Annotated in this window: 182 protein-coding genes, 2 tRNA genes and 3 pseudogenes (2 of these 187 only partly in view); 80 read left to right on the top strand and 107 right to left on the bottom strand. The window is 74.3% G+C overall.

The annotated features are described in order from the left end of the window. On the top strand, positions 1-1,189 hold the 3' portion of the coding sequence (locus ACSUPR_RS28290) for an MFS transporter (RefSeq protein WP_436888006.1). 146 nt of this gene lie to the left of the window's left edge; only the last 1,189 of its 1,335 coding nucleotides appear in the window; the start codon falls outside the window, past its left edge; it ends in the stop codon at positions 1,187-1,189. A gap of 264 nt (positions 1,190-1,453) precedes the next feature. Here ACSUPR_RS28290 and ACSUPR_RS28285 read toward each other — a convergent pair whose 3' ends face one another. Beyond that, a complete protein-coding gene (locus ACSUPR_RS28285) occupies positions 1,454-2,740 on the bottom strand; it encodes a M20 family metallo-hydrolase (RefSeq protein ID WP_436888004.1) in 1,287 nt (428 codons plus the stop codon). A gap of 199 nt (positions 2,741-2,939) precedes the next feature. Between ACSUPR_RS28285 and ACSUPR_RS28280 the strand changes: the two genes are divergently transcribed. Beyond that, complete coding sequence (locus tag ACSUPR_RS28280) at positions 2,940-4,115, top strand: helix-turn-helix domain-containing protein (protein ID WP_436888002.1); 1,176 nt, start codon at positions 2,940-2,942, stop codon at positions 4,113-4,115. A gap of 87 nt (positions 4,116-4,202) precedes the next feature. On the opposite strand, the gene ACSUPR_RS28275 is transcribed toward ACSUPR_RS28280, so the two are convergent. From ACSUPR_RS28275 to ACSUPR_RS28265, 3 genes are read right to left on the bottom strand one after another with little or no spacing between them, the layout of a single operon-like run. After that, positions 4,203-5,255 (bottom strand): ArsO family NAD(P)H-dependent flavin-containing monooxygenase, encoded by a 1,053-nt coding sequence (locus tag ACSUPR_RS28275; RefSeq protein ID WP_436888000.1) that lies wholly within the window; start codon positions 5,253-5,255, stop codon positions 4,203-4,205. Further along, positions 5,245-6,339: an ACR3 family arsenite efflux transporter gene (gene arsB, locus ACSUPR_RS28270; RefSeq protein WP_436887999.1), complete on the bottom strand. Its 1,095-nt coding sequence runs from the start codon at positions 6,337-6,339 to the stop codon at positions 5,245-5,247. The genes ACSUPR_RS28275 and arsB overlap by 11 nt, the downstream gene beginning before the upstream one ends. Next, on the bottom strand, positions 6,339-6,623 hold the full coding sequence (locus ACSUPR_RS28265; protein ID WP_436892170.1) for an ArsR/SmtB family transcription factor: 285 nt from the start codon (positions 6,621-6,623) through the stop codon (positions 6,339-6,341). Before ACSUPR_RS28265 ends, arsB begins: the two co-directional genes overlap by 1 nt. A gap of 274 nt (positions 6,624-6,897) precedes the next feature. On the opposite strand from ACSUPR_RS28265, the gene ACSUPR_RS28260 reads away from it, so the two are divergent. Beyond that, complete coding sequence (locus ACSUPR_RS28260) at positions 6,898-7,308, top strand: arsenate reductase ArsC (protein ID WP_436887997.1); 411 nt, start codon at positions 6,898-6,900, stop codon at positions 7,306-7,308. 28 nt (positions 7,309-7,336) lie between these two features. Here ACSUPR_RS28260 and ACSUPR_RS28255 read toward each other — a convergent pair whose 3' ends face one another. Then, positions 7,337-7,798, bottom strand: coding sequence for an SRPBCC family protein (locus ACSUPR_RS28255; protein ID WP_436887995.1), 462 nt, complete (start codon positions 7,796-7,798; stop codon positions 7,337-7,339). Positions 7,799-7,951: 153 nt separating this feature from the next. Continuing rightward, complete coding sequence (locus ACSUPR_RS28250; protein ID WP_436887994.1) at positions 7,952-8,752, bottom strand: SAM-dependent methyltransferase; 801 nt, start codon at positions 8,750-8,752, stop codon at positions 7,952-7,954. A gap of 230 nt (positions 8,753-8,982) precedes the next feature. On the opposite strand from ACSUPR_RS28250, the gene ACSUPR_RS28245 reads away from it, so the two are divergent. Next, on the top strand, positions 8,983-9,756 hold the full coding sequence (locus ACSUPR_RS28245; RefSeq protein ID WP_436887992.1) for a DNA polymerase beta superfamily protein: 774 nt from the start codon (positions 8,983-8,985) through the stop codon (positions 9,754-9,756). Positions 9,757-10,003: 247 nt separating this feature from the next. Here the strand turns inward: ACSUPR_RS28245 and ACSUPR_RS28240 are convergent, their stop codons facing one another. Further along, on the bottom strand, positions 10,004-10,486 hold the full coding sequence (locus tag ACSUPR_RS28240; RefSeq protein WP_436887990.1) for a hypothetical protein: 483 nt from the start codon (positions 10,484-10,486) through the stop codon (positions 10,004-10,006). A gap of 1,133 nt (positions 10,487-11,619) precedes the next feature. Here ACSUPR_RS28240 and ACSUPR_RS28235 point away from each other — a divergent pair. From ACSUPR_RS28235 to ACSUPR_RS28210, 6 genes are all read left to right on the top strand, one after another. Next, positions 11,620-12,372, top strand: a complete 753-nt coding sequence (locus ACSUPR_RS28235; protein ID WP_436887989.1) for a hypothetical protein — start codon at positions 11,620-11,622, stop codon at positions 12,370-12,372. Positions 12,373-12,513: 141 nt separating this feature from the next. Next, positions 12,514-12,882, top strand: a complete 369-nt coding sequence (locus ACSUPR_RS28230) for a hypothetical protein (RefSeq protein WP_436887987.1) — start codon at positions 12,514-12,516, stop codon at positions 12,880-12,882. A gap of 141 nt (positions 12,883-13,023) precedes the next feature. After that, positions 13,024-13,209: a hypothetical protein gene (locus tag ACSUPR_RS28225; RefSeq protein WP_436887986.1), complete on the top strand. Its 186-nt coding sequence runs from the start codon at positions 13,024-13,026 to the stop codon at positions 13,207-13,209. A 13-nt stretch (positions 13,210-13,222) separates the two neighbouring features. Next, positions 13,223-13,801 carry a MauE/DoxX family redox-associated membrane protein gene (locus ACSUPR_RS28220; RefSeq protein ID WP_436887985.1) on the top strand — a complete coding sequence of 193 codons (579 nt, stop codon included), beginning with the start codon at positions 13,223-13,225 and terminating at the stop codon, positions 13,799-13,801. Next, positions 13,798-14,346, top strand: coding sequence for a TlpA disulfide reductase family protein (locus tag ACSUPR_RS28215; protein ID WP_436887984.1), 549 nt, complete (start codon positions 13,798-13,800; stop codon positions 14,344-14,346). Before ACSUPR_RS28220 ends, ACSUPR_RS28215 begins: the two co-directional genes overlap by 4 nt. After that, positions 14,336-16,228 (top strand): ABC transporter ATP-binding protein, encoded by a 1,893-nt coding sequence (locus ACSUPR_RS28210; RefSeq protein ID WP_436887982.1) that lies wholly within the window; start codon positions 14,336-14,338, stop codon positions 16,226-16,228. The genes ACSUPR_RS28215 and ACSUPR_RS28210 overlap by 11 nt, the downstream gene beginning before the upstream one ends. 64 nt (positions 16,229-16,292) lie before the next feature. On the opposite strand, the gene ACSUPR_RS28205 is transcribed toward ACSUPR_RS28210, so the two are convergent. Then, entirely contained in the window at positions 16,293-18,143 is a 1,851-nt protein-coding gene (locus tag ACSUPR_RS28205; RefSeq protein ID WP_436887980.1) for a BTAD domain-containing putative transcriptional regulator, read from the bottom strand. Between the two features lie 216 nt (positions 18,144-18,359). Between ACSUPR_RS28205 and ACSUPR_RS28200 the strand changes: the two genes are divergently transcribed. The 4 genes from ACSUPR_RS28200 (at position 18,360) to ACSUPR_RS28185 (ending at position 22,096) form a co-directional block, all read left to right on the top strand. Next, a tRNA-Met gene (locus tag ACSUPR_RS28200) sits at positions 18,360-18,432 on the top strand. Positions 18,433-18,450: 18 nt separating this feature from the next. Beyond that, positions 18,451-18,523 (top strand) — tRNA-Pro (locus ACSUPR_RS28195). Between the two features lie 114 nt (positions 18,524-18,637). Beyond that, positions 18,638-20,947: a transcriptional regulator gene (locus ACSUPR_RS28190; protein WP_436887979.1), complete on the top strand. Its 2,310-nt coding sequence runs from the start codon at positions 18,638-18,640 to the stop codon at positions 20,945-20,947. 147 nt (positions 20,948-21,094) lie between these two features. Then, on the top strand, positions 21,095-22,096 hold the full coding sequence (locus ACSUPR_RS28185) for a phosphatidylinositol-specific phospholipase C (RefSeq protein ID WP_436887978.1): 1,002 nt from the start codon (positions 21,095-21,097) through the stop codon (positions 22,094-22,096). Positions 22,097-22,385: 289 nt separating this feature from the next. Here the strand turns inward: ACSUPR_RS28185 and ACSUPR_RS28180 are convergent, their stop codons facing one another. Continuing rightward, positions 22,386-22,640 (bottom strand): hypothetical protein, encoded by a 255-nt coding sequence (locus ACSUPR_RS28180; RefSeq protein WP_436887977.1) that lies wholly within the window; start codon positions 22,638-22,640, stop codon positions 22,386-22,388. A 308-nt stretch (positions 22,641-22,948) separates the two neighbouring features. Between ACSUPR_RS28180 and ACSUPR_RS28175 the strand changes: the two genes are divergently transcribed. Together ACSUPR_RS28175 and ACSUPR_RS28170 are read left to right on the top strand one after the other, a co-directional pair. Beyond that, entirely contained in the window at positions 22,949-23,686 is a 738-nt protein-coding gene (locus tag ACSUPR_RS28175; protein ID WP_436887975.1) for an SDR family NAD(P)-dependent oxidoreductase, read from the top strand. Positions 23,687-23,815: 129 nt separating this feature from the next. Beyond that, complete coding sequence (locus ACSUPR_RS28170; RefSeq protein ID WP_436887973.1) at positions 23,816-24,982, top strand: thiolase family protein; 1,167 nt, start codon at positions 23,816-23,818, stop codon at positions 24,980-24,982. A 564-nt stretch (positions 24,983-25,546) separates the two neighbouring features. Here ACSUPR_RS28170 and ACSUPR_RS28165 read toward each other — a convergent pair. The 20 genes from ACSUPR_RS28165 to ACSUPR_RS28070 all read right to left on the bottom strand — a co-directional run bounded on the left by ACSUPR_RS28165 (position 25,547) and on the right by ACSUPR_RS28070 (position 55,624). Then, entirely contained in the window at positions 25,547-26,335 is a 789-nt protein-coding gene (locus ACSUPR_RS28165) for a 2-keto-4-pentenoate hydratase (RefSeq protein WP_436887971.1), read from the bottom strand. A 114-nt stretch (positions 26,336-26,449) separates the two neighbouring features. Beyond that, a complete protein-coding gene (locus tag ACSUPR_RS28160; RefSeq protein WP_436887969.1) occupies positions 26,450-27,334 on the bottom strand; it encodes a CPBP family intramembrane glutamic endopeptidase in 885 nt (294 codons plus the stop codon). Between the two features lie 88 nt (positions 27,335-27,422). Then, complete coding sequence (locus tag ACSUPR_RS28155) at positions 27,423-27,962, bottom strand: helix-turn-helix domain-containing protein (RefSeq protein WP_436887967.1); 540 nt, start codon at positions 27,960-27,962, stop codon at positions 27,423-27,425. A 65-nt stretch (positions 27,963-28,027) separates the two neighbouring features. Further along, positions 28,028-28,519, bottom strand: a complete 492-nt coding sequence (locus ACSUPR_RS28150; protein ID WP_436887965.1) for a DinB family protein — start codon at positions 28,517-28,519, stop codon at positions 28,028-28,030. Continuing rightward, positions 28,516-29,205, bottom strand: coding sequence for an SAM-dependent methyltransferase (locus ACSUPR_RS28145; protein ID WP_436887964.1), 690 nt, complete (start codon positions 29,203-29,205; stop codon positions 28,516-28,518). The genes ACSUPR_RS28150 and ACSUPR_RS28145 overlap by 4 nt, the downstream gene beginning before the upstream one ends. 72 nt (positions 29,206-29,277) lie before the next feature. Then, a complete protein-coding gene (locus tag ACSUPR_RS28140; protein WP_436887962.1) occupies positions 29,278-29,880 on the bottom strand; it encodes a helix-turn-helix domain-containing protein in 603 nt (200 codons plus the stop codon). Between the two features lie 28 nt (positions 29,881-29,908). Beyond that, a complete protein-coding gene (locus ACSUPR_RS28135; RefSeq protein WP_436887960.1) occupies positions 29,909-31,330 on the bottom strand; it encodes an ABC transporter ATP-binding protein in 1,422 nt (473 codons plus the stop codon). Further along, the gene (locus ACSUPR_RS28130) at positions 31,317-32,132 is read right to left on the bottom strand and encodes an ABC transporter permease (RefSeq protein WP_436887958.1); all 816 of its coding nucleotides are present in this window, start codon (positions 32,130-32,132) and stop codon (positions 31,317-31,319) included. Before ACSUPR_RS28130 ends, ACSUPR_RS28135 begins: the two co-directional genes overlap by 14 nt. Next, positions 32,129-33,130: an ABC transporter permease gene (locus ACSUPR_RS28125; protein WP_436887956.1), complete on the bottom strand. Its 1,002-nt coding sequence runs from the start codon at positions 33,128-33,130 to the stop codon at positions 32,129-32,131. The genes ACSUPR_RS28130 and ACSUPR_RS28125 overlap by 4 nt, the downstream gene beginning before the upstream one ends. Continuing rightward, positions 33,127-34,641, bottom strand: a complete 1,515-nt coding sequence (locus ACSUPR_RS28120; protein WP_436887954.1) for an ABC transporter substrate-binding protein — start codon at positions 34,639-34,641, stop codon at positions 33,127-33,129. Before ACSUPR_RS28120 ends, ACSUPR_RS28125 begins: the two co-directional genes overlap by 4 nt. Positions 34,642-34,676: 35 nt before the next feature. Continuing rightward, the gene (locus tag ACSUPR_RS28115; RefSeq protein ID WP_436887953.1) at positions 34,677-34,943 is read right to left on the bottom strand and encodes a ferredoxin; all 267 of its coding nucleotides are present in this window, start codon (positions 34,941-34,943) and stop codon (positions 34,677-34,679) included. Then, positions 34,937-36,169, bottom strand: coding sequence for a cytochrome P450 (locus tag ACSUPR_RS28110; RefSeq protein WP_436887951.1), 1,233 nt, complete (start codon positions 36,167-36,169; stop codon positions 34,937-34,939). Before ACSUPR_RS28110 ends, ACSUPR_RS28115 begins: the two co-directional genes overlap by 7 nt. Before the next feature lie 35 nt (positions 36,170-36,204). After that, the gene (locus ACSUPR_RS28105) at positions 36,205-37,923 is read right to left on the bottom strand and encodes an ABC transporter ATP-binding protein (RefSeq protein WP_436887949.1); all 1,719 of its coding nucleotides are present in this window, start codon (positions 37,921-37,923) and stop codon (positions 36,205-36,207) included. 20 nt (positions 37,924-37,943) lie between these two features. Further along, complete coding sequence (locus ACSUPR_RS28100; RefSeq protein WP_436887948.1) at positions 37,944-39,758, bottom strand: ABC transporter ATP-binding protein; 1,815 nt, start codon at positions 39,756-39,758, stop codon at positions 37,944-37,946. Beyond that, a complete protein-coding gene (locus tag ACSUPR_RS28095) occupies positions 39,755-40,489 on the bottom strand; it encodes a class I SAM-dependent methyltransferase (RefSeq protein WP_436887947.1) in 735 nt (244 codons plus the stop codon). The genes ACSUPR_RS28100 and ACSUPR_RS28095 overlap by 4 nt, the downstream gene beginning before the upstream one ends. Before the next feature lie 35 nt (positions 40,490-40,524). Further along, positions 40,525-41,310 (bottom strand): thioesterase II family protein, encoded by a 786-nt coding sequence (locus ACSUPR_RS28090; RefSeq protein WP_436887945.1) that lies wholly within the window; start codon positions 41,308-41,310, stop codon positions 40,525-40,527. After that, positions 41,307-42,425, bottom strand: a complete 1,119-nt coding sequence (locus tag ACSUPR_RS28085; RefSeq protein WP_436887943.1) for a Gfo/Idh/MocA family oxidoreductase — start codon at positions 42,423-42,425, stop codon at positions 41,307-41,309. Before ACSUPR_RS28085 ends, ACSUPR_RS28090 begins: the two co-directional genes overlap by 4 nt. Continuing rightward, positions 42,422-43,558, bottom strand: a complete 1,137-nt coding sequence (locus ACSUPR_RS28080; protein ID WP_436887942.1) for a saccharopine dehydrogenase NADP-binding domain-containing protein — start codon at positions 43,556-43,558, stop codon at positions 42,422-42,424. The genes ACSUPR_RS28085 and ACSUPR_RS28080 overlap by 4 nt, the downstream gene beginning before the upstream one ends. Next, positions 43,555-49,047, bottom strand: a complete 5,493-nt coding sequence (locus tag ACSUPR_RS28075; RefSeq protein ID WP_436887940.1) for an amino acid adenylation domain-containing protein — start codon at positions 49,045-49,047, stop codon at positions 43,555-43,557. The genes ACSUPR_RS28080 and ACSUPR_RS28075 overlap by 4 nt, the downstream gene beginning before the upstream one ends. Positions 49,048-49,102: 55 nt before the next feature. Further along, positions 49,103-55,624 carry an amino acid adenylation domain-containing protein gene (locus ACSUPR_RS28070; protein WP_436887939.1) on the bottom strand — a complete coding sequence of 2,174 codons (6,522 nt, stop codon included), beginning with the start codon at positions 55,622-55,624 and terminating at the stop codon, positions 49,103-49,105. A gap of 165 nt (positions 55,625-55,789) precedes the next feature. On the opposite strand from ACSUPR_RS28070, the gene ACSUPR_RS28065 reads away from it, so the two are divergent. After that, positions 55,790-57,397: a (2,3-dihydroxybenzoyl)adenylate synthase gene (locus ACSUPR_RS28065; RefSeq protein WP_436887937.1), complete on the top strand. Its 1,608-nt coding sequence runs from the start codon at positions 55,790-55,792 to the stop codon at positions 57,395-57,397. 51 nt (positions 57,398-57,448) lie between these two features. Here the strand turns inward: ACSUPR_RS28065 and ACSUPR_RS28060 are convergent, their stop codons facing one another. The 3 genes from ACSUPR_RS28060 to ACSUPR_RS28050 are packed head-to-tail and all read right to left on the bottom strand — an operon-like array spanning position 57,449 to position 59,281. Next, the gene (locus tag ACSUPR_RS28060) at positions 57,449-58,087 is read right to left on the bottom strand and encodes an isochorismatase family protein (protein WP_436887936.1); all 639 of its coding nucleotides are present in this window, start codon (positions 58,085-58,087) and stop codon (positions 57,449-57,451) included. A 38-nt stretch (positions 58,088-58,125) separates the two neighbouring features. Next, positions 58,126-58,875 (bottom strand): 2,3-dihydro-2,3-dihydroxybenzoate dehydrogenase, encoded by a 750-nt coding sequence (locus tag ACSUPR_RS28055; protein ID WP_436887934.1) that lies wholly within the window; start codon positions 58,873-58,875, stop codon positions 58,126-58,128. A 13-nt stretch (positions 58,876-58,888) separates the two neighbouring features. Beyond that, entirely contained in the window at positions 58,889-59,281 is a 393-nt protein-coding gene (locus ACSUPR_RS28050; protein WP_436887933.1) for a Fur family transcriptional regulator, read from the bottom strand. Positions 59,282-59,607: 326 nt separating this feature from the next. Here ACSUPR_RS28050 and ACSUPR_RS28045 point away from each other — a divergent pair, with 326 nt between their 5' ends. The 3 genes from ACSUPR_RS28045 to ACSUPR_RS28035 all read left to right on the top strand — a co-directional run bounded on the left by ACSUPR_RS28045 (position 59,608) and on the right by ACSUPR_RS28035 (position 61,941). Beyond that, on the top strand, positions 59,608-60,348 hold the full coding sequence (locus tag ACSUPR_RS28045) for a class I SAM-dependent methyltransferase (protein WP_436887931.1): 741 nt from the start codon (positions 59,608-59,610) through the stop codon (positions 60,346-60,348). Between the two features lie 3 nt (positions 60,349-60,351). Beyond that, positions 60,352-61,563, top strand: coding sequence for a GTP-binding protein (locus tag ACSUPR_RS28040; RefSeq protein WP_436887929.1), 1,212 nt, complete (start codon positions 60,352-60,354; stop codon positions 61,561-61,563). A gap of 123 nt (positions 61,564-61,686) precedes the next feature. Then, the gene (locus tag ACSUPR_RS28035) at positions 61,687-61,941 is read left to right on the top strand and encodes a glutaredoxin family protein (RefSeq protein WP_436887927.1); all 255 of its coding nucleotides are present in this window, start codon (positions 61,687-61,689) and stop codon (positions 61,939-61,941) included. Positions 61,942-62,003: 62 nt separating this feature from the next. Here the strand turns inward: ACSUPR_RS28035 and ACSUPR_RS28030 are convergent, their stop codons facing one another. The 20 genes from ACSUPR_RS28030 to ACSUPR_RS27935 form a co-directional block, all read right to left on the bottom strand. Further along, positions 62,004-63,221 (bottom strand): MalY/PatB family protein, encoded by a 1,218-nt coding sequence (locus ACSUPR_RS28030; protein ID WP_436887926.1) that lies wholly within the window; start codon positions 63,219-63,221, stop codon positions 62,004-62,006. 111 nt (positions 63,222-63,332) lie between these two features. Next, positions 63,333-64,766, bottom strand: coding sequence for an FAD-binding oxidoreductase (locus ACSUPR_RS28025; RefSeq protein WP_436887925.1), 1,434 nt, complete (start codon positions 64,764-64,766; stop codon positions 63,333-63,335). A gap of 614 nt (positions 64,767-65,380) precedes the next feature. After that, positions 65,381-65,758 (bottom strand): nuclear transport factor 2 family protein, encoded by a 378-nt coding sequence (locus ACSUPR_RS28020; RefSeq protein ID WP_436887923.1) that lies wholly within the window; start codon positions 65,756-65,758, stop codon positions 65,381-65,383. A gap of 192 nt (positions 65,759-65,950) precedes the next feature. Further along, positions 65,951-66,439 (bottom strand): SET domain-containing protein-lysine N-methyltransferase, encoded by a 489-nt coding sequence (locus ACSUPR_RS28015; protein ID WP_436887921.1) that lies wholly within the window; start codon positions 66,437-66,439, stop codon positions 65,951-65,953. Between the two features lie 86 nt (positions 66,440-66,525). Next, on the bottom strand, positions 66,526-67,854 hold the full coding sequence (locus ACSUPR_RS28010) for an MFS transporter (RefSeq protein ID WP_436887919.1): 1,329 nt from the start codon (positions 67,852-67,854) through the stop codon (positions 66,526-66,528). Further along, positions 67,847-68,047, bottom strand: a complete 201-nt coding sequence (locus ACSUPR_RS28005) for an MbtH family protein (protein ID WP_436887918.1) — start codon at positions 68,045-68,047, stop codon at positions 67,847-67,849. Before ACSUPR_RS28005 ends, ACSUPR_RS28010 begins: the two co-directional genes overlap by 8 nt. Further along, positions 68,028-76,841 carry an amino acid adenylation domain-containing protein gene (locus ACSUPR_RS28000; protein ID WP_436887916.1) on the bottom strand — a complete coding sequence of 2,938 codons (8,814 nt, stop codon included), beginning with the start codon at positions 76,839-76,841 and terminating at the stop codon, positions 68,028-68,030. Before ACSUPR_RS28000 ends, ACSUPR_RS28005 begins: the two co-directional genes overlap by 20 nt. Positions 76,842-76,914: 73 nt before the next feature. Continuing rightward, positions 76,915-78,753, bottom strand: coding sequence for a non-ribosomal peptide synthetase (locus ACSUPR_RS27995; protein WP_436887913.1), 1,839 nt, complete (start codon positions 78,751-78,753; stop codon positions 76,915-76,917). Next, positions 78,750-79,796, bottom strand: coding sequence for a TauD/TfdA family dioxygenase (locus ACSUPR_RS27990; RefSeq protein ID WP_436887911.1), 1,047 nt, complete (start codon positions 79,794-79,796; stop codon positions 78,750-78,752). Before ACSUPR_RS27990 ends, ACSUPR_RS27995 begins: the two co-directional genes overlap by 4 nt. After that, entirely contained in the window at positions 79,796-80,647 is an 852-nt protein-coding gene (locus ACSUPR_RS27985; protein WP_436887909.1) for a thioesterase II family protein, read from the bottom strand. Before ACSUPR_RS27985 ends, ACSUPR_RS27990 begins: the two co-directional genes overlap by 1 nt. A gap of 246 nt (positions 80,648-80,893) precedes the next feature. Further along, positions 80,894-87,250 carry an amino acid adenylation domain-containing protein gene (locus tag ACSUPR_RS27980; protein WP_436887907.1) on the bottom strand — a complete coding sequence of 2,119 codons (6,357 nt, stop codon included), beginning with the start codon at positions 87,248-87,250 and terminating at the stop codon, positions 80,894-80,896. Between the two features lie 41 nt (positions 87,251-87,291). Further along, positions 87,292-88,476, bottom strand: a complete 1,185-nt coding sequence (locus ACSUPR_RS27975; RefSeq protein ID WP_436887905.1) for a beta-ketoacyl-[acyl-carrier-protein] synthase family protein — start codon at positions 88,474-88,476, stop codon at positions 87,292-87,294. Between the two features lie 38 nt (positions 88,477-88,514). Continuing rightward, positions 88,515-89,798: a beta-ketoacyl-[acyl-carrier-protein] synthase family protein gene (locus ACSUPR_RS27970; RefSeq protein WP_436887903.1), complete on the bottom strand. Its 1,284-nt coding sequence runs from the start codon at positions 89,796-89,798 to the stop codon at positions 88,515-88,517. Next, positions 89,795-90,343, bottom strand: coding sequence for a beta-ketoacyl synthase N-terminal-like domain-containing protein (locus ACSUPR_RS27965; RefSeq protein WP_436887901.1), 549 nt, complete (start codon positions 90,341-90,343; stop codon positions 89,795-89,797). The genes ACSUPR_RS27970 and ACSUPR_RS27965 overlap by 4 nt, the downstream gene beginning before the upstream one ends. Further along, a complete protein-coding gene (locus ACSUPR_RS27960) occupies positions 90,340-91,470 on the bottom strand; it encodes a beta-ketoacyl-[acyl-carrier-protein] synthase family protein (protein WP_436887899.1) in 1,131 nt (376 codons plus the stop codon). Before ACSUPR_RS27960 ends, ACSUPR_RS27965 begins: the two co-directional genes overlap by 4 nt. After that, positions 91,463-91,702, bottom strand: a complete 240-nt coding sequence (locus tag ACSUPR_RS27955) for a hypothetical protein (RefSeq protein WP_436887897.1) — start codon at positions 91,700-91,702, stop codon at positions 91,463-91,465. Before ACSUPR_RS27955 ends, ACSUPR_RS27960 begins: the two co-directional genes overlap by 8 nt. Further along, entirely contained in the window at positions 91,702-91,974 is a 273-nt protein-coding gene (locus tag ACSUPR_RS27950; RefSeq protein ID WP_436887895.1) for an acyl carrier protein, read from the bottom strand. Before ACSUPR_RS27950 ends, ACSUPR_RS27955 begins: the two co-directional genes overlap by 1 nt. An 88-nt stretch (positions 91,975-92,062) precedes the next feature. Then, positions 92,063-93,451, bottom strand: a complete 1,389-nt coding sequence (locus ACSUPR_RS27945) for a class I adenylate-forming enzyme family protein (protein WP_436887894.1) — start codon at positions 93,449-93,451, stop codon at positions 92,063-92,065. A 224-nt stretch (positions 93,452-93,675) separates the two neighbouring features. Beyond that, on the bottom strand, positions 93,676-94,872 hold the full coding sequence (gene hsaA / locus ACSUPR_RS27940; RefSeq protein ID WP_436887892.1) for a 3-hydroxy-9,10-secoandrosta-1,3,5(10)-triene-9,17-dione monooxygenase oxygenase subunit: 1,197 nt from the start codon (positions 94,870-94,872) through the stop codon (positions 93,676-93,678). Positions 94,873-94,911: 39 nt separating this feature from the next. Beyond that, on the bottom strand, positions 94,912-95,565 hold the full coding sequence (locus tag ACSUPR_RS27935) for a sulfotransferase family protein (protein WP_436887890.1): 654 nt from the start codon (positions 95,563-95,565) through the stop codon (positions 94,912-94,914). A gap of 200 nt (positions 95,566-95,765) precedes the next feature. Here ACSUPR_RS27935 and ACSUPR_RS27930 point away from each other — a divergent pair, with 200 nt between their 5' ends. After that, positions 95,766-96,776, top strand: a complete 1,011-nt coding sequence (locus tag ACSUPR_RS27930; RefSeq protein ID WP_436887888.1) for an FkbO/Hyg5 family chorismatase — start codon at positions 95,766-95,768, stop codon at positions 96,774-96,776. 4 nt (positions 96,777-96,780) lie between these two features. Here the strand turns inward: ACSUPR_RS27930 and ACSUPR_RS27925 are convergent, their stop codons facing one another. The 5 genes from ACSUPR_RS27925 to ACSUPR_RS27905 all read right to left on the bottom strand — a co-directional run bounded on the left by ACSUPR_RS27925 (position 96,781) and on the right by ACSUPR_RS27905 (position 102,667). After that, entirely contained in the window at positions 96,781-98,136 is a 1,356-nt protein-coding gene (locus ACSUPR_RS27925) for a helix-turn-helix domain-containing protein (RefSeq protein WP_436887886.1), read from the bottom strand. A gap of 560 nt (positions 98,137-98,696) precedes the next feature. Then, positions 98,697-99,923 carry a glutamate synthase-related protein gene (locus tag ACSUPR_RS27920; protein WP_436887884.1) on the bottom strand — a complete coding sequence of 409 codons (1,227 nt, stop codon included), beginning with the start codon at positions 99,921-99,923 and terminating at the stop codon, positions 98,697-98,699. Continuing rightward, the gene (locus ACSUPR_RS27915; protein WP_436887882.1) at positions 99,920-100,930 is read right to left on the bottom strand and encodes an asparagine synthetase A; all 1,011 of its coding nucleotides are present in this window, start codon (positions 100,928-100,930) and stop codon (positions 99,920-99,922) included. The genes ACSUPR_RS27920 and ACSUPR_RS27915 overlap by 4 nt, the downstream gene beginning before the upstream one ends. Continuing rightward, complete coding sequence (locus tag ACSUPR_RS27910; RefSeq protein WP_436887881.1) at positions 100,914-102,230, bottom strand: methylaspartate mutase; 1,317 nt, start codon at positions 102,228-102,230, stop codon at positions 100,914-100,916. Before ACSUPR_RS27910 ends, ACSUPR_RS27915 begins: the two co-directional genes overlap by 17 nt. After that, on the bottom strand, positions 102,227-102,667 hold the full coding sequence (locus ACSUPR_RS27905) for a cobalamin B12-binding domain-containing protein (RefSeq protein WP_436887879.1): 441 nt from the start codon (positions 102,665-102,667) through the stop codon (positions 102,227-102,229). Before ACSUPR_RS27905 ends, ACSUPR_RS27910 begins: the two co-directional genes overlap by 4 nt. A gap of 1,432 nt (positions 102,668-104,099) precedes the next feature. Between ACSUPR_RS27905 and ACSUPR_RS27900 the strand changes: the two genes are divergently transcribed. Further along, complete coding sequence (locus ACSUPR_RS27900; protein WP_436887877.1) at positions 104,100-104,330, top strand: hypothetical protein; 231 nt, start codon at positions 104,100-104,102, stop codon at positions 104,328-104,330. 261 nt (positions 104,331-104,591) lie between these two features. Beyond that, complete coding sequence (locus ACSUPR_RS27895) at positions 104,592-104,822, top strand: hypothetical protein (protein WP_436887875.1); 231 nt, start codon at positions 104,592-104,594, stop codon at positions 104,820-104,822. Positions 104,823-104,866: 44 nt separating this feature from the next. Here the strand turns inward: ACSUPR_RS27895 and ACSUPR_RS27890 are convergent, their stop codons facing one another. Beyond that, entirely contained in the window at positions 104,867-106,258 is a 1,392-nt protein-coding gene (locus tag ACSUPR_RS27890; RefSeq protein ID WP_436887873.1) for a GH1 family beta-glucosidase, read from the bottom strand. Between the two features lie 226 nt (positions 106,259-106,484). On the opposite strand from ACSUPR_RS27890, the gene ACSUPR_RS27885 reads away from it, so the two are divergent. Together ACSUPR_RS27885 and ACSUPR_RS27880 are read left to right on the top strand one after the other, a co-directional pair. Next, entirely contained in the window at positions 106,485-108,053 is a 1,569-nt protein-coding gene (locus tag ACSUPR_RS27885) for a hypothetical protein (protein ID WP_436887872.1), read from the top strand. Between the two features lie 47 nt (positions 108,054-108,100). Beyond that, positions 108,101-108,868, top strand: a complete 768-nt coding sequence (locus tag ACSUPR_RS27880; protein WP_436887870.1) for a DUF1266 domain-containing protein — start codon at positions 108,101-108,103, stop codon at positions 108,866-108,868. A 105-nt stretch (positions 108,869-108,973) separates the two neighbouring features. Here ACSUPR_RS27880 and ACSUPR_RS27875 read toward each other — a convergent pair whose 3' ends face one another. Both ACSUPR_RS27875 and ACSUPR_RS27870 read right to left on the bottom strand, forming a co-directional pair. Continuing rightward, a complete protein-coding gene (locus ACSUPR_RS27875) occupies positions 108,974-109,639 on the bottom strand; it encodes an alpha-ketoglutarate-dependent dioxygenase AlkB family protein (protein ID WP_436887868.1) in 666 nt (221 codons plus the stop codon). 76 nt (positions 109,640-109,715) lie between these two features. Beyond that, positions 109,716-111,518, bottom strand: coding sequence for a hypothetical protein (locus ACSUPR_RS27870; protein WP_436887866.1), 1,803 nt, complete (start codon positions 111,516-111,518; stop codon positions 109,716-109,718). Positions 111,519-111,817: 299 nt separating this feature from the next. Here ACSUPR_RS27870 and ACSUPR_RS27865 point away from each other — a divergent pair, with 299 nt between their 5' ends. The 5 genes from ACSUPR_RS27865 to ACSUPR_RS27845 all read left to right on the top strand — a co-directional run bounded on the left by ACSUPR_RS27865 (position 111,818) and on the right by ACSUPR_RS27845 (position 115,795). Then, a complete protein-coding gene (locus ACSUPR_RS27865; RefSeq protein WP_436887864.1) occupies positions 111,818-112,714 on the top strand; it encodes an MmyB family transcriptional regulator in 897 nt (298 codons plus the stop codon). Positions 112,715-112,886: 172 nt separating this feature from the next. Beyond that, complete coding sequence (locus tag ACSUPR_RS27860) at positions 112,887-114,287, top strand: amidohydrolase family protein (protein ID WP_436887862.1); 1,401 nt, start codon at positions 112,887-112,889, stop codon at positions 114,285-114,287. Positions 114,288-114,311: 24 nt separating this feature from the next. Then, complete coding sequence (locus tag ACSUPR_RS27855) at positions 114,312-114,575, top strand: Atu4866 domain-containing protein (protein ID WP_436887860.1); 264 nt, start codon at positions 114,312-114,314, stop codon at positions 114,573-114,575. A 465-nt stretch (positions 114,576-115,040) separates the two neighbouring features. Continuing rightward, positions 115,041-115,466 carry a hypothetical protein gene (locus tag ACSUPR_RS27850; protein ID WP_436887858.1) on the top strand — a complete coding sequence of 142 codons (426 nt, stop codon included), beginning with the start codon at positions 115,041-115,043 and terminating at the stop codon, positions 115,464-115,466. Continuing rightward, a complete protein-coding gene (locus ACSUPR_RS27845) occupies positions 115,463-115,795 on the top strand; it encodes a winged helix-turn-helix domain-containing protein (RefSeq protein ID WP_436887856.1) in 333 nt (110 codons plus the stop codon). The genes ACSUPR_RS27850 and ACSUPR_RS27845 overlap by 4 nt, the downstream gene beginning before the upstream one ends. A gap of 122 nt (positions 115,796-115,917) precedes the next feature. Here ACSUPR_RS27845 and ACSUPR_RS27840 read toward each other — a convergent pair whose 3' ends face one another. Next, entirely contained in the window at positions 115,918-116,880 is a 963-nt protein-coding gene (locus ACSUPR_RS27840; protein ID WP_436887854.1) for an erythromycin esterase family protein, read from the bottom strand. A gap of 577 nt (positions 116,881-117,457) precedes the next feature. Next, positions 117,458-118,561 carry an EamA family transporter gene (locus tag ACSUPR_RS27835; RefSeq protein WP_436887852.1) on the bottom strand — a complete coding sequence of 368 codons (1,104 nt, stop codon included), beginning with the start codon at positions 118,559-118,561 and terminating at the stop codon, positions 117,458-117,460. Positions 118,562-118,633: 72 nt separating this feature from the next. Here ACSUPR_RS27835 and ACSUPR_RS27830 point away from each other — a divergent pair, with 72 nt between their 5' ends. Beyond that, positions 118,634-119,572: a LysR family transcriptional regulator gene (locus tag ACSUPR_RS27830; RefSeq protein ID WP_436887850.1), complete on the top strand. Its 939-nt coding sequence runs from the start codon at positions 118,634-118,636 to the stop codon at positions 119,570-119,572. A 97-nt stretch (positions 119,573-119,669) separates the two neighbouring features. Here ACSUPR_RS27830 and ACSUPR_RS27825 read toward each other — a convergent pair whose 3' ends face one another. Then, the gene (locus ACSUPR_RS27825; protein ID WP_436887849.1) at positions 119,670-120,599 is read right to left on the bottom strand and encodes a LysR family transcriptional regulator; all 930 of its coding nucleotides are present in this window, start codon (positions 120,597-120,599) and stop codon (positions 119,670-119,672) included. A 304-nt stretch (positions 120,600-120,903) separates the two neighbouring features. Here ACSUPR_RS27825 and ACSUPR_RS27820 point away from each other — a divergent pair, with 304 nt between their 5' ends. The 4 genes from ACSUPR_RS27820 (at position 120,904) to ACSUPR_RS27805 (ending at position 123,490) form a co-directional block, all read left to right on the top strand. Further along, positions 120,904-121,446 carry an N-acetyltransferase family protein gene (locus ACSUPR_RS27820; RefSeq protein ID WP_436887847.1) on the top strand — a complete coding sequence of 181 codons (543 nt, stop codon included), beginning with the start codon at positions 120,904-120,906 and terminating at the stop codon, positions 121,444-121,446. 396 nt (positions 121,447-121,842) lie between these two features. Continuing rightward, positions 121,843-121,926, top strand: a complete 84-nt coding sequence (locus tag ACSUPR_RS27815; protein ID WP_436892169.1) for a cittilin family RiPP precursor — start codon at positions 121,843-121,845, stop codon at positions 121,924-121,926. Between the two features lie 63 nt (positions 121,927-121,989). Then, entirely contained in the window at positions 121,990-123,234 is a 1,245-nt protein-coding gene (locus tag ACSUPR_RS27810) for a cytochrome P450 (RefSeq protein WP_436887845.1), read from the top strand. Between the two features lie 109 nt (positions 123,235-123,343). Continuing rightward, a complete protein-coding gene (locus ACSUPR_RS27805) occupies positions 123,344-123,490 on the top strand; it encodes a hypothetical protein (RefSeq protein ID WP_436887843.1) in 147 nt (48 codons plus the stop codon). 133 nt (positions 123,491-123,623) lie between these two features. On the opposite strand, the gene ACSUPR_RS27800 is transcribed toward ACSUPR_RS27805, so the two are convergent. Then, on the bottom strand, positions 123,624-124,388 hold the full coding sequence (locus tag ACSUPR_RS27800) for a methyltransferase domain-containing protein (RefSeq protein WP_436887841.1): 765 nt from the start codon (positions 124,386-124,388) through the stop codon (positions 123,624-123,626). Positions 124,389-124,506: 118 nt separating this feature from the next. Here ACSUPR_RS27800 and ACSUPR_RS27795 point away from each other — a divergent pair, with 118 nt between their 5' ends. Together ACSUPR_RS27795 and ACSUPR_RS27790 are read left to right on the top strand one after the other, a co-directional pair. After that, positions 124,507-125,703 (top strand): hypothetical protein, encoded by a 1,197-nt coding sequence (locus ACSUPR_RS27795; RefSeq protein WP_436887839.1) that lies wholly within the window; start codon positions 124,507-124,509, stop codon positions 125,701-125,703. Positions 125,704-126,149: 446 nt separating this feature from the next. Then, entirely contained in the window at positions 126,150-128,267 is a 2,118-nt protein-coding gene (locus ACSUPR_RS27790) for an FUSC family protein (RefSeq protein WP_436887837.1), read from the top strand. 55 nt (positions 128,268-128,322) lie between these two features. On the opposite strand, the gene ACSUPR_RS27785 is transcribed toward ACSUPR_RS27790, so the two are convergent. Next, the gene (locus tag ACSUPR_RS27785; protein WP_436887834.1) at positions 128,323-128,967 is read right to left on the bottom strand and encodes a cyclase family protein; all 645 of its coding nucleotides are present in this window, start codon (positions 128,965-128,967) and stop codon (positions 128,323-128,325) included. A 270-nt stretch (positions 128,968-129,237) separates the two neighbouring features. Between ACSUPR_RS27785 and ACSUPR_RS27780 the strand changes: the two genes are divergently transcribed. The 3 genes from ACSUPR_RS27780 (at position 129,238) to ACSUPR_RS27770 (ending at position 135,226) form a co-directional block, all read left to right on the top strand. Further along, the gene (locus ACSUPR_RS27780; protein WP_436892168.1) at positions 129,238-129,933 is read left to right on the top strand and encodes a lysophospholipid acyltransferase family protein; all 696 of its coding nucleotides are present in this window, start codon (positions 129,238-129,240) and stop codon (positions 129,931-129,933) included. A gap of 304 nt (positions 129,934-130,237) precedes the next feature. After that, entirely contained in the window at positions 130,238-131,584 is a 1,347-nt protein-coding gene (locus ACSUPR_RS27775; protein WP_436892167.1) for an FAD-dependent oxidoreductase, read from the top strand. A 372-nt stretch (positions 131,585-131,956) separates the two neighbouring features. After that, positions 131,957-135,226, top strand: coding sequence for a penicillin-binding transpeptidase domain-containing protein (locus ACSUPR_RS27770; RefSeq protein ID WP_436887832.1), 3,270 nt, complete (start codon positions 131,957-131,959; stop codon positions 135,224-135,226). Positions 135,227-135,307: 81 nt separating this feature from the next. On the opposite strand, the gene ACSUPR_RS27765 is transcribed toward ACSUPR_RS27770, so the two are convergent. From ACSUPR_RS27765 to ACSUPR_RS27735, 7 genes are all read right to left on the bottom strand, one after another. Beyond that, entirely contained in the window at positions 135,308-135,589 is a 282-nt protein-coding gene (locus ACSUPR_RS27765) for a DUF3040 domain-containing protein (protein WP_436887830.1), read from the bottom strand. A gap of 157 nt (positions 135,590-135,746) precedes the next feature. After that, complete coding sequence (locus ACSUPR_RS27760) at positions 135,747-136,784, bottom strand: sulfate/molybdate ABC transporter ATP-binding protein (RefSeq protein WP_436887828.1); 1,038 nt, start codon at positions 136,782-136,784, stop codon at positions 135,747-135,749. Then, positions 136,781-137,605, bottom strand: coding sequence for an ABC transporter permease (locus tag ACSUPR_RS27755; protein ID WP_436887826.1), 825 nt, complete (start codon positions 137,603-137,605; stop codon positions 136,781-136,783). Before ACSUPR_RS27755 ends, ACSUPR_RS27760 begins: the two co-directional genes overlap by 4 nt. Beyond that, on the bottom strand, positions 137,602-138,405 hold the full coding sequence (modA, locus tag ACSUPR_RS27750; RefSeq protein ID WP_436887825.1) for a molybdate ABC transporter substrate-binding protein: 804 nt from the start codon (positions 138,403-138,405) through the stop codon (positions 137,602-137,604). The genes ACSUPR_RS27755 and modA overlap by 4 nt, the downstream gene beginning before the upstream one ends. After that, on the bottom strand, positions 138,398-138,799 hold the full coding sequence (locus tag ACSUPR_RS27745; protein WP_436887823.1) for a TOBE domain-containing protein: 402 nt from the start codon (positions 138,797-138,799) through the stop codon (positions 138,398-138,400). The genes modA and ACSUPR_RS27745 overlap by 8 nt, the downstream gene beginning before the upstream one ends. A 203-nt stretch (positions 138,800-139,002) precedes the next feature. Beyond that, on the bottom strand, positions 139,003-139,689 hold the full coding sequence (locus ACSUPR_RS27740; protein ID WP_436887821.1) for a serine/threonine-protein kinase: 687 nt from the start codon (positions 139,687-139,689) through the stop codon (positions 139,003-139,005). Between the two features lie 377 nt (positions 139,690-140,066). After that, a complete protein-coding gene (locus ACSUPR_RS27735) occupies positions 140,067-141,704 on the bottom strand; it encodes a glycoside hydrolase family 10 protein (RefSeq protein ID WP_436887819.1) in 1,638 nt (545 codons plus the stop codon). A gap of 306 nt (positions 141,705-142,010) precedes the next feature. On the opposite strand from ACSUPR_RS27735, the gene ACSUPR_RS27730 reads away from it, so the two are divergent. Both ACSUPR_RS27730 and ACSUPR_RS27725 read left to right on the top strand, forming a co-directional pair. Continuing rightward, positions 142,011-143,288, top strand: a complete 1,278-nt coding sequence (locus tag ACSUPR_RS27730; protein WP_436887817.1) for an isochorismate synthase — start codon at positions 142,011-142,013, stop codon at positions 143,286-143,288. A 67-nt stretch (positions 143,289-143,355) separates the two neighbouring features. Then, a complete protein-coding gene (locus tag ACSUPR_RS27725; protein WP_436887815.1) occupies positions 143,356-143,808 on the top strand; it encodes a GNAT family N-acetyltransferase in 453 nt (150 codons plus the stop codon). A gap of 415 nt (positions 143,809-144,223) precedes the next feature. On the opposite strand, the gene ACSUPR_RS27720 is transcribed toward ACSUPR_RS27725, so the two are convergent. The 4 genes from ACSUPR_RS27720 to ACSUPR_RS27705 form a co-directional block, all read right to left on the bottom strand. After that, on the bottom strand, positions 144,224-146,239 hold the full coding sequence (locus ACSUPR_RS27720) for a PhoX family protein (RefSeq protein WP_436887813.1): 2,016 nt from the start codon (positions 146,237-146,239) through the stop codon (positions 144,224-144,226). A 323-nt stretch (positions 146,240-146,562) separates the two neighbouring features. Beyond that, a complete protein-coding gene (locus ACSUPR_RS27715) occupies positions 146,563-147,405 on the bottom strand; it encodes an ABC transporter ATP-binding protein (protein WP_436887811.1) in 843 nt (280 codons plus the stop codon). After that, on the bottom strand, positions 147,402-148,514 hold the full coding sequence (locus ACSUPR_RS27710; RefSeq protein WP_436887810.1) for a FecCD family ABC transporter permease: 1,113 nt from the start codon (positions 148,512-148,514) through the stop codon (positions 147,402-147,404). The genes ACSUPR_RS27715 and ACSUPR_RS27710 overlap by 4 nt, the downstream gene beginning before the upstream one ends. Then, the gene (locus tag ACSUPR_RS27705) at positions 148,511-149,587 is read right to left on the bottom strand and encodes a FecCD family ABC transporter permease (RefSeq protein WP_436887809.1); all 1,077 of its coding nucleotides are present in this window, start codon (positions 149,585-149,587) and stop codon (positions 148,511-148,513) included. The genes ACSUPR_RS27710 and ACSUPR_RS27705 overlap by 4 nt, the downstream gene beginning before the upstream one ends. Before the next feature lie 175 nt (positions 149,588-149,762). Between ACSUPR_RS27705 and ACSUPR_RS27700 the strand changes: the two genes are divergently transcribed. The 10 genes from ACSUPR_RS27700 (at position 149,763) to ACSUPR_RS27655 (ending at position 162,796) form a co-directional block, all read left to right on the top strand. Continuing rightward, positions 149,763-150,782, top strand: a complete 1,020-nt coding sequence (locus tag ACSUPR_RS27700; protein ID WP_436887807.1) for an ABC transporter substrate-binding protein — start codon at positions 149,763-149,765, stop codon at positions 150,780-150,782. Between the two features lie 99 nt (positions 150,783-150,881). Continuing rightward, complete coding sequence (locus ACSUPR_RS27695; RefSeq protein WP_436887805.1) at positions 150,882-152,147, top strand: alanine racemase; 1,266 nt, start codon at positions 150,882-150,884, stop codon at positions 152,145-152,147. 127 nt (positions 152,148-152,274) lie between these two features. Further along, on the top strand, positions 152,275-152,859 hold the full coding sequence (locus ACSUPR_RS27690; protein WP_436887804.1) for a GNAT family N-acetyltransferase: 585 nt from the start codon (positions 152,275-152,277) through the stop codon (positions 152,857-152,859). A gap of 185 nt (positions 152,860-153,044) precedes the next feature. Further along, positions 153,045-154,622, top strand: coding sequence for a pyridoxal phosphate-dependent decarboxylase family protein (locus ACSUPR_RS27685; protein ID WP_436887802.1), 1,578 nt, complete (start codon positions 153,045-153,047; stop codon positions 154,620-154,622). Further along, positions 154,619-155,956, top strand: coding sequence for a lysine N(6)-hydroxylase/L-ornithine N(5)-oxygenase family protein (locus tag ACSUPR_RS27680; protein WP_436887800.1), 1,338 nt, complete (start codon positions 154,619-154,621; stop codon positions 155,954-155,956). Before ACSUPR_RS27685 ends, ACSUPR_RS27680 begins: the two co-directional genes overlap by 4 nt. Further along, positions 155,953-157,188: a hypothetical protein gene (locus ACSUPR_RS27675; RefSeq protein WP_436887798.1), complete on the top strand. Its 1,236-nt coding sequence runs from the start codon at positions 155,953-155,955 to the stop codon at positions 157,186-157,188. Before ACSUPR_RS27680 ends, ACSUPR_RS27675 begins: the two co-directional genes overlap by 4 nt. Next, positions 157,181-158,986 (top strand): IucA/IucC family protein, encoded by a 1,806-nt coding sequence (locus ACSUPR_RS27670; RefSeq protein ID WP_436887796.1) that lies wholly within the window; start codon positions 157,181-157,183, stop codon positions 158,984-158,986. The genes ACSUPR_RS27675 and ACSUPR_RS27670 overlap by 8 nt, the downstream gene beginning before the upstream one ends. Before the next feature lie 5 nt (positions 158,987-158,991). Further along, positions 158,992-160,797: an IucA/IucC family protein gene (locus ACSUPR_RS27665; protein WP_436887795.1), complete on the top strand. Its 1,806-nt coding sequence runs from the start codon at positions 158,992-158,994 to the stop codon at positions 160,795-160,797. Continuing rightward, a complete protein-coding gene (locus ACSUPR_RS27660; protein ID WP_436887793.1) occupies positions 160,794-162,224 on the top strand; it encodes a glutamine synthetase family protein in 1,431 nt (476 codons plus the stop codon). The genes ACSUPR_RS27665 and ACSUPR_RS27660 overlap by 4 nt, the downstream gene beginning before the upstream one ends. A gap of 65 nt (positions 162,225-162,289) precedes the next feature. After that, positions 162,290-162,796, top strand: coding sequence for a flavoprotein (locus ACSUPR_RS27655; RefSeq protein WP_436887792.1), 507 nt, complete (start codon positions 162,290-162,292; stop codon positions 162,794-162,796). A gap of 27 nt (positions 162,797-162,823) precedes the next feature. On the opposite strand, the gene ACSUPR_RS27650 is transcribed toward ACSUPR_RS27655, so the two are convergent. Further along, on the bottom strand, positions 162,824-163,165 hold the full coding sequence (locus tag ACSUPR_RS27650) for a hypothetical protein (protein WP_436887790.1): 342 nt from the start codon (positions 163,163-163,165) through the stop codon (positions 162,824-162,826). A gap of 183 nt (positions 163,166-163,348) precedes the next feature. Continuing rightward, entirely contained in the window at positions 163,349-163,876 is a 528-nt protein-coding gene (locus tag ACSUPR_RS27645) for an ATP-binding protein (RefSeq protein ID WP_436887788.1), read from the bottom strand. 270 nt (positions 163,877-164,146) lie between these two features. Between ACSUPR_RS27645 and ACSUPR_RS27640 the strand changes: the two genes are divergently transcribed. From ACSUPR_RS27640 to ACSUPR_RS27630, 3 genes are all read left to right on the top strand, one after another. After that, complete coding sequence (locus ACSUPR_RS27640; RefSeq protein ID WP_436887786.1) at positions 164,147-164,974, top strand: helix-turn-helix domain-containing protein; 828 nt, start codon at positions 164,147-164,149, stop codon at positions 164,972-164,974. After that, positions 164,967-165,146, top strand: a complete 180-nt coding sequence (locus ACSUPR_RS27635) for a DUF397 domain-containing protein (RefSeq protein WP_436887784.1) — start codon at positions 164,967-164,969, stop codon at positions 165,144-165,146. Before ACSUPR_RS27640 ends, ACSUPR_RS27635 begins: the two co-directional genes overlap by 8 nt. An 831-nt stretch (positions 165,147-165,977) precedes the next feature. Next, on the top strand, positions 165,978-166,877 hold the full coding sequence (locus tag ACSUPR_RS27630) for a hypothetical protein (protein WP_436887783.1): 900 nt from the start codon (positions 165,978-165,980) through the stop codon (positions 166,875-166,877). 162 nt (positions 166,878-167,039) lie between these two features. Here the strand turns inward: ACSUPR_RS27630 and ACSUPR_RS27625 are convergent. From ACSUPR_RS27625 to menB, 6 genes and pseudogenes are all read right to left on the bottom strand, one after another. After that, positions 167,040-167,737: pseudogene (locus ACSUPR_RS27625) on the bottom strand (transposase family protein). A 97-nt stretch (positions 167,738-167,834) separates the two neighbouring features. Then, positions 167,835-168,170: pseudogene (locus tag ACSUPR_RS27620) on the bottom strand (helix-turn-helix domain-containing protein); the annotation flags it as partial. Positions 168,171-168,263: 93 nt separating this feature from the next. Beyond that, positions 168,264-168,830, bottom strand: a complete 567-nt coding sequence (locus tag ACSUPR_RS27615; RefSeq protein WP_436887782.1) for a dihydrofolate reductase family protein — start codon at positions 168,828-168,830, stop codon at positions 168,264-168,266. A gap of 134 nt (positions 168,831-168,964) precedes the next feature. After that, positions 168,965-170,680 carry a 2-succinyl-5-enolpyruvyl-6-hydroxy-3-cyclohexene-1-carboxylic-acid synthase gene (menD, locus tag ACSUPR_RS27610; protein WP_436887781.1) on the bottom strand — a complete coding sequence of 572 codons (1,716 nt, stop codon included), beginning with the start codon at positions 170,678-170,680 and terminating at the stop codon, positions 168,965-168,967. A 157-nt stretch (positions 170,681-170,837) separates the two neighbouring features. Continuing rightward, positions 170,838-171,809 carry an o-succinylbenzoate synthase gene (locus tag ACSUPR_RS27605; RefSeq protein ID WP_436887779.1) on the bottom strand — a complete coding sequence of 324 codons (972 nt, stop codon included), beginning with the start codon at positions 171,807-171,809 and terminating at the stop codon, positions 170,838-170,840. Further along, complete coding sequence (gene menB / locus ACSUPR_RS27600) at positions 171,806-172,645, bottom strand: 1,4-dihydroxy-2-naphthoyl-CoA synthase (protein ID WP_436887777.1); 840 nt, start codon at positions 172,643-172,645, stop codon at positions 171,806-171,808. Before menB ends, ACSUPR_RS27605 begins: the two co-directional genes overlap by 4 nt. Positions 172,646-172,878: 233 nt before the next feature. Between menB and ACSUPR_RS27595 the strand changes: the two genes are divergently transcribed. The 3 genes from ACSUPR_RS27595 to ACSUPR_RS27585 all read left to right on the top strand — a co-directional run bounded on the left by ACSUPR_RS27595 (position 172,879) and on the right by ACSUPR_RS27585 (position 176,356). Then, the gene (locus tag ACSUPR_RS27595) at positions 172,879-174,042 is read left to right on the top strand and encodes an AMP-binding protein (RefSeq protein WP_436892166.1); all 1,164 of its coding nucleotides are present in this window, start codon (positions 172,879-172,881) and stop codon (positions 174,040-174,042) included. A gap of 437 nt (positions 174,043-174,479) precedes the next feature. Then, entirely contained in the window at positions 174,480-175,871 is a 1,392-nt protein-coding gene (locus tag ACSUPR_RS27590; protein ID WP_436887775.1) for an RNA polymerase sigma factor, read from the top strand. A gap of 131 nt (positions 175,872-176,002) precedes the next feature. Then, entirely contained in the window at positions 176,003-176,356 is a 354-nt protein-coding gene (locus tag ACSUPR_RS27585; RefSeq protein WP_436887773.1) for a hypothetical protein, read from the top strand. A 19-nt stretch (positions 176,357-176,375) separates the two neighbouring features. Here the strand turns inward: ACSUPR_RS27585 and ACSUPR_RS27580 are convergent, their stop codons facing one another. Next, the gene (locus tag ACSUPR_RS27580) at positions 176,376-176,753 is read right to left on the bottom strand and encodes a GntR family transcriptional regulator (RefSeq protein WP_436887771.1); all 378 of its coding nucleotides are present in this window, start codon (positions 176,751-176,753) and stop codon (positions 176,376-176,378) included. Between the two features lie 115 nt (positions 176,754-176,868). Further along, positions 176,869-177,261: a hypothetical protein gene (locus tag ACSUPR_RS27575; protein WP_436887769.1), complete on the bottom strand. Its 393-nt coding sequence runs from the start codon at positions 177,259-177,261 to the stop codon at positions 176,869-176,871. Between the two features lie 142 nt (positions 177,262-177,403). Between ACSUPR_RS27575 and ACSUPR_RS27570 the strand changes: the two genes are divergently transcribed. Both ACSUPR_RS27570 and ACSUPR_RS27565 read left to right on the top strand, forming a co-directional pair. Beyond that, complete coding sequence (locus ACSUPR_RS27570) at positions 177,404-178,018, top strand: TetR/AcrR family transcriptional regulator (RefSeq protein WP_436887768.1); 615 nt, start codon at positions 177,404-177,406, stop codon at positions 178,016-178,018. A 115-nt stretch (positions 178,019-178,133) separates the two neighbouring features. Beyond that, on the top strand, positions 178,134-178,916 hold the full coding sequence (locus ACSUPR_RS27565) for a sporulation protein (protein ID WP_436887766.1): 783 nt from the start codon (positions 178,134-178,136) through the stop codon (positions 178,914-178,916). A gap of 42 nt (positions 178,917-178,958) precedes the next feature. Here ACSUPR_RS27565 and ACSUPR_RS27560 read toward each other — a convergent pair whose 3' ends face one another. Both ACSUPR_RS27560 and ACSUPR_RS27555 read right to left on the bottom strand, forming a co-directional pair. Next, positions 178,959-180,749, bottom strand: a complete 1,791-nt coding sequence (locus tag ACSUPR_RS27560; protein WP_436887764.1) for an ABC transporter ATP-binding protein — start codon at positions 180,747-180,749, stop codon at positions 178,959-178,961. Between the two features lie 53 nt (positions 180,750-180,802). Further along, complete coding sequence (locus ACSUPR_RS27555; protein ID WP_436887762.1) at positions 180,803-181,813, bottom strand: ABC transporter permease; 1,011 nt, start codon at positions 181,811-181,813, stop codon at positions 180,803-180,805. 305 nt (positions 181,814-182,118) lie between these two features. Here ACSUPR_RS27555 and ACSUPR_RS27550 point away from each other — a divergent pair, with 305 nt between their 5' ends. Further along, entirely contained in the window at positions 182,119-184,044 is a 1,926-nt protein-coding gene (locus ACSUPR_RS27550; protein ID WP_436887760.1) for a WD40 repeat domain-containing serine/threonine protein kinase, read from the top strand. A 91-nt stretch (positions 184,045-184,135) separates the two neighbouring features. On the opposite strand, the gene ACSUPR_RS27545 is transcribed toward ACSUPR_RS27550, so the two are convergent. The 4 genes from ACSUPR_RS27545 to ACSUPR_RS27530 form a co-directional block, all read right to left on the bottom strand. Then, positions 184,136-185,851 (bottom strand): ABC transporter substrate-binding protein, encoded by a 1,716-nt coding sequence (locus ACSUPR_RS27545; RefSeq protein WP_436892165.1) that lies wholly within the window; start codon positions 185,849-185,851, stop codon positions 184,136-184,138. Positions 185,852-186,052: 201 nt separating this feature from the next. Then, positions 186,053-187,078: an ABC transporter permease gene (locus ACSUPR_RS27540; protein WP_436887759.1), complete on the bottom strand. Its 1,026-nt coding sequence runs from the start codon at positions 187,076-187,078 to the stop codon at positions 186,053-186,055. Positions 187,079-187,626: 548 nt separating this feature from the next. Continuing rightward, on the bottom strand, positions 187,627-189,315 hold the full coding sequence (gene pgi, locus ACSUPR_RS27535; protein WP_436887757.1) for a glucose-6-phosphate isomerase: 1,689 nt from the start codon (positions 189,313-189,315) through the stop codon (positions 187,627-187,629). Positions 189,316-189,497: 182 nt separating this feature from the next. After that, the gene (locus ACSUPR_RS27530) at positions 189,498-190,346 is read right to left on the bottom strand and encodes an ion transporter (protein WP_436887755.1); all 849 of its coding nucleotides are present in this window, start codon (positions 190,344-190,346) and stop codon (positions 189,498-189,500) included. Positions 190,347-190,532: 186 nt separating this feature from the next. On the opposite strand from ACSUPR_RS27530, the gene ACSUPR_RS27525 reads away from it, so the two are divergent. Continuing rightward, positions 190,533-190,856 carry a hypothetical protein gene (locus ACSUPR_RS27525; RefSeq protein WP_436887753.1) on the top strand — a complete coding sequence of 108 codons (324 nt, stop codon included), beginning with the start codon at positions 190,533-190,535 and terminating at the stop codon, positions 190,854-190,856. 22 nt (positions 190,857-190,878) lie between these two features. Here ACSUPR_RS27525 and ACSUPR_RS27520 read toward each other — a convergent pair whose 3' ends face one another. Next, the gene (locus ACSUPR_RS27520) at positions 190,879-191,541 is read right to left on the bottom strand and encodes a FadR/GntR family transcriptional regulator (protein ID WP_436892164.1); all 663 of its coding nucleotides are present in this window, start codon (positions 191,539-191,541) and stop codon (positions 190,879-190,881) included. Positions 191,542-191,819: 278 nt separating this feature from the next. On the opposite strand from ACSUPR_RS27520, the gene ACSUPR_RS27515 reads away from it, so the two are divergent. The 3 genes from ACSUPR_RS27515 to ACSUPR_RS27505 are packed head-to-tail and all read left to right on the top strand — an operon-like array spanning position 191,820 to position 194,685. Continuing rightward, positions 191,820-192,611: a (Fe-S)-binding protein gene (locus ACSUPR_RS27515; protein ID WP_436887751.1), complete on the top strand. Its 792-nt coding sequence runs from the start codon at positions 191,820-191,822 to the stop codon at positions 192,609-192,611. Beyond that, complete coding sequence (locus ACSUPR_RS27510) at positions 192,608-194,047, top strand: lactate utilization protein B (protein ID WP_436887749.1); 1,440 nt, start codon at positions 192,608-192,610, stop codon at positions 194,045-194,047. The genes ACSUPR_RS27515 and ACSUPR_RS27510 overlap by 4 nt, the downstream gene beginning before the upstream one ends. After that, complete coding sequence (locus ACSUPR_RS27505) at positions 194,044-194,685, top strand: LutC/YkgG family protein (RefSeq protein WP_436887748.1); 642 nt, start codon at positions 194,044-194,046, stop codon at positions 194,683-194,685. The genes ACSUPR_RS27510 and ACSUPR_RS27505 overlap by 4 nt, the downstream gene beginning before the upstream one ends. A gap of 68 nt (positions 194,686-194,753) precedes the next feature. Here ACSUPR_RS27505 and ACSUPR_RS27500 read toward each other — a convergent pair whose 3' ends face one another. Then, positions 194,754-196,259 (bottom strand): cytochrome P450, encoded by a 1,506-nt coding sequence (locus tag ACSUPR_RS27500; RefSeq protein WP_436887746.1) that lies wholly within the window; start codon positions 196,257-196,259, stop codon positions 194,754-194,756. Between the two features lie 454 nt (positions 196,260-196,713). Here ACSUPR_RS27500 and ACSUPR_RS27495 point away from each other — a divergent pair, with 454 nt between their 5' ends. The 4 genes from ACSUPR_RS27495 (at position 196,714) to ACSUPR_RS27480 (ending at position 201,590) form a co-directional block, all read left to right on the top strand. Further along, positions 196,714-198,030, top strand: coding sequence for a DUF2786 domain-containing protein (locus ACSUPR_RS27495; protein WP_436887744.1), 1,317 nt, complete (start codon positions 196,714-196,716; stop codon positions 198,028-198,030). 75 nt (positions 198,031-198,105) lie between these two features. Continuing rightward, positions 198,106-198,891, top strand: a complete 786-nt coding sequence (locus ACSUPR_RS27490; protein WP_436887742.1) for an RNA ligase family protein — start codon at positions 198,106-198,108, stop codon at positions 198,889-198,891. Continuing rightward, the gene (locus ACSUPR_RS27485; RefSeq protein WP_436887741.1) at positions 198,875-200,020 is read left to right on the top strand and encodes an AAA family ATPase; all 1,146 of its coding nucleotides are present in this window, start codon (positions 198,875-198,877) and stop codon (positions 200,018-200,020) included. The genes ACSUPR_RS27490 and ACSUPR_RS27485 overlap by 17 nt, the downstream gene beginning before the upstream one ends. 235 nt (positions 200,021-200,255) lie before the next feature. Next, on the top strand, positions 200,256-201,590 hold the full coding sequence (locus ACSUPR_RS27480) for an MFS transporter (RefSeq protein WP_436887739.1): 1,335 nt from the start codon (positions 200,256-200,258) through the stop codon (positions 201,588-201,590). Here the strand turns inward: ACSUPR_RS27480 and ACSUPR_RS27475 are convergent. The 3 genes from ACSUPR_RS27475 to ACSUPR_RS27465 all read right to left on the bottom strand — a co-directional run bounded on the left by ACSUPR_RS27475 (position 201,502) and on the right by ACSUPR_RS27465 (position 204,398). Continuing rightward, positions 201,502-202,080: a hypothetical protein gene (locus ACSUPR_RS27475; protein ID WP_436887737.1), complete on the bottom strand. Its 579-nt coding sequence runs from the start codon at positions 202,078-202,080 to the stop codon at positions 201,502-201,504. The genes ACSUPR_RS27480 and ACSUPR_RS27475 overlap by 89 nt on opposite strands. Then, positions 202,077-204,002, bottom strand: coding sequence for a tetratricopeptide repeat protein (locus tag ACSUPR_RS27470; protein WP_436887735.1), 1,926 nt, complete (start codon positions 204,000-204,002; stop codon positions 202,077-202,079). The genes ACSUPR_RS27475 and ACSUPR_RS27470 overlap by 4 nt, the downstream gene beginning before the upstream one ends. Before the next feature lie 222 nt (positions 204,003-204,224). Next, positions 204,225-204,398, bottom strand: a complete 174-nt coding sequence (locus ACSUPR_RS27465; protein ID WP_436887733.1) for an FxSxx-COOH cyclophane-containing RiPP peptide — start codon at positions 204,396-204,398, stop codon at positions 204,225-204,227. 245 nt (positions 204,399-204,643) lie between these two features. Between ACSUPR_RS27465 and fxsT (ACSUPR_RS27460) the strand changes: the two genes are divergently transcribed. Then, the gene (gene fxsT / locus ACSUPR_RS27460; RefSeq protein WP_436887731.1) at positions 204,644-207,184 is read left to right on the top strand and encodes an FxSxx-COOH system tetratricopeptide repeat protein; all 2,541 of its coding nucleotides are present in this window, start codon (positions 204,644-204,646) and stop codon (positions 207,182-207,184) included. A 15-nt stretch (positions 207,185-207,199) separates the two neighbouring features. On the opposite strand, the gene ACSUPR_RS27455 is transcribed toward fxsT (ACSUPR_RS27460), so the two are convergent. From ACSUPR_RS27455 to fxsA (ACSUPR_RS27445), 3 genes are all read right to left on the bottom strand, one after another. After that, complete coding sequence (locus ACSUPR_RS27455) at positions 207,200-208,543, bottom strand: HEXXH motif domain-containing protein (RefSeq protein ID WP_436887729.1); 1,344 nt, start codon at positions 208,541-208,543, stop codon at positions 207,200-207,202. Further along, positions 208,544-209,770, bottom strand: a complete 1,227-nt coding sequence (locus ACSUPR_RS27450) for an FxsB family cyclophane-forming radical SAM/SPASM peptide maturase (protein WP_436887727.1) — start codon at positions 209,768-209,770, stop codon at positions 208,544-208,546. It lies immediately after the preceding gene. Between the two features lie 146 nt (positions 209,771-209,916). Further along, entirely contained in the window at positions 209,917-210,174 is a 258-nt protein-coding gene (gene fxsA, locus ACSUPR_RS27445) for an FxSxx-COOH cyclophane-containing RiPP peptide (protein WP_436887725.1), read from the bottom strand. Positions 210,175-210,456: 282 nt separating this feature from the next. Here fxsA (ACSUPR_RS27445) and fxsT (ACSUPR_RS27440) point away from each other — a divergent pair, with 282 nt between their 5' ends. After that, positions 210,457-212,901, top strand: a complete 2,445-nt coding sequence (gene fxsT / locus ACSUPR_RS27440) for an FxSxx-COOH system tetratricopeptide repeat protein (RefSeq protein ID WP_436887723.1) — start codon at positions 210,457-210,459, stop codon at positions 212,899-212,901. A gap of 17 nt (positions 212,902-212,918) precedes the next feature. Here the strand turns inward: fxsT (ACSUPR_RS27440) and fxsA (ACSUPR_RS27435) are convergent, their stop codons facing one another. Then, complete coding sequence (gene fxsA, locus ACSUPR_RS27435; RefSeq protein WP_436887721.1) at positions 212,919-213,107, bottom strand: FxSxx-COOH cyclophane-containing RiPP peptide; 189 nt, start codon at positions 213,105-213,107, stop codon at positions 212,919-212,921. Positions 213,108-213,635: 528 nt separating this feature from the next. Between fxsA (ACSUPR_RS27435) and ACSUPR_RS27430 the strand changes: the two genes are divergently transcribed. The 4 genes and pseudogenes from ACSUPR_RS27430 to ACSUPR_RS27415 all read left to right on the top strand — a co-directional run bounded on the left by ACSUPR_RS27430 (position 213,636) and on the right by ACSUPR_RS27415 (position 215,909). After that, the gene (locus ACSUPR_RS27430; RefSeq protein WP_436887719.1) at positions 213,636-213,848 is read left to right on the top strand and encodes a CapA family protein; all 213 of its coding nucleotides are present in this window, start codon (positions 213,636-213,638) and stop codon (positions 213,846-213,848) included. After that, a pseudogene (locus ACSUPR_RS27425) lies at positions 213,823-214,008 on the top strand (CapA family protein); the annotation flags it as partial. The gene ACSUPR_RS27430 and the pseudogene ACSUPR_RS27425, both read left to right, overlap by 26 nt. Positions 214,009-214,042: 34 nt before the next feature. Continuing rightward, positions 214,043-214,315 carry a hypothetical protein gene (locus ACSUPR_RS27420; protein WP_436887717.1) on the top strand — a complete coding sequence of 91 codons (273 nt, stop codon included), beginning with the start codon at positions 214,043-214,045 and terminating at the stop codon, positions 214,313-214,315. 4 nt (positions 214,316-214,319) lie between these two features. Further along, the gene (locus ACSUPR_RS27415; RefSeq protein WP_436887715.1) at positions 214,320-215,909 is read left to right on the top strand and encodes a hypothetical protein; all 1,590 of its coding nucleotides are present in this window, start codon (positions 214,320-214,322) and stop codon (positions 215,907-215,909) included. A gap of 64 nt (positions 215,910-215,973) precedes the next feature. Here ACSUPR_RS27415 and ACSUPR_RS27410 read toward each other — a convergent pair whose 3' ends face one another. The 3 genes from ACSUPR_RS27410 to ACSUPR_RS27400 all read right to left on the bottom strand — a co-directional run bounded on the left by ACSUPR_RS27410 (position 215,974) and on the right by ACSUPR_RS27400 (position 218,098). Then, positions 215,974-216,429 carry a GNAT family N-acetyltransferase gene (locus ACSUPR_RS27410; protein WP_436892163.1) on the bottom strand — a complete coding sequence of 152 codons (456 nt, stop codon included), beginning with the start codon at positions 216,427-216,429 and terminating at the stop codon, positions 215,974-215,976. Positions 216,430-216,545: 116 nt separating this feature from the next. Beyond that, the gene (locus tag ACSUPR_RS27405; protein ID WP_436887713.1) at positions 216,546-217,235 is read right to left on the bottom strand and encodes a hypothetical protein; all 690 of its coding nucleotides are present in this window, start codon (positions 217,233-217,235) and stop codon (positions 216,546-216,548) included. A gap of 20 nt (positions 217,236-217,255) precedes the next feature. Continuing rightward, positions 217,256-218,098, bottom strand: a complete 843-nt coding sequence (locus tag ACSUPR_RS27400; RefSeq protein WP_436887712.1) for a hypothetical protein — start codon at positions 218,096-218,098, stop codon at positions 217,256-217,258. 254 nt (positions 218,099-218,352) lie between these two features. Between ACSUPR_RS27400 and ACSUPR_RS27395 the strand changes: the two genes are divergently transcribed. Beyond that, on the top strand, positions 218,353-220,632 hold the full coding sequence (locus ACSUPR_RS27395; protein WP_436887710.1) for a hypothetical protein: 2,280 nt from the start codon (positions 218,353-218,355) through the stop codon (positions 220,630-220,632). 156 nt (positions 220,633-220,788) lie between these two features. Then, positions 220,789-221,934 carry a hypothetical protein gene (locus tag ACSUPR_RS27390; RefSeq protein WP_436887708.1) on the top strand — a complete coding sequence of 382 codons (1,146 nt, stop codon included), beginning with the start codon at positions 220,789-220,791 and terminating at the stop codon, positions 221,932-221,934. A 616-nt stretch (positions 221,935-222,550) separates the two neighbouring features. Here ACSUPR_RS27390 and ACSUPR_RS27385 read toward each other — a convergent pair. Continuing rightward, positions 222,551-223,147, bottom strand: a complete 597-nt coding sequence (locus ACSUPR_RS27385) for a histidine phosphatase family protein (RefSeq protein ID WP_436887707.1) — start codon at positions 223,145-223,147, stop codon at positions 222,551-222,553. 171 nt (positions 223,148-223,318) lie between these two features. Between ACSUPR_RS27385 and ACSUPR_RS27380 the strand changes: the two genes are divergently transcribed. Next, positions 223,319-224,272, top strand: coding sequence for a hypothetical protein (locus ACSUPR_RS27380; protein ID WP_436887705.1), 954 nt, complete (start codon positions 223,319-223,321; stop codon positions 224,270-224,272). Positions 224,273-224,650: 378 nt separating this feature from the next. On the opposite strand, the gene ACSUPR_RS27375 is transcribed toward ACSUPR_RS27380, so the two are convergent. Beyond that, entirely contained in the window at positions 224,651-226,696 is a 2,046-nt protein-coding gene (locus ACSUPR_RS27375; RefSeq protein WP_436887703.1) for a hypothetical protein, read from the bottom strand. A gap of 121 nt (positions 226,697-226,817) precedes the next feature. Then, entirely contained in the window at positions 226,818-227,441 is a 624-nt protein-coding gene (locus ACSUPR_RS27370; RefSeq protein ID WP_436887702.1) for an SEC-C metal-binding domain-containing protein, read from the bottom strand. 207 nt (positions 227,442-227,648) lie between these two features. On the opposite strand from ACSUPR_RS27370, the gene ACSUPR_RS27365 reads away from it, so the two are divergent. Next, the gene (locus ACSUPR_RS27365; RefSeq protein WP_436887701.1) at positions 227,649-229,733 is read left to right on the top strand and encodes an N-6 DNA methylase; all 2,085 of its coding nucleotides are present in this window, start codon (positions 227,649-227,651) and stop codon (positions 229,731-229,733) included. 153 nt (positions 229,734-229,886) lie between these two features. Beyond that, positions 229,887-230,686, top strand: partial view of a hypothetical protein gene (locus ACSUPR_RS27360; RefSeq protein WP_436887699.1) — the 5' portion only. 586 nt of this gene lie beyond the right edge of the window; the window shows 800 of its 1,386 coding nt (coding positions 1-800); its start codon is at positions 229,887-229,889; its stop codon lies beyond the right edge, outside the window.

Raw genomic sequence — 230,686 nt, 5'->3', positions numbered from 1 at the left:
GGCCGCCCTGGTGTTCAACCGCCTGTACTTCACCACCCTGGACCCGACCGCCGCCACCCTGGCGGCGTTCGCGACCTTCGGTGTGGGCTTCGTGGCCCGCCCCCTGGGCGCCGTCCTGTTCGGGTGGATGGGCGACCGGATCGGCCGGCGGCCCGCGCTGCTCATCACCGTGGTCGCCATCGGCGTGGCGACCGGCCTCATCGGCGTGCTGCCCGACTTCGCCGCCATCGGCGTGGCCGCCCCGCTGCTGCTGGCGCTGCTGCGGCTGGTGCAGGGCATCGCGGTGGGCGGCGAGTGGGGCGGCGCGGTGACCATCGCCGTCGAGCACGCCCCGCCGGAGAAGCGGGGGCGCTACGCGGCGCTGCCGCAGATCGGGTCGCCCGTGGGCACCCTGCTGTCCTCGGGCGCCTTCGCCCTGGTGCTGACGCTGCCCCCGGAGCAGTTCGACTCCTGGGGCTGGCGCCTGCCCTTCCTGGCGGCGTTCCCGCTGCTGCTGGTGGCCGTGTACATCCGCCGCAAGGTGGAGGAGTCGCCGGTCTTCGAGGAGATGGAGCGCCAGGAGGCGCGGTCCAGGGTCCCGGCGGTGGACGTGTTCCGCAAGGCGTGGGGGCGGCTGCTGGTGGCGATCGCCTCGGCGATGCTGGGCGTGGGCGGCTTCTACGTGATGACCACGTTCGCGATCAGCTACGGCACCGGCACCCTGGGACTGGAGCGCGGGCTGATGGTCAACGCGACCCTGGTGGCGGCGGTGGCCCAGATCGGGATCATCCTGGTGTTCGGGCGCCTGGCCGAGCGGATCGGCCCGGGCCGGGTGACCCTGTGGGGCGGTCTGGCCACGGCGGCCGTCGCCTTCCCGGTGTTCTGGATGATCGACACCCGCTCACCGGTGCTCGTGGTGGCGGCGGTGGCCGCGGGCGTGACGGTCCTGTCCATCGCCTACGCGGTGTCGGGCGCGCTGCTCACCGAGCTGTTCCCGGCGCACCTGCGCTACAGCGGCGTGGCGCTGGCCTACAACCTGGCCGGCGCGCTCAGCGGGTTCCTGCCGTTCGTGGCCACGGCTCTGCTGGACGTCTCGGGCGGCGGCTCGTGGGTGGCCTCGCTGCTGCTGGCGGGCATCGCCCTGGTCACGGCGGTCGGCGGACTGGTCGGCGAGCGGCTGCGGGTGCGCGACGAGGTCGTGGTTCGCTAGCCCGGGGACGAGCGCCGGAGGCCGAGGGGGCTCCCCCTCGGCCTCCGGTGTTCCCACGCCCGGTGCCGCCCGCGCCCGGTGCCGCCCGCACCCGCTGTCCCGCCCCTGTCGGCGGCGTCCGCCGTCCGCCCCGGGAACCGTTCCCGGCGGCGGCCCGGCCGCCTCCGGTGAACGCCGCGGTGACCGCGCCCCCGGGGAACCGGGGTGCCGCGGCCGCCCGCGGCCCCCGGGTCCCCCGCGGGACCGGTCCGCGTGCGCGCGGTGTCAGGCGCGGACCGCGGCCGGGTCGTGGACCCCGGCGCCCGGCAGCGCCCCGGCTCCCAGACCGCGGACGACCTCGGTGAGCAGGTCCAGCCCGGCCAGCAGGTCGGCGTCCTCGGTGTACTCGCCCTCGTTGTGGGAGACGCCCGCGACGGAGGGCACGAAGAGCATGACGGTGGGGACCCGCTCCTTCATGTTGATGGAGTCGTGTCCGGCGACGGTGAGGATCTCCCGGTGGCTCAGCCCCAGCCGCTCGGCCGCGCCGCGGGCCAGCTCCACACCCTCGGGCTGGTAGCGGTCGATGCCCCAGGCGTGGGAGAGGTCGAGGTCGACCTCCACCCGGGCGCGCTCCTCGATCCGGGCGACCTCCGCCGCGAGCAGGCGGTCGGCCTCGGCGAGCACCTCCTCGTCGTGGGAGCGCAGGTCGAGCAGGAGCTCGGCACGGGAGGCCACCGTGACCGGGGAGTTGGGGTGGACGTCCATGCTGCCCACCGCGGTGTGCAGGACCCCGGGGAAGCGGTCGGCCAGCTCGCGGGCGGCGACGACCAGCAGGGAGGCGCCCAGCAGCGCGTCGCGGCGGTCCTCCATGACGGTGGCCCCCGAGTGGGCCTGGTCGCCGCGGACCGTGACCCGGTACTTGCGGGCCGCCCAGCAGGCCTCGACCAGGCCGATCGTGGTGCCGGTGTTCTCCAGGACCCGGCCCTGCTCGACGTGGATCTCGGCACAGAAGACCGCGGCGGGGCCGTCGGTGTCCCCGAGGAACCCGGTGGGTGCCAGCGCCTCGGCGACGGTGGTCCCGGCGCGGTCGCGGGAGGCCAGGGCGGTCTCCAGGGGCAGGCGGCCGGTGTAGACGGCGCTGCCCATCATGGAGGGGGCGAACCGGGAGCCCTCCTCGTTGAACCAGTTGACGACGGCGAGGTTGTAGGGCGGCGCGGCGCCCTCGGCGGCGTCGCGTCCGGCGGCGCGCAGAACCGCGTGCGCGGCGGCCAGCACACCGTAGGCGCCGTCGTAGCGCCCGGCCGTGGGCTGGGAGTCCATGTGGGAGCCGACGACGACGTAGGGGGCGCCGGGCACCCGCTCCAGCAGGCCGAACTGGTTGCCGATGCGGTCGTAGACCACCCGCAGGCCGGCCTCCTCCAGCAGCCGGGCCAGCCAGCGGCGCTGGGCGGTGTCCGGCTCGGTGGCGGCCTGCCGGTCGACCCCGCCGGAGGGGGTGGCGCCGAAGGCGCTCATGGCCCGGAAGTCCTCCAGGAAGCGGGTGTCGTCGGGTGTGCGTCCGGGCTCGGTCATGGGTTCCTCTCGGTGCCGGTGGTGACGTTCCCATCCTCGGCGGGGGCGCGGCTGCGCTCAATCGCCATTCACCCAAGATTTCGTGCCCCGGCTGTGCACATGACCACGGAGCCGCGGCACCGAGCGCCGGCCCCTTCGCGTCGGACCAGCTGGGGCGGCGTGCACGGAGCGACCCGGAACCGTGGCACCATCGTCAGCGGTGTATTCGCCCAAGGACGCCGTGGGGAGGCAGCACGTGGTGGACCCGGACGGCCCGCAGCCGTGGCCGAGGATGCTGGAGCTGCTGGCCCGGGACCGCGACGGGCTGGTGGCCGACTTCCTCGAGCGGCTGGCGGCGCTGGGGCGCTACACCGACGGGCTGATCCCCGAGGACGACCTGCGCCGGACCGCGACCGACACCTTCGACATGCTCACCCGGCGCCTGGCCGGGCTGCCGCTGCCCGGGCACCTGCGCGACCTGCCGGCCCGGCTGGGGGTGCGGAGGGCCCGGCAGGGGGTGGCGCGCGAGGACCTGCTGGAGGCGGTGCGGCTGGACTTCCGGGTGCTGTGGGCGGGGCTGGTGCGCGCGGGCGGCGCGGACTCGGCGCAGATCCTGGTGCTGCACGTGGAGGAGATCCTCGGCACGGTCGAGCAGTACATCAGCGACGTGCAGGCCGCGTTCCTGGAGGAGCGGGCGGCGCTGGAGCGCGATTCGCGGGCCGAGGCGGCCCAGGCGCTGTCCCGGCTGCTGGGGTCGGGCGACCGGGCCGCCGAGGTGGCGGAGGAGGTCGCCCCCGTGCTCGGGGTGCCCGCGGACGGGGTGTTCGAGGTGCGGTTCGCCGTGCCGGCGGGCCCGGGGAGGCGCTCGGAGCTGGGCGGACCGGCCCGCGACGGGTGCCTGACGTGGGAGTTCGACGACGGGGTGGCGCTGGTGCGGGTGGAGAGGGCCCGGTGGCCGGTACCGCTGGAGGGGGCGTCCGGCGGTGCGGTCCCGGGGGTGCGGGGGCTGGCGGAGGTGCCCGTCGCGATCGCGGCGGCCCGGCGGCTGGCCCGGTACTCCCGCCCCGGGGAGGGGTTCGTGGGGGCGGAGGAGGTGTGGCCCGCGCTGGCACGGGACCGGTTGGCCGAGGTGCTGCCCGGCTTCGGCCGGGAGGCGGTGGAGCGGGTCTCGGCCCTGGACGCGGACGCCCGGGGACGGCTGCTGGAGACCCTGGAGCACTACGCGGCGACGGGGTCGGTGAAGGCGACCGCGGAGTCCCTGTACTGCCACCGCAACACGGTGGTGAACCGGCTCCAGGCGTTCCGCGAGGTGACGGGGCTGGACCTGACCGTTCCGGCGGAGGCGGCCCGGGCGCTGGTGCTGTTCTCCGGACACCTCTCCGGGGCCGCGCCCTGAGCCCCGGGCCGTCCACCGGCACCATGCCCGGCCCGCCGGGGCGCGCCGGGGTCCGAGCCGGTCCCCGGCGTGCCCCGGCGTGCCCCGTCAGGACCCGTTCCCCAGGGAGCGGGCGATCTCCGCCACGGCGGCCTTGGCGGTGCGGCCCGCGCCGATGAGGGTGGCCGAGGCCGGGCCGGTCCAGTCGCCGTAGCCCAGCAGGTGCAGCCCGGGTTCGGCGCGTGAGCGGGTGCCCGTCACCGGGATCCGCCCCCGCGCGTCGGTCACGCCCAGCGGGGCCAGGTGGTCCAGCACCGGCCGGAAGCCCGTGCACCACAGGACCGCGTCGAAGTCGGCCGCGGTGCCGTCCGCCCACAGCGCCCCGGAGGGGGTCAGCCGCTCGAACATCGGCTCGGCCTTGAGCGCGCCGCGGTCACGCGCCTCCCTCACGCTCGGCACCATCACGATGTCGCCCAGGGCGCCCACGCCCGCCGCCCCCGACCGCTGGGCCCCGGTGGCGATGGCGAAGAGCGCCCGCCCGTCCACGTCGTCGGGCATGAGGCGCGGCGGCCGGGCGGTGACCCACGTGGTCTCGGCCACCCGGGACAGCTCCGCCAGGATCTGCGCCGCCGAGTTGCCGCCGCCCACGACGGCCACCCGCAGCCCGGCGAACTCCCCGGGGCGACGGTAGTCGACGGTGTGGAGCTGCCGGCCGCCGAACACCTCCCGTCCCGCGATGTCGGGGACGTGCGGTGCGCGCCAGGTGCCGGTGGCGCTGACGACGTGGCGGGCGGTCCAGGTCCCACGGCCGGTGCGCACGCGCAGGGCGCCCTCGGCGCGTTCGACCGCCTCCACGCGCACCGGCCGGTGCACGGGCAGGTCGTAGCGGCGCTCGTACTCGGACAGGTACCACGCGACGTGGGCCGCCGAGGGGTACTCCCGTCCCGGCTCCTCCGGCATCCACCAGCCGGGGAGCATGCTGTGTCCGGCCGGGGAGAACAGCCGCAGCGAGTCCCAGTAGTCGGGCCAGGAGCCGCCGGGGCGTCCGGCCGCGTCCAGGATCACGAAGTCCGCACCGGCCCGGCGCAGGAAGTACCCCGCGGCGAGTCCGGCCTGTCCGCCGCCGACCACCACGACGTCGGCGGTGCGCTCAGCGGCCATCGCCGCCCCCGGAGGGCGCGGCGAAGCGCTTGCGCAGGGCCAGGGACACGTACACCAGGCCCACCAGCACGGGCACCTCGATCAGCGGTCCCACCACACCGGCCAGCGCCTGCCCGGAGGCCACCCCGAAGGTCGCGACGGCCACCGCGATCGCCAGCTCGAAGTTGTTGCCCGCGGCGGTGAACGCCAGTGTGGTGGTGCGTCCGTAGTCCATGCCCAGCGCCCTGCCCAGGGCGAAGGTGCCGAACCACATGATGGCGAAGTAGGCGAGCAGCGGCAGGGCGATGCGCACCACGTCCAGCGGCCGGTCGATGATCCGGTCGCCCTGGAGGGCGAACAGCAGGACGATCGTGAACAGCAGCCCGTACAGGGCCCACGGGCCTATCCGCGGCAGGAAGGACGACTCGTAGCGGTCCCGTCCCAGGCGCCTCTCGCCGACGCGGCGGGTGAGGAACCCGGCGGCCAGCGGCACGCCGAGGAAGATCACCACGTTCAGGGCGATCAGCCAGGGGGAGGCGTCGAGTCCGCCGGTGTCCAGACCCAGCCATCCGGGGAGCAGGTCGAGGTAGAACCAGCCCAGCAGGCCGAAGGCCAGCACCTGGAAGACCGAGTTGAGCGCGACCAGGACGGCGGCGGCCTCCCGGTTCCCGCAGGCCAGGTCGTTCCAGATGATGACCATGGCGATGCAGCGGGCCAGGCCGACGATGATCAGTCCGGTGCGGTACTCGGGCAGGTCCGCCAGGAAGATCCAGGCCAGGGCGAACATCACCGCCGGGCCGACGGCCCAGTTGACCACCAGGGACGAGACGAGCAGGCGCCTGTCGCGGATGACGGTGTCCAGCCGGTCGTAGCGGACCCTGGCCAGCACCGGGTACATCATGACCAGCAGGCCCAGGGCGATGGGCAGGGAGATCCCGCCGACCTCCACCGCGGCCAGGACCTCGTTCAGGCCCGGGACCAGGCGGCCCAGCGCCAGCCCGGCGGCCATGGCGAGCAGGATCCACACCGCCAGGAACCGGTCCGGGAACGAGAGTTTCGCGACGACGGAGAAGCCGGGGCCCCGGGTCGGCTGCAGACGGGTCATCAGCAGGCCCGCTTCCGGTCGGCCGCGCCCGTGGTGCGGGCGGTCGCGGCCACCTCCGCCAGGGCGGTGGAGAGGGACTCCAGGCGCTCGGGGACCAGCCGGTAGTAGGTGAAGCGGCCGCAGGGCTCGGTCTCCACCAGGCCCGCCTCTCGCAGGACGCGCAGGTGGTTGGACAGGTTGGTCTGCCGGGCCCCGGTCTCCTCCATGAGGTGGGTGGTGCACAGGGTCTCATGGGACAGCAGGGAGAGGATCCGCATCCGCAGGGGGTCCGCCAGCGCCTTCATGAGGTCAGCGTCGACTGATATCAGCATGCACTGATATTATCCCATCATCGAATGCTGATGCGTTGGCCCCGGCCCCCCGCCCGCCTCCGGGAGGCCGCCGTGGACGTACCCCTCCGCGCGGTCGACCGGGAGCACCCGGGCACCCTGGCCGCCGGGGGACCGATCGGAATACGGCCGACGCGGGAGCCGTCCGTGCGCGGCCGCGACCCCGGCCCCTCCCGACCCGCCCGTCGCCCGTCACCGCCTCCGCCGAAACCGAGTAGGAAGACCCGCCATGACCACCGCTGACAAGCCGTCCGTCCTGTTCGTCTGCGTGCACAACGCCGGACGCTCCCAGATGGCCGCCGCCTGGCTCACCCACCTGTCCGGGGGCCGTGTGGAGGTCCGCTCCGCCGGGTCCGCGCCCGCCGACGGCCTCAACCCCGCCGTGGTCGAGGCCATGGCCGAGGTCGGCATCGACATCACCGACCAGCACCCCAAGCTGCTCACCGCCGACGCCGTGGAGGCCTCCGACGTGTGCGTCACCATGGGCTGCGGCGACACCTGCCCCTTCTTCCCCGGCAAGCGCTACCTCGACTGGGAGCTGCCCGACCCCGCCGGGCGGGGGGTGGAGTCCGTGCGCCCCATCCGCGACGAGATCCGCGAGCGGGTCGAGGAGCTCATCGGGGAGCTCCTGCCCCGGTGAACCCCGGTCGAGGGCAGGCCGGGGCGGCTCAGCCGGATTCGACGAAGGCGGCCAGCTGGGCAAGGGAGGAGGCGAGCCCGGCCGCGTGGTCCTCGGCGGAGACACCCGGCGGCACGTCCTCGGCGGTGACGGTCACCACGGTGCCGCCGGCGTCGGGGGCGAGCGCCCAGGTCATCGTCATGGTCCCGGCGTAGGCCGGGTCGTCGGACTCGAACACCGCCCGCTGCACGACCCGCTCTCCGGGGACGAGCTCGGCGAAGCCCACCTCGACGACGTCGGTGTCCGCGTCGGTCTTGCCCCGCCCCGGCTCCCGGTAGGTGAGGGCCAGCCGGAAGCCCCCTCCCTGGCGCGCGTCGAAGCGCTCCATGCGGCCGGTCATCCCCGCGGGCGGCAGCCAGCGCTCCAGCGCGGCCGGGTCCAGCAGGGCCCGGTAGACCTCTCCCGCCGGTGCGGCGATGCGCCGCTCGCTCCGGTCGACGCGTCCCCCCATGGCCGTCTCCTCTGCTCCGGTGTTCCCGCCAGGGTCGCACGCCCCGGGGACGTTCCCGGGCGCCTCTGCCCGGGGTGCCGTCGCGGGCGGGCGGTCCGGGCGGCCGCCGGGGGCGCGGTGCGGCCCCGCCCGCGGGGGCGGGGCCGGCGCGGGTCAGTTCTTGCGGCCGACGCCGCCGTACTCTGCGACCGGGCGGACCTCGCCGATCTCCGTCTCCGCCGGGCGCCACAGAGAGCAGGAGACCACACCCGGCTCCAGCAGCTCCAGGCCCTCGAACAGCCCCTCGACGTCCTTGCCGGTGCGGACGGTGAGCTTGGGCGTGCCCTTCTCGTTCCAGGCCGCCGCCACCTGGTGGGCGCGCTCGCGGTCGATGTCGTCCACGGGGTGGGAGACCACCAGGAAGCTGCCCGGGGCCAGGGCTCCCAGCAGGGTGTCCAGGATGCTCCGGACCTCGGCGTCGTCGTCGACGAAGTTCACGACGCCGAGCAGCATCAGGCCCACCGGCCGCGACAGGTCGAGGGTCTGCGCGGCCTTGGCGAGGATGCCCTCGGGGTCGCGCAGGTCGGCGTCGATGTAGTCGGTGACACCCTCGTCACTGCCGGTGAGCAGGGCGCGGGCGTGGGCGAGCACCAGGGGGTCGTTGTCGACGTAGACGACGCGCGAGTCCGGGGCGATGCCCTGGGCCACCTCGTGGGTGTTGTTGAGGGTGGGCAGGCCGGTGCCGATGTCGAGGAACTGGCGGACGCCCTCCTCGCGGGTGAGGTAGGTGACGGTGCGGACCAGGAAGGCCCGGTCGGCGATCGCGTTGTCCACGATCTCCGGGAAGAACGAGCGGATCTGCTCGCCCATCTCGCGGTCGACGGGGTAGTTGTCCTTGCCGCCCAGCCAGTAGTTCCAGATGCGGGCGTTGTGGGGGACGGTGGTGTCGATCTTGGGGGGCGTTTCGGAGGACACGTTCCTTCTTCCTGTCCGGGAGCGGTGGAACACCGTTCGCGCGCGATATGCCGCCAAGTAAACGGTTCCCGGGCCCGGTCGGCAAGTACCGGGGGTCCCTTGAAGACCGTTTCCTTAAATAATTCGCATTAAGGACATGTGCCTCTCACCGGTGTGCCCCGGGCGAAAACCACGGGCGGCTCCCGCGCCGGACCGGTAGTTTGCCGGTGACCCGACCACTGGAGCCGTCCGTGAAGCACTCATCCCCGGAATTCGCCGAGATCGCCGCGAAGCACACCCTCCTGCGCTGCCAGGTGGGCTCGGGTGCGCACGGCCTCGGCCTGCCCGGCCAGCACGACCGCGACGAGCTGGGGATCTGCGTCGAGCCCCCCGAGTACGTGATCGGCCTGCGCGGGTTCGAGCAGTACATGTACCGCTCCCAGGGGGAGCACGTGCGCTCCGGGCCCGGCGACCTGGACCTCACCGTCTACTCGCTGCGCAAGTGGATGCGACTGGCCCTGGACGGCAACCCCACCGTGCTGCTGCCCCTGTTCGTGCCCGAGGACGAGATCGTCGAGGTCACCGACGCCGGGCGCGACCTGCGCTCCCGGAGCGACCGCATCGTGTCCCGCCGCGCCGGCCGGCGGTTCCTGGGGTACCTGCGCGCCCAGCGCGACCGGCTGGAGGGCACCCGCGGCGGCAGGCACACCAACCGGCCCGAACTCGAGGAGAAGTACGGGTTCGACACCAAGTTCGCCTACCACATGGTCCGGCTGGGCGTGCAGGGCGTGGAACTGATGGAGACCGGCCGCATCACCCTGCCGATGCCCGAGGCCGACCGGAGGTGGCTGCGCGCACTGCGCCTCGGCGGGCACAGCAGGGCCGAGGCGCTGGAGCGCGCCGGGGAGCTGGAGGAGCGGCTGGCCGCCCTGTGCACGAGCGCCGACCTGCCCGAGGATCCCGACACCGCCTGGGCCGACCGCTGGCTGGTGGACACCTACCGGGAGTCCTGGGACCGGCGGTGAACGCGCAGGTCGCCACAGCCGCCCCGGCGCGGCGGCCCGCCGGGGGCGAGATAGGGTGACCCACCGTAGAGGTACGCGCCGGGCGAGTGCCGGCAAGGAACGTGAGGAAGCCCCACCGTGATCGGAACCATCGCCTTCGTGCTGATGTGCGTGAGCCTGTCGATGATGCTCGTCGCCGGCGTCATCGCCATGCTGATCAGGACCCGCTAGCACGTCCGGGCGCGCCCCGCGGGGTGCGCCCGCCGCCTCACCGGGGCGGGTCGGCCTCGACGAGGTCGTGGCGGGCCAGTTCGGTGCCGTCCGGGCCGATGACGGCGACCTGCCCGCCGGAGATCTCGTAGCGGGTCTCCCCCGACCGGGCGGTGTAGCCGTCCCCCTCTCGGCGGGCGGGGACCAGGATGGGCTCTCCGGTGCCGTCGAGGAACTCGCCGAAGTAGTGCAGGCCGCCGGCGCCGTCCGCGCACAGGACGATCCGGTGCCTTGCGGTCTCGTAGGACTCCACCAGCGGGCCGCCCGCCGAACCGGGGATGAGCGCGGCCACCCGCTCGGGGCAGGGACGCTGGGCCGCGGGCCCGGACGGCGCCTCGTCGCCCCCATCCCGGGGCAGCACCCACCAGAGCACGACGGCGGTCAGGCCGACCGCCCCGAGCGCGAGCGCCCGCACGGTCCCGGCCGACAGCCGCGGCCGGTCCCTTCGCCGCCCGCCCACCACCGGCAGCGGCTCCGTCACCGCCTCCGCCGCTGCGCGCGCCGGCCCCCCGGCCGGAGCGGGCCCCCTGTCGGAACCGGTCGCACCGCGTGGCACGACCGCCCCGGCGGTACCACCCGGCCCGGCAGGCCCGAGCACCTCGACCGAGGCAGGGCCCCCACCGGAAGCGCGGGCATCACTCCGCCCCGTAGGACCACCGCCGGGCCCACCTGTCGCCGCTCCGTCCGCTACAGGATCTCCACCGGCCGTACCACCCGGCCCGCTGGACCTGGCGACACCGCCCGGCCCGGCAGGCCCACCGTCCCCCGGCGCCCCGGCCGGGACGGGTGCCCTGTCGACACCGGCAGCACCGCGCACGCCGCCCGGACCCAAAACACCACCGGCTCCGTACACACCACGTGGCCTGGCAACCTCGTCGTTCCCCGGCACCCCAGCCGAGACAGGAGTCCCGTCGACACCGCCAGTCCCCTGCACAGCGTCCGACCAGGCAGGCCCACCGCCCTCGGGCACCCTGGAGGACACGGAAGCCCCATCGGCACCAGCAGCACCGTGCACACCGCCCGGACCCAAAACACCACCGGCTCCGTACACACCACGTGGCCCTGCGGGCGCGGTTTCGGCGGGGAGCGGGCCGCTCGGCGGGGCGGAGGCGTCCCCGGGGTCGGGCGGCGGCGCGGACGCGCGTCCGCGGGTCCGGAGCGGCGGATCCGGGGGCTCCAGGACGCGGACCGGTGGCAGCTCCCCCACGGTCGGCGGCGGCGCGGCCGGGGCATGGAAGGCGTCGGCCCCCGCCGGCTCCGCCAGCAGGTCCGCCGGGCCCCCGCCGCGGGCGGCCACCGCCCGGACGGTGTCGCACACCAGGCAGGCCCGGTTCCCGGGTTCGTTGAGCGCGGCGCAGACCCCGCACCGCCAGTCGGCTTCCGCCACGGATCCTCCCTCCGAACAGCCCCACCGTACGCCGCCGGATCCCCGGAACGGTCGGAAACCACGGAATCGGCGCACTCGGGGATCACCCCCGCGGAAACCTCGGAACCCTCCCGTAACCCCCGCCCCCCGGGCCGCTCCCGGCCGCCCCCCGCCCCTTACCCTCCGTCCCGGGAACCTCACCCCCGGGACCATGGCCGTCCCCGCCCGTCCCGTGGATCCTCGGAGACATGGCCCGGAACCCCGTGCGCGCCCGCCCCTGCGACGGTCCCACCCTGCGCGGCGGCCGCTGCCGCCGCCCCCGCCTGAGCCCGCCCTGCGCCGACCACACCCCGCACGCCCTGGCCCGCCGGACCGGGCCCGCGCCGTGGGCGCGCCGCCCCGCGCCCCTGCGCGCCCCGCGCCGCCGCGGCCCGCTGCTGCGCACCCTGCTGCCCACCGGCTGGCCGGTCCCCGCGGACGCCCCCGGCAACGCCGAGCACGCCCGGCGCTGGCTCGCCCCGCGCACCCGCGCCGCCCTGGACTGCTTCGCCTCCCTGCTGCCCGCCGCGTCCTGGCGGAGGGTCTGCTCCCCCTCGCACCGCGCCGACTGCCCCGCCCTGGAGGCTCTGGCCCGGGCCTGCGAGTCACCGGCCGCCGTCGCGTCCGGGGCCCTGCGGCGCATCGCCGAGGACGGCCTCGCCGACCTCTCCCCCACCCCCGAGCACCGCATCGCCCGCGCCCTGGCCCGGGCCAAGCAGGAGCAGCTGAGCCTGCGCGCGTTCGCGCCCGGGGCCGCCGTCGAGCGCCCCGCGCCGCACCTGGCCGACCTGGCCCTGTCCCTGCGGCTGCTGGGCGTGCTGGCCTGCGCCGCGCAGGGCCGGTCCCGCTGGTGCCCGTGCCTGGCGGCGCTGCTGGCCCGGGGACCGCTGCCGGACCCGACCGCGGTGTTCGCGCTGGCGACCCGGTTCGCCACCCCCTACGGCCTGGAGTCCAGCGCCTGACGGGTCCCGCCGTCCCGACGGGCGTGTATCCGGCGTGTATCCGGTTCAGCGCCGCCGCTCGTAGCGTTGCGCATCACCCGTCCGGCCGCTCCGGCCCGCGGGTGACCGCCTGACCGTGCACCGCCCGGGAGAGGGGCCGCCATGCTCCGATCGATCGGATCCGCAGGCGACCGGCTGCTGTCCCGCCTCGCCCCCTGTACCACGGCGTCGGCGGGCTACCGCCGGTACCGGTACGCCCCCGCCAGCAGCCCGTGCGTCCGCCGCTACTGCTGCGACGTCCCCGGCAGCGGCGGCACCGACGGCGGCCGTTTCGGCTCCGTACCCGCGCCCCTCCCGAGACCACCGGTGTTCGGACGCCTCACCGCCCCCGGCGACCGCATGCCGGCCCGGCCCGCCCCCGCCGCCTCCGCCGTGGGGGGCTGTGGCCACCTCTCCGGGGCCTCCGGACCGGTGGGGCTCACGCGTCGTACCGGCGCCCGCTCGGCGGCCCGTCCCCGCCGGAGCGGGTGACCAGGCGATGTATCGACGGTGTATCCGCGTTATCAGCCACGTCCCTAGCGTTGCGCGCAGCCGTCGGCGCCCCGACCGCGGTCCCGCCCCGGCGGGGCGCCGCCCGACGGCCTCCCACGCGCACATCCCGAGGAGCCCCCCATGCTCGAACGCCTCGCCTCCGCGGGCGACCGCCTGCTGACCCGCCTCGTACCCCGCGCGACGGCCTCCGCCGTGGTCTGCTGGTACGAGTACCTGCCCATCAGCAGCCCCTGCTACCGCCGCTACTGCTGCACCGGCAGCGGCATCCCCGGAGGCAGCTACTGCACGGGTTACAGCGCCTGCTGACCGGGCGGAACCCGTGCTCTACATCCTGGTCGCCGCCCGGACGCTGCTCGCCGTGGTCCTGGCCGCATCCCTCCTGGGCAAGCTGCGCGGCCGCTCCGCCCGGCGGGACTTCGTGTCCGCCGTGGAGCGGATGGCCCCCGGCTGGTCGATCAGGGTGGCGTCCCCGTCCGGCGGCTCCCGCCGGACGGGGGCGCGCGCCGTGGCGGCCGCCGTCCTGGCCGCCGAGGCGGTGTCGCTCGCCCTGCTCCTGGCGCCGTCCGTGCCCGCCCTCGGCCTCCTCTGCGCGGTCGCCCTGCTCACCGCCTTCACCGCCGCCCTGGTCGGGGTGCTGCGGAGCGGGGACCGCGTTCCCTGTGCCTGCTTCGGCTCCGCGGACAGGCCGGTCCGCCCCGCCCACATGGTGCGCAACCTCCTCCTGGTGGCAGCCGGAACGGCGGGGCTGGCCGCGGCCGCCGCCGGCCCGCACCCCGGCGGGGAGGCGGCGGCCCTGGCCGTCGCCGTCGCGACCGGGGCGTGCGCGGCGCTGCCCGTCCTGCTGCTGGACGACCTCCTCGACCTGTTCACCCCCCTCACACCCGGGAGTCCGCCGTGATCGCCGCCGCCCTCATCGCCGCCGTCCTGGCCGTCGCGCTGTGCCTGCTCGACCTCGTCCTGACCGTCGGTGTCATCCGCAGGCTCAAGGAGCACACCGAACTCATCGGCAACCTTTCCGGCGCCGGAATCCCGGACCGGACGGTGCTCGCCCCCGGAGAGCGCTCCGGCCCCTTCACCGCCACCACCGAGGACGGTGAGCCCGTGGACGCCGGCGCCCTGTCCGGACCCGCCCTCGTGGCGGTCTTCTCACCCGGCTGCGGTGCCTGCGCCGAGCAGCTGCCGCACTTCATCGACCGCGCCGCCGCGTTCCCCGGCGGCCGGGACGGCGTCCTGGCCGTGCTGGCGGGCGCGCCCGCGGAGGTCGCGGAGGAGGCCCGCCGCCTCGCCCCCGTCGCACGGGTGGTGGTCGACGGCCCCGGCGGGGCCGTGGCCGACGCCCTGGGTGTGCGCGCGTTCCCCGCCTTCCTGCGCCTGGACGCCGACGGGCGGGTGCTCTCCAGCGGCTACCTGGCCGCCGACCTGGACGAGTCCGTTGCGGCCTGACGCCGGGGCCCCGGCCCCCGCCGGGCCCCGGGCGGCCGCGCGCGCGGTCGGTGCGGCGTTCGCGCTGGCCTGGCGGGCGGGCCCGCACCTGACAGCCGGGCACGGGCTGCTGGTCCTGGTCCAGGCCGGGGTGCCGGTCGCCGCGGCGTGGCTGACCAAGCTGGCCCTGGACATGATCGTCGCCCCCGACATCCCGGCCGGGCGGCTCGCCGCGGTCGCGGTGGGCCTGGCCGCGTGCGGGGTCGTCGCCACCCTGGCCCCCCACGCGTCGCACTACCTGACCATGGAGGTCGAACGCCGGGTGGCGCTGACCTCCCAGGACCGCCTCTTCGCCGCCGCCGAGCGCCTCACCGGCCTGGCCCGGTTCGAGGACCCCGCCTTCCTGGACCGGCTTCGGCTGGCCCAGCAGTCCGGCGGCCGCACCCCCGGGGTGGTCGTGAACAGCGTGTTCACGATCGCCGGCGGCGCCGTCACCATCCTCGGCTTCCTCGGCTCCCTGCTGGTGGTCAGTCCGTGGATGGCCTCGGCCGTCCTGCTGGCGGCGATCCCCGCCCTGGTCGTGGAGCTGCGGCTGTCCCGCAGCCGGGCGGCGATGATGTGGCGGATCGGGCCGGTGGAGCGCAGGGAGATCTTCTTCCGCGGGCTGCTGTCCGACGTCCGCGCCGCCAAGGAACTGCGCCTGTTCGGCACGGCCGGGTTCCTGCGGGACAGGATGGCGCGGGAGCGGCGGACCGCCAACGCGGAGCACCGCCGCATGGACCGCCGGGTGCTGGGCGCCCAGGGCGCCCTGGGGGCGCTGTCGGCGGTGATCGCGGGGGCCGGGCTGGTGTGGGCGGTGACGGCCGCGGCTGACGGGCGCGTCTCGGTCGGCGACGTCTCCCTGTTCGTGGCCGCGGTGGCCGGGGTGCAGACCGCGGTGGGCGGCCTGATCCGGGACTTCACCATGGCCCACCACGAGCTCCTGCTGTTCGGCCACTACCTGGCGGTCGTCGACGGCGGTCCCGACCTGCCGGTGCCCGCCGCCCCGCGGCCGGTCCCAGCGCTGCGGCGCGGCATCGAGTTCCGCGACGTGTGGTTCCGCTACTCCCCGGACCACCCGTGGGTGCTGCGGGGGGTCGGCCTCACCGTGGAGCACGGCCGGTCGGTGGGGCTCATCGGCGGCAACGGGGCGGGCAAGAGCACCCTGGTGAAACTGCTGTGCCGGATGTACGACCCCGAGCGCGGCGCGATCCTGTGGGACGGCGTGGACCTTCGCGACCTGGACCCGGCCGCGCTGCGCGCCCGGATCGGCGCCGTGTTCCAGGATTTCATGGAGTACGACCTGTCCGCCGGGGAGAACATCGGCCTGGGGGACGTCGGGGTGCTGGAGTCCGGTGACCCGGCTCCGATCCGGGCCGCCGCCGAGCGGGCCGGCGCGCACGGGACGGTCGCCGCGCTGCCGCGCGGGTACGACACCCTGCTGTCCCGGCTGTTCTTCGACGGGGCGGAGTCCGACGGCGAGACGGGGGTCCCGCTCTCGGGCGGGCAGTGGCAGCGGCTCGCCCTGGCCCGTGCCTACCTGCGCGGTCACCGCGACCTGCTGATCCTGGACGAGCCCAGCTCGGGGCTGGACGCCGAGGCCGAGCACGCCGTGCACACCGGTCTGCGCGAGCACCGCCGCGGCCGGACGAGCCTGCTGGTCTCCCACCGGCTGGGGTCGGTGCGCGACGCCGACCGGCTGGTCGTCCTGGAGGGGGGCCGGGTGGCCGAGTCGGGCACCCACGCCGAACTGGTGGCCGCCGGAGGCGTCTACGCCCGCATGTTCGGCCTCCAGGCCCGCGGCTACCGCGAGGGCGCGGACGGCGGGGAGCCGGTCCCGGATCCCGCGGGAGGCGTTCGGTGACCGCCCTGCGGGCCGTCGCGTCCGCGGCCCGCCACGGGGCCCGGCCTCCCGCCGGGCCCCGCGCTCAGACCGCGGTCCCCTCGGAGGCCGCCGGCACCGGGCGCGCCCCCCGGTAGGGCAGGACGACGGCGGGCCGCCGCCGGGCGCGGGCCCCCAGCTCCGCGGCGTAGAGGCGGAGCAGGCCGAGGACGCGGTAGCGGTTGGCGCCCGCCGGCTCGATCAGGCGGGCGTCGGCCAGACAGCCCAGGACGGCGGTCGCGGTGACCTCGTCGCAGCCCGCCAGCTCGGCGGCCTCCCCGGGGCCGAAGACCCCGGCGGCCCGGGCGCCCAGGCGCTGGAAGAGGTCGGCCGCCAGCCGTTCCGTGGGGAGGGAGCCGCCGCGCAACGGCGCGAAGGCGGTCGCGAACGCGGCGCGCACCGACCGGTCCGCACAGACGAGGGCGTCCAGTCGGTGGCGCTCGTCGTCGAGCAGGTCGGCGAACGCCCGCAGCGGCCACTCCCGCCGCGCCTGGAGCCGGCGGCCCGCGATCCACAGCGGGAGCGGCAGGTGGTCGCAGAAGGCGGCGATCCGCGCGGCCGACCCGGGATCGGTCCGCACGCGCTCGGCCCCGCACATCCGGGCCAGGAGGGCGACCGCGTCGTCCGGGCGCAGCGCCCCGACTCCGAGGTGACCCGCCCCGTCCAGGGCACTGAGGTGGCGGCGGCTGGTGACCAGGGTCGCCGCCCCCGCCCAGGCGGCGGCCAGCGGCCGGACCTGCGCCTCGTCGGCGGCGTTGTCCAGGACGACCAGCAGGCGGCGGCCCGCGGCGCGGTCGCGCAGCAGGCGCATGCGCTCCCCGGTCTCCCGGGGCAGGCGCGCCGGGTCCTCCCCCAGGCCGCGCAGCAGCTCGGCCAGGACGTCCGGGGACGTGCGCGGACCCCCGCCGTACCCGGGCGCCTCCAGGTCCACCCACAGGCGCCCGTCCGGGTACCAGCGCTCCGTCCCGGCCGCCGCCAGTGCGGCCAGGGCGGACTTGCCGCTGCCCACCGGTCCGTGGACGGCGGCCAGGACCGGGGCGGGGCCCGGGGCGAGCAGGCGGGTGAGGGCGTCCAGCTCCGCGTCGCGCCCGACGAGGTCGCCGATACGGGGGACCGGCCGTGCCGGGGCGGCCCGCCGCGGGGCGGGGAGGCCGGGCGGGGCCGAGCCGTCGAGGATGCAGCGGTGCAGGCGGGTCAGCTCCTCACCGGGGCCGATGCCCAGGTGGTCGCGGAGCGCCCGGTGGGAGGCGCGGTAGGCCTCCAGTGCCCCGGCGGTGTCGCCGGCGCCGTACAGGGCGAGGACGAGGTTGGCCCACTGGCGCTCGCGTACGGGGTCGGCCGCGACGGAGGCGCGCAGTTCGCCGACGAGTTCGGCCCCCGCCCCGCGCAGGATCCTTACCCGGGCCAGGTCCTCGGCCGCGCCGCGGCGCTGCTCCTCCAGCGCCTGGAGGTGCGGGGCCAGGCCCAGGGTGCGGGGCAGGTCCTCCGCTGCGGCTCCCCGCCACAGGCCCACGGCGGCGGAAAGGTCGGCCTCCGCGCGGGCGAGGTCGCCGGTGTCGAGGGCGCGGCGGCCGGCGCGGGCGCGTTCGGCGAAGGCGGTGACGTCCACCTCGTCGTCGCCGCCGACGCGCAGCAGGTATCCGGGGTGGCGGGTGAGGATGCGCCCCGGCTCTATGAGCCGCCGCAGGCGCGCCGCGTAGGTGCGCAGGTTGGCGACGGCCGAGCGCGGCGGCTCCCCGTCCCACAGTGCGGTGACCAGCTCGTCCAGCGGCACGACCCGGTCGGGTCTGAGCAGCAGGGCGGCCAGCAGGGTGCGCTGTTTGGTGGTTCCGAGGTCGAGCTCGCGCCGGTCGGCGAACACGCGCGTGGGGCCCAGCAGCCCGAATCGCAGTCCCATGGGGCCCTCCAGGGGGGTGGGGGTGGGGAGCAGTGGCCCGGGGGCAGGACGACCAGTTTTGGGAGCGCTCCCAGGCACGCTACCCCGCGTCCACCGCGCCGTCAACGGGGCTTTCTCCGCGTGACACCCCGGCTACGGGGCACGGCCCGGGCCGCACGCCGCGGAAAACCGCTTCCCCGTTCCCCTCGGTCGGCGCTACCGTTCCCACCACGAGGACGACGTGTAGCTCAGTCAGGAGAGCGTCCGGCTCATAACCGGGAGGTCGCGGGGGCAGGGCCCGCCACGTCGACGGCCCCGCCAGGGGCGGCGGTACGTAGCTCAACCAGAAGAGCGCCCGGCTCGGGACCGGGAGGGAGCGGGGGCAGGGCCCGCCGTACCGGCGGGCCGACGCGCGCTCCCGACCGCGCGCGTCGGCCCACGCGGTGTGCAGCCCGGTCAGCGGAGCACCCGGCTCTCGTCCGGGAGGCCGTGGGGGCGGAACCCACCACACCGGCATGGAAGACACCACCCCCGTCCACGCGAACCCCGGATACGCGGCCGGCCGCCTGCTCAAGGAGCTGGCCACCGCCGCCGCCCACGACGACCCCGCCGTCCGGCAGGCCGCCGCACGGCGCGCCTCCGCCTGGCGCCGGGTCACCGCCGGCATGGCCTCCGGCCTGCTCTCCATCGGCTCCCGCACCCCGATGAAGGGCCTGCCCGCCTGGGTCACCCCCGAGGTCGTCCACGGCGGCTTCGCCACCGGCGCGGCCGCCGCCGGGGGCCCGCTGCGCCCGCACGAGCTCGAACTCGTCCGCCGGTACGGCCTCGCGGAGGAGCGCTCCGCCCTGTACGCCCACCACCTCACCGAGGAGGGCCTGGCCCACCTGGGCGGGCTGCTGGACTCCGGCGGGTACGCGCTGGACCAGCCCGAGCAGGCCGCGCTGCTCGCCGCCGTGTGGCTGCTGCGGGCGGGCGACACCGCCGCCGCCCTGCGGCTGCTCACCGACCTGGACCCCTTCTCCGCGGACCTGTGCCTGACGCCGCGCGCGGCCCCCGTGCGCGACCTGCCGCCGGGGTCGGTGTTCCGCTGGTCCGTCGGCGAGGTGCGCCGCACCCTGGCGGCGGTCGCCGCCCGGAACCCCGGGGCGCCCAACGCCCAGCGGGAGGCGCTGACGGTGTGGAACCCCTTCACCGACCGCGTGCTGTCCCACTGGCTGGAGACCGCGGCGGACGGCGGGGTGGACGCGCACCGGCCCGACGGGTGGGGTGCGCGCGGCGCCGCCCTGCTCGACGAGTACGAGCGGCTGGCCGCCGAACACACGCTCTGCACCAAGCACCGCAGGCCCAGGGAGAACCCGGCGATCCTGCTGGCCGCCCTGCGCGAGGCCGTGGGCCCGGACGGCTCCGGGACCGGGGTGCTCGGCGCGCGGCGCCGCGGCCTGCTGCGGTGCGCCGTCGCGGCCATGACCGCCAAGCGCGGCGTCCCCGGTTCCGACCGGCACACCGCCGTGCGCGCCGTGCAGGCGGCGCAGGCGGCGCTGCCCGCCCACGACGTGCTGGCCGCGCTGCTCGCCGACCGCCTGGCCGCACTGCCGCAGAACTCCGGGATCGCCGACCCGGACGCGGCCCTGGCCCCCCTCTCCGCCGGAGAGGCGCGGTCCTTCGACGCCGCCGAGGGGGCCGCGATCCCCGCACCCCTGCGCGCCCGGGTGGAGAAGGCCCTGATCGCACCGCTGGACGAACTGGTGGAGCGGGGCGTGGTCCCCTCGGCCGAGGTCCTGGCCTCGCTGGTGCCCGCCCTGGCCGCCGCCGCGGAGGCGTCCGCGGTCGGCGACCCGGCTCTGGCCCGGCTGGTCACCGCCCACCACGAGGCGTTCGCGCGGCGGCGCTCCCTGCTGTTGCTGAACCTGGGCGGCCAGGTGCGGCGCGGCGAGCTGCCCTGGGTCCGGGAGCTGGAGCCGCACCTGGGGTCGGCGCAGGCGCGCGCGCAGGCCGCCCGCACCGTGATCAGGCGGGTGGGCGACACGCTGCTGACCCGCTTCCCCGGGACGATCACGCCGAACCCGCTGGTGAGCGAGCTCGCCGGCCTGGCCCGCACCGCCGGAGGGGGGACGCGGACGCCGGAGGAGGACTTCCCGTTCGTGGAGGAGCCGGCCTCCGACATCTTCATGGGCGCCTTCTCCCCCAAGTTCACCCGGGCCGCCCGACGGGCCGCCGAGGTGGTCGAGGGGACCCTGTACGCCCGGTACTACGGGATCGACTGCGCCCGGGTGTTCGCGCTGGAGGAGAAGCCCCGCCGCGGCGAGCCGACCTTCGCGCGGCTGTGCCGGGAGCGGGCCGGGAACCCGCGGCCGTCGGTGGCGGGCAACGGCACGGTGATCGAGCAGGCGCAGATCCTCACCACGCACAACCTGGCGGCCCTGGTCGCCGCCGGGTCCGCCCCGGCGGACGGGTGGTCCGAAGCGGCCCGGCGGGCGCACCTGACCACGGTGCGGCTGCTGGGGGCGCTGCCCCGGGTGCACGACACGCTCGCCCACGTGAAGAACGCCGCGTTCGCCTGGCGGCAGACCGTGTTCTTCCTGTCCCGGTGCCCGGCCGCCGAGCAGCGCCGGGTGCTGGCCTGGATGGAGGAGGCCGAGGTCCCCCACCACGTGCGCGAGCGGCTGGCCCCGGCACTGGCGGGGCTGCGCGCGGCGGTGGAGGGGCGTACCCTCCCCGCCCGCGACGACGGGGAGCCCGTGCGCTTCCTGGGCTGGTCGGTCGGGCGGCACTGGATGCCGGACATCGCCCCCGAGGCGCTGCCGGACGGCCGCGGCCGGTTCTGAGCCCGGCGGTCCCGCACCGTTCCCGGCCCGGATCGGGAACGGTGCGGGACCGCCCGCGCGATAGGGGGTGTGGGGAGGCCGCCCGCGTGCCAGTGTGGACGGGACCGGGCGCTCCCCCGCGTCCGCCCCCGCGAACGGAGGAACCCCATGCCCCCCGTCCCCGCCCCCGCACGCCCCCGTACGGCCCCCGCCCCGGCCGCTCCGCGCTCCCCCTCCCTGCCCCTGCTGTGGTCGGCCCTGGTGACCCTGGTCGTCCTGCCCGGCCTCATGGCCCCGGCCCCGGCCGCCGCCGAGACCGTGCCCGCCGCCGAACCCGCCGGATGGATGGGCGCACTGCCCGACGGCACGGGCCTGGCGGAGCTCTCCATCCCCGGCACCCACGACAGCGGCGCCTGGCGCGGCACGGTGTGGTCTCGCACCCAGGACCTCACCATCGCCGAGCAGCTCGACGCGGGTGTGCGCTTCCTGGACGTGCGGACCCGCCACTACCGGGATGCCTTCCCCATCCACCACGGCGCCGAGTACCTGCACCTGAACTTCACCGACGTGGTCGTCGCGGTCGACGCGTTCCTGGACCGGCACCCCGCCGAAACCGTGCTGATCCGGATGAAGAAGGAGCACACCGAGGAGGAGAACACCCGCAACTACGAGGAGACCCTCGACCACTACATCGAGGAGGACCCCGGCACCCGGGAGATCCTGGGCGAGCGCCTGTGGCGGCCCCCGGCGGGGGGCGGCGCGTACGTGCCGGACCTGGGCGAGGTGCGCGGGCGGATCGTCATCGTGCAGGACTTCGCGGCCTCGCGCGACTACGGGATCAGGTGGGGCGGTCCGGCCACCGACATCCAGGACGACTACCGGGTGCCCACCCTGTTCGACATACCGGCCAAGTGGGAGAAGGTGCGCGTGCACCTGGAGAAGGCGGCCTCGGGATCGGCCGGGACGCTGTACGTCAACCACCTGAGCGGGAGCGGCGCCCCGTTCGCGAACCCGCGCGAGGTGGCCTGGGGGTTCCTGGGGTCGCGCGGGGTCAACGCGTACGCGGTCGCGCACCTGCGGCAGGCGCCCCCGGGGCGGACCGGGATCGTGGTGGCGGACTTCCCCGACCGGGAGCTGATCGACCTGGTGCTGGCCCGTAACGCGGGGTGAGTCCGGGGTCCGGCCCGCCGGCGCCTACCGCCGTCCGCCCTTCGGGCACGGTCGGCACCGGCGGGACCGGGTGGGAGGCGGGCCCGGGCGGGGCGTCCGTCCACACCGCCCCGCGCCGGGACCCCGTGTCCCGGAGAACACCTTACGGAACACGAGGGAGTGAACGTGAACGCTTTCGGAAAACCTGTGGGGCCCAGGGGGCTGTTGTGGCCCTTGTCTCTCCATGTCCGTTATTCAGGGTGACCCTCCGGGCACCGACCGGCGCGGGCCGAGACGGGCGGAACGCCGGTCAGGACGGCTCGGCCGCTTTGAACCACTCGTGCGAAGCGCCCGTCTGCAACAGGATGAGCACGATCAGCGGGAAGAGCACCACCCTGGCGGCCGCCCGGTCGGTGACGAGCGCTCCGGCGACGGCCACCGGCGCGGCCCCTCCGGTCGGCAGGCCCGCGAGCAGGTGGGCGCGCCGGCCGCCCCGGGACAGCAGGAGCCCGGCGGCCGGCAGGGCCGTCTCGGACACCGCGCCCAGGCCGAACCGCAGCAGCATCCCGCCCGGGCCCGTCCCGGCCGCGGCGACGGCCCCCTCCCGCTCCGGCCCGGGCGGGCCGAGCAGGCAGAGGACACCGAGCAGGTTCGTCAGCAGGGCGACGCCGACCAGCGCGGACGCGGTGAACGGATGGTCCGGGCGGCCCGCACCGGAGCGGGCATCGGGGCTTCACCGGGCTCTCCCCCGTTCCGCCGGTGGATGGCGGCCGGGGCATGCCGCCGCCGCCCCGCGTCCCCCGGGCGCCGGGACGGGTCCGGCCGGTCCGGTAGCCTGCCGGAGTCGTTCCGCCCCCCGTGAAGAGGTCTCCCATGAGTCGCAGCGTGCTGGTCACCGGTGCCGCCAGGGGCATCGGCCGGGCGGTAGCCCGGGCCTTCGCGGAGTCGGGCGACCGGGTCGCCGTGCACTACGGCACGCGCCGGGCGCAGGCCGAGGAGACCCTGGAGTCCCTGCCCGGGGAGGGGCACGTCCTGCTCGGGGCCGATCTGGGCACCCCCGGGGGCCCGGCCGACCTGGTCGGGCGGGCGGTCGACCTGCTGGGCGGGGTGGACGTCCTGGTCAACAACGCCGCCGTCAACATCGCGCACCCCATCGCCGACACCCCCTACGAGGAGTGGCGGGCGGCCTGGCGCGCGACGATGGAGGTCAACGTGTTCGGGGCGGCCGACGTCTCCTACCTGGTCGCCCGGCACATGATCGACCGCGGCACCCGGGGCCGGATCGTCAACGTCGGCTCGCGCGGCGCCTACCGGGGCGAGCCCGACCACCCCGCCTACGGGGCGGCCAAGGCCGCCCTGCACGCGCTCGGCCAGTCGCTGGCCGTCGCCCTGGCCCCGCACGGTATCGCGGTCGCCTCCGTGGCCCCGGGGTTCGTGTCCACCGAGCGCGTGGCCGGGCGGCTGTCGGAGGAGGTGCGCGCCCAGAGCCCCTTCGGCCGGGTCGCGTCCCCCGAGGAGATCGCCGCGGCGGTCCACTACCTCGCCTCCCCCGGGGCCGTGTGGTCCTCCGGTGCCGTGCTCGACGTCAACGGCGCCTCCCACCTGCGCTGACCGCGGACGCCCCGGAGGGGTCGGAAGGAACACCGGAACAGAAGAGTTGGAAAATCGGACCCACATAGTTTGAAAAGCAAACCCTCTGGGTTAGGGTGACCGCACGGACCCTGGAACAGAGGAGTCGCCATGAGCGCCGCCGTCATCGTGGACGCAGTCCGCACCCCGATCGCCAAGGGCAGGCCCGGGGGCGCGTACGCCGACATCCACCCCGTGGACCTGCACGCCCACGCCCTGCGCTCCCTCGTGGAGCGCACCGGGATCGACCCCGCCCGGATCGACGACGTCATCGGCGGCGCCGTCGGCCAGGTCGGCGAGCAGTCGGGCAACACCGCGCGCTGGGCCGCCCTGGCCGCCGGGTTCCCCGAATCCGTACCCGCCGTGACCGTCGACCGCCAGTGCGGGTCGAGCCAGCAGGCCCTGCACTTCGCCGCCCAGGGCGTGACCGCCGGCGCCTACGACCTCGTGATCGCCTCCGGGGTGGAGTCCATGAGCCGCATCCCCATCGGCTCCCAGTCGCTGGGGCGCGACTTCCTCGGCTCCGGGGTCGGCGCGCGCTACCCCGGGGGCCTGGTGCCGCAGGGGGTGAGCGCCGAGCTCATCGCGCAGCGCTGGGGCCTGGACCGCGGCCTCCTCGACGAGTTCTCCGCCATCTCGCACCGCCGGGCCGCCGACGCCTGGGCCCAGGGCCGGTTCGACGCCGAGGTGAGTCCCGTCAACGAACTGCGCACCGACGAGAGCATCCGCCCGGACACCACCCCGGAGGTCCTCGCCGGGCTGCGGACCGCCTTCGAGGACGACCACTGGCGGCGCCGCTTCCCCGACCTGGACTGGAAGGTCACCGCGGGCAACAGCTCCCCCATCAACGACGGCGCGGCCGCCGTGCTCCTGGCGAGCGAGGAGGCCGCCCGCGACCTGGGCCTGCGGCCCCGCGCCCGCGTCCACTCCTTCGCGGTCGTCGGGGACGACCCGCTGTACATGCTCACCGGCATCATCCCGGCGACGGAGAAGGTGCTCTCCCGGGCGGGTCTGCGCCTGGACGAGATCGACGCCTTCGAGGTCAACGAGGCCTTCGCCTCCGTGGTGCTCGCCTGGCAGAAGGAGACCGGCGCGGACCCGGCCAAGGTCAACGTCAACGGCGGTGCCACCGCCATCGGCCACCCGCTGGGGGCCTCCGGCGCCCGGCTGACCGCCACCCTGCTCAACGTGCTGGAGCAGACCGGCGGGCGCTACGGCCTCCAGGTGATGTGCGAGGCGGGCGGGCTCGCCAACGCCACCGTCTTCGAGCGCCTCTGACCCGCACCGGGTGCGGACCTCCCGGCGCATCGCAAGAACACCGCTCGGCGGAACCCCGCGGTCGTGCACGGTCGGCGGCCGGTCCGCCGACCGGGAGGCGGGGGCGGCCCGGGCGGGACGGGGATCCGCTCCACCGCGACGCCGGGAGCCCTCTCGGTGCCCGTCGGACGCCCCCGGTCCTGCCGGCCGGGCCCGCCCTCGCCCCGTCCGCCCTGGCGGGCACGGCCGCCGCCCCGCGCCCGCCGGTGCCGGATCCGGCACCGTGTCGGCCTCCGGCGGCCGCGGCGCACCCGGCTCCCACGCCACCGCCCTGGAGGCCGGGGCGGTGTCCGCCCCCCACCACCCGCGCGACGCCGTCCGGGTGCGGGGACCGGGCACCGGCTCATCGGCGCACCGCGGGAACGCGGACGCCGACGGGCGCGCCGCACATGCTCCGGGTCGCGGAGACGGGGCTAGCGGGATCCCACGGGGGGTGCGCCGGGGGCTACGGCGACGCGGAGTCCGCCTTCTCCCTCGACCTCGTACTCGAGGGCCTCGAACGCCTCCGGGCCGGGGCCGGGCCCGTCAGGAGAAGGACACCGAGACCGGCCCGAGGGCGTCGAAGCGCGCCTCGACGCACCGCCCCGCGGTGACGAAGGGGGCGGTGGTCATGGAGCCGGTCAGCACCACCTGGCCGGGTTCCAGGCCCGCGTCGAATTCCGCCAGGGCGTTGGCCAGCCAGGCGACGGCCTCGGTCGGGTGGCCGAGCACGGCCCTCCCCTCGCCCCGCGCGACGGCCTCGTCGTCGATGCGCAGTTCGACGGAGAGTGCGGCCAGGTCGGGGACCCCGGCCAGGGGTGTCCAGGGGCCGTGGACCAGGGCTCCTGCGCTGGCGTTGTCGGCGACGGTGTCGGCGAGGGCGATCTCCCAGTCCCGGACGCGGCTGTCCGCGATCTCCAGGGCGGGGGCGACCGCGTCCGTCGCGGCCAGCGCGTCCCCGGCGGTCACGCCCGGGCCCCGCAGGCCCCGGGCGATGCGGAAGCAGATCTCGGGCTCCACCCGGGGCGCGCAGTACCGGGACGCCTCCGCGGTCCCGCCGTCCTCGATCAGCATGTCGTCGAGCAGGTGGCCGAAGTCGGGTTCGCCGACACCGAGCAGCTCCTGTACGACGGCCGAGGTCAGGCCGACCTTGTAGCCGACCGTCCGGGCCCCGCCCCCGAGGCGGAGGGCGATGTTGTGCAGCTGGACCGCGTAGGCGTCGGCGGTGTCCAGGCCGGGGCGGGCCCGGCTCGGGGGCTCCACCGGGCGCACGCGGGCCTGCGCCTCGCGCAGCGTTCGGGCGATCTCCTGACGCGTCCCCTCGTCCAGGGCCACTGGTCCTCCTGCTCGTCCGTTCCGGGCGGGGCGCCCGGCGCGCTCCGCTCGCGGTGCCCGGCGGGCACCGCGAGCGTACCCGGCGGAGCGGGCGCCTCCGCCGGGAGGTCCGGGTCAGCCGTCCTCGCGGGACTTCTTGCGGAACCGGACGAGGAACAGCACGGTGAGGACCGTGCACAGGACCACCGCGACGATGCTCGCCTCGGGTCCGAAGCCCCCGCCGGTGAGCAGGTACGGGCCCGATGCCGTCGAGGTGAACACGCTCCCGCCGTGGTCGACACCGGAGACGGCGGTGCCGAAGATCCCGGACGCGGCGAAGTTCCAGCCCAGGTGGAGGCCGATGGGCAGCCACAGGCTGCGCGTGAGGAGGTAGGCCGCGCCGAGCATGAGGCCCGCCTCGACCGTGATGGCCGTCCCGGTCCACAGGGTGGCTCCGGGGTTGGCCATGTGCATGGCGCCGAAGAGCACGGCGGAGACCCCCAGGGCGGTCCAGGGACCGGCGAGCTCGTCCAGGAGGCGCAGTAGGACGCCGCGGAACAACAGCTCCTCCATCACCGCGACCGTGCACATCAGCCCGACGAGGGCCACGACCCCGTCGGCCGGGCCCCGCCCGGTGATCCGGTACTCGCCGAACACGGCGATGACCGCGATCACCGCGGCGAACAGCAGAACGCCCAGGAGCGTGCCGCCCGCCAGGCCTGGGAGCAGGGCCCTCGGAGGCAGTTCGGTGACCCTGCGCCGCTCGGTGAGGCGCACCGCGGCGACGTAGACCAGCAGGGCGAGGACGGCGGATCCCACTCCCACGGCCAGGGCCGGGAGCGGGCGGTGCATCAGGGGGAGCAGCACCCTGGAGGCGAGCATCTGGACGACGAGGAAGAGGACGCTCAGCAGGAGGAGCCGCACCAGGGGCGGGCGCAGCCACCGGGGGCCACCGCCCTCCGGAGCCGGTCCCCGCCGGCTCGGTTCCGGCGTCACCGCTGTGAGGGGGGTTTCGGACATGATCACTTTCCTTCTCCCGGGACCGTTCGGTACCGGGGTGGTTCCACGGTGCGGGGCCGCGGGGGACGACGGCCCCGCAGGGGTGAGTTCAGCCGTTCTCCCGGTAGGAGTCCGGCACCGCGAGGTAACTGAGGACATGGCGCCGCCTGCCGCCGCCCGGACCGCGTCCGGCCCTGGCCTCGACCAGCTCTCCGATCCGGGTGACCAGGTCGGCGAGCTCCTCGTCGGTGAGCCAGGCCGCCGCCTGCCGGTAGGCGACGCCGTCCCGGACGGGGTCGGCGTCCTCGTGGGCGAGGTAGCGGTCGAAGTCGGCCATCAGCGAGGCGGCGAACGCGGTGAACGCCCGGCGGTGGTCCTCCCGGGTCATCTCCGCGCGGGCGGCGCCGTCGACCTCCACGCGCCCCCGGCTCACCCGGTAGCTGCGCTCCACGGCCCCGCGCACGCGCCGCTCCTCCACCACCTCCAGCACGTCCGCCTCGACGAGGACCGTGATGTGCCGGTACATCGTCGCGGGCGGGATGTCGGACAGCCGGTCGCGGAGCTGCGCGGTGGTCAGCGGATCGGAGTCGAAGAGGGACTGGACGATACGCAGCCGCACCGGGTGGAGGAGGACGTCGGTGGTCGCCATGCCCGAACGTTATCAATATTGATAAAGTTCTCAAAATCGAGAACTCCGGGCGGGGAAGCGCCGGGTCAGCGTCCGGTGCGGCCGTCGACCAGCTCCCGGAGGATGTCGAGGTGGCCGGCGTGGCGGGCGGTCTCCTCGATCATGTGCACCAGGGCCCAGCGCATGGACGGCGCCGGATGCCCCGGACTCCCGGCGTGCGCGGGCCGGCCGAGGTCCTCGCAGGCGGCGATGGCCCGGTCGGCGGCGGCGACGGCCTCGCGGTACCTCCGCAGGACGTCCCGGACGCCCTCGTCCGGGGCGGCGTGGAAGGTGGCCGACCAGTCACGGGGCCGCTCCCCCAGGAACACGAAGCGCTCGACGTACGACAGGTGCCCGACCAGGCCGAGCGGGTTGGTGCCCGACGGGACGCCGGGGGCCCGCAGGTCCCGCTCCGGGGCTTCCTCCAGCTTGGCCCGGGCACTCTCGCGCAGGTAGTCCAGGAAACCGGTGAGGACCTCCCTCTCCCCGGGTCCGGTCCGGGGCGGCGGCCGGTCGTGCCGGCGCGGCGGAGCGGTCATGAGCGCGTGCCCTCCCCCGCGGTGCCGGTGCGGCGTGCCGCCACCACGGTGTCGACCACCGTCGCGGTCCGCCCTTCGGGCCCGCGGGCGGTCCGCTCGCGCTGCTCGCACACGAGGGCGCTCCAGCCGTCCCCGAGTCCGAGCGACCGCCACAGGTCGGCCGCGGTCGGGTGGTCGTCGCGCTGTTCCCAGGACCAGGGGGCGCTGGAGCCGTGGTCGATGACGGTCAGCAGCCCGCCCGGGACCACCGAGCGCGCCGCACGGCGCAGGACGGCGTCGCGGTCCAGGTCCACCACGGTGTGGAAGTGGTTCGAGCAGACGAGGTCCCACCGGGCGGGGCGGGGCGCGGACCTCGCCAGGTCGTGGCGCTCCACGGCGAGGCGGTCTCCGACGCCGGCCCTGCGGGCGCGTTCGGCCAGCGCGGCCAGGGCGTGCTCCGAGATGTCGACGGCGGTGACGTGCCACCCCGCGGAGGCCAGCCACAGGGCGTCCCCGCCGCGTCCGCAGGCGAGTTCGAGTGCCCGGGGCGCGCCGTCGGGCCCGGATCCCGGCGGCGCTCCGGGGAGCAGTTCCTTGATCAGCGCGGTGAAGGCCGGGCCCGGTGCGGGCAGGGGGGCGGAGGGGTCGTCGTCCCGGTACCGGCTCTCCCAGAAATCGCGGCCGGAGCGGGTGGTGTCTGTTCCCATGACGCCATCGTGCGGGTGCCCGCGCCCGCGGCGCACGCTTTCTTGCGGATGTGCAAGGGCCCGGTCGGGCCGTCAGTCCCCGTGCAGGTGGATGCGCTCCCCCTGCGTCCCGAAGATCGCTATGACCTCCGCGGGTCCCCCTTCGGCGGGGTTGCCGATCCAGTGCGGGACCCGGGTGTCGAACTCCGCGGCCTCCCCGGCGCCCAGCAGCAGGTCCTGGTCGCCGCCCAGGACCAGCCGGACGGCCCCCGAGAGCACGTAGAACCACTCGTGGCCCTCGTGCGTGCGCAGCTCGGGCGGCGGGAGCGTCCGGGCGGGCGGGTAGACCACCTTGTAGGCCTGGACCCCGCCCGCGCGCCGGGTGAGCGGGACGAACGTCAGGCCGAAGCGGCGCACCGGGTGCAGGTGCACCCGCGGGTCCCCCACCCGTGGTGCGTCCACGAGCTCGTCGATCGGCACCCGGTACACGCGCGAGAGCGGCAGCAGCTGGCCCAGGGTGGGGTGCAGCCGACCGGTCTCCAGGCGCGAGAGCGTGCTCGGGGTGATCCCCGTGCGCTCCGCCAGCCCGGCCAGGGTCAGCCGCGCCCCGGTGCGCAGCCGCCGCAGCCGCTCGCCCACGGCGCCCAGCACCGCGGCGTCGTCCTCGATGGGGCCTCGCGCCCCGGCGTCGTCCATATCCGCAATCTAGCGCCCGGCCCCGGGGTCAGCGGGGACCGAGGACGAGCGGCTCGGGGACCAGGGCCCGGCGCTCCGGGTCCACCGCCAGGACCCGGTCGGCGCGGGCCGCCACGGCGCGGTCGTGGGTCGCCATGAGCACCGCCAGCCCGCGCTCGGCGCGCAGGGCGTCCAGCAGGTCCAGCACGGTCCGGGCGCTGCGGGAGTCCAGCGCCGAGGTCACCTCGTCGGCGAGCAGGACCCGAGGCTCGGCGGCCAGGGCGCGGGCGATCGCCGCCCGCTGGCGCTGCCCGCCGGACAACCCGCCGGGGGTGCGGTCCAGCGTCTCGGGGGGCAGGCCGACCTCCGCCGCCAGGGAGGCGGCCCGCTCCAGCGCCCGCTCGCGCGGCTCCCCCAGCAGGACCCTGGCGGGGCGGGCGAGAGCGGTGCCGATCCGGTGGGAGGGGTGGAGCGCGCCCACCGGGTCCTGGCCGACGAACTGGACGGCGCGCAACAGGTCGCGCGGCCGGTCCTCCACCCGGGCCGGGGCCGTGCGCCCCGCCACCGCCACGGCCCCCGTCCGCGGCGGGTGCAGCCCGGCGACGGCGCGCAGCAGGGTGGACTTCCCGCTTCCGGAGGGGCCCACCAGGGCGACGAAACCGCCGGGCGGAACGGCCAGGCCGATCCCCTCCAGCAGGGCGGGCCCGCCGCCGGGGGCGTCGACGGACAGCGATCGCAGCTCCAGGACCGGCGTGCCGTCGGCGTCCCCGCCCGCCACCGCCTCCCGCCGCCCCGGGTGTTCCGGCGGGGTGTCGCCGACCACGACCACCCTGTCGGCCGTCCGCTCGGCGAAGGCCCGGTCGTGGGTGATGACGACCGTGGCCCGGCCGGGTGCCCCGCGGCGCTCGCGCAGGACGTCGACCACGAGTTCCAGCGCCGCCGGGTCCAGGCCGCTGGTGGGCTCGTCCAGGACGAGCAGCCCCGGATCGCCGACGAGTGCCCTGGCCAGGGCCACCCGCCGGGCCTGGCCGCCGGAGAGCTCGTGCGGGCGGCGGCGGGCCAGCGCCCGGGCGTCCAGCCCGAGGCCCTCCAGGGTCCGGTGCGCCGCTCCGGCGGGATCGCGGCGCGGACCCGCTCCGAGGCCCTCCGCGACCAGCCCCGACACGGTGCGCAGCGGATGCAGGTCCGAGGCCGGGTCCTGGCCGAGGAATCCCACACGGGCGCGCCGCCACAGCCGTGCGGCCCGCCCCGGGGGAACGGTGGACCCGTTCCAGCGCACCCGGCCGCCGACCCGGCGCAGGCCGTCGGGCAGGGCGTCGAGGGCGGCCAGGACGGCGCTGGTCTTCCCGCCGCCCGACTCCCCCATGAGGGCCACCACCTCCCCGGCGGGAACGTCCAGGTCGAACGGGCCGACGACGGTGCGGCCGGCGCGGTCCGCGACCCGCAGGTCCCGGATCTCAAGTCCCGACACGGATGTCCTTCCTTCGCTGCGGGGCGGCGGGGCCCCGACCGGTGACGAGGTGGACCGCGAGCGCCAGGGCGACCGTGGTCAGGCCGATCGCCAGGGCCGGCGCGGCCACGGACCACGGGTTCATGGCGATGCCGAGCATGTTCTCCCGCAGCATCAGCGCCCAGTCGGGGGCGGGCGGAGCGGGTCCGAACCCGAGGACGTTGAGGGCGGAGGCGATCTGGAGCGCCACCACGACCCGCAGGCCCAGGTCGGCGGTGACGACCCCCCTCATGGCGGGCAGTACCTCGCGTGCCAGGATCGCCGCGCCGCTCTCGCCCCGGCACCGGGCCGCCTCCACGTACCCGGTCCCGCGGATCGCGCGGACCGCGTCGCGCACCACCCGCAGGGTGAGCGGCGCTCCGCCGCACACGGTCGCGGTGACGACGGCGGCGTGCCCGGGCAGGGCCACGGCCACCACGAGGGCCAGCAGCAGGGAGGGGACCGCGAGCAGCAGGTCGGCCAGGGAGCTCAGGATCCGGTCGGTCCAGCCGCCGTACCAGCCGGCGGCCAGGCCCGCGCCGACGCCGGCCAGGGAGGCGGCCAGCGCGGCGGCGACGGAGACGGAGAGCAGCCCGGCGCCTCCGGCGAGGACCCGGGACCACACGTCGCGGCCCAGGGCGTCGGTGCCCAGGAAGTGCCCTGGCCCGGGACCCTGCCAGGGGGCCGAGAGCGGGGCGGTGGGGTCGTGCGGGGCGGCCAGGCCGCCCAGTGCCGCGGCGGCCAGGACCGTGGCGAGGAGGACGGCGGTGGCCGTGCGGCTCACCACGCCCGCCTCCGGGGATCGGTGCCGCCCGCGACCGCGTCGGCGAGCGCGGTGCCCGTGAGCACGACGGCGGCGGCGAACACCGCCACCGCCTGGATCACGGGAACGTCGCGCGAGGCGATGGAGGAGACCAGCAGGGAGCCCAGGCCCGGGTATCCGAAGAGGGTCTCCACGACGGTTGCGGCGGCGATGAGGCCGCCCGCGCTCACCGCCAGGACCCGCAGGAAGGGGGCGAGCAGGAACGGCAGCACGTCCACCGCGGCGACCGCCCACGGGGGCCGCCCGCGTCGGCGGGCGTCGGCCACGTGGGGGCGGGACGCGGCGTCGGCGACGGCCCCGGCCAGGAGTCCGCCGCCGAACAGGGCGGTGGGCAGGGCCATGGACAGCACCGGCAGGACCAGCAGCTCGGGGTGGCGGACCGGGGGGTCCCCCGGTGGGAGGAGGGAGACCGCCGGGACCAGTCCGAGCACCCCGGAGAGCAGGGCTGCCAGCCCGGAGGCGGTCACCGCCACCGGAACGGCGGCCCCTCCGGTGAGCAGGGCGGTCGCCGTACCGCGGCCCCGCCGCGCCGTGCCCGCCCACCCGCCCAGGAGGAGCATCGCCGGTGCCGCCAGGGCCAGGGAGGCGCCGACGAGGGTGGCCGTGGCGGGCAGCCGCTGGAGGATCGCGTCCAGGACGGGGCGGCCGTTGACCAGGGAGACCCCCGGGTCCCCGTGCAGCACGCCCGAGGCCCACGCGGTGTAGAGCCGCCAGGGCTCGTCCGCCTGGCCCAGCTCCTCCCGCAGCTCCCGGACCTGCTCCCGGGTGGCCCCCGGGGCGGCGCGCAGCTCCGCCGCGTCGCCGGGCAGCAGGGAGGTGGCCGCGAAGACCACCGCCGACACCGCGACGAGTAGCAGCAGGGCCCGCACCAGGGCCGCGAGCGGCCTCGGGAACCGGGCCCCCCGGCCCCGGGGCCGGGGGGCGGCGCCCTGCGGCGCCGCCCCTGTCGGAGCCGTCAACCCGAGACCTCGACCTGCTCGATCCGGAGCCGGTTGAACCCGGGACCGGTGGGCAGCCCGGTCACCCCGGGCGCGGTGAGGTCGATGCCGTCGCCGAGCCCCCAGACCACGTACCCGCCGCCGTCGGCGAGGCGCTGCTGGAGGTCGCCCAGCATGGCGTGGCGCTCGCCCTCGTCGGGGGTGGCCAGGGCCGTGTGGAAGTCGGCGTCCCAGTCCTCGTCGTTCCAGCCGGTCTCGTTGATCGGGCCCTCGGCGAGCAGGGCCATGCGGGAGAAGTCCACGAACCCGTTCCCGCCCAGGCTGTTGAGGTAGAACGATTCGACGTTCCACACCTCGGTCCAGTAGGTGTCGGGCGGACCGACCTCGACCTCGACCTCGATGCCGGCCTCGGAGAGCTGCTCGGAGACCAGCACCGCGGCCTCCTCCATGCCCGGGTAGGAGTTGGTGGCGTGCAGGGTGAGGGAGATCCCGTCGCCGTGGCCGGCCTCCTCCAGGAGTTCGCGGGCCCGGTCGAGGTCCTGTGCGATCGGCTCGGCCTGCGGGGCGAAGGGCTCCGAGGGGGCGACGAGGTCCGCGCCGGGCTCCCCGTAGCCGAGGAAGACGGTGTCGACGAGCGCCCGGCGGTCCAGGGCGAGCTTGACCGCCTCGCGCACCGCCGGGTCGTCGAAGGGCTCGGCCTCCAGGTCCATCACCAGCGGGTAGTTGACCCCGCCGGGCCGGGTGACCACCTCGACCTCGTCACCCTCGGCGTACTGCCGGGCGGTGGCGGGGGCCACGCTCCCGGCGACGTCCGCCTGGCCGGAGGCGACCGCGGCGGCGCGGGCCGCCGGGTCGGGCATGGCGGTGATCTCCAGGCGGTCGGCCCCGTCCCCGGGGCCCCACCAGTCCTCGTTGCGGGTGAGGACCGCCGTGGTGTCGTCGGCCTCCTCCAGCACGAAGGGACCCGAGCCGGGGACCGGCTCGGTGATGTCGTCGCTGCCCTCGGGGACGATGAACGTCAGCGAGGCCAGGGCCGCGCCGGCCTCGGCGTAGGGCTGCCGGGTGACCAGCTCCAGTTCGTGCTCTCCGGAGACCGAGGAGGCCTCCAGGTCGAACATGGACAGGCGGCCGTTGTTCTCCGCCCCCTTGCCCTGGATGCGGCGCAGGGAGAAGAGGACGTCGTCGGCGGTGACCGGGGCGCCGTCGGAGAAGACCGCGTCCCGGCGCAGGGTGATGTGCCAGCGGGTGAGGTCGTCGCCCCCGGGCTCCCACGACTCTGCGAGCCGGGGCTGTACGGCGCCCTGCTCGTCCAGGACGGTGAGCACGTCGTAGAGCATGGCGAAGCGCAGGTAGTCGGCCTCGTTGCCGACCCTGCCGTGCGGGTCGGCGGTGGTGGCCGCGGGCGCGCCGACCGCCGCGTAGCGCAGGGTCGTCTCCTGGTCCGCGTCGGCCGGGGCGTCCCCGCCCCCGGAGCACCCGGAGGCGGCCAGGGTCGCGGCGCACAGGACCGCGAGGAGGGATCGTCGTCGCATCGGTGGGTTCTCGTTTCTGTTCGGGACCGTGGCGGTCACGGCCCAGGGGGGATCCGGTCCCCCCGCGCGGGGGAGGACTCCGGGTTCTCCCGGACGCCGATCGCGCCGGAGGGGCACAGGTCGAGGGCGTCCAGGGCGCGGGCCCGGGAGGCCGCGGGGACGTCGGCGGCGAGGAGGACCACCAGGCCGTCGTCGTCCTGGTCGAAGAGTTCGGGGGCGGCGCGGACGCACTGCCCGGCGCCGGCGCACACGTCCGTGTCGGCGACCAGGCGCAGAGCGCCGCCGGAGGCCGGGTTCACCACGACACCGGCACCTCGTCCAGGCCGAAGATCGCCGAGGCGGACCGCAGCGGCAGGTCCTCCAGGGGCACCGCGAGGCGCAGACCCGGGGCCTTCTCGAAGAGGACGCGCAGGGCGACCTCGATCTCCAGGCGCCCCAGGTTCTGGCCGACGCACTGGTGGGCGCCGTAGCCGAAGGCCACGTGGTTGCGCTGGGCCCGGGTGATGTCGAGGCGCCCGGGGTCGGGGAAGGCCCGCGGGTCGTGGTCGGCGGCCGCCAGCAGGGCGATGTAGCCGTCCCCGGCGGGGATGGTCGCCCCCTCCAGGGGGATGTCCTCGGTGGCGACCCGCAGGGTGATGACGTCGGCCACGGACAGGTGGCGCAGCAGCTCGTCCACCGCTCCCGGCCAGAGCGAGGGGTCCTCGCGCAGCAGGTCCAGCTGGTCGGGGTGGCGCAGCAGGTCGAGGGCGGCCAGGGGGATCATGTTGCGGGAGGTCTCGTGGCCGGCGTTGAGGGTGATGCCGATCTGGGACAGCAGCGAGGTCCGGGTGATCTCGCCCCGGGCCAGGGGTCCGTTGACCAGGCGGCTGATGAGGTCGTCGCCGGGCTCCTCCGCCTTCTCGTCGATGAGCCTGTCGATGAGCCCGAACAGGTCGGTCAGGGCGGCGCCGACCTCTTCGGCCGTGCTGGTGCGGGCGCCCGAGACGGAGGTGATGCGGCGGAAGAACTCCAGGTCCTCCGTGGGGACGCCCAGCAGGCGGCAGATGACGGTGGTGGAGACCCGGTTGGCGTACTCGCCGACGAGGTCGGCGGGGGCGGGCAGGGAGAGCAGGTGGTCGGCCTGCTCCCGGCAGATCTCCTCGACGGCCGGGCGCATGGCGCGGACGCGCTTGACGGTGAACTCGCCGACGAGCATGCGGCGGACCTGCGTGTGCTCGGGCGGGTCCATGCGGATGAAGGGCCGCAGCTCGGCGGCCACGGCCTGCTCACCGTCCCCGAGGGCGGGGAAGGCGGGGTTGCGGGCGTCGGAGCTGGCCGCCGGGTGGGACAGTGCGGTGCGCACGTCCTGGAAGCCGGTGACGAGCCAGGCCTCCTTGCCGCTGGGGATGACGGCCCTGGTGAGGCCGCCCTTCCCGCGCATGGGCTTGTACTCGTCGGGCGGGGAGAAGGGGCAGGAGCGGGCGAGGGGGAAGGCGACGGGTGCGTCGTCCGCGGACGCGTCGGGGGTGTCGGAAGCGGGTGCGGTCATGGCCGGTGTCCTCCCGGATGGGAACGGTGGGGTGGTCAGGTGCGGTCGGCGGTGATCCGCCATCCGCGGGCCCGTTCGCGGGCCCGGAGGTAGGCGGCGTGGCGGCCGTCCAGGGCGAGGAGTTCGTCAAGGGTGCCCTGTTCCGCGACGCGGCCCCCTTCGAGGAAGACGATCCGGTCGGCGGCCGCCACGGTGGCGGGGCGGTGGGCGATGACCAGGACGGTGCGCCCCTCGCGCGCGAGGTCGACGGCGGTGCGGGTGAGCAGCGCCTCGTTCTCGGCGTCCAGTGCCGCGGACGCCTCGTCCAGGACCACGATCGGCGCGTCCTTGAGCAGGGCGCGGGCGATCGAGACCCGCTGGCGCTGGCCCCCGGACAGTGAGGTGCCGCCCTCCCCCACCGGGGTGTCCCAGCCGTCGGGGAGTTCGGCGACGACCCGGTCCAGGCCGGAGCGGGCGGCGACGCGTTCGAGGTCCTCGTCGGTGGCGCCGGGGTCGGCGAGGCGCACGTTGTCGGCGATGGTGGCGTCGAACAGGTAGACGTCCTGGAAGACCACGGCCACCTGCCGGGACAGCTCCTCGCCGCCGATGTCGCGGACGTCGGCCCCGCCCACGCGCACCCGGCCCGCGTCGACGTCGTGGAAGCGGGCCAGCAGCCGGGCGGCGGTGCTCTTGCCCCCGCCGGAGGGGCCCACGAGCGCGGTCAGGGAGCCGGGTTCGGCCCGGAAGGACACGCCGTCCAGGACCGGCTCCCCGCCGGGGGTGTGGGAGAAGCGGACGTCGTCGAACTCGACCAGGGCCCCCTGCGGGGCGACGGGCGTCACGGGCTCGGGCAGGGGGCGGGCGTCCAGCACGGCGTTGATCCCGGCCAGCCCGTTGACCGCCATCCGCAGCGAGGCGCCGTTCTCGGCGGCCGCCGACAGCGGGTGGACGAACCTGACGACCAGCACGATCAGGGCGATCGCCGTCGCGGCGGACAGGACACCGCCGAGCATGAGGTACAGCGCCAGGACCAGGACCAGGGTCAGGAACAGGCGCACCGCGAACGAGTAGGCGACCAGGGCGGGGATCGCCCTGAAGAGCAGGGTGCGGGCGGTGGAGTGCTCGGCCTCCAGGGCCCGGTCCAGGCTCGCCCGGCCCTGCTCGGCACGGCCGAAGGCGCGCAGGACGGGCTGGGCGCGGGCGTACTCCACCACCCGGTCGGCGGCCTCGTCGGCGACGGCGTCCCGGGCCGCGTCGCCGCGTCCCACGGCGTCCGAGGCCAGGTTGAAGACCATCCACAGGACCGCCAGCAGCGCCGCGCAGGCCAGGCCCAGCCGCCAGTCGAAGAAGGCCAGGGCGGCGACCGCCACCACGGGGGTGATGGCCGCGTCGGCGAGCGGAGGATAGGTGTGGACGGGCAGGCTCGTGGTGCGGGAGACGCCGTCGGTGGCGATGCGGTTGAGCTCCCCGCGCCGGGCCCCGGTGAACCACCCCAGGGGCAGCCGCACCACGTGGTCGCCGAGGCGGTGGTGCAGGGCACGGGAGATGGAGCCGCCCACACGGAAGTTCAGGTAGAGGCTGACCGACCGCAGGACCGCGTACACGGCGGTGACCGCGGCCAGGACGACCGCCCAGGGCAGGGCCGCGGAGGGGTCGGGCCCGAGCAGGCGCTGCAGGACGGGGACCAGGAGCGCGAACACCACGCCCTGGAGGGCGGACACGCAGGCGGTGAGCGCCAGGGACGCCGCCATGGGCCGGGTGTGTCCGGGTCCCATGGCCCGGAGGAGGTCGCGGATCAATGTTCTTCTTCCTGTTCGCCGCCGTCGTTCTGTGCGCTCCACAGCGCCGCGTAGCGCCCCTTGCGGGCAAGGAGCTCGTCGTGTGTGCCCGACTCGACGATGCGTCCGGATTCCATGACGGCGATCCGGTCGGCTTCGGCGACGGTGGCCAGCCGGTGGGCGATGACCAGGACGGTGCGCCCCCGGGCCAGTTCGCCGAGGGCGTCCTGGATGTCGGCCTCGGCGACGGGGTCCACCGCCGCGGTGGCCTCGTCCAGCACCAGGACGGCGGGGTCGGCCAGGACCAGCCGGGCGATGGACACCCGCTGCGCCTCGCCGCCGGACAGCTCGGCGTCCTCCCCCACCACGGAGTCGTAGCCGCGGGGCAGCCGTTCGATCCGGTCCGCGATCCGGGCCGCCCCGGCGGCGGCCTCGATGTCGGCGCGGGAGGCGCCGGGGCGGCCCAGGGCGATGTTGTCGGCGACGGACTCGCGCAGCAGGCGGACCTCCTGGAAGACGAACCCGACGCTGCGGTACAGCTCCTCGGAGGGCAGGTCGCGCAGGTCGACCCCGCCGAGGGAGACCGATCCGGCGGTGGGGTCGTGGAAACGGGCCGGGAGGGTGGCCAGGGTGGTCTTGCCCGCTCCGGAGGGTCCGACCAGCGCCGTGACCGTCCCGGGCTCCAGCACCAGGTCGACGCCGCGCAGCACCTCCTCGGCCTCGCGGCCGTCCTGGGCCGGGTAGGCGAAGCGCACGCCGTCGAAGACGACGCGGGAGTCGCGCGGAGCGCCGTCCTCCCCCTCCGGGAGCGGGGGCACCGCCAGCAGTCCGGCGACCCGTGCGGCCGCGGCGGCCGCGCCCTGGATCTGCTGGACCCGGGACCCGATGACGTTCATGGGGGCGCACAGCGCCGGGGCGACGAGTGCGAAGGCGACCACCGAGAGCGGGTCGCTCCACCCCGCCGCGGTGAAGGCGGTTCCGGCCAGGACGGTCGCCACGGTGACCGTGGGCGCCGACAGCAGCAGGAACGACGCGACCGTGACGGGGGTGGTGGCGCGGGACCAGGAGGCGAAGAAATCGGAGAAGGCGTCGGCGGCGCGCAGGAACCGTTCGTGCGCCCGGCGGTGGCCGCCGAAGTGCTTGACGACCTGGATGCCCTCGACGAACTCCACCGCGGCGGCGTTGATGTCGCCCATCGCCCGCGCGGCCTCGGCGAGTTTGGCGGTCCCGCCGGCCATGGCCCGGGTGAACAGGAAGACCCCCGCCGCGATGAGGGCGACGGCGACCAGGCCGAGCCGCCAGTCGGCGAAGAACAGGTAGGCCAGGGCGACCACCGGTACCGCGACCACCGCGGCCAGGTCGGGCAGGGTGTGGGCGACCAGGGAGTGGACCTCGGCGATGTCGTCGTGCAGGGCCTTCTTGACCCGGCCCGAGCCCCGGCCGGAGAACCACCCCAGGGGCACCCGTGACAGGTGGGCGGCCAGGGAGCGCCGGACCGCCAGCTGCATGTCGTTGTCGGCGAGGTGTCCCACCAGTGCGGAGGCCGCGCCGGCCAGCAGCGCCGCGACGGCTCCGGCCAGGGCCAGGCCGACCAGGGTCCACAGGCGGCCGGGGTCGGCCGCCCCCGTCTCCAGCAGGGTCCGGGCGATCTCGACGATGCAGACGAGGGGCACCAGGCCGAGTGCGCCCGCCGTTCCCTGGAGGACGACCGCTGCGGCGACCCGGCCGCGGACCGGTCCCAGGAGGACCCGGAGCGGGGAGGGGGGCCGCGCTTCGGGACCGGCCTCCGGCAGGGCGGACGGCGCGGCGGCGGCGGTGTCGTCGACGGTCATTTGACCAGCACCCCGATCTCCGGTGTGGCCTCGCGTCCGGTCTGCGCGAGGCGCTTGACGGTCAGCCCGGACTCCTCCGCCAGGCGGTCGACGCCGAAGGTCTCCCAGTCGTACTCGTCGGCCACCGTCCGGACCCGCTCACCGTCGCGGAAGACCCGCCATTCGGTGCGCCAGCGCATGACGCCCTCACCGGCGGGCTCGCCCGAGATCCACCACTCGTAGACCTGCTCGCCGACGGCCTCCCGGCACATGCGCACGAACGGGATGGACCGGGGGGTGTCCACCCCCATGAGCTCCACGACGATCGGCGCGCCCGCGGGCAGGCGGTCGGCCAGGCGCTTCCACAGGGCGATCCGCTCGGGCCGGGGGATGTGCCCGGCCACCCCGAAGATCACCACCGCGGAGAGGGAGTCGGGCAGCGGCAGCTCCTGGGCCGGTTCGGGGAGCACGGTGACGCGTCCGCGCAGGCCGGGGTCGGAGAACACCCGGCTGGTCAGGACGGCCCGCATGACCGGTGAGGGCTCCGCGGAGACGATCCGGGCGGAGGGCAGGATCTCGGCGATGGTCGCGGTCACCAGGCCGGTCCCGGCTCCGATGTCCAGGATCGGACCGTGGCCGGTGTCCAGCCCGGTCAGCGCCGCGCGCAGGGCGGGTGCGCTGGAGACCAGGTGCCGGTGGCCGACGAGGTCGAAGAACTCGGCCGCCGGTGAGTAGTAGTCGATGGCCGTCACAGGTACGTCCTCCAGGATGGGTACGGGAAAGGGGGTCAGGGGGTGCTGGGCCACGGCGAGGCGGCGGCGGCCAGTGCCGGGTCCAGCCGGCGCAGCAGTGCGGACAGGACGGCCCGCCGCCGCGGCACCAGGTAGAAGTGGTCGCCCGGGAACACCTGCACGTCGACGCGGCCGGTGGTGGTCGCCGACCACCGCCCGGCGTTGGACGTGTCGATCTCGGGGTCGGCGTCCCCCAGGAACACGCTCACGGGGCAGTCCAGGGGAGCCCCGGGGAAGGGCCGGTAGCGCTCGACGAGCCGGTAGTCGGCGCGGATGTAGCCCAGGACGGCCTCGCGCAGCCCCGGGTCGGCCAGAACCTCCTCCTCGGTCCCGCCCAGGCGGAGCAGCTCCTCCACGAGGGCGTCGTCGTCGCCCTCGTGGACCCGGCCGGGCGGCGCGTCCGCCGGGGCCCTGCGACCCGAGGCGAAGAGGCGCTCGGGGGCGGGGGCGCCGCCATCGCGCAGGGCACGGGCCAGCTCGTAGGCGACCGCCGAGCCCATGCTGTGCCCGAACAGGGCGTAGGGGCGGTCGAGGAAGGGGGTGAGCTCCCCGGCGACCGCGGCGACGAGCTCGGCCATGTCCTGCGCCGGAGGCTCCCCGAAGCGGTCCTCCCGGCCGGGGTACTGTACGCAGAGCAGGTCGACCCCGTCGGGCAGCAGGGGGGCCCAGGCCCGGTAGGCGCCCGCCCCTCCCCCGGCGTGGGGCAGGCAGACCAGGCGCAGCCCCGCCCCCGGTCGGGGCCGGGGGCGGCGAAGCCAGGATCCGGGTGCGGTGGCGGTCATGGGGCTCCCATCGGGGCGGCGCGGTACAGGTCGGCGGCCCGCCAGGGGGTGGGGGCGGCGGGCCGGATGATGTCGGGGCGGCCGAGGCGGCCGGTGACCTCGTGCCACAGGCGGCACACGGACAGGTCGAACTGGCCGCGCGGCAGGGGGTCGGCGCCCGTCCGCACGTCGGCGGCGAAGTCGGCCAGGGCGCGGGCGAGCGTCCCGGGCCACACGCGGGCGAAGACCTCCCGGTGGGAGGGCGGCAGCGTCCCCTCCAGCACGGTGACGGCGGGTTCGTCCAGGTGGTCCGTCCCGGGGCCGGTGGACCTCAGGCGCCCGTGGCCGTCCCGGGGCGCGTGCAGCCGCGGATGCCACAGCACCGGCCCGTGGGTGTCGGCCAGGGCCAGTGCCCCGCCCTCTCCGGCCAGGGACAGCCGGTGCCACAGCAGGGCGTGGTTGTCCCCGTCGGAGGGGTCGATCTGGTTCTGGACGCGCAGGGTGACCGGGACCCCGGCCACCGTCGCCTGCACCACGCGGTAGGGCTGGGGCGTCGCGGCCAGGTGCGCGGCCTCGGGGTCCGCGGGCAGCGGGTCGGTGACCGCCCAGGGGCGCAGCCCGCCCAGGGCGCGTCCCAGCACGTCCAGCAGGGGGTACAGCACCTGGAGCGCGGAGGTGGCGTCCACGGCCAGGACCGGTCCCCGGCGGCGCATCTCCGCCGCCGCGTCCAGGAACCGCCCGATGGCCGGGACGTACCGGTAGAACGGGTCGAGGTGGTAGACCAGGCCCGCACCGCGCGCCGCCCGCAACAGCCCGGCCAGCTCGTCGTGGTGGACCGGGTGCTCCTGGAGGACGTGGACGCCCCGGGCGAGCAGGTCGTGGGCGATCTCCGCGCCGGGGCCGCCCGAGACCGCCGATCCCACGGCCACGCAGGCCGCGTCGACGTCCCCGGGCAGGTCCGCGACGGAGGTGTACAGGGGCAGTCCCTGCTCACGGGCGTAGGTCCGGGAGAAGGCCCCGCCCCGGGCCAGGATCCCGGCCGGGGCGAACTCCTCCGGGAGCAGGCGCAGGGCCTCCAGGTAGAAGCGCCCGAACCCCGTCCCGCAGACGACGGTGCGCAGCGGCCTGCCGTTCACAGCGCGCCCTCCTCGACGGCGGCGCCCTCCGGCCCGGACGCGCCCTCGTACTCCTTGAGGGTCCCGGTCCGGGGGTCGGCGAAGAGCGCGGCGACCGCGGGTTCGGGGTCCAGCACGTCGGCCGCGTGGTGGACCCCCCGGGGCACCCGCCCCTCCAGGACCTCCAGCGCCGTCCAGGCGCCGACGTGGCCGGTGGTGCGGTAGCCGTCCGCGGTGCGCAGCACCAGGGTGGTGTCCCGGCCCCGGCCGTCGCGCAGCTCCAGGACGAGGAGGTGGAACGGTTCGCGTCCGGCCAGGTCCAGGTCGGCGGCCCGGCGCAGGTCCGCCGAGGCTCCGGCGAGGTCGGCCGGCGGCCGTCCGGCGAGCGAGGACAGCAGGGTGCGCGACCGGGCGCCGAGGTGGACGTTGGACCACTCCGCCTCGCGCAGACCCAGGTCGCGGGCGAGCCTGCGCACCTCCTCGGTGAGGAAGGGCTGGACGAACCCGGGCAGCGGGAAGTGCGGGGCCCGCACGCCGTCGGCGGCGCGCAGGGCGCGGGGCACCACCTCCCCGCCGCGCCAGGCCGCCAGCGGCGTCCCGAACACGGCGGCGGCGTCCGCGGCTCCGGGCAGGGACAGCAGCAGGTCGCCCGCGGCGGCCTCGGTGCACCGCTCCAGGCCCCCCGCGTGGGCCCGCAGCCGGGTCAGCCCGTGCCGGGCCGCCACCAGGCGGGGCAGCAGTGCCGACAGGCCCGGCAGCAGGCCCGCCGACACCACGGCGGTGCGTCCCTCCAGCAGCGGGTTCCCGGTCAGGGCGGCGACCACGGGCTCGTCGCCGGTGACGTCCACGTAGTCCGCTCCGGCGGCCAGGGCCGCGAGCGCGACCCTGTCGACCAGGGCGTAGGAGGGGCCCGCGCAGTTGAGCACCACGGTGCACCCCCCGCAGAACTCCGCGAGGGAGGAGGGGTCGTGCACGTCGACGGGCACGGCTTCGGCCCCCCTGCCCAGTTCGCGGGCCAGGGCTTCGAGCGGCCCGGGGCGGCGCCCGCCCAGCCGCAGGCGGGCGTGCCCCAGGGCGCGCAGGAACCGGGCGGCGGGGGCGCCGACCGCGCCCGAGGCCCCCACCACACCGATCAGGGCTTCCTCCCCCGTCACCGGATCACGTCCCCGCCGGTGACGGTGTCCAGGTGCCTGAGGATCCCGGGCGCGTAGGGCACCGACAGCATCCCGAAGTGGTCGCCGGGGACGTCCACGACCGAGAGCTCGCCCAGGACCAGCCGCTCCCAGTAGGCGGTGACGCTCTCCTTGTTCCCGGGGAAGGGGTAGGCGCCGCCGTGCCGGACGAAGGTGACGTCGCCCGCGTAGGGCTGCGGCTCGTAGCGGGAGATGGAGAACACGCTCTGGCGGAAGATGCGGAACATCTCGTCCAGCGCCTCGGGCTCGTAGGTGCCCGCCGAGGGCGGGACGGCCGCGCACATGCGTGCCGTGCGCACCTCGCGCGGCACCTCGGCCAGGGCGCGGAAGCACGCGGCGACGTCGGCGTACTCCCCCTCCAGCCGGCCGATGGCACCGTCCGGGAGCAGCCCGGGGGTGGCCTCCAGCAGCAGGTCCGAGGCGGCCGACACCCGGTTCTCGTCGGCGGGGAACCCGACGGAGACCGGGTCGATGCCCATCATGACGGCGAAGGCGTACTCGGAGATGAGCTCGTCGTCGAGCCGGAACGGCGGGCGGTGCGTGCTGATCGCGGTGAGCGAGGCGACCTCGGCCCCGGCCTCGGTGAGGGTGCGGGCGACCTCGGTGGCGATGAGCCCGCCCAGGCAGTAGCCCACCACGTGGAAGCGGTCGCCGCCGCGCTCCAGCAGCGCCCGCGCGTAGTCGGCCGCCCACTTCTCGATGACCGTGGCCGGGTCGGCCGCCAGGAAAGCGGGAACGTCGGGAAGTTCCAGGCCGACCAGCGTGCTCCGCCCGGCGGCGCGGCGGCGGATCTCGGTGATGAGGGCCCGGTAGGGGATGAGCGTGCCCGTTCCGGCGTGGACGAGGGCGGTGACCGTGCCGCCGCCCGGGCCGTTGAGGGGCACGTACGGGTCGGCGATGCCCGTGGGGGCGGCGTCCCTCTGTCCGGAGAGGTCGCGCAGGTAGGAGGCCAGGCCCGCGACGGTCGGCGTGCGCAGCATGTGGCGCAGCACGACCTCCCACTCGATGTCGTCGCCGGTGCCGGGCAGGACCTCGCCCAGGCGCCCCACCATCCGGGCGACCAGCAGGGAGTCGCCGCCCAGGTCGAAGAAGTCGTCGTCGCGGCCCACCCGCGCCCGCTCCAGGAGCTCGGCCCACAGCGCGGCCAGGGCGCGCTCCAGGTCGTCGGCGGGTTCGGCGGACCGGGTCTCCACCGCCGTCGCGCCCTCCTCCCGGGGCAGGTCGCGGACCAGGGCGGCGCGGTCGACCTTGCCGTTGCCGGTCAGCGGCAGCGAGTCCAGGATCCGCCACCGGGCGGGCACCATGTAGTCCGGCAGGCGCGCGGCGGTGTGGCGGGTCAGCTCGTCCGGGCCGACCGGGGCCCGGTCCGTCTTGAGCCGGGTCAGGTACAGGGTCTGCCCGGTCCCCGAGAGCGGGTCGGCGGCGTCGGGGAGCACGAGCGGGAGCGCCGCCCCGGCGCGCTCCAGGGAGTCCGCCCACTGGGCGCGGTCCAGGAAGGTCCGGTCGTCGTCGGTGCGGGCGTCCCGGTGGCCCCCGCCCAGGCCCTCCATGAACTCCATGGAGACCAGCAGGGCCGGGTCGTGTTCGAGGGTGGTCTCGATGAAGAGCAGGTGGCCGCCGGGGACGAGCATCTCCCCGAGGCGGGCCAGTGCGGTGTCGGCGCTGACGGCGTTGTGCAGGACGTTGGCCGCCACGACCACGTCGAAGGAGTTGGGTTCCCGCCCCTGGGACCGGGGGTCCCGGTCGAGGTCGAACAGGCCGAAGGACACCCACGGGAAGTCGGCGAACCTCTCCCTGGCCTCGGTGAGGAAGAACGGCGACAGGTCCGTGAACCGGTAGTCGACGGCGTGCCCGGCCAGGGCGTGGACGACGGCCTCGGTGGTGCCGCCCACCCCGGCGCCGACCTCCAGGACCCGCAGGGGCGTGTCGCCGGTGCGGCGGCGCGCGATCTCGGCGAGCGCCGCGGCGGCGGAGGCGTTGAGGTGGCGGATGGCGAGGTTGTCGCGGTAGGCGGCGCCGGCGGTGTCCAGCGCGGCACCGGGGAAGAGCAGGGTGCGCACGTCCAGGTCTCCGCGCAGGAGTTCGGGCAGCCGCTCGGAGCAGGCGCGCATGTAGTCCAGGACCTCGGTGCCGTAGTCGACGCGGGCCTCCAGTGCGGCCAGTTCCTCCCAGCCCCGGGCGTGCTCCTCGCGGGTGACCGGGACCGGGGTGCGGAAGGCGTCGCCGTCGCGGGTGAGGCGGCCGGCGTCGGCGAGCGCCTCCAGCCAGCGGCGGACCAGCCGGTGGTGCCTGCGGTCCGCCCCCAGCGCGCGGGCGGCCTCGGCGGCGGTGTGGGCCGAGCCCCGGAACAGGCCCGCCCCGGTCAGGGTGAGGGTGATCGCCTCCAGTGCCGTGGTGCGCATCCGGTCCAGGAAGGCGTCGAGGTCGGCGCGGTCCAGTCCGGCCGTGGCCCCGTCGACCGCGGCGCGGGCGGCGTCGGCGACGGCCTCCTCCACGGCGGCGTGCGGACCCGTCGCGCGCACGGCCGTCTCCACGAAGCCGGCCAGGCGCCGGTCCCGGCGGTCGCCCACGGCCAGGACGGCCGCGGAGGCCACGGCCGGGTGGGACAGCACCGCCGCCTCGATCTCGGCGAGCTCGACCCGGTGGCCCCGGATCTTGACCTGGTCGTCCTCCCGGCCGAGGAACTCGATGTCGCCGCCGGGCCGGTACCGGCCCAGGTCGCCGGTGCGGTACAGCCGCTCACCGGTGCGGGGGTGGGAGACGAAGCGCTCGATGGTGCGGGCCTCGTCGTTCAGGTAGCCCGTGGCGACGCCGGCGCCGCCGATGTAGAGCTCCCCGGCGACCCAGTCGGGCCGGTCGCGCATGCGCTCGTCGAGCACGTGGAAGGTCTGGTTGGTGAGGGGGCGGCCGTAGGGGATGCTCGGCCAGGACGGGTCCGTCTCGCCGATGCGGTGGTGGATGGACCAGATGGAGCCCTCGGTGGCCCCGCCGAAGCCGTACAGCTCGGTGCCGGGCAGGTGGGCGCGGACCCGCTCGGGCAGGGTGAGGGGGATCCAGTCGCCGGAGAGCAGCGCCACCCGCAGGCTCTCGGGGGCCCTGTCCGGGGCCGTGGCCAGGTAGTCGGCGAGCATGCCCATCTGCGCGGGCACGGAGTTCCACAGGGTGACCCCGTGCTCGCGGGCCAGCTCGGCCCAGTGCGAGGGGTCGCCCCGCCGCTCGGCGTCGGGGAGCACGATCGCCCCGCCCCGCCCCAGGGGGCCGAAGAGGTCGTAGACGGACAGGTCGAAGCCCAGGGCCGCCAGGCCCAGCACCCGGTCGTCGGGGCCCACGGAGAAGCGGCGGTCGACGTCCTCGACGGTGTTGAGGGCGGCGCGGTGCGCGATGACCACGCCCTTGGGGGTGCCGGTGGAGCCGGAGGTGTAGATGACGTAGGCCGGGTCGTCCGGGGAGACCGGCCGCTCGGGGAGGGAGGTCGGGGCGGTGCCCTCGGGGGCGGTGTCGACCTCGATGACGGCCGTGTCCGCGTCCCAGTCGCCGATGGCGGCCAGCCAGGACTGGGTGAGGACGTGCCGGACCCCGGCGTCGCCCAGGATGGCGCGGCGGCGCGCGGCGGGCTGGGTGGTGTCGACCGGGACGTAGACCGCTCCGGCCAGCAGCGCGGCGTAGGCGGCGACGACCTGCTCGGGGCCCTTGTCCATGACGATGGCCACGCGGTCGCCCGGCCGGGCGCCGGCGTCGCGCAGCAGGGCCGCCGTGCCGGAGGCGCGCCGCCACAGCCCCCCGTGCGAGAGCACGCCGCCGCCGTGCAGCACGGCCGGGGCGTCGGGGGTCTCCAGGGCGCGGGCGAGGGCGTTCTCGTGGAGCAGCGCGTCGGGCAGCGGCCCCTCGGTGGAGTTGGCCCGGGTCCGCACGAACACCTGCTCGGCGGGCAGCGGGACCGGGTCCGCCGCGTCCCAGGCGGCGTCGGATCCGGCCAGGCGGCGCAGCAGGTCGTGGTAGGCGCGGAAGGCGTCCTCCGCGACGCCCTCGCAGAGCACCCCCTCGCGGACGTCCCAGCGCATCGCCAGGGCGCCGCCGTTCAGGGAGACCTGGCAGTCCACCCACACCTGCGGGGTCTGGGACAGCCCGTACACCTCGCGGGCGGCCCAGGCGCCGGGGTCGGCCTCCCCGTCGTCGGCGCCCAGCGCGCCGGTGAAGACCACCGGCATCAGCACGGCCGCCTCGTCCCGGCGCCGGGACAGCTCGGCCAGCAGCTCGTTGCCCGAGTACAGGCCGTGGTCCAGGTCCTCGATGAGCCGGGCCTGGCGGGCGGCCGCGCGCTCGGTGAAGGTGGCGCCGTCGTCGGCCCGCACCGCCAGCAGGGTCAGCGAGGTGAAGTCACCGACGACGCGGTCCAGGTCCGGGTGGGCGGCGGGGCGCCGGGGCACCGGCAGGTTGAGGGTGAAGTCGGGCCGGCGCGACCACAGGCCGACGACCTCGGCGTAGGCGGCCAGGGTGACTGCGGAGGGGGTCAGGCCCCGCTCCGCGGCGCGGGCGCGCAGTGCCTCCCACACCTCGGGTTCCAGGCGGGCGGACAGCCGGGTGAACCGCGCCGAGGCGTCGGCGGCGTGGTCGGCCAGGGGGAGTTCGGGCGCCGGGGGGAGTGCGTCCGCGCGGTCCGTCCAGTAGGCGCGGTCCCGGTGGTACCCGGCGCCGTCGCGCAGCGCCCGCTGCGCCAGGACGTGGTCCCGGAAGGTCGCCTCCAGGGCGGGGAGCTCGAGGGAGGGGTCCTCGTAGAGCGCGCGCAGCTCCTCCAGGAGCAGGCGCACGCTCGTGTGGTCGGCGACGAGCAGGTCGACGGACAGGTGCAGGACCGCCGGGCCGGACCCGCGGGTCAGGTGCAGGCGCACCAGCGGCCAGGACGAGGGGTCGGGGACCAGGTCGCGCAGCCGCTCCCGGACCCGTTCGACGTGGGGGCGGGGGTCGGCCGCGCCCACGTCGGTGACGGTGAGGGACTCGCCGGGGGCCTTGGGCAGGACCTCCTGGTGGCCCTCGGGGGAGACCACGGCGCGCAGCATGTCGTGCCGTTCCACCAGGGCGTTCCACGCCGTGCGGAGCCGGTCGGGGTCCAGGTCGTCGAACTCCAGCTCGGCGTAGGCGTGGCAGGCCACCCCGCCGTAGTCGTAGGCCGATCCCCGGCCGACCAGGTAGGCGCCCTGGACGTCGGTCAGGGGGAAGGGCTCGTGGCGTGACGCGGGATCGGGTACCAGGGCCGGTACGGCCGGCTCCTCCAGCAGGGCCAGGACCGCGTCGCGGTGCTCCCGCAGGAGCGCGCGCCGCTCGTCGGTGAGGGTGCCCGAGGGCGCGCGGAAGTGGACGCGCCCGGCGTCGGCCCACAGGTGGACGCCGTCCGCCCGGAGTTCGTCGAGCAGGGCGCGCAGGTCTTCGGGGCTGGCGGGGGTGGGCTGCACGGTGTCTTCTCCTCAGGGGTCCGGGGATGCGGTCCCCGGTCGGGTGGGGGCGGGGTCAGATGACGCCGGTCTGCAGGTCGGCCGGCCCGGCGGCGCGGACCTGGTCGGCGAGTGCGGCGAGGGTGGGGACGGCCAGGAAGGAGCGGGTGGAGATCTCCCCGGCCGACTCCCGGCGCAGGGTGGTGATCATGCGGATGGCCAGGAGGCTGCTGCCGCCCAGGGCGAAGAAGTTGGCCTCCCGGTCGTCCACCGGAACGCCGAGCACCTCCTCCCACACGCGGGCGATCCGCTTCTCGGTGTCGTCGGCGGGCGGCGCGCCCGGGGCCGGGGCGTCGTGTTCGGCCAGGGACGCCAGTGCGGCGGCGTCGACCTTGCCGTTGGGCGTGAGCGGGATGTCCTCCAGGACGCGCACGGTGCCGGGGACGGCGTGGGCGGGCAGCCGGCGGGCCAGGTGGGCGGTGAGGTCGCCGTGGGAGGGTGTGCGGCCCTCGGCGACCACGAAGGCCGTGAGCCTCCGGGAGGCGCGGTCCCCCACCGCCACCACCGCCGCCCGGCGCACCGCCGGGTGGTCCTCGAGCGCGGCCTCGACCTCGCCGGGTTCGAGCCGGTGGCCGCCGACCTTGACCTGCCGGTCGGTGCGGCCCAGGAACTCCAGCAGGCCCTCGGAGCGGTACCGGCCCAGGTCCCCGGTGCGGTACCACCGCTCGCCGCCGGCGGTGACGAAACGGGCCGCGGTGCGCTCGGGGTCGCCCCGGTACCCGCGGGCCACCCCGGCGCCGCCGATCCACAGCTCCCCCGGCACCCAGTCGGGGCAGTCCCGGCCGTGGGGGTCCACGACCCGGTAGCGCTGGTTGCGCAGCGGGGTGCCGTAGGGGACCGACGGCCAGCCCCGGGGGGCGTGCCCGCCGTCGAAGGCGTTGGACCAGATGGACGCCTCGGTGGCGCCGCCCAGGGCGACCAGGTGGGTGCGGCCGCCGTTGGCGGTGCGCAGCCGCCGGGACAGGTCGGTGCCGACCCAGTCGCCGGAGACCAGGGCCAGTCGCAGGGAACCGGGCGGCTCGGCGCCCTCGGCCGCCAGGAGCAGCATGTCCAGCAGTGCGGGCACGGTGTTCCACACCGTCACCCGGTGCTCGGCGCACAGCTCCAGCCACCGCCGGGCGTCCCGGCGCTCCTCCTCCTGCGGGACGACCAGGGCCCCGCCCGCGCCGAGCAGCCCGAACACGTCGTAGACCGAGAGGTCGAAGTCGAGGGCCGACAGGGCCAGGACCCGGTCGCCGGGCCCGACGCGGTAGCGGTCGTTGATCTCCGCGACGGTGTTCAGGGCCGCCCCGTGGGTGATCTCCACCCCCTTGGGGTCGCCGGTGGACCCCGAGGTGAAGACGACGTAGGCGGTCGCGCCCGGGGCGGCGGGCAGGGGGGCGTCCAGCGGGGCGGACTCCGTCAGGTCGGCGACCTCCACGGAGCGCCCGGCGGCCTCGTCGGCTCCGATCGTCAGGACCGTGCGCGCCGCGGCGTGCACGCGTGCGCGGCGCAGCGGGGGCTGGCCGGTCCCGACGGGAACGTACGCGGCCCCGGCCGCCAGCACCCCCAGCACGGCGCAGACCTGGTCGGCGCCCTTGGGCAGGTGGACGCCGACGGCGTCCCCGGGGCGCACGCCGCGGGCTCGGAGCCCGGCCCCGATCCGCAGGGCGCGCTCGGCGGTCTCGGCGTGGGTGAGGACACCGTCGGCGGTGATGAGGGCGGGGTCGTCGGCCCGTTCGCGGGCCCCGGAGAAGAAGGCGTCGTGGAGCGCTCCCACCGGGCGGGGGCCGCCGGTGTCGTTCATGGAGGCCCGGACCCGGGCCTGGGCTGTGGGCAGCGGGTCGGCGACCAGCTCCGGCCAGGCCTGCGCGCCGCCGCGGGCCAGGCCGCGCAGCAGGTCCAGGTAGGCGGCGAACATGCCGTCCAGGACGCCGGGGCGGAACAGCTCCTCCACCGCGTCCCAGTACACGTCGAGACCGCCCTCGCGTTCGAGGACCTGGTTGTCCAGGTGGACCTGCGGGGACTGGGACAGCCCCCGCACCCGGGCGGGGAACTCGGGCGACAGGTCCAGGGAGACCCCCTCGCCCACGCCCACGGAGCCGGTGAACACCACCGGCACCCCGGCCTGGGCGGTGCCGTCCCGGCGGGTCAGCTCCCGCAGGACCTCCTCGGCGGAGACCTCTCGGTGGTCCAGGTCCTCCCCCAGCCTGCGCTGGAGCGCGCGGGCGGCGGCCAGCGGGTCCTGTCCCGGCTCGCGGTGGTAGGAGGTCAGGGCCAGGGAGGTGAAGTCGCCCAGGACGCGGCCGATGTGGGGGTGCGCGTCGCGCCGGTTGAACAGGGTGAGGGTGAGGCTGAGGGCGGTCCGGCCGCTCCAGGCGGAGAGGACCTCGCCGTAGCAGGCCAGGAGCAGGGTCGAGGGGGTGATCCCCGAGGAGCGGGCCAGGCCGGTCAGCGCCCGCCACTCCCCGGGGGACAGGTGGTCGGCGCGGCGGGTGAACCGGGGCTCGCGGATCCGCGCGGGGTCGGCGGCCAGGGGCAGGTCCGGGGCGGGGGGCAGGTCGCGCACCCGCTCCCGCCAGTAGCCGCGGGCCCGCTCCCGCCGCTCCGGGTCGTCGGAGACCCCGGTGACGTAGTCGCGGAAGGTGACGTCCACCGGTTCCAGGGCCGCGTCGGGGTCGCGGTACAGCAGGTCCAGTTCGGTGTAGAGGGTCATGATGCTGAGGGCGTCCAGGACGAGGTAGTCCAGGCCGACTCCCAGCCGCACCCGCTCGTTCCCCTCCAGGGTGTAGCGCAGCGCGCGGACGTCGAACAGCGGCCAGCGGGCGGGGTCCAGGACCCGGTGGGACATGGTCTCGAAGAAGGCGTCGAGCGCCGGTCCCGGATCGCCCGGTCCGGCCTCCTCCACCGGGATGCGCACCGGGGGGACCTGGGGCAGGACGCGCTGGTCGCCGTCCTCACCGAAGACGGCGCGGAGCATGTCGTGGCGGGCGACGAGCCGGTCCAGCGCACGCTCGAGGCGCTCCAGGTCCACGTCGGCGCCGTCGAACTCGGTGTAGTGGTAGGTGCCCACGCCGCCCAGCGTGAACGCGGGGTCGCGGCCGGTGAGGTAGGCCCGCTGCACCCCGGTCGGGGGGAAGGGCTCGTACCGGGAGGCGGGGTCGTGCTCGATGGTCCGCCGCCGGTCCGCCTCCCCCCTCTCCGGCAGGGAGGCGGCGAAGTCGGCCAGGACCGGGTGGACGAACAGGTCGGTGACGGCCGCGCCGGCGTACCCCCGCTCCCGCAGTGCTGCCACCAGCCGGGTGGCGAGCAGGGAGTCGCCGCCCAGGGCGAAGAAGGAGGAGGTGCGGGAGACGGAGTCCACCCCCAGCAGGTCGGACCAGAGGGCGGCCGCCTCGCGCTCGCGCTCCCCCCGGGGCGGGTCGCCCGGGTCCGGGGCGCCGGCGACGCGGTCGCGCAGCAGGCGCGCCAGTGCGGCGCGGTCGGGTTTGCCGTTGGGGGTGAGCGGGATCTCCGGAAGGGCCTCCAGGACGGCGGGGACCATGGTCGCGGGCAGCAGGGCCCGCAGGTGCCCGTCGAGGTCCGCGGGGCCGGCGCCTCCGGCGGCGTCGGGGACCGGGACGACTGCGGCGGCGAGTACGGGGACCGGGCCGGGCAGGACGAGGGCGGCGGCGGACGCGACCCCGGGGTGCGCGGTCAGGGCGGCCTCGACCTCGCCGGTCTCGATCCGCACCCCGTTGACCTTGACCTGGTGGTCCAGGCGGCCGAGGAACTCCAGGGATCCGTCGGGGAGGTGGCGGGCGGCGTCGCCGGTGCGGTACCAGCGCCGCCCGTCGGCGTGCACGAACCGGTCGGCGGTGGTGGCGGGGGCGCCCCGGTAGCCGCGGGCCAGTCCGGCTCCCCCCACCCAGAGCTCGCCGGGCACCAGGTCGGGGCGGTCGCGCCCCTGGGTGTCGACGACCCGGCAGCGCACACCGGGCAGCGGGCGGCCCCAGGGGACGTGGCTCCAGGCGGGGTCGGGCTCGTCGACCTCCAGCAGGGTGGAGTGGACGGCGGCCTCGGTCATCCCGCCCAGTGCCAGGAAGCGGCTCCCGGGGGCGATCGCGCGCAGTCGCCCGGGCAGGTCGGTGCCGACGCGGTCGCCGCCGAGCAGGACCGCGCGCAGCGGCGGGGCCGCCGCCAGACCGGATTCGACGGCGGTCAGCAGCATGTCGAGCAGGGTGGGCACGCAGTTGAGGAGGGTGGCCCCGGCCCGCTCGGCCGCGCCCGCCCATCCGGCGGCGTCGCGGCGGTCGCCGGAGTCCACCAGGACGGCGGCTCCCCCCGACGACAGGGGGGCGAAGAGGTCGAAGACCGACATGTCGAAGTCGATCTCGGCGAGGGCCAGGGTACGGTCCCGCGGCCCCGCGTCCAGGAGGGCGTTGAGGATGTCGACGGTGTGCGCGGCGGCCCGGTGGGGCACCTCCACTCCCTTGGGGGCGCCGGTCGACCCCGAGGTGAAGAGCACGTAGGCGGGGGCGTCCGGTGCCGTGGGCCGGGGCTCGGCGGCCGGGCCCGCCAGGGCCTGGGCGAGGGTGAGCGCGGGCAGGTCGGTGTCGGCGAGGACGGCGGGGTCGTCCGAGAGCAGCAGGGCGGGGGCGCCCCGTTCCAGGATGGCGCGCCTGCGGGCGGGGGGCTGGTGCCCGCCCACCGGCAGGTAGGCGCAGCCCGCGGCGAGGATCCCCAGCAGGGCGGCGACCTGGTCGGTGCCCCGGGGCAGGCACAGGGCGACGGCCTCCCCTGCCGGGGCGGCGTCGGCGACCGCTCCGGCGATGCGCAGGGCGCGCTCGGCCAGCTCCCCGTAGGTCGTCTCCTTCCCCTCGGGTGAGATGAGGGCGACGGCGCCGGGCGCCGTGCGGGCGTGCTCGAAGAACCTCTCGTGGAGGGTGCGCGGCGCGGGGGCGGGCAGGTCGGCGGCCGGGGTGGCGCGGGTGCCGTCGAGCACGGCGGGGACGCGCGGCCGGAAGGGGCGCGACCAGGCCCCGGGATCGTCGATGAGGGACTCGACCAGGCCCCGGTAGGCGTCGAAGGCCGCCTCGGCGGTCCCGGGGGCGAACGCGTTCTCCCGCAGGTCCCAGTTGAGCAGCAGGCCGCCGTCCAGCTCGGTGACCTGGGCGTCCAGCCACACCTGGGGGCCCTGGGAGATGATGTGCACGGGGGCGCCGAAGGCGTTCTGGACGGCCTCGCCGAACAGCGGTCCCAGGCCGATCGCGCTGGTGTAGACGACGGGCATCGGCGTCATCGAGCCGCCGTCGAGGCGGGCCAGGTCGCGGAGCACCTCCACCCCGCCGTAGGCGCCGTGGTCCACCGCCGCGTGCAGGTCGTGCCGGACCGTGCGGGCCCGGTCGGCGAAGGGCACCGCGTCGGAGGTGTCGACGGACAGCAGCACCGAACCGCTGAAGTCGCCGATCAGCCGGTCCACGTCGGGGTGCAGCGGCGCCCGGTCGAAGAGCGGCAGGTTGAGGGTGAAGGCGGGCGAGGCGCTCCAGGCGCCGAGCACCTCGGCGAAGGCGGCGGCCAGGGCCGCGGCGGGGGTGACCCCGGCGGCGCGGGCCCGGTCGGACAGCATCCGGGTGCGTTCCGGGGTGAGCCGGTGGTGCAGGCGGGTGGACCGGGCGAGGGGGGAGCCGGCCGGGGTGGGCCGGGAGGCGTCGACCACCGTGGGGAGTTCGGGGGCGGGGGGCAGGTCGCGCAGGCGTTCGTGCCACCAGGCGCGTGCCCGCTCGACCGCGCCGCTGTCGCGGCGGCGGTCGGACAGGTAGCGGGCGAAGTCGTAGTCCAGCGGGGGCAGGTCGCGGCCCTCGTAGGCGGCCAGGAGGTCGTCGAGCAGGACGCGCAGGCTGAGCGCGTCGGCCACGATCATGTCCAGGTCCACGTGCAGGCGGGTGCGGTCGCCCGGCAGCAGCGACAGCGCGACGTCCAGGACGTGGCCGGCGGCCACGTCCATGCGCCGGTGGGTGTTCTCCCCGCGCAGGCGGTCCAGGGTGCGCCCGGCCTCCTCGGGGGCGGCCGCGCGCAGGTCGTGGACGGTGAGCCCGGTCCCCGTTCCGGCGGGGGCGATGCGCTGGAGGCCGTCGCCGTCGAACCGGGCGCGGAGCATGGGGTGGCGGTCGACGACGGCGTCCAGCGCGGCGGAGAGCCGGCCGGGGTCGACGCCGCGGCCGTCGAACTCGGTGTAGAAGTGCGCGGCGACGCCGCCCAGGGGCTGCTCGTCCCCGCGCCCGACCCAGTAGGCGTGCTGCATGGTCGCCATCGGGAAGGGACCGCCCCCGGCCGCGGGGGCGGCGGCGGGCGCGGGGGCCGCGTCCGCGGTGCGCTCCGCGCGCTCCAGCAGGGAGGTCCAGTCCGCCAGCGTCGGCGCGGTGACCAGGTCCTCGAAGGTGACGTCGTGTCCCTCCTCGCGCCACTGCCCGACGAGGCGGATGAGGCCCAGGGAGTCGAGTCCGTGGTCGAAGAGGTCGTCGGTGTCGGTGAAGCCGTCCGTTCCCAGAATCCGTGCCACCTGTTCCCGCACGATCACACAGGCCTCCTCCGCACCACGGTGTGACACGACACCCCACCCCTCCATGGCTGTTCTCGACATGGTCGACAATAATGAAAACCGTTTTCATTGTCGATATGTCCCTGTATAGCACCTTCGGTCGCCTCGAGTCGACTCCGAACCCCCACCAGCAAGGGAGACCACATGACGCAGGACTGGCCGCGCCCCTCCGAGGAGGAGATCCGCTCCTACCGCGAACAGGGCTTTCGCGAGGACCGGACACTGTCGCGGCTGCTGAGGGAGCAGGCCCTCCGGCGAGGCGGGGCCACCGCCCTCGTCTCACGATCCGGACGGCTCACCTACGCCGAACTCGACGCCCGGGTGGACCGGCTCGCCCGCGGCCTGGCCGGGCTGCCGGTCCGCGCGGGCGAACGCGTCCTGGTGCGGCTGCCCAACCGCGAGGAGTACGTCCTCACCCTGTTCGCCCTGCTGCGCATCGGGGCGGTCCCCGTCCTGGCCCTGCCCTCCCTGGGCCCCGCCGAGGTGGAGTCGCTGGCCCGGACCGCCGACGCGTGCGCGCTCGTGGTCGCCGACCGGTACGGCCGCTCCGATCCGCGCGCCGAGGCGGTCCGGATGGCAGGGAGGCTGCCCGGGGTCCGCCACGTCCTCGTCGCGGGCGACCCCGGCGACCCCCCCGCCCGTTCCCTGGAGTCCCTGCCCGCACCGCAGGCCGGCCCCCTGGACGAGGCCGCCGACCCCGAGGACCTGGCCCTGCTCCTGCTGTCCGGGGGGACCACGGGCACCCCCAAGCTGATCCCCCGCTCCCACGCCGACTACGGCTACAACGCGCGCGCCTCGGCCGGGGTGTGCGGGGTGGACTCCGGCACGGTCTACCTGGCGGTCCTGCCCGCGGCGCACAACTTCACCATGGTCTCGCCGGGCATCGTGGGCGTCCTGGGCGCGGGGGGCACCGTCGTGCTGTGCCCCGACCCCAGCCCCACCACGGCCTTCGGACTCATCGAACGCGAGGGGGTCACCCTCACCTCGCTCGTGCCCGCCCTGGTGCCCTCCTGGCTGGACGAGGCCCGCCGGACCCGGGCCGACCTGTCCTCGCTGCGGGTGCTCCAGGTCGGCGGCTCCCGCCTGGACGACACCACCGCCCGCCGGATCGGCCCGGAGCTGGGGTGCCGGCTCCAGCAGGTGTTCGGCATGGCCGAGGGACTGAACAACTACACGCCCCTGGACGCCCCGGACGACGTCGTGTGCGGCACGCAGGGCAGGCCGCTCTCCCCCGCCGACGAGGTCCTCGTCGTGGACGAGGACGGCGTCCCGGTCCCCGACGGCGTCCCCGGGGAACTGCTCACCCGCGGCCCCTACACGCTGCGCGGCTACTACCGGGCGCGCGAGCTCGACGCGCTGCGGTTCACACCGGACGGCTTCTACCGCACCGGGGACCTCGTCACCCGGACCCCCGCCGGGGACCTGGTGGTGGTGGGCCGGGTCAAGGACCAGGTCAACCGGGCCGGGGAGAAGATCGCCGCGGTCGAGGTGGAGGAGTACCTGCTCGCCCTGCCCGGGGTCAGGGCCGCGGCGGTCGTGGGACTGCCCGACCCCCACCTCGGGGAGCGCTCGGTGGCGTTCCTCGTCGCGGAGGGCCCCGTGCCCTCCCGGGAGGAGGTCCGTGCGGCGGTGCTGGGGCGCGGGGCGGCCCCGTTCAAGGTCCCCGACGAGGTGCGCCCTGTCGCGTCGCTCCCCCTCACCGGGGTCGGCAAGGTCGACAAGAGGCGGCTGCGCGCGCACGGGGGCGCATGACGGCCGGGGCGGCCGGCGCGGGCGGCGCGGGCCGCCCGCCCCGGGCGCCGCTCAGGCGGCCAGGGCCGCGAGGACCTGCTTGGCGGTCACCACGTCCGCGCACCGGCGCGCCGCGTAGGACAGGGCCATCGCGTGGTCGGCGGCGGAGAAGTCGGCGACCGCGTCGGCCGCGACGAACGTCCGGATGTCGCGCATGAAGGCGTCGCAGGCGGTCATCAGCACACCGATGTGGGCGTACACGCCGCAGACGACGAGCTGGTCCCGGCCCGACCGGCGGAGCAGGCCCTCCAGGTCGGTCCGCACGAAGGCGCTGTACCGCCACTTCGTGACGTGCAGGTCCCCCTGCTCCGCGTCGAACGGGACCGCGAGGCCGGTGTGCGCCGGGTCGTCGCGCAGCCCCTCGCCCCACAGGTCCCGCAGCAGACCCCGGTCGTCCGGCCTCTGCGCGCCGGGCTGGGCCGTGTAGATCCGGGGGACGCCGCGTTCCACGCAGGCCTCGCGGAGCAGGGCGATGTTGGAGAGCAGCTCGGGCACCGGCTCGGCACCCTCGTCGAACGCCCCGAGGAAGTACCGCTGCATGTCGTGGACCAGCAGGACGCAGCGGTCGGGGTCGAGCGTCCAGTCCATCCGGGGTTCGGGCAGGTCGGACTCGGTGGGCATGGGGTAGGAGGGGATGGCGGGCAGGGACACGGCTTTCTCCGGCCTCTCGTCTTCGGTCGCGGGCGGCGTCAGGAGCCGAGTCCGGCTCCTCCGTCCACGCGCAGGTCGTGCATGGTGATGTGGGAGGCTTCGGGCGAGCAGAGGAAGGCGACGGCGTCGGCGACGTCCTCCGGGCGGGCCAGCCGGCCCAGGGGGATGCCCACCCGGAACTCCTCGGGCACGCCGGTCACCGCGGGGTGGGGTCCCCCCGCACCGCCCCAGCGGGCGCGGCTCATCCCGGTGTCGGTCGCGCCGGGGGACACCACGTTGCACCGGACCCCGCGGGGGGCCATCTCCAGTCCGAGACAGCGGGTGAAGTGGGCGACCGCGGCCTTGGAGGCCGCGTACGCGGACATGCCCGCCCGGGGCACCGTCCCCGCGTCCGAACCGACCGTGACGATGGCCCCGGCCCCGCGCGGGGCCATCCTGCGGGCCGCGGCCCGGCAGACCTGGAAGACGCCCAGGGCGTTGACGTCGAAGACCGCGCGCCAGTCGTCGGAGGAGAACTCCGTGACGGCTCCCCAGCGCAGGACCCCGGCGACGTTGACCAGGGCGTCCAGGGGACCCTGGTCCTCCTCCACCGCGGCCACGAGGGCGTCGACCGCGGCCTCGTCGGTGACGTCGAGCCGGTGCCCGGTGACGGGGAGGCCGGAGCGGGAGAGCCCGGCGGTGAGCCTGTGGACGGCGGGGCCGTCCGCGTCCGCGGCGGCGACCCGGTAGCCCGACCCGGCGAGGCGGCGGACCACGGCGCCGCCGATGCCTCCGGCGGCACCGGTCACGAGGGCCGATCGGTCATGCGCAGTCAGGGCACACCCCCGCGAATTCCAGTGAGTAGGCGAGTCCGGCGAAACCGGTCAGCCGCTCGACCCGGGTGAGCACCGCGCGCAGCTCCCGCGCGTGCGGGACCTCCTGTGCGCGGCCGCACACGCGGCAGAGCAGATGGTGGTGGGAGGAGGTCGCGCACCGGCGGTAGAGGCGCTCGCCGTCCTCGGAGTGGATGGTGTCGACCTCGCCCTCCCGCGCCAGCCGGTGCAGCGTCCGGTACACGGTGGACAGGCTGGGGGGGCGCCGCGGACCGCCGCCGGAGTCCGCGATCAGGGCGTGGACCTCCTGGCAGCTGCGGAACCGGTCGCCCCGCCGCAGCGCGGCCAGCACCTCGCCGTCGTACCTGGCTCCCGCACCCATGTCACCGGGCTCCCGGCCGGTCGGCGTACCGGGCCCGTCCGGCCGCCCGGGCGGGGCTCGGGTCACGGTGCGGGCTGTTCACATGCGCTCCTCGGGGGAAGGGCGGACCGGTCACCGCTCCTCGACGGGCCGGATCGGGTGGGTGTGCGGGGGCGGGCGGCCTGCGGACCGGACTGGGATGCGAGGAGTGGACAGCGGCCGCCCACCCATGCCAGATTATGATAACCGTTTTCATTTTGGCAAGACGGCTCCCCGTCGGTGCCGGGCCCCGGCGCCCGGCACCGGCGGGACCGCCCCGTCCTCCGCGACCTCTGGAGAGGCATCCCGTGACCGAGTACGACGACCCCTACCGGCTCTCCGGCCGCTACCTGGACATCATGATCCGCGGCTGGTGGGACCACCACGGCACCACCGTCGCGGAGGCCCTGCGTGGACTGCCCGCGGACTCCGGGCCCGTCGTGGACGCGGGCGCGGGCGGCGGACAGGGCACCCGCCTCATCGCCCGAACCCTGCCGCAGGCCCGGATCCTGGCCGTGGAGCCCTCCCCCGTCCTGGTCGCCGTACTGCTCTCCCGCGTCGCCGACGACCCGGATCTGCGCACCCGCGTCACCGTGGACGGCGACGACCTGCTGGCCGCCGACCTGCCCGAGCTCATCGGCGGTGTGGTCATGGCCAACCTCATCGGCCACTTCAGCCCCCACGAGCGCGACCGCCTCTGGGAGGACCTGGCCCCGCGCCTGGCCCCCGGCGCGTTCGTCCTGGTCAACCTGCCCTGGCCGACCGGGCCCGAGGCGGTGGAGCGGTCCCGGATGAGCGAGGTGCCCGTGGGCGGGCGCACCTACGTGGGCTGGGCCGGGGCCGAGCCCGCCGGGCCCGAGCGCCTCACCTGGCACATGACCTACGAGACCCGCGAGGGCGACCGCGTCCTGTCCTCCGACGACGTCCGCTACGACTGGTGGACCGTGTCGGAGCGGTCCCTGCGCGCCGAGACCGCGCCCCACGGCCTGGCCGTCGCCCCCCACGGCCCCGCCGAGGCCGGCCTGTACAAGATCCTGCGGGAGGACTGACCCGTGGGCACACCGACCGACCTGCCCGTGACCGTGCTGTCCGGATTCCTCGGCGCGGGCAAGACCACCCTGCTCGACCACCTGCTGAAGAACCTGGACGGCCTGCGCGTCGCGGTCATCGTCAACGACATGAGCGAGATCAACATCGACGCCGACCTGGTCCGGGGCGGGGGGCACCTGTCCCGGACCGACGAGCGCCTGGTGGAGATGACCAACGGCTGCATCTGCTGCACCCTGCGCGACGACCTGCTGGAGGAGGTCGCCCGCCTGGCCGGGCAGGGCCGGTTCGACCACCTGCTCATCGAGTCCAGCGGCATCTCCGAGCCCATGCCCGTCGCGGCGACCTTCGCCGTCCCCGGGCCCGACGGCCGACCGCTGCTGGAGGGGGCCAGGCTGGACACGATGGTGTCGGTGGTCGACGCCGCGAACTTCCTCGTCGAACTCGACCGCGGCGACGACCTCCTCGACCGCGGTCTGGACGCCTACGAGGACGACGAGCGCACCGTCAGCGACCTGCTCGTCGACCAGGTCGAGTTCGCCGACGTCCTCCTCGTCACCAAGGCCGACCTGGTCACCGCCCAGGAGGCCGACCGCGTGGAGGCCGCCGTGCGGCGCCTGAACCCGCTCGCACGCGTCCTGCGTGTCTCCCACGGGCAGGTCGACCCCGCCGAGCTGATCGGCGCGAACCTGTTCGACCTCGAACGCGCCTCCCGCGCCCCGGGCTGGGTGGCCGAGCTCAACGGCGACCACGTCCCCGAGACCGAGGAGTACGGGATCTCCAGCCTGGTGTTCCGCTCCGACCGCCCCTTCCACCCCGGCCGCCTGTGGGACCTGGTCTCCGAGGGCTTCGAGGACGGGAGGTACGGCACCGTCCTGCGCACCAAGGGCTTCTTCTGGCTGGCGACCCGCGCCCGCACCACGGGACTGTGGTCCCAGGCCGGCCCGGTCGCCCGCTTCGAGCCCGCGGGGGTGTGGAACCCCGCCGACGGCGCGGCCCTGGGGTACGCACCCGAGGACCTCGTCGACACCGAACCGGTCGAGCCCCGCCAGGAGCTGGTGTTCATCGGCACCGCCCTGCGCCGCCGGGAGCTGGAGGAGGCCCTGCACGCCTGCCTGCTCACCGACGACGAGTCGGCGGCCCCCTGGGAGGCGCTGCCCGACCCGTTCCCGGAGTGGGAGGTCCACGGCCTGCACGCCCACCACTCCCGCGCCTGACCGGACCGGCTCCCCCGGTCCCGGCCGGAATCGGAGGGCCCGCAACGGTGTTCGGGACCGGTGTCACCCCCACCGCCCCGGCGGCGCCCCGCCCGCCGGACCGAACGCCGAAAGCGAGAAGAAGTGAACACGGAGACCATCCGCGTCTACGGCGCCGACTGGTGCCGGGACTGCCGGCGCACGAAGCAGCAGCTCACCGAGCTCGAGGTGCCCTTCGAGTACGTCGACCTGGAGAACGACCCCGCGGCGGCGGAGCGGGCTCGGGAGATATCCGGCCGGACGAACATCCCGGTCGTCGTCTACCCGGACGGGACCCACCACGTCGATCCGAGCAACCCCCGGGTCGAGGAGAAGCTCCGCGCGCTGTCGGTGATCTGAACCGGAGGCGGCGCCGTCCCCGAAGAGCCGGGGGCGGCGCCGCCGGTCCGACCGGCCCGCCCTCAGCGCGGGACCGCCTTCCCCAGGCGCCGGACCGCCTCGGTGAGGACCGCCTGGGAGGTGGCGAAGTTCAGCCGCACGTGCCCGGAGCCGCCCGACCCGAACACGTGCCCGGAGCTCAGCGCCACCCGCGCCCGGTCCAGGAACACACGCGCCGGACCGGCCAGCTCGGTCACGATGCCGGGGCCGTCCGCGCCGCCGGAGTCGTCGAGGCCCAGCCCGCGGCAGTCCAGCCAGGCCAGGTAGGTGCCCTCGGGCGGGGTGTACCCGACACCGGGCAGGTGCTCTGCGAGGAGCCGCCCCAGCAGGTCGCGGTTGGCGGCGAGCCCGCCGAGGAGGGCGTCGAGCCAGGCCCCGCCCTCGTCCAGGGCCGCGGTGTGGGCCAGCACCCCCAGGTGGCTGGGGCCGTGGCCGACCTCCTCGGGCATGCGCGCCAGGTCGTCCGCCGCCTCGGGGCCGGCGAGCACGAGCCCGGCCTTGAGTCCGGCGAGGTTCCACGCCTTGGAGGCGGAGGCGACCGCGAAGGCGTCCTCCGCGCCGTCGACGCTGAGATAGGGGGTGAACCCGGCGCCGGGGAGCACCAGCGGGGCGTGGATCTCGTCGGAGACCACCCGCACGCCGTACTCCCGGGCGAGGGCGGCCACCGCTGCCAGCTCCTCGGCCGTGTGCACCGCCCCGGTCGGGTTGTGCGGGTTGCACAGGAGGTGGACCACCCGGCCGCCCCGCTCCCGTGCGGAGGCGAACGCCTCCTCCAGTGCGGCGGGGTCCAGGCGCCCGCCGGCGCCGAGCGGCGCCTCCACGATCCTGCGGCCGGCGTGGGTGACGAACGCGTAGAACGGCGGGTACACGGGCGGGTCGACGACCACCGTGTCTCCGGGCTCGGTGACCAGGCGCAGGACCTCCACGATGCCGAGCATGACGTCGGGCACCAGCGCGGTGTGCTCCACGGCGAGCCCGCCCCAGCCCCAGCGGCGCTCGGCGAACCCGGCCAGCGCCTCGGCGTAGGCGCGGCCGCCGGCGGGGTAGCCGGTGTCGCCGAGCTCCACCGCGCGGTTCAGGGCCCGGGCGACCGGCTCGGCGAGCGGCACGTCCATCTCCGCCACCCACAGCGGCAGCACGTCCTCCGGATGGGTACGCCATTTCATGCTCGTACGCCGGCGCAGCTGTTCGACGGTCAACTGCTCCAGCGGGTTCGGCGCGTCCGCCGCCTCGTGCCCCATGCTCGCCCTCCGTGATCGGCACGGCCGCCCCGGTGGCGGCCATGGGATCATCCTGCCTTCCGGCCGGGCGTTCCGACACCCCCCGGCCGGATCCGGGAGGGTCCGCGCGGGTCAGCCCCGGCGGGGCTGCGGTGCCACGGCGGCGGGCATCTCCCGGGCCGGGCGGATGTTGTGGTTGCGGTGGAAGACGTTGTCCGGGTCGTACTCGGTCTTGACCGCGCTGAGCCGGGCGTAGTTGTCCTCGCCGAAGCCCCGGACCACCCGGGCCTCGCCCTCGTCGCCGGTGAAGTTGAGGTAGACGTCCCCCGTGGACCACGGACGCATGTCCCGGCGGATGTCCTTCACCCACTGGACGGCGCGCTCGTCGTCCGCGGGGTCCTCCCACATCGCGAGCGGGTGGACGGCCCACTGCGCGTGGCGCCAGGGCAGCGGGTAGTCGGTCCGTGCCCGTCCGACGGCGCCGCCGAGCGGCAGGATGGCGTGGGCCGTGGGCGAGGGGACGACCATGCCGTCGGCCCGGGCGCAGAAGGCGTCGACCGCGGAGTCGGGGAGCGACTCCAGGTGCTCCACCGTCCAGTAGTTGCGGTATCCGGGCGGGTCGTCGAGCGCCTTCTGCACCTCGGCGTAGGGCATGTCGGTGACCATCTCCACCGCCGGGTGCAGGCGCAGCAGCGGCGCGGCCAGGTCGCGCAGCACCGCCTCGCCTCCCACGCAGGTGATCGCCGTCCCGCACAGCATCCTGCCGACCAGTTCCTCCGGGATGAACGGCTCCGGCTGCGCGACGAGGTAGATCAGCCCGCCGCCGATCTCGTCGGGGGCCTGCGCCATGAGGTCGCGCCAGGTGCGCACCACCTCGGGTCCGGCCTCCGGCAGGAAGAGCAGCAGCCCCAGGGAGAACTCCGGCAGCGGGTACAGCCGCAGCTCCAGGCGGGTGGCGACGCCGAAGTTCCCGCCGCCGCCGTGCAGGGCCCAGAACAGCTCGGGGTTCTCGTCGGCGGAGGCGTGCACGAGGTCGCCCTCGGCGGTGACCAGGTCGACGCCCAGCAGGTTGTCGCAGGCCAGGCCGAACTTGCGCTCGACCCACCCTGATCCGCCTCCGAGCACGAAGCCGCCGATGCCGGTGGTCGAGACCCGGCCGCCGGTGGTGGCCAGGCCGTGCCGGGCGGTCGCCTCGTCCATCTGTCCCATCACCGCGCCGCCGCCGAGGCCGACCCGCCTGCCGTCGGCGTCCACCGTCACCGTGTTCATCCGGCGCAGGTCGATGACCAGGCCGCCGTGGGTGAGGCTCATCCCCGCGACGCTGTGCCCGCCGCCGCGCACGGCGATCTCCAGCCCCTCCTCCCGGGCGCACTCGATGCAGCGGCGGACGTCGTCGGTGCCCAGGCACTGGGCGATGACGCCGGGCCGCAGGTCGATCATGGAGTTGAAGAGGGCGCGCGCCTCCTCGTAGCCGTCGTCGGTGGCGGAGTACACCTGTCCCGCGAACCCCGACCTCAGGCGCGACAGCACGGTGTCGGACACGGGTTGCACGTTGAGCTGGGCCATGGCCGTCTCCCTCGGAGAAAGGGGGCCACCCGGCCCGGAACGGGTGACGGTGCCGCCGGAGCGGAGACGCCGCGGGCGGCCCCTTCTGGCAGCGTAGGACGGGAGGGCGGTGCCGAGCAGCACGCTTTGGCGGTTCGTTGCCGGAAACTGTTCCGAACCTGTACGGCCGGGCCGTTTCCCCTTGCCCCGCAGTGGTCGGCCGTATCCGTACGCCAACACCCCCTTTGTCCGCCTGTGGGGCCGCCCTGGCGAACACCGGGACCACGCGTCGCGATCTCCACACTCTGTGCGACGGTTGCGTCACCCGGTGACCGGAACCGGCCGTCCGGCCCCACCGGCGTCCCATCGGCTTCGCCCCCGCCCCGCACAGGTCTCCGCCCCGGCCGGCCGCCGGGTCGGTGCGGCAGGCGGGCCCGGGGGTCCCTGCGGCATGGAGGGCCCGACCTCCACGGTGTCCTCGCAAGCGTTGAGAGCCGGTCCGGGGCCGGGCCTCCGAGAGGGGGTGCCGGCGGAGGAGCCCTCGATGCCCGCTCCCCGGTACCGGCCTCTGGCGGTCGGCCGGGGCGCGGCATCCCCCTCACGCGGCTCGTGGTGCCGCCGGTGCGATGGGGCGGTCAGGCGAGCGGAGTGAAGAAATAGGTGTCACGGCCCGCGATACGCCCGTCCGGGCTCAACCGGAAGTGGTCCGCGTAGCGGAGGCTGATCGGGTCCCCGGTCTTGAGCAGGCCCTCGAAGGTCCCGAGGGCGACCGCATGGCCTTCGGACTGGACCACGTCCAGCACGGTGTGCGCCCCCCGGCTGATGGCCCGTTCCTGACCGTAGAACCTCAGCAGCCCCTCGGGGCCGATCCGCGCTTCGTAGCCGGGGCGGCGGTAGACCGCGTCCTCGGTGAAGAGCCGCGCGAGGGTCTCCACACGACCGGTGTCGACGAGGCGGTAGAAACGGTGCAGCAGGTCATCGACCCGGGTACGGCTGTCGGTGGGGTCGGTCATGGTCTCGCACTCCATGGGGTTCGTAACGGGGAGCGTGCTCTCCACGGTCTCCCCGGGGTTTCACGGCGTGTCCGCGGCCCCGGCCGGCCGCGTGGCGGTCCGCCGGGCCCGGCGGACCGCCACCGCCCTCCGGCGGCGCGCCGGGTCCCGGCCTCCCGTCGGGCGGAGGTCCCGGGAGGCGGCGAAGGGTCCTCACCTCCCCCGCGGGGCGAGGGACGATCCGGCCCTCTTTCCCTCGTCGCGTTCGGCGAGCAGCTCCCGGATGTGGTCGTTGAGCGCGTACCTGCGCAGGACGCCGTCCGGGAGGCCGTGCGCGCCGTCGATGCGGCCGAGGCATCCGGCGTGCCCGCACGAGCAGTCGAAGGGCGAGGACATCTCCCACTCCGTGGACGGGTAGAAGAAACCGAGGGGTTCTCCGGCGACGAGCGGCCGGAGGGCGACCACGTCGCCCGTGCCGGCGTCCACGAAGGTGTTCGGTACGCAGGAGTGGTTGAGGTAGCGCACAGCGTCGGAGTCGATGTGGCGCTCCCGGGCGACCTGGACGGTGTACCTGTCGCGCGGCGAGGTGACCGCGGTGGCGGCCCAGGACGCGATCGTCCCGCCGAGGTCGATCGCCTGTGCGGCCACGTACCCCTTCTCACCGGAGGCCGACAACCCCATCTCCATGAGAAATCCCTGCATCTTGTCGCTTTCCTCTCCTTCTCCTTCACCTGTCAACGCGGAACAGGCCGTGGCGGTCCGGCATGCGGGCCGGGGCGGTGGGGGACTCACGGGTCGGCTGCGGACACGGCCTCCGCCTCGGCGTCGTCGGCGCGGGTGACGACGGTGCGAAGGGGGCGGGCGAGAACGCAACAGGCGAGCAGGATGACCGCTCCGGCCACGACGGAGGGCAGGCGGAGGTCGATCCTGCTGAGGAGGCCGGCCGCCAGCGCACCCACGGGGGCCGCACCGTAACCGAGCACACGGACGTACGCCATGACGCGCCCGCGCACGCCGACGGGTACGACCAACTGGGCACAGCCCATGGTGACCGTGGTGCAGACGGTCCCGGCCATGGCCACGCACGCCCATGCGAGGCAGGCGGTGAGAGCGTTCGGGGCCAGTCCGAAGCCGACGCACGACAGGGACATGAGGACCAGGGATCCGGCCGCCACCGGGAACCGGCCGAACCGGCCGATCGCCCTTCCGATGAGGACGACACCGGCGATGCCCCCCACGGCGGCCCCCGAGAAGAAGAGGCCGTAGAGGGAGTCGGGTACTCCGAAGTGGTCGCGGACGACCAGAACGAGCACGGACGCCTGCCCCATCACCGCCATGGTGGTGATCGCGCTGAGCGCGGCCACGGCGAGCAGCGGTCGGTCGGCGTGGACGAAACGCAGCCCGACCGCCGTGTCGGACAGGACCGGGCGCAGCACTCCGTCCCTGGGGCGGTCGGTACCGGGTCTGCGCGCCGCCACGGGAAGCCCGAGGAGGACGAACGCCCCGAGCAGGTAGGCTCCCGCGTTGACCGCGACGGGCAGGGCCGCGGCCACCACGAACAGCAGGCCTGCCAGCGGCGCCCCGGCGAAGTCGTCGGCGACGGTCCTGCCGCCGACGAGCCTGGCGTTGGCCCGGTCCAGGGAGCCCGCCGGGACCAGGCCCGGGACCATCGTCTGGGCGGAGATGTCGTAGAAGATCTCGCAGCTCATGACCAGGAACATCACGGCGTACAGCACGCCCATGGTGGCGTTCCCGGTGGCGATGAGCACGGCGAGGACGATGAGCGCCCCGGCGCGCACGACGTTGGCCGCGATCATCAGGGCGCCCCGGTCCGCACGGTCCACCACGGCTCCCGCCAGGAGCCCGAACAGCAGCCAGGGCAGGAATCGGACCGCCGTCAGCCCGGCGATCGCCAGCGGGTCGTCGGTGATCAGGGCCGCGATCATCGGCAGTGCGACGAGCAGGGCCCCGTCGGCCAGGTTGCTGGACATGTTCCCCGACCAGAAGCGGAGGAAGGGGGTGCCCAGACCCCGGGCCGGCGCCTCCCCGGCCGGGCGGGCGCCGCCGGCCCGGGGGCCGGGCCGCGGCGGGGACGCGGTGCCGTCCTCGTCAGTCACGGCGCAGGCTCAGCGGTCGGATGTCGGTCCAGTTCCGTTCGATGTGGTCGAGGCATTCCCTGCGGCTCCTCTCACGCAGAACCACCTCCCAGCCCGCCGGTACGTCGGCGAAAACGGGCCACAGGGCGTGTTGCCCCTCGGCGTTGACCACGGCGTGGAACAGGGCTTCCTCGTCATCGAAGGGGTTCTGCACGGGGTGCCTGCCTTTCTTCTGGGGCGGGGTCCAGCTTCTGTGCGATGATCCGGCCGATCGCGTCGAGCGGTTCCGGATCGGTCATGGACATGTGATCGGTGTCGATGCGGTGTTCCTCGACCGTCCCGGTGACGTACTCGCTCCAGGCGGCGGGGCCGCCCTGAACCGGGTTGCGGGCGGCGGTGAAGAACGTGACGTCCGCGTCGAGGAGGCGTGGGCGGAAGGTCCGGAGGAGCTCGTGGTGGTTGAGGGCCGCGTCCACGAGGGAGCCGGTCTCCGCTTCGGCCAATCCCCGCAGGACCGGGAACCGCGCGCGCAGGGCGCGGACGGCGTCGTCGCGGTCGAAGGGCGGGCCGTCCGCCTCCTCTGCGGCGCCGGGGTCGATGCCGTCGAGCAGCACTCCCAGGAGCCGCCGGTGACCGGTGGTGCGGGGGGCCGTGGTGGGTGTGGAGGGGAAGGAGTCCATGAGCCCGAGGAACTCCACCTGCTCGCCCGCGGACCGGAACCGTACGGAGATCTCGTGTGCGAGATTGCCGCCGAACGACCAGCCGAGCAGCCGGTAGGGGCCGCGCGGCTGGACCTCGCGCATCCTGTCCAGGTAGTCCTCGACGACGGCCCCGATGCTTTCGGGCATCCGGTCCGGTCGGGTCAGGGCGACGGTCTGAAGCCCGTAGAGGGGCTGGCCGGGGTCGAGGGTGCGCAGGAGCCCCGCGTAACCCCAGCTCATGCCCAGCCCGGGGTGTACGCAGAAGAGCGGGGGCCGGTCCCCGCCCGCCCGGAGCGGCAGGAGGACGTCCAAGGCCCGTCCGCCCCCGCCTCCGGCGTCCGCGGCGAGGATCCCGGAGACGGTGGGGGCCGCGAACACGTCCTTGACCCGCAGTTCGAGCCCGAGGGTGTCGCGTGCCCGTGCGGCCAGGCGCATCACGAGGAGCGAGGTCCCGCCCAGCGCGAAGAAGTCGTCCTCGACCCCGACCGGTCCGTCGAGGCCGAGGACCTCGGCGAAGAGGTCGCACAGGACCTGTTCCCGCGGGGAGTGCGGCCGGTGGCCGCCGGGGAGCGCCCGGACCGGTTCGGGGAGCGCGCGGAGGTCGGTCTTGCCGTTGTCGAGGACCGGTATGCGGTCGAGCACCGTCAGGGTGGAGGGGAGCATGTAGCCGGGCAGCTGTGCCGCCAGGAGGGGGCGCCACCCGACGGGCGGGCGGGCCCCGGACCGCTCCTCCTCCACGGTGACGTAGGCGGCGATCTCCGGTCCGTGCGGACCGTGCCGTGGCACGACCGCGGCCCTGCGGACCCCCGGGAGCGCGGCCAGGGCCGTCTCGATCTCCCCGGGTTCGACGCGCAGCCCCCGGATCTTGAGCTGGTCGTCGTTGCGGCCCAGGAATTCCAGCTCCCCGTCGGCCCGCCACCGCACCAGGTCACCGGTGCGGTACATGCGCCCGCCCGTGGTGGAGAACGGGTCCGGAACGAAGCGTTCCGCCGTCAGGTCCGGTCGGCCCAGGTAGCCCCGGGCCACGGTGCCGCCCACGATGTGGAGTTCTCCGGTCACCCCGGTGGGGACGGGCGACAGCCGTTCGTCGAGCACGCGGACACCGATCCCGGGGAGCGGGGTGCCGATGTGCGGTACGCGGCCGGCGACGGCGGTGGCCGTCGCGTTGACCGTGGTCTCCGTGGGGCCGTAGCCGTTGAACGCGGCCAGGGCGTCGGTGTCGGCGAGCTCCCGCCACATCCGCGCCGGCACCGCCTCTCCGCCGAGGAAGAGCCGGAGAACCGGGGCGTCGGCGTCGGTGCGCCCGGCGAGCGCGGACAGGACCTCGTCGCGGACCGACTCCCAGTAGGAGGGGGTCGCCCCGAAGTAGGTGATCCGCCGGTCGGCCAGGGTCCGGGCCATGCTCCGGGCGTCGTCGCGCACATCGTCGTGGACGGGGACGACGGTGTCCCCGCGGGCGATCGGCATCCACTGCTCCATGGAGGCGTCGAAGGCGGGGCTCGCGGTCCACGCGGACCGGCGGGGGGCGGGCACCCAGTAGTCCGATCCGTCGAGGGCCGCGAGGAAGGACGCCACGTTGGCGTGGGTGATCGCGACCCCCTTGGGCCTGCCCGTGGAACCCGAGGTGTAGATGACGTAGGCCAGGTCCTCCGGGTCCCCCGGTCCGGTGAGAGCGGCGGGGAGCGTACCCGGGTCGGCCCACCCGGTGTCCCGGTCCGCCTCCACCTCGACGGCACCGCCGACGTGCCCGCGGGTCGCCCGGTCCACGAGCACGGTTCGGGCACCGGCCCCGGCCATCACGTTCTCCACCCGGCCGGCGGGGGTGCCCGGGTCGAGCGGGAGGAAGGCGGCCCCCGTCCTGAGGACCGCGAGCATCGCGGCGATCGCGTGTTCGGACCGGTGCATGAGGACCGCGACGAGGTCCCCCGCTCCGACACCGGTCCCCGCCAGGTGGGCGGCCAGGCGGTCGGACCGGTCGGCCAGGTCCCGGTAGGTCCAGGGGGCGCCGGCGGTCAGCACTGCGGGTGCCAGGGGGCTCCGTTCCACCTGTTCGCGGAACCTCTCCAGCAGCGGCAGGGCCCGGGGGGCGGTGCCGGCCGGGGTTCCGGCGGTCCTGGCGCGTTCGGCCTCCGTGCGTACGTCGAGGAGGTGCACGGGTAGTCCGGGGTCCGCCGTCACGGCGTCCAGCACGCCCGCGAGGCGGCGGAGAAGGGAGTCGGCCGTGCTGTGGGCGAAGAGGTCCGTCGTGTAGTCCACCCATAGCCGGACGGCCCCCTCCTCGGGCACGTGGAGGGTGAAGCCGAGGTCGAACATGGCCTCGGCGGCCGTCCCGTCCTCTCCGTCCGGTGCGGCCGCCGTCCACCCGTCGGGGTCGTGGCCGCCGTGCTCGGCTGCGAACATCACCTGGAAGAGGGGGTTGTAGGCCGTGCTCCGGGCCGGGTTGAGGGCCTCGACCACCTCTTCGAAGGGCACGTCCTGGTGGTCGAACGCGGCCAGGTCCGCATCGCGGACACGTTCCAGGAGGTCGGCGAACGACGGGTCCCCGGAGACGTCGGTGCGCAGGACCAGGGTGTTGACGAAGAACCCCACCGCATCGTCCAGAGCGGGGTCGGGGCGCCCGGCGGTCGGGGTGCCCAGGACGATGTCCGGTCCGGCGCCCAGACGAGCCAGCATCGCGGCCAGGGCGGCGTGCACGACCATGAAAGGGGTCGCCGCGTGCGCGCGGGCCAGTGCGGTGATCCTGTCGGAGGCCCCGGGGGTCAGTCGCAGCGACCTCCTCGCGCCCCGGCGGGTCGGGCGCGCGGGCCGCGGGAAGTCGGTCGGCAGCGCTATGACCTCGGGGGCGCCGGCCAGGGTCGAGCGCCAGAAGTCCAGTTGCCCGGAGCGCAGCGAGTCGGGGTCCTCCGCGTCACCCAGCACCTCGCGCTGCCACAGCGCGTAGTCGGTGTACTGGACCGGCAACGACTCCCACGCCGGTGCCCGACCCGCCCGGCGGGCCCGGTACGCCCGCCTGAGGTCGCGTGCCAGCGGGGACATCGACACCCCGTCGCACGCGATGTGGTGCACGACGACGGCGACCACCGTGCGACCGTCGGTCGACTCGAACGAGCGGGCCCGCACCGGGCCGTCGACCGACAGGTCGAACGGCAGGGAGCAGAAGGCGCGCACCTGTTCGCGCACCGTGTCGGGGTGCCGCGCGCCTCCGTCGGCCGGCTCCAGGGGGATCGACGCCTCCTCCACCGGGAGCACCCGCTGGTGGGGCTCGCCCTCCGACTCGGCGTAGACCGTGCGCAGGATCTCGTGCCGTGCGGCCACATCGGCCAGGGCCGCCGTGAACGCGTGCGCGTCCAGCGGTTCGGGGAGTGTGAGCACCAGGGGGACGTTGTAGGTCGAGTCGGTCCCCTCGGCGCGGTTCAGGAACCACATGCGGCGCTGTGCGTAGGAGAGCGGGACGCGCTCCGGACGCGGTGCCGGCCGCAGCTCCGGGCGCCGTGAGCCCGCACCGGCGGCGCCCCGGGAGACCAGGGGGCGCAGGAGGGCGACCGTGGGGTGCCTGAACACCTGGCGCACCAGGAGTTCTGCGCCCAGTGCGTCCCTCACCTGCGCGATCAGCCGCATGACCAGCAGCGAGTGGCCGCCCAGGTCGAAGAAGGAGTCGTCGATCCCGACGGGGGTGTCCAGGCCGAGCACGTCGGTGAACAGCCCGCACAGGATCCTCTCCACCTCGTCGCGGGGGCCGCGCGAGGAGGCGGCCGCTGCCGGGGCCGGAGCGGGCAGCGCGCTGCGGTCGAGCTTGCCGTTCGCGGACAGCGGCAGGGATTCCATCACCACGACCGCGGACGGCACCATGTACTCCGGCAGCACCGCCGCGGCCTCGGTGCGCACCGCCGCGCCCGAGAGCTCCGCGCCCGGCTCGGGGACCGCGTACGCCACCAGGCGGCGGTCCCTTGGGCGGTCGGTGCGGACCACGACCGCCGCACGGGACACGCCCGGTATCCCCTCCAGGGCCGCGGCCACCTCGCCGGGCTCGATGCGGAAACCCCGCACCTTCACCTGGTCGTCGACACGTCCGAGGAACTCCAGCACCCCTCCGGGGGCCCATCGCGCCCGGTCGCCCGTCCGGTACATCCTCCCGCCGGGGAGCCCGGAGAACGGATCCGGGACGAACCGCTCCGCCGTCAGCGCGGCCCGGGCCGTGTATCCGTGGGCCAGGCCGGCACCGGCCACGTACAGCTCCCCCGGAACCCCCTCGGGAACGGGTCGGAGGAACCGGTCCAGGACGTGACAGCGCCGGTGGGCGATGGGGGCGCCGATCGGCACGGACCGCCCTTCGACCTTCTCGACCCGGTGGGCCGAGGCGAAGACCATGCTCTCCACCGGACCGTACCCGTGCACGAGGCGGACGCGGGGGAACCGTTCGCGGAACCGGCGCAGGTGGCCGGGCGAGGCGGCCTCCCCTCCGGTCAGGACGTCGCGTGCCGCGTCGAAGGCCTCCGGATAGTCGTCGAGCATGACGTTGAACAGGCCCGCCGACAGCCACAGTGTCGTCACCCCGTGCCGGACGGCGAGTCCCGCCATCACCGAGGGCTCGGGCGACCGCCCCGGTTGGAGGACGCATGTACCGCCGTGCAGCAGTGCGCCCCAGAACTCCAGGGCGAACCCGTCCCAGGACACCGGAGCGGACTGCAGCCACACGCTGGATGCGCCGAACCCGGCGTAGTCCTGGCCGACCAGGGCCGAGGACAGGGAGCGGTGCGAGACGGCCACGCCCTTGGGCTCACCGGTGGAGCCGGACGTGAACATCACACAGGCGGTGGAGGAGGCGGGCACGTCGGCGGACCGGTCGGCCGGACGGGCCCGTGCGATGCGCTCCGCCTCCCGGTCGACCAGTACCGGCTCGGCGGTCCCGCCGAACCGGGCGGCTCCGTCCCGGTCGGTGACCGCAAGGGAGCAGGCCGCGGTCACGGCGACCGCGGTCAGGCGGATGTCGGGCAGAGCGGGGTCCAGGGCCAGGTAGGCCGCGCCCGTCTTCAGTACGGCCACGACGGCCACGGCGAATTCCACGCCGCGTTCGAGCAGGATCCCGACCACGTCCCCGGGGCCCGCGCCCCGCTCACGCAGGTGGGCGGCGAGCAGGTCGGCGCGGTGGTCCAGTTCCCCGTAGGAGACCCGTTCCTCCCCGAAGACCAGTGCCGTGGCCCCGGGGGTGCGGCGGGCCCATCCCTCCAGGGCGCGGTGGACCGGAACAGCGAGGGCGTCCTCGGCCGCGGGGGGCGTGTCCTGCACGGGCTCCGGGGGGTCCGGCCACAGGGGGAGGTCGGCGATACCGATCCCCGGATCGGAGGCCACCGCCTCCAGGACCCGGCACAGGCGGTCCACCAGGGATTCCACCGTGGACCGGTCGAACACGTCCAGCGCGAACTCCGCGCCGCACCCCAGTCCGTTCCCGGCCTCGGCGAAGGCGAACGTCAGGTCGAACTTCGCAGCCCGCCACTCGAAGGGCTCCCGTGCGACGTCCGCTCCCGCGAATCCCGGGAGGGCGTCGGCGCGGTCCTGGAGTACGACCATCACCTGGAACAGCGGGTGGTGCGCCGCCGACCGGTCCGGGGCGACCGCCTCCACGACCTGTTCGAACGGCACGTCCTGGTGCGAGAACGCCTCCAGGTCCGTCCGCCGCACCCTCTCCAGCAGTTCTCCGAACGAAGGCGCCCCCGAGGTGTCGGTGCGCAGGACCACCGTGTTGACGAAGAAGCCGACCAGGTCGTCCAACAGGGGGTCCCCGCGGCCCGTCACCGCTGTTCCCAACGGCACGTCCGGACCGGCGCCCGACCGGTCCAGGACGACCGCCACGGCCGCCTGGAGCACCATGAACAGGGTGCAGCCGTGATCGGCGGCGAGGGTGAGCAGAGCCCGGTGGACGTCCTCGTCCACCTGGAACAGGACGGTCCCTCCTGCGCCGGTGGGCTCCTCGGGCCTGGGCCGGTCCAGGGGGAGTTCGAGCGGTTGCGGGATGCCCTCGAGCCGCCGCGTCCAGTAGTCCAGCTGCCGCCGGGCGACGCCCTCGCCCCCGTCGGCGCCGTCCAGCAGTTCCCTCTGCCAGAGGGCGTAGTCCGCGTACTGCACGGGCAGCGGCTCCCAGCCGGGGGCGGCGCCCGCGCACCTGGCCTCGTAGGCCGCTGCCAGGTCCCGCAGCAGCACCCCCTCGGACCAGCCGTCCGTCGCGATGTGGCGCACCACCACGACGAGCACGACGTCGCCTCCGGGGAGCACCAGCCCCTCACCCAGCACCGGAAGGTCCGTCTCCGTGTCGAAGAGATGCCCGACCGAACGGTCGACCGCGGACGGGACCCCGTCCCCGTCGACTCGGCGGACCGTCCACGGCAGCCGTTCCAGAGCCTGCGCCCCGGTCAGCACCCGCTGCGACGGCTCCCCGCCCACCACGGGGAACACCGTCCGCAGCACCTCGTGCCGCTCCACCACGTCCCCCAGGGCCGCCCCCAGCGCGGCCGTGTCCGCCCCGCCCCGGAAACGCAGCACCAGCGGCACGTTGTAGACGCCCGTGTCCCCGCCCGACTGGTCGATGAACCAGAGCCGCCGCTGGGCGTGGGAGAGCGGGATGGACCCGTCGCGGGGGCGGGGGGCGAGGGCCGGCTGCGCCGGCCGGTCCCCGGCCCGGGTGAGGAGCGCGCCCAGTCCCCTCACCGTGGGGTCGGCGAAGAAGTCGCGGACCGACAGCTCGACGCCGTACTGCGAACGGACCCGGGTGATCAACCGCAGGGCCGTGAGCGAGTCGCCTCCGGAGCGGAAGAAGTCCTGGTCGGGGTCGACGCCCTCCCTCCCCAGGAAGTGGCCGAAGAGCGCGCTCAAGGAGGCGGTGTGCTCGGATTCCGGCTCGGTGCGGGGGGAGGCCGGCACCTCGGCGGGAGCGGGTGCGGGCAGCCGCCCGAGGAGCCGTGCCTTCTCCTCGTCGGTGAGCACGAGCGCGTGCTCCGGCCGTGCTCCGGGGTCGTCCACGACCAGGCGCAGCGCGCGCTCCAGGACGGCGGCCAGGGCGCGCGCCGTGGCCTCGTCGAAGACGTCCAGCGCGTACGCGAGGGACAGGCGCAGCACCTCCGGGGAGCCGTCGGCTCCGCGCACGTCCTCCAGGGCGACGGCCAGGTCGAACTTGGCGGTGTCGAGGTCGACGGTCGACACCTCGACGGACTCCACTCCGTGGAAGTCCGCACGGGCCGCGGCCGCGGTGGTGGTGTGCGCCGTGACCGACACCTGGAACAGCGGGTGGGCGGTGCCGCGTTCGGGGGCGACCGCGTCGACGATGCGCTCGAAGGGGGCGTCCTGGTGGGCGAAGGCGTCCAGGTCCGTCTCCCGGACCCGGCCCAGCAGCTCGGCGGAGGTCGGCGAACCCGAGGTGTCGGTGCGCAGGACCACCATGTTGACGAAGAAGCCGACCAGGTCCTCCAGAGCGGGGTCGTCCCGGCCCGCCACGGGGGTGCCGATCGGCAGGTCCGAGCCCGCGCCGGCCGCCGAGAGCGTGAGCGCCAGCGCCGCCTGGACCACCATCAGCACGGTGCAGTCGTGCCTGTCGGCCGATGCCAGCAGACGGCCGTGGAAATCGGTGTCGAGTTCCACCAGGACACGTGATCCGCGGTTCGTGGGCACGGCCGGGCGGGGCCGGTCGTAGGGGAGGTCGAGCGCTTCGGGCGCGCCCCGCAGGGTCCGCCTCCAGAAGTCCGTCCTGGCCGCCAGGAGGCTGCCGGGGTCGTCCGGGCGGCCGAGCAGCTCCTCCTGCCACAGGGTGAAGTCCGCGTACTGCACCGGCAGCGGCTCCCATCCGGGGGCGGCACCCCCGCACCTGGACCGGTAGGCCGACGCCAGATCGCGCAGGAGGACCGCCTCCGACCAGCCGTCGGTGACGATGTGGTGCGCCAGGAGCACCAGCACGGCCGGGTCCGTGCCGGTCTCGAAGAGACGGGCTCTGAGCGGAACGTCCTTCGAGAGGTCGAAGGGCTGTCGGGCGAACGCCTCCACCCGGTGCCGCACCTCGTCCTCGGAGCACCTCTCGACGACCAGTGACGGATAGTCCCCCGGGTCCGTGAGCACGCGCTGGAAGGGCTCGCCGCCGTGTTCCACGAAGACGGTGCGCAACACCTCGTGCCGCTCCACCACGTCGTCCAGGGCGGACCGCAGTTCCGCGGGGCGCAGACCGCGGCCGAACCGGAGCACCAGCGGCACGTTGTAGACGCTCTCGGTGCCTTCGACGCGGTTGGCGAACCACAGGCGCCCCTGGGCGTACGAGAGGGGGATCAAGGCTGCTCCTTCGGTGGGTCGACGCGACCGGCGGGCGGGGCGTGGGACGTCGGTGGGCCGGGGGCGGCCCGTCTCAACGGGCGGCGCTCCGGGAGAGCTCGGCGTCGATGACGGCGGCCAGGTCCCTGAGACGGGGGTTCTCGTAGACCGCGGTGAGCGGGATGGCGACCCCGGAGGAGGCCTTGACCCGGGCCACCAGCTTGATCGCGAGGAGGGAGTGCCCCCCGAGCCGGAAGAAGTCGGCGGTGGGTTCGACGCGGTCCACTCCCAGGACCGCGGACCAGACCTCGGCGATCATCTCCTCGGCCGGGGAGAGCCCGTCGGCGGCGTCGGCCCGCGACGGTCCGTCGGGTTCGGGCAGGGCCGCGCGGTCGAGCTTGCCGTTCACCGTGCGGGGGAACTCCCGGAGCATGACGAGCCGGGACGGGAGCATGGCCGGCGGGAGGAGGTCACGGGCGAACCGCTCGACGCGCTCGGCGAGGCCGTCCGTGTCCCCGGACGGAACCCGGCAGTAGGCGACCAGCCGTTCGTTCGGCGCCTCCCCGCGGAGGACGGCCACGGCTTCGGCCACCTCGGGGTGGTCCGCGAGCACGGCCTCGACCTCCCCCGGCTCCGTCCGGTGGCCGCGCAGCTTGAGCTGGGAGTCCGTCCGGCCGAGGTATTCCAGGGTGCCGTCCTCCAGCAGGCGGGCGAGGTCTCCGGTGCGGTACATCCGCGAGCCCGGCGCCCCGTGGGGGTCGGGGACGAACCGTTCGGCCGTGCGGGCCGGCGCATGCCGGTAGCCGCGGGCCAGGCGGTCCCCGGAGAGGTGGATCTCGCCGGGCACTCCGGGTTCGACGGGGGCGAGGGCGGCGTCCAGCAGGCGCAGGCGCAGCCCGGGGAGGACCGTGCCGATGTGCGGTGCGGGGGCCTCCGGGGCGATGCGACACGAGGTCGCGTCGACGGTGCACTCGGTGGGGCCGTAGAGGTTGGTCGCCCGGATCGCTCCGCGTTCGACCAGAGCGGTGATCCGCCTCCACAGGGCGGGGCTGATCGGCTCTCCTCCGATGAGGAGGTGCAGGGGCTCGGGGAGCCGCCCCGCGGGGACGTGCTCCTCCAGGTGGTCGAGGAGGACGTCCGCGTGCGAGGGGGTCATGTCGAGGTGGGTGAGGCGGCTTCGCGCGGCTTCCGCTGCCATGGCCGCGGGGTCGGTGCGGACCGCCTCGTCCAGGACGACGAGGGTGTCGCCCCGACACACCCTGATCCACTGCTGCACCGAGGCGTCGAAGGACGCGGAGGCGTTCCACCCGACCCTGCCCGCGCCGGCGTCGGCCACCCCCACGGCCTCCAACTCCGCGAGGAGCGCGGAAACCGCCCCGCGGGTGATCTCGACCCCCTTGGGGCGTCCGGTGGAACCGGACGTGTGGATGACGTAGGCGAGGTCCGCCGGGTCCGCGGGGGCGGGCCGGTACGGCAGGCGCCCTCCGGAGGGGTCCGGACGCGGCACCGCCGTGCACCAGGCGTACGCCTGGTGCCCCTCGACGGACTGCCGTGCACACGGACCGTGGTCGCCCTCCCGGTCGTCGGCGAGGCAGGCGACCAGTACGAGGTCCGCCCGGGCCTCGTCCAGGAGCGTCCGGCGCCGGCCGGCCGGCAGTTCCGGGTCGACCGGGAGGTAGGCCGCGCCGGCGGTCAGTGTTCCCAGGATCGCCGGGACCAGTTCGGTGCCGCGGGGCAGGTGGAGTGCGACCACACCGCCGCGGCCGACCGACCGCGTCCCCAGCCACCGGGCGATGAGGGCCGCCTCGTCCCTGAGGCGGTCGAAGGTGAGCGTCGTCCCCGCGTGGACGACGGCGTCCCGGTGGCCGGGCTGGCGGGCGAGGCGGTCGAGCAGGTCCGGGGTGTCCGCTCCGTGTCCGGCGGCCGTCGTCACGCCGCCCCCAGCGGTGCGGTGTGCCCGGGCGCGGGGTCGACGGTGGGCTCGCACTCGTCGAGCGCGACGGGGTCCCCCATGGCCACGAGAACGCTGCGCTCTCCCGTGTAGGCCTCCCGGCCGTGGGCGTTGAGGATGTTGTCCACGAGCAGCAGGTCGCCCTGCCGGTAGGGCTCCCGCAGGGTGGCGGCGCGGTAGGCGTCGTTGAGTGCGCCGACCTCCTCGCGGGTGAGCGGTGTGCCGTCGCCGAGCCTGGTGTCGAAGGGCAGTCCGTCCTCCCCGTAGGTGTCGAGCAGGACGTCGCGGACGTCCTCGTCGAGGGACCAGCGGTTCCAGAAGGCGACGTGGTTGAACCACACCCGCTCACCGGTGCGGGGGTGCGTGACGACGGCGGACCGCCGCTGGACGGTGCGCAGCGACCCGTCCTCCAGCCAGGTGCAGCCGATCAGGTTCCGCCGGCAGTAGGCCTCCACCTCCTCCCGGGAGTCGGTTCCGAAACTCGTCTGCCAGGGCAGCCCGGCCAGTGCGGAGTAGTTGCGGACCAGGAGCCAGCCGTGCTCCTCGAACCTGGCGCGCAGCTCCGCCGGGACCAGGTCGAGCACGGTCCTCATGTCGCCGACGGTCGTCGCACCGCCCGTGGCGGGGACCCTCGCACAGCAGAACAGCAGGGTGCCGGGGAAGTCCAGGGTGTAGCTGTTCTCGTTGTGCAGGGCGATGGGCTGCACCGCGGGCAGGTCGGTGGAGGAGAACAGGCCGTGGCCGTAGTCGGTCCTCGGTGTCGCCTTCTCCTTGTACGCGGCGGGGGCGGGCAGAAGTACGTCGCGCACCCGGGCGAAGTCCCCGGTGCCGGTGACCGGCAGCCCCCGGATGACGAGGCAGCCGGAACGGCCGAGTTCGTCGAGGACACCTTCGCGTTCGGCGTCCAGCCACCGCACCGCCTCGTCCAGGGTGGCCACCCCGGACGCGGTCAGGACGGGGGGCGCGCCGGGCGAGCGCGTCACCCTCGTTCGCACCCCGGCGGGGTTCGTGTCGTCGAACGTCATCAGGTCCATCCCTTTCCCATGGGAGCCCGGGCGGTTTCCGGGTCGGGGTTCCGTGCCACGCCGTGAACGGTGGCACGGACGGTGTCCAGCAGAGAGGCCATCGAGGAGGCGGCCTCGTCGAAGTAGAAGTGGCCGCCGGGTACGGTCCGGACACGGGTCCGGCCTCCGGTCACGTCCTCCCAGGCGCGAAGCGCGGCGACGGGGACGACGGGGTCGGCCTCCCCTCCCACGACGACCACCGGGCAGTCCAGGGTGGGTGCCGGATCGGGGCACCGGTACTCGTCGTCGATGGCGAAGTCGGCCCGGACGGGAGGGAGGATGACCGGGTGCAGTTCGGGTTCGCCGAGGATGGCGGGATCGGTCCCGCCGCGTCGGCGGAGCGCCTCCACGAGGTCCGCGTCCGTGAGCGCGGCCGGATGTACGGGGCTGGGGTTGGCCAGGAAGGGCGCCCTGCACGCCGACACGATCAGCGCCGACGGCGGGCGGCCGCGGGCGGTCAGTCGACGGGCCACCTCGTAGGCGACCAGGGAGCCCATGCTGTGGCCGAACAGGACGACGTCTCCGGGGTGTTCGAGCAGGACCGCCGCGACGGGATCGCTCAGTTCGGCCATCGATGCGGGCACGCCCTCCGCGAACCTGTTCCCCCGGCCGGGGTACTGGGCGATCCGGAGCCCGGCCTCCGCGGGAAGGCGGTCCGCCCAGGGGGTGTAGTAGTGCGCGCTGCCTCCGGCGTGCGGCAGCAGGACCAGGCACGGACCGTTCGGGGCCGGCGCCTCCCTCAGGTTCCACAGGACCGCGTCCGCGTCGACGGGACGGGGGTCCCGCCCTGTGGCCGGGTTCCTCCGGGGCATGATCTCCTCCTGCGCGTCGGCCCCGTCCCGAGCGCCTCTCGGCTCGGGGCGGGCGCCGTCCTCATGGGGGTACGGAGCGGGGCGGTCAGCCCTCTGGCACGGTCTTGCGCCGCGTGTCCAGAACCTACGGCCGGGCGGGGCCCGGACGAGGCATTCCACTACGGCACGAGGGCGGCAGTTGGGAGGCGGCCGGACCGGGCCCGGGTGCCGTCGGGCACGGCGGGGGAGGCCCGGTCCGCCCGGGGCTCATCGGATGCGCTCCGCACCGCCGCCGGGCCCCTGCGGGCCTCCTTCGACCACCCCGGAGCGGGTGCGGCGCGTCAGGGCGGGGCGGGGGCGGGCGGGCTCCGCGAGCTTCACGCGTTCGGCCAGGGCGGCCGGCGAGGGACCGGTGAACAGGTCCTTCAACGACACGTCCGTCCCCAGGTCGGAGCGGATCCGTGCCAGCAGCCGCGTGGCCAGGAGGGAGTGGCCTCCCAGGTCGAAGAAGGAGTCGTCCACCCCCACCCTCTCCAACCCCAGAACCTCCGCGAACAGCCGACACAACAACTCCTCCTGAACCGTCCGCGGCTCACGCCCACCCCCCAGCGCACCGTAATCGGGAACCGGCAGAGCCCGACGGTCCAACTTCCCGTTCGTATTGACCGGCAACCGGTCCAGGACCACCACCGCCGACGGCACCATGTACTCCGGAAGAACCCCCGCCAACCGGGCACGCAGAGAAGCGGCCTCCACCCCCTCCCCCTCCGGCACCACATACGCCACCAACCGCCTGTCACCCGGCCGGTCCTCACGAACCACCACCGCGCACAGACCCACACCCGGCTGCCCCGACACCACCGCCCCGACCTCACCCGGCTCCACCCGGAAACCACGGATCTTCACCTGGTCGTCCACCCGACCCAGGAACTCCAACACCCCCTCACCACTCCACCGCACCCGATCCCCCGTCCGGTACATCCGCCCACCCGGACCACCGAACGGATCAGGCACGAACCTCTCCGCCGTCAACCCGGGACGACCGTGGTACCCCCTCGCGACCTGCGCCCCGGCGAGGTAGAGCTCGCCGGCCACACCCACGGGGGCGGGCATCAGGCCCTCGTCCAGAACGCGGACACGGGTGTTGGGCAGGGGGCGGCCGATGTCCACCCGCGGCCCCGTGCCCAGCGGCCCGCTCATGGTGCTGCACACGGCGGCCTCGGTCGGCCCGTAGGCGTTGACCATGGTCCTTCCACCGGACCACCGCGCCACGGTCTCCGGAGGGCAGGCCTCGCCGGCGGCGCAGAGCAGGCGGAGGCCGGGGAGGGCCGCCGGCGCGCCGTCCGGGAGGGAGCCGAGCACGGCCGGTGTGATCACGGCGTGGGTCACCGCGTGCGCGCGGAGGAAGTCCACCAGGTCCTCCCCCGACAGGGGCAGGCCGGGCGTGGGGAGGGCGAGCGCGGCACCGGAGAGGAGTGCGTTGCACCATTCGAAGGAGGCCGCGTCGAAGCTGAAGGAGGCCGCCTGGGCGAACACGTCGCCCGGGCCGAGCCCGAAGGCGGGGATGACGGAGCAGACCATGTTGACCACGGCGGAGTGGGTGTTGACCGCACCCTTGGGAACACCGGTGGATCCGGAGGTGTAGATCACGTAGACGGCGTTGTCACCGCGTACCGGGCCCAGGCGTTCTCCGTCGGAGACGTCGCGGCCGCAGCGGTCCAGCACCCCGGCCGCGGTCTCCTCGTCGTCCAGGACGAGGGACGGCACCCCGAGCGAGGTCCGCGCGGCGGCGCCGCCGGTGATCACGAGGGACGGCTCGGCGTCCGACAGCATGAACGCGATCCGCTCCCGCGGGTAGTTCGTGTCGATCGGCAGGTAGGAGGCGCCGGCCTTCAGGACGGCCAGGGCGGAGGTGATCATGTCGGTGCCCCGGGGCAGCGCGATGGCGACCCGGTGCTCCGGCCCCACGCCGCGGGCGATGAGCTCCCGTGCCAGCCGGTTGGCCCCGGTGTTGAGCTCACCGTAGGAGACGCGTCGGTCCTCGAAGAGCAGTGCCGTGCTCTCCGGCGCCCGCCGCACCCGTTCCTCGAAGGCCTCGTGGACCGTCCGCCCGTCCGCGGTCGGCACGGCCGGGCCGTCGCCTCCGGCCAGCACCCGGTGCCGTTCCCCGGGGGACAGCACGTCGATGCCGCCGACCCTGACGCCGGGGTCCCCGGCCACCGCGGCCAGCACCCGTCCCAGGCGTTCGACCAGCGCCTCCACGGCCGAGCGTTCGAACACGTCCTCGGGGAACTCCGCGTTCCCCGAAAGGCCCTCCGGCCCCTCGTCGAAGACGAAGGCCAGGTCGAACTTGGCGTTCGCCCAGGGGAAGGGCTCTCTGGAGACCTCGACGCCCGGCATGGCCATACCGCCCCCGGGGGTGTTCTGCAGGACGAGCATGACCTGGAACAGGGGGTGGTGCCGCACCGACCGCCGCGGGGCCACGGCCTCCACCACACGGTCGAACGGCAGTTCCTGGTGGTCGAAAGCCGCCAGGTCGGCCTCGCGCACGCGCTCCAGGAGGCGGGCGAACGTCGGGTTCCCCGAGACGTCCGTGCGCAACACGAGTGTGTTGACGAAGAACCCCACCAGATCGTCCAGCGCCTCGTCGGACCGGCCGGCCACGGGAGTGCCCAGGGGTATGTCGGTCCCCGCACCCGACTTCGACAGGGTCACCGCGAGCGCGGCCTGCAACACCATGAACAGCGTGACCCCGTGCGCACGCGCCACTTCGCCCAGTCGCTCGTACAGCCCGGGGTCCACCCGGATCGCGCTCTGGCCGGTCCGGCCGGACACCGTCCCCGGACGGGGACGGCCGGTCGGGAGCTCCAGGGCCTCCGGGGCCCCTTCGAGGGTGCTGCGCCAGAACGCCGACTGCCGGCTCAGCAGGCTCTCGGGGTCGTCCTCCGCGCCCAGGAGGTCCCGTTGCCACAGCGCGTAGTCGGCGTACTGCACGGGCAGCGGTTCCCACTCCGGAGCCCGTCCCTCCGACCGGGCGGTGTAGGCGGCGGCCAGGTCCGCCAGAAGCGGCCTCATGGACCAGCCGTCGGTGACGATGTGGTGCAGCAGCAGCACGAGCACCGATCCGTCGTCGCCCCCGCGCAGCAGGCGCGCCCGGACCGGGATCTCCGACCCGAGGTCGAAGACGTGGCCGGCCGCCCGGTCGATCTCGGCGTCCAGGGCTCCGGCCGGGTGGTCGACCACCTCGAACACCGGCCGGGCCTCGTGCGGGGGGATCACCTTCTGGAACGGCTCGCCGTCGTCGCCCGAGGGGAAAACGGTGCGCAGTACCTCGTGGCGCTCCAGTACGTCCCCCAGGGCGGCCTCGAGCACGGACTCGCGCACCTCGCCGCGCAGGCGCAGCACCACGGGAACGTTGTAGGCGGTGCCGGGACCCTCGAAACGGTCCAGGAACCACAGCCTGCTCTGGGCGAACGACAGCGGCAGCCGGTCCGGCCGCCTCCCCGCCCCCAGGGGCGGCCGGGAGCCGGCCCCGAGCACGGCCGCGACACCGGCGACGGTCGGAGTGCGGAAGAGGTCGCGCAGCCGGACCTCGGCGCCCATCACGGTGCGGATGCGGGCGATGAGCCTGGCCGCCAGGAGGGAGTGGCCTCCCAGGTCGAAGAAGGAGTCGTCCACCCCCACCCTCTCCAACCCCAGAACCTCCGCGAACAGCCGACACAACAACTCCTCCTGAACCGTCCGCGGCTCACGCCCACCCCCCAGCGCACCGTAATCGGGAACCGGCAGAGCCCGACGGTCCAACTTCCCGTTCGTGTTGACCGGCAACCGGTCCAGGACCACCACCGCCGACGGCACCATGTACTCCGGAAGAACTCCCGCCAACCGGGCACGCAGAGAAGCGGCCTCCACCCCCTCCCCCTCCGGCACCACATACGCCACCAACCGCCTGTCACCCGGCCGGTCCTCACGAACCACCACCGCGCACAGACCCACACCCGGCTGCCCCGACACCACCGCCCCGACCTCACCCGGCTCCACCCGGAAACCACGGATCTTCACCTGGTCGTCCACCCGACCCAGGAACTCCAACACCCCCTCACCACTCCACCGCACCCGGTCCCCCGTCCGGTACATCCGCCCACCCGGACCACCGAACGGATCAGGAACGAACCGCTCCGCCGTCAACCCGGGCTGGCCGATGTAGCCGAGCGCCATCCCCGCGCCCGCGAGGTAGAGCTCGCCCGGGACGCCGGCGGGCAGGGCGCGCAGGCGCTCGTTGAGGACGTAGGCGCGCGCCCCGGCCAGGGGCAGGCCGATGGGAACGGAGGGCCGGTGCGCATCCGCGGGCCCCGCCTCGTAGGACGTCGAGAAGCCCGTGTTCTCCACCGGCCCGTAGCCGTTGACCACTCGGATCGGAGCGTGCTGCGACAGGGCGCGCCCCACGTGCGCCGCCGAAGCGGCCTCGCCGGCGGTCATCGCCAGGCGCAGGACGTCGAAGACCTCGGGGTGCTCGTCCAGCATCAGGTTGAACAGGCCCGCCGACATCTGCAACTGGGTCACACCGTGCCGGGCCACCAGGTCGGCGATCACCGTCGGTTCGGACTTCTGCCCCGGCTGGAGCACGCACCGGCCGCCGAACAGCAGGGCGCCGAACAGCTCCAGGGCGAACGCGTCCCAGGAGATGGGGGAGCACTGCAACCACACCTGGTCCGCGTCGAAGTCCGTGTAGTCCTGGCCCAGATAGGTGCCCACCAGGGCACGGTGCGGTGTCACCACGCCCTTGGGGGCACCGGTCGACCCCGACGTGAACATCACGCAGGCCACGTCCTCCCCGGACACCGTCTCACCGAAGTCCCCGTCCGGGTGGGCGGAGATCTCCGCGGCGTCGGTGTCGAGGAGGAGGAGGCCGGGGCGGGACCCGCCCGCCCTTTCCGCGAGCGCGGAGCGCGAGACCACGAGTTCCGCCCCCGAGGCGCGCACCATGGCGGCCAGACGCTCCGTGGGAAAGGCGGGATCCAGCGGAACATAGCCCGCCCCCGTCTTCAGCACGGCCAGCAGCGCCGTCACCAGGTCGGGGTCGCGCTCCAGCAGCACGCCCACCAGGTCGCCCCGGCCGACCCCCCGGCCTGCCAGGCAGCGCGCCAGCCGGTCGGCCCGGGAGTTCAGGCTCCGGTAGGAGAGCTCGTGCCCCTCGAACACCAGCGCCACCGCGTCCGGGCTCCTGTCCACCTGCTCCCTGAACAGCTCGTGCACCCCCCGGGACGGAGGGGTGAAGGGGGCGGCCTCCGCCGGCGCGGCGGGGAGCCCTCCTGCGGCGGTGAAAAGGTCGGGCAGGTCTCCCACCCGGCGGTCCGGTCCGAGGAGGATCTGCTCGCAGAGCGAGGCGAACTTCTCGGCGTCCACCAGGGGGGCGGGGTACAGGGCGGTGTCGGAGCCGAGGTGCACGTGGAGCTCGCCCTGCGCTCCCCGGTCCGAGACGAAGGCGACCAGGTCCTCGACCTGGGGGAACCAGGCGGTGTCGGAGTCGAAGCACGCCTCCGGTCCGCCCAGGTCCATCCGGAAGGGCGTGGGGATCGTGTTGACGAGAGGACCGAAGTAGCCCCAGGGGCCGCGTCCGTCCCCTCCGCGGCCGGCGATGTCCTCGCCCCGGAACCTGTGGTGGGCGAGGGGGCCGCGCAAGCGCGAGGAGACGTGTTCCAGCAGGTCTGCCATGGTCATGTCCGGGTCGAGGTCGAGCGCGACCGGGAGGAAGTTCGAGATGGTGCAGGGTGTTCTCCGGGCGGCACCCGTGGTCCGTCCGTGCACGGCGATCGTGAGCGTCACCTCGTGCCGCCCCGACACGAGGTGTTCGTACAGCGCCCCCGCGGCCATGGCCACACGGGGCCACGCGGTGCCGATCGCGGCGGCGCGCTCCTTCAGCAGGTTTGCACGGTCCGAGGGGATCTTGTGGAGGGTGCGGTGGAAGTCCCGGTCCCGGAGCGTCTGCGGTCTCCGCCGCGGCTCGCGGCCTCCCATGAGTGTGTCCCAGTACTCCCGGTCGCGCTCGTACCGGGACGACCGCCCGTAGCCGGCGTCCTCCTCCACCAGGGCCGCCAGCGTGCCGAACCCCGAGGGTCCGGCGTCTCCGCCCTCCGCCAGGGCTCGGTAGTGCGCCCCGATCCTGTCCAGGACCATCGCCAGGCCCGCCCCGTCCAGGGCGATGTGGTGGACCGACCACTGCCAGAGGTACTCCTCGGCGCCGATCCGGTAGAGCGCGCAGTCGAAGAGCGGGTCCTTCGTCAGGTCGACCGCCCGGCCGAGCCTGGCGCCCATGTGCTCCTCGGCCGGCCGGAGGGGGTCCGGCCGCCCGGTGAGGTCGACGGTCTCGAAGTGCCAGTCGCCGCGGTCCCGCACCAGCTGCCAGGGAACCCCGTCCCGGTCCTCGCCGAACACGGTGTTCAGCGCCTCGGTCTCCGCGACGGCCGCCCGGACCGCTCTCTCGAACAGGTCGACCCGCAGGCGCCCGCTGATCCGGACGTGGTCGCCCCAGTAGCGGAAGCGCGTCTCGTCCACACGGCTCGCGAACCAGATCCCCCTCTGTGCCGCGGTGAGGGGGAGGGCGTTCACGGGAACACCGGGCATGGGAACTCCTTGGCGGGTGTGTCGGGGATCGGGGGTCGGGTTCAGGCCGGGCGGAAGACGAGGGTGCCGTTGTGGCCGCCGAAACCGAAAGAGTTGGACAGGGCCGGACCCGGCTCCCAAGTGGTCCGTTCGAGGGCGACGTCGATGTCGAGGGCCGGGTCGACCTCGCTCGTGCCCAGGGTCGGGGGGATGGCCCGCTCGGCGAAGGACAGGGCCAGGGACACGGCCTCGACCGCTCCGGCGCCTCCCAGGGAGTGCCCGGTGACCCCCTTGATCGAGGTGACGGTCGGCCGCACCGCGCCGAACAGCTCCCTGATGGCCGCGGCCTCCGCGGCGTCGTTGGCCGGGGTGGAGGTGCCGTGCGCGTTGATGTGGGTGATCTCGTGGGAGGCGATCCCGGCGTCGGCCAGGGCGAGGCGCATGCACTCCAGCGCGCCCCGCCCTCCCGGGGAAGGGGCCGTCATGTGGTGGGCGTCCGCGTTGGACGCTCCTCCGGCCAGTTCGGCGTAGACGGTGGGCGCCCGCCTACGGGCGGCGTGTTCGGCGGATTCCAGGACGAGCACTCCCGCGCCCTCGCTCAGGCAGAACCCCTCCCTGGCCGTGTCGAACGGCCGGGAGACCCCGTGGGAGGCCAGCGCCCGCATGTTCTCGTAGGCGGTGATCACGGTGGGGGTGAGCGACGCCTCCGCGCCGCCGGCCACGGCGACGTCGACCCGGCCGTGGGCGATGGCGAGCATGGCGCTGATGATGGAGTGCGTCCCGCTGGCGCAGGCGGTGGAAGCGGTCTCGCACGGGCCGCGGAAACCCCAGCGGATGGAGACGGCGGCGGCCCCCGAGTTGGGCATGGCCATGGGGACCAGGAGGGGGGAGACACCGCCCCTGCCGCGCTTTTCCAGAGCCAGCACCTGGGCGTCCCGCTCGGCGCTGCCGCCACTGCTGTTGCCGATGTAGACACCGACCCGGGTCGGATCGGGCCGCGTGGAGCCGTCCGTTCCCGACGGCTCCGGCTCCAGCCCCGCGTCCTTGAGGGCCTGGTCGGCGGCGGCCACGGCGAACTGCGTGAAGCGTGCGTGGCGGCGCGTCATCGCCGGGGACGGCCACAGGCCCTCCGCCGAGAAGTCGACGACCTCGCGTACCGACCCCGGCTCTGGGGTCCTGGCCAGGCCGGACCAGAACGCATCGGCGCCGATGCCGCACGGGGCGACCACGCCCACTCCGGTGACCACGACCCTCCGTCTCGTCCCCGGGCTCCGGACCGGTGCGTTCAACGGTCTCCTCCCGTGCGGGAACCGGTCGCGCCGCCCGCGGAGGAGGGGCCGAGGACCAGGCTGACGTTGTGACCGCCGAAGGCGAACGACGTGGACACCGCCACCATCCCGTCGCGCTTCCTCGGGGCGCCCATGACGTGGTCGAGTTCGCATCCGGGGCCGGGCTCGTCGAGGTTCGCGGTGGGAGGCATGAGCGAGGCGTCCACGCTGAGCGCGCAGACGGCCGCCTCCAGCGCGCCGGCCGCCGACAGCAGATGGCCGGTGGCCCCCTTGGTGGAACTGACGGCGGGTGCGTGCGGGCCGAAGGCGCTGCGCAGTGCCGCGGCCTCGGCGAGGTCGCCGTTCTTCGTTCCGGTGGCGTGCGCGTTGACGTAGTCCACGTCCTCCGGTGGGGTCCCCGCGTCGGCGAGGGACTGCAGGAGGGCCGCCGCCGCACCGGAGCCGTCGGGGCGCGGCCCGGTGGCGTGGTAGGCGTCGGTGGTCATGCCCCAGCCCCGGATGTCGGCGTATCCGCGGGCGCCCCGCGCCCGCGCGTGCTCGGTCCTCTCGAGCACGAGTACCGCCGCCCCCTCGCTCAGGACGAACCCGGTCCGCCGTGTGTCGAAGGGCCGGGAGGCCCCGGCGGGGTCCCCTCCGGCCGCGGCGAGCGCCCTGGCGCTGCCGAAGGAGGAGACCATCGTCGAGCTGAAGGGGACCTCGGAGCCCCCGCACACCACGATGTCGGCCCGGCCCTCACGGATGACGCGTACGCCCTCGGCCACCGCTTGGGCGCCCCCCGAGCAGGCGGTGGAGATGGTGGAGCTGAATCCGCGTATCCCGTGCCGGATGGCCACCCTCGCGGTGGCCATGTTGGGCAGGACTCCGGGGAGCAGGTAGGGGCTGGCCGCACGCCGTTCCCGTTCGGACAGGCGCAGGACCTCCTTCTCGAAGGTCTCGAGCCCTCCGGAGCTGTTGGACACCACCACGGCCGTCCGCTCGGGGGCGCAGTCCCGGCCGACGACGACCCCCGCGTCCGCCAGCGCCGCGTCCGAGGCGATGACCCCCATGAGGACGAACTTGTCGGTGAGGCGCGCCTCCGTGGGCGTGAGCACGTCGGTCGCCCGGATCGGCGGCACCAGTCCGACCGCGGCCAGCCCCCGGGTGGCGGGCCGGTCCGGGTCCGGGCCGCACAGACCCGAGCGTGACTCGCACAGCGCCGCGTGGAAGGCACGGGGGTCGTTCCCCATCGCGGTGACGATACCGATGCCGGTGATGGTGACACCGGGTGTCCGGGGACTCATGTCGTCGTTCTCCGACCGTTCGGGAAAAGGGTGACCAGGAGCGCGGCCGCGGTGCAGCCGCCGCCGGCGTCGGGTGCCGGCTCCGCGTGGATCACGAGCATGTCGTCGGCGTCGCCGGAGCGGATGACGCCGGCGGCGACGTCGATCGCCTCCGCCCAGGGGTCGCCGGCGGGGCAGGTGGAGACCAGCGGTCCGCCCAGGCCCCAGGCGACCGCGATGTGGCCCAGGGCCGCGTTGGGCACCGACTGGAAGAACAGCAGGGGGGAGGTCCTCCTGCGGGCGTCGACGGCGCGTGCCGTCGAACGGGCGTTGTCGGTGTCCCCGTTCTCGCTGACCAGGACCAGGCCGGTTCTGAGCGCTCGGGCGGGGGGAGGGGGACCGTCGGGGTAGGCCCGGTTCAGGCAGCGCTCGGCGACGCGGATGACGAGCGGCGCCAACCGGGTGACGGTGAAGCCGGGCACGGGGGGCGGCCGGTCCGGGTCGCCCTCCTCGGGCCATCGGGCCGCGGCGATCGTGGCGGTGGGTCCGGTTGGGCGGGGGGTCATGGCTTTCCGATCACGAGGGCCGTGTTGGCCCCGCCGAAGGCGGCGTTCAGCGACAGGGCACGGGTCGCACGGGACACCGGGCGGGGATGCAGGACCAGGTCGAGTTCGCATTCGGGGTCCGGGCCCAGGTAACCGCTGTTGGCGGGAAGCAGGCGGTTCTCCAGGGACAGGACGGTGACGGCCAGTTCCAGGAGCCCCGCGGCCACCAGTGCGTGCCCGTGAAGGGTCTTGGTCGAGCTGAGGGGCACGCTCGTGGCGACACGGGATCCCAGTGCCCGGTGCAGGGCCGCGGCCTCGGCCGGGTCGTTGTGGGCGGTCCCGGTCCCGTGCGCGTTCACATAGTCGAGGGAGTCCGGTTCGGCCCCGGCTCTGCGCAGGGCGGCCCCGATGGCACGGGCCATGCCGTGTCCGGCGGGGTCGGGGCGTGAGACGTGGTGGGCGTCGCCGCTCTGCGCCCAGCCTTCGAGGAGCGCGCGCGGTGCGGACGCGGAGGACGTGCCCGGCCTCTCGAGGACGACCGCCGAGACCCCGTCGCCGAGGAGCACCCCCGTTCGGCCGCGGCTGAAAGCGCGGACGCGGCCGTCGCCGGCCAGGGCCCCGCCGGCGTCGAAGAGGGCGAAGTCGTCGGCGGTGACGAGGTAGGCGCCGGCGACCACCGCTCTGCGCCAACGGCCCGAGAGGATCCCCTCCGCCGCGTCGATGAGCGCGCTCACCGACGCGACGCAGGCATTGGTGTAGGTGCGCACCAGGCCGCGGAACCCGCAGGCCGCGGCGACGGCCGCTGACGTGCCGCCCAGGACGGGCGCGTGGTCGGTCCGGGCTGAGCCGGGATCGTTGTGCAGGGCGAGGAACAGGGGGGTGTCCCGCTGCTCCCCGGTGTCCAGCCCCGCCTCCAGGCACGCCCCGCGGACCGCCGCCGCCAGTTCCGTCTCCACACCGGCGGGAGCGGGCAGCTGGCAGGCCTCTCCGGCCCGGTGGACGGAGGTGTCGAACCGGTGCACGGCACTGATGGAGTGTCGCCCCCCGGCGAGGGCGGACGACACCGCCGCGGCGTCGGAGCCCAGCCCGCAGGCCACCGACATGCCGGTGACCGCGACGGGCGGGCGCCGTCCTGGTGACTCAGCCATGGTCTCCGGGGGACGGCGCCCGGAAGGCGGCGGCGAGCTCGTCCACCGTCCTGGCCCCGTTCACGCGGGGATCGTCGATGTCGACGAGGAACCCGTGCTCCTGCTCGCAGCCGTGGACGATCCATGCCAGGTGCATGGAGTCGATGTTCTCTCCGACCTCCTCGGGAGGGCGCCCGGTGAACGTCGCCAGGATGCGCAGCAGGTCCTCACGGTCGGGGCGGTGGCTCGGCATCACGAGGCGCTGACCTTCTCGGCGGTCTCGACGGCTTCGACGAGCGTGGCCACGAAGGCCGCCAGCGTGATGTCGCCCGAGGCCGCGGGGGCCTCCTCCTGGGGGAAACGCACGTCGTACTCCTCCTCCACCTGCACGATGACCTCGGCGAAGGCCAGGGAGTCGAGTCCGAGCCCCTCGGGTCCCAGGACCGTGCCGTCCCCCAGGTCGTCGGTGGGGAAGGACATCTCTTCGAGGGTCTTGACGACCAGGGCGCGCATTTCTTCCGTCATGGGTGGCTCCAGGGGGTGGTCGGGTGGTGGCACGGTTCTGTGTCGTGTTGCTCCGGCGCGGCCGCACCGCGGTGCGGCCGCGCCGGTTTCACTGCGCCCCCTCGGGGGGGTTCTTGAGTCGCCGGATGTCGCGCAGCGGTTTCCCGGAGGAGGTGCGCGGCAACCGCGGTGTGGTGTGCACGCGGGCGGGGCGTTTGTAGGGGGCCAGGGTCCGGGCCAGCCCTTCTTCGAGTCCGCGCGCCGTGACCCCCTCCCCCACCTCGGCGAACGCCTCGATCCCGGAGTCGAAGAGCACGACGGCGCCGGTGACCCCGGGCAGGGCCGCGAGCCGGTGCTCGACCTCGGTCAGGTCGACCTTCAGTCCTCCGACCGAGACCTGGGAGTCGAGCCGGCCGAGCACAGTGACCTCGCCGCCGGGGCCGACGGCGCCCGCGTCGCGGGTGCGCAGCCAGCCGTCCGCCCAGCGGCCGGAACCGCCCTCCAGATAGGGGTCGGCGGGGCAGGAGACGAGGAGCTCACCCGCCTCGGTCCGGACCCGTGTGCCGGGCAGGGGGCGGCCGGCGGAGGGGTGGGCGCGGCCGAGGGGGTCGACCGCGATCAGCCCGACCTCGGTCATCCCGTAGAGGTTTCCCAGGCTCAGGCCGTAGCGTTCCCCGAAGGCCCGTGCGAGGCCTTCGGCCGGGACCTCGCCTGCGGTGGCGACCGCTCTGAGCGAGGGCAGAGGAGGGGGCTCGGAGACCGAGCTCAGCAGGTCGACGTGGAAGGGGACCCCGAACACGGTGGTGGGGGCGTGCTCTCCGGCGAGGGTGTCCATGATGCCCCGTGCCGTGGTCGTGGGGGGCACCACGATCTCGGCACGGGCGTACAGGTCGTACAGGATGCCGGTGAGCAGGCCCATCGAGTGCACCAGGGAGTTGAGTACGACCACGCGCTCGCCGGCGCGCGGCATGCCCTGGACCTCGGCCAGGCTCTCGATCTCCCGGCGTATGCCGTCGGCGGTCCGGCCGATCCGCTTCGGGGTGCCCGTCGACCCCGAGCTGACCTGGACGAGGGCGTGGTCGGTCTCCGCCGGCCGGCCTCCGGGCAGTCGCTCGGCGCGGACGTCCACATCGTGGAACCCGCGGAGCGGCGCCGGGCCGTGGTCCGCCCAGAGCATCAGCCGGGGGCGGACCGAAGCGAGGACCGCCTTCTTCTCCGGGCCGGTCAGCCTCGGGTCGATCACGGTGGTCTGGGCTCCCGAGCGCAGACAGGCGAGCAGGTGGGTCACGAGGCCCACGGAGGGAGGAAGGCTGAGCGCGACGGACGCGCCCGGTCCCACACCCTGTCCGGCCAGCGCACGCTGGGCGTCGACCACCATCTCCCGGAACCCGCCCCGCGTCACCGGCTCGCCGAAGCGGAGGCAGGGCGCCTCCCCCGGGCCGTCGAGCAGCAGGGCGTCCACCCACCCGGCCGCGGCGGAAACAGAAAGGTGGTGCATTTTCGCCTTTCCTCGCAACCGATTTCCATGGCCTTCCCAAGGCCATGGGAATTCACCGGACCGGATCCCTTGAGCGATTTCCGGAGACGGATTCGCCGTGTCGATCCTCCAGCGGCCCCGGTGGTATGTAAAGGGAGCCTCCCCCAGATGCCGCAACGATGCCGGAGGCGGCACCGGCCCCCTCGGGAATGCCGTGGAAGTGCCGGGCCGGTTCCGCGTGCCCCTCAGAGCATGGGATCCAGTACCTCCAGCCCGAACTCCGAGCGGCCGAAGAGGCGGGCGACGCGGTCGTGGTCGTTGAGCGCGTGCAGGCCCCCGGCCCGGGTGTCGCGCCAGAAGCGCTGGAGCGTTCCGGAGGCCGCGAGCGCCCGCCCCCCGGAGGCGCCGAACAGGCTGTCCGCCGCGCGCACCGCGCGCCGGGCCGCGGTCACCTGGTCCCTGCGGACGGCGGTGCGCACCCCCATCGGAATCGGCCGGCCGCCCCCGTCCGTACCGGGACCGGAACCGAGCATCAGCGCGAGGTTCCTCTCCAGTTGCAGCCACGAGGCGTCCAGGTCGCAGGCGGCCTCCGCCACGCGCAACTGCGCGGTGGGGTCCTCGGCGGCCTTCACCCCCCTGCCCGTGCCGGTCTCCCGGTGGGCGGTGCGCACCCGTTCCCGGGTGTGCTCCACGTGTTCCCGGTAGATTCTGCGGGCCATGCCCAGGAGGGGCACGGAGACCGCGTAGGGGAGGAAGGAGCCGAAGGGCATGCGGTAGAGCGGCCCGGTGTTCACCAGGCGGCCGGGCACCCGGCACACCGTGGTGAGCCTGCTGTTCAGGGAGCGGTGCTCGGGCACGAAGACGTCGTCGACCGCGAGGTCGTGGCTGCCGGTTCCCGCCAGGCCCACGGAGTCCCACACGCGCTCGACCCGGTAGTCGCCGACGGGGACCAGGAGGACGTTCAGCTCCGGGGCGCGACCGGGCCCGTGGTCCACGAGGGCGCCCACCAGCGCCCAGGAGGCGTGAGAGCAACCGCTGGAGAAGTGCCACCTACCGCTGAGGCGGTAGCCGCCCGGGACGGGACGGGCACGGCCCATCGGGGCATAGGACGAGCAGACCAGCGCATCCGGGTCGGTCCCCCAGACCTCGTCCTGCGCCGTTTCGTGGAACAGTGCGACGTTCCATGCGTGCACCCCGAGGATGGAGGCGACCCAGCCGGTGGAGCCGCACGCCGAGGAGAGGTCGCGGACGGCGCTGAAGAACGCGAGGGGATGCTCCTCCCGGCCCCCGTAGCGAACGGGTTGGAGCAGCCGGAAGAACCCCGACCCGACCAGGCCCCGGATCGTCTCCTCGGGGACCTCGCCGGCTCGTTCGGTCTCTTCGGCCAGTTCCTCCACCCGGGTCAGCAGGAGGTCCGGGGACCCCTCCACCTCGGTGCTCATACTCGTGTCCTCACTCTCGGTCTCGGGCGGGTGCGGAGGTCACAGGCGGGGGTACCGGCCTGCGGGGACGGCGACGCCGAGCGCGTCGGCCAGGGGCCCCCAGCCGTCCTCCGGGCGCAGTTCCAGGAGCCGGTCCGCGGGTACGGCTTCACGCACCTCGGCGTTGTGCCGCTCGTAGGCCGCCATCATGGCCTCGGCGTCGTCCTCCTCCGTGAGGAAGCGGTGCTGGTACTCGCCGAGCATGGAGCGGAGGTCGCGGAGGGCCTCCGGTTCCCGCCCGGCCAGCATCGGCCGGACCCATGACAGGTACTGGTCGGTCGGGCGCATGGACTTCATCTCGCGGAAGTGCCGGTTCCATGCCGCGCGGGTCTGCGGGGAGTATCCCTTCTGGATCTGCCGGATCACCCCGTCGAAACTGTCCCACCACTCCCGGGCCGAGGAGCGGACGGACAGGACGACCAGTGCTTCGGGATGACGTGCGCTCAGCTCGCGCCAGTGCGCGGACGCCGGCCAGTCGACGGCGGCGTCGTACCCGCCGAGGAGGACGTCCCAGTCCACGTCGGTCCCGTCCGGGGCGGCGCGCCAGAGGGGGATGTGCTCGGGGCGGGCCATGACCTCGACCATGTGGTGGCAGGTCCCGCCGAGCAGGACCTCCAACGCCCTGGAGAGGGATTTGGTGCCGGTTCTCGGCAAGCCGGCTCCTACGACCAAGAGTGACATGCGACCTCCTCGTTTTTCCGGGTCGAATCGTGTCACAGAAAATTCTTCGGGCGCGCGACAGGCATTTAGTGGATTTTCTCTTCTTCCCATGTGCCCGCGAAACTACCTCGGCCGGCGCGGACACCCCTGTACGTTGTTCCATCGAATCCAGATCACACAGTCGAAGACCAGGGATGCCGATGCAGACCGACACCGACCATGCTCTCGGCTACTCCCTGGACTGGGGCGCGCCGTCCGAGGCGGCGCCTTCGGACGGCAACATCCTGGGCAGGATCGGTCTCCTGGAGGAGACCGTCGAGCCGGGCCGGAACGCGAACGCGCCCTACATGGGGCTGCCCATGCTCCGCGCCGGGGAGGTCCCGGTCACCGAGACCTGGTCGTCCTCCGCCCCGGTGTCCACCGGATCCGAGAAGGGCATCGAGTTCGGCCACGACGGCGAGAACGTGTTCTGCTGCACGTGGATCCCGCCCGCACCGACCTACCGCGAGAGCGTCCGGGAGACCTACGGGGCCCTCTTCCGGCTGCTCGCCGACCTCGGCTACCCGAACATCTTCCGCGTCTGGAACATGATCGGGGAGATCAACGCGCCCAACAGGGACGGCCTCGAGATCTACCGGGACTTCTGCCTCGGCCGGGCCGAGGCTTTCGAGGCCATGCCGGACGTCCTGGGCGGAATGCCCGCGGCCACGGGGATCGGATCCCGGGGCGCGGGGATCGGCGTCCACCTCCTCGCCACACGCGACCCGGGGGTGACGCACCTGGACAACCCGCGGCAGGTGCCCGCCTACCGGTACCCGCGCCGCTACGGTCCCAAAGCGCCCAGTTTCTCCCGTGCGACCCGGACCCGCGCCGGGAACACCTTCTACGTCTCGGGGACCGCGAGCATCGTCGACCACCGGACCGTGCACGCGGGCGACACGCGAGCGCAGTGCGAGGAGACCTTCCGCAACCTGACCGCCCTGCTGTCGGCCGAGAACCTCGGACGCTACGGCTTCGAAGGGCACGAGCTGCACGAACTCGACCACGTGAAGGTCTACCACCGCAGAGAGGCCGACGAGGACATGCTCAGGTCCCTGTGCTCCCAGGCCTTCGGCCCCGCCAAGCGGATCGTCTACGCCAACGTGGACGTCTGCCGCTCCGACCTGCTGGTGGAGATCGAGGGGATCGTACCCGGTCGGCCCTGACGCATCAGCACACGACCGTTCCGAAGACGTCGTCCGTTCGGACGGCGTCGTCGGAGAGCCCGCCGACCAGCGCCCGTACGAGACGGAGCACCACCAGGCCCTCCCCGTAGTCGGGCCGCCGCACGAGCCCTCCGGCGATCAGGGTGTGCAGCAGACGCCCGCAGTCCGTCAGGGACAGCTCCCAGGCCTGGGCGATCCGGTCGATCTCCACAGGCTCTCCGGTCTCGCACATCCACAGGAGCAGGTCCCTCTCCCGGTCCCCGAGCATGCGGACCGCCTCCATGAGCCGGCTGCCCAGGGAGGAGGGCACAGGCCCCGACGACAGGGGGGTCAGCGGTGTGAGCGGGTCCTTGGCGACCATCGCCGCCAGATCGGAGGGCTCGTACACCGACAGCCAGGAGGCCGCGGCCTCCAGGGCTCCGGGCAGTCCGTCCAGGGAGCGGCACACCCGCACCAGCGCGTCCATGTCCCCGTGGCAGTCGGTGAGATCGGGACGGAGCATGCGGACCCTGCGCAGGAAGAGCGAGACGGCCGGCGCGTGCTGGGGGATGCGGTCGCCCGCCGCGGGCAGGGCCAGCGGGCCCAGGAGAAGGAGCCGTTCGCCATCCGCGCCCTGGGCGGCGGTGGAGGTGACCAGCAGCAGCAGCTCGGGACAGCGCGCGAACAGCCACTGGGTCCGCCCCAGGTCCAGAGCGGAGGGGCCGACCCCGTCCAGGACGACGATCGCCCGGCGCTCTCCCACCAGGTCGGCCAACGCCGCCACGGCTCCCTCTCCGGTACCGGGCCGCCCTCCGGAGGACGTCAGTTCCTCCCCCGCCGCCCGGGCGAGGTCGGCGAGTTTTCCGCCCGAGGCGGTCCGCGCCCCCGTGGACGGCGCGCAGTCGACCCACAGGACCGGTGCCCCGCCCGCCGAGTGCAGGTTCTCGGTGACGGCCATCGCGAGGCAGGTCTTGCCGACGCCCGGGAGCCCCGTGACGGTGACCAGGCGGCCGACCTCACCGGAAAGGGCCGACTCCAGGGCGGCGGCCTCCCTCTCCCGGCCCGATATCCCGCCCCGGAGGGTACGGGGCGGGGGCGGGGAGGCGAGGAAGTCGACCCTGAGCGCATCCGCTCCGCCGTTGCGGTTCGCGGCGGCCTGGAGCCGCATCCGGTCGGCGGCACCCAGGCGGAGACCGTCCGCTATCAGGTTCACCGTGTGCTTCCGGGGGTTCAGCACCCTTCCCTTCTCGATGTTGCGGATGGCTCGAACACTGATGGTGGAGAAATCGGCGAGCTCCTGCTGGGTGAGTCCGCTTCTTCTCCGGTGCCCACGGACCAGCGCACCGAACGACTTGGCTTCGCTGCTCTGGGGGATGGTCATCGCGTACTTCCTTTGTTCGCTTACCGGTTGCGACCCTGGAGGCGGGGTCGCGGTCGGGCGCCCGGGGAGGAGGGCGCCCTGTGCCGTGACCGGTCCGGCCGGGAGGAGGAGCGCAGCCGGACCGCGCATCGCGGGTGGACCGTCACCGGAGGGGTCCGACCCGGGGGACGGAAAACACGGGAACCCGGAGGACGTCATTCGAGAAAAACCGATCACATTCACCCACAAGGCAAAGGGGTCGGTGAAATCAAGATCACCACGGCGCCAGGATTCTAGCACCGCGAACAGGGGTTAGCAATGAAATCAATGAACCTTGCATGCAAGGGAACCCCGACCCACGCAAAAGGTGGACCAGGACGAAAGCACAAGGGAGCTGCTCACATCGAGAGCAACTGCATGCATCGCAACCTAGGGAAATACTGAGAGCGATCAGACCCTCACCCAAACGGTAAAATCATCGACCGAACCAGAACCAGCACTTCGGATGTTCACGTTATAAAACGTGGACAGCGCGCACGGAATACGGAGACCAATAAAGAAACAAAGCCGACACCTCGGGGTCACCTGGGATCAATGCGCACGTCTTCGGGGCCCAGGGAGTGCACCGAGTATTTCCCCAGCGCACTTATGAGGAGCCGGGCCTCGAATTCGAAAGCGCGGATGAGGTTGACCAGGCCCTCCTCGGGGTCCTCGTCCACCGCGAGCAGGGCCGCCCGGCCCAGGCCGACCGCACGGGCGCCCAGGGCCAGGGCGACGACCGCCCGGCCCGCCTCCCACATCCGGCCGGAGACCAGGAGCGGGCCATGCGCGGCGTCGACCGACCGAAGGCAGTCCGCCAACGACAGGCCCACACGCTGCAGGAACACCGAGGGGGCCCAGCCCGAGCCGCCCTCGGCGCCGTCCACCGTCACGGCATGGGCCCCGGCGTCCCAAGCCGTGGCACAGGCGGACCCGACATCCCTTCCCGGGGGGAGTTTGACCCAGATCCTGGCCCTCGGGAAGTTGTTGCGCATGAACCTGACCTGCCTGTCCAGGATCCGCTCGGTGAAGGTGCCCGGGCTGCAGGCCCGCAGGCGCGCCCCATCGGCTCCCCCCAACGGTCCGGTCACCGTGAAACGGTCGGACAGTTCGGCGGCGGCGGAACCTGTCACCAGGGTCATTCCGCCCAGGCCGGGTTTGGCGCCCTGCCCCAGCTTCAACTCGAAGGCCAGGCGCCCCGACTCCAGAAGGCGGCCCGCGGTCGGATCCGAGTAGACGCGGTTCCACACCTCCGCGTCGGCGTCCTCCGTGCTCTGCTGCACGACGAGTCCGCCGAGCCCGTCCGGTACATGTCCGGTGTAGGTGCGCACCCTCTGGAAGAGCGGCTCGTGGGAGCCGAGGCCGTGGACCGGGGCGACGTTCTCCCCGATCACGACGGGCACCCCCAGGCGCGCCGCCTGTTCGGTCACCGCCGCGGCGAGGCCGCTGCCGACCTGCGTGGATCCGAACGCGGACACGTAGAGCGGGAGAGGAGAGCGGAACCCGCCCACGTCGGCTCCGAGGTCGACGTCGGAGAAGAGCGGCTCCCGGCCGAGCTCGACGAGCTTCTCCCACCGCTCGGGCATGAAGACGGGCGGGACGAGCCTGGCGGAGTCCAGCGGATCGGTGCCCGCCCGGTCCAGGCCCGCCGGACCGCCGAAGACCTCGCGACCGTAGGCGCCCTCCGCCGGGAACACCGCGGCGGCGCCCCGCAGGGCGCGGTCCCGCACCTCGTCCTCCGGGAAGCCCCCGGCTCTCAGCCCGCTCAAGCCGAGACCACTCCGGGCAGTTTGGGGTAGGCGCTGACCTGCCATATCTCCGGCAGGCCGGTCAGGAACCGCACGAGCCTCTCCAGACCCATGCCGAATCCCGCGCTCGCCGGGAGCCCCAGGCGTGCCTCGTCCAGGTACCAGCCGTACTTGGCGGGGTTCTCACCGCTTTCCCTGATGCCCGTGACGATCGCCCGGTAGTCGGACTCCCGTTCGCTGCCGCTCACCAGCTCCCCGAATCCGCCGTGGGCGATGAGGTCGAAATTGCGCAGGGTTCCGGGCGCCTGCGGGTCCTCCCTGTCATAGAAACCGCGGGAGCCCTGGGGGTAGCCGGTGACGAAGAAGGGCGCGTCCGCCGCCGAGGACAGCAGGACCTCGCCCTTCCAGTCGATCTCCGCCCCCGGGTCCTGGGCGTGACCGCCGCCGACCAGTTCCCGGACCGCTTCAGCGTGCGGGCGGGACTCGAAGCCGCCCTTGAGCAGCAACGAGAAGAAGCCCGGATCGCGGCCCAGTTCACCGAGCGTTTCCGGCAGGCGGTCGAGCACGCTTCGCACCACGCGGACCAGAAGCCGCTCCGCCAGCGCCATGGCCTCCTCCCGGCCCGCGTCCGCCATCTCCACGTCGATCTGGTGGAACTCGAAGAGGTGCCGCCCGGTCGTAGCGGTCTCCAGGGGTTCCGCGCGCACGTTGGGGGCGATGTAGAAGAGCTTGGGGAAGGCGCGCAGGGAGACCTGCTTGTAGAGGATGGCACTGGTCATGAGTTTGTAGCGGTGGCCGTAGAAGTCGATGTCGACCTGTTTGGCGCCACGGCCTCCCGGATCGGTGACCGGCCCGGTCAGGGGCGGCAGCAGTTCCTGGAAGCCCTCGTCCCGCAGGCACTCCCTCACCGCTGACAGCACCTCGCTCTGCACGAGCATCGCTCGGCGGGTGGAGGGGGCGGCGAGGTGCTCGCCGAGGGACTCCGGCGGCTTCGCGCCGGGCGCGGTGGCGTCAGTGCCGTCGTTCATGATCGTCTCCGTTCCGGTGGGGCGGACGGTGGTCCGGGAGGCTGTCCGACCGACCGTTCCGGTCATAACGCTGTTCCATGTGGTGAAGCATGAAGAGGAGTTCATCGGCGGTGAGGCGGCCCCCGAGCGGCTCGTCCGGGGGCGTGGTGACCGGCATGTCCCCGGTGTCCAGCCAGCGGATCCGGCCCTCGCCGTCGATACGGCTGCGGGTCCGCCCCCGGTTGTCGGGGTGCAGGCAGAAGGGGACGTCGAGGATCCCGCGCTCGAAGGCCAGGCAGAGCGCCTCGCCGATGTCCTCGTGCAGGCCGACGACCGCCTCCACGAGGCCTCGCGCCTGTTCGAGGACACCGGTCCGCTCGGGGACGCGGACGCGGCCGGTCTCCGCCTCCGCCGCACGGGCCGCCGCCTCCAGCGCGGCGACGTTCTCCGCGACGGTGGGGATCCGGTGCGCCTCGGCCTCGGTCTTGACGATGAGCCGCGCCGCACCGGATCTCACCGCGGTGCGTGCCGCCTGTGCGAGCAGGAGGTGCGCGCCGGCGACGGTCCTGGGGTAGACGCCCATGTAGGCGTAGAAGACCACATGCCACTGGGCCCCGGGCAGGTACTCCGCAGCGAGGCTGCGCAGGGCCAGCACCGCCTCCTCGTCCTGTGCCGGCTGTGTCTGCTGGGCGTAGCTGAGGGACAGGCTGCGTATGCCGTGCCGGTGGAAGAAGATGCCCTCCAACAGGCTGACCGCCACCAGCAGTGAGGGGGGGCAGAGCTGCCCGAGGAGGCACCCCCCGAAGGTCTCCATGTGGCACGGTGCGCCGCCGGCCAGGATACGGGTGCCCTCCTCCCAGGCGGCGACGGCCTGCCTCAGCGGTGTGCGGCTGTAGGGCAGGCAGTAGGAGACGGGTCCGCCCTCGGTCGCCTCCAGCCCGGTCTCCACGAGTCTGCGGAAGATGTGCTGGGGGTGGGGCGAGCCGTGCCGGACCTGGACGGGAAAGCCCGGGTCCCTGATTCCGTCGAGGAGGCCGAGGGTCGTCCCCGGGGCGTAGGTGACGATCGGGTAGCCGTTGAGGTCGACCCCGTCGGCCAGTGCGCGTTCGATCTCCTCCCACTGCCCCAGCCTGGTGTAACTGTCGATGGTGAGGGTGCCCGCGGACACCGCGTCGGCCTCCTTGGTCCGCAGCAGGCCGTGGCGCATACGTTCCACGTCGCTGAAACCCATGCGGGGCTGGACCACCAGGCGTCCGGCCCGTTGCGCGGCGGCGACGAAGTCGCCGAAGCGGACCGGCGCAGCGGGTCCGGGGCCGCTCACGAGGCCGCCCGGAACACACGCCGGGCGACGAACGCGCGGAAGGCCTCCGACTCGTCGTCGGCGAACACCCTGTCATAGCCCTCGTTCAGGAGCCTCCGGGTGCGGCCGACGTCGCGGAGGCCGTCGGTTCCGAGCTTCCCCCCGATGACGACGCACAGGTGCTCCAGACCGGGCACCGTACGCAGGTGCCTCATCAGGCGCAGCCCGTCATGGAAACCGTGGCCGTTGACACTGCCGACCACCAGCAGGTCCGGTCGGTGGCGGAGGCACTCGCGGGCGAGCAGGTCCGGGGGGACGCAGGCCCCGACATTGACGACCTCGTGCCCGGCCTCCTCCAGCAGGAGTTGGAGATAGACGAGGTTCCAGGTGTGGGAATCCGACACCGTCCCCGAGACCAGGGACTTCGGCCTGCGCCCCATCGCGTCACCATAGGACACAGGACCACCTCGACTCGACGACTGCACGGTCACGTCCTCAGCCGGGGACCCGACCTGTCGAACAGAAACGTAATAGTGGACGAAGCCGGGAACGGGAAGAAGAACCGGCAGATTCGGTGTGTGACCGAGCACGAGCGGTCACCCCGGGGTGTTCCGTACCGGCTGTGGTGGAGGCTCCGGTGTGTCCCGCGTTCTTCGGAGTCGGTTTTCTGGATCCCGGGACCACGCGGCCCTTGAGGGAGGGATCGTGGGACGCCGTGGGTACCCCGCCGGGTTCCGCCGCAAGGTGCTGGACCTGGTCCAGGCCGGACGCAGCGCCGCGGACGTGGCACGCGATCTGGACATCTCCCGCCGAGACGATCCACGCCTGGCGGCGCCAGGACCGCATCGACCGAGGCCTGGCACCCGGCCTGACCGGCGCCGGGAAGACCGAACCGGCCGCAGCCGACAAGCGCATCGCCGAACCGGCCATCCACCGCCCGGGCCGGACCCGGTGCGCTCCCCCGCCCGCGGTATCCGCGCCTGCGACCCGTGCCGGGGTCCCCACCCTGGCGGAGGCCCGGGGACCGGACGCGTGCACCTGCGCGCGTCCATCCCCGCACCGGGCGTGCACCCGGCCCCGTGGCCGCCTGCGGGGATGAACTTTCTGGACATAGGGGGCGGGTACCGGCGTTCGCCGGATGCGGCGCGCCCCTCCCCGCGACCCGTACCGCAACCTCGTCCTGCCGGCCCTGCTCGCGCTGTCCGGGCGGCCGCCCGCCCACGACCCGCTCCAGGGCGCGCACCGGTTGGTGCCCGGGGTCCTGCCGTGGGGGCGGCGCAACCCCGTGCGCACGAGTACCCGCGGGTGCGCCTGCGGGTACTGCGGCGGGCGCTGCGAGCCCGGCGGCCGCGACCGCGGCAGGGTGAGCCCGGGCTGCGGGTCTCCCCCGTGGGCGGCCCCGGCGCCTTCGACCGGGCGCCGGAGCCGTTGGCCGGGCTCGACCCGGCTGCGCGCGCCGGGTACGCCCTGCGGGTGGAGGCGCTGCCTCCGGAGGAGGCGGCCGCACTGCTGCGGCGGGCTGGGGCGACCGATCCCGAGGGGACACTCGGCCGGGCGGCCGCCGTCCCCGATGGGTTCCGCCCGGCCCCACCGTGGTGCGGGTCAGCGGGCGCGGGGCCCGCCCGCCCGGGGAGCCCTGGCGGTGGCCGGACTGCTCACGCCGGCCCTGGTCGGGCTGGGGCTGTCGGCCTCGGAGTCGATCCCGGGGCGGCCGGGGTCCGCGACCGCTCCCCTGTCGCCGACCGTGGTCACCGACCGGGACGCCCGGCGGAAGGGCTTTCGCCTGGACGCCCGGGGCGGGGCCGTCGGCGACCGGGAGCTCGCCGAGGCGGCACCGGCCGCCTGGACCGCCCACGACGGGCGGCCACCGGCGCGGGTACCGAGGCCGTCGTGGCCGGGGAGCGCGCGGGCGGCTGGGAGTGCGGCGACCTGGACCGGCAGGTGGTGGCGGGCACCTGGTGGCAGGATCCCGGCGGCGGGTGGCACTACCTGGCGGCGGCGTCCCGGGAGGCCGCCTCCGTGCGGGTGTCGGGCGGGGTCGAGGGGGACGGTGAGGGGCCCGTGCTGGCCGTCTCCGGCCCCGGCGCAGCGACGGCCCGCCCGCGTCCCCGGTGGAGGTGAGCGCGGTGGACTCGCGCGGCGACGCCATGACCCCGCTCACCGGCTGACGGTCCGCTGCCACGGCCCGCGGTCCCGGCCCGTGCCCCGGCGCCCTCGGAACGCCCGTTCCTGGCCGATTCCGGACAAGGACGAGAATCCCGGCGGTGTGTGTACGGCGGGTGCGCGGGTGGTATCACTGGGGTTGTCGGCCCGTCCGGACGGGAACCGCGTCGCCGTGTGCACCCGCCCGCGACGGCCCCGGGCCGTAGTGAGGGTTGAACCATGTCGATCTGGTCTCGCGGCGACCGAAGGGGAAGGGTCGAGGAGGCCCTCCTCATGCTGCAGGGGCAGGGCATCATCGACGGCCTCGAGATCCTGCCGGGCCAGGAGGACAAGCCCTACCGGGTGCTGCTGCCCGCCGGGCTGGTCCACATGGACGAGGACGAGGCGTCGATGTTCGCCCTGGGCGCGGTCGTGGGCGCGTTCGGCGACATCGCCCGCCGCCGGGCCTGACCGGGGCCCGGCGGCCGCCCTGCCCCACGACCGCGCGGGCGGGCTCAGTGCCCGGCGGCGGTGCGCCGGGCGCGGTGGGAGCCCAGGAGCTCGCGGTACCAGTGGTAGCTGTCCTTGGGGTGGCGGGACAGCCGCTCGTAGTCCACCCGCACCAGCCCGAAGCGGCGGTCGTAGCCGTAGGCCCACTCGAAGTTGTCGAGCAGGGACCACACGAAGTAGCCGCGCACGTCCACACCCGCGTCGATGGCCGCGGCCAGGGCGGTGAGGTGGTCGCTCAGGTAGGCGATGCGGTCGGTGTCGCGGACCCGGCCGGCGTCGTCGGGGCGGTCGTCCTCGGCGGAGCCGTTCTCGGTGATGAGGATCGGCGGCAGCCCGGGGTAGCGCCGGTCCAGGTCGACGAGCATCTCGGTGAAGGTCTCCGGGACCACCGGCCAGCCCATGGTCGTGTGCCGGACCCCCTCGTAGGGGACCTGCTCCACTCCGATGTCGACGGCGGTGCGGGCGGCCGGGTCGGGCTCGGTGTGGGGGGCGTCGCGCAGCATGATGGGCCGGTAGTAGTTGACCCCGACGAAGTCCAGGGGCTGGCCGATGATGGCGAGGTCCCCGTCTCGGCGGTGGGAGTCGTCGGCGAGGTCCCCCCACACCTCCTTCTCGTTGTCGGGGTAGGACCCGGTGAAGAGGGGGTCCAGCCAGACGCGGTTGTGCAGGGTGCGGGCGCGTTCGACGGCGGCCAGGTCGGCCTCGGAGTCGGTGGCCGGGACGAGGTGGTCGGGGTTGAGGGTGATGCCGATGTCCCCGGCGGCGGCCGCCCGCAGTTCGCCGACGGCCATGCCGTGGGCCAGCAGCAGGTGGTGGGCGGCGGCCAGGGCTGGGGTGCCCTCGCGGGTGCCGGGGGCGTGGCGGCCGACGGCGTGGCCGACGAAGGCGCTGCAGAAGGGTTCGTTCAGGGTGATCCACCGGTTCACCCGGTCGCCGAGGCGGTCGGCGACGATGCGGGTGTACTCGGCGAAGCGGTAGGCGGTGTCGCGGACGCGCCAGCCCCCGGTGTCCTCCAGCGCCTGGGGCAGGTCCCAGTGGTAGAGGGTGACGACGGGCTCGATCCCGGCGGCCAGCACGGTGTCGACGAGCCGGTCGTAGAAGGCCAGCCCCTCGGTGTTGGGGCGGCCCGCACCGGTGGGCTGCACGCGCGGCCAGGCGACGGAGAACCGGTACAGGTCCACGCCGAGGTCGGCCAGCAGGGCGACGTCCTCGCCGTAGCGGTGGTAGTGGTCGCAGGCGACGTCGCCGGTCTCGCCGCGGGCGACCCGGCCGGGGGTCCGGCAGTAGGTGTCCCAGATGGAGGGCCCACGGCCGCCCTCCTGGGCTCCGCCCTCGATCTGGTAGGCGGCGGTGGCGGTGCCGAAGAGCAGGTGAGGGGGGAGTTCGGGGTGGTCCATCGGTGGCCTTCCAGGTGCGGGAGCGCTCCCATGCTAAGCCGAGTGATTCGTATTACCAATCCCTTTTGCGTAGCTTTCGCGACACCCGTCGTCACCGGCTCCCCGGGGTCGGGCGTCCCGGAGGTCACCGTGCGCTCACATTCGCGCCGGATGCGGAACCTCCGGGGCCCCGCGCACATCACACCTGCGGCGTACACCTCCCCCGCTGGAAAGGCACACAACGGGCATGGACTGGATCGACTACTCGCAGAACCGGCGTATCAGGGAGCTGCAGGAGGACGTCAGCTCGGCCCACTCGATGCTCCACTCCGAGCGCCGGCGGATGCGGTCGGAGCTGACGAACCTGCGGGGCGGCCTCGAACAGCGGCTGAAGCGGGTCTCGGCCACCCTGGACGCCTTCATCGAGCTCAGCGACATCCGCGCCACCCTGGCCGTGTTCGCCCCGCACGCCCTGGCCCGGCACCGCACCCTGGCCATGCTCGACGGGACGGTCCCCTCCGCCCTGGAGCTGGAGGACGTCCCCGACTACTGGCTCCCGCCCGCCGCCCACGGCCTGCACGCGCTGCTCACCGGCTCCCCCGCCGAGGCCCTCCCCCACTTCGACGAGGCGGCCCGGCGCGACCCGGAACGGGCCGCCGCCTTCTCCGTCCTGGCCACCGCCCTCACCCGCGCCGAGTACGCCCGCACCCTGGGCGGGCCCGGCGACCTGCTCCCCCACCTGCCCGCCCCCGACGAGCAGGTGACCCGGGGCCGGCGCGCCCTGTGGATGCTGACCGCCGACGGCTCCCTCGGCGAGGAGGCCAGGGAGCACCTGCTGCGGTCCACCCTGCGGCACTGGTCCCGCGTCGGGGCCGAACTCCCCCCGCTCGCCCCGGCCCCCGCCGCGCCCTCCGGGGGGAGCCCCCGCTCCGGACGCCGGCGCGGCGGCGCCTCCCGGGGCGAGCACGAGCTGAGGACACGCGCCGAGGCCGTGGACAAGCTCACCGCCCTGCACGCCGACGTCACCCGTATCACCGCGCTCGGCGGTGAGGACACCCCCATGGAAGGGGTCGCCCCCGACGAGGGCAGCGCCGTCTTCCTCTCCGAGGCGCTGGTCGCCCTGGTGGGCGAGGGCACCCCCGAGGAGGCGCCGCTCATCACCCGCGCCAACGAACTGCGGGCCGTCATCGAGAACGGCGGAGGCGGGCGCAGGCCCGGCTGGGACGACGGGGTCGGCACCGCCGCCGCCCTGCTGGAGCAGGACCTGCGCGCCTTCGAGAGCGCACCGCACCGCAGCACCTTCGCGCTGGTCCTGCAGCGCCCGGCCGTGATGCGCACCGTCGAGGGCCTGGTGGAGCTGGCCTCGACACCGCTCCCGGAGTCCACTCCCGTCACACTCCAGGGGATCCGGATCGACATCACCGAGCACGGTCCCACCTCCGAGCAGACGCGCCGGGCCGAGCAGCAGCTGGAGATCCGCCACCCCGCCGAGCACCGGGGCCGCGTCTACATGTGGGGGTTCGCGGTCCTGGCCGCGCTACTGGTGGTCCTGGGGCTGGTGACCGTCGGCACGGCGGTCTGGGTGGTGTGGGTCCTCGCCGGGATCGCTGCGGCCGCCGCCGTCGGCGCCCACCTGTACGACCTGCGGGAGACCGAAGGCGTCGCGGAGGTGCGCAGGGCCGGGCTCCAGAGGCTGCGGCAGGAGGCCGACCGGGCCGCGCGGGCGTGGCAGGAGCGGCTGACCCTGGCCAGGGAGCAGGAGGCCGCGGCCCGGTCGCTGGCGGACGACATCTCGGCGCTGCTCGACCCGCGTTAGGCGGCGCTAGGATCCTGGGACCGGAGGACCGTGGGAGGCGGGCGGGCATGGGTCTGTTCACAAAAAGGGTGCGGCTGCGCAGCGATCCCCGGGGCGTGTTCCAGGGACCGCTGGCGCACGCCTTCGCCAGCGGGGCGCACATGCCCGTGGCCAACGGCGGGGTGTGGAACGCGGTGCACTCGTCGTGCTCGTGCTGCGACGCCCGCGACGAGCGCGAGAAGCTGAGCTCGGCCTGGGGCATCACCGACGCCGCCGGGTGGGAGCGGGCGCTGGCGGCCCTGACCGCCGAGGCCTCCGCGCCCACCGCACTGTCCACCGTGCTGGAGCTGCGGTCGCGGGCGGTGGACGCCCGCCCCGGCCTCCCCTTCGACGCCGGGACCTGGCCCGACCTCATCGCGTACCGGTGCCGGGAGCTGGGCGCGCCGCGGGAGGCCTACGACGAGATGGTGGCCGAGGCGGCGCGGGTGTGGGAGTACGAGGAGCGCATGGTCGCCGACGGGGTGCTGCCCCGGGGCGCGGTGGTGCGCACGGTGCGCGCCTACGACTTCGGACGGGCCGTCAACCTGGCCCGGTGGGGCGTCAACGCCGGGTACGCCACCGAGGAGAGGGCCCTGCCCCACATCATCCGGGCCGGAGCGATGTCGATGCGCCACCACGGTTCCTGGGAGGAGATGTCGGCCGGGTTCACCCTGGGGCGGGCGATGGGGTTCGACGACGGGGAGTTCGGGGCGTACTACACCGACTCGGTGAAGGCGCACCGGGTACTGGTCACCGACCCGGAGAGCCCCTGGCGCAACCTGCCCTGGCGCATGTGACGCTCCGGCTGCGCGGGCGGCCCCTCACAGCCGGCCGTTGCGGCGGAAGAGCAGGTGGAGGACGAGGCCCGACAGCCCCATGAGGGCCGGGGCGGGGGCCGGGGGTCAGGCCCCCGGGGCGGCGGGCAGACCGGAGGCGCGCAGTGTGAGGTTGAGGCGCCCCCGCAGCCCCAGGCCGGGCGGGGCGGTGCCGGGGCGGGTGCGGGGCACCCCGTGGTACGCCAGGCGCGAGGGCCCGCCGAACACGAACAGGTCGCCGCTGCGCAGCTCCAGGTCGGTGTAGGGGCGGTTGCGGGTCTGGGTGTTGCCGAAGCGGAACACACAGGTGTCGCCCAGGCTGAGGGACACCACCGGCTCCCGGGCCGCCTCGTCGCGGTCCTGGTGCATGCCCATGTGGGCGTCGGCGTCGTAGAAGTTGACCAGGGCGACGTCGTAGGGGGCGGCCCCGGGGGCGGGCGGGGCGCCGTAGGCGGCCTCCACCGCGCGGACGGCCAGTGCGCCCAGCTCCGCGGGGAGGGGCCGCACCGGGGTGCCGTCGGGCAGGGTGCGCTCATAGGAGTAGGGCCGCCAGAACCAGCCGAGCGAGGTCATTGCCACCGACATCCGGCCGCCGCGCGGCATGGTGTGGCGGTGCATCCCGCCGGGTCCGGCCGCCCACTCCCGGCAGCGTTCGACGAGGGCGGCCTGGTGCTCCGGTGACAGCCATCCGGGCAGGTGGACGGCTCCCGGGGCGATCTCCACCGGGGGTCCGGCGAACAGTGCGTCGCTCATGTCCCCATGGTGCCCGCCGGGAACGACGGACGCGCCCCCTCCTCCTCGGCGGGGGCGCGTCCGGGGGCCGCGGGGGTCAGCGGCGCATGAGGTCGCGGATGTTGACCACGAGCAGCAGCACCACGATGAGCACCACCGGCACCGTGACGGCGATGCGCCAGTTGACGACGAACGCCACGACGACGCCCACCACCAGGCCGACCACCACCGCCAGGACCGCCAGCCCGGTGAGGTACTGGAGGAACTTGCGGCGCGCGACCGAGTCGACCGCGGCGAAGGCGACCACCACGCCGATCATCGCGTAGAAGGTGAACTGCCCCTCCAGGAGGAACAGCGGCAGCGCCAGCGCGATCAGCAGCAGCGGGGTGCTCAGGGCCACCCACAGGTGCAGGAAGCGGGTGCTGCGCTGCTGTCCCGAGGAGTAGGGCAGGTGCGGGGCCTTGAGGTGCTCGGTCGGACCGGGCACCAGGGGCGTGTCCGAGGCCAGTGCGCGCAGGTGGCCGTCGCGCTCGTCGGCGGTGAGGACGCGCTTCTCGTAGACGCCCGCCAACTCCATCTCCAGGGCGGCGATCTCCTCGGCGTAGGCGCGGGCGCGGGGCCGGGAGTGGGCCTCTCGGGCCAGGACCATGCGGGCGGAGTCGAGCTGGCGCAGGCGGTCCCGGCGCCTGACGATGTCGGCGTCGAGCTCGCGGAGGCGTTCCTCCAGGCCCAGGACGTGCGCGCGCAGCTCGGCGCGGGCGGCCGCCTCGGTGGGGGCGACCTTCTGCAGGCCCACCCAGGCCAGGGGGTCGGCCCAGGAGCGGCGGATGGTGCCGTCGCGTTCGTAGCGGGGGCCGCTGGGGGCGCGCTCGCCGTCGAAGAAGTCGCGGGTGTCGCGGCCCCACAGGCCGCGGAAGCCCTTCACCCAGGGGGTGTCGTCGTCGATGACGACGGCGTTCCACGCGCGGTCGCCGCCCGGGCCCAGGCGTTCGCCGTCACCGCGGGCGTAGTCGACGAAGGGGACGCCGATGCCGTGGCGGTTGATGGCGCTGTCGGCGCGGAAGATGCGGTGGGTGATCCACTTCCAGGCCTTGAGCAGGCCGCGCAGGACGGAGGGGTCGACCTGGATGAGGTAGTCGCCCGGGAGCATCTGGTGGGAGTGCGAGCCCGCGCCGACGTAGATGACGGGGTGGGGGCCCTCGCGGTGCAGGTCGGGGTCGTCCCAGCTGCGCCGCAGGTCGTCGCCGTGGTACTCGTGCGAGGAGGCGCCGACCCAGACCGGGCGGGTGGTGCCGTCGGGGTTCTCCACGACGTAGACGGTGACGCGCTCCCAGTCGGCCTCGTGGTCGTTGACGCCGCCGTAGATGGTCCGCCAGTCGTTCATCGCGTAGAAGAACCAGTACTGGAGGACGATGTAGCCGCCCTCGCGGACGACCCGGCCGTAGTAGGTGGCGTTGCCGTCGTCGACCCGCTCCCGGTAGCGGGTCACCGCCGCGAAGGTGACGCCGCCGGGGACCGCGCCCCGGATGAGCAGGGAGAGCTTCATCAGGATGTCGAGGATGCGGCCCAGGACGCCGACGGCGGCCAGGCGGCCGCTCTTGGGGATGACGGTGCGCGAGATGCCCCGGAAGCGGCGGGCCTCCTCGCGGAGGGTCTCCTCCTGGACGAAGCGCAGGTGTTTGTGCCGTCCGGGCCACTCCTCCTCGGCGGTGGCCAGGCGGTCGAGGTCGAGCTCCCCGGCGGGGACGATGACGCGTTCGCCGCCGCCGGGCTCCTCGATCCACAGGCTGCAGTTGCGTACGTAGGCGTCCACGTCGGCGGGGAAGAAGAGTTCTCCCTTGGTGCACATCAGCACGGGTTCGTGGGCACGCAGGAGTTCGAGATCAGTTTTCGCGGCCATGGTCGCGCCAGATTAGTGCATGTGGAGGGGCCGCCGGTCCCCCTGGGGCAGGCGGGGCGGGGCCCTGTCCCGGCCGCGGGTGGCCGTCTCCGCAGTTCGGAGCGGGGACCGGGGCGCGGCACCCGGCCGGGGAGGGGGCCAGGGGATCCGCGGAGGCCGTTCTCTGTGGCAGGGATCACCGGGCGGGAGCAGGGGGGAGCGTTCCGCGGGAGGGCTCCCCGCACCACCGCCGCGGGGTGGGTGCGGCGCACCCACCCTCGGCCCTGTCCGCCCGGCCGGTGGCCGCCTAGCCTGGGGCCATGGGCACTGACGAGACCGCCGGGCCCCGGGCCCGGACCACCCTGCGGAGTTTCCTGCGGGCGCGCAGGGACCGGATCCGACCCGAGGACGTGGGGTTGCCGGACACGGAGCGCCGCCGGGTGCCGGGCCTGCGCCGGGAGGAGGTGGCGGTGCTGGCCGGGGTGAGCACCGACTACTACATGCGCCTCGAACAGGGACGGGAGCGCCACCCCTCGCCCCAGGTGCTGGACGCCCTGGCCCGGGCCCTGCTGCTGGACGAGGAGGCCGCCGACCACATGCGGCGGCTGGCGTCCCCGGACGGGCGCCGCCCCCGGGCACCGCGCCGCTCCGAGCGCGTGGGACCGCACCTGCTCCGGCTGCTCGACCGCTGGGACGGCACCCCCGCCCTCGTCCTGGGCGGCACCCTGGACCTGCTGGCCCTCAACCCCCTGGCACGGGCCCTGTACTCGGGTTTCCCGGTCACCGACAACCTGGCGCGCATGACCTTCCTCGACCCGGCGGCCCGCGTGTTCCACCGCGACTGGACCCGGGCCGCCGCCGCGGTCGTGGCCGAGCTGCACCGGGCCGCCGGGACGCGGCCGGACGACCCCCGGCTCGGTGCCCTCGTCGGGGAGCTCTCCGTCAGGAGCACGGACTTCCGCGTCCTGTGGTCGCGCCACGAGGTCCGCGGCAAGGGCAGGGGCCCCAAGGCGCTGCACCACGCGGCCGTGGGCGACCTGGACCTGCACTACGAGAGCTTCACCGTCAACGGCTCCGAGGGGCAGCAGCTGGTGGTCTACCAGGCCGATCCGGGAAGCCCGTCGGAGGAGGCGCTGGCCCTGCTCGGCTCCCTGCACACCGCCTTCCCGGCGGCCGGGGCGGAGCCGGGCGCGGAGGTGCGCTCCGAGCGCTCCTGAACACGTCGTCCCGGCTCCACGGGGCCGCGCCGGTGTCCGGCGCGGCCCCGTGCCGTGGTGGCGCCCAGGGTGGGAGTGCCGCACCAGGGTGCACGGCGGCCTGGATACCCCCGCGGCGCGGAACGAGACTCGACGGCGACATCCCACCGCACGAGCCGAGGGGGCACCCCGCATGCGTTCCACACCCACCGCACCGGCCGCCGAGGCGGCGCTGGAGGAGATCCGGCGCCGGTCCGGCGATCCGCACCGGCGCATCCTGTTCACCGGGGCGACCGTGGTCACCATGGACCCGGCACTCGGAGTCCTGGACGACGCCGGCGTCCTCGTCGAGGGGGACACCATCGCCGCCGTCGGGGCGGTCCCGGAGGCGGGCGACGCGGTCGTCGTCGACGCCGCCGGATGTGTCCTCGTACCGGGGTTCGTCGACACCCACCGGCACGCCTGGCAGTCCCAGCTGCGCCGGATCATGCCCGACGTCGACGACCTGGCGGGGTACGTGACCGCCACCCTGGCCCGGTACGCACCCGCGTACGGCCCCGAGGACATGTACCTCGGAACCAGGCTGGCCGCGCTGTCGGCGATCGACTCCGGCATCACCTGCATGCTCGATTTCTCGCACAACTCCCGGTCCCGGGAGCACTCCGACGCCGCCGTGCGCGCCTTGGCCGACACCGGGATCCGCGGCGTCCACGCCTCCATGGGCCCGCACTTCGGGGAGTGGGACCGGCAGTGGCCCGGCGACCTGGCCCGGCTGTGCGAGGAGCACTCCGACGGTGCCCGGCGGATGCTGACCCTGCGTGTGGCGGCACTGGCCACCGAGGAGGTCGCCGGGCCGTCTCCGGCGTACGGCCCAGAGCTCGCCCGGATCGCCCGGGACCTCGGCATCGGCGTGAGCGTCGATGCGGTCTTCGGCACCGGGTCCTCCCGGGCGGTCCTGGACTGGGCCGACCGCGGACTGCTGGGGCCGCACCTCACCCTCATCCACGCCACCGGGCTGACCGAGGAGGCGTGGAAGGCGATCGGCGCGACCGGGACCACCGTCGCGCTGGCCCCGACCTCGGACGCCCAGATCGGGCTGGAGACCGCGGTCCCGGCCGTCGACGAGGCCTTGGCCGCGGGCGTGCGGCCGGGGCTGAGCATCGACGTGGAGGTGGCCCTGGCGGGCGACATGTTCACGCAGATGCGCACCCTGCACACGGTGCAGCGGATGCGGGCGGCCAACGCGGTGTACGGCACCGGGCGCGAGGCCGCCCGGATCGGCGTCCACGACGTGCTGGACTTCGCCACCCTCCAGGGCGCGCGCACCAACGGGCTCGGGGGCGTGACCGGGTCTCTCATCCCGGGCAAGCGGGCGGACCTGCTGGTCATCACGGCCGAGGACCTCAACAACATGCCGCTCAACGACCCCGTCGGGACCGTGGTGCTGGGCTCGGACGCCCGCAACATCACCGCGGTCCTCATCGACGGCGAACCCCGCAAATGGGCGGGGCGCGTGCTGGACGCGGACACGGACGACCTGCGCGACCGCGTCCGGGAGTCCCGTGACCGGATCCTGGCGCGCGCCTCCCACTGAACCGGATAGACGAGGAGGACGACCATGACGGACAAGACCGGCGAGCCGCACCCGTTCGTGGGCATGTGGGTGACCGCCGACGGGCACATCCGGCAGGAGCTGCTGCCCGACGGGCGCTACGACGAGGCGCGCGGGAACCGCCGCAGCGCCTACACCGGGAGCTACACGGTGACGGGAAACCACATCGACTACGTCGACGACACGGGGTTCACGGCCACGGGGGACGTGCGCGACGGGGTGCTGTACCACGAGCACCTGGTCCTGTACCGGGAGGAGCCGCAGGCCTGAGCGCGCGGGTCCGTACCGCCGGAGGCGGGGATGCGGCCCCGCGTCCGCGGGCGGACCGGTCCTTCGCCGCACCGCGGTCCGTTCCGGAGCCGGGGCCGGGGCGGTACCGCACGGGAGCCCCGGTGGGGGGAAGGCCGTTCCCGGCGGGACCGGTGTTCCTCCCCCGGGCCTCACGGCCGTTGGGGAGCCGGCGGGCCCGGCCGCCGGCCGGGCGGGCCCCGAAGGGCCGGGGGCGTCGGACCGCCGTCCTCCCCCGGCGGTCCCCGGGAGCGGCGCTCCCGACCGCGGACCGGCCGACCGGGGCCCGAAGGACCCCCGGGGGCCAACGTGCCCGGGCACCCGCCGTGCCGGACCGTGCGGCACTCCGCGTGGCCCGCCCGACCCGGGATCACGACTCCGGAAAACACTTGCCAGGTTGGAAAGTGAATGCGATCCTGGAAACAGGTTCGACAACGGAGGTGGCACGTGCGACAGGACGAGGCACTGGACGCCCTCGAGCAGGCGGAGGCCCTCAGGGCCCGCATGCGCGGGCAGAGCGGCTGGTACGCGGTTTTCGGGGCGGGGTACGCGGCCATGAGCTGCGCCCTGATCCTGGCGCTGGGGCTGCTGCCCTCCCCCGAGGCGCTGCCGTGGACGATGGGGGCCTTCGCCGTGGTGCTGGCGCTGCTCCTCGCCTACGCGCTGACCCGTCCCGCACAGCCGCGCAACCTGGGGGTGCTGCACCTGGGCATGATGGGCGCCTGGACCGCCATCTACCTGGTGACCCTGCTGGTGGGGCTCAACGTCTTCCCCGGAGTGGTCGCCTGGTGGGTCTCGGGTGCACTGCTGAGCTGCGTTCCACCTCTGGCCGTCGCCTACGTGGCACTGCGGCAGAGCCGGAAACCACGATGAACCACCCGCGCAACCGCCTGGACGAGGTGATCCACTCCCCCGTGCGCTTCTCGGTGGTCGCCGCACTGGCCGCCGTGGACCGCGCCGAGTTCCGCCTGGTGCGGGACACGGTGGAGGTCAGCGACTCGGTGCTGTCCAAACAGGTCACCGTGCTGGAGAACGCCGGTTACGTGAAGGTGCAGAAGTTCACCGCGGGGCGACGCGCCCGGACCTCCCTGTCCCTGACCAGGGAGGGCCGGGCCGCCTTCGAGCGGCATGTGGCGGCGCTGCGCGAGATCGCCGCGGGGAGCGCCCTGGAATCCGCACCGGCCAGCGGTTCCGCGGACTGATCCCGCCCTCCCGCACAGCACGCGGCTGCACGGGAGACGGGAGGACAGCGCCGACGGGCGCGCGACGACCCCGCGGGCGGGGGAGACCGGCCGGTGCGCACCGCCGTCGGCCCGGGAGGGCGTCAGACGGCCGGAGCGGGCAGCGGCCCGGCGGGGGTGACCCGCGGAACGTGGACGACGGCGTCGAACCAGGTGGTCAGCGCTCCCCCCGAGATGTGGTGGTCGGCGTCCTCGGCCGGATCGTAGAACGGGCCCACCAGCCGCGTCCTCGTCCGGGCGTCGAGCAGGCGTGCGACCTGCGGGGGGCGCGGCCGCCGCAGGTCCAGGAGGTAGGCCGGGGCCCCTGTGGCCGCCTCGTCGAGGACGGCGTCGATCGAACCCTCGGCCGGTCCCGGCAGCTCCACCCCGATCGACCCCCGCCCCAGGGTCAGGCCGATCGACCGGTACCCCCGGCCCAGGCGGGCACGCAGGTGGCCGCCCATGTTCCGGTGCGTCTCCGGCGGCGAGGAGGGTGACACCGTGCGGGGGTCGCCGACCGCCGTGTGCGCGCTGCCGCCCCAGTACACGATCCGGTCGCCGGTGCGCTCCCGCCAGCGGGCCACGCCCTCGGCGAGCGAGAGCTCGATGGCCGCCAGTCCGCGCAGCGGGGCGGCGTGCTCCACGTCCGGCTCGGGATCCTCCAGGAACCGCACCGGGTCGCGGGGGTGGCGCAGGTTGTACTCCCGCATCCAGAGGACGAGGCCGAGGACCTCCGCCGTCCGCAGGAAGGGCCGCGCCCCGGCCAGGAGGGACCGGGGGTCCCCCTCACCGGTGGCGATGTAGGCGTCCAGCCCCAGCCGGGCCGGGTCGTCCCCCTCCAGCGCGACCGACCGGAAGCCCTCCTCCTCCACCAGGAGCCGCACGATGCGGTGCGCCGCCACCGCCTGCTCCCGGGTACCGCGTGCGGCGGTCCCCACGGCCACGACCTCGGCGCCGCGCACCATCGAGGCGAGGGGCCTCAGGTCCTCCAGTGGTTCCCCGGCCCCGTCTGCGGTCAGAGCGTGCGCGTGCTCGCGGATCCATTCGACCGTCGTCGACACCGACATCCGGATCTCCTTCGCTCCTGCTCGGCGGGCTGCTCCCGCCCCCTCGAAGACCCTGAAGCCTCAACTATGGTTCAGGTCAAGGCCTCCGGAGGACGAGCAGGTCGGGAGCGCCCGGGTTCGACGGCGGAGGGAAGTAAGGGCGGGCGCCGCCTCGAACCGCTCCGCCTCCTCGGCACCGGGCGGTGGCGGGCCGCCGCGGCCGGGTCCGGGTGGTCGGCGGCCGGGACCGCCGGACGGCCGCCGTACCGAGCCGCGCCACCACCCCCGCACCGCCCCCGCACCGGGCGCGGACCGGATCCGGGGAGGAGGCCCCGGGAGCCCCACAGCGGAGACCGCGCCGCTGAGGGCGCGGTGGGGCCGGGCTGCCTCCCGTTCGGCGGGCCCGCCCGGAATCCGGTCTCGCCCGCCCGCCCCTCTCCCCGCCCGCTCTCGGAGCCGTGACGGCGGTGGCGGAACGGAAGAGGCCCGCGCACCGGGGTGCGCGGGCCTGTGGAACGGGCGCCGGAGCAGGGACACCCGGACCCGGCCCCTCGGCGCGCCGTCCGCCCTCGTGAAAGGTACGCGCCGGGGGGACCACTCAGGCGGCCCGGCCCTCCGCCCCGGCGGGAGCCGAAGCCGTACGTACGGGCTCGGGGTCCTGTGCCGCGGCCGGTCCGGCGGTCGGCCCCCCGGCGGATCCGGCGGCGGACGGGGCGCTCTCGCCGGAGGCCGGCCCCTCCACCGAGGCCTCCGTGTCCTCCGCGTCGCCGCTCGGCGCGGTGCGGCCGGCCCTCTCGCGCACGGCCTCCGGGACGGCGGGCCTGCCGCTCCGCTCGCCGCGTGTGGCCCCGATTCCGGCGACGACCACCAGCGCCATGCCGACGATCTGGAGTGCGGCGGGCGCCTGGCCGATGACGACCAGGCCCATCACCAGGGCGACACCGGGCTCCATGCTGGAGAAAGTGCTGTACGCGGTGCGGGTCATCCGCTGCAGGGAGACCATCTCCAGTAGGAAGGGCACCATCGGGAACAGCAGTGCGATGAGCAGGGTGAACAGGACCAGTCCGGGGTCGGGCGCGGCGAACGCCCCCGGGGCGCCGAACGGCGCGGTCACCAGGGAGCCGACGCCCATGGTCAGGGCCAGCCCGTGGACGGCGCCGAACCCGGCACCCACCTTCTGGGTGAGGACGATGTAGAACACCACGCACACCGCGCCCGCCAGGGCGAAGCCCACGCCGACCAGGTCGAGCTCGCCCTCCCAGGGGCGGGTCAGGCAGAGCACCCCGGCGACCGCGGCGGCGATCCACACGAGTTCGCGGCGGCGGCGCATGGCGGCCACGGCCACGACGAGGGTGCCGAGGAACTCGATCGCCGTGGCGGTGCCGAGCTCGATCCGCGCCGTCGCCTCGGAGTAGAACATCATCATCCCCGCGCTCGCTGTGCCGAGGATCACCACGGAGGCGCGCTGGCGCCACGTCGCCTCGCGCACTGCCCGCCACAGGGAGCGACCGCCCAGGAGCAGCAGAAGAAGCGCCGCCCACGTCAGCCGCAGCCAGGTGACGGTGGCCGGACTCGCCTGGGCGAACGCGGTGACTGCCAGAGCGCTGCCGGTGTGCAGCGTGAACATGCCGATGAGCAGCATGACCGGCGCCGGTACCTGGAGGCGGGCACGGCGCAGCGAGGGAAGGAAGGAGCGGATCACCCGACCAATGTGAAACATGTTGTCTGTTTCTGTCCACGAACCGTTGGTTGATGAACCGTGTAGTTTCAGTGGATGGATTTCACCCGTTTGCGACTGCTCGTCGAGCTGGAGCGGCTGGGCACGATGGCCGCCGTCTCCGAGGTCACCGGCATGAGCACCTCCGCGGTCTCCAAACACCTCGCGGTCCTGGAACGGGAGGCGGGCGTCCCCCTCCTGGCCCCGGACGGGCGCCGGGTCCGGCTCACCCCGGCGGGGCGGCGCCTGGCCGAGCACGCGGTGGACATCCTGGCCCGGGTGGAGGCGGCACGGGCGGAGTTCGACGGCGACGGGGAGCCGGTGGGCCGGGTCGACCTGGTCATGTACACCAGCGCGGCGCCCGTGGTGCTGCCCGCGATCCGTCAGCTGCGGCACGACCACCCGGGGATCGACATCCACCTGACCGAGTACGAGTCGGAGCAGGCGCTCACCCTGCTGCAGAACGGCGGCGCGGACCTGGGGGTGGTGTACCAGTACAGTCTGCTCCCCCGGGATTTCCCGGGGTCGCTGACGGTGCACCCGATCGGCTCCGAGGGCCTGCTGCTGTCGCAGCCCTCGGCCGGCGCGGACAGCCGCACGCTGACCCGGCGGCGGCTGCGCGACCTCGCCGGCGCCGCCTGGATCGCCAGCCCCTACCGGGGCGACGAGGAGGCCCTGGTGCAGCGCATGTGCGCCGACGCCGGGTTCACGCCGCGGATCGTGCACCGCATCGACAACCTGGAGCTGTTCGAGGAGCTGGTCGCCGCCGGGGTGGGAGTGGGTGTCGTCCCGCGCCTGTCGGCGGTCACGCGGCGCGGGGTCGCCCACGCCCCGCTCGGCGAGCTGGGCGGGGTACGCCAGGTGTACCTGGCCGGGCGCACCGGCGGCTGGGCCTGGCGGCCGATCCGCCTGCTGGCGCGCTACCTGCACCGGGCCGCCGAGAACGTGCTCGACGACGTGCCGCCGCTGCCGGAAGCGCCCGACGCCCCGGCCTGAACCCGCCGGCCCGTACCCCTGGGCGGGGCGGGCGGGACCACCGGCCCCGGCGCCGGGCCCGCGCCGGGCAACGCCGCGGCCCGGGGAGGAGCCGCGGTCAGCCCGCGATGGCGAAGGGCCCCACCGAGGGCACCGGCACCTTGCTGGCGGCCTCGCGCACGGCGGTGAGCAGCGGTTCGGGGGTGGACCCGGCCCGCGACAGCGCGATGATGTGGCGCCGGGCGGTGTCGCGCACCCCGCGCACGACGGTGTGCGGGGTGTTCATGCCCGTCCAGGCCAGGCGCGGCATCAGGGCGATGCCCAGGCCCGCCTGGACCAGCGCGAACACGGCGCTGAAGTCGTCCACGGTGTGGACCACCCTCGGCTGGAACCCGGCCTGGCTGGTGGCGGCGGTGACGCACTCGTGCCAGGCCGTACCGGGCGCGGACATGATCCAGTCCTCCGCGGCCAGGTCCTCGGACAGGTGCAGGCCGTTGCGGGTGGCCAGCGGGTGCTGGTAGGGCAGGATCGCGTCGAACAGCTCGACCATCACCGAGTCGGCGCGGAAGTCGGGGTCCCCGCTGGCGGGCAGGTGCCCGGTGGACATGGTGAGCGCGACGTCGAGGCGGCCCGAGCGCACCATCTCGGCGCTCTGCTCGGGCTCGGCCTGGATCACCTCGAACGACCAGCCGGGGTGGCTGACCCGAAGCCGGGCCAGGGCGGGTGCGATGAGGTCGCTGATACCGGTGGAGAAGGAGCCGACGCGGATGACCCCGCGGTCCCCTTCGGCGTAGGCGGCCAGGTCGGCTCCGGCACGCTCCATCTCCGCGAAGATCGCGGGGGCGCGTTCGAGCAGGACCCGGGCGGCCCCGGTGAGCATGAAGCGGCGGCCCTGGCGTTCGACGAGGGGGACCCCGGGCTCCTTGGCCAGGGCGGCGAGCTGCTGGGAGACCGCCGACGGTGTGACGTTGAGCGCCTCGGCCGTCGCCGCCACCGTGTGGTGGTGCGCCAGGGCGTGGAGGAGCTGCAACCGCCGAACGTCGATCATGGCTTCCAATGTAGGCGAGCACGGACAGGTTTCCGGGTGATTTCCGACAGATCGCCCAGTCGAGAACAGTGATTCGCTGCACAACGTCCAGAAGCGCCCTCTCGCTCGACCTGCGAAGAAAAAATCAAACTTCTTCTTCTACCGTGACGTCGCTCGGCTCTTTCCACGTGTCACGTACGTTCCCGCAGATACCGGCACGTACAGTCAGGAGCACAGCTCAACCAAGGGCGCGCACACAGCGCGCTCCGGGGGATCAGCACCCAATGCTGGTGGAACGGGTGAGAAGAAAATGCAAACTTCGCTGATGACCAAACCTCGACCTGCCGACGTCGGCGTGCTCGGCTTCCGCTACCTGGGTGCTCACGAGGTCGAGGAACTCGCGGACCTGTGGGGCGCCCTCCACCAGCAGTACGCCCTGCGGGCCTCGCACCTGTCCGACATCATCAGCACCACGAGCATGGACGAGTCCTGGCGCCGCCGCCGCGCCCAGTACCTGGAGTGGCTGACCGATCCCGAGACCCTGGCGATCCTCGCCGAGAACGGCGACGACCCGGCCGGGTACGCGATGGTGACGCTGCGCGACAACCCGCAGGGGACCTGGGACCGCGGCGAACGCGTCGCGGTCGTGCAGACCTTCGCCATCGACCCGGAGTACGCGGGCACCCGCGTGGGCTCCAAGCTGCTGGAGGAGATCCGCCACCAGCTGGCCGCCATGGGCATCCGGGACATCGAGTTCTCCGCCCTGGCCACGGCCTCGGAGGACATCAGCTTCCTGGAGACGGAGGGCTTCCGCCCCTTCGTGACCACGATGGTCTGCCGCGTCGACGGGTTCGGCGCGCACGACTGACCCCGCTTCCGCGCATTCCCCGAACGCCTCCGCGCCCTGCCGCGCGGGGGCGTTCGCCGTGCGCGGGGCCCGCGGTGCCCCGGGCCCCCGCTCCCGGCCCGGTACCCGCCGGCGCGACCGGAACACCGCGCCGCCGCCGCGCCGCCCCGGCGGGGAGCGCCCGCCCCGGTCGTCGGACGGGCCCGCGACGCCCCGGTCCGCGACCGCCTCCCCTGCCGCGGACGGCCTTCCCCGGCACGGTGCCCGAACGGGCGTTATGGCAACTGGAATGGGTCACCTCGCGCGCACGGTTCTCTTACCGTCACGCCACTATCCCTCTCCGTCACCGATCGCCTAGCGTTCTTCGCGTCGCCCGGGACCGCCAGGGAACCGGAGACACCAGAGGAAGGACCCCCCGTGAAGAAGGCCGCCTACCGCATCGCCGCCAAGCTGCGCCTCATCGACGCCGAGCGCCTGACCCGCCCCTACATCTACTACTAGACCGGCGCGACCGGGCCCGTGCCGCCCCCCGGGCGGCACGGGCCCGACCCGGGAAAGGACCTGATGGCGGCCCCCTCCTCCCTCCCCTCCGCTCCCCCGGGCCCCCGGGGCGGGCGCTCCTCGTCCAACGCCGCCGACTACGCGGTGGACCCCCTGGGCTTCCTGACCGCGGCCGCCCGCGAGTTCGGCGACGTCGTCTCCCTCACCCCCGCCAACGTTCTGCTGTCCCACCCCGACGACGTGGGCCGGGTCCTGCTGGACCGCGAGGGGAGGGTCGCCAAGATCGGCGCGGCCACCCGGCGCGGCCCCATGGGGTTCCCGCTCGCCATGATGAACAGCGAGGGCGCCGAGTGGGAGCGCAAACGGGCCCGGCTGCGCCCGGCCCTGCGCAGCGACCGGCTCGACGGGCTGGAACACTCCGCCCGTGAGGGCGTGGCCCGCCTCGTGGACACCTGGCACGAGGGCCTGGAGGTCGACGTCCACGACGAGATGTCCCGGCTGGCGATGAGCGTGGGCGCCGTGCACCTCGCCGGGCGCCCCCTGGGCGAACGCGGCGAGACCCTGGTCCGGGCCGTGGCCGCGATCATGCGCCTGACCTCCGCCCCGCGCCTGCCGATGTGGCTGCCCACCCGGACCAACCGCGGCCTGCGCCGGTCACTGCGCGACTTCGACACCACCCTCAGGGCCCTGATCGCCGAGCACCCCGCGGGGGAGGACGGCCACGCCCTGGGCCGGCTGCTGGCCGACGACCCGCCCTTCGACGAGGTCCGCGACGAGCTGGCCACCCTGCTGATGTCGGGGTACGAGACCACCGCCAATGCGCTGACCTGGCTCCTGCACGCCCTGGGCGGCCGCCCCGAGGCGGTGGAGCGGATGACCGGGCCGGAGTTCGCGGCGGCCGCGGCCAAGGAGGCGATGCGGCTGTACCCCCCGGCGTGGGTGATCAGCCGGGAGACCGTACGGACCCTGGAGGTGGGCGGGTACGCCCTGCCCGCCGGCACCACCCTGGGGCTGAGCCAGTGGGTCGTCCACCGCGACGAGCGGTGGTTCCCCGACCCGGAGGCCTTCCGCCCCGAGCGCTGGCTGGACGGCGGGCGCCCCGGGCACCGGCACGCCTACTTCCCGTTCGGCGCCGGTCCACGCGGCTGCGCGGGCGCGTCCATGGCCCTGCGCGAGGTGGAGGTCATCGCGGCCTCGCTGTGCTCGCGGGTCCGGCTGGAGCCGGTGCGCCCCGATCAGGCGCGTCCCCGACCGGCCCTGGCGCTGCAACCGGTCGGGGTGCGGGCGCTGGTCCGGTTCCGCGGATGAGTGGCGGCGTCCTCGAAGGCGGCGGCTCCCGCCTTCCCTCTTCCGGTGTCCGCGTGCCCGTTGCGTCACCCCGGACTCCGCCGTCGCCGCCGGGCGGCTTCGCTCCGACGTGCCCGCCGACGCGATGGTCGACCTCTTCTACGCGCCGATCCACCACCGGCACTTCCTGGGTTCCGGCGGCGAGGCGGTCGGGCGCAGCCCCGCCCTCGTCCAGGACGTCCTGCTCGGACTGCGGCCCCGGCCGGACGCGAGGTGACCGAGCGCCCCGACCGCTATGCGGCGGGGCGAGGTGCTCTCAGGGGCCGGTGCGGGTCGGGCGGACGGCGCACGGGAGGCCCGGGGCAGGCGACGGGGGCGAGCCGTTCCGCGGCCGTCGGCGCTGAGGCCGCTCAGGGGCGCTCGGCGCCGACCATCAGGAAGGGGACCGCGACGAAGAGCCGCCCCTCCTCGGAGCGGGTCCGCTGCTCCCCCGTCCACGACCGGAGCCGCTCCCCGTCGATCGCCCCGGAACGCTCCGCGGTCTCGGCGAACCCGGTGAGCATGTCCAGTACCTCCGCGTCGGTGAACACCGCGATCCGGCCCTCGGCCCCGATACCGGTGAACCCGGCCTCCGCCAGCAGCGCCCGCTGCCGCCGCGGGGCGCGGGGGTCGGGCATGGTGTCGGCGTAGGCGGCGATGATCCGCCGGGTCGTGTCGGGGTCGTCGGAGTCGACCATGTAGGCGTCCCAGTCCTGGCCGAGCAGGACGATGCGGCCGCCCGGGGCGAGCACCCGGCGGGCCTCGGCGAGGGCGCGCGCCGGGTCGTCGAGCGAGTGGTAGACCTTCTCGGCGCGGTAACCGCGCACGGATCCGTCGGGCAGGGGCAGCCGGTAGGCGTCACCGTGGCGGAACGCCGTCCCGGGGTGGGCCGCCCGGGCGGCGTCGATCATGGCGGGGTCCGAGTCCACGCCGACGGCGCGCATCCCCGCCGCGGCGAGTTCGGCGGTGGCCCGGCCGCCGCCACAGCCGACGTCCACCACGGTGTCCCCGGGCCGGACGCGCAGGAACGCGCGGGCCCGGTCCCGCAGGGTGCGGGCCTCGGCCAGATGGGAGAAGCGGTCCAGGCGTTCGAGGAGGCGCTGGGTGTCGGTGCCGTCACGGGGAGAGAGTGGCATGGGTGCATTGTCCGTCGGTCCGCGGGCGCGGGCAAGGACGGGGCGCGGACCGGGAGGTTCCGGTCCGGGCGCGACACACCTCCGCGCGGGCGGGTCCGGAAACGCTACGCTCGCCTGCGTGGCGACCTCCGACTCCAACACCTGCAACTTCCCCGGCTGCGACCGCCCGGTGCCCCGGGCCTCCTCCCCCGGGCGGCCTCCCCAGTACTGCGACCTGCCCGAGCACACCCGCTGGCGGGCCTGGAAGGAGCGCCAGCGCCAGGCCCAGGAGTCCGAGCGGCAGGAGGCCGAGGCGCGGGCCGCCCGGGAGCCCGCCGCCGCGGCCGCCGCGGGGTTCGCCTCGGCCGAGCCGGTGACGGCGGCCCGGCTGCGCGCCGACGACCTGCTGACCCGGTTCGCGGTGCAGAGCGAACAGCTCACCGAGACGCTGCGAGCGGCCACCGAGGCGTTCACGACGATGACCGACCCGGCCGCGGCCGAGGCCCAGGTGGAGGCGGCCCGCCTGGCGGGGGCCCGGCACGCCGCCGAGGCCGACGCGGCACGGCTGGAGGCGGAGAACCGCCGCCGCGAGGCGGAGTCGGCCCGCCGGTCGGCGGAGGAGGCGGCCGCCTCCGCGGTGGCCGCGACCGCCGAGGCCGAGCAGATGGCCGAGGAGGCGCTGGCCCGCCGGGACGAGGCCGAGGCCGCGCGGGAGGAGGCCGAACGGGAGGCGCAGGCCGCCCGGGTGGAGCGCGACGCCGCCGTGGCGGAGGCCAACGCCGGACTGGCCGACGCCGAGCGCCGTCTGGCCGAGCAGCGCGAGGAGGCCGGGCGCGAGCGCGCCGACGCCGCCCGGCGTCTGCAGCACGCGCACGCCGAGGCCGAGGGGCTGCGGGCGGAGACCGCCGAGCACGTCCGCAGGCGCGACGAGGCCCTGGCCGCCGCCCGCGGCGAGCGGGAGCGGGCCGAGCACGCCGAGGCGCGCGTACGCCGGGCGGAGGAGGCGCTGACCGCCGAGCGTGAGCGCTCCAAGGCCGAACTCGACCGGATCGAGCGGGCGCTGGAGGCCGAGCGCGCGGCGGCGGTCGCCGAGCGTGAGCGGCTCACCGCCGAACTGGAACGCTCGGTGGCCGAGCGGGACCGCCTGGCCGAGGAGCTGGCGGCGCAGCGGCGCGGGGCCGAGCTCACCCTGGCCGAGTCCCGCGAGGCCGCGGCCGCCCGCCTGGCCCTGGCCGAGGAGGCCCGGGACCGTGCCCTGGAACGCGCCGAGCGCGCCGAGGCCGAACGCGACGAGGCCCTGGCCCGCCCCGCCGAGACCACCCCTTCCCAGGGCTGACCGTACGCCGTCCGCTGCGGCGTCCACCGTGACCCGGCCCCGCGGGGTCCTGGGCCCGTGCGCCGGGGCCGCCCCGGCCGGTCGGCCGGCCTCGCTCCCGGGCCGGCGGTGCCTCCCACGGGGCCCGAAGACCCCCGGTGCCCCGCGCGGGCGGGCGCCCGTGCGGGGTCCGGGCATGAGGTGTTCCGGCCGGTCCACGTGCATGCGGACGGGCGGGGCCTCCGCGGCCGGGCCGCCTCCCCCGGCCGCACCGGAGTGGCCGAGAACACCCCGGGCCGCCCGGACCGCCGACACGGCGGCGTCGGCGCAGATCAGCGTGCGGGCGGATCCGCGCGGCCGCGGCCGGGACGCGCGGAGGGTGGCCGAGGCCACCGGCGCGGAACCGAACCCGGATCCCGAAGCAACGCGTCCTCTGGGGCATGAGTACCGATTCGTCCCGGTCTAGGATGGGGCACGTGCGAGATCTGGGAACCACGGGCGATACCGGACCCCTCGACGTGGGCGACCCCTCGCATCCGGGACCCCGGCGCGTCGCCGTCGGTGAGCGCCCCCGGCCGCGAGTGGACCTGCGCGCGGTCTTCGGGCTGGAGTCGGGCTCCTGGGCGTGGACCACCGCGACGCAGGCCGCCATCGCCATGAGCGTCTCCTTCGCGCTGGCCGCGTGGCTGTTCGGCGCCCAGGTCGCCACCCTGGCGGCGATGGGCTCCATGACGGTCCTGTACGAGAAGAAGACCCCCTACGTGTACCGCGCCGCCGCCCTGGCCCTGGTCGGGCTGGGGTTCGTGATCAGCGTGTCCCTGGGCTCGCTGGCCTCGGCGCTGTCGCCGTGGGCGGCGGTGGTCTCCATCGGGCTGACCGCGGGGCTGGCCACCTGGGTGTGCGCGGCCTGGCGGGTGGACAAGCCCGGGCCCATGTTCTTCGTCCTGGTGGGCGCGATCTCGACCATCGTGCCCGGCGGCCTCGCCGACATCCCGCTGCACGCGGCCATCGCCGCGTTCGGCGCCGCGGTGGGCTGGGCGGTGTCCATGTCGGGCGCCTTCGTCCGGGCCCGCCAGCCCGAGCGCCAGGCGGTCGCCGGGGCCTACCGCAAGCTCGCGGTGCTGCTGCGGGCGGTGGGCACCCCCGAACTCGACCACGCCCAGCACGACGCCTCGGTGGCGGTCGCCGACGCGTGGCGGCTGGTGCTGCTGGCGCAGACCCGCGGCTACCGCACCAGCGACGAGGCGGCGCGGCTGCGCTCCCTGCTGCGCTGGGTCTCCGACATCCACCTGGTCACCACACAGGTGTGCATGGCCCGCCCCACACCGCTGCCGCCCGGGGCCGCCGAGTTCGCCGAGCGGATGGCCGCCGCGGTCGCCGCCCCGGACAAGGCGCCCGACCCGGCCGACCTGGACGGGCTGCGGCGGGGTATGCGCCCCCGTTCCCTGGAGGCGCGCCTGTACGGGCTGATGGCGCGGGCCGCCACGGCCGAGCGCCGCGACGCGGGCGTACCGGACGACGAACGCGCCCGGAACCTGCACGACGAGCGCTATCCGGCGCTGTGGGGCGCCCTGCGCTCCAGCCTCAGCCAGGACTCGCTGATCCGCCCCACCGCCCTGCGCATGTGGATCACCGTGACGGCGGCGGGCGTGCTGGCCATGGCGGTGGGGCTGGAGAACTCCTACTGGGTGGGCATCACCACCACGGCCGTCCTCCAGGGCGGCAACGTGGTGCTGACCCTCAACCGGTCGGTGCAGCGGTCACTGGGCACCCTCATCGGCGTGGTCATCGGAGCGCTGCTCATCGCCGCCCACCCGCCGCTGGCCGGGGTCATCCTGCTGGCGGGGCTGTTCCAGGGCGCCGCGCAGCTGGTGATCGGCCGCAACTTCTTCTACGCCTCGGTCCTGCTCACCCCCATGGCGCTGCTGCTGTCGTACACGGCGGCCCCGCACCCCATCACCGAGCTGGCCGAGACCCGCATCATCGACACCGTGGTGGGATCCCTGGTGGGCCTGGCCGGGGCGATGCTGCTGTGGCGGGGCGCGTCGGCGACACGGCTGCCGCAGTCGATCGTCGGGGTCCTGGAGGAGGCCCGCCGCTGCATGGCCGCGGTGCTGGACCAGGACACGGCGATCGACGGACAGCTCCGCTACGAGCTGCGGCGGGACATGCGGGCCGCGCTGGTGAGCCTGCGGGGGGTGTACGAGAGCGCCATCGGCGACGTCCCGCGAGCCGCCTCCACCCGGCCGCTGTGGCCGGTGGTGGTGGCCACCCAGCGCACGGGGTACCTGGCGCTGTCGGCGCTGGCCCTGGAGAACCCCGAGCCGGTGGGGGCGATCACCCTTCAGCGCGTGGACCTGGCGTTCCGCGAGCTGATCTCGGCGATGGAGGAGCGGCGCACCCCGCGGATGGGCGCACTGCCCCGGCTGCCCGCCTACCCGCGGATCAACATGGAGCTGCGCGCCCTGTCCACGGCCATGGCGGGTGCGGTCGCCCAGGACGAGCGGACGGCGCGGCTGGAGGCCGAGAAGCGGGCCGAGCTGGAGCGGCGCCGGGCCCAGAAGGACCTCCACGCCGACCTGTGAGGGGGACGGCCGCCGCGAGCCGCGGCGGCCGCCCCGACAGGAGCGGGGCCGGGGTTCAGTCGACCAGCGCGAACGCGCGGACGGGGAAGGCGGCCAGACCGCGCACCTTGGCGGGAACGGCGAAGAACCGGAAGCCCTCGGCGGGGAGCCCGTCGAGCAGGCACAGGTGGGAGACCACGGGAACACCCGCCGCCAGCAGGACGGCCAGGGCCGGGCGGGCTCCCTCGGAGGCCGGGGAGGTGTCGTCCACGCCCACCGAGTCGATGCCGACCAGGACGGCCCCGGCATCGACGAGGGCCTTGGCGGCGGCCTCGGTCAGGTGGGGGTGGTCGTGGTCGCCGTAGGCCTCGGTGCGCCAGCGGCTGTCCCAGCCGGTGCGCACCAGCACGGCCCTGCCGCGCAGGTCCAGGCCGGAGAACGCCTCCGGGCCGATCCGGTGGGAGCCGGCGGCGTCGACGACCGTGCCGGGCAGGTCGGCCACCCGGTCCAGGTCGAGGTCGGCCAGGTCGGCTCCGTCGCGGTAGCGGTGGGCGGGCATCTCCAGGTAGGTGCCGGTGGCTCCGGCCATGGTGACCCTGCCGCCGTCACCGTGCCCGCTTCCCCGGGCGGCCGGACCCTCGGTGATCCGCGGCAGGGGGAGGCCGGGGAGAGTGGTCATCCCGTCGGTGATCTGGTGGCTGACGTCGACCGGTTTGGACATGGCTGTTTCCTCGCTTCACGAGCGTGTCCGGTGCACGACCCCCGACCTGCGCCAGAGGTCTAGACCATGAGCGTAGCGCGTGTGACCCGGACCACCGTCTCGCTGTTCCGGGATCCGGGGAGGAGCCCCTGCCCCGCCCCCGACCCACCTCGGCCCGGCCGTCCGCTCCACGGGCCCGATAAGGTCATGGGGCGCAGGTGGCGGTGGCTCCGTGGAGACCGCCCCGCCACCGCGGATTCGCACCACGCACGGAGAAGGGTCCACTTCATGGTGTCACTGTACGGAGCGGCCAAGGCCGTCGTCGCGCCCGCGACCCGCATGATGTGGCCCGTGAAGGCCGAGGGCGCCCACCACGTGCCCCGCACCGGCGGGCTGATCCTGGCCGCCAACCACCTGGCGCTCATCGACCCCCTGTTCATCGGCGTCGCCTGTCCGCGGCCGGTGCGGTTCATCGCCAAGCAGGAGCTGTTCGACGAGGGCACCCTGCCGCGCCGGGCGTTCACGCGGGTCCTGCGCGGACTCGGCCAGCTCTCGGTGGACCGCCGACCGGGGCAGAGCGCCCAGGAGGCCATGGACAACAGCCTCGGGGTGCTGGAGCGCGGCGAGGTCTTCGGCATCTTCCCCGAGGGCACCCGCTCCCCGGACGGCCGTCTGTACAAGGGACAGACCGGGCTGGCCTGGCTGGCGCTGACGACCGGTGTCCCGGTGGTGCCCGTGGCGCTGGCCGGGACGGAGCGGATCCTTCCGCCCGGGCGGAGGGTCCCCTCGCTCAACAGGGTGGGCGTGCGCTTCGGCGAACCCGTGGACCTGTCACCGTGGAAGGGACGGGCCGACAAGGCCCGGCCCCGGCGGGAGGCCACCGACGCCATCATGGAGGCGATCGCCAAGCTGTCCGGCCAGGAGCGGGTCGCCCGCTACGCGGCCTCGGTCAAGGCGGAGCTGGGGCAGGGCGACCCCCGCGGGTGACTTTCGCCACAGCGAACTCGGGGCTGATCCGCCCTTGAGAACGCGTTGACCCTTGCTGGAGGGGCGCGGAACGCCGCCTTCGGGCACGCCGCGACCCCCGCCCCATCTGGGATGCCGGGATCGCGGAGGGCGCCGGAGCGCCGCCCCGGGCCGGATCGGGCCCCGGAGACGAGGGCGGAATTCCCCACCAGTATAGTGGGAATTACCGGTGTCGACACCGGATAGATTAGGCAAGCCTTACCTTTAGATGGCGTCCGACCCTGGCGCGAAGACTTGGAGCTGTGCGATGACGCGACCCCTGCGAGTGGGAATCGTTGGTGCCGGTCCGGCGGGAATCTACGCCGCCGACCTGCTCACCAAGGACGAGACCCTGTCCGCGTGCGGCACGTCCGTCAGCATCGACATCCTCGACAAGCTGCCCTCCCCCTACGGCCTGGTCCGCTACGGCGTCGCCCCGGACCACCCCCGGATCAAGCAGATCCAGGGAGCCCTCCACAAGATCCTCGACAAGCCCGAGATCACCTTCTACGGCAACGTCGAGTACGGCCGGGACCTCAAACTGGAGGACCTGCGCAGGCACTACGACGCGGTCATCTTCTCCACCGGCAGCGACCGCGACCGGCCCCTGGACATCCCCGGCATCGACCTGCCGGGCAGCCACGGCGCCGCCGACTTCGTCTTCTGGTACGACTCCCACCCCGACGTCTCGCCGTCCTGGCACGTCGAGGGCACCAGCGTCGCCGTGATCGGCGCGGGCAACGTCGCCGTCGACGTGGCCCGCATCCTCGCCAAGAACGCCGACGACCTGCTCGAGACCGACATCACCGACAACGTGTACGAGGGCCTGCGCGCCAAGCAGATCACCGACGTGCACGTCTTCGCCCGCCGCGGCATCGCCCAGTGCAAGGCCACCCCCATGGAGCTGCGCGAGCTCGACAAGCAGCCGGGGGTCGAGGTCGTCGTCTATCCCGAGGACTTCGAGATGGACGAGGGCAGCCTCCAGGCGTGCGAGGACTCCAACCAGATCAAGACCAACGTCAAGGTGCTCCAGAACTGGGCGCTGCGCGACCCGCGCGGCGAGGCCGTCCGCCTGCACCTGCACTTCCTGCACTCCCCGGTGGCGGTGCTCGGCGAGGACCGGGTCACCGGTTTCCGCACCGAGCGCATGGAGCTCACCGGCGACGGCAACGTCAGGGGCACCGGTGAGTACGTGGACCACGAGGTCCAGGCCGTCTACCGGGCCATCGGCTACCTGGGCTCGCCCCTGACCGACCTGCCCTTCGACGAGGAGCACGGCGTCGTCCCCAACCGCGGGGGCCGGGTCCTGGACCTGGACGAGAACCACATCCCCGGTGTCTACGCCACCGGCTGGATCAAGCGCGGCCCGGTCGGCCTGATCGGCCACACCAAGGGCGACGCCCTGGAGACCGTCACCAACCTGGTCTCCGACCGCGAGTCGTTCACCCCGGCCGCCGAGCCGGACCCGGTCGCCTTCCGGGCCCTGCTGGAGGAGCGCGGCGTGGAGTACACGACGTGGGAGGGCTGGAAGCGCATCGAGGCCCGCGAGGAGGAGCTGGGGGCGGCCCGCGGCCGCAAGCGCCTCAAGCTGCTCACCCGCGAGGAGCAGACCACGGTCGCGCGTCAGGGCTGACCCCGCGCGAACGTCCCGGCCGGCCCCGCGCCCCTCTGCGGGGCCGGCACCTTATTCCCTCCCGGAGTGCCTGCCCCACCGTGAGATTGTGCATGCGACTCACCCGGGGGACATGGAACAGCGGCCGGGTTCCATGGGTTAGAGTCACTGTTGGTCGGTGTGGTAGCAAGTGTCCCCCGGGCCTCAACCATTGCCTTCGCGGAATACCGCGCGCGGCCCCCGCGAGGGGTGACCGTGCGGTCCGGAGCCCCGTTGTGCCCCGCGCCGAGAGGCGACCGCCACGCCGACCGTCATCCTCGTGCCCCGCTCCCACCGAGGTGGGAGCGGGGCATCTTGGTATTCTCCCCGAAACACGACGAAGGACGGTCAGGCGTGGACGAACGGTCCCCCCGGCAACCGGATTCCTCCGGGCCGCCCGAGGAGTCGGGCGGCACCCCGACCCGAGGAGTGCGCCCGGACAACCCCTATCGCATCCCCCGACGGCCCGCGGCCCCGGACGGGGCCGCCGCCGACGGCACCTCCGACCGTCCCGAGGCCTGGGACACCCCCTACCCCGCCGCGCAGGGGCCCACCGGCGCGTGGAACGCCCCGCAGCCCCACGAGGCCCCTCCCGCGGACACCTGGAAGGACTGGGAGACCCCGGACCGGCCCGCCGAGGCGCCCGGCCCGGACCGGTCCCCCGAGGACGTGCGACCGGGCGGCACCGCGGACCCGGACGGCCCCCGGCCGACCGACGACGCGTGGAACCGGCCGCCCCGCGACACCCGGGACGGCGGTGACCCGCAGCAGACCGCCGCGGCGTGGGACGTGCGGCCCGGCGACGCCCCCCGGGGCGCGCACAGCGCTCCCCCGCGCGGCACCGGGGCGTGGGACGCCCCCGCGGACGACGCCCCGACATGGGACGAACAGCCGCACGGAGCCCACCGGGGCGCCGACCCGGACGCCGAGGGCGCACCCGTGTGGGGTGAGCAGCCCGCGGACACCGCCGGGGCGGACGCCCGGGAGGGCGCGCACAGCGGACCGCAGCCGATCGGGGCGTGGGACGCACAGCCCGGTGACGCCCGCGGAACGGGTGGGGCCAGGAGCGCGCACAGCGGACCGCAGGAGACCGGCACCGCGTGGAGCGAACCGCAGGGCGACACCTGGGTCGGCGGTGACCGGGGGGACTCCTGGAACCCCGCGCCCCGGACCGCCGATGGCACCTGGAACGAACAGCCCGGCGGCGCCCGCCCGGCCGATGACGCCTGGGACGGGCGTCCCGACGCCGCCCACCAGGGACCCGGAACGGGCGGCGACGACTGGGGGACCCCCAGCGGGCCGTCGGCGACCGAGGCCACCTGGAACGGGCGGCCCGACGCCGCGTGGGACGAACCGCAGGGCGACACCTGGAGCGGCGGCGGCCGGGGCGGTTCGTGGAGCGCAACGCCCCAGCCGCCCGAAGCCGCCCGGGGCGAACGGCCCGGCGAAGCCCCCGGGGCGAACGACGCCCGGGGCGACGGCGTCCGGGCCCCTGCCGCGTGGGACGGGCAGCCCCACGGAACCCGCCAGGGGCCCGAAGCGGCCCACGACGCCCGGGGCGCGCACAGCGGACCCCAGGACCCCGGTTCGGGGTGGGACGAGCGGCCCCACGAAGCCCACCGGGGCCCGGACGCCGACGGCTGGGGCTCGCAGGACGATCCCCGGCGGGGCCCCGCGGCCTGGAACGCCTCCGGTGGCGCCGACGACGCGTACGGGGAAACCCCCCGGGGCGGCGGGCGGCCCGGAGCGCCCGGATACGAGGACGAGTGGAGCGGCCCGCAACAGGGCGCCGGAGGCTGGGACTCGGGCGACGGCCGCGGCGGCCCCCCGCAGGGCCCCGGCGGGCCCCGCGACGGCTGGGACGACTGGGACGGGGAGCCCCGGGACGGGGAGCCCGCGCCCCCGGGCGGCTTCGAGTACCTCTACAACGACGGCGCACCCGCACCACAGGAGCCGCCCCGACCGCCGGAGCGCAAGTCCCGGCGCGGACTGGTCATCGGCGTCGTCTCCGCCGTGGTGGTGCTGGCGCTGATCGGCGGCGGCGTCTCCTGGTACGTGCTCACCCTCCCCCAGCCGGAGGAGGCCACCTCCGAGTACGAGGCGGCCTGGGAGGCACAGGACTACGAGCGCATGGCCGCCGTCACCACCGGTGGCGACCCCGCCGAGGTCCTCGGCGGCATCGCCACCGGGATCGGCGTGGAGAGCGTCGACGTCACCGTCGACGAACCCGCCACCGACGGCGACACCGGCACCGCCTCCTACGAGGTGTCCGTCGCCCTGTCCAACGCCGGCGACTGGGGCTGGGAGGGCGAACTCCCGCTGGTCCGGCAGGACGGCGAGTGGCTGGTGGAGTTCTCACCCGAGGTAGCCTTCCCCGGCCTGGCCGAGGGCCAGATCCTGGCCCGGACCGCGGTGTGGGGTGAGCGGGGACAGATCCTGGCCGCCGACGGCACCCGCCTGGACACCCCGGACATCTCCGGTTCGCTGCAGATGATCGTCGGCGCGATGGGAGAGGCCACCGAGGAGGACGTCGAGCGGCTGGGTCCGGCCTACCGGGTCGGCGACACCGTCGGCACCAGCGGCCTGCAGCGCACCTACGAGGAGCGACTGGCCGGGCAGGCCGCCACCACCATCGTCAAGGTGGACGCCGGCACCGAGGCCGACGCCGTGGAGGCGACCGAGGAGAACACGGTCGCCAGCCTGGACGGCGCCCCCGGTGAGAACGTGGTCACCAGCATCGACATGGCGGTGCAGAACGCGGCCGCCGACGCCATCATCGACTCCGACGATCCGGCGGCGATGGTGGCGATCCGCCCGTCCACCGGTGAGATCCTGGCGGCGGTGAACGTCCCCGGCGGGTTCAACCGCGCCTTCGAGGGCCGCTACCCGCCCGGCTCGACGTTCAAGGTCGTCAGCTACAACGCGCTGCTCGACGGCGGCATGACCATGGACAGTCCGTTCGACTGCCCCAAGGAGTACAACCCGGGCGGCTGGGAGTTCACGAACGCGGGCGGTGCCGAGTACGGCTCGCAGACGATGACCCAGGCGTTCGCGACCTCCTGCAACACCGCACTGGTCCGGGCGGCGGTCGACAACATCGACGCGAACGCCCTGCTGACCAGCGCCGAGCTGTTCGGGATGAACGCCGCACTGAGCATCGGCGTGCCGACGTTCGAGCCGGTCTACCCGATCTCCGAGGGCGCCGTCATGCTGGGTGCCCAGGCGATCGGCCAGGGCCAGGTCGAGACCTCGCCGCTGCACATGGCCACGGTCCCGGCCGCGGTCGCCGACGGCACCTGGCGGCCCCCGCTGCTGGTGACCGAGCCGGCCGCCGAGGAGCTTCCCGAGCCCCGGCCGATCCCCAACGCGGAGGCCCTGCGCACGATGATGCGCGCGGTCATCACCGAGGGCACCGCCGAGAGCCTGCCCTTCCAGGGCGAGGTGTACGGCAAGACCGGCACGGCCGAGTTCGGCACGGCCGAGGGCGAGGACGAGGAGCTGCCCAGCCACGCCTGGATGATCGGCTTCAAGGGCGACGTCGCGTTCGCCGTGGTGGTGGAGGGCGGCGGTGGCGGTTCGTCCGTCGCCGGTCCGATCGCCGCGGAGTTCACGAACGCGCTGTGACACCCCCGGGCGGTGGGCGGTTCGGGCCGCCCACCGCCCGCGGCGCGCCCGGCGGCCGCGGGCCGCGGCTCCGGGCACGCCCTAGCGGTTCCCGTCGGCGGGCTGGACGGTCTGCGCGGGTGCCGTCGGCCCGGTGGTCTGCGGCGCACCCGGGGTGAGGACGAACAGCAGGACCAGGAGGCCGGCCGTGACGGCCGCGATCAGCCCGCAGGCGACCCACGGCTTCCAGCCGCCCAGTCCGGGGTCGGCGGGCGCGTCGGGGTCCCCGAAGGATTCCAGGCGGTCTGCGAGCTCGGGCTCCTCCTCGCTGAGCCGCCGCTCGATCTCCTCCAGGATTCTCTGTTCGTGTTCTCTCAGGGACATGGCAGCACCCTCCTTCAGCGGCCGGGGGAAGGACTACGTCGCCACCGGGTGTCCTACAGTCTCCCCAGCGGAGCAGGAGGATATCCCGGGTTCCGCGGGTTTTCCCGGCCCGTGCACGGCCCCGCAGGCCGCCGCCGCACGGCGTCGCGGCTGCCGGTCACCCGGGGTAGCATTCGACCTCGGCGGCCTTGACCCCGGCCCACACGCCGTCCCCGCGGGCCAGGCCCAGTTCGGCCAGGGCGGCGGGGCTGATGTCGGCGGCCAGGTCGAGCGGACCCGTCAGGTGCACCCGCACCTGGTCGCCGAACCGCTCCACGCCGTCGACCGCCAGTTCCCACAGGTTGCGCGGGCTGCCGTCGGGGGGCCGCCGGTAGAGGGCGACCGCCCGGGGCGGGAACGCCACCAGCGCGGGTCCGCGGTGCGCCTCGTGCACCTCCACCACCGCCCCGCCGTCCAGGGCGACCGCCGTGCCGTCAGCGCTGCCGCGGAACAGGTTGAGCCCCACCAGCCGGGCCACGTAGGGGGTGCGGGGGCGGCGGGCCACCTCGGCGGGCGCGCCCTCCTGGACCACCCGGCCGTCCTCGACGACGGCGATGCGGTCGGCCAGCACCATGGCGTCCAACGGATCGTGGGTGACCAGCACCGTCGCCCCGTCGAACTCCTCCAGCATGCGGCGCAGCCTGCCGCGGACGCGGATACGGGTGCTGACGTCCAGGGCGGCCATGGGCTCGTCCAGCAGCAGCAGGCGGGGGCGCACCGCCAGGGCGCGGGCCAGCGCCACCCGCTGGGCCTGCCCTCCGGACAGGTCCCGGGGCCGGGAGCGGGCGTGCCCGGCCAGGTCCATGTGGTCGAGCAGTTCGGCGGCGCGGGCCCGGGCGTCGGCCTTGGACGCCCCCTGGCAGCGGGGCCCGAAAGCGACGTTGTCCAGGGCGCTCATGTGCTGGAACAGCAGGTAGTCCTGGAAGACCACCCCGATGGGCCGCCGCTCCACCGGGGTGCGGGTGTGGTCGTCGCCGTCCACCCGCACATGCCCGGCGGTGAGCGGGAGCAGCCCGGCCAGGGCGCGAAGCGCCGAGGACTTGCCCGCGCCGTTGGGACCGAGCAGGGCCAGCACCTCGCCGGCCGCCGCGGACAGGGAGACGTCCAGTTCGAAGTCGCCGCGGTGCAGACGAAGGTCGGCGGAGAGCACGCTCATGCCGTGTTCACCCATTTCTCGCGCAGGGTGGCCAGCACGGCCAGGGACACCAGGAGCAGGACGAGGCTGAGCACGATCGCGGCCTCGGGGTCGCGCTGCATGGCCATGTACACGGCCAGGGGCATGGTCCGGGTGGTGCCGGGGAAGTTCCCGGCGAAGGTGATGGTGGCCCCGAACTCGCCCAGGGCGCGGGCCCAGCACAGGATCGCCCCGGCCCCGATGCCGGGGAGCACCATGGGCAGGGTGACGCGGGTGAACACGGTGACCCGTCCGGCGCCCAGGGTCGCCGCGGCCTCCTCGTAGCGCCGGTCGGCGCCGCGCAGGGCCCCCTCGACGCTGATCACCAGGAACGGCATGGCCACGAACACCTGGGCCAGCACCACGGCCGCGGACGTGAAGGGGACGGTGATCCCGAACCAGGCGTCCAGGTACCGCCCGATCAGGCCGTTGCGGCCCAGCACCAGCAGCAGGGCGACACCGCCCACGACGGGCGGGATGACCAGGGGCACGGTGACCAGGGCGCGCACGAGCCGGCGCCCGGGGAACCCGGTGCGCGCCAGCAGCCAGGCCAGCGGTACCCCCAGGACCAGGCAGACGAGGGTCGCGACGGTGGCGGTGGACAGCGACAGCCACAGGGCGGCCAGCACCTCGGGCTCGGTGACCCGGCGGCCCATCTCGGACCAGGGCGCGCGCACGACCAGCCCCAGCAGGGGCAGGACGAGGAAGGCGACGCCGACCAGGGCGGGCAGGAGCAGCGGCCAGGGCGGGCGCCCCGACCGGGCCCGCAGGACCGGCCCGGCCCGACCGGGAGCGCGGGTCACGGGGTACCGAACCCGGCTTCGGCGAGGGCGGCCGTCCCGTCCTCGGACAGCACCAGGTCGATCCATTCGGCGGCCAGGTCGGGCCGGGGGGCGTCGGCGAGCAGGCCGATCGGGTAGTCGTTGACGGCCGCCTCCGCCTCGGGGAAGGGGATGCCGGTGACGGCGTCCCCGGCGGCGACCACGTCGGTCCGGTAGACGAGTCCGGCGTCGACCTCTCCCAGTTCGACCTTGGTGAGGACGGCGCGGACGTCCTCCTCGTAGGTGACGGGCGTGATGTCGAGTCCGGCGGCGGCCAGGGCGGTGGCGGTGGCCGCGCCGCACGGGACCTCCTCGGCGCAGAACGCAACGGACACTCCGTCCGCGGCCAGGTCGTCGAGGTCCTGGATCCCGGCGGGGTCGTCGGCGGGGACGGCGATCTGCAGGGTGTTGGTGGCGAAGACCGCGCCCTCCCGGCCGTGCTCCGCGGCCCACCCGCGGTCCAGCCCCTCCCCCCCGACGACCTGGTCCATGGTGGCGGTGTTCGCCGCGGCGAACACGTCGGCGGGGGCGCCGGAGCCGATCTGGGCGGCCAGCTCGCTGCTGCCCGCGAAGTTGAACACGACCTCCACCCCGGGGTTGCGCGCCTCGAACTCCTCCGCCAGGCCCTCGAAGACGTCGGTGAGGGAGGCGGCGGCGAAGACGGTGAGCCTTCCGGTGGGGCCCTCCGTCGCTGCGGGACCGCTGTCCTCGCCCGCGCAGGCGGTGAGGGCCAGCGTCGCGGCGGCCAGTGCCGCGGTGAGTCGCAGGGGGGCGTCACGCATGGTGTCCTCCGTCGGATTCGACGATCACGTTCGTGGACTTGACCACGGCCGTGGCGGTGCTGCCGATCTCCAGGCCGAGTTCGTCGGCGGCCTCGCGGCTCATCAGCGAGACGATGCGGTGCGGTCCCGCCTGGATCTCCACCTGCGCCATGACGGTGTCGCGGACGATCCCGGTGACCAGTCCGCGGAAGCGGTTGCGCGCGGAGGAGCGGTGGCGGTCGGGGTCCTGGTGGGACCCGTCGCGCATGAAGGCGGCCAGGTCGGCCCCGTCGATGAGGCGGCGGCCGGAGGCGTCGCGGGTGGCGCCGAGGCGTCCGGAGTCGACCCAGCGGCGCACGGTGTCGGCGCTGACGCCGAGCAGTTCGGCGGCCTCGCTGATCTGGAAGGTGGGCATGGGAGGAATCTACCGCTCGCATCTGCGATGGTGTTAGCCCTTTCTGGCTAGTGGATCATAACTTTCTCCCCGCTGGAGGGCCGTGTTCGTGAGACGATCCTCCAACTTGCCCCCCCGCCCCCCGGGGACTCACGACCACGGCAGCGACATCAGCAGCCCCACCGTGAAGACCGCCCCGATCGCCACGAGGAGGATCACCCCGATCACCGGGCTCTCCCCGTTCCACGTCTCCGCCCCGGCCCCGAGCCGGTGCAGGAGCGTCGTGTCCGCCGGGTGGGCGGCATCTCGGCGGGCAGGCGGCGTGTCGGGGCCGTCCGGACCGGCGTGGCCTTCGGGCGGGGCGGGCGCGGCCGCCCCTGCCCAGAGCGGTCCAGAATGTGCCCGGGGGTGGGCCGCGCCTCGGGGTCCTTGTCCCAGCACTCGATGATCAGGCCTGCCGCGTCCTCGGGGACCCCGATGAGCGCGGGTGCGGGCCCGATGAGGCGGCGCACCGTGGCCGCCATCGACTCCGCGGCGAACGGATTGACCCCCGTCGCCGCGAAGGCCGGCACTGTACCCGGTGAGAACACGTCCGAAGGCGGACCCGCCCGCTGCCCCTCGGTCTGCTCCGGCGACATGTAGGGCGGTGTGCCGAGCACCGCACCCGTCGCCGTCAGGTTCGTGGTGTCCAGCGGCCTGGCGATCCCCAAGTCGATGATCCGCGGGCCGTCCTGCGCCAGGATGATGTTCCCCGGTTCCAGGTCCCGGTGCACCGGCCCGGCCCCGTGTACGGCCGCGAGCCCCTCCGCCAGGCCCAAGGCGAGGGAGCGCAGCGCCCCCGGCTCCAGGAGCCCCGATCCTGGACGGCCTCGTCCAGGGACGGGCCCTCGATGTACGCGGTGGCGATCCACGGCAGCGGGGCGTCCGGGTCGGCGTCCACCACCTGTGCCGTATGGAATCCGCCCACCCGGCGCGCGGCCTCCGCCTCCAGGGCGAACCGGGCCCGGAACCCGTCGTCCTTCACGTACTCGGGACGGATCACCTCGACCACGATCCGTCGGCCGGACGGCGTCTGGGCCAGGTGCACCTGGCCCGTGCCGCCCGCACCCGGGCGGTGGGTCGGACGGTAACGGCCGATGTGTTCGGGGTCCACGGACAGCAGGGGGTCCACGTCGTCGCTTTCCACCCGGGGCAGGGGGGTGATCGTTCCGGTGTGCGAAAAGCGATTATGTCAGCAACGCACGGCGGCCCCCGGCCCGGAAGGGCCGGGGGCCGCGGCCGGTCCCGGTCAGCCGCGCGGGTCGGCGACCTCGCCGACGGGCCCCTGCGCGCGGTAGTCGTCCAGGGCGGTGACCGCGTACACGGCGTCGTCCCCCGCCCCGGTGTCGGTGAACCCGGTGGTGCCGGTCACGCCGACGAGGTTGGCCGGGGTGAGCTCCTCGCACACCGTCGCGTCCCCGGCCTCGGCCGCCGCGGCGGGCAGCCGGTAGACGGCGTAGAAGCGGGCGCCCTCGGCGGCGTCCCAGCGCACCTCGACCCCGTCGTCCCCGGCGCGGGCCGACACCCCCGCGACGGCGCCCACCCGGGCCTCCTCCTCGCCCGAGTCGGTGCGCGGCGGCAGCGCCGGGTCGGCGTAGTGCACGCCGAGCAGGTCGTCGACCGCCGCCGGGTTCTCGCGCAGGCTCCTGATGGAGAAGTAGACGTCGCCGTCGACCTGCTCCATCCCGCCCGAGTAGTCGAGCTGGGTGGAGAGCGCGTCGTCGCCGGTCCACCCGTCCTCGCCCAGGCGGTAGGCGGCCTGGCCGATGTACAGGTCCACCCCGGTCCCCTCGACCTCGTTCGCCCACCAGTCGGCGAGCGCCTCGTAGTCGGCCGTGCCGAACCCGCGCTCCCAGTACAGCTGGGGGGCGACGTAGTCGACGGTGCCCTCCCGGATCCAGGTGCGGGTGTCGGCGTACTGGGCGTCGTAGGACTGGAGCCCGGAGCTGGGCGACCCGGTGGGGTCGGTGGCCTGGTTTCGCCAGATGCCGAACGGGGAGACGCCGAAGCTCACCCAGGGCTTGCTCTCCCCGATGGCGCCGTGCACGTCGCGCATGAGCTGGTCGACGTTGTCCCGCCGCCAGTCCCCGCGGTCGTCGAAGTCGCCGCCGTGCGCCTCCCAGGAGGCGTCGTCGTCGAACTCCTCGCCGTCCTTGGGGTAGGGGTAGAAGAAGTCGTCGAAGTGGACGCCGTCGATGTCGTAGCGCTCGACCACGTCCATGATGACGCCGGTGACCCACTCCCGGACCTCCGGGTTGCCGGGATCCACATAGGCCTCGGTCCCGTAGTCCACCAGCCACTCGGGGTTGCGCTTCACCGGGTGGTCGTCCACCAGGTTCTCGATGTCGGGCTCCTGCAGACCGACCCGGTAGGGGTTGAACCAGGCGTGCAGCTCCAGGCCGCGCTCGTGCGCCCGGGCCACCGCGTACTCCAGCGGGTCGTAGCCGGGGTCGCCGCCCTGCTCGCCGGTGAGGTAGCGGGCCCAGGGCTCCCGGTCCGAGGCGTAGACGGCGTCGGCGGTCGGCCGCACGTGAAGGAACACGGCGTTGAGGCCCATGGCGACGGCGTCGTCGAGGTAGGCGTCCAGTTCGGCCTGCTGCTCGGCGGCGGGCAGGCCGGGCTCGGAGGGCCAGTCGATGTTGCGGACGGTGGTGAGCCAGGCGCCGCGCATCCGCCGCTCGGAGTCGGCCGCGCACAGCGCCTCCGCGGCGCGCACGGAGCCGCCGGCACCGCCGTCGCCGTTGCGGCTGCCGCTCGCACCGTCGCCGGGCGCTCCCCCGGGGGCGCCCGCGGCGCATCCGGCGAGCAGGACGGCGAACGCGGCGACCGCGGTCGCCCACCGCGCGGCGCGCGGTGCGGTCGCGGCCCGTGCCACAGAACCCTTCAAAGCAGCGTCTCCTCTGGAAGCGGGGCGGCGCCCACCCCCGGAGCGCCGTGCCGTGGACCAGACTAGATGACAATGTCAATTTTCAGACACGATTCCGCCAAGCTGTGGACAACCTCGCACAAACTCCGGCAAGGGAACATCTCCTCAGGTCAATGCGTCACCCGGAACCCCCACGGTTTCACCGGTCCCGGGTTATGGAAAGCGCCGGAACGCCGCCCCGGCTCCCCGGCGCGGGGCTTGACCCCGGCCGCCCGGCCGTCCCGTCCCGGCCTGTCCGGGTTGTCGGGCGACCTAGACTCGAGTGTCGTGAACGCCGCTGTGTGCCCTCCCAAGCTCTTCGTCCGGACCGTGCCGCTGCGCGGCGGCGCCGGCTCCCTGGTGCGCCGCCTGCCCGCCGGAACCCCGCTGGCCTGGCTGACCGGCGACAGCGGCCTGGTCGGCTGGGGAGAGGCCGCCCGGTGGAGCCTGGACGCCGAGCCGGAGGGCACCGAGCCCACCGACACCACCCGCTTCACCGAGGCCGCACGCTGGCTCACCGGGCTGCTGGAACAGGCCGAGGTCGAGGACGCGGTGGGCGTGCCGGGTACCGGCGCCGTCGCCTTCGGCACGTTCACCTTCGCGCCGGTCTCCGCGGGTTCCACGATGGTGGTCCCCCGGGTCCTGCTGGGCCGCCGCAACGGCCGCACCTGGCTGACGACCATCACCGACGAGCCCGGCGTCCACCCCGAGGAACTGCTCTACCCGGCCCCCGCCCCGCGCCCGATCGGCCCCCTCTCCTGGAGCACCGGGGAGCTCACCGCCCGCGAGTGGGGCGACGCCGTCGCCGGCGCCGTCGCGCGCATCCGCGCCGGGGAGCTCGACAAGACCGTGCTGGCCCGCGACATCGTGGCCCGCGCCGACTCCCCCATCGACGTGCGCACCCTGCTGGAGCGGTTGAACGACCGCTACCCGCAGTGCTTCACGTTCTCGGTGGCGGGCATGGTCGGCGCCACCCCCGAGCTGCTGCTGCGCCGGGAGGGAGAGGAGCTGTCCTCGCTGGTGCTGGCGGGGACCCGTCCGCGCGGCGCCGACGAGGACGAGGACAGGAGGCTCGCGGAGGAACTGATGTCCTCGGCCAAGGACGTGGAGGAGCACGGGCTGGCGGTGGACTCTCTGCGCGACGCGCTCGCCCCGCTGGCCGAGGAGCTGGTGGTCCCCGCCTGGCCTCACCTGCTCCGGCTGGCCAACGTCCAGCACCTGGCCACCCGCGCGCACGCCAGGATGCGGCCGGGGGTGTCGGCGCTGGACGCGGTGGCCGCCCTGCACCCCACGGCGGCCGTGGGCGGCACCCCGAGGGCCACGGCGATGCGGCTGATCGACGAGGTGGAGGGCATGGACCGCGGCGGTTACGCCGGACCGGTCGGCTGGGTGGACGGCGCGGGCAACTCCGAGTGGGGCATCGCCCTGCGCAGTGCGTACGTCGACGGGTCCACGGCCCGGCTGTTCGCCGGGTGCGGGATCGTCGCCGGATCCGAGCCGGAGTCGGAGATCGCCGAGACCGAGTCCAAGTTCCGGCCGGTGCGCGAGGCCCTCACCGACGGGTGAACGGGTCCGCACCCCGGAGCGCGGAACGGGAAACCGGCGTGTAACACGTCCGGTATACCGTCATGCCATGCGCATCGACTTCGTGGCCTGGGACGATCCTGACGCAGCCGGGCTCCGCGCCCGCCAGCGCGCCGAGATCGCCGAACGGTACGGCACCCCCGACTCCGAGCCGGGAACACCCCCGTCCGCCTCCGACATCGCCGTGTTCGCGCTGGCCAGGACCGCCGACGGCACCGCCGTGGCGTGCGGCGGTCTGCGCGACCTGGGTCCGGACGAGGGCGGCGAGGTCAAGCGGATGTACGTCCTGCCCGGGAGCCGGGGGTCGGGCGCGGCCGCCCGGCTGCTGGCCGCCCTGGAGGAGTGGGCCCTGGAACAGGGCTGGAAGCGCCTGCGGTTGGAGACCGGCGACCGCCAGCCCGACGCCGTGCGCTTCTACACCAAGGCCGGGTACACCCCGGTGGAGCCCTTCGGCGCCTACGCCGGCTCGCCCTCCTCCCTGTGCTTCGGCAAGGTCCTTTAGAGCCCGTCCCGTTCGGGTCCCCGGCGGCCTGTCCGGGTGTCGACGGTGGAACGGCCGGTGGTGCCCGAGGCGCCCACCCGGCCCCGGGACGGTGCGGACGCGGCGGCCGCCGCGTCCGCCGCGGTCATCTTCGTCGCCACCGGCGGCTGCACCCGGGCCCGGCACTCACCGGGGTCCGGCCCCTCCGGGTCCACCGCGCACCGGCGCTTCACCGGCCCGCGCCCGGGCCCCACCGGTTCGTGCGCGGCCCGGGCGGTCCCGCGGATGCCGTCGGCACGGTCGCCGGCGACGCCGCCACCACCGGGCCGGGGCACCGGGGAGCCGAACGGGACGAGCCCCCACGGGCTCCGGACACGAACCGGCCCCGGGACTCCCCCACGACGGAGATCCCGGGGCCGGTGGCCGTCGGTACCGGTTACCGGCCTACCGGAACGTTCCCCTTGTGCCAGATGCAGACCACCGACGGGCGCGGGAAGTCGCCGTCGGGCCACACGCTGGTGGGGGCCTCGAAGGTGCCGTCCTCACCGGGGTGCTGCGGGGCGAGGAACACCGTCTTGCCGTCCTCGGTGATGAACGGGCCGCAGGCCTCGGCGTCCACCGGCACGGTCGCGAAGGTCTTCAGCTCGCCGCGGAAGCGCCCCTCGACCGGCATGACGTACAGGCCGTCGTTGATCCCCAGGGCGCCGGGCTGGCCGTCGGTGGAGATCCACAGGTTGCCGTCGTTGTCGAAGGTGACGTTGTCGGGCGCGGAGATCGGCATGACCTTGGACTTGTCGTAGCCCGCGTAGTAGGTGTCCTCGTCCTCGGGGTTCCCGCAGACCAGGGGCACGTTCCAGGCGAACGCCTCGGCGGCGGCGTCGCCGTTGTGCTCGATGATCTCGAGGATGTGGCCGTGCTTGTTGGGGCCGCGCGGGTTGGGCTCGTCGGCCTGGCCCGGCTCGCGGGCGGAGTTGTTGGTGAGGGCCACGTACACCTTGCCGGTGACGGGGCTGGCCTCGACGTCCTCGGGGCGGTCCATCTTGGTCGCCCCGGCGGCGTCGGCCGCCAGACGGGTGTGGATGAGCACCTCGGCCACGCTGAACCCGTCGACGAAGCTCGTGGTGTCGCTGGTCAGCGGGATCCAGTCGCCGTAGCCGTCGAACTCGCCGTCGGCGGGCAGGGCGCCGGACCCGTCGATCTCCTCCTCCGGGCTGTTGCCGGTGAGGCGGGCGACGAAGAGCGTGCCGGTGTCCAGCAGGGTGAGGTTGTGGCGCGTGTCGCCCTCGCGGAACTTCTTCGCGCTGACGAACTTGTAGATGTAGTCGAAGCGCTCGTCGTCGCCCATGTAGGCGACCGCGCGGCCGTCGGCGGCGAGGCGGACGGTGGCGCCCTCGTGCTTGAAGCGGCCCAGCATGGTGCGCTTGGCCGGCGGCGCGGAGGGGTCGAGGGGGTCGGTCTCGACGATCCAGCCGAAGCGGTTGGCCTCGTTCGGGTGGCGGGAGAGGTCGAAGCGCTCCTCCACCCGGTCCCAGCGGCGGCCGGAGGCGCCGGTGCCCAGACCGTAGCGGGAGTACTCCCGGGTGGCCGGGGCGCCGCCGAAGTACTGGTTGAAGTTCTCCTCGCCGCTGAGGAACGTGCCCCAGGGGGTGTAGCCGCCGGCGCAGTTGTTGAGCATGCCGCGCACGGTGGTCCCGGTGGGGTCCTCCGCGGTCTTGAGCAGGTCGTGCCCGGCGGCCGGGCCGGTGAGGGTGAACGGGGTGTCGGTGGTGATCCGCCGGTTGTAGCGCCGCTCGCCCCCGGCCAGGCGCCACTGGCCGGTGCGGCCCACGCGCTCGACCTCGACGATGGAGCCGCCGTGGGCGGCCATGGCGATCCGGATCTGCTCGGGAGTCGCCGAGGCACCGTTCCGGTAACCCCGGAACATGAGGTTCTCGTTGGTGTACTCGTGGTTCACCCACAGCAGGCCGCGGTTCTCGTCGAGCTGGTGCAGACCGACGTAGTCGCAGTTGTATCCGAACTGCAGGGCCTGCGCCTCGGCGGTCTGGTTCTCGATGTCGAACTCGGGGGCGCCGGGCAGGACGGGGTCGCCCCAGCGGACGATGACGTGCTGGTCGTACCCGTTGGGGATGGTGACCTTGTCGTCGTTGTTGGGCAGGACGCTCTTGAAGGTGGGGCGGGGGGCCGGCTTGGGACGGTCGGGGCCGCGGTCCGCGGCGGCCGGGACGGCCATGCCCAGGGCACCGACTCCGGCGCCGACCGCGGCGGCGCCCAGCATCGAGCGGCGGGAGAGCGCCTTGGCGAAGATGTCACCGAAGTAGGCGTTGTCGCTGGTGTTGGGGGCGGGGTGGAAGCAGGCGTCTCCGCAGCGCAGTTCACAGGTTCTGCGGGAGCGGCCGCCTCCGACCATGCCGATGAGCGGCAGCGAGCGACGGTGGGGCGCGGATTCGGGCACACCTTCTCCTTGGGGATCGTGGTTTCCCCCGGGCGGCTCCACCCTGGTACGGGGCTGGGGCGGGCCGAGCGGGGTCGCGGCGGGTGGGGTGGTCCCACCGGTCGCTCTCGACCTTGGCCGAGGTTCCACACGCACGGGTGAAACCGAGGTGAACGCGCCTACAACTCCCGTCCAGCGCTGCGTTCATCACCGTGCGCTTCCACGTGAACACACAACATCGGTTCTCGTTCGCGATGATCCATCCCGCGGGCCACCGGGTCCAGACTCCACGCCCGGAGCCCTTTCCCGGCCCCTCTCCGCGCCTGTGCCCGGATCCTCCGCCCCTATGCCTTCTCCTTGCTGCGGCCGACCGGGACCACCATCGGCCCGCCGGTGACGGGGTCCTCGACCACGACGGCCTCCAGGCCGAACGCCTCGCGCAGCAGGGCGGGGGTGAGCACCTCGGCGGGGGGGCCGGAGGCCAGCACCCGGCCCTCGCGCATGGCGATGACCGTGTCGGCGTAGCGGGCGGCGAGGTTGAGGTCGTGCAGGACCATGACGATGGTGCGCCCGCCCTCGGCGTGGAGCTCGCGCACCAGGTCGAGCACGTCCACCTGGTGCACCAGGTCCAGGAAGGTCGTGGGCTCGTCGAGCAGGAGCAGGTCGGTGCCCTGGGCCAGGACCATGGAGATCCAGGCGCGCTGGCGCTGGCCGCCGGACAGCTCCGACAGCGGGGCGTCGGCCAGCTCGGCCAGACCGGTCAGCTCCAGCGCCCGGGCGACCGCCTCGTGGTCGTCGCCCGACCACTGCCGGTACCAGCGCTGGGCCGGGTGGCGGCCGCGGGCGACCAGGTCGGCGACGGTGAGCCCGTCGGGGGCGGTGGGCTGCTGGGGCAGTACGCCCAGCACCCGGGCGACCTCGCGGGTGGGCGTGCGGTGGATGTCCCGGCCGTCCAGTTCCACCAGCCCCGACCTGGGGCGCATCAGCCGTCCCAGGGCGCGCAGCATCGTGGACTTGCCGCACCCGTTGGGGCCGATGACGCACGTGATGGTGCCCTCGACGATGTCGGCGTCCAGGCCGTCGACGATGACGCGGTCGTCGTAGGCCAGGGTCAGCCCGCGGGCGCTCAGGCGCGCCGGGGCCGTGGAGGGTGCGGCCTCGGTACGGGTGGGCTGCGGAGCGGTCATGCTTGGGTCCTCCGGTTGGCGCGGACGAGCAGGTAGATGAGGTACAGCGCGCCCAGGCAGCCGGTGACGACGCCGACCGGCAGCTGGATGTTGTCGAGGGCGGTGCGGGCCAGCAGGTCGGCCCCGCTGGCCAGGGCGGCGCCGACCAGGGCCGACAGCAGTACGGGCGGCCGGGAGGTGCCCGGGCCTGCCAGGCGCAGGGCGATCTGCGGGCAGGCCAGGGACACGAACAGGATCGGTCCGGCGGCGGCGGTGCCGAAGGCGGCCAGCAGCACCGCCAGGACCAGCATGGCGGTGCGGGCGCGCTCCAGGTCCACGCCCAGGCCGCGCACCACGTCGTCGTCGTAGGCCAGGGCGTCAAGGGTGCGCGAGGCTGCCAGGGCGAGCGGCAGCAGCACCACCAGGGCCGCGGCCACCGGGGCGGCGTGCTCCCAGGTGCGCATGCTGAGGCTTCCGGCGACCCAGACCATGGCCCGGCCGGTGTCGGTGACCTCTCCCAGGGTGAGCAGCCACAGGGTGAGGTTCATGAGGATGGTGGAGATGCCCACGCCCACGAGCAGCAGCCGGTAGCCGTCGACGCCGCCCCGCCTGGCCAGGGTGTAGCACAGCATCCCGGCGGCCAGCCCGCCGGCCAGGGCGACGGCGGGGACCCCCAGGGAGGACAGCGGGCCGCCCCCGGTGAGGATGCCGTAGCTGCCGCCGAACGCCAGGACGGCGACCACGCCCGCACTGGCCCCGTGGGTGACGCCGAGCAGGTCGGGGCTGGCCAGCGGGTTGCGCATGATGGTCTGGGTGACGGCTCCGGCGGCGGCCAGGGCCGCTCCGGCGAGCATGCCCACCACCACGCGGGGCATCCGCACCCGCCACACCGTGAAGTAGTGCTCGTAGTCGGTGCCGATGATGTGCGCCCACACCTGGGCGGGGGCCAGCGGGGTCCGGCCCAGCGACAGGTTGAGGGCGAGCAGGACGGTGAGGGCGGCCAGGGTCGCCAGGCACACGGCGACCAGGCGCGGGCGCAGCCGCAGGGCGACCGGTCCCAGGCGCAGGGCCGGACGGCTGCGGCGCAGCCGGGCGCGCACCTGTGCGCGTTCGGGGGCGAGGGATGTCATAGCGCGAGGAGTCTCCTGCGGCGGACGATGTAGATGAAGAAGGGCGCCCCGACCAGGGCGAGCACGATGCCGACCTGGAGCTCGCCGGGCGGGGCCAGGAAGCGGCCCAGCACGTCGGCGGCCAGCAGGAGGATCGCGCCCATGAGGGCGGAGTAGGGCAGCAGCCACCGGTGGTCGGCGCCGACGATGCCGCGGGCCAGGTGGGGCACGACCAGGCCGACGAACGCGATGGGGCCGCAGGCGGCGACGGTGATACCGGTGAGCAGGGTGATCGCGCTCAGGCCCACGATCCGGGCCCGGCCGACCCGGTGTCCCAGGGCCTTGGCCGTGTCCTCGCCCAGCGCCAGGGCGTTGAGCGCGCCGGTGTTGGCCAGGCCCAGCAGGGTTCCGGCGGCGACGACGACCAGCATGGGGAGCAGGATCTCGGAGTCGCGGCCGACCAGGGACCCCACCCGCCAGAACCGGAAGTCGTCCATCGTGGAGCGGTCCAGCAGGACCAGCCCGGACACCACCGAGTAGGCCAGCCAGCTCACCGCGGTCCCCGCCAGCGCCAGGGTGACGGGAGTGGGGCCGCGCCCCGGGACGGACCCGATGAGGTAGACCACGACGACCGCGGCCCCCGCCCCGGCGAAGGCGAGCCAGGCCTGGGCGTACAGGGCGGTGATGTCGAACAGCGCGATGCCCAGGACCACGGCCAGGGCGGCGCCGAAGGTGACGCCGAGGATGCTGGGGTCGCCCAGGGGGTTGCGGGTGTGGCCCTGCATGAGGGCGCCGGCCAGCCCCAGGGAGACACCGGCCATGATCCCCAGCGCGGTGCGGGGCAGGCGGATGTCGTTGACGATGATGTCGGCCTCGGCCCCGGCGGTGGAGGTGAGCGCCTGCCAGACGGTGTCGGGGCTCAGGGCGCGGGCGCCGATCAGGACGCTGGCCAGTGACGCCGCGCACAGCAGCAGGACGAGGGCCGCCAGCCCGGCGAGGCGGCGGCCCCGGCGGGCGGCGACCGCGGTGTCCGCAGACGCCGCCGGAGCGGGGGGGACCGCGTTACCGGGGGGCGGCCCGGAGGTGTCGTGCACCCGGACTCCTATCATGACGAAGGCCAGGCGAACCTAACTTAGGTTTGCCTAGCCGTATCTGGATGATCTAAGTTTGCCACGTCCCGGCCTGGAACGACACACCGCCCTGCCGTCCGCACACCCCCCGAGTCCCCTCCCGGACCCGGCGCGTTCCCCGACCTGATGGAGCCCCTGAATGACCCTGCCCACCCGGCCGCGTCGACTGACCCTGCCGACCGTCGCGGCGACCGCCGCCGTGGCGATGCTGACCGCCTGCGGAGCCGGCGGCCCCGAGGGGAACCCCGACGCCGTCAACGAGCCCAGCGACGGCTACCCCCGCACGGTGGAGCACTTCCTGGGCTCGACCGAGCTCCCCGCCGCCCCCGGGCGGGTCCTGCCGCTGGACGCCGCCTTCGTGGACTCCACCCTGGCGCTGGGCGGCAACGTGGTGGGCTTCACCACCTTCGCCGAGGACACCGAGTCTCTCCCCGACTACCTGCTGGACAGCGACTGGAACGTCGGCACCGCCGACGAGGCCGTCCCGGTGGGCCTGCTGTGGGAGGTCGACCCCGAGGCGGTGGCCGCCACCGACCCGGACCTGATCCTGTCGGCCCAGGTCCGCCACGGCGACGGGTACGAGCAGTTCTCCGAGGTCGCCCCGACCGTCATGTCGGAGACCACCGGCGCCACGTGGAAGGAGAACCTGGTCCTGACCGGCGCCGCCCTGGACGCCGAGGAGGAGGCCGAGCGCCTGGTCGCCGAGTTCGAGGAGCGCGCCGCCGCCCTGGGCGAGGCGATCGTGGAGGCCAACGGCGGCGAGGCGCCGACCGTGTCCGCGGTCCGTTTCGCCGGCGACGCCGACGGCGTGCGCCTGTACACCCCGCAGTCCTACATCGGCGTGATCCTGGAGGACGTGGGCCTGGAGCCGGGCCCGGGTGTGGACACCGAATCCGAGGAGATCGTCACCTACCACAGCCAGGAGCGCCTGCTCGACCTGGACGCCGACCACCTCTTCGTCGCCACCTACGACGACGGCGGTGCCGACGGCGTGCAGGAGAGCAAGGAGGAGTACATGTCCGCTCCGCTGTGGGGCGAGCTGACCGGTGAGATCACCGAGGTGAACGACGAGTACTGGATCTCCGGCGTGGGCCTGATCGCCGCGCACGAGGTCCTGGACGACCTCGCCGAGATCTTCGGCGTCGACCCCCAGCGGTAACCCGCCCTCAGTCCCGCCCGAACGGGTGCGCGGCGTCCGCGGACGCCGCGCACCCGTGCCCCGCGCGCTCCCGTCGCCGTGTACCGCTTGGAGACCCCCGTGGAACCGCCCCGCTCCTTCGAGCACGCCCCCTGCCTGGACGCCGACCGGATCCCCGCCCCCGTGCGGGCGGCGGCGCTGGAGCTGGCCTCCGGGACGGGGGCGGGCTATGTCTACGACCCGGCACTGGCCGCCGACCGGGCCCGCACGCTGCGCAAGGCGCTGCCGGGCTGGGCCCGGGTGTACTTCGCGGTCAAGGCCAACGGGTTCGAGCCGGTGCTGGCGCACCTGGCCGAGGCCGTGGACGGGTTCGAGGCGGCCTCGCTGCGCGAGGCCCGCGCCTCGCTGGCGGCGCTGCGCGAGCGGCGCGGTGGCCCGGGCGGGCGGATCGCGGTGAGCGGCCCGGGCAAGACGCCCGAGCTGCTGGGGGGACTGGCGGTGTTGCGCGCCGAGCGCGGCGCCGATGTCGTGGTGAACCTGGAGAGCGTGCTGGAGGCGCACCGGGCCTCGGCGGCGGCACTCGCCGCGGGCACCGTGCTGCCGGTGACGATCCGGGTCAACCCGGCCGGGGTCCCGGTGAGCGGTTCCCTGGTGATGGGCGGCACCCCGGGCCCGTTCGGGATCCCCGAGGCCGAGGTGCCCGCCGCGGTGGCGGCGGTGCGGGAGCTGCCGGGGCTGGACCTGGCGGGATTCCACGTGCACGCGGTGAGCGGCAACACCGACGCCGCGGCGCACGCCGCCTACGTGCTGTGGTGCCTGGAGTGGGCGCGCGACACGGCGGACCGGCACGGGGTGGACCTGCGCACGGTGGACGTGGGCGGCGGCCTCGGCGTGCCGTTCGAGGCGGGCGGGGACGACTTCGACCTGGAGGGGTTCGGCGCCGCGCTGGCGGCCGTCCCGGACCCGGGGGTGGAGGTGGTGTTCGAACCGGGCCGGTGGATCGGCGCCCCGGCGGGCTGGTACGCGGTCCGGGTGACGGACGTGAAGGCGGCCTACGGCGGGACCTTCGCGGTGGTCCGCGGCGGCATCAACCACTTCCAGCTGCCCACGTCGTGGGAGATCCGGCACAACTTCGCGGTGCTGGAGGGCGGCCCGTGGCCGGACGGCGTGCCCCGGCCGCAGGCCCGGGGGGCGTCGGTGACGGTGTCGGGCGAGCTGTGCACCCCCGAGGACGTGCTGGCCAGGGACGTGCGGGTGGCCTCAGTGCGCGCCGGCGACGTGCTGGTCTTCCCCAACGCGGGCGCGTACGGGTTCGAGTTCGCCATGCCCGCGTTCCTGGGCCATCCCGCGGCGGTCCGCACCACCGTGGACTCCCGGCTGCCCTGAGCGCCTGTGTCGGGGGACACACATGCCCCCCTTGACACCTCTTAGGTTAGCCTGCCCTAATTGATGCGGTCGCGAGGCGCGACCGCGCCCGCCCCCGCCGCCGTCTTCCCGAACAAGGAGTCCCACCGTGTCCGCCTCCTCCGCTCCCACGGCCGCCCCGGCCCCCATCACCTGGCGGATCGAGAACCTCACCGGAGCCGACGTCCTCGCCGATCCCTCCCCCTGGGTGGCGGCCTACGAGGAGGTGTACGCGCGCGACCTCCACCTGCCGGACCACCGGGACCCGACCTTCGCCGAACGCCTCGCCTTCAGCGCCGGGCGGGACGGCTTCCGCCTCACCTCCTGCCACGCCGACGGGGCCCTGGCCGGCTTCGCCTACGGGTACACCCTGCCCGAGACCACCGGCTGGTGGAACGGCTTCACCCCGCTGCCCGGCCTGGACGCGGACGAGCTCACCACCGAGTACCCGGGCCGCACCTTCGCCCTGTGCGAGGCCCTCGTCACCGAGCCGTTCCGCGGCGGCGGCGTCGTGGAGCGCGCCTTCCCCTTCCTCGTCCAGGGCCGCCCGGAGGAGCGCGTCGCCGGACTGGTCGCCAGGACCAACGACCACGCCCTGGCCCTGGTCCTGCGCAACGGCTGGACCCACGTCGGCGACGTCGAGCCCCACCCGGGCTGGCGCCGCCACCACGCCCTGCTCATGCCCCTGCGCTGACCCCCGCCCCGGGGCGCCCCGCCCCGACCGTGCCCCGCCCCCGCCCCGGCGGCTCCGGGACCCGCGGCCCCCACCGCCCCCGCACACCCCACCGACCGGGCCCCGCGGCCCGGGACTCCCCCACCCCCGCCCTCGTCCGCGCGCGTCCCGAACCGCCTCGGAGAGAGAACAGGAGCCCGACGCCCATGACCATCACTCCCGGTGGCGACACCGTGACCTGGGGCACCGGCGGCCTCACCGTCCCCACCGACGCCTCCGCCCTGCTGCCCGACGCGCTGGCCGGGGCCCCCGGCGGCCCCGAGACCGTGGCCGCCCTCATGGCGGCCGCCGCCGAGGTCCTGGACTCGGCCCGCGACGAACGCGGCGGCCCGCTGCCCGCCCGCACACCGCACGAGGTGGCCGAGGCGGTCCGGGCCGCCCTGGGCCCGCTGTCCGCCGCCCCCGAAGGCGACCGGCACGCCCCCGACACGGCCCAGCGGGTCCTGGACCGGCTCACGCACACCCTGGCCGTGAACGCCGCCGACCCGTCCCACCCCCGCTGCGCCGCCCACCTGCACTGCCCACCGCTGGCCGTGGCGGTGGCCGCCGACGCCGTCGCCTCCGTCCTCAACCAGTCCCTGGACTCCTGGGACCAGGCGCCCGCGGCGACCGCCATGGAGACCCAGGTCATCGGCGAGCTCGCCGGCCTGGCCGGGTACGACCCCGCGACCGCGGGCGGCGTGGTCACCTCCGGCGGCACCGAATCCAACCTGACCGCGCTGCTGCTGGCCCGCGACCACGCCCTCGCCGGACCCGAGCACGACCCCGTCCGCCACGGGGTGGCCCGGGCGGCCGCCGGAGCCCGCCCGCGCATCCTGTGCGGGGCCGCCGCCCACTTCTCCGTCCAGCGCTCGGCCGCCCTGCTGGGCCTGGGCGAGGACGCCGTCGTCACCGTCGACGTGGACGCCCAGCACCGGATGCGCCCGCGCGCCCTGCGCGAGGCCCTGGACGCCCTGCGCGCCGACGGCGACATCCCCGTCGCGATCGTCGCCACCGCGGGCACCACCGACCTGGGCGGCATCGACTCCCTGGGCGCCGTCGCCCACATCGCCCGCGAGTACGGGGTGTGGCTGCACGTGGACGCCGCCTACGGCGGCGGCCTGCTGTTCTCCCGCAGGCTGCGCGGCCTGCTCGCCGGACTGGGCCGGGCCCACTCGGTCGGCCTGGACCTGCACAAGCTCGGCTGGCAGCCGGTGGCCGCCGGGGTCCTGCTCACCCGCGAACGCGCCCTGTTCGCACCGCTGTCCCGCTCGGTGGACTACCTCAACCCCGCCGACGACGAGGAGGCGGGCTACCCCAGCCTGCTCGGCTACTCGCTGCGCACCACCCGCCGCGCCGACGTGTTCAAGATCGCCGTCACCCTGCGGGTCCTGGGCACCGACGGGCTGGGCCGCCTCGTGGACGCCTGCCGCGACCTGACCCTGCGCACCGCCGCCGGGGTCACCGCCCACCCGAGGCTCCAACTGGCGGCCGCGCCCTCCCTGACCACCGTGGTGTTCCGCTACGACGCCGGGGCCGACTCCGACGAGGTCAACGCCCGGCTGCGCCGCCGCCTGCTGGAGGAGGGCCGGGCCGTGGTCGGCCGGACCCGGATCGACGGCCGGGTGTGGCTCAAGCTCACGCTGCTCAACCCCGCCACCACCGCCGAGGACACCGCCGCACTGCTCGCCGAGGTCGTCGCCGCGGGCGACACCGAACTCTCCGCCCTGAAGGAGTCCCGTTGACCACCACCCCCCGGCCCCCGGCCGCCGCGACCCAGGACACGGTGTACGACCTGGTGGGCATCGGCCTGGGCCCCTTCAACCTGGCCCTGGCCGCCCTGGCCGACGGTGTTCCCGGCCTCACCGCCCGCTTCCTGGAGGCACGGCCCGGCTTCTCCTGGCACCCCGGCCTGCTGCTGGAGGGCGCCCGGCTCCAGGTGCCGTTCCTCGCCGACCTGGTGAGCCTGGTCGATCCCACCAGCCCCTGGTCGTTCCTGTCCTACCTGCGCGAGCACGACCGGCTGTTCCCGTTCTACTTCTCCGAGCACTTCCACGTGCCGCGCCGGGAGTACGACGACTACTGCCGCTGGGTCGCCCGCTCCCTGGACTCGTGCCGGTTCGACGCCCGGGTGGGCGCCGTCCACCACGAGGACGGCGTGTTCACCGTGGAGCACACCGACGCCGCCGGGACCGTCACCCGCACCCGCGGGCGCGCCCTGGTCCTGGGCATCGGCACCGAGCCGGTGCTGCCCGAGCCGCTGCGCCCCCTGGTGGGCGAGCGGGTGTTCCACGCCGCCGACTACCTCGACCGCGCCGCCCTCCTGGACGGGGTGGACGACATCACCGTCCTGGGCTCGGGCCAGTCCGGCGCCGAGGTCTTCCTGGACCTGCTGCGCTCCCCCGCCCACCGCGGCACCGCCGTGCACTGGCTGACCCGCTCGCCGGCGTTCGCGCCGATGGAGTACTCCAAGCTCGGCCTGGAGCACTTCACCCCCGACTACACCCGCTACTTCCACGCCCTCCCCCAGGAGACCAAGGACCGGGTGGTCCCCGCCCAGTGGCAGCTGTACAAGGGCATCAGCGGCGACACCATCGCCGAGATCCACGACGTGCTCTACGAGCGCGGCATCGCCGGCGCCGACCCGGGCGTGAGCCTGCGCGCCCAGTGCGAGCTGCTGGCCGCCGAGGCCGACGGCGACGGGTTCGCCCTGCGGTTCCGCCACCGCGAGCAGGACACCGAGTTCACCGTCCGCACCGGCGCGGTGATCGCCGCCTCCGGGTACGCCCAGCGCTCCCCCGACTTCCTGGCGCCCATCGCCAAGCTCATCGAGACCGACGACCGGGGCCGCCCGTTCATCGACGAGAACCTGCGCCTGGCCACCGATCCGACGCTCACCGCACCCGTCCACGTGCAGAACGCCGAACTGCACACCCACGGCGTGGGCGCCCCCGACCTGGGGCTGGGCGCCTGGCGGGCGGCCGTCATCCTCAACGGGATCACCGGGCGCACCGTGTACCGGCTGCCCGAGCGGACGGCGTTCACGTCGTTCGGCGCCCCGGCCGGGGCGCGACGGTGAGCGGGGCCTCGTTCCGTCGGCTGTACCTGCTGGTCATCCTGCTCCACCTGGTGAGCGACGTGGCGCTGAGCCCGTTCTACCCGCAGCTGTTCGAGCGGTTGTTCGGGGTCACCGACCCGGCCGCGACCGGCGTGTACATCTGGGTGTGCCGGGTGACCGCGCTCGTGGCCATGCCGCTGTGGGGACTGGTCGCCCGCCGCTTCTCGCTGTCGTCCCTGGTGCTGGGTTCGCTGGGGGCCGCGGCGGTGCTGGAGCTGGTGCTGGCCGTCTCGCCGACCTATCCGGTGTTCCTGGTGGTGTCGGCGGTGCAGGTGGCGGTGACGATGGCGTTCACCCTGGCCTACCCGGCGTTCGTGGGCACCGGTACCGACCGGGTCCGCGACGTCACCGTGTTCGCCTACATGATCAACGGCGGCACGGTGGTGGCCACCCTCATCGGCGCCGGGATCATGGCCCTGCCCCAGCCCCGGTGGGGCATCGCCGCCTGCGCGCTGCTGTACGTGGCGCTGGCGGTGCTGTGCCACCGCAGGCTGCCCGGGGGCGGCGGCGGACCGGCCGTCTCCGACGGCGCCGAGCACGCGCCCGCCGGGACGCGGGGCGCAGCCCCGCGGCGGGGAGCGGTGCTCGCGATCGCCGCGGTGAGCGCCGTCGTGCTGGCGGTCGAGACCGCCCGGCTGGTCGTGCGCCCGTTCTTCACCCTCTACGCGGAGGACGGCGGCGTCGGCCCCACGGCCGCCGCCGTCCTCTTCCTCCTCCCGCAGGTGGCCGTGCTGGCGGTGCTGCCGCTGGCCGGACGGGCGCACACCCTGCTGGGCCGGGCGCTGCTGCCGGCGGCGTGCCTGCTGGCGGCGGCCGGGCTGGCCGGGCAGTTCCTCACCGTCGACCCGGCCCTGCTGGCAGTGGGCCGGGTGGTCTTCGGCATCGGCCTGGGGCTGGGGCACGTGGCCCTGGACCTGCGGGTGTTCGCCGTGACCGGCACGGACGGGCCGGCGTTCTCGGCCGTGGCCACCGTACGGGTGGCCGCGACCCTGGTCAGCCCGGTGGCCGCCACCGCACTGGCCGGCGCCGGGACGGGGCTGCCGCTGCTGGCCGGGGCCGGGCTGTTCGCCGCGCTCGCGCTGCTGCTGTCGCTCCCGGCCCGGACCCCGCGCGCCCCGGACCCGCCGCCCGACACCCCCGACGCCTCCGACGACCCGACCGCGCACCGCACCGAAAGTCCGCACCATGTCTGAGAACGCACAGTCCACCCGCGACGCCGACCTGTGGCGCCGGGCCGGGAGCCGCCTGCTCGCCCACATGGTGGGCGAGATGGCCTACGAGGAGATGATCACCCCCGAACCCGTCTCCGGGGCGCCCGGCGGCTCCCCCGCGTGGCGGCTGCCCGTGGACGGAGGGGTCGCCTACGCCTTCACCGCCCGGCGCGGCGGCTTCGGGTCCTGGCACGTGGACCCCGGTTCCTTCGTCCGCACCGACGCCGGGGGCTCCGAGCCCGCCTGGGACCCCACCCGGTTCGTCACCGACGCACAGAAGACCGTGGGCCTGCCCGGCGACTCCCTGGCCGAGGTGGTGCGCGACCTGCTGGCCACCCACACCGCCGACGCCCGCCTGCTGGCAGCCGCCCTGCCCGCCGCGGCCCTGGCCGACCTGCCCTACGAGGACCTGGAGGGGTACCAGACCGGCCACCCCTGCATCTTCGTCAACAAGGGCCGCCTCGGGTTCTCCGCCGGCGACGCCGCCCGCTACACCCCCGAGGCCCGCGGCGCGTTCCGCCTGGTGTGGATCGCCGTCCACCCCGACCTGGGCGGGTTCCAGGCCATGGCGGGCACCGACCGGGCCTCCCTGGTGGCCGCCGAGATCGACGGGGACCAGCGGGAGGAGTTCGCCGAACGGATCCGCTCCCGCGGCGGCGACCCCGACGCCTACCTGTGGATCCCCGTCCACCCCTTCCAGTGGGACGAGGTGGTCGCCCCGCTGTTCGCCGGGGAGATCGCCCTGGGCCGGGTGGTGCGCCTGGGTGAGAGCCGCGACCGCTACCGCCCCTTCCAGTCCATCCGCACCCTGATGAACCTGGACCGGCCCGACCGGCTCAACGTCAAGGTCCCCCTGATGATCCGCAACACCCTGGTCTGGCGCGGGCTCTCGGGCACCCAGACCGGCTGTGCCCCGCACACCAGCACCTGGCTGCGCGACCTCGCCGAACGCGACGCCTACTTCGCCGAGACGGGGGTCGTGATGCTCGCCGAGCGCGCCTCGGCGACCGTCCCGCACCCGGTGTTCGCGCGGATGCCGCAGGCCCCGTACCGGTTCCACGAACTGCTGGGCACCATCTGGCGCGAGCCGATCCACCACCACCTGCGTGAGGGCGAGCGCGCCCGCACCATGGCCTGCCTGCTGCTGCGCGGTTCCGACGGCCGCCCCCTGGTCGCCGAGCTCATCGAGCGCTCCGGGCTGGGGGCGCAGGCCTGGCTGGAGCGGTTCGTCGCCGCCCTGTTCCCGCCGGTGCTGCACTACCTGTACCGGTACGGGGCGTCCTTCACCCCGCACGGGGAGAACGTGGTGCTCATCATGGACGAGAACGAGGTCCCGGTGCGCATCGCCCTGAAGGACTTCGGGTCCGACGTGGAGCTGCTCCCCTTCGACCTGCCCGAGTACGCCGAGATCCCCGAGCACGTGCGGTCGGTGCTGCACCGCTGGAAGCCCGAGGAGCTCGCCCACTCGGTACTGTCCGCGATCTGCGCCGGGCACCTGCGCTTCCTCGCCGACATCGTCGAGCACGACCTCGGGGTGCCCGGGGAGCGGTTGTGGGCGCTGGCCCGCGCCCAGGTGCTCGCCTACCACGCGCGCTTCCCGGAGCTGGCCGAGCGGTTCGCCTGGTTCGACCTGCTGGCCCCGAAGGTGGGCCGGGTGGCCCTCAACCGCGAGCAGCTCATGGGCGGCGGGTTCCACGAGCGCGCCGAGCGCGACGCGGAGTTCGACGTCATGCACGGCCTGGTCGACAACCCGCTGGCCGTGCCCGGGGAGGGGGAGTGAACGACATGACCGCCGTATCCGGACCGACCCTGCCGGTGCCCGCCGAGCTCACCGCCGAGCACTGGGACCGCGCCTGCGACCTGCTGGCCGCCAAGATGGTCGCCGAGCTGTGCTTCGAGTACGCCCTGCGCCCCGAACCCGACGGGCCCGGCCGCTGGACGGCCGCCGTGGGCACCGCCCGCTACCGGTTCGGGGGGCGGCGCACCTCCCTGGACGGGTGGCGGGTCCTGCCCGGCGTGACCCGTGTCGGCGCCGACGGCGCCGAGGCCCCGGCGTCCCCGTTCACGCTGCTGCGCGACCTGGGCGCGGCCGGGATCGTGGACCCGGCGGTGGAGGCGTTCACCGTGGGCGAGCTGACCGCCACCCTGTCCGCCGACGCCCGGCTGGCCGTGGAGCGGCGCACCGCCGCCGACCTGGCCGACCTGGCCTACGCCGACCTGGAGGGGTACCAGACCGGGCACCCGTGGATCTTCGCCAACAAGGGGCGGGTGGGCTTCTCCGCACGCGACCGCGCGGAGTTCCCGCCCGAGGCGCGGCGGCCCGCGCGGATGCCCTGGATCGCGGTCCACTCCTCCCTGGCCGAGTACCACGCGGTGCCCGGCCTGGAACCGGAGGTCCTGCGCGCCCGGGAGCTGGGCGGGCCCCTCACCGCCCGGTTCACCGAACGGCTGGCCGCGGCCGGCGCCGACCCGGACGCGTTCGTGTGGCTGCCGGTGCACCCATGGCAGTGGGACGAGGTGGTGGTGCCGCTGTTCGCCGCCGAACTGGCCCGCGGGCTCATCGTCCCGCTGGGCGAGGCGGGGGACGACTACCTGCCCCAGCAGTCCATCCGCACGTTCACCAACCTGACCCGGCCGGACCGGTTCAATGTCAAGCTGTCGCTGGCCATCCTCAACACCATGGTCTACCGGGGCATCCCCACCGAGCTGTGCCGGGCCGCCCCGGTGAGCACCGGGTGGGTGCACGCGCTGCACGCCAAGGACACGTTCCTGGCCGAGCGGCACCGGGTGATCCTGCCCGGCGAGGTGGCCGCCGTCGCGGTGCGCCACCCGGTCCTGGAGGACATCCCGGACGCCCCGTACCGGCACCGGCAGCTGCTGGGCGCGCTGTGGCGCGAGCCGGTCTCCGAGTACCTGGACCCGGGCGAGCGGGCGCGCACCCTGGCCGCGCTGCTGCACGTGGACGGCGGGGGGCGGGCGTTCACCGCGGAGCTGGTGGAGCGCTCGGGGCTGTCCGCGGAGGAGTGGCTGGCCGCCCTGTTCGGGACGGTGCTGCCGCCGCTGCTGCACCTGCTCTACCGGTACGGGCTGGCCTTCAACCCGCACGGGGAGAACACGATCGTCGTCTACGACGAGCGCGACCGGCCGGTGCGGCTGGCGGTCAAGGACTTCGTGGACGACATGAAGCTGCTGGACACGGACCTGCCCGAGTACGAGGGGCTGCCCGCCGGGGCGCTGGGGGTGCTCATGCGCTTCGACGCCCGCGAGCTGACCTCGTCCGTGGCCAAGTCGCTGTTCATCGGGCACTTCCGGTACCTGGCGCCGCTGGTGGAGGAGCAGCTCGGGGTGGGCGAGGAGCGGTTCTGGGCGCTGGTGCGCGCCGAGATCGACCGGTACCAGGCCGAGTTCCCCGAGCTGGCCGACCGGTTCGCGCTGTTCGACCTGCTGGCTCCGGAGTACGAGCGGGTGTGCCTGAACCGGGAGCGGCTGCTGGGCGGCGGGTACCACGACCGCGCCGAGCGCGACGCCGAGTTCCACCTGGACGCCCCGCCGATCCCCAACCCGCTGCACACCCCCGGAGGGGACCGATGAGCCCGCTGGTCGGCGACGGACTGCCGCCCCTGTACGAGACCCTGCCGCCCTCTCCCCCGGCGCCGCCGTTCCCGGTGCCGCTGGAGCGGCTGCGCGCCGACGTGGAGTCGGGCGGGATCACCGACGTGATCGTGGCCCTGCCCGACCTCCAGGGGCGGGTGCAGGGCAGCCGGGTGGCCCCGCGCGACTTCGCCGAGCGGGTGCTGGAGAACGGGTTCGACGCCTGCCTGTACCTGCTGGCCACCGACGTGGAGATGGAGTCGCGGCCGGGGTACGCCACCGACCCGTGGGGCGGGGGGCTGGGCGACTTCGCGATCCTGCCCGACCCGGGGACGCTGCGCTACCTGCCGTGGGACCCGGGGACGGCGCTGGTGCTGGGCGACGCCCTGGACTCCGGCGGGCGGCCGGTGCCGGTGGCGCCGCGGCAGGTGCTCAAGGAGCAGCTGGAGCGGCTGGCCGAGCGGGGGTGGCGGGCGCTGGCGGGGACGGAGCTGGAGTTCCTGGTGTTCCGCGACTCCTACCAGGAGGCGTTCGAGGGCGGCTACCGGGGCCTGACCACCGCGACCCGGTTCAACTCCGACTACGCGCTGCCGGAGGTCACCGAGATCGACCCGCTGGTGCGGCGGATCCGCACCGCGATGGAGCGGACGGGGATGCGGGTGGAGTCGGCGCGCGGGGAGTGCCACCCGGGGCAGTACGAGATCGTGTTCCGGTACGACGACGCGCTGCGGACCTGCGACAACCACGTGGTGTACAAGGCGGGGGCCAAGGCGCTGGCGGCCCAGGCGGGCGTGGCGCTGACGTTCATGGCCAAGTACGACGAAGGGGAGGGGAACTCCTGCCACGTGCACCTGTCGCTGCGCGACGGGACGGGGGCGCCCGTGTTCGCCGACGACGGGTCGGGCCGGTACGGGATGTCCGAGCACATGGAGCACTTCGTGGCGGGCCAGCTGGCGTGCATGCGGGAGTTCGCGCTGCTGCACGCGCCCAACGTGAACTCGTTCAAGCGGCTGTCCCCGCAGGCCTACGCGCCGAGTTCGATCGCCTGGGGGCTGGACAACCGGACCTGCCCGGTGCGGGTGGTCGGGCAGGGGGAGTCGGCGCGGATCGAGTTCCGGGTGCCGGGCGGGGACGCGAACCCGTACCTGTCGGTGGCGGCGATCATCGCCGCGGGCCTGTACGGGATCGACCAGGCGCTGCCGTTGCCGGAGCCCACGGCGGGCGACGCGGGGGCGGCCCCGGACCTGCCGCGGCTGCCCGCCTCCCTGGAGGAGGCGGTCCTGGCCTGGGAGGACAGCGACGTCGCCCGCTCGGTCTTCGGCCCCGACATCGTCCGCCACTACGCGGCGGCGGGCCGGGCGGAGCTGGCGGCCTTCTCCGCCACCGTGACCGACTTCGAGCGCCGCCGCCACTTCGAACGCGGTTGATGCGCACGCCCCGCCGGGGCTCCCCGGCGGGGCGCCGGTCGTCCGCGGCGGCCAGACTGGACCGCATGCGAACTCTGTACCTCACCCTCTCCGGAGCCCTCACGACCCCGGAGGAGACCGCCCCCGATCTGGTCCGCCTGCTCCAGGGCGAGGGGTGGCGGATCACCGTGCTGTGCACACCGACGGGGACCTCCTTCCACGACCTCGACGCGCTGGAGGAACTCACCGGCGAACCGGTGCGCGTGGACTTCCGCCGCCCGGGGACCGGGGTGAGCCTGCCGCCGCCGAACGCGGTCCTGGCCTGCCCGTGGTCGTTCAACAGCACGAACAAGACGGCGCTCGGCATCACGGACACCTTCGCGGTCGCGCTGGTGTGCGAGATGATCGGGCGCGGTGTGCCGACGTTCCTGGTCCCCAAGGCCGGGGAGGCGCTCTCGGGGCACCCGGCCTGGGACCGCAGCCTCGGGCTCCTGGAGGAGATCTCCCACGTCACCCTTCTCCAGGACGCAACCCGCGGTCTCCCTGCCTGGCGCCGGGTCGCCGATGCGCTGGCCGGGGTTCCGACCGGCTGAGGCGGGCCTGAGCCGGTCGGAGCCGCTTCAGGTCCGCAAGGCCAGGTAGGTGCGAATGCGTTCGGCCAACTCGGCGAACTCCTCCTCGGCCGGTTCCGGAGGCGCGGCCGGGTAGTCCTCCGGCTCTGCCGGAAGAGGGCGGGGAACGAGGTTCAGGTAGGGGCGGACCAATGCCCCGGCGATCTGGTCCGGGTCGTCGTCCGCCCGGTCGCCCTGGTCTGCGAGCAGGTCCCCGCGCTGGCTGGCACTGGTGCGTTCAGGGGTGGCGGGCGGGATGCGCGGCTTGCGGTCTGCTCGGCGGGAGATGAAGAGTGCGGCCAGTGCGGTGGCCAGCAGCGCGGCGGTCAGGGCCCACACGTGTGCGGCCATGCTGCGGCAGGGCCGTCGGTGGCGGCCAGTAGTAGGGTGACGCAAGGTCTCCTCCTGACTGGTGCAGGCGGTGATCACGCCCCGGCCCGGTGTTCGCGCATCGGCCGGGGCACCTGTGTTTTCAGTTGTCGCGGGGGCGGGTGTCATTGGCCCTGCGGGGCTGCGCTTCCCGCCCGGACCGGTTCAGGCTGCGCTGGCCCAGGGGTTGCCGGTCAGGTCGTAGGCGAGGAAGAACCACACCTGGCGGTGGTCGGCGATGCCGTTGTCACCCCACGAAGTCGCCAGGGTGTCCACCAACGCCAGTCCTCGCCCCGATTCAGCGTTCGTGTCCAGCCCCTCCGGGTCCGCGACCAGGTGCTCGCTCCGCCCGTCGGGTGTGGTGCGCCCGTCCGGGTGCCCCTGGTCGATGCAGGTCAGGTGCAGCCCGGTGCGGCGGCGCTCGCAGCGCAGCGTGAAGGTCCCGAACGGCCGCCCCGAGAGGGAATGGGTCAACGCGTTGGCCGCCAGCTCCGAGCCGAGCAGAGTGAACAGGTACCGGTAATCGGTGTCCCGCTCGGCGGCGCTGGCATCCAAGAACGCCCTCACCAGCGGCATCAACTGCGGCGAGGACCCGAACTCGTAAGAGCGCACCTTGTAGTGAGGTCGGCAGGCGTTGGGGTTGAAGTAGTGGCGGCACCGCCGCGGTACCAGCTCCCCCAGCGGCAGGGTCACCTCCGGCAAAGACGGAAGCCCGGCGGCGTCCGGGGCACAGGTGTGTGCAGCGCTCAACGGCCTGCACAGGCCGGATGAACCCGTAGAGCTCGGCTTCATGAATGTTTCACCGGTTCCTTTCACGGAAGTGGATGGTGGCCACACACGAAAGGATGCGGCCCCGCCGATCCGCATCGCGAGGCTGTCCGGATAACCGGCGAATGTTCCAGAAGCACCTGGAATTCTCTGGAATCTCTCCACAACACTCCCCTGATGTGGTCAGATGTGACCATGACCCCCGACGAGCGCACCTTGAAGGTTTTCGGACGTGAATTACGCCGACTTCGCATCGAAGCGGAACTGACACAGGAAGCCATCGCCAGACGTGTCAGTCAGCGAGGAACGGCGATCAGCAATTCTCACATATCGGACATCGAAAATGGAAAGGCCATGGCCCGGCCATGGCTGCGCAATGTGCTTGATGAGATCCTGCATGCGGGCGGACGCCTGAACCGGCTGTGGGAAGAGCTGACTGGCTCAGGACGGCGCGCATGGCTGCACGAGATCACCGAGCGGACCCACCGCGCGGATGCCCTGTACGAGTACCAAGCGCTGGTATTCCCGGTCTATGTACAGACCGAGGCCTACTCCCGGGCCCTGATCCGGTACGGAGCTCCATGGCTGTCGGCGGACGAGATCTCCGAGCGGGCCCGGCAGAGGGCACAGCGTGCACAACAGATGGCCAAGGCCGCGTCCCCGGTGATCTGGCTGGTCGTCGACCAGTCACTGCTCATGCGCCGCTACGGCTCCGCCGCGGTGCAAAAGGATCAACTGGCCCACATCGTGGACTTGGTGGAGCGGGAGCGGATCAACCTTCTGGCGGTCCCGGTGGACGAGCCCAGGCACGCAGGGAACAACGGGCCGTTCAGGGTCATCACCTCGGCGGACCAGCCTGAGGTGGTCTATGTGGAATCGGCCCACCAGGGGCAGATCATCACCGCCACCAACGAGGTGGGACGCTATCGGATGTGGTTCGCGGCCTTGCAGGGCGTGGCCCGGGGGCCGGATGAAACACTGAGGGCCGTCCGAGACGAGATGAAGAGGATCAGCAGTGACTGAATGGCACAAGTCGTCATACAGCGGCGGCAACAACGAGTGCGTCGAGGTCCGTGAGCACGGCGGCGGCGCGGACGTGCGTGACACCGCACACCGCGAGCTCGGAGGACTGGCCTTCCCCCGCCACGAGTGGAACGGCTTTCTCTCCTCCCTCCAAAAGAACGGAGGCCACTGACCCGACCACGATGACCTGTCGGAAAGATCGAAGCCGCTGGCATCCGAGCCTCGCGACTCCAAAGAGATCCCGTTCAAACCGGCTTCCGACCACCTGGCGTAATAGCAGCTGCAACGGGGTTTAGTGATTGCGTCGAGGCCGCCAATCTGCCCTCGCGAGGTCGCCGTCCGTTTCTCCAAGCACCCCAGCAACGGAAACCTGCCCCTACCCTCCCAGAGTGGACCGCCTTCCTCCACTCCACTCGTGGTTAACATCCATGCCACCCCGACCCCACATCACCGACGCCCAAGAAGGACCATAGCCCTTGCCGGGCACTGCCTTGTTCCTGCGGCCCATAACGATGCTTTGTTCCTGGAATGACAGAACCTCGACACAGCAGGGGCCACAGGTTCGAGTCCTGTATAATGCACCCAGTATGACCAGTTCAGGGCATGTTCTGAAAAAATCCGGCACATGCCCTTCGTTGTGTCTGATCGTCGCTCGTCCGTGGCAGCGGACAGCATCAGGTGACCCTGACCATTCAATTCCGACACTAGGCAACACCTCAAGTCCAGGCGCCTTAGCCCGACTGAAGCTGACCGGATCACACAGGCCCGCTTCCAGAAGGGAGCCGTCCGGTACAGACCTTTGAGCAACGACACCCTCCCGCCTTCACGCCCAGGAGAGGTCACCACCTCACGCCGCCTCTACCCTGAAGCACCCCCACACGCTTTTAGAACTTTGCGTAGATGACCGGTCTCGGCCATCCAGAGGACACCACAGCTCCCCCCATGCGAGAATGTCGCACCTCAACATGATTCCAGCAACCACCAAGTGGAAAATGCCTGAACCGTGACTCGAAAATCAGTAATATTCTCCATTATATCTCTCTCAATACTTCCAATCCTGACGATTCCTTTTTTTGGAATCGAAAGGACAGCATGGATCGCATCAATAACCGCAGTCCCGCTGGCATCCCTAATTGCACTTCACACTTCAATGCAGTCAAGCCAGAAAAATGAAGACACACAACAGGCAGGAACAAAAACAACCACCCCGGCCAAAAAAGGAGAAACTCCAAACCAAGAACCAACGAAAAGAATCAACCCTTCGACACAGGTCAAAGTTGAGCAGTATGCAAATCCCCTCATCACAACTACTCTATTTGGAATCTCCAGCGGCTTCACCTCGCTATTAGTGAACGCAACCCACGGAGGCTGGTACGCCGCAGCATGCGGAATGGCACTAATGTTTGGATCGGGGGTCATGTATGAGAAATGGACTTTAACCGCAAAAAAGGATCTACATCACACCTTCGGAACCCATATTGCAACCAACGCATGCCTTTTTGGGCTAATCGTAGCCCCGAGCCTCACCGGGGGAGCCGAGCAGCTGGCTGCATCCCTTACCGGCACGGGTCCCGAAAATTTTGGGACCCTCATCGGAGTCATCGCCCAAGGAGCAGTGCCAGCCGCAATTTCTTTCCGCCTTGGGATGCTCACAGCCGGAGGGTACGAGGCTCGAAATAAAAAGAATGACAGCCAACGACAAAAAGAACGCGAAGAAGACTGGAAGAAAATACGGCCCCACATTGGCCCTGCATTCTCAATGGCCTCCTTCGCCTTCATTGGCAGCTGGCTAATCTCTGCACTGTTCAACCACCCTGAATATGGGGCCACGATCGGCTTCATTATGGCACTGATAATAATATCCGCAGACATCAGCACAAGAAGCGCCGACCTCAGACAATGATAACAATCCAGAGCTTGAAATGATTGATATTTACCAACAGGGGGTTCCTCATTCCGGGAGAACCAGTTTCATAAGATCAGCGATTCAGGCACCGCACAGTGAGCCTTTTCATCGTGCTTCGCGGAGTCGAAGCACCAGCACAGCGCGGGTGATCCGGCCGGCCTAGTGCGGGCAGCAGCGTAGGCGGCGCAGGACGGTCCAGTTCTTGAGCTGGGCGATCGCGCGTTCGCCGGGTGCGCGGAGCTTGGCGTGGACGGAGTTGGCGTCCCTCTTCCACTGGAGCTTGCCGCGCCCCTTGAACGGGCAGAACACCACCTCGGCCAAACCGACATAACCCTTGTCGCCCAGGCCGATGAACCCTGCCGCCTCGATGCGCTCGGCGATCTGCCAGATCCGGGCGGCCCTGGTGTCGTGCACCGTGCCGGGCAGCGACCACGAGGTCCACACCGGCTCGCCGTCGGGGGCGGACACGATCTGGATGTCCATGCCGTGCCGGAGGAGAAGGGCCGGTCGGCGGCGAGGCGGTCGCAGGCGATGAGGGTGCCGTCCACGATCACGTATCCGTGGCCGCTGCCGCGGGCACGGCGCAGCCCCTGTTCCAGGGTGGAGGCCTGGGTGGCGAGCAGGCGGGTGCTCTCGCGCACGTACCCTCATGCGGTTGCGGTGCTGATGCCGGATCCGGCCGCGACCCGGGCGAAGGGCTCACCCTTGTACAGGTGGACCAGCACGAGCAGGGCCTGAACGGCCGGGTCGAGCCTGCGCCACCGGGATCGGGTCCGGGCGCGGTGGGCGCGGATGGTGCGGGCGGCCAGGTTGAGGGTGCGGCGTGACAACGGCAAGGCGGCGCGGTAGAACAGCATCAGAGCCCTTGGGATTCAGGTCTTCGTGGTTGTTGACCCGTTCACCAGGGGCTTCTTGCTGTCAGGGGTGGTTCCCAGTGGCCGGTACGCGGCTGTGACCTGCACTTTCAGGCTGAAAAAGGTTCAGTCTTAGGACGAGGGCTTCCTCGTCGGGGGTGAGCAGGCGGGGACGGCCTCCCGCCCACATAGGGTCCAGGCAGCTCAGTCCTTGGGTGTTGAAGGCGTGGATGGCCTCGCGGACGGTTCTCTCGTCGGCGGCGACCAGGCTGGCGATAACCGGGGCGGTGTTGCTGCTGGTCGAGGCCAGGATGATCATCGCCCGCCGGTAGCGCACGGTGTTGGTGCTGCCTCGGCGGACGATGTGTTGCAGTTTTCGGCTTTCGGGGTCGGTGAGTCTGCGGGCTTTGAGGGATGCGGACGCCGCGGCTCCCAGGGACGACTGCTGGTGTTGCGGTCAACTCTGACACCGATCACTCACCCGGGCGAACCTTTCCGGACACAGCACTAGGTCCAATAGGCGACCCTGTCAGCGGACCACGCGGTAGCGGAGGTAGGCCACCTTCGAGGAACCGACCGGGCGGGACTCGACCAGGTCCAGGTCCACGTGGCGTTCGGCCCGGGGGAAGAACGGGGTGCCGCCGCCGACCAGCACCGGGTACACCCGGAGCCGGTACTCGTCGACCAGGCCCAGCGCGGCCGCCTCGGCGGCCAGGATGGCCCCGCCGATCGCGATGTCGCCCTCCCCCGGCTCGGCCCGCAGCCGCTCGACCTCCTGCGCCAGGCCGCCGGACGCCAGGCGGGTGCGGCCCCGTACCTCGGAGAGCGTGGTGGAGAAGACCACCTTGGGCAGCGCCCGCCAGAGCTCGGCGAACGCGCGCGTCGGGTGGTCGTGTTCCGGGTGCTGGTCGGCCGTCTCCCAGTACGTCATCGTCTCGTACAGCCGCCGCCCCAGCAGGTAGGCGCCGGTCCGGCGCACCTCGTCGGTGGCCAGGTCGAACACATCCCGGTCGGGCGCCGACCAGTTGAATCCGCCGTCCGGCCCGGCGATGTAGCCGTCGAGCGAGACGCCCATCGAACAGGTCACGTTGCGCATCGGAGGTTCCTCCTCGGTTCCGGGTTCGACGGTACGACCACCGGATCCGGCGGAACTCATCGCGACGCGCGGAGATTCCACGCAGAGAACCGCCCCGCCGGACCCGGTCCGGCGGGGCTCGGTGTGCACAGGCGCTACAGGGCCTCGGCCAGGGCGGTGTCGACCGCCGCCTGGAGGCGTCTGCGCAGGGCCGCGCCCTCGGCGCGGTCGGTGCGCACCTCCACGATGCGCACCCCCTCCCCCAGCAGCGCCTTGGGCAGGTCGGTGGCCCACTCCAGGTGGACGTAGGGCACGTCCGCCATCGCCGCCACCCGCTCCATCGTCACCCCGTGCGGGGTCCCGAAGACCCGCTCGAAGTCGGGGTGCCCGGCCTGCTCCAGACCGGAGAAGATCCCGCCGCCGTCGTTGTTGACCACCACGATCGCCAGGTCCGGGCGCGGCTCCCCCGGCCCGATGACCAGCCCGTTCTGGTCGTGCAGCACCGCGAGGTCGCCCAACAGGGCGAACGCCCCCGCGGCCGGGTCTGCGGCCTGGTGGGCCAGTGCGGCGCCGATGGCCGTGGACACGGTGCCGTCGATGCCGCTCACGCCCCGGTTGCCGACCAGGCGCACCCCGCAGCGGGCCCGCATCGTGGCGTCCAGGTCGCGGATGGGCATGCTCGACCCGGCGAACAGCAGCGACCCCGCGGCCAGGTGCGACACCAGGTCGCGGGCCAGCCGGGGCTCGGTCAGCGTCTCCTGCTCGTCCAGCACCGCGTCCAGGGCGGTGCGGGCGGCGGACTCGGCCCGCCACCACAGCCGCGACCAGTCGGTGCGGCGCGGGTCCTCGAAGGACAGCCCCGCCGGGGCCGCGACGGCGGCCGCCACGTCGGTGGCGGTGCGCGCCGGGTCGGCGAACCCGGTGGGCAGCGACGCGCCCGGGTCGCCCAGCGCCCCGGCGGTGACCACCACGTGGCGGCGGGCCCGGCGCAGGAACGCCAGGGTCTGCCGCGAAAGGTTGGGCCGCCCCACGCTGACCACCAGGTCCGGGGCCGGTCCCGCGGCGATCGCCGGGGACGCCAGCAGCTGCCGGTAGGTGGAGACCGCGCCCACCCGTCGGGCGTTGGACGTGGGCTCGGCCAGCAGCGGCCACCCGGTCAGCTCGGCCAGCGCCAGGAACGGCACCGGGTCGTAGTCGCCGTCACCGCACACGATCACGCCGCGCTCGACGTCGGGCAGGACGAACGGAGGCGGTTCGGCGGCCGGACCCGGGCGGGAGATCCACGGCGCCCCCCCGGCCCGCCCCTCCAGGGGCTCGGGCCACTCCCCGCCCGGGCCGTCGGGGGTGAGCGGGTCGCGGAACGCCACGTTGAGGTGCACCGGTCCGGGCCGTCCGCCCCGGGCGGCGCCCCAGGCGCGCCCCACCAGCGAACGCCAGTAGGCGACCATCCCCGGTACCGGGTCGGGTGTGCCGACCTCGGCGAACATCCGCACCGCGCCGCCGTACAGGCCGATCTGGTCGACGGTCTGGTTGGCGCCGGTGCCGCGCAGCTCCGGCGGCCGGTCGGCGGTCAGCACCAGCAGCGGCACCCCGCTCTCGTCGGCCTCCAGCACCGCGGGGTGGAAGTTGGCGGCGGCGGTCCCGGAGGTGCACACCACGGCCACCGGGCTGCGCGACGACCGGGCCAGCCCCAGCGCGAGGAAGGACGCCGACCGCTCGTCCACACGCACGTGCACCCGGACCCCGGGGTGGGAGACCAGGGCGAGCGCGAGCGGCGTCGAGCGCGACCCCGGCGCGACGACGGCCTCGGTCAGGCCGCAGCGGGCCAGTTCATCGACGAGGACCCGCGCCAGGGCGGTAGACGGATTCATCCACAAGGCTTTCGTTCGTCAGCTATGTACCAAGTATCACCGCAGGGTGCCGGTGTGCCGCACGGCACCCCTGATCTCGCGGGCGCACACCTTCCAGTGAACCCCGTTCGGGCGTGGACGGCGAACGCCCGGGGTTGTGATCCGTGTCCCGGGCGGATCAGCCGCCCTCGGCGGCGATGGCGGCCTCGGCACGGGCGCGCCAGGGCGCGGGGTCGGCCTCGACCGCGCTCAACCGCTCCTCATCGACCTCTACCCGGCGCACGGGCAGGTACCCGTCCACGGGCAGCAGCGGGTCGGCGGTGACGTCGGCGGTGAGCATCTGCATGGTCGCCAGCCCGCACGCGTAGGGCAGCTCCGGCAGGGCGGCGGCCAGGGCCACACCGGCGGCCAGGCCCACCGACGTCTCGACGGCGCTGGAGACCACCACCGGCAGTCCGCAGGCCTCGGCGACCCGCAGGGCGGCGCGGACCCCGCCCAGGGGCTGCACCTTGAGCACGACGATGTCGGCGGCGTCGGCGGCGCGCACCTTCAGCGGGTCCTCGGCCCGGCGGACCGACTCGTCGGCGGCCACCGGCACGTCCACCCGGCGGCGCACCGCGGCGAGCCCGTCCAGGGTGGCGCAGGGCTGCTCGACGTACTCCAGCCCGTACCGGTCCAGGGCGCGGACCATCCGGACCGCCGTGTCCACGTCCCAGCCGCCGTTGGCGTCGACGCGCAGCCTCCCCGCGGGGCCCAGCGCGTCGCGCACGGCCTCCACCCGCTCCAGGTCCCGGGCCGGGTCCTGGCCCCGCTCGGCGACCTTCACCTTGGCGGTGGCGCAACCGCCCGCCGCGACGATCGCGTGCGCCTTCGCGGGGTCCACGGCCGGGACGGTGACGTTGACCGCGACCCGGTCGCGCACCGGGGCGGGCCAGCCCAGGTGGGCGGCCTCGTGGCAGGCCGCCCACCAGCGGGCGCACTCGCGCGGCCCGTACTCGGCGAAGGGGGAGAACTCGCCCCATCCGGCGGGGCCGCGCACCAGCATGCCCTCGCGCACGGTGATGCCGCGGAACCGGTCGCGCAGGCCGATGGCGAAGGCCCGGCCCGCCGCGGGGCCGGTGTCCGCGGCGGGGTCGGCGGTCGGTGTCACGGGCGGCGCGGGAACTTCTCGAACTCCGGACGGCGCTTCTCCTTGAAGGCGTCCCGGCCCTCCTGGGCCTCCTCGCTCATGTAGTAGAGCATGGTGGCGTCACCGGCGAACTGCTGCATCCCGGCGGCGCCGTCGCTGACGGCGTTGATGGCGCCCTTGAGCATGCGCAGCGCCAGCGGGGACTTCTCCAGCAGCTCGCGGGCCCAGGAGACGGTCTCCCTCTCCAGGTCGGCCAGCGGGACCACCGTGTTGATCATGCCCATGTCCAGCGCCTCCTGGGCGCTGTACTGGCGGCACAGGTACCAGATCTCGCGGGCCTTCTTCAGGCCGACGGTCTCGGCGAGCAGCCAGGAGCCGTAGCCGCCGTCGAAGGAGCCGACCTTGGGGCCGGTCTGGCCGAACTTGGCGTTGTCGGCGGCGATGGTGAGGTCGCAGCACACCTGGAGCACGTTGCCGCCGCCGATGGACCACCCGGCGACCATGGCGATGACGGGCTTGGGCAGGCGGCGGATCTGCACCTGCAGGTCCAGGACGTTGAGCCGGCCGATGCCCTGGCGGGCCACGGCGTCGTCGCCGATGTAGCCGTCGTCGCCGCGGATCTTCTGGTCGCCGCCGGAGCAGAACGCCTGGTCGCCGGCGCCGGTGAAGATGATCACGCCGACCTCGGAGTCGTCGCGGGCGATGTTGAACGCCTGCTGGAGCTCGAAGAGGGTCTGCGGCCGGAACGCGTTGTGCCGCTCGGGCCGGTTGATCGTGATCTTGGCGATGCCCTCCGCGGTCTCGTAGATGATGTCGGAATACTCGCCCGACCGCTGCCAGTCGATCACGCTGCTCACGGCTACTGCTTCTCCTCACGGGACATCGGAACGGCGGGTGCACGGGCCGACTCCAGCGGAACCGGCGACCCCCGCGTCAACCCTACGCATTGTGCCAGGCCGACGGGGACGACCGGGTACGGCCCCCGCGGGGCGCGGCGGGCGTACCCTTGTGCCCCGTGGCTTCCGCGAACCTTCCCGACGTCCCCGACCCGGCGACCGCCGGCGGTCCCGCCCTGCGCGCCGCCGTGGGCCTGGAGCCGGGTCACCTGTCCGACCTGCTGGCCGCGGCCCTGGAGGGCGGCGGACCGGCGCTGATGCCGGTGCCCGCCGGGACCCCCGACGCCCGGGTCCGGGACCTGCTCGCCGCGATGCGCCCCTCCTCGGTGCTGACCCCGCGGGGGGAGACTCCGCTGGAGGGCGGTGCGCCCGCCGCTCCCGGGACGGCCCTGGTGGTCACCACGTCGGGGTCGACGGGTGCCCCCAAGGGGGTGGAGCTGTCGGCGGCGGCGCTGCGCGCCTCGGCGCGGGCCTCGGTGGCGCGGATCGGCGCCCGGCCGGAGGACTCCTGGCTGTGCGTGCTGCCCGCCGGGCACATCTCCGGCCTCCAGGTGATGCTGCGCGCGCTGGTGATGGGCACCGAGGCGGTGCACGCCCCGTTCTCGGTGGAGGAGGTGCTCTCCCGGGCGGAGGGGGTCCGCCCGCACGTGTCCCTGGTGCCGACCCAGCTGCGGCGGCTGGTGGCAGCCGGGGCGGACCTGTCGGCGTTCGGGGTGATCCTGCTGGGCGGGGCGGCCGCCGAGCCGGGGCTGCTGGCCGCGGCCCGCGCCGCCGGGGGCCGGGTGGTCACCACCTACGGCATGAGCGAGACCTGCGGCGGCTGCGTCTACGACGGGGTCCCGCTGGACGGGGTGGGGGTGGGGATCGACGCCCCGGGCCCGGACGGTTCGGGCCGGGTGCTGCTGTCGGGCCCCACGCTGCTCACCCGCTACCGGACCGCCCCGCAGGGCCCGGCGGAACCCGGTCCGGAGACCTCCGCCGACGGGACCCGGGTGCTGCGCACCAACGACCTGGGGCGCTGGGACGGGGAGCGGCTGACGGTGCTGGGCCGGATGGACGAGGTGATCAACACCGGCGGCCACAAGGTGGTGCCGGGCCAGGTCAACGCGCTGGTCGCGGCCGACCCGGCGGTGGCCGAGTCGGTGGTGGTGGGCCGCCCCGACCCCGAGTGGGGCGAGCGGGTGTGCGCGGTGGTGGTGCCGGCCGACCCGGCCGACCCGCCCTCCCTGGACCACCTGCGCGCGGTGGTGCGCGACCGGCTGCCCGCCTACGCGGCGCCGCGCGAACTGGAGGTGCGCGACCGGCTGCCGATGCTGGCCTCGGGCAAGCCGGACCTGGTGGCGCTGCGCCGCGGGTGAGCCCCGGCGCGGCGGGCCGGCCCGGGCCCGGGCGGGGATCGGGCGGACCGGGGTCGGACATGTCCGGCAGACGGGGAACTTCCCTGCTCCTCCCGGCGTCTACCTGTGTATCCGGGCCACCCGTTCGCCCGGCTCCCACGGCCCCTCTGCCAAGGAGGTCCGCAGTTGGCGACAGCCACGAGTCCACCCGCCCACGCCCCTGCGCCCTCCCCCGCGCCCGGAGCGCCGCGCCCCGGCACGGCCGCCCGGGCGGACTCCCTTACCCGCTGTCTCACACCCCTGGCCACCGAACGCACGGTGATCTATACCACTCTGAAAGATATCCAATCGAGACGGGGAACATTTGACACCCCGACACGTTGGACATATTGGCGCGTCCAGTCGGCGGGAACCCTCCGCCACGTGCCACACGTCTTGGAAGGGAGGGAGGTGTCCGGATGACGAGCAAAGCCCGGACCCGTTCGGCGCCCGCCGACGGCACCGCTCCGTTCGCGGCCGACCGCGCGGCACTGACCGACCTGCTCACCCGCGGGCGCGCCCAGGGACACCTGTCCCTCACCGAACTGCGCACCGCCTTCTCCGCGGCCGGAGTCTCCGCCGGCGACGGCCGTGCCATCCTGCGTGAACTCACCGACCACGGGGTCCGGCTCGCCAACGGGGGCGACCACTCCGCACCGGTGGCCGAACCCGACGCCGAGGACGACGTGCTGGAAAACACTCTCATCGCGACGGTGCCCGACACCGACGAGGCACCCAAGGCCGTGACCGGCAAGGTGGCACCCCGCAAGGGCCCCTCCCCCCGGAGGAAGACCCGCACCACGCGGCGCACCAAGAAGACCGAGGACACCCAGGCCACCCTCGACCCGGAGACCGGCGAGGCCGACCTGGACGACCAGTCCCCCGCCATGGGCGACTCCGTCCACACCTACCTCAAGGCCATCGGCCGCCGCCAGCTGCTCACCGCCGAGCAGGAGGTCGAGCTGGCCAAGCGGGTCGAGGCCGGCCTCTACGCCGAGTACCGGCTGGGCCTGCACGGCGAGGTGGACCCCTCCGTGGAGATGGCCGAGGCCGAGCGCGAAGAGCTGGAGTGGATCGCCGAGGACGGCCGCAAGGCCAAGTCCCACATGCTGGAGGCCAACCTGCGCCTGGTGGTGTCGGTGGCCAAGAAGTACAGCGACCGGGGCATGTCGCTGCTGGACGTGGTGCAGGAGGGCAACCTCGGGCTGATCCGCGCGGTCGAGAAGTTCGACTACACCAAGGGCTTCAAGTTCTCCACCTACGCCATGTGGTGGATCCGCCAGGCCATCCAGCGCGGCTTCGCCGACTCGGCGCGCACCATCCGCCTGCCCGTCCACGTGCTGGAGCTGCTGAGCAAGGTCAGCCGCCTGGAGCGCGACATGCACCAGGCGCTGGGCCGGGAGCCCACCCCGGAGGAGCTGGCGCTGGAGCTGGACAAGACCCCGGCGCAGATCGAGGAGCTGCTGCGGGTCACCCGCCAGCCCATCAGCCTGGACTCCACCATCGGCGAGGACGGCGAGACCCGGATCGGCGACCTCATCGAGGACGTGGACGCCTCGGAGGCCTCCGAGGTGGTCGACCGCCAGCTCATGGCCGACCAGCTGCGCAACGCCCTGTCCGACCTGGAGCCGCGCGAGGCGACCATCATGTCGCTGCGCTTCGGCCTCATGGACGGGCGGCCCCGCACCCTGGACGAGATCGGCAAGCACCTGGGCCTGACCCGCGAGCGCATCCGGCAGCTGGAGAAGCAGTCGCTCTCCAAGCTGCGCCACCCGAGCCGCGCCCAGCAGCTGCTCGACTTCGCCAGCTGACCGGCACGAGGGGCCGCCTCCCGCGAGGGGGCGGCCCCTCGTCGTGTCCGGGGTCGGGGTGTTCCCTGAATCTTCCCTGGTATCGGCTCCCCGAGAGGGCGCGGCGGGTGCGGCGGTGCCACGATGGGGGGATGACCGACAGCATCTCCCAGCGGCAGGCCGAGATCGCCGCCGCCCTGCGGGCCGGGCGCGAGCTCGGCCCGGAGTACGACGACGCCCTGGCGGCCTCCCTGGTCGAGCGCATCGACGCCGCCATCGACACCAGCGTCCGCAGCCACCTGGACCGCAGGCAGGGGGAGCACCGGGGCAGGACGGGGGTGCCCTCCAACACGGTGCGGCTGGTGCTGTCCCTGGTGTGCCTGGGCGTGAGCATCCCCGTCACCGGCATGGCCGCCGCCCTGGTCGGCGGGCCCGCGGCCCTCGCCGCCGTGTGGGTCGGCCTGATCCTCTTCTACATCGTCTCCGTGACGGGCCTGCGCCGCTGAGCGGGCGGCCCCGCGGGGCTCAGCCCGGGGGCTGCACGGAGTCCAGTGCGGCGCGCAGGATGTCCACGGCCTCGTCGCGGTCCAGCCCCACCCGGGAGATGACCTCGGCGTAGGCGCGGGCCGCGGCGAGCGCCTCCGCGCGCTGGTCGTCCCCCGCTGCGGCGATGAAGGTGCCCGAGCGGCCGCGGGTCTCGACGACCCCGGCCTGCTCCAGCTCCCGGTAGGCGCGGGCCACGGTGTTGACCGCCACCGACAGGCGGCCGGCCAGCGCCCGCACCGTCGGCAGCCGGTATCCGACCGGGAGCTCCCCGGCGGCGGCCGCCATCGCCACGGTCGTCCTGATCTGTTCGTAGGGCGGTACCTTCGACGTCGGGTCGACGCGGATGAAATCCGCCATCTCCTCCTGCGCTCCCCACGTTCGGCGTTCGTGCTCCGGGCCCCATACCCGTTCGAGCCCAAAACTACCGCGCGTGGCGGGCCCCGCGCCCGCGGGGCGCGGGGCGGCGCCGACGTCAGGCCACGCCGACCACCCGGGGCACCCGCTGCACGCCGTGCAGGCGGTGCGCCTCACGGGCGGTGAGCAGCCGCTCGGCGACCTCGGTCGCCACGCGCACCTCGGGCCGGGCCAGCCGCTTGCGCCGGTAGAGGCGGTCCCGGTAGCCCCTCTCCCCGACGAGCACGCGCTCACGGGCGTAGGCGGCCCGCATCGCCTCGGTGAGCGCGGTGTCCAGCACCAGCCCGCGCTCGTGCAGCTCCTCCGCGGAGGCCCCCGACGTGCGGGCGTCCTCCAGCGCCGCCTGGGCGTCCGCCACCTCGCGCAGCAGTCCGTCCAGCCGCGCTGCCCGCTCACGGTCGGCGGTCAGGCTCTCCCGCGCCTGCGCCGTGCCACGTCCGCCAAGTCCCATCGCTCGCTCCGATCACCTGGTACACCGTCAAGAGCACTGTAATGGTGACGTAGATCATGGGGCGACCCGGATCGTGCGTCGGTGATGGCCTTCGCGCACGAAAACCGCCACATTTGGTGACAAACCTTTGGAAAGGGCACAAGTGAGTAGGAACTATGCGGGGCTCAGTCGGGAGCGCATCATCCTGGAGGCGCTCCACATCATCGCCGGGCGCGGGCTGGGCGGGCTCTCGATGCGGCGGCTGGGCGACGCCCTCGAGGTGGAGGCGATGGCCATCTACCACCACTTCCCCCTGGGCAAGGAACAGCTCTTCAACGCCATCGCCGCCTACGTGACCTCCCCCGGGGCCACCGGGGACACCCCCCCGGAGGACGGCGCCGGGGAGGACGCCGAGGACGCGCACCTGAGCGGGGAGGAGGCCGACACCCGCCCCTGGAACGAACGCCTGACCTCCTGGGCCGACGACTACCGCGCCCGCCTGCTGGAGTACTCCGGCGCCCTGTCCCTGCTCGTGCACCGGGCTCCCGCCACCCCCGCCGACACCGCCGCCCGCGCCCTGGTGCACCGTGCCTTCACCGAGGCCGGGGTGCCCGCCGACGACCTCGACCGCGCCGCCGCCGCCCTGTACTCCTACTGCCTGGGCTCGGTCGTCCACCAGGTCCGGCACCAGGGCGACGAGGACGCCCCCGACGCCGAGGAGGCCACCGCCCGGTTCCACCACGGGCTGCGGGCGCTGCTGCGCGGACTGGCCGCCTGACCGCGCCGGGAACCGGAACCCGGCACCGGCCGTCTCAAACCGTGAGGGTGCCGCTCTCCCCTCCCCTACTCACCCCGCCCTGACCGGCACCGCCGGGGCGGATCAGGAAAGGCCCATGGTTCTCAAGCGTCTGCTCGCCGGCATCGGTTTCGGCGGGGCCTCGGTCGAAACCCGCCTGGACACCCCCTCCACCACCCCCGGCGGCACGGTGCGCGGCACCGTCCTGGTCGAGGGCGGCGACGTCGACCAGCAGGTCGAGGAGCTCACCGTCGGACTCCAGGCCCTCGTCGAGAGCGAGGTCGGCGACAGCGAGGTCCACACCAACCTGGAGTTCCACCGGCTCCGCCTGGGCGGGCAGACCCGCCTGGTGCCCGGACAGCGGTTCGAGGTGCCCTTCGAGATCCCCGTGACCTGGGAGGCGCCGGTCACCGCCTACCAGGGACAGCCCCTGCAGGCCATGAACGTCGGGGTCAACACGCGCCTGGCCGTCGCGGGCGCCATCGACCCCGGCGACCTCGACCGGGTGGCGATCGAGCCCCTGCCCTCCCAGCGGGCGGTCCTGGAAGCCCTGACCGCCCTGGGCTTCCGCTTCAAGAAGGCCGACCTGGAGCGCGGGCGCATCGCCCGCACCCGCCAGCGGCTGCCCTTCTACCAGGAGATCGAGTACTACTCGCCGAGCCGCTACCGGGGCCTCAACGAACTGGAGCTGTCGTTCGTCGCCGACCAGCACGGCATGGACATCGTGCTGGAGCTCGACAAGAAGCCCGGCCTGTTCTCCGAGGGGCGCGACACCTTCAAGAGCTTCAACGTCACCCACCAGCAGGCCGTCGGGGTGGACTGGCGCCAGGAGCTGGACCAGTGGATCAGCGCCCTGGCAGGCCGCCGCGACCTGTTCTGACCGGTGGTCCCGGCCGGGGCGGCGCCCCGGCCGGAGCCCGGTTCACGCCCCCTCCACACGATCACGGACCCGTTCGGCCCGCAGCTCGCGCGCCTGGTCGGGGTCGAGCACCGGGGCGGCGTTGAGGAGCCGGCGGGTGTAGTCGCTCTGCGGGTTCTCGTAGATGGAGTCGCTGTCGCCCAGCTCGACCACCTCGCCCTTGCGCATGACCGCGACCCGGTCGCTCACCTGGCGCACGACCGCCAGGTCGTGGGCGACGAAGATGTAGGTCAACCCGAAGTCGTCCTGCAGCTCCGACAGCAGACGCAGCACCTGGTCCTGCGTGGACACGTCCAGCGCCGACACCGGCTCGTCGCAGATGATCAGCTTGGGCTTGAGGATCAGCGCCCGGGCGATCGCGATCCGCTGGCGCTGACCACCGGAGAACGCGTGCGGGAAACGGTTGTAGTGGTCGGGCTGCAGCCCGACCCGCTCCAGCAGCGCCTGCACCTCGCGCTTGATCTTCCCGGTGTCGCGCTCGCCCTGCACCCGCAGCGCGGTACCGATCGCATCGCCCACGGTCACCCGCGGGTTCAGCGACGAGTACGGGTTCTGGAACACCATCTGCACATCACGCCGCAACGGACGCAGCGCGCGCTCGGACATGTGCGTGATGTCCTGGCCCTCGAAGACCACCCGGCCCCGGGTGGGCTCCAGCAGGCGCATGACCATCCGCGACAGCGTGCTCTTGCCCGAGCCCGACTCGCCCACGATGCCCAGCGTCTCCCCCTTGTAGAGGTCGAAGGAGACACCGTTGACGGCCCAGAAATCGATTGAACGGCCCCACGGCCCGCCGCGCACCCTGAAGCGCTGACCCGCCTCGGAGACCCCGAGCAGGACCTCCCGCCCACCCTGCGGTTCCTGGGGGGTGAACGCCGCGAAGTCCCGCGCCGCGCGCTCCCCGGCGGTGGCCCCGACCGCCCGCTGCTCCCCGCGTTCGCGCTCGGCCCGGTCCGCGCGGTCCTGGGCGCGGCGCTGGGCCCGCGAGACCTCCACCCGCGGCACCGCCGCCAGCAGCGCCCGCGTGTACGGGTGCTCGGGCGCCGACAGCACCGTGCGCACATCACCCCGCTCCACCGCCACACCGTGGCGCATCACCACCACCTCGTCCACCGACCCCGCCACCACGGCCAGATCGTGCGAGACCAGGATCAGCGCCATCCCCAGATCCCGGCGCAACTCGTCCAAAAGATCCAGGATCCGCGCCTGCACCGTCACGTCCAGCGCCGTCGTCGGCTCGTCCGCCAACAGCACCTTCGGATCGCACATCAACCCCATCGCGATCACCACACGCTGACGCATACCACCCGAGAACTCGTGCGGATAGGAGTTGACCCGCTTCTCCGGCTGCGGGATCCCCACCCGCTCCAACGCCTCCACCGCACGCCTGCGCGCCTGCGCCCTGGAGACCCCCGCACGGTGCACCCGCAGTGACTCGACCAACTGGTCGCCGATGGTGTACTGGGGGTGCAGCGACTGCATCGGGTCCTGGAAGACCATCGCGATGTCGTTGCCGCGCATCGCCCGCAGCCGCCTGTCCGTGGCCGTCACCACGTTCTTGCCGGCCACCTCGATGGCACCGGTGATCTTCGCCCGGCTGCCGCGGTGCAGACCCATCAGGGCCAGCGAGGTCACGCTCTTGCCCGAGCCCGACTCGCCCACGATGCCGAGGGCACCCCCGGCGGGCACCTCGAAGGACAGTCCGTCCACCGCCCGGATCTCGCCGTCCATGGTCGGGAACGCCACCCGCAGGTCCTCCACCCGGACCACGGGTTCGGGCGCGGATTCACTCATAGGGACGCCTCTGCTCTCTGGATCCGAAGTCGTGGGGGCGGGAGGACGGCCCGCTAGTGGACGCGCACACGCGGGTCGATCAGCGGGTAGATCAGGTCGACGACCAGGTTGCAGACCACGATGAAGAACGCGCCGAACAGGGTCACGCCCAGGATCACCGGCAGGTCGCTCTGGGTGATGGCGTTCACCGCGTAGCGGCCGATGCCGTTGAGGGAGAACACCTGCTCGGTCAGGACCGCGCCGCCCAGGACCAGGCCCAGGTCCAGGCCGAAGATCGTCACGATCGGTGTCAGGGTGGGCCGCAGCGCGTGCTTGAGCACCACCTTGCGCTCGCTCAGGCCCTTGGCCCGGGCGGTGCGGATGTAGTCCTCGCCCAGCACCTCCAGCATCCCCGCACGGGTCTGGCGCGCGTACATGGCGGCGTGCAGGAACGCCAGGGTCAGCCAGGGCAGGAACATGCCGGCGGCCCATCCCAGGGGGTCCTCGGTGAAGGGGACGTAGCGCGGGGTCCGGAACCAGCCCCAGGCGTGCACCGGGAAGGCCAGGACCAGCAGGCCGGTGAAGAAGATCGGCAGGGAGACGCCGGCCAGGGCGACCGCCATCGCGATCCGGTCGAAGAGGCTGCCCTTCCACACCGCCGAGACCACGCCGACGGCGATGCCGCCGACCAGCCAGATGACGCCGGCGCCCAGCGCCAGGGAGAACGTGACCGGCAGCCGGGACACGATCTCGGGGAAGACCTCCTGGTAGGTCTGGAAGGAGTAGCCGAAGCAGGGCGCGGAGCACTCGATGGTCTCCCGGCCGAACCGGTACTCGGCGCCGAAGAAGATCCCCCGCACGAACTCGCCGAACTGCACGATGACCGGCTTGTCCAGGCCGAGCCGCTCGATGGTCGCCTGGATCGCCTCGGGGGTGGGCGCCCGTCCCACGTACATGGTCGCCAGCTGCTCGGTGGTCCGCCCCGCCCATTTGGGCACCACGTAGAAAATGCCGAAGGTGACCATGGTGACCACGGCCAGGAGCAGCAGTCCGGCGCCCAGGCGGCGCAGGATGTAGATCAGCAAGGCGCGTGTCCTTCTGTCGTCGGGCCCACTCCGGGGAGGAGACCGGCAGGGGTGTGGAGTTTCGGCCTGCGACGACAAACATAACTCAGCGTATTTGAATGATCACGCTTGATCGCACGGCGTGTACCCGTGCCCGGGCCGTGCCCGAAGGCGCCGCCCCGGGGAGCCGGGGTCCCGGCCGCCGACCGCGCCGTGACCGGCTGTGGCCACTCCCGGACGCGGCGGCGCCGGGAGGCGGCCTGACATAATCGGCTTCGCCGACACGCCCTCCCGATCCCCCTGTTCCCGGGCAGAAAGCCGACACCGTGGCCCCCCTCCACCCCACCGATCCGCCGGAGATCGGCGGCTACCCCCTGACCGCGCGCCTGGGAGCCGGCGGCATGGGCCAGGTGTACCTGGCCAGGACCGCCTCGGGCCGCAGGCTCGTCGTCAAGGTCATCCGCCCCGAATTCGCCGAGGAGGACGGCTTCCGGGAACGGTTCGCGCGTGAGGCCGAGATCTCCCGCCGGGTGGGCGGCTTCCACACCGCCCAGGTGGTGGACGCCGACCCCGAAGCCGAGTCGCCGTGGATCGCCACCGCGTACATCCCCGGACCCACCCTGGAACAGAGGATCCGCCGGAGCGGGGCCGTCGCCCCACCGTCCCTGCACGTGCTCGCCGTCGGGCTGGCCGAGGGGCTCAAGGCGATCCACGACTGCGACCTGGTCCACCGGGACCTCAAGCCGGCCAACATCATCCTCGCCGAGGACGGACCGCGCATCATCGACTTCGGCATCGCCCGGCCCCTGGACGCCGACAGCATGACCACCCGCGGCGCGGTCTTCGGCACGCTGCCGTACATGTCCCCCGAGCAGACCGACGGCAGCCGGGTCGGCCCCGCCTCGGACGTGTTCTCCCTGGGTACCGTCCTGGCCTACGCCGCCACCGGGACCAGTCCGTTCTCCGGGGCGACCATGGCAGAGACGCTGCGCCGCCTCATCGCCCCGCCACCCGATCCCGGCGACATCGACCCCGCCATCCGGGACCTCATCGCCGACTGCTGGAACCACGATCCCGACCGACGCCCCACCCCCGACCGGATCCTCGGCCGCTTCCGGGTCCGCGACCTCGAGGGCTCCTGGCCCCCGCCGGGCGGCGCGGGCGTACCGGCCCTCCCGCCTCCGCCGCCCCTGCCCACCCGCGTGGACCGCGGGTCCGCCGCACCGAGCGCTCCTCCCGAGGCCGGACCGGCCCCTGAGCCCGGGCCCCGGGAGCGGAGGGCGCGGCGCATCGACATCGCCGCGCTCTCCCTGATCGTCGCCCTGCTCCTCGCACTGGTCCTCTGGCGGCTCCTCCCCGCCCTGGGGGGCGACCGCACCCTCGACCTCCACAACACCGCGTGGTCGATGGCGTTCTCCCCCGACGGCACCGCCGTCGCCACCGGCGGGGCCGACGGCACCGCCCGGCTCTGGAACACCGGGAACGGGAACGAGGCGTACGAGTTCGCAGGGCACACGAACGGCCTGCGGTCCGCCGCGTTCAGCCCCGACGGCGCCGTGCTGGCCACCGGCGGCAGCGACGGTGCCATCCGGCTCTGGAACACCGAGACCGGAGAGCAGGCCCTCACCTTGACCGGGCACGAGGGGAGCGTGCGGGCGCTGGCGTTCAGCCCCGACGGCACCGCCCTGGCCGCCGGCGACAACGACGGCGCCCTGCGGATCTGGAACACCGGGACCGGCAGAAGGGACGCCACCCTCACCGACGGCGGGGAGAGCATGCGCTCGGTCGCGTTCAGCCCCGACGGCACCGCCCTGGCCGCCGGAGGATCCGACGGCACCGCCCGGATCTGGGACGTCGGGACCGGAGAGCAGACCGAGGAGCTGCTCGGACACAGGGGAAGCGTGATGGCGGTCGCGTTCAGCCCCGACGGCACCGTCCTGGTCACCGGCGGCAGCGACGGCGCCCTCCGGGTTTGGGACCTCGACAGCCCCGGGGAGACGGAGATCCCCGAGACCACCGGGCGCTCCGGGTCCGGCATCCGGTCGATCGCGTTCCACCCCGACGGCACCGTCTTCGCCGTCGGGCGCAACAACGGGACCGTGGAACTGCGGAACACCGACGACGGGCGCCCGGTGCGGGGTGAACTCACCGGACACGAGGGCAGCGCGATCGCCCTCGCGTTCAGTCCGGACGGCGACAGGCTCTCCAGCGGCGACGGCGACGGCGTCATCAGGTTCCATGACCTCGAATGACCTCGGAGCGGCGCCGCCCGCCCCCCGGGAGGACACGGACGGGGGCGGTGACCGGCGTCGCCGCGGGTCACCGCCCCCTGGCGGGCCACCGTCAGTCGTTGGTGGTGCCCAGGCTCATGTAGTCGTACATGGAGTAGCCCGCGTGGTAGTACACGTTGGTCAGGTTCGACGGCCGGTACAGCACGGTGCGTTCGAACACGGCGGGCAGGATGACCGCCTGCTCCATGGCCCGCTCGTCGATCTGCGTGTAGATCGAGGCGCGCTCGTCGGGGTCCTCGACGGTGACGACCTCGTCGAACCAGTTGTCGACCTGTTCGTCGTCGAACTCGGAGACGTTCGCGTTGCCCGCGTCCTGGATGGCGTCACCGTCCAGGATCTTGCTCATGAAGCCGTAGCCGCTGGCCCAGTCCGGGGCCCAGCCGTACACCGTCAGCCCCAGGTCGTTCTCATGGACGAAGTCCGGGGAACCGGCCTGGGTGTTGGTGTAGGTGTCGGACGGGTACTGCTTGATCTCGACCTCGATGCCCACCCGGCCCAGCGCCTGCTGGACGGCCTCGGCGGTGCTCACGTCCGAGGGGCGGTCGGCGCGGGCGCCGATGGAGGTGGAGAAGCCGTCCGGCTGCCCGCACTCCTCCAGCTTCTGCCGGGCCATCTCCAGGTCGCCCTTGTTGTCGTCGGAGGGGTACAGGTCCAGGCTCGGGTCGGCGCCGGGCAGGGCCGCGGGCATGATCTGGGTGGCGATGTCGCCGCCGGTGTCGCCGCCCCAGGCGCGGTGCAGGGCGTCCCGGTCCGCGGCGAACATGACCGCCTCGCGGCAGGCCTGGTCGTTCAGCGGCTCGACGACGGTGTTGATGTTGACGTAGCGCAGGGTGTTGGTCTGCGGGTTGTCGACGCTGACCCGCCGGGATTCGTCGGTGATGAGGCTGCCGCGCATCGCCGGGCCCACACCGGTACCGGCCAGGTCCACGTCGAGCTCACCGTTGACCAGCCGCTGGTCGATCTCGTTCTGGTCGACGCCCAGCTGCACCTCGATGCGGTCGGGCAGCGCCCGGCGGGTGGGGTCGGTGGCGGCGTCCCACTGGTCGTTGCGGACCAGGTTCAGGGACACGCCCGGCCGGTAGTCCCCGTCGAACTTGTACGGCCCCGAGGAGACCACCCGGCTCTGGTACTGCTCACCGCGGTCGGCCTCCTCGGGGACGGGCGCGGTCTGCGGCTGGATGAGGAGGTAGGGGAACTCCGAGAAGCTCTCCTTCAGGCGGAAGACCAGGGTGTGGTCGTCCGGGGTCTCGATGCCGTCGAAACCCTCGAGCGGGTCCGTGTCGTCGGCGTAGGGGCCCCCGTAGTCGTCGCTGTCCGCCAGGAGCTCCTGGAAGTACTTGGGCCCGTTGGGCAGGGCCTGGTCGCCGAAGTTGCTGCGGGCGATCGCGTACTTGATGTCCTGGGCGGTGATCTCCGTGCCGTCCTCGTACTTCAGCCCGGGCTTGATGCGGACTGTCCACTCGGTGGAGTCCTCGTTGGGCTCGGGCATGGCCTCGGCCAGGTCGGGCTGGAGTTCGGTGCCCTCCTGCCCGGGGGCCTCGGTGTAGGTGAGCAGGGTGCGCGCGTAGTAGCGGGTGAAGTTCCAGCTGAACGCGTAGTAGGTGTTGCCCGGGTCCGGGGAGTCGAAGTCCGAGGAGATGGCGTACCGGAGGGTGCCTCCGGCCTGGTCGGAGGGGTTGACGATCTCCGTCTCGGCCTGGTTGAACTCGGCGTCGACGTCCCCTCCCCCGCCGCCTCCCCCGCCCCCGCCGCCGCACGCGGTCAGCATCAGGACCAGTGCCGTGCCGACGGCCGCGGGAGCCGCGTGCCGGCGCCTCCGGGGCGCCGGGGGTGTGCCCTCGTGGTGGGTGTTCACCTTGCCTCCAGGATCGGGTTGCTGCGGAAACCGGGATCGGTTGCTGCGGGGGCCGTGCGAGGCGCGCGGCCCGGGGCCGGTCCGCCCCGGGCGGGCGGCGCGGCCCGGGGGAGGTCAGTCGGAGGAGCGCGGGTCGAAGGCGTCGCGCAGGCCGTCGCCGAAGAGGTTGAACGCCAGCACGGTGACGAAGATGGCCAGGCCCGGGATGATCACGAAGTGCGGCGAGGTCGTGTAGAAGCGCAGCGCGTTCTCCAGCATCCCGCCCCAGGTGGCCGTGGGCGGGTTGATGCCCACACCCAGGAAGCTCAGGGCCGCCTCGAACAGGATGTTGGTGGGGATGAGCAGGGTGGAGTAGACGAGGATGGGGGTGACGAGGTTGGGCAGGATCTCCCTGAAGACGATGTGGGCGCTGCCCGCGCCCAGGCTGCGGGCGGCCTCGACGAACTCGCGCTCCTTGAGGGTGAGGGTCTGCCCGCGCACGATGCGCCCGATGTAGGGCCAGTTGAAGAACCCGATGATGAAGATCAGCACGCCGATGCGCAGCCCGTTGCCGGTGAGGCCGAAGGCCCCGTCGGGGATGACACCGACCAGGGCGATGGCGAAGAGCAGCAGCGGGAAGGCCAGGAAGATGTCCATGGCCCGGCTGATGACGGTGTCGACCCAGCCGCCGAAGTATCCGGCGACGACGCCCAGGACGGTGCCGATGACGACGCAAACGACGGTGGCGACGGTGGCGACCAGCAGCGAGGTGCGGGCCCCGTAGACGATGCGGCTGAACAGGTCGCGGCCGTTGACGGGTTCGACGCCCAGGAGGTGGTCGGGGCCGATCCCGCCCCAGGGGTCCAGGCCCAGGGCCGGGTCGTCGGGGTCGCGCAGGACACCGCCGGTGAGGGGGTCCACGAGTTGCTGGTCGAACCGGTCGGGCGGGTAGCCGAACCAGGCGGTCAGCAGCGGGGCGAAGACCGCGACGAGGATGAGCAGGACGACGACGATCCCGCCGGCCATGCCGACCTTGTCCCTGCGGAAGCGCTGCCAGGCGATCTGGCGCAGCGAGCGGCCGGCGGCGTTCTTCGCCCCCGCGACCACTGCCTCGGGGTCGGCGTGCTGGGACGACTCCGGCGCGTCCATAGGCGCGGTCATGTGTGGCCCTGCCCCCCGTTGGTCGCTTTACGTAGTAGATCGATCACGTAGAGCTTGCACGAGTGGCGTACCGATTTCCAACATCCGCGCCGGGACCCCGCCCCGGGTCCGGGGCGCGCGGCCGACCGGGGGTCCCACCGTCCGCCGGGCGGCGCACGCCGAGGCCACCGCGGCAGCGGACCGGCGGTGGAACACCGCGACGGACCGACCGCCCCTCGGAGGAGGCACCGCCCACCAGAGGGGAACGGACACCGGCGCCCCATCCGCCACAGGTGAGCGCCCCACAGCGCGGCACCAGAGCGGGCAGGACCGACCACCCGCCGCAGGGCACACCGCCCGCCAGGCGGCAACGCACACCGGCACCCGCCCACCGGAGGCGAGAACCCCGCAACGGAAAACCGCCCCGCGCAACGGAGCGGCGCGAGCGCTCCCGCCCCTCCCGCGCCGTTCAGCGGTCGCGGCGGCCGCCGTCCACCCTCCCTCCCGCCGTCGAGCCTCGTCGGCCGCGGGGCGGCCCCCGCCCCTGCCGGGCGGGGGCCCGCCGCCGGTCAGCGTCCGCGCAGGGTGCGGTACCGGGCCACCAGTCCGGCCGTGGAGGCGTCCAGCCCCTCCACCGGCGCCCCCTCGGTCAGCGCCGGCTCGACCCGCCTGGCCAGCACCTTGCCCAGCTCCACACCCCACTGGTCGAAGGAGTTGATGTTCCACACCGCCCCCTGGACGAACACCTTGTGCTCGTACAGCGCCACCAGCTGTCCCAGCACCGACGGGCTCAGCCGCTCGGCCAGGATCGTGGTGGTGGGGTGGCCGCCCGCGAAGGTGCGGTGCGGGACCAGCCCGGCCGGCACCCCCTCGGCGGCGACCTCCTCCGCGGTCCTGCCGAAGGCCAGCGCCTGTCCCTGGGCGAAGAGGTTGGCCATCAGCAGGTCGTGCTGGGGCACCAGGGAGCCGGGCAGGTCGGGGGCGGGCTCGGCGAACCCGATGAGGTCGGCGGGCACGAACCGGGTGCCCTGGTGCAGCAGCTGGAAGTACGCGTGCTGGCCGTTGGTCCCCGGGGTGCCCCACACGACCGGCCCGGTCGCCCAGCCCACCGGACGCCCGTCGCGCTGCACCGACTTGCCGTTGGACTCCATGTCCAGCTGCTGGAGATAGGCGGAGAAGCGGGACATGTGGTGGCTGTAGGGCAGCACGGCATGGCTCTGGGCACCCCAGAACCCGCCGTACCAGACGCCCAGGAGCCCCAGCAGGAACGGCAGGTTCCGCTCGACCGGCGCGGTCGCGAAATGGGTGTCCATCAGGTGGAACCCGGCGAGCATCTCCCGGAACCGCTCCGGGCCGATCGCGATCATCAGCGACAGGCCGATGGCCGAGTCGTAGGAGTAGCGGCCGCCCACCCAGTCCCAGAAGCCGAACATGTTGCCGGTGTCGATCCCGAACCGGGCGACCTCCTCGGCGTTGGTGGAGACCGCCACGAAGTGGCGGGAGACGGCCTCCTCCGTGCCCAGGCCCTCCACCAGCCACCGGCGGGCGGCGGTGGCGTTGGTGATGGTCTCGATGGTCGTGAAGGTCTTGGAGGAGACCACGAACAGCGTGGTGGCGGGGTCCGCGTCCAGCAGCGCCTCGTGCAGGTCGGCGCCGTCCACGTTGGACACGAACCGGAACTCCAGCCCCCGGTCGCTGTAGGGCCGCAGTGCCTCGTAGGCCATGGCCGGGCCCAGGTCCGAGCCGCCGATGCCGATGTTGACGACCCGCCGCACCGGCAGCCCGGTGTGGCCGAGCCAGCTCCGGGAGCGCACCCGGTCGGCGAACTCCGACATCCGGTCCAGGACCTCGTGCACCCCGGGGACCACGTTGCGGCCGTCCACCTCGATGACCGCCGAGCGCGGGGCGCGCAGCGCGGTGTGCAGCACGGCCCGGTCCTCGGTGAGGTTGATGCGGTCGCCGCGCAGCATCGCGTCGCGCAGGGCGGCGACCCGGGTGGCTCCGGCCAGGTCCGCCAGCAGGCCCAGGGTCTCGTCGGTGACCAGGTTCTTGGAGTAGTCGACGTGCAGGCCGCCGACGTCGAGGGTGAAGCGGTCCGCGCGGGCGGGGTCCGCCTCGAACAGGTCGCGCAGGTGCGTGCCGCCCAGTCGCTCGCGGTGCGCTCCCAGGGCGGCCCACTCGTCCCGGCGGTCCAGTGGCGGGGCCTCCCCGGCCCGTTCTCCGGTGTCCTCTGTGCGAGGGAGGGGTGTGGCAGACATCCGGTCGCTCCTCGTCGTCCGTACGGTGCGGGCGGGCGGCGCGGCCGCTCGGTCCGCGCCGGCGCGTTCCGCGTTGCGGCTGTCGCCACTACCCTGCCACGTCCGGGGGCGAACGCGGCGTTCTCCACAACCCCTGTCGCACTGAAGGTGTTCCGCCGGGCCCGTTCCGGGCCGCGCCGCACTCAGCCGCGCCCCGCTCCCTCGCGCTCGCGCTCGCGGCGCAGCAGGGCCACCTCGGCGCGCAGGGCGCGCAGCTCGGTGAGGATGAGGCGCTGCCCGTCGGGCCCCTCGCCGTCGGGGCCGGACTCGTCGGCGCCGACCGGGCCCCCGCCGCCGCCCCCGGACCGCTCGTCGTCGTCCTTCTCCAGGGCCTCCACGGCCACCGCGATGAACAGGTTCAGGGCGACCAGTGTCGACACCAGCACGAACACGACGAAGAAGACCCACGCCATCGGCATGTGCTCCATCACGTCCTTGGCGATGGTGCCCCAGCCGTCGGCGGTGGCGATCTGGAACAGGGTGAACAGCGAGGTGGGCAGGTCCCCGAAGTACTGCGGGGACACTCCGGCGAACAGCCGGGTGGCCATCACCGCCGAGACGTAGAGGAGCAGGACCACGAGGAACAGGATCGACATCATGCCGGGCAGCGCCCGGAACAGCCCGGACACGACGTGGCGCAGGCTGGGGATGACCGACAGCAGCCGCAGGACGCGCAGGACCCGCAGGACCCGCAGCACCGCGAACGGCCCCGAGGAGGGCATCAGGGCCAGGCCCACGATCACCATGTCGAACCAGCTCCACGGGTCCCGGAAGAACTCCTCCCGGTGGGCGTAGATCCGCAGGAGCAGCTCGACCACGAAGAGCGCGAGGATGCACAGGTCGATGCCGTGCAGGATCGTCCCGTGGTCCCGCATGATCCGCGGCGAGGTCTCCACGCCGAGGATGACGCCGTTGATCAGGATGAGGGTGACGACGGTGGCCTGGAACCAGGGGGCGTCGACGATCGCGCGGACACGTTGGCGCAGTGTCACGGGACAGGGGGCTCCATTCCTGGGGGAAGGGGGTTCTGCACTCGAATGCCGATCGCAGAATCCTACCGTCCGTAACGGACGGCGCTCTCCTTCTTGTCCTGCCTCGTCCGTTCTGACACTGGAATACATCGCCCCGAACAGGCATGATCGAGACATAGGGGATGACCGAGGGTGAGGGGGACGCCCGTGGCCGGAGCAACCGAGGGGTCCGACGGGGAGCACCGGGAGCACTGGGAGGACATCGACGACGTGGACGCCGACATGGACGTGGGCGCCCCGGACCAGGACACCGCGGTGGCCGAGTACCTGCTCGACCACCCCCACGGCCTGCGCATCGAGGAGATCGAGGACCACGGTTCCCTGGGGATCCGCGACGAGCTGCGCCGGGAGGTGCCCGAGCAGGCGGACGAGCCCTGGCAGGAGGGGGCTCCCGCGCCCAGGCGCGAGGAGCTGGCCCGGGTGCTGCGGGCCGAGGAGTTCGCCGACCGGCTGCGCGAGCGCGGTCTGTGAGGACGGGGCCGGGCCCCCGGGCTCAGTCCCCGGAGGCCCGGCCCCGTCCGGCCAGTTCGGCGGCGAGCCAGCGCTCCACACGCATGACGTGGACGGTGGCGGCGGCGCGGGCGGCGTCGGGGTCGCGGGCCAGCAGGGCCTCGTGGATGCGCCGGTGGTCCTCGCGCAGCTCACCGGTGAACCCGGCCTCGCGGTGCCCGGCCCAGACCCGGGCGTTGAAGGTGCGCGAGGACAGGCCCTCGTTGACGGCGGCCAGGGTGGCGTTGCCGGTGCTGGCGACGATGGCCTGGTGGAAGCCGAGGTCGGCGCTGACCGTATCGGCCGCGCTGACCGGATCGCCGTCGATGCGGTCCAGGAGCTCGCCGATGCGCCGCAGGTCTGCGTCGCTGGCACGGGCGGCGGCCAGTGCGGTGGCGGCGGGCTCGATCATCCTGCGGACCTGGAGGACCTCCAGGAGGGTGTCGTCGCGGGAGACCTCGGCCAGGACCGAGAAGGTCTCCAGCAGGTCGGAGGGGCGCAGCGCGGTGACGTAGACGCCGGCGCCGTGGCGGGCCTCCAGGACGCCCAGCGTGGTCAGGGAGCGGATGGCCTCGCGCATGGAGCCGCGGGAGACGCCCAGGCGGGCGGCCAGGTCGCGTTCGGTGGGCAGGCGCTGGCCCGGGCCCGCCTCCCCCGAGGCGATCATCTCCTTGATGCGTTCGACGGCCCGCTGGGTGACCGAGGTCCGGTCGTCCACGCAACGCCCCCCGTTCCCACGACTCCTGCGCCCGGGGGCCGGACCTGTGAGGCCGGACACCATCCCCGCATGAGAGATCATACCAATTCGCCCCTTCGATCCTCTCTGCAGGAGTGAACCCCCTGGTTCTTGCTCCGATTCACCCGGTTATGTCAAAGTGGTCTGACCACTGAGAGGCTCGTGGCGAGCAGGCCGCCCGCCGGTCCGGCGCGGCGCGAAGGAGGCCCATGCGGATCGCACTATTCATCACCTGTGTCAACGACACGCTCTTCCCCGACACCGGCCGGGCCGTGGTGCGCCTCCTGGAGCGGCTGGGACACGAGGTCGTCTTCCCCGAGGACCAGACCTGCTGCGGGCAGATGCACTACAACACCGGCTACCGCCGCCCAGCGAGCAGGCTCGCCGTGCGGTTCGTGCGGACCTTCGAGGACGCCGACGCGGTCGTGGTGCCCTCCGGTTCCTGCGCGGCCATGGTCCGCGACAACTACCCGCGCCTGGGCGCGAGCGGCAGCCGCCTGTCCCGCAAGGTCGCCGCCCTGGCCCCCCGCGTGTACGACCTCACCGAGTTCCTCGTGGACGTCCTGGGCGTCACCGACGTGGGCGCCTACTACCCGCACAGGGTCGTCTACCACCCCACCTGCCACGGGCTGCGGATGCTCGGCCTGGGCGACCGCCCCTACGAGCTGCTGCGCGCGGTGCGCGGCCTGGAACTGGTCGAACTGCCCGGGGCCACCGAATGCTGCGGGTTCGGCGGCACGTTCGCGGTCAAGAACGGCGACGTCTCCTCCGCCATGGGCGCCGACAAGGCCCGCCACGCCCTGGAGACCGGCGCCGAGGTGCTGTGCGCCGTGGACAACTCCTGCCTGATGCACATCGGCGGCGTCCTCTCCCGCCAGCGCGCCGGGATGAGGGTCGCCCACATCGCCGAGATCCTGGCCAGCACCGAGAAGGACTTCGAGGGCGCCGGGACCGATCAGACCGACCAGGCCCGAACCGAGAAGGAGGGTGCGGCCCGATGAGCAGCGCCACGTTCCTGGGCATGCCGCCCTTCCCCGAGGCCGCCCGCACCGCCGTGAAGGACTCGCGGCTGCGCTACAACCTGCGCAAGGCCACGCACACCATCCGCGACAGGCGCGGCCTGGTGGTGGACGAGCTGGGCGAGGACTGGGCCCGGCTGCGGGCCGAGGGGGCCGCGGTCAAGGAGCACACCCTGCGCCACCTCGACCACTACCTGGAGCAGCTGGAGGAATCGGTCACCCGCGCGGGCGGACACGTCCACTGGGCGTCCGACGCCGCCGAGGCCAACAGGATCGTCACCGGCCTGGTGCAGGCCACCGGCGAGACCGACGTGGTCAAGGTCAAGTCGATGGCCACCCAGGAGATCGAGCTCAACAACGCCCTGGAGGCCGCGGGCATCACCGCCTACGAGACCGACCTGGCCGAGCTGATCGTCCAGCTGGGCGACGACCTGCCGTCGCACATCCTGGTGCCCGCCATCCACCTGGGACGCTCCCAGATCCGGGAGATCTTCCTGGAGCAGATGGCCGAGTGGGGGACGCCCGCACCACCCGGGCTGACCGACGACCCGCGGGCGCTGGCCGAGGCCGCCCGGGCACACCTGCGCGAACGGTTCCTGCGCACCCGCACCGCCATCTCGGGCGCCAACTTCGCGGTGGCCGACTCGGGCACGCTCGTGGTGCTGGAGTCGGAGGGCAACGGGCGCATGTGCCTGACCCTGCCGCAGACCCTCATCTCGGTGGTGGGCATCGAGAAGATCGTTCCGACCTGGAACGACCTGGAGGTGTTCATGCAGCTGCTGCCGCGCTCCTCCACGGGGGAGCGGATGAACCCCTACACCTCGACCTGGACCGGGGTGACCCCGGGCGACGGCCCGCAGGAGTTCCACCTGGTCCTGCTCGACAACGGCCGCACCGACGTGCTGGCCGACACCGTGGGCCGCCAGGCACTGCGCTGCATCCGCTGCTCGGCGTGCCTGAACACCTGCCCGGTCTACGAGCGCACCGGCGGCCACTCCTACGGCTCGGTCTACCCGGGCCCGATCGGCGCGATCCTCACCCCTCAGCTGCGCGGGATGTCCTCGGAGGTCGACGAGGCCCTGCCCTACGCGTCGTCGCTGTGCGGCGCCTGCTACGAGGTGTGCCCCGTGGCCATCGACATCCCCGAGGTGCTGGTGCACCTGCGCGAGGAGGTCGCCGGAGGCAGGGGCCACGCGGGCGAGAAGGCCCTGATGTCGGGCGCCGAGGCGGTGTTCTCGTCCTCGGGCGCCCTGGGCGCCGTGCAGCGCGCCGCCGGGCTGGGCCGCAACCTGGTCCCCCGGCACCTGCCCGGCCCGGCCGGGGCCTGGACCGACACCCGGGACGTCCCCGACATCCCGGCGGAGTCGTTCCGCCGCTGGTGGAACGAGCGCGACGGAGCTCAGGAGGAAGGCCGATGAGCGCCAAGGAAGCGATCCTGGCCCGGGTGCGGGCCGCCCTGGCCGACGTGCCCGCCGACGAGCCGGTGCACCGTCCGCGCGAGCGGACGTACCTCGACTCCCACGGTGTGGGACCCACCCTCGAGGTGCTGGAGGACCGCCTGGTCGACTACAGGGCGCTGGTGCGCCGGGTCCCCGCCGACCGGGTCGGCGAGGAGGTCGCCGCCGCACTGGAGCGGCGCGGCGCCCGCCGCGTCGTGGTGCCTTCGGGCCTGCCGGCGGAGTGGACGGCCCGGACCGGCGCCGAGACCCTGGCCGACTCCCGGGAGGCGCCCCTGTCGGTGCGCGAGCTGGACACCGCCGACGGTGTGGTCACCGCGTGCGCGGTCGCCGTCGCCGACACCGGGACGATCGTCCTGGACGGCGGCCCCGACCAGGGGCGGCGCGCCATCTCCCTGGTCCCCGACTACCACCTGTGCGTGGTGCGCGCCGACCAGGTCGTGGACGGGGTGCCCCAGGCGGTGCGCCTGCTCGACCCGGCCCGGCCGCTCACCTGGATCAGCGGACCCTCGGCCACCAGCGACATCGAGCTGAACCGGGTGGAGGGGGTGCACGGCCCCCGCACCCTGGAGGTGCTGCTGGTCGAGACCGCCGTCTGAGGGGCTCCGCCGGGGCGGGGCGGGCCCCGCCCCGGCGGAGCACCCCCTGCTCCGTTCGGCCCGTCCGTTCAGCCCCGGGGCCGCCAGGCCGCCAGGAGCCGCTCCAGCGGGTCGGGGGCCTCCTCCTTCTCCGCGAAGGGGGCCTGGTAGCGGGCGCCCGCCCTCTGCGGGGCGCGGCGCCCGGCGGGCCGGGCCTCCACGACCACCGCCTCGGTCCGCCCGCCGCCCTCCCCTCCCTGCCGGGCCAGCGGCGCCTGGTAGCGGGCACCCTGTGCGGCGGGCCGCCGCCTGCGGCGGATCCACGTGCGCACCGGCCCCCGCTCCCGGGGGCTCTCCGCCTGCTCGGCGCGCTCCCCGGTGGGGGTGAACCACACCGGCAGCTCCTCCAACCCGTGCACCGACAGCGAGGGGCGCCACCGCAGGCCGGCCGGTTCCACCGCCAGCACCATGCCGCGCAGCCGGTCCACGGCCAGGTCGATGGCGGTGCGCACCAGCTCCCGGGAGAACGCGGTGGCCGGGCAGCGGTGCGCGCCCGCCCCCCACCCCAGGTGGGAGCGGTTCCCGGCCATGGTCATCGCGTCGCCGCCGCCCCGCGCCACGGACGGGTCGGTGTGCGCCGCGGCCAGCCCGAACAGCAGCGGCTCACCCCGGCGGATGTGCGCGCCCGCGAACCGGATGTCCATGGCGGAGTAGCGCCCGGCCAGGACCTGCAGGGGCGGGTCCGTCCACATGACGTAGTCGACGAAGTCCTCCGGGGTGAGGGTGCCGCCCAGGTAGGCGGTCCACAGCCGGGGGTCCTCCAGCAGCCTGAGCAGCGAGTTGCCGATCAGGTGGGTGGTGGGCTCGTGCCCCGCCTCCCACAGCAGGGTCAGCGCCTCGACCGCCTCCTCGTCGGTGAGCGCGCCGGGGTGGGCCAGCAGGTGCCCGACCAGGTCCTCGCCGGGTTCACGGCGCTTGCGCTCCACCAGCCCCCGGAAGTAGTCGCGCACGGCCCGGGCGGCGGCCGACCGCTCCTGCGGGTCGCCGCTCCAGGACAGCACGGCGATGTCGGCCAGCAGCCGGCCGTACTCGTCGGGCAGGCCGAACAGCTCGTTGAGGACCAGGGCGGGCAGCGGGGCGGCGTACCGGCCGATGAGGTCGGCGCTCCCCTCGGCGGCGACCCGGCCCAGCAGGTGCACCGCAGCGCGTTCGACCACCGGGACCAGGCGGGCGGTGCCGACCCCGGCCAGGGCGTCCACGATGGGCACCCGCAGGCGCTGGTGCTCGGAGCCGTCGCGGCCCAGCGCCTCGGTGCGCACCTGGACCCCGTCCGCGCGCCACGGGCGCGGGTCCGCGGAGAAGTGGGTCCGGTCCCGCAGGGCCTGGAGGTTCTCCTTGTAGCCCAGCAGGAGCCAGCCGGGCACTCCGGGGCCGAGCTCCACCGGGACCAGCCCGCCGTGGCGTTCGCGCAGCCGCCGCCAGGGGAGCCCGCCTCCCCGGTGCAGCATGAGGGCGCCGTCCGGACCGTAGGGGCACGGGGGCTCCTCCGCGGTCGCGGTGCCCTCATGGTCGGTGGGACCGGTGCCCTGGTGCATGGAGACTCCTCGGTGGCTGCGGATGCAGGAGACGCTAGGTCCGGGATGTTTCCGCATTGCTTCGGGGAGGAAAGCTCCACCTTTCCTGGACGGGCGACCGGCCCGGCGGGGGACGGAACCGGATTGAGGGGTATGGCACGTGTCCGGCGCTCCAGCGGACCAAAGGGGCGTTGCTCCCACCATCGGCGAAAGCACCCGAAAGGGCCGCCGACCGGGCGGTTCGGGCCCGGGAACCGCGGTCCGCGCGGACGGCGGGGGACCTTTCCCGGAGTGGACACGCGACGCGGGAGCCTTTCCCGACAGGACCGCGCACACGCCCGAGCGGACGTTTTTCCCGGGTATTTCCGTTCCCTCACGTGGAAGGCGGGCGGTTCCCGCGGCGGAGCGGGTGCGCGCCGCTCGGTAGGATCGTCCACCGGCCGCGAACGACATGCGCGGGCAGCGCGCGAACGACATGCGCGAACGACGGGGGGGACACGGGGTGGGGAGCAGGAAGCGGCGGGCGCCCGGACGGCGCGAACGGACCGTGCCCGACTGGGACGGCCCCGCGCCCGCGTCCCCTCCGGCCGACATCGTCACCGAGGCCGTCGACGCCCTCGTCACGGGGCGCGGCGGCGGTGGCGTCGACCTGGCGGCGGCACTGCTCGCCGACACCGAGGACCCGGACCGGGCCCGCGCCGCCGAACAGGCCCTGACCGCGGCCCTGCTCGACGCCGCCCGGTCGGTGTGGGCACGCGGCTGGCAGCCCGCCGAGACCGTGCGCCGGCTGGGCCGCCTGCTGGGCCCGGCCGCCGCCGCGGTGGGCGCCCACGCGGCCGCCGCGGACCTGGACCTGCACTCCCCCGCGACCGTCGACCCCGCCTGGGCCGCGCAGGTGCGGGCCCTGGACACCATCGCCGACCCGCTGGCGCACCTGGCCGACGCCCACGGCCTGCTGCGCTTCGAAGCGGTCGAACAGGTGCTGCGGACCCTGGCCGCCCTGCGCGCCCTGCCACCGCTGCAGCGCCTCATGGACCCGCCCGGCTCCCACCGCCCCCGCAGGCCCCGTCCCTCCCGCGCGCGCACCGAGGTGGACCGCGGCAAGCTCTCCCGTGTCCGGGCCCTGCTGGCCAAGGCCGAGTCCACCGAGTTCCCCGAGGAGGCCGAGGCGCTCAGCACCCGCGCCCAGGAGCTCATGGCCCGGCACAGCATCGACCGGGCGCTGCTGGAGGCCGACGAGGCCGAGTCCTCCGAGGCCGGGTACGCCAGGCGGCTGCCGGTGGACGCCCCCTACGACGACTCCAAAGCGGTTCTGCTGCACGAGGTCGCCGAGGCCAACCACTGCCGGGCGGTGTGGCACCGCGAACTGGAGACGTGCACCGTCATGGGCTTCCCCGACGACGTGGACGCCGTCGACCTGCTTTTCACCTCCCTGCTGGTGCAGGCGGAGGCCGCGATGCGGGCCGGCAGCTCGGTGCGCGACCGGGCCGGGCGCCGGGCGGGCAAGGACTTCCGGTCCTCGTTCATGTCCGCATTCGCGGTGCGCGTCGGCGAACGCCTCACCGAGGCCGCCCGCAGCGTCCGCGACGCCGCCCAGGCCGAGGCCGGGCGCGACCTGGTGCCGCTGTTCGCCGCCCGCGAGCGCGAGGTGGAGAAGGCCGTGGAGCAGGCCTTCGGCGAGCTCACCTACTCGCGGATGCGCGGACCCTACAGCGAGGACGGGTGGAACGCCGGGAGGGCCGCCGCCGACGCGGCCTCCCTGGGATCGCGCCGCCCCGTCGCCGACCGCTGACCCGGGCCCCGCCCGCGCCCCCTCGCCCGGAAAACCCCTGGCCGCCCGGCCGGGCACCGCGCTAGAACAGTGCCCATGCACAAGTACCCGCGGACCCGGCACATCCAAGGATCGCGCCTGCAACCCGGTGACCGGGACCTGTCCGCGGTCCCCTTCCGCGCCATCGCCGGACGGCACCTGGTCGTGGAGGAGAAGCTCGACGGCGCCAACGCCGGGATCGGGTTCGGCCCCGGCGGCGACCTGCGCCTGCAGAGCCGCGGACACTACCTGACCGGAGGCCCCCGCGAACGGCAGTTCGCGCCGTTCAAGGCCTGGGCCGCCACCCTGGCCCCGCGGCTGCACGAGCGGCTGGGCGACCGGTACGTGCTGTACGGCGAGTGGATGTACGCCAAGCACACCGTGTACTACGACGCCCTGCCCCACCTGTTCTGCGAGTTCGACATCCTCGACACCCGCGACGGGACCTTCCTGGACACCCCCTCCCGGCGGGAGATGCTCGCCGGCCTCCCCGTCGCGTCGGTGCCCGTCCTGCACACCGGCCCCCTGGACCGGCTGGACGACCTCACCGCCCTGGTCGGCCCCTCCGGCTGCCGAACCCCGCGCTGGCGCCAGGCCCTGGCCGAGGCGGCGCGCGCCGGCGGCGCCGACCCCGACCGGGCCCTGGCCGAGAGCGACGGCTCCGACCTGATGGAGGGCCTGTACATCAAGGTCGAGGAGGGCGGACGCACCGTCGACCGCTACAAGTGGGTGCGCGCCGACTTCACCACCGCCGTCCTGGACTCGGGGACCCACTGGATGGACCGCCCCCTCATCGCCAACGGCCTGGCCGACCCGGAGGTGCTCTATGCGGACGCACGTTGAGTTCGCCGACCTGGCCGGGCTGTGCCCCGCCCCGCCCGCCTGGGACCTGGACTGGGACCGGGTGCGCGAGGCACTGCCCGAGATCCGCGCCCTCGAGGGCGTCGAACAGGACCCGGTCCACCACGCCGAGGGGGACGTGGCCGTGCACACCCGCATGGCCTGCGAGGCGCTGGCCTCCCTCCCCGAATGGCGGTCCCGCCCCGCCGAGGAGCGGGCGCGGCTGTTCACCGCCGTGCTGCTGCACGACATCGCCAAACCCCTGTGCACCCGGCGCGACGACGCCGGCCGCGTCACCGCCCACGGCCACTCCCGGCGCGGCGACCTCATGGTGCGCGGCATCCTGTGGCGGCTGGGCGCCCCCGTCGCCCAGCGCGAGCACGTGGCGGCGCTGGTACGCCACCACCAGGTCCCGTTCTGGGCGCTGGAACGCCCCGACCTGCGCCGCATCGCGTTCCGGGTGAGCCTGACCGCCCGCAACGACGACCTGGTGCTGCTCGCCACCGCCGACATCCTGGGGCGCCGCTGCGGGGACACCGCCGAGGTGCTGGAGAACATCGGCCTGTACCGCGAGTACTGCGCGGAACAGGCCTGTCTGGACCGGCCGCGCGCCTTCCCCTCCGACCACGCCCGGTTCTGGTTCTTCCGCCGCCCCGACCGCGACCCCGACCACGACGCCTACGACGACACCCGGATGACCGCCACCGTCATGTCCGGCCTGCCCGGGGCGGGCAAGGACACCTGGATCGCCCGGGAGCGCCCCGACCTGCCGGTGGTGGGCCTGGACGCGATCCGCGCCGAACTGGGCGTGAAGCCCACCGACGACCAGCGGCCCGTGGCGGCGGCCGCCCAAGAGCGCGCCCGCGAGCACCTGCGGGCGCGCCGGTCCTTCGTCTGGAACGCCACCAACGTGTCCCGCTCGCTGCGCGACCGCTGCACCGACCTGGCCGCCGCCTACGGCGCCCGGGTGGAGATCGTCGCCGTCGAGGCCCCGCCCCGGGTACTGCGCACCCGCCTGGACCGCCGCCCCGCCCCGGTCCCGGCGGCGGTCGTCGACCGCCTCGTCGGCCGCTGGGAGCACCCGGACACGACGGAGGCCCACCGGCTCACCCTCGTGGGAACCGGGTCCTGACGATCTTCATCGGCTGTTGACGTGTTGCGCGCCCGCACGCTCCCGCAGCGCATTAAGCTGACGCCGTCCCACTGCGGCGCCGCACGGACGACACACGGTCGCGGCGCCGCCTCACGGCCCATCCGGCCACCGAGGCAGGTAGGAAAAGACGGCACCCCGGAGATGCCACCGGATCCCCGACCGCCGTCGGACAACGACGTCGACTTCCTTCCGAGGCCATGCCCGAGACCTCCGCATGGACGGGGTGACCGCCCGGACCCGCGCCGCGGCACCGCCCCCCGTCCCCGAGAACACCGGCGACCGCCCCCCGTGGCGGCGCCACTTCGCCCTGCTGTGGAGCGGCGGGGCGCTCAACGGCCTGGGCACCATGACCTTCACCCTGATGGTGCCGCTGCTCGCACTGGCGCAGTCGGGGTCGCCCGTGACGGCGGCCTGGATCGCCGCGGCAGGGCTGGTCCCCAACCTGGTGCTGCACCTGCCCCTGGGCGTCCTGGCCGACCGGGGGGACCCGCGCCGGATGATGCTGGCAGCCCAGACGGGGCGCCTCATGGTCATCATCCTGCTGGTGGCCCCGGTGGTCCTGTGGTCGGCGCCGGTCCACCTGCTGGCCGCGGCGACGGCACTGCACGCGGTCTGCTCGACGCTGTTCGAGGCGGCGGCGGCCATCGCCATCCCCTGCCTGGTGCCCAGGAGCGAGCTCGCCTCCGCCTCCGCCAAGAACGAGGCCCACGTCCACGGCTCCCAGATGATCGGACGCCCCCTGGGCGGGTTCCTGTTCGGACTGGCGGCATGGGCGCCCGTCCTGTCCAACGCCTTCGTATCGCTGTGCGTGCTGGCGGGGACCTCCTTCCTGCCGCGCGGGATGCGCCCGGAGGACGAACCCGCGCCCGGTCGGCGCCCCTCCCTGGTCCGCGAGTTCTCCGCCGGCCTGGTCCTGCTGCTCCGCGACCGCCTGCTGACGCTGACGCTCGTGGTGTGCACCGTCACCAACGCCGTGTTCCAGGTGGTGTGGCTGGTCATCATGCTGGTGGCCACCGACCGGGAACTGCCGCCCCACCTCATCGGCGCGATCCTGGCGGCCACCGGGGTCGGGGGACTGCTCGGCTCGGTCCTGGCCCCGCACCTGGTGAGCAGGGTCTCGGCCCCGCGCATGGTGGTCCTGTGCGTGTGGACCTGGGCACTGTCCCTGGCCGTGCTGGTGCTGGCCCTGTGGCTGGATCCTCGCTGGCTCATGGTGGGGTTGCCCCTGACCTGGGGGACCATCGGGTTCGTCGGCGCCCACATGAATGTCACGCGCGGCACCTACCGTGCCCTGCACGTCCCCCCGCGGCTCCTGGGCCGGGTCATCGGCACCGACCGGGTCTTCACCAGCGGCGCCCTGCCCCTGGGCATGGTGTGCGGCGGCTACCTGCTGGAGTACCTGTCCCCGAGGGCGACCTCCGTGATACTGCTGGCCGGGGTCGGGGTGATCGCGCTGGCCGTCACACTCCTGCTCCCTGTTCTGGAACGGTCGGCGGCGGGGAGACCGCGTCCAACAGGCGCCGCAGCGCCGCATCCGGTCCTTCCCTGATCTCGTCGGGGGTGATGTGCTCCCGCGAGATCACCCGGGTCGAGACCTCCTCCACCGTCCCCGCCAGCTCCGCGGCCAGGCCGCGCTCCCGCTCGGGCAGGGCCGTCCGCAGCCGTTCGACGGCGGTGAGCGCGGCGAACACCTCGTCGGGCAGCCGCTCCAGCAGGCCGACCAGGTCGTCCCCTCCGTGCCCTGAAGGGCCCGTCCTGCGCACGTGCAGGATCCACCGGGCGGTGACGTTGAAGCGCAGCACCGTGCTGCGGACGTCGTCGACCCGCTGTTCGAAGGACTCCGTCCAGCGGTCCCGGTCCTCACGCTCCCAGCGGACGCGCTCGGCCTCCAGGGCGTTGCGGGCCCGTTCGCTCTCGGCCCTGACCGCCCGGCCGCCGGTGACGGCCGAGGCGGTGATGGTGGCCGTCGCGGTGGTCACCCCCGTGATGAGCGCGACGAGCACGGTCGGATCGGACAGTTGGGCCAGGACCCCCGTCACCCCTCCTCCGACAGCCGGGTTGCGGCGGACACCTGGTGCGGCGGCAGGGGCGGATGGTGCGCCCTGACCGCGCGTGCCGCCAGCCGGGCGGCGAGATCGCGGTCTCCGCGCAGGCGGCGCACCCGGGCCGCGCGCAGCAGTACCGGGCCGCTGTCGGAGGCCTGGGCCAGGGCCTCGTCCAGCTCTTCCGACCAGGTGCCGACACCGGCGAGGGTGGCCTGGGCCAGGGCCCGGGCGGTCCGGGTGGACGGACTGTCCGGGGTCCGTAGACGCTCCAGGTCGCGCAGCGCGGAGGCGGCCTCCCCCCGGTCGGCGAGGATCTCTCCCCGGGTCCGGCGGGCCTCGGTGCTGGACGCGTCGCGGGCCAGCACCCGGTCCAGGACGTCCAGGGCCGACTCGGCCTGACCTGCGTGCCACAGGGCCTGGCCCAGGCCCGTCTGCAGGCCGGGGTCGGTGACGGCCCGGCCGGCCGAGGCCCCGAGGACGTTCAGCGCGGCGGGCCGGTCACGGGCCAGCAGCAGGCAGCGGGCCTGTGCGACCAGGACGTAGCCCACGGCCGTGCCCTCCCCCGCTGAGGCCCACAGGCCGACCGCCTCCTGGTAGAGGCGGGCCGCGGAGGGGAGGTCCCCCTCCTGGAAGGCCAGGTCTCCGAGCAGGGAGACGATCCGGGCGCGCCCGCCGGACCGGGGCGTCGGCCGGGCGGCCAGGGCCCTGCGCGCGTGTTCCCGGGCCACCGGGAGATCGCCCTGCTCCCGGTTGCGGCACGCGAAGGAGAAGTGCGCGCCGGCGTCGCGGGGGATCTCGGGGAGGCGGTCCGGCGAGGACAGGGGCCCGGCCAGGCGGGGGTGCCGCACCACATAGGCGCCGTCGGCGTGGTGCCGGGTCAGGAGGTGCCCGTCCTGGAGCGCGCGGGCGGCGTTCTCGCCACCGCGGAAGGGCCTGACCCCCCGGTCCCCCGATGCCAGGACACGGTCGAGCCAGCCGCGCAGCGCACGCGGGGACAGGAGGCATTCGGCCGCCGTCTCGGCCAGGACACGGGCCGTGTGGGCGCGCAGGGCCCGGTCGGTGTCGGCGGCCGGATCGCCGCTGAGGGACCGGTCCCGGTCGGCGCGGTCCTCCCACATCGCCCGGCCGGCGATCTGGAGCAGTCCCGGGTCCACGGTCCCGCCGCCCTCCCCTCCCGGGGCCGCGGTGGCCAGCGCCCGGGCGAGCAGCCGCCCCTGCCCCGGGTCCAACCGGTGCCCCACGCGTTCCAGGGAGCGATCGACGGCGTCGGCCGCCGCCCGGGCCGAGAACGGCCCCAGGGCGACCTCGGCGAACCGCAGGGCGTGCTTGTCGAGCAGGCCGCGCAGTTCGTCCCGGTGGTCGGTGCGCACGCAGAGCAGCAGGTGCAGTTCCCCCGGTTCCTCCAGGCAGGAGAAAAGCTCCTCCAGCAGGTCGCGTCGGCTCTGTTCGTCCGCTCCGCCGGGGCGCAGGAGGAACTCGAGCCGGTCCACAGCCGCGAACACCGGGACCGGCAGACCGTAGCGGTCGGAGCGGGCGCGGGCGCGGACCAGATCCGCGACGGAGCGGCCGGGAGGGCCGTCGGGATCCCAGGAGGAGACCAGCGCGCGGGTGTAGGGATTCTGGTCGGGCAGGACGGCGGCCGGCAGCCCCGCGTCCGACCACCGCCGACCGCCGTCGGCCAGCACATCCCCTGCCCGGTCGGTGATCGCGGGGACGGCGCCCGCGTGCAGCAGGGAGGTCTTCCCGACCCCCGTGTCGCCGTGCAGAACAGTGAGGTGGTGGTTCCGCCACGCGGAGACGAGTTCCGCGGTCTCTTTCTCGCGCCCGTGAAAGAAAAGGCGGTCCAGGGCGCGGAAAGGACGTGAACCGATGAACGGCCCTGGATCCCTCTCCGGATTAATGCCGGCTCGTTTCATGGAATGACCTCTGACCAGCGGAAACAGAACGCCGGAAGTGGATACCGGCCGCGAGGGGACATCGGACTCGCCCGGACGGCCCCCTTTGCGCCGATGCCGTCTCCGCACACGAGGAACCGGATTCGGGATACCCGGTCGGAACCTTCGGATCGGCGGGGCCGAAGACCGCCGGCCCCTCCCGCAACAGAACGCCCGCCGCCTCCGGCGGCAGGCCGTCCTCTCCTAGGCTCCCTCGTTCTCGAAGGCGGCCACCGCTTCGCTCTCCGCCCCGTCCGGATCGAGGATCGTCCGCAGGGCGGCGGCGATGGCGGACTCGCCGAAGGCGTCGACATCGCACAGGGACCATCCGGAGACGGCCAGGTCGGGCAGGCGCTCGACGGGTTCCTTGGTTCGCACCGTCCACTCTTTCCCGCACATCGATGAGTGCGAAGTCCGACGACTTTGGGAAACCATTCTCGCGCGCTTCCCGTGAACTTTCCAGACCTCTACCCACTGTCCTTCCGGTAGCCGATGTCCTACCCTGAAGGCCACCTGTCTCCGCAATACCCCGGGAATCGGAACGATCACACCGAGACCAACTCCCGACCGGAATCAAGAAAAGAGTTTCCGGTGTGACATATGTGAATCCGGAGGATAACCGAGTGACCCATGTGCACAAGCCGACGAGCAGCCGGGCCTCCGGACGCTTTCCCGAGGTCTGGGGGGGTGTACCGTCGCGTAACAAGAACTTCACCGGGCGCACCCGGCAGCTCGAACAGCTCAGGTCGGGGCTGATGAGCCAGATCACCGCCGTCGTCCCGCACGCGCTCCACGGTTACGGCGGTGTCGGCAAGACCCTCATGGCGGTGGAGTACGCACACCTGTACAGGTACGAGTACGACCTGGTGTGGTGGATCAACGCGGACCAGCCGGGCCTGGTGCGCTCATCCCTCGCGCACCTGGCCCCCCACATGGGACTGCCCGGGGTGAACGTCAGCGGGATCGAGGAGGCTTCCGAGAACGTCCTGGACGCGCTGCGCCGCGGGGAGCCCCACCGCAGGTGGCTCCTGATCTACGACAACGCGGACGAACCCGAGGACCTGCGCAACGTCATCCCCGAGGGCGGCGAGCACGGACACGTGCTCATCACCTCCCGCAACCACCGCTGGGAGGCGACGGCCCAGACCGTCTCCGTGGACGTCTTCCCCGAGACCGAGAGCATCGAGTTCCTCAAGAAGCGCATCCCCCGCGGCATCACCCGCAAGGAGGCGGAGGAGCTCGCCGAGGCCCTGGGACACCTGCCCCTGGCCCTGGAGCAGGCCGGCGCCCTGCGAGCGGAGACGGGCATGTCGAACGCCGAGTACCTGAGGCTCCTCTCCGAACAGCCCGCCTCCCTGCTCCGCGAGGGCAAGCCGACCGAGTACCCGGCCCCGATGACCGCCGCCTGGCAGTTGTCGGTGAGCAAGCTCCAGGAGAACCTGCCCGAGGCGATGGAGCTGCTCCGCTGCTGCTCGTTCTTCGGCCCCGACCCCATCCCCAGGGACATCTTCTTCCCGGTGGAGGACTCCCGGGTCCGTCCGGTGATGACGGAGCTGCTCAACAACCCCATCCGGCTGAGCCGGGCCATCGGGCACCTGGGGCGCTACGCGCTGATCCGCCTGGACGGCACCAACCGCACGATCCAGGTCCACCGGCTGATCCAGACCCTGGTCCGTGCCGAGCTGAGCGCCGAGCAGCGCACGGCCGTCCGCGAGGAGGTCTGGACCCTGCTGGCGACCGCCACCCCGGCCGGCACGAGCGATCCGGACTCACGTACGCGCTTCCTCCAGTTGATACCCCATCTGCGCCCCTCCGGGATCGTCGAGAGCACCGCCGACGACGCCCGGCGGTTCGCGCTCGACATCCTGGACTTCCTCTACGCTTCCGGCAACTACGCGATGAACGAGCGCTACGCGCACGAGTTCATCGAACAGTGGTCGCGCGACTCCGGCCCCGACGATCCGAATGTGCTGGAAGCGCAGATCAAGTACGGCAACCGACTGCGTGAAGCAGGGCGCTACCAGGAGGCCCACGACCTGGACCGGGCACTGCTGCCCCGGGCCCGTGCGGTCCTGGGGCCGAGCGACCCCCTGACCCTGTCGGTGCTCTCCGGACTGGGCGCGGACATGCGCACCTCCGGGGACTTCCGTGAGGCGCGCGTCCACGACGAGGAGACCCTGCGCCTGCACGAGGAAGTGCTGGGCCCCACCGCGCCGGCCACCCTGCGCGCCATGTACAACCTGTCCATCGACTACGTCCTGACCAGTGACTTCGAGAGGGCACGGGACCTCAACGAACGCGTCTACCTGTTGCACAACCGACAGACCCGGTCCCCGGGTTCCCCGGCCCTGCTGTCCTACCTCAACGGACTGGCCACCGTCATCCGCCTGCTCGGCAACTACACCGAGGCCTGCGACATGGGCGAGGAGGCCCTGGCCTACGGCATCGAACAGCTCGGCGCCGACCACCCGCGCACCCTCCAGGCCCAGATCAGCCTGGCCACCTCCCTGCGCATGAACGGGGACCTGGACCAGGCCCTGGAACTGGCGCAGGACGGCCATTCACGGCACCTGCGCCTGTACAGCCTGAACCATCCCCACACCCTCGCCGCCGCGATGTGCCTGGCCAACACCTGGCGCATGACCGGAGCACTGTCGGAGGCCCTGCAACTGGCCGAGGACACCGACCTGCGCTATGACGACGTCTACGGCTCGGACCACCCCTACAACCACGGGTGCACCAGCAACGTCGCCCTCCTGTACCGCCTGGTCGGGGAGAACGAACGTGCCCGCGAACTCAACGAGAGGTCGTTGGCCGGGCTGGAGGCCAAGTTGGGGCGCGACCACCACTACTCCCTGGGGGTCGCGATGAACCTGGCGGGCGACCTGGCCGCGCTCGGGGACACCAAGAACGCCGCGCGGCTGGGCCGGGGCACTCTGCGCCGCCTGCGCGCGCTGCTGGGCGAGGAGCACCCGCTGACCCTGAACTGCGCGGCCAACCTCACCATGGACCTCCGGGCGGAGGGGGAGGGCGAGGAGGCCGAAGCCCTGCGCGCGCAGATCGGTCCGCTGTTCACCCGGGTGCACGGTGCCGAGCACCAGTTCACCCAGGCGTTCCACGACGGGCGGCGGCTGTCCTTCGACTTCGACCCCCGCCAGCTCTGACCCCGGCCCGGGGCCCTACTCCCGGCTCCGGTCGGAGGCACCGGCCATCGGGGAGCCGCCGTTGCGCTCCGTCCAGCGGGCCAGGTGCTCCCGGGCCGCCCGGTCGGCGGCCTCCGCGGCCGACGCGGGCACCGGCTCGTCCTGCCACGCCTCCAGGGTCCGGGTGGTGGCGGGCAGGAACCGCTCACCCGCCGGGGTCAGGCGGCCCGAGCCCGCCAGCACCCGGGCGGCGTCCAGGGTGGAGCGCCGCCAGTGAGCGAATTCGGCGTGGGCGCGCTCCTGCTCCGCACCGGTCACGGTGTGCCGGTGGCGACGCCAGAACCCGGCCACGCCCAGGTGGGCGTACACCCCCTGGAACAGCCCCGCCGCGGGTCGCGGGTCGGGGCGCCAGGGCGCGTAGTAGCGGCTGCCGTCGTCGGGGAGGGTGAGCGGGACCAGGTCCCACAGCGCGGTCAGTTTGGCGTGCTGGACCTCATGGGCGAAGGTCAGTGCCAGTGCCACCGGGTCCGGCGGTGTGGACAGCCCCAGGTTGCCGTAGGCGTGCCGGGCGGTCGCACTGGTGTGGGCCCCGTCCCGGGTCCGTGTGGGGGTGAGGGTGAAGACGGTGTCGGCCGTCTCCCGCGCGACCGTCCAGTGGTCCCGCACCAGGATCCTCCAGGCCTCCCGCAGGACGGCGCGCCAGTGCTCGACCTCCCTGGCGCCCAGGCGCCCGGGGACGATGTCGGCCCCGGGCATGCGGTCGGGCTCCTGGTCGTCCAGCAGCAGGTCCAGGCGGTGCCCCGCGTGCTCGGCCTCCATCCGGCGCAGGGCCTGCCAGCCGGGTCCGTCCCGGTGCGGGTCCTCGGGCACCGCCACCTCCCCGTCCCGGGTACCCAGGACCGCCCGTCCGCCGGCCACCTCGGCGACCGCCCCGCCCCTGCCTCCGATCACCGCCCGTCCCAGGGAGACCAGCGGGGCGGTGGGCCCGTCCAGGGGCACCTCGATCCGCAGCGCCGTTCCGGCGCGCAGCGCGGCCGCGGCCGCCACGGACGCCAGGACCGAGACCCGGGGCTCCTCTCTCCGGTGCCCGTCCAGGGCCAGGACGGTGCGTCTGGCCCACACCCCGACCGTGGGGTGGCGCAGGGTGGTGGCGACCGCCTCGGGGGCGGCCTCCTGGGCCGCGATCAGGGCCCACCACGCCTCCTCCGCGCGGCCCGCGTCCGGGTGGTCCGCCTCCCGGGCGGCGTCCAGGACCCGCCGCACCAGCAGCAGGTGCTTGCCGTACTGGGCGGCGCGCAGGTGGGCGGTCGCCCGCGGTCCACCCCCTCCTTCGGCCAGGGCGTCGAACACCTCGTCGGGAACGGATGCGGTGGTGGACATTCAGTTTTCTTCCCGGATGCGGGCCACGTCGGCGGCCACGGTGCGGTGGACATGGGTGATCAGGCGGGCCAGGTCCGCGCAGTACACGGACGGATTGCGGAAACCGCTGCCGCTCCGGTAGCGGTGCGTGTACAGACCCCCGCCGCACACCCGGACCAGCGGACACGCCGTGCAGGTGTCGCTCAGCGCGCGCAGCCCGATCTGCCGGGCGACGATGCCCGGTGAGTACAGGGCCTCGGTGAAGTCGTGGGTGAGGGTGTGGAAGGGGGTGGCCGCGGCCCCCTCGGCCACGGCCTTGAGGGTGTCGACCTGTTCGACCGAGCCGTCGGTCTCGACCACCACCATGGCGGCCGGGGACAGGCCGATGGTCTCCGTGCGCGAGTGGGAGCCCAGGACGAGGCGGATGACCTCGGTGAACATGCGGATGTTGGTCTCCCGCTCGGGAGCCCCGTACCAGCGGTCGAAGACGGCGACCAGCCAGTCACCGTAGGGGGTGCCCTCCCCGGTCAGCCCCGGGGGCGGCGTGTCCCAGGTGCCGTGAGGCAGCAGGAGGTCGATGCCGGGAGGGTCGAACTCCAGCAGGGCTTCGTAGGTGGTGACGGGGTCGGACTCCAGGTCCACGGTGGCGAGCAACCCGGAGAGCAGGTGGCGGTGGCGGCGGGTGAGGCGCTCCAGCCCGGCCCGGGTCTCGGCGTGGGTGCCGCGGCCGTCGGCGCGTCGGCGGTGGCGGTCGTGGTCCTCCTCGGCACCGTCGATGCTGACACCGACGCGGATCCCCTTCTCCTCGAACAGGTCGAGGAAGGCGTCGTCGATGAGGACGCCGTTGGTCTGCAGACGCAAGGAGACGTGCACGTCGGGGTCGCAGGTCTTGTGCAGGGCGTCGGCGACGTGGCGGAGGTGGTCCACCCCGGCCAGCAGGGGCTCGCCGCCGTGCAGGATGACGTCCACCCGGGAGCGGCCGTGGGCGCGGGCGTGCTCGGCGATGCGTTCGGCGACCCGGTCGACGACCGGCCGGGCCATTCGCCGCGGCTGGCGGCGCCACCCCTGGTCGGCCATCTCGTACATGTAGCAGTAGTCGCAGGCGAGGTTGCAGCGGCTGTGGATCTTGAGGATGAACTGGAGGAAGGGCGTGGGCCGCCATCCCTGGGCGAGCAGGTCCTGCACGTCCAGCCCGGCGGGCCATTCCTCCTGGTGGGGACGGGCTGTCGTGACGAGGTCGTCGGTCACGCGGTGTCCTCCTGGGGGGAGAGCACATGAAAAAAGGGGATCGGCACGACTCCCCTTCCTGGGCATTCATATGCGAGCGGGGTACGAACATTGATCTCGGACAGCCCGGCGGGCACCGCGCCCGCCTGCGCCGGGCGGGAAAGGAATCACCTCCTGCCGCCCGTGAAGGATTCCCTTCCCTCATATCCGGAGGACCCGGGCTTCTGCGGAGGTATGTCGTTGTCCGACCGCTGATCGGACTCGTTGACGAACCCGGAAACCGCTTCGGGACCCACTCCCGGAGCCCCCAGGACGCCGCGCAGAACGTGGGCGACCACGGAGGAGTCCACTCCGGCGAGGTCCTCGAGGGACATCCCGCCCACATCCACCATGGCGCCGACGCGCTCCACCTGTATTTCGACCATCGTCCTCCGCCTCCGCCACTCCATCGACCGCCGACGGCCGGCCCGGGAGAACGGTACCGTCCCTCATCGGAAACCGCACTTCCTGCCGTCGTTACCGTCATTTACCCTGTTCTCCGCAGGGAAATTCGCGCTCACTCCACCGCAGGGGGCGACATAAAGGAAAAAGATGATGCTGTTGCCCGTGTGATCCGAGTGAAGTCACAAAGGGAACATGCGCACCACGGCGACGGCGGTCCACAGGAGCGGATCCCCACGGTCTGGGGCCGGGTGCCGCCGCGTTCCATGAACTTCATCGGTCGCGAGGAGCCCCTGGCCGGGCTCCGGCGCGAACTGCGCAGCGGAGCGGCGACCGTGGTCCTGCACGGTCACTACGGGGTCGGCAAGTCCCTCACCGCCGTGGAGCACGTCCACCGCTCCAAGGCCGAGTACGACCTGGTGTGGTGGATACCCGCCGGACAGCCCGGCCTGGTGCGTTCGAACATGGCCCAGCTGGCCCAGCACCTCGGGCTCCCCGGCCCCGGGGTGACCGGCATCGAGGACGCCGCGAGCGGCGTCCTCGACGCACTGCGGCGCGGCGACCCCTACCGCAGGTGGCTGCTCGTCTTCGACAGCGCGGACGAACCCGAGGACCTCTACGAACTCATCCCCGAGGGCACCGGCCACGTGCTCATCACCTCCCGCAACCACCGTTGGACGGGGCGGGCGACCACCGTCCCCATCGACGTCTTCCCACTGCGGGAGAGCGTGGAATTCCTGCGCAGGCGCGTACCCCAGGGGCTGGACGGAGCGTCCGCGGCGGACCTCGCCCAAGCCCTCGGGCACCTGCCCCTGGCCCTGGAGCAGGCGGGGGCCCTGCTGACGGAGACCGGCATGTCCAGTCGCGAGTACCTCCGCCTGCTGGAGCGGCGGCCCGAGGACCTGCTGAGCCAGGGACATCCCCCCGACTACCACGCGTCCCTGAGCGCCTCGCTCCAGATCTCGCTCAAAGAGCTGGCGACCGGCACCCCGGAGGCCGTGGAACTCCTGCAGACCTGCTCCGTCTTCGGCCCCGAGCCCATCCCCCGGGACGTCTTCTTCGCCACGGACAGCCCGCACGTGCGACCCGGGACCGCCGCCCTGCTGAACGACCCGATCAGGCTCAGCCGGGCCTTCGGCCAGTTGGGCCGCTACGCCCTGGTCAAGATCGACAACGCCAACCGCACCGTCCAGGTCCACTCCCTGGTCCAGAAGCTGATCCGCTGGAGGCTCGACGCCGAACGGCTGCGGGCCGTGCGCACCGAGGCGTGCGCCCTGCTCGCCGCGGCGGAGCCGGTGGGCATGCTGGGACGGCAGGACCAGGACCGCTACCTGGACCTGCTCCCCCACCTGGAGCCTGCCGGCGTCCCGCTGAGCGAACTGCCCGAGGCACGGAGGCTCTCACTCAACGTCCTGTCCTTCCTGTACTTCTCGGGCAACTACGCCACCGCCGAGAACCATGCGCGCAACCTCATCGCACGCTGGGCCGCCACCTTCGGAGAGGACGACCCCGACCTCCTCAAGGCCAAGAGAAGCTACGCCAACAGGTTGCGGGACCTGGGCCGCTATGAAGAGGCCTACCGGCTGAACGTGGCCATGCTGCCCCGCATCAAGGAGGTGCTGGGCCCCGACCACCCCGAAACCCTGACCCTGCTCTCGGGGATCGGCGCCGACCTGCGCGCCCAGGGCCGGTTCCGTGAGGCCTTCGAACACGACACGGAGACCTACCGGCTGCACGTGCGGGCCCTGGGCCCCGACCACAACGTCACGCTGCGGGCCCTGCACAACCTGGCCATCGACCACACCCTGCTGAGCGACTTCGCGGGGGCGCGGCTGCGCCACGAGCAGGCCTACATGCTCTACAAGCGCCAGGCATCGGCCAACGGGTCGCCGAACCTGGCGGCCTTCTGGAACAGCCTGGCTCAGGCGGTACGTCTGAGCGGGAAGTACGCCGAGGCGTGCGACCTGGGCGAGGAGGCGCTCGCCTACGGCCGGGAGCAGCTCGGCAGGGAGCACCCGCGCACCCTGCGCGTCCAGCTGGACCTGTCCATCGCCCACCGCCTGTCCGGGAACCTGGAGCGGGCACGCACCCTGGCCCGGGACGCGCACGACCGCTACCTGCGGCTGTACGACGCCGACCATCCAGAGACCCTGGCCGCGGCCATGTGCCTGGTGAACCTCATGCGGGTGGAGGGCGACCTGGACGGAGCCCTCTCCACCTCCCTGGACGCCATGGAGCGGTACGCCCGGGTCTACGGCCCCGACCACCCGTACCACCAGGCCTGCGCGGCGAACACGGCCCTGGTCCACCGGCTGCGCGGAGACCCCGAGCGGGCCCGCCGGATGAACGAGGCGACGCTACGGAGCCTGGACGCCCTCCTGGGGCGCGACCACCACTACTCCCTCGCGGTGGCCAACAACCTCGCCGGGGACCTGGCCGCCCTGGGCGAGACGGCCGCGGCCGTACGGTCGGGTCGGGACACGGTGCGGAGACTGCGCGCGCTCATCGGCGACGAGCACCCCATGACCCTGGCCGGCACGGCCAACCTGGCGCTGGATCTGGCGGTCCTGGGCGAGGACGGGGAGGCACGGAGCCTGACAGAGGCCGCCAGGGCCTCGTACACCAGGGTGCTGGGAGCCGGGCACATCCTCACCCGCACGATGGCGGCGGGCGGGCGCATGACGTCCGACCTCGATCCGCCGCTCCTGTGAACGGCCCGGCTGCCCGCCTACCAGGGGCCGCCGTCGTCACTGTCGTTGGAGAAGGCGGCCACGCCCTCCTCAGCGTCGGGGGTGGTGGCGAGCACCGCGCGCAGCGCCCGGGCGATCACCGTGTCGCCCGCCGTTCCGAGGTCGCGCAGGGACAGGCCGGAGACCTCCACCAGGCCGACGCCGGGGGAAAGGGGTTGCTCGTCCATCGTCTCCTCCGCAGCGGCCGACCGGTGACGACATCCTAAAGGCCCCTCGGGCACCGGACGGCCACTCGACCCGGGCCCGGGCGGGGAGCCGAAGAAATCTCTGCGTTCTTCTCTCTTCATTGGAACGGTTTCATTATGTTAAAAGGCGTTTTATCCCTTTGCCGCCAATGACACCGCTGACCACCCTTATCACCCACTCCGTTCCTACCGTGGGACGATGAGCCGGACCGGCCTGCGCGTCCTGTCCCTGCTGACCTCGGTGACGCTGGCCCCGACCGCCTGCTCCATCCCCGACGGAGCGCACCGCCGGCGCGGCTCCGCCGATCCCCTCCCCCGCCGCGCACGTCCCCCGCACCCTGAGCGTGATCGGCGGCGTCATGCTGGTGCACGCCTCGGTCTGGGAGCAGGCCCGGCAGGACGGGGACGGCGGGTTCGACTTCGCCCCCCTCTTCTCCGGGATCTCCCCCGCCCTGGAGGGCGCCGACCCGGCCCTGTGCCGTCTGGAGGTGCCCTTCAGCGGATACCCCCGTGTTCAGCGCTCCCCCGCAGGTCGCGCAGGGGCTCGCCGACTCCGGTTACGACGGCTGCCCGACCGCCTCCGACCGCACCCCGGACAACGGCGAGGCCGGAGTGGTCCGCACCCTCGACGCCCTGGAGGGCGGCCGGGCCGGGCGCGGCGGGCAGCACCCGCACCGAACAGGAGGCGCGGGATCCGCTGATCTACCGGGTCGAACCCGCTGACGGGGGCTATCCGGTACCGGTCGCGCACCTGTCCTACACCTACGGCTTCAACGGGTTCCTGCCGCCGGAGGGCAAGGAGCGGATGGCCGACCTCATCGACGAGGAGGCCATCCGCGCCGAGGCGGCGCTGACCCGGGAGCGGGGCGCGCAGATCGTCGTGCTGTCGATGCACTGGGGCACCGAGTACGCGCACCATGCCGGCGGGTTCCAGCTGGAGCTGTCCGACCGGGGTCCCCCTGGGGCCGCTGCGCGTGGTGGACCTGGCCGACGAGCCTGCCTCGCCCGACCCGCCCGGGCACGAACGGGAGGTGTACCGGGCGGCGGTGGAGCGGATCACCGGGTACGTCGACGGCCTGGGGGGTGAGCACGCGACCCCGACCGCGCGCCCGGTGCGGGTGTCCGGTGCCCGAACCCGGTGCGATTTCGGTGTTCCCGGTCTCGGCAGGCGCCGCACACGGCTAATCTGAAGCGGTGAGTACCACCACTTTCGGTGAGACGTCCATGACCCCGGGCATCGCCTCCGCGGTGCGGGCCTGCCTGGAGTGGGCGGGGGACGTCGCCACCGGACCCGCCCCGGACCCCGGCGCCCTGGCCCTGCTGCTCACCGCCCACCAGGACCTCGGGGCCCCCGACCCCGGGGACTGGTCCGTCGACGACGTGCGGGAGGTGGCGCGCGCCGTGCGCGCCGGGATCCGCCCCCTCGACGGGGTCCACGGCGCCGGTGACCCGGGCGGGACCGGAGAGGTCCTGCGCTCGGCCTGGCTGACCTGGTGCGACCACCTGGTCGACCAGGGCGGCCTGCTCTCCGACGAGAGCCCCCGGCGGCTGCGGGCCGCGATCGAGGAGGCCGACCTCGCCCCGGGGCGCGGGACGGGCCCCGCCGCGGTCCCGGCGGCCGCACCGGTGCTGGCGGACCGGTTCGAGCAGGCTCCGCCGTGCCCCGTCGCCCCCGCCGAACCCGGGGACCTGGACGAGGCCGCCCGCCGCTGCCGCACCCTGGCCGACGCCGCCCGCCTGACCGTGTGGGTCGACCAGGGCAGGGTGCTGCGCCCCGACCCCGACGGCCGCGACGCGCTGTGCGCCGAGGACGTGCTGGCGGCCGCCGCGCACCTGGAGACCTCCCCGGCCGACATCGACCACCTGTTCGGCGTGGCACGCGCGGCCCGCCTGCTGCGCACCACCTACACCCGGGTGCTCACCGGACGGGCCGCCTACGCCTGGTCGTCCGGGGTGCCGGGGGCGGTCGCCGACGCCTGGGCCGCCGCGCTGCCCGCCATGGCCGCCGAACACGGCACCGCCGCGCTGCTGGTCCTCACCGACCTGTTCCTGACGGGCCGGGAGCGCACCCCCGAGGAGATCGCCGCCTCCTACCGCGGCCGGAGCGGGGCCGACCCGGAGTCGGTGCACTCCGCCCTGGAGCTGCTCGCCGACCTGGACGCGGCGCACCGGACCGGCGGGGGGTTCCGCATCACGCGGCTGGGCGACCACTTCATGGTGCGCCAGCTCCAGCGGGCCGGCGCCGCCGTGCGGGTCACCCGCGCCATCGCCGACATGGACGCCGGCGAGGTGCTGTCCCTGCTGGAGGAGGGGCGCCCGGTGGACACCGACGGCCTGCTGGGCCGGTGGGCCCGGGGCCGCGACATCGACACCGTCGCCCGTGAGCTGGTGGGGGCCTGCGCCGAGCCCGGTGCGTGGCACCGCCGCAGGCGCGTCTTCGCGCTGCTCGCCGGGCGGGGCGTGGACCCGGAGAAGGGCCTGCGCGCCCACCTGCACCACCCCGTGCTCGGCGGGTGGGTGCGGCGGCTGCGGTCGGGCGACCCCGAACCGCCGACCTCACCGGTCACCGCGTGGGCGCTGCTGGACGACTACGCCGTGCTGCTGGAGGCGGGACTGCCCCTGCCCGCCGGGGACCGGGACCGGCTGTCCCCGCACGCCTCCCGCTTCGTCCGCTCGGTGCGGTCCTGCGGCCACCCCGTCGCCGACGGCGTCCTGGACCGGTTGGCCGACGGGGAGCTGGGGCTGGACCTGGCCCGGGCCGCCCGCCGGGCCCGCCCGGACTGACCGCCCGGGCGGGCCGCCCCCGCGGTCCCGCCACGGGCCGCGGCGCTACGGCCCCGCTCCGCGCTCAGTCCTTGAGGAGCAGCTCGTAGGTCTGGAGCGTGACACCGGGCAGCGGTGACCAGTCGCGTTCGGGCACCCGGACGAACCCGCGGGCCCGGTAGACGTACTGGGCCGAGAGCATCTGTTCCTGGGTCGACAGCAGCAGCCGGGAGACGCCCTCCTCCCGGGCCCTCTCCACCAGCGCGTTGACCAGGGCGCGGCCCACACCCCTGCCCCGGGCCTGAGGCGCCACCGCGAACGCCCGCACCTCCGCCTCGTCCGCGCCCCGGGCGATCTCGCTGTGCTCGGACCAGGGCTCGAACATGATCGTCCCCAACAGGCGACCGTCGTCCTCGGCGACCAGGATCTCGCCGCGGCCGTCCGCACCCAGCAGCCGCAGTGTCTCGACGTAGTCCGGGTTGACGTCCAACAGTCCGTCGGCCGTGTAGGCGATAACCCGCAGCTCGCTGACGGCGCTCATCTCATCGGGAAGTACTCGACGCACGATCATGGTCGACATTCAACATGATCGGAGGGGGCGGCGTGTGGGTTCGCCGCGCCTCCCAAGACGCCGAAAACGTCACCGTGAGTGACTTTTTACGTGGGTTCATCCCCTCTCCCGGTTCCACGGCCCGCCCCTCCGAGCAGGGATTCCCCACCCGTGGACGGTTTCCGGCCGTCACGGAACGCAGTCCCGGTCAGGCCGCGCAGGTACGCCTGGGCGTCGGCCCAGGCGTCGGTGGCCGCGCCGGGCGGGCGCAGCCCGCCGGGGTCGCCCGCCCACACGGGACACGGCGGAAGCGGGGCCGCCCGCTCCCAGAACGCGGACGCCGACGGCGGCCCCACCCGCACCTGCGGCCCGGCACCGGACAGCCCCCGCAGCAGCTCCCACCGCTCCAGCCCGCACCAGGCGAGGAGCAGGTAGGGGTCGGCGTCGAAAGCCCGTGCCATCGCCGCCACCACCTGCATCCCGTGCGGGCAGCCCCGTACCGGGCACGAGCAGGACAGGTCGATCCCGGCGGGGTCTGCGGGGAACAGCTCGGCGCGCTCGCGCCGGAACACCGCGGCCAGGGCGGCGGGGGCCCGGCCCAGCAGCACCTCCTCGCGCAGGACGGGGTCGGCGGCCACCGCGGCGACCGCCCGGTCGCGCACGTGTCCGGGCAGCGGGTCCCGGCGCGCCGTCACCCAGTGGTGGCGGCGGTCGCGGCTCACCCGGGCCGCCGCGAGCCCGGGGCCCACGTCCAGCCAGCCGACCGGTGCGGGCTCCACCGCACCCCAGGACGCCACTGTGCGCGCGCACCCCCACGTCATCGGCGACCGCCGGGCTCCACCAGGACCGCCGCCCCTGTCGGGCGCCCGCGCGCCGACCGTTCCGCGGGCCGCTCCCCGGCGGCGGCGCGGTGCGCGCGCACGAACCACTCCCGGGTGGGGGCGGCTGCCGACAGCAGGTCGGCGCCCCCGTCGGGAAAGCGGTACGCCAGCCGCTCGCGGACCGCGGCGTCGGTCAGGGAGCACAGGCATTCCAGCAGGTCGGCGAGGACCGCGGCGCCGGCCCGGGCGGGGTCCGGGTCGGGGTCGCGGTGGGCGCGCAAGGGGGGCGGCGCCGCGGCGGCCGCGTTCCGCAGCCAGGCGAGGCCCGCGGGAGCCAGGACCGGGCGCCAGTGGACCCTGGCCCTGTCCTCGTGGTGGACGGCGGGGACCACGCACCCGGCCCGGGCGTGCTCGTGCGCGGCCCGGGCGAGGGCGGCCAGGTGGAGCAGGCCCGTCCCGGTCCGGGGTCCGGCGGGACCGGTCAGCAGGCGCAGCGCCGCCGCGGGTCCCAGCTCGCGCACCGGTACCGACCACGGGCGCAGGACCGGCGGGTCCGGCGGGGCGAGGCCGCCGTCCGGGGGGAGGTCACCGCCCGGGGGGAGCAGGCCGGGCGGGGCTGCGGGCCGGCGGGGCCGGCCGGGCAGGTGCAGCACCGCGGTCCGGGGTGCGTCGGAACCCAGCCCGCCCACGCACCGCCCCAGGTCCGCCGGGGGCAGGGCGTAGGGATGGAGCGGCACACGGTGGCGGGAACCGGTCACGGCGGGCCGTGCGGCGTCCATCGCCCACACGTACAGACGGTCGTTGAACCAGAAACCCTCGACGATGTGCTGTTGGAGCATGCGGTCCAGTGTGGGCTCAGGCCCCACTCCGCGGAGGGCTTTCCCGGGAGAGGGACGACCTTCGGACTCCCGCCGGGTACGTCTGTGCAGGTGGTGGCCGTCCAGGAATTCTGATCCTGGATTTCGGATTTTCGATCCGGGCCGTCCCGAGATTCGGTAGGAACCACGACCGAAAAGGTTATCCACAGCCCTCCGGCACGATCCCGCCGCCCGTGCCACCATTTCCGGAAAAGCCCCACCGGAAGGTGCCGCGCATGATCACCGACACCGGCTGCCCCCCTGTCGTCCGCCTCCTCAGCGACGCGGCGGTCCTGCCCCGCGGCGGCTGCCCGGCGCACCGCCGGGTGCGGGCGGACCACTCCCTGGGCCCCGCCGGGCACCGGCCCCGGGAGGCGCCCGTGGCAGTCCTGCACGCCGTCCTGGACCTGGTCGAGCACGAGGACTGGTCTCTGGAGAGGGCCTGCGCCCACCCGCCCCCGCCGGGGCGGCCCCCCGTCACCGTGCTGGGCGAGCGGGTGCCCCCGGTGCACGACGGGGTGCGGCGGTGGGTACACCACGCCGCCCGCACCCACCTTGCGGCGACGGCGGGGCGCACGCCCACCCCCGACTTCTGGGTCCGCCAGTACATGCCCGAACGCGGCGCCCGCCACCGCCGCCCGTACGAGGTGCGCGCCGCAGGCCGCTGCTACACCCGCGGCGCCGCCCGCGAACTGTGGGTGCCGGAACCGGGCGCCCTGCGCCGGGCCCCGGCCGACGCGGGGGTCGCGGTCGCCGCGTACGTCCTGGCCACGGGTACGCCGGTCGACCGCGAGGCCTACGCCGCCGACCCGGACCGCTACCACGGCGGCGCCCCGTACCCCATGCGCCGCCGCTGCGGACCGCCGGAGCGGGTGCGGGTGATCCGCGTGTCGTGCCTGGACGGTGCCGCGGAGACCCGGTTCGACGGCACCGTCGCCGACGCCGAGGACCTGTTCGCGTCCCGGGGCCGCGAGGGGCTGCGCGCCGCCCTGGTCGGCGGAGCCCGCGCCCCGGGTGCGGACTGCCTGGCCTGCGGGGTCCGCAGCGGCTGCGGGCGGCTGCCCCGCACCCCGGGCCTGCTGGGGCTGGGACCGGCCCCGCAACGCCTCTCCTGGTCCCCGTCCGTCGCCCGCGAGCACTCCCTCTGCCCGGCCCGCGCCCACTTCCGCGCCCTGGGCCTGCCCGCCGTCCCGCACACCCCCGCCCGACGAACACTCCCCGCCACACCCCGCCGGCCGGACGCACCGGCTCCCCCCGAGGCGCGTCCGGCCCTCGTGGGAGCCCCGGCCGGGCCCGCCGCCCCCCGCTCCCCGGGAACACCCGGGCACCCCGACCGGCCCACGGCCCCGCCGCAGGCGGTGTCCGGGACCGGAACCCCCCGCCCGCCGGACGCACCCGTCCGCCCCGCCGGTGACGCGCCTCCGGAGGAGACCTCCGCCCACCGGGCCGCCACGCCCGCACCCGCGACGCTCCGGGCGCCCGGGCCCCACGCCGCGTACGCGCCCCCGGCGGAGACCGCACCCGTCACCGGGCCGTTCACCCCGTCCACGGGACCCGTCCCGCCCCGGGCACCCGGCCGCCCCGCAGGGGACACCTCCCTGCCCGGGACAGCACCCCGCAACGGAACCCCCTCCCCGGCGAAAACCCCCGCAGCGCCCGGGAGACCCGACCGGGACGCACACCCGACCCCCGCGGAGACCGGGACCGCACCCGCCGCCCTCCCGCCGACGGACACACCCGAACCCGGGGCGGCCGGACGGGGCGCCGGGGGCACGGACGCACCGGCCCGCGAAGACCGGGGGCGGCCGGCGGAGGCGGCGGTGCCCGCTCCGGGGAGCGCACCGGCCCGGAGCGGGGACGGGGTGGTGGCCGGGGCGGTACGGGCCTGGCTGGAGCGGGCGCACGAGCGGCTGCCGCGGCGGGCGTGCGAACCCGCGGACCTGCCGGTGGACCCCGCCCGGTGGGCGTGCGCCGGGCGGCGGCTGTTCGGCGAACGGGCCCGGAGGGCCGCCGCCATGCTCGCCGCGCACATCCCGGTCTGCCCGTTGCGCGACCTGCCGGCCGGCGACCACGTGCGCTCCGGCCCCTCCCTGACCGCCGACGACACCGACGCCGACATGCTGGTGGTGTACCGCACGGACGTCCTGCACCACCGACGCGGCTCCTGGGTCCACCGCAGCGTCCTGATCTCGGAGGGCGAGCCGCCCCGGGCGACCGGGGCCGCGCTGCTCGACGAGGATCCGCGCGCCGCCCTGGGCGTGCTGTTCTTCGCCGCCGGGGTCATCACCTCCGGACCGGAGCCGGCGGTGGAGATCGAGGTCCTCACCCCCGGCGGCGCCCGCGTCGAGGTCCTCGACCCGGCCTCGCCACCGGTCCTGGCGGCCGCCGAGCGCACCGTCCACGCCCTGGCCGCCCCATGGCATCGGGACCGGGCCCACACCCCCGTGCCCGGGCCGGCCTGCCGCACCTGCCCCTACCGGGTGTGGTGCCCGCGGGGGGAGGACGCCGCCCCGTGACCCGGCCCCGCGCGCCACCGCCGGGGGCGGCGCCACCGCGTCGCCCCATTACCGGATACCCACGCCTCCCGGGGCGGTTATTCGTAATACGGGTGACCCCGCTGAATCCCGCTGACGGCGGCCCTCCGGATCACGAATAACGCTAGTCTCCATGCCATGACGCAGCACAACGAGACCGCAGGGGTGCCCTCCTCCGGTCAGGTCCGACGACCACGGTTCCACAGGCCCAACCCGGACCTGGCCGCGGCGATGGAATGCGTCCGCTGCCACGAATCCGGTGTGGTGAACCCGCCCGGCTGGCCGCCCAAACCGCCCAAGCGCCGGGAGGGGCCGCCCCCGCCCACCCCGAACCCCAACCGGGACCTGCCCCTCACCCTGCACAAGATGGAGTTCCTGCGGGAGGTGTGGTCCTACGTCGCCTCCAAGCAGGTGGGCAGCGACCCCGACAGCCGCTACCTCGCCCTGGTCTGCGCCCTGCGGGGCGCGATCCGCGGCAAGGTGTACCTGCTCGGCCAGGACATGCGGATCCTCCGCCTGGAGGACCCGCACGCCTCGCTCGGCGACCTGATCTCGTCTGGCTGGCTGGTCACCACCCCCGAGCGGGTGATCGAGTCCCACCCCTCCGATCCCGCCCTGTGCGACCTGCCCGACATCGAGGGCAACCCCTGGAACATCGGCCAGGGGGTGCGCTCGCGCGCCTCGGGCTGGGTGGCCCGGGCCATGGGCCACAAGAAGATGCGCAAGAAGCCCAACCGGCTCCGACTGACCGGCGCCTACCTGGCATCGCGCGCCGAGCCCGGCGGCCGCATCCGGGTCCCCCGGGTGGAGGTCACCGTGGCGTGCGCCCTTTCGGGCCCCGACGAGCTCACCGAACTGCTCGAATGGCTGGAGCGGATCGAGTGGATCGTCTCGGTCCGCGACGACGGCGCGGTCATCGAGGCGGAGCTCGGCGAGACCACCGCCTGGCTCGCGCCCCTGGCCCCGCCACCGCCGACCCCGCCCCGGACCTCTCCGGCCACGACACCGCTGGACGCCCCGGTGGAGGAGCGCGCCGACGCCCTGCTCGGCGACCGCGCGGCCGAGGTCGCGCGCTGGGCGGGCGAATACCGCTCCGACCACGGCCACGGCCCCAGCTGGTCGGCGGTGGCCGCGCACTTCGGATGGCCGCCCCGGTCCGCCCCCGACCACGACGTCACCCAGGAGATCTTCGGACGCCTGGAACGCGAGGGCTGGCTCACCGGCTTCGGTGTGCCCTTCGGCCTCAGACCCGGTGCGGCTCTCGACCGCGAGAACGCCGCGTAGACCTTTCCCCTAGCGACGGCGCCCCCTCCGGTGCCGTCGCCGCCGTCGGCCTCGCCCTCCGGCAGCCCCCGCGCGGAGGGCGGGTCGAGGTGGCAGGGTCCTCCGTGTCCCCCGTTCAAGGAAAGGCCCTGCCACCGACGGCGCACGCGGCGCGCCCCCGCGCTTCCGCGTGCCGATGACCGTCCGCCGTCCCCGAGGGGAACCGTCGGCGGACAACGCCCCTCTCATCTGGAGAAGGGGCACCGACGGCCGGGCCCTCTCCATGTCCCCTGTTCGTGTGAGGACCCGGCCGTCCCCGTCTCGCACGGGTTGAGGCAAAAGGTTCCGGAGTGGCCTCATGTGGCCCCTGAGGAACCGGTGGCGTAGACCCCACGTCAAAAGAAACGACCGACCCCGCCACGAGGGCGGGCGTCGATTCCGGTCCGTCGAGCCCCGAGTTTCCCCTGCTCACCCCTGACAGGACCACCCCTTCACCGGGGAAGCGGCGCCAGGCCAACGGCCACCCCGGGCGCCTCATCCGTCCGGTCCTGACCGTCGGTGGGAGATCCGTCCCTCCCCCGCTCCGGTCACCGGGCGCACCCTCTCCCGCGCACCCCCGATCCCCGGCCCCGGGCCGTCACGGCACCAGGTTCCACGAGGAGACCACCGGCCGGTCGTGCTCCCGGCCCAGCGTGCACACCGCCCCGGTCCCCAGGGAGAACAGCGCCCCCGCCCGGCCGTCCAGCCCCAGCCACCGCGCCGTGAGCACCCGCAGCACGTGCCCGTGCGCCACCAGCACCGTGTCCGCGGCCCCCTGCTCCCCCACCTGCGCGGACAGCGGCGCCAGCACCCGGTCGACCCGTGCCGCCACCTCCTCCACCCGCTCCCCCGGGTGCTCGGCATCACCCGGGATCACCCCGTCACGCCACAGGTCCCAGCCGGGCCGCTCCCGGCGGATCTGCACGGTGGTCATCCCCTCGTACCCGCCGTAATCCCATTCCCGCAGGTCGGGGTCTGTCCGTGTCACGGCGAGACCGGCGAGTTCGGCGGTGCGCGCCGCCCGCCGCAGCGGACTGGCGACCACCCGCCCGACCGTGCGCCCGGCGAGCAGGGGCCGCAGCGCCTCCGCCTGCCGCTCCCCCTCCGCCGTCAGCGGGACGTCCGTCCGCCCGGTGTGCCGCCGCCCCGAACTCCACTCCGTCTGCCCGTGTCTGACCAGCACCAGTTCACCCATGGTCGGTGTTGTGCCCCGCCACCGCCCGCGGCACTCCGCCCGCCTGTCGGGCCCCGCACCCGCGGCCCCGCCGCGGCACTCCGCGCACCACCGCCGCGACCCCACTACCCTGGTGTTCCGCGCCGCCCGCCCGGGGCCGCGCACCCGGACCGACGACCCGAACGGACACGCGTGGCCACACACGGTTTCGCCGCCTACCGGCTGTGGGCGGCTCCGCCCGGCCGCCCGGACGACCACCCGCCGGTGGACCGCCTCGACAACGAGGGCACCGACCTGCTCGACCTCCTCCACGACGCCGTGCGCGCGTTGCAGGAACGCCCGATGACCGACCCCGAGCGCCGCTCCCACCTGTCGGTGGGCGCCCACCGGCGGACCGGCGACCGCGAGATCGAGGTCCGGCTGGACTACGGCAGGTTCGGCACACCGGGCACCATCCGCAGCGTCGACGAGAACCGGGACCCCTACCACTACGGGGCCCAGGAGGCCGCGACCACGCACCTGCGCGCCCTGCTGGTGGTACCGCAGGGCGGCGCGCACGCACTGGCGATGACCGAGCGCCACCAGGGCCGGGGCGCCGGGACCATCCTGCTGGACCACGTCAAGCGCTGCGTGGACGCCCGGCTGGGCGGGCGCCTGTCGCTGCGCTGCGCCCCGCTGTCGGACTCGGCCGCCTACCGCAGGTTCCTGGAGAGCGCCCACGCCGTGAAGGTGGAGGTCGTGGAGGTCACCCGCGGCGCCGACCTGTTCAACCTGGAGGACCCCCGGCCGATGGGCACCTTCCGGCACGTCCTGACCCCGCCGTCGGGCCAGCGCCACCTGCCCGCCTCCCTGACCGAGCAGATCCTGGCCCGCCGGGTGGACCTGGCGGGGCTGTTCCACCTGCGCGGCACGGACAACATCACGGAGGTCCGGCTGACCCTGCGCGACGGTGCCCGGCAGAAGACGGTGGTCCTGGACGACGGCGGAACCGCTCCGCCGCTCACCCACCTGCTGGCCGAGGACGGGGCACCGCGCCCCTCCGACGAGGCCGCCTACCGGCGCATGCGCGAGGTCGCCGCCGAGGCCCCGCTGCCCTGGGCCGACCCGGCGCCGCCCGCCGCCGACGGGGCCCTGCTGCCGGACTGACCCGCCCGTCGCCCCGGCAGCGGAACGCCCCTCCTGTCCAACGCACGGTCCCGGCCCCAGGAGGGCCGGGGCCGTGGCCGTACACGGGGCCGCCGCGCACCGGAAGGTCCCGGCCACGGGCACGCCCGCACACAGAGCCCGCTGCGCCACCTCTCCGCCCCGGCGGGGACCCGGCCGACCCGCGCACCGCAGGCCCCGCGGCCACGGGCATACCCGCACGAGGGGAAACGACCGGTCCGCACCCCGGGAGGTCCCGGCCACGGGCACGCCCGCACGCGGAGCCCGCTGCGCCACCTCTCCATCCCGGCCGGAGACACGGCCGACCCGCGCACCCGAAGAACCCGGCCGGGGCCTGTGCACCGCCTTCCCGGCGGGCCCTCAGGCGGTGCGGTCCCGGGCCGGGACCAGCCCCAGGGCCTCCCGCAGCCGCTCGCCCTCGGCCTCCTCCAGCCCCTCCCGGGCACACGCCTCGGTCAGCGCCCGGTCCAGGCGCGCCGACCTGCGGGCCACCGCCTCCGGGTCCGCTCCCGCCAGCCCGGCCACCGCGCACCCGAGCGCGTACACCGCCTCGTCGAACCCGGCGCCGTCGGCCAGCGCCGCCCGCAGCCAGGGCCGCAGCGCCCCGCGCACCCGCTCGTGCGCCCCGAACTCCAGCAGCGCGTACCACGCCGCCCCCAGCAGCCGTTCCCCCTCCTCGCCCGGCTCGCGCAGATGCCGCGCCAGGAGCACCGGCACCCCGTCGGCCTCGGCCGCCACCAGGCCCTCCAGCAGCCGCACCCCGGCATCGGCCCGCACCGGCGAGGTCGCCCCGGTGTTCCAGGGCAGCGCCCCGCCGATCCACTCCAGCGCCGCCCGCACCAGCGCCGGGTGCAGCCCCTCGTACCGGGTCAGCTCCCGCAGCGCCGCCTCGGCGTCCTCGTCCACCTCCACCAGCCACTTCAACCGGGTCAGCGCGCCCACCGGGTCGGCCTTGCCGTACTCGGCGCACACCCGCGCCACCACCCGGGCCGTCACCACCGACGCCGGCTCGCGGGCCTCCCCGTACAGCCGCTCCCGCAGCGGCCGCGCGAACCGGGGGTGCACCAGTGCCGCCGAGGACAGCGCCACCACCGCCTCCACCAGGTCCGGCTCCCCCACCCAGGCGTCGAAGAGGTCCACCAGGGCGGCCGGTGCCCCGCACCGGTCGAACAGCGAGAACAAACGGGCCCCGATCCGGTGCGCGGTCTCCCCGCCCCGGCGCACCGCCTCCGCGGCCGCCCACCGGGCCAGGCCCGCGCGCACCCCCGGGTGCTCGTTCCACAGGTGCTCCAGCACCCGGTCGGCGCGGTCCTCCCGCTCGAACAGCACCTCCCCGGCGGCGGTGCGCCGCGCCCCCACCCGCTCCAGGGTGGGACCGATGCCCGCCCCGGCGATACCGTCGGTCTCCCGGGGCTCCACCCCCAGCTCCCCGGCCAGGTCGCGGGCACCGGCCAGAGCGGCCTCGACCGGCTCCCCCTCCAGGACGGCCAGCGCCGCGACCACCACCCGGCTCCACACCCCGTCGGGCCCGGTGGCGTCGGTGAACCAGGCGGCGACCTCCCCATCGCCCCGGTGCCGCTCACGGATCAGGGCGAGCTGCTCGTACTCGCCCGCCCGGCGGTCACGGCCGGTGAGCACCGCGTACGCGGTCCGGGCCAGCGCGGCCGCCTCCCCCGGTGTCGCGCCGCGCAGCATCCCGCACCCGTCGAGCTCGCGCGCCCAGCGCGCGGCCCGGTGGCGGTCGCCCAGCAGGCACCCCAGGTGAGCGGCCAGCACCTCCCTGCGCCCGGGCGGCCGGACGCGCAGGTGCACCGCACCCGGGATCGGGGCCACATCCCACTGGCCGGGGTCGGCGATCACCACCAGCGCCGCCCCGCCGTGGGCCGCCGCCACCGCGAAGCCGCCCAGCGCGCGCAGGAAGGCGTCGGTGAGAGGCCCGGCCCCGGACACGTCCACCAGGTAGCCGCGGCCCTCCTCGGGCCAGACCCCCTGGAAGGGCTCGTCCTCGTCCAGGTCGGCCATCAGCGGCCGCACCACCAGCCCGGCCCGGGTCAGGGCGGCCACCGCCGTACCGGTGCGGCCCTCACCGGGCAGGCCCAGGACCACCCCGCAGCCGGGGCCGCCCTCGCGCAGGCCCGCGCACAGCTCCGCGAACCCGGGGCCGTCCCCCGGCACGAACGAGGAGGCGGTGAACTCCTGGTGCTCGCGCAGCAGCCAGCCCAGGCCGACCCGCTCAGAAGCGGTGAGCCGGACATCCTCCATCACCAGCGCGCAGTGCAGGACCCCCTCGACGCCGTCGCGCACCGCCAGCCGGCCCCGCCCGCCCTCCACCGGCAGCGCGGCGTCCAGCGGCGAGCCGGGGACGATGCGGACGAGCCCCTCACCCGAACCCGGTGCGACGGCCACGGCCCCTCCAGAAGAGAACCTCCGGGCACCCGCACGCACCCGGAGGACAGCATCGTAAGCCACGGCGGGGCGGCCCGGTGCGGGGATCGCACGGCCCGGGGCCCCGGAGAGGACCGGCCCGTCAGGCCTCCGCCCCCGGTGGCGTCCACCCCTCCCCCTGGCGCTCGCTCCAGAACCGCCCGGCCGCCTCCAGCGCCGCCAGGTCGTGGCCGTCCGGCTCCAGACCCGCCTCGCCCCGCAACCGGGCCCGCCCCACCAGGGGGCCGAGGTCGAACACGCTCGCCCCGGCCAGAGAGTCGCCGGGGCGCTCCAGAAGCTCCCGGGCGGCAACGTTGTAGCAGTGCAGCGCCCGGGCCGGGTCCCCGTCTCCCTCGAACAGGTCGGCCAGCAGCCCGGCCGGCCCCGGCTGCAGTCCCCCCGTCCGCAGCAGGTCCTCCACCATCCGCTCCGACTCCGCCCCCCGACCCTGGTCGCGCAGGTCGCGGGCGATCTCGATGAGGGCGTACTGGGCGTCCTCGGGGGCCGGCGGGTGATCGCGCAGGGCCTCCAGCAGCCGCAGCCCCCGCTCGCGCTCACCCTCGTGCAGCAGGTGCTCGGCGGTCTCCACCAGGATGGTTCCGGCCTCCTCCGGGTAGCACTGCAACTCCCGGAGCAGCCCCTCGCGCAGCTCGAGTTTCTCCAGGGTCTCCGCCAGGGGTGCGGGGACCGTTGCGGGGTAGGACGCCCCGATCGTGTCATCGGCCATGGAAACGAAGCTAGACCGCGCGGGGCCGCCGTGTGGGCTGTTCGTCCGAATCAGGACCTGCGCACCACACCCCGCACCCGGACTCCCCGCACATACCACCGGATGTGAATCCGGCCAACCACTCCTCCGGAAGGATCCGGACCGGTGTTCGGAACCGCATGTGTACACTCGTGACCTGTTCGCTCGCCAGCGTGGATGGGACGGTTCATGGACACCGGTGACGTGGAGGTGACCTCGGCGGACATCGCCAGGATCGCCGGGGTGAAACCCACCGCGGTCAGCAACTGGCGGCGCCGCCACGACGACTTCCCGCGCCCCGTCGGCGGCACCGACCGCAGCCCCCGGTTCGACCTCGCCGAGGTGGAGCGCTGGCTGTCCGCCCACCGCCGCGCCCCCACCATCGACCCCGACCAGCGCCTGTGGCAGGCGGTGGACTCCCTGCGCTCCTCCACCCCCGCCGAGACCGCCCTGGCCTGGGTCGGGACCCTGCTGCTGCACCTGCACCGCCACCCCGACCCGCGCCCCGCCGGGACCACCGACCCCGCGGCCCTGTTCGAGACCGCCCGCGCCGGGTTCGGCGCGTCCCTGGCCGACGCCGGCCTGGAACACCTGACCGGAACCGGCACCCCGCCCGCCGCCCACCTGCCCGTCCTGGCCGACGCCGCCGTGCGCGCCGCCCGCGGCAGCAGCCCCGCCCTCGCCTTCGAACGCCTGCTGACCCGCCTGGACCAGCGCGCCCCCTCCGGTTCGCACACCCTGCCCCCCGCCCTCGCCGACCTCATGGTCCGCCTGGCCGCAGGCGGGGTCGGCGCCGTCGCCGACCCCGCCTGCGGCCGCGGCGAACTCCTGCTCGCCGCGGGCCGGGCCGGGAGCTCCCCCCTGCACGGACAGGACCGCGACGCCCCCTCCGCCCTGCTGACCGCCCTGCGCGCCGGATTCGCCGGCCTCCTCGACCAGCGCCTGGCCCTCAGCGTCGCCGACGGCCTGCGCTCCCCCTCGCTGCCCCCACAGGGCGCCGACACCGTCCTGTGCGCACCGCCCTTCGGCGAACGCAACTGGGGCGCGGAGGACCTCGCCGAGGACGAGCGCTGGGTGTACGGCACCCCGCCCCGCCTGGAATCGGACCTGGCCTGGGCCCAGCACTGCCTGTCGCTGGCCCGCCCCGGAGGCTCCGTCGTGATGGTGATGCCGCCCGGCGCCGCCGCCCGCCCCTCCGGCCGCCGCATCCGCCGCGAGATGCTCCGCGCGGGCGCCTTCCGCGCCGTCATCTCCCTGCCCCCCGGCCTGGCCGCCCACTACGCCGTCCCCCTGCAACTGTGGGTGCTGCGACGCCCCGAACCCGGGCACGCCCCCGGCCCCGTCCTGCTCGCCGACACCTCTCCCCACACGCCGGGCGAACCCGCCGACGAGACCGCCGTCGTCGCCCTCGTCGACCGGCTGTGGAACGACTTCCTCGACGACCCCGCCCGGACCGCCGTACCCGGTGTCGCCCTCGGCGTGGACGTCGTGGACCTGCTCGACGAGCACGTCGACCTCACCCCCCGCCCGCGCCTGCCCCTCCCCCGCACCGCCGCCGTGGACGTGGAGGAGTTCGGCCGCGACCGCCGCCGACTGGAGTCCTGCCTGCGCACCCTGCGCACCCTGGTGCCCCGGCCCCCCGAGGAGGCGCCCCGGGCCGAACCGACCCGGGTGGTCACCCTGGCGGAACTGGCCAAGGCCGGATCGGTGACGATCCGCCGCCCCGCCCACCGCCGCGGCGCCCCGGGCCGCCGCACGGACGGCCACCGGATCACGGCCAGGGTGATATCCGGCGAGGACGTCGCCCTGGGCCGCCCGGCCTCGGGCCGGGAAGAGGTCGACGCCGACCCCATGCGCAACCCCCCGGTCCAGGAGGGCGACGTGCTCATCCCCGCCGTGGCCCCGCGCCCGGTGGCACGGGTCGCCACCGAGGCCGACGCCGGCGCCTACCCCGGCCCGGGCCTGTACGTGGTGCGCACCAACCCCGGCGCGGTGGACCCCTGGTTCCTGGCCGGGTTCGCCACCAGCACCGCCGAGAGCCGGACCACGGCCCGGGCCGGCAGCAGCATGCGCGGCGGCCTGCGCCTGGACCCGGCCCGGATGCGCCTGCCCGTCCTGCCCGTGGAGGAGCAGCGCCGCCACGGGGAGATGTTCCGACAGGTGGCGAGGTTCCGCGACGCCCTGCACGAACTCGACTCCCTGGGCCGGGGACTGGCCGACCGCAGCGTGGACCTCATCGCGGGCCGCTGGGCCCCGGGACCGCCCGCCACCTGACCCCCGCCGTGCCCCTTTTCCCAACGAAAGTACGGTTCGCCGCCCCCGCCCACCGGGTTTTCCACACCAATGTCGCGGAAACCCACCCGAGACCCGTCCACGGAGCGATAGAGAAGGTGACGTCGATTCCTTCCTCGTAAGGAGAATCCGGGAGTGGACACGCCCTCTCACCACCCGCTTCCCGAGCCGCCCCGGGTCTCGGCCCGCCCGGTGCGCCTTCATCCGCAGACACAGCTGGCCTTCGCCGCCTCGCACTGCCCTCTGTACGCCAACACCCTGGCCCTGGCCCGGTGGGCGGGCCCCACCGTCCCGGTCAGCGCCCACGGCCTTCCCGAGACCCCGCTGATCCACGAGGCCGTGCGCACCCTCTCCCTGTGGCCCGCCGAACCTCCGTCTCCCGGACCCTCCCCCGACGAGGCCTGGGACACGCCCGCCCCCGCGTTCGCCCTGCCCTGGTGGCAGGCGATCCGGCTGGGCATGGTCGAGCTCGCCGCCGGGCAGGCCCGGCCCGCCCCCGACCTGGAGGAACGGGCCCGCGACCCGCGGCAGATCCTGCTGTGGTGGAGCGACATGTTCGAGACCACCGTCGAGGGCGCCCGCGGCGACCTGACCACCACCGAGCCGGGCACCACCGGCCCCGACCTGCTCCCCCTGGTCCTGCGCTCCCTGTACGAGGCGCCCGACCGCTCCCGCGTCCCCCTCACCGACCTGGTCGCCGGGCTGCTGGCCGACCCCGGCACGGTCCCCCTGTCACCCCGGGTCCGCCGACGCCTGCCCGACCTCCTCCTGCACATGCTGTGGCAGCTGGCGGAGACCGGGGCGGTCCACCTCGACCACCGCCGCCCCGGCGGCGGCCCCTGCCTGGTGCGGCTCACCCCGCTGGGACGCTACGGGGTCCGCCAGATCCTGCTGTCGGTGGGCGTGCCCGCCCCTCTCATCGACGACATCGGCCG

The organism is Nocardiopsis dassonvillei, from assembly GCF_964273065.1.
In the GTDB taxonomy this organism is placed as follows: domain Bacteria; phylum Actinomycetota; class Actinomycetes; order Streptosporangiales; family Streptosporangiaceae; genus Nocardiopsis; species Nocardiopsis dassonvillei_B.
Note: the sequence above shows the minus strand (reverse complement) of the source record. Positions and strands in the feature narration are given on the sequence as shown.

What these genes read in the sequence shown, in the direction of transcription:
- ACSUPR_RS27965 (WP_436887901.1), bottom strand. Translation starts at nt 90,343, where the DNA reads ATGACCCCCCGCCCAACCGGACCCACCGCCACGATCGCCGCGGCCCGA.
- ACSUPR_RS28180 (WP_436887977.1), bottom strand. Translation starts at nt 22,640, where the DNA reads ATGCTGCTGCGGTTCGGCCTGGGCGCGGTGTCCGAGACGGCCCTGCCG.
- ACSUPR_RS27875 (WP_436887868.1), bottom strand. Translation starts at nt 109,639, where the DNA reads ATGAGCGACGCACTGTTCGCCGGACCCCCGGTGGAGATCGCCCCGGGA.
- ACSUPR_RS27495 (WP_436887744.1), top strand. Translation starts at nt 196,714, where the DNA reads ATGCGCGAACGACGGGGGGGACACGGGGTGGGGAGCAGGAAGCGGCGG.
- ACSUPR_RS27860 (WP_436887862.1), top strand. Translation starts at nt 112,887, where the DNA reads ATGCGTTCCACACCCACCGCACCGGCCGCCGAGGCGGCGCTGGAGGAG.
- ACSUPR_RS27765 (WP_436887830.1), bottom strand. Translation starts at nt 135,589, where the DNA reads ATGTCCCTGAGAGAACACGAACAGAGAATCCTGGAGGAGATCGAGCGG.
- ACSUPR_RS27990 (WP_436887911.1), bottom strand. Translation starts at nt 79,796, where the DNA reads ATGACGTTCGACGACACGAACCCCGCCGGGGTGCGAACGAGGGTGACG.
- arsB (WP_436887999.1), bottom strand. Translation starts at nt 6,339, where the DNA reads ATGACCCGTCTGCAGCCGACCCGGGGCCCCGGCTTCTCCGTCGTCGCG.
- ACSUPR_RS27950 (WP_436887895.1), bottom strand. Translation starts at nt 91,974, where the DNA reads ATGACGGAAGAAATGCGCGCCCTGGTCGTCAAGACCCTCGAAGAGATG.
- ACSUPR_RS27590 (WP_436887775.1), top strand. Translation starts at nt 174,480, where the DNA reads ATGACGAGCAAAGCCCGGACCCGTTCGGCGCCCGCCGACGGCACCGCT.
- ACSUPR_RS27480 (WP_436887739.1), top strand. Translation starts at nt 200,256, where the DNA reads ATGGACGGGGTGACCGCCCGGACCCGCGCCGCGGCACCGCCCCCCGTC.
- ACSUPR_RS28100 (WP_436887948.1), bottom strand. Translation starts at nt 39,758, where the DNA reads ATGACCGTCGACGACACCGCCGCCGCCGCGCCGTCCGCCCTGCCGGAG.
- ACSUPR_RS27710 (WP_436887810.1), bottom strand. Translation starts at nt 148,514, where the DNA reads ATGACATCCCTCGCCCCCGAACGCGCACAGGTGCGCGCCCGGCTGCGC.
- ACSUPR_RS27545 (WP_436892165.1), bottom strand. Translation starts at nt 185,851, where the DNA reads ATGCTGACCGCGTGCGGCGGCGGGGGCGGGGGAGGCGGCGGGGGAGGG.
- ACSUPR_RS28230 (WP_436887987.1), top strand. Translation starts at nt 12,514, where the DNA reads ATGCTCCGATCGATCGGATCCGCAGGCGACCGGCTGCTGTCCCGCCTC.
- ACSUPR_RS28120 (WP_436887954.1), bottom strand. Translation starts at nt 34,641, where the DNA reads ATGCGACGACGATCCCTCCTCGCGGTCCTGTGCGCCGCGACCCTGGCC.
- ACSUPR_RS27925 (WP_436887886.1), bottom strand. Translation starts at nt 98,136, where the DNA reads ATGACCATCCCCCAGAGCAGCGAAGCCAAGTCGTTCGGTGCGCTGGTC.
- ACSUPR_RS27715 (WP_436887811.1), bottom strand. Translation starts at nt 147,405, where the DNA reads ATGACCGCTCCGCAGCCCACCCGTACCGAGGCCGCACCCTCCACGGCC.
- ACSUPR_RS27970 (WP_436887903.1), bottom strand. Translation starts at nt 89,798, where the DNA reads ATGAGTCCCCGGACACCCGGTGTCACCATCACCGGCATCGGTATCGTC.
- ACSUPR_RS27540 (WP_436887759.1), bottom strand. Translation starts at nt 187,078, where the DNA reads ATGACCGCGCCTATGGACGCGCCGGAGTCGTCCCAGCACGCCGACCCC.
- ACSUPR_RS27880 (WP_436887870.1), top strand. Translation starts at nt 108,101, where the DNA reads ATGGGTCTGTTCACAAAAAGGGTGCGGCTGCGCAGCGATCCCCGGGGC.
- ACSUPR_RS27855 (WP_436887860.1), top strand. Translation starts at nt 114,312, where the DNA reads ATGACGGACAAGACCGGCGAGCCGCACCCGTTCGTGGGCATGTGGGTG.
- ACSUPR_RS27585 (WP_436887773.1), top strand. Translation starts at nt 176,003, where the DNA reads ATGACCGACAGCATCTCCCAGCGGCAGGCCGAGATCGCCGCCGCCCTG.
- ACSUPR_RS27820 (WP_436887847.1), top strand. Translation starts at nt 120,904, where the DNA reads ATGACCAAACCTCGACCTGCCGACGTCGGCGTGCTCGGCTTCCGCTAC.
- ACSUPR_RS27825 (WP_436887849.1), bottom strand. Translation starts at nt 120,599, where the DNA reads ATGATCGACGTTCGGCGGTTGCAGCTCCTCCACGCCCTGGCGCACCAC.
- ACSUPR_RS28155 (WP_436887967.1), bottom strand. Translation starts at nt 27,962, where the DNA reads ATGGCGACCACCGACGTCCTCCTCCACCCGGTGCGGCTGCGTATCGTC.
- ACSUPR_RS27785 (WP_436887834.1), bottom strand. Translation starts at nt 128,967, where the DNA reads ATGTCCAAACCGGTCGACGTCAGCCACCAGATCACCGACGGGATGACC.
- ACSUPR_RS27725 (WP_436887815.1), top strand. Translation starts at nt 143,356, where the DNA reads ATGCGCATCGACTTCGTGGCCTGGGACGATCCTGACGCAGCCGGGCTC.
- ACSUPR_RS27640 (WP_436887786.1), top strand. Translation starts at nt 164,147, where the DNA reads ATGACCCCCGACGAGCGCACCTTGAAGGTTTTCGGACGTGAATTACGC.
- ACSUPR_RS27455 (WP_436887729.1), bottom strand. Translation starts at nt 208,543, where the DNA reads ATGTCCACCACCGCATCCGTTCCCGACGAGGTGTTCGACGCCCTGGCC.
- ACSUPR_RS28225 (WP_436887986.1), top strand. Translation starts at nt 13,024, where the DNA reads ATGCTCGAACGCCTCGCCTCCGCGGGCGACCGCCTGCTGACCCGCCTC.
- ACSUPR_RS28030 (WP_436887926.1), bottom strand. Translation starts at nt 63,221, where the DNA reads ATGGGGCACGAGGCGGCGGACGCGCCGAACCCGCTGGAGCAGTTGACC.
- ACSUPR_RS28285 (WP_436888004.1), bottom strand. Translation starts at nt 2,740, where the DNA reads ATGACCGAGCCCGGACGCACACCCGACGACACCCGCTTCCTGGAGGAC.
- ACSUPR_RS27865 (WP_436887864.1), top strand. Translation starts at nt 111,818, where the DNA reads ATGGGCACTGACGAGACCGCCGGGCCCCGGGCCCGGACCACCCTGCGG.
- ACSUPR_RS27960 (WP_436887899.1), bottom strand. Translation starts at nt 91,470, where the DNA reads ATGGCTGAGTCACCAGGACGGCGCCCGCCCGTCGCGGTCACCGGCATG.
- ACSUPR_RS28160 (WP_436887969.1), bottom strand. Translation starts at nt 27,334, where the DNA reads ATGTCCGAAACCCCCCTCACAGCGGTGACGCCGGAACCGAGCCGGCGG.
- ACSUPR_RS27830 (WP_436887850.1), top strand. Translation starts at nt 118,634, where the DNA reads ATGGATTTCACCCGTTTGCGACTGCTCGTCGAGCTGGAGCGGCTGGGC.
- ACSUPR_RS28170 (WP_436887973.1), top strand. Translation starts at nt 23,816, where the DNA reads ATGAGCGCCGCCGTCATCGTGGACGCAGTCCGCACCCCGATCGCCAAG.
- ACSUPR_RS27505 (WP_436887748.1), top strand. Translation starts at nt 194,044, where the DNA reads ATGAGCGCCAAGGAAGCGATCCTGGCCCGGGTGCGGGCCGCCCTGGCC.
- ACSUPR_RS27745 (WP_436887823.1), bottom strand. Translation starts at nt 138,799, where the DNA reads ATGCCCACCTTCCAGATCAGCGAGGCCGCCGAACTGCTCGGCGTCAGC.
- ACSUPR_RS27580 (WP_436887771.1), bottom strand. Translation starts at nt 176,753, where the DNA reads ATGGCGGATTTCATCCGCGTCGACCCGACGTCGAAGGTACCGCCCTAC.
- menD (WP_436887781.1), bottom strand. Translation starts at nt 170,680, where the DNA reads ATGAATCCGTCTACCGCCCTGGCGCGGGTCCTCGTCGATGAACTGGCC.
- ACSUPR_RS27895 (WP_436887875.1), top strand. Translation starts at nt 104,592, where the DNA reads ATGTCGATCTGGTCTCGCGGCGACCGAAGGGGAAGGGTCGAGGAGGCC.
- ACSUPR_RS27760 (WP_436887828.1), bottom strand. Translation starts at nt 136,784, where the DNA reads ATGAGCGTGCTCTCCGCCGACCTTCGTCTGCACCGCGGCGACTTCGAA.
- ACSUPR_RS28255 (WP_436887995.1), bottom strand. Translation starts at nt 7,798, where the DNA reads ATGGGGGGACGCGTCGACCGGAGCGAGCGGCGCATCGCCGCACCGGCG.
- ACSUPR_RS28110 (WP_436887951.1), bottom strand. Translation starts at nt 36,169, where the DNA reads ATGACCGCACCCGCTTCCGACACCCCCGACGCGTCCGCGGACGACGCA.
- ACSUPR_RS27985 (WP_436887909.1), bottom strand. Translation starts at nt 80,647, where the DNA reads ATGCCCCGGAGGAACCCGGCCACAGGGCGGGACCCCCGTCCCGTCGAC.
- ACSUPR_RS27845 (WP_436887856.1), top strand. Translation starts at nt 115,463, where the DNA reads ATGAACCACCCGCGCAACCGCCTGGACGAGGTGATCCACTCCCCCGTG.
- ACSUPR_RS27685 (WP_436887802.1), top strand. Translation starts at nt 153,045, where the DNA reads ATGACCATCACTCCCGGTGGCGACACCGTGACCTGGGGCACCGGCGGC.
- ACSUPR_RS27800 (WP_436887841.1), bottom strand. Translation starts at nt 124,388, where the DNA reads ATGCCACTCTCTCCCCGTGACGGCACCGACACCCAGCGCCTCCTCGAA.
- ACSUPR_RS27655 (WP_436887792.1), top strand. Translation starts at nt 162,290, where the DNA reads ATGCGAACTCTGTACCTCACCCTCTCCGGAGCCCTCACGACCCCGGAG.
- ACSUPR_RS27400 (WP_436887712.1), bottom strand. Translation starts at nt 218,098, where the DNA reads ATGCTCCAACAGCACATCGTCGAGGGTTTCTGGTTCAACGACCGTCTG.
- ACSUPR_RS28275 (WP_436888000.1), bottom strand. Translation starts at nt 5,255, where the DNA reads ATGGCCGCTGAGCGCACCGCCGACGTCGTGGTGGTCGGCGGCGGACAG.
- ACSUPR_RS27980 (WP_436887907.1), bottom strand. Translation starts at nt 87,250, where the DNA reads ATGCCCGGTGTTCCCGTGAACGCCCTCCCCCTCACCGCGGCACAGAGG.
- ACSUPR_RS27790 (WP_436887837.1), top strand. Translation starts at nt 126,150, where the DNA reads ATGGGGCACGTGCGAGATCTGGGAACCACGGGCGATACCGGACCCCTC.
- ACSUPR_RS27500 (WP_436887746.1), bottom strand. Translation starts at nt 196,259, where the DNA reads ATGCACCAGGGCACCGGTCCCACCGACCATGAGGGCACCGCGACCGCG.
- modA (WP_436887825.1), bottom strand. Translation starts at nt 138,405, where the DNA reads ATGCGTGACGCCCCCCTGCGACTCACCGCGGCACTGGCCGCCGCGACG.
- ACSUPR_RS28190 (WP_436887979.1), top strand. Translation starts at nt 18,638, where the DNA reads ATGGAAGACACCACCCCCGTCCACGCGAACCCCGGATACGCGGCCGGC.
- ACSUPR_RS27890 (WP_436887873.1), bottom strand. Translation starts at nt 106,258, where the DNA reads ATGGACCACCCCGAACTCCCCCCTCACCTGCTCTTCGGCACCGCCACC.
- ACSUPR_RS28205 (WP_436887980.1), bottom strand. Translation starts at nt 18,143, where the DNA reads ATGGGACTGCGATTCGGGCTGCTGGGCCCCACGCGCGTGTTCGCCGAC.
- ACSUPR_RS28020 (WP_436887923.1), bottom strand. Translation starts at nt 65,758, where the DNA reads ATGACCGACCCCACCGACAGCCGTACCCGGGTCGATGACCTGCTGCAC.
- ACSUPR_RS28065 (WP_436887937.1), top strand. Translation starts at nt 55,790, where the DNA reads ATGACGCAGGACTGGCCGCGCCCCTCCGAGGAGGAGATCCGCTCCTAC.
- pgi (WP_436887757.1), bottom strand. Translation starts at nt 189,315, where the DNA reads ATGTCTGCCACACCCCTCCCTCGCACAGAGGACACCGGAGAACGGGCC.
- ACSUPR_RS27515 (WP_436887751.1), top strand. Translation starts at nt 191,820, where the DNA reads ATGCGGATCGCACTATTCATCACCTGTGTCAACGACACGCTCTTCCCC.
- ACSUPR_RS27660 (WP_436887793.1), top strand. Translation starts at nt 160,794, where the DNA reads ATGAGCCCGCTGGTCGGCGACGGACTGCCGCCCCTGTACGAGACCCTG.
- ACSUPR_RS28090 (WP_436887945.1), bottom strand. Translation starts at nt 41,310, where the DNA reads ATGACCGCCACCGCACCCGGATCCTGGCTTCGCCGCCCCCGGCCCCGA.
- ACSUPR_RS27885 (WP_436887872.1), top strand. Translation starts at nt 106,485, where the DNA reads ATGGACTGGATCGACTACTCGCAGAACCGGCGTATCAGGGAGCTGCAG.
- ACSUPR_RS27560 (WP_436887764.1), bottom strand. Translation starts at nt 180,749, where the DNA reads ATGAGTGAATCCGCGCCCGAACCCGTGGTCCGGGTGGAGGACCTGCGG.
- ACSUPR_RS28185 (WP_436887978.1), top strand. Translation starts at nt 21,095, where the DNA reads ATGCCCCCCGTCCCCGCCCCCGCACGCCCCCGTACGGCCCCCGCCCCG.
- ACSUPR_RS27385 (WP_436887707.1), bottom strand. Translation starts at nt 223,147, where the DNA reads ATGGGTGAACTGGTGCTGGTCAGACACGGGCAGACGGAGTGGAGTTCG.
- ACSUPR_RS28105 (WP_436887949.1), bottom strand. Translation starts at nt 37,923, where the DNA reads ATGGGACCCGGACACACCCGGCCCATGGCGGCGTCCCTGGCGCTCACC.
- fxsA (WP_436887725.1), bottom strand. Translation starts at nt 210,174, where the DNA reads ATGGTCGAAATACAGGTGGAGCGCGTCGGCGCCATGGTGGATGTGGGC.
- ACSUPR_RS27810 (WP_436887845.1), top strand. Translation starts at nt 121,990, where the DNA reads ATGGCGGCCCCCTCCTCCCTCCCCTCCGCTCCCCCGGGCCCCCGGGGC.
- ACSUPR_RS27870 (WP_436887866.1), bottom strand. Translation starts at nt 111,518, where the DNA reads ATGGCCGCGAAAACTGATCTCGAACTCCTGCGTGCCCACGAACCCGTG.
- ACSUPR_RS27365 (WP_436887701.1), top strand. Translation starts at nt 227,649, where the DNA reads ATGGACACCGGTGACGTGGAGGTGACCTCGGCGGACATCGCCAGGATC.
- ACSUPR_RS27840 (WP_436887854.1), bottom strand. Translation starts at nt 116,880, where the DNA reads ATGTCGGTGTCGACGACGGTCGAATGGATCCGCGAGCACGCGCACGCT.
- ACSUPR_RS27395 (WP_436887710.1), top strand. Translation starts at nt 218,353, where the DNA reads ATGATCACCGACACCGGCTGCCCCCCTGTCGTCCGCCTCCTCAGCGAC.
- ACSUPR_RS27510 (WP_436887749.1), top strand. Translation starts at nt 192,608, where the DNA reads ATGAGCAGCGCCACGTTCCTGGGCATGCCGCCCTTCCCCGAGGCCGCC.
- hsaA (WP_436887892.1), bottom strand. Translation starts at nt 94,872, where the DNA reads ATGAGCACCGAGGTGGAGGGGTCCCCGGACCTCCTGCTGACCCGGGTG.
- ACSUPR_RS27390 (WP_436887708.1), top strand. Translation starts at nt 220,789, where the DNA reads ATGACGCAGCACAACGAGACCGCAGGGGTGCCCTCCTCCGGTCAGGTC.
- ACSUPR_RS28015 (WP_436887921.1), bottom strand. Translation starts at nt 66,439, where the DNA reads ATGCAGGGATTTCTCATGGAGATGGGGTTGTCGGCCTCCGGTGAGAAG.
- ACSUPR_RS27665 (WP_436887795.1), top strand. Translation starts at nt 158,992, where the DNA reads ATGACCGCCGTATCCGGACCGACCCTGCCGGTGCCCGCCGAGCTCACC.
- ACSUPR_RS27670 (WP_436887796.1), top strand. Translation starts at nt 157,181, where the DNA reads ATGTCTGAGAACGCACAGTCCACCCGCGACGCCGACCTGTGGCGCCGG.
- ACSUPR_RS28145 (WP_436887964.1), bottom strand. Translation starts at nt 29,205, where the DNA reads ATGGGAACAGACACCACCCGCTCCGGCCGCGATTTCTGGGAGAGCCGG.
- ACSUPR_RS27915 (WP_436887882.1), bottom strand. Translation starts at nt 100,930, where the DNA reads ATGAACGACGGCACTGACGCCACCGCGCCCGGCGCGAAGCCGCCGGAG.
- ACSUPR_RS27955 (WP_436887897.1), bottom strand. Translation starts at nt 91,702, where the DNA reads ATGCCGAGCCACCGCCCCGACCGTGAGGACCTGCTGCGCATCCTGGCG.
- ACSUPR_RS27615 (WP_436887782.1), bottom strand. Translation starts at nt 168,830, where the DNA reads ATGCGCAACGTGACCTGTTCGATGGGCGTCTCGCTCGACGGCTACATC.
- ACSUPR_RS27370 (WP_436887702.1), bottom strand. Translation starts at nt 227,441, where the DNA reads ATGGCCGATGACACGATCGGGGCGTCCTACCCCGCAACGGTCCCCGCA.
- ACSUPR_RS27650 (WP_436887790.1), bottom strand. Translation starts at nt 163,165, where the DNA reads ATGGCCGCACACGTGTGGGCCCTGACCGCCGCGCTGCTGGCCACCGCA.
- ACSUPR_RS27700 (WP_436887807.1), top strand. Translation starts at nt 149,763, where the DNA reads ATGACCCTGCCCACCCGGCCGCGTCGACTGACCCTGCCGACCGTCGCG.
- ACSUPR_RS27945 (WP_436887894.1), bottom strand. Translation starts at nt 93,451, where the DNA reads ATGCACCACCTTTCTGTTTCCGCCGCGGCCGGGTGGGTGGACGCCCTG.
- ACSUPR_RS27930 (WP_436887888.1), top strand. Translation starts at nt 95,766, where the DNA reads ATGCCGATGCAGACCGACACCGACCATGCTCTCGGCTACTCCCTGGAC.
- ACSUPR_RS28025 (WP_436887925.1), bottom strand. Translation starts at nt 64,766, where the DNA reads ATGGCCCAGCTCAACGTGCAACCCGTGTCCGACACCGTGCTGTCGCGC.
- ACSUPR_RS27470 (WP_436887735.1), bottom strand. Translation starts at nt 204,002, where the DNA reads ATGAAACGAGCCGGCATTAATCCGGAGAGGGATCCAGGGCCGTTCATC.
- ACSUPR_RS28235 (WP_436887989.1), top strand. Translation starts at nt 11,620, where the DNA reads ATGGCCCGGAACCCCGTGCGCGCCCGCCCCTGCGACGGTCCCACCCTG.
- ACSUPR_RS28140 (WP_436887962.1), bottom strand. Translation starts at nt 29,880, where the DNA reads ATGGACGACGCCGGGGCGCGAGGCCCCATCGAGGACGACGCCGCGGTG.
- ACSUPR_RS28175 (WP_436887975.1), top strand. Translation starts at nt 22,949, where the DNA reads ATGAGTCGCAGCGTGCTGGTCACCGGTGCCGCCAGGGGCATCGGCCGG.
- ACSUPR_RS28265 (WP_436892170.1), bottom strand. Translation starts at nt 6,623, where the DNA reads ATGAAGGCGCTGGCGGACCCCCTGCGGATGCGGATCCTCTCCCTGCTG.
- ACSUPR_RS27490 (WP_436887742.1), top strand. Translation starts at nt 198,106, where the DNA reads ATGCACAAGTACCCGCGGACCCGGCACATCCAAGGATCGCGCCTGCAA.
- ACSUPR_RS28150 (WP_436887965.1), bottom strand. Translation starts at nt 28,519, where the DNA reads ATGACCGCTCCGCCGCGCCGGCACGACCGGCCGCCGCCCCGGACCGGA.
- ACSUPR_RS27575 (WP_436887769.1), bottom strand. Translation starts at nt 177,261, where the DNA reads ATGGGACTTGGCGGACGTGGCACGGCGCAGGCGCGGGAGAGCCTGACC.
- ACSUPR_RS27565 (WP_436887766.1), top strand. Translation starts at nt 178,134, where the DNA reads ATGGTTCTCAAGCGTCTGCTCGCCGGCATCGGTTTCGGCGGGGCCTCG.
- ACSUPR_RS27420 (WP_436887717.1), top strand. Translation starts at nt 214,043, where the DNA reads ATGCCGGCGGGTTCCAGCTGGAGCTGTCCGACCGGGGTCCCCCTGGGG.
- ACSUPR_RS28260 (WP_436887997.1), top strand. Translation starts at nt 6,898, where the DNA reads ATGACCACCGCTGACAAGCCGTCCGTCCTGTTCGTCTGCGTGCACAAC.
- ACSUPR_RS27485 (WP_436887741.1), top strand. Translation starts at nt 198,875, where the DNA reads ATGCGGACGCACGTTGAGTTCGCCGACCTGGCCGGGCTGTGCCCCGCC.
- ACSUPR_RS28050 (WP_436887933.1), bottom strand. Translation starts at nt 59,281, where the DNA reads ATGGGTGCGGGAGCCAGGTACGACGGCGAGGTGCTGGCCGCGCTGCGG.
- fxsT (WP_436887723.1), top strand. Translation starts at nt 210,457, where the DNA reads ATGAACTTCATCGGTCGCGAGGAGCCCCTGGCCGGGCTCCGGCGCGAA.
- ACSUPR_RS27410 (WP_436892163.1), bottom strand. Translation starts at nt 216,429, where the DNA reads ATGAGCGCCGTCAGCGAGCTGCGGGTTATCGCCTACACGGCCGACGGA.
- ACSUPR_RS27520 (WP_436892164.1), bottom strand. Translation starts at nt 191,541, where the DNA reads ATGATCGCCTCGGGGGAGGCGGGCCCGGGCCAGCGCCTGCCCACCGAA.
- fxsA (WP_436887721.1), bottom strand. Translation starts at nt 213,107, where the DNA reads ATGGACGAGCAACCCCTTTCCCCCGGCGTCGGCCTGGTGGAGGTCTCC.